At 40.3% G+C, this 230,686-nt stretch carries 232 protein-coding genes and 16 pseudogenes (1 of these 248 cut by a window edge); 147 read left to right on the top strand and 101 right to left on the bottom strand.

Annotation, left to right across the window (positions count from 1 at the left end; genetic code table 11):
* Positions 1-68: the end of a Rap family tetratricopeptide repeat protein gene (locus KFQ09_RS01240; protein WP_039166583.1), read on the top strand. Its footprint begins 1,081 nt before the window's first position; the window shows 68 of its 1,149 coding nt (coding positions 1,082-1,149); its start codon lies off the left edge, out of view; its stop codon occupies positions 66-68.
* A gap of 88 nt (positions 69-156) precedes the next feature.
* Here KFQ09_RS01240 and KFQ09_RS01235 read toward each other — a convergent pair whose 3' ends face one another.
* Complete coding sequence (locus tag KFQ09_RS01235) at positions 157-1,482, bottom strand: S8 family peptidase (RefSeq protein ID WP_255835984.1); 1,326 nt, start codon at positions 1,480-1,482, stop codon at positions 157-159.
* A 583-nt stretch (positions 1,483-2,065) separates the two neighbouring features.
* Here KFQ09_RS01235 and KFQ09_RS01230 point away from each other — a divergent pair.
* A complete protein-coding gene (locus tag KFQ09_RS01230) occupies positions 2,066-2,800 on the top strand; it encodes a poly-gamma-glutamate hydrolase family protein (RefSeq protein WP_041507253.1) in 735 nt (244 codons plus the stop codon).
* Positions 2,801-2,876: 76 nt separating this feature from the next.
* The gene (locus KFQ09_RS01225; RefSeq protein ID WP_047945891.1) at positions 2,877-3,326 is read left to right on the top strand and encodes an OsmC family protein; all 450 of its coding nucleotides are present in this window, start codon (positions 2,877-2,879) and stop codon (positions 3,324-3,326) included.
* Between the two features lie 46 nt (positions 3,327-3,372).
* Here KFQ09_RS01225 and KFQ09_RS01220 read toward each other — a convergent pair whose 3' ends face one another.
* From KFQ09_RS01220 to KFQ09_RS01205, 4 genes are all read right to left on the bottom strand, one after another.
* Positions 3,373-3,741 carry an SMR family multidrug efflux transporter EbrB gene (locus KFQ09_RS01220; protein ID WP_255835983.1) on the bottom strand — a complete coding sequence of 123 codons (369 nt, stop codon included), beginning with the start codon at positions 3,739-3,741 and terminating at the stop codon, positions 3,373-3,375.
* Between the two features lie 15 nt (positions 3,742-3,756).
* The gene (locus tag KFQ09_RS01215; protein ID WP_017367286.1) at positions 3,757-4,074 is read right to left on the bottom strand and encodes an SMR family multidrug efflux transporter EbrA; all 318 of its coding nucleotides are present in this window, start codon (positions 4,072-4,074) and stop codon (positions 3,757-3,759) included.
* 2 nt (positions 4,075-4,076) lie between these two features.
* Positions 4,077-4,619, bottom strand: coding sequence for a TetR/AcrR family transcriptional regulator (locus KFQ09_RS01210; RefSeq protein WP_041507251.1), 543 nt, complete (start codon positions 4,617-4,619; stop codon positions 4,077-4,079).
* Positions 4,620-4,731: 112 nt separating this feature from the next.
* Entirely contained in the window at positions 4,732-4,995 is a 264-nt protein-coding gene (locus KFQ09_RS01205) for a spore coat protein (RefSeq protein ID WP_255835982.1), read from the bottom strand.
* A gap of 104 nt (positions 4,996-5,099) precedes the next feature.
* Here KFQ09_RS01205 and KFQ09_RS01200 point away from each other — a divergent pair, with 104 nt between their 5' ends.
* From KFQ09_RS01200 to KFQ09_RS01160, 9 genes are all read left to right on the top strand, one after another.
* Positions 5,100-5,501, top strand: coding sequence for a YmaF family protein (locus KFQ09_RS01200; protein ID WP_007499437.1), 402 nt, complete (start codon positions 5,100-5,102; stop codon positions 5,499-5,501).
* 68 nt (positions 5,502-5,569) lie between these two features.
* Positions 5,570-6,520 (top strand): tRNA (adenosine(37)-N6)-dimethylallyltransferase MiaA, encoded by a 951-nt coding sequence (gene miaA / locus KFQ09_RS01195; RefSeq protein WP_255835981.1) that lies wholly within the window; start codon positions 5,570-5,572, stop codon positions 6,518-6,520.
* 25 nt (positions 6,521-6,545) lie between these two features.
* Positions 6,546-6,767 carry an RNA chaperone Hfq gene (hfq, locus tag KFQ09_RS01190; RefSeq protein ID WP_003211269.1) on the top strand — a complete coding sequence of 74 codons (222 nt, stop codon included), beginning with the start codon at positions 6,546-6,548 and terminating at the stop codon, positions 6,765-6,767.
* Positions 6,768-6,928: 161 nt separating this feature from the next.
* The gene (locus KFQ09_RS01185) at positions 6,929-7,261 is read left to right on the top strand and encodes a YmzC family protein (protein ID WP_025207367.1); all 333 of its coding nucleotides are present in this window, start codon (positions 6,929-6,931) and stop codon (positions 7,259-7,261) included.
* Between the two features lie 79 nt (positions 7,262-7,340).
* Positions 7,341-7,553 (top strand): hypothetical protein, encoded by a 213-nt coding sequence (locus tag KFQ09_RS01180; RefSeq protein ID WP_003212415.1) that lies wholly within the window; start codon positions 7,341-7,343, stop codon positions 7,551-7,553.
* A gap of 265 nt (positions 7,554-7,818) precedes the next feature.
* Complete coding sequence (gene nrdI / locus KFQ09_RS01175; protein ID WP_017359034.1) at positions 7,819-8,211, top strand: class Ib ribonucleoside-diphosphate reductase assembly flavoprotein NrdI; 393 nt, start codon at positions 7,819-7,821, stop codon at positions 8,209-8,211.
* Positions 8,171-10,273 carry a class 1b ribonucleoside-diphosphate reductase subunit alpha gene (nrdE, locus tag KFQ09_RS01170; RefSeq protein ID WP_017359033.1) on the top strand — a complete coding sequence of 701 codons (2,103 nt, stop codon included), beginning with the start codon at positions 8,171-8,173 and terminating at the stop codon, positions 10,271-10,273. Before nrdI ends, nrdE begins: the two co-directional genes overlap by 41 nt.
* Positions 10,274-10,290: 17 nt before the next feature.
* A complete protein-coding gene (gene nrdF / locus KFQ09_RS01165; RefSeq protein ID WP_024720404.1) occupies positions 10,291-11,271 on the top strand; it encodes a class 1b ribonucleoside-diphosphate reductase subunit beta in 981 nt (326 codons plus the stop codon).
* Positions 11,272-11,355: 84 nt separating this feature from the next.
* Positions 11,356-11,973, top strand: a complete 618-nt coding sequence (locus tag KFQ09_RS01160; RefSeq protein ID WP_255835980.1) for a hypothetical protein — start codon at positions 11,356-11,358, stop codon at positions 11,971-11,973.
* Between the two features lie 55 nt (positions 11,974-12,028).
* Here KFQ09_RS01160 and KFQ09_RS01155 read toward each other — a convergent pair whose 3' ends face one another.
* On the bottom strand, positions 12,029-12,787 hold the full coding sequence (locus KFQ09_RS01155; protein ID WP_007499430.1) for an N-acetylmuramoyl-L-alanine amidase: 759 nt from the start codon (positions 12,785-12,787) through the stop codon (positions 12,029-12,031).
* A 320-nt stretch (positions 12,788-13,107) separates the two neighbouring features.
* Between KFQ09_RS01155 and spoVK the strand changes: the two genes are divergently transcribed.
* The 5 genes from spoVK to glnA all read left to right on the top strand — a co-directional run bounded on the left by spoVK (position 13,108) and on the right by glnA (position 18,646).
* A complete protein-coding gene (spoVK, locus tag KFQ09_RS01150) occupies positions 13,108-14,067 on the top strand; it encodes a stage V sporulation protein K (RefSeq protein WP_255835979.1) in 960 nt (319 codons plus the stop codon).
* A 120-nt stretch (positions 14,068-14,187) separates the two neighbouring features.
* Positions 14,188-15,450 carry a GTPase HflX gene (hflX, locus tag KFQ09_RS01145; RefSeq protein WP_255835978.1) on the top strand — a complete coding sequence of 421 codons (1,263 nt, stop codon included), beginning with the start codon at positions 14,188-14,190 and terminating at the stop codon, positions 15,448-15,450.
* 18 nt (positions 15,451-15,468) lie between these two features.
* A complete protein-coding gene (locus KFQ09_RS01140; protein ID WP_007499425.1) occupies positions 15,469-16,749 on the top strand; it encodes a methionine gamma-lyase family protein in 1,281 nt (426 codons plus the stop codon).
* A gap of 91 nt (positions 16,750-16,840) precedes the next feature.
* Positions 16,841-17,251 (top strand): MerR family transcriptional regulator, encoded by a 411-nt coding sequence (locus KFQ09_RS01135; RefSeq protein WP_017359029.1) that lies wholly within the window; start codon positions 16,841-16,843, stop codon positions 17,249-17,251.
* 60 nt (positions 17,252-17,311) lie between these two features.
* Positions 17,312-18,646, top strand: coding sequence for a type I glutamate--ammonia ligase (gene glnA / locus KFQ09_RS01130; RefSeq protein WP_007499421.1), 1,335 nt, complete (start codon positions 17,312-17,314; stop codon positions 18,644-18,646).
* A 110-nt stretch (positions 18,647-18,756) separates the two neighbouring features.
* On the opposite strand, the pseudogene KFQ09_RS01125 reads toward glnA, so the two are convergent.
* The 3 genes and pseudogenes from KFQ09_RS01125 to KFQ09_RS01115 all read right to left on the bottom strand — a co-directional run bounded on the left by KFQ09_RS01125 (position 18,757) and on the right by KFQ09_RS01115 (position 21,310).
* Positions 18,757-19,910 (bottom strand): annotated as a pseudogene (locus KFQ09_RS01125) (tyrosine-type recombinase/integrase).
* Between the two features lie 16 nt (positions 19,911-19,926).
* Positions 19,927-20,973: an ImmA/IrrE family metallo-endopeptidase gene (locus KFQ09_RS01120; RefSeq protein ID WP_255835977.1), complete on the bottom strand. Its 1,047-nt coding sequence runs from the start codon at positions 20,971-20,973 to the stop codon at positions 19,927-19,929.
* Positions 20,954-21,310, bottom strand: coding sequence for a helix-turn-helix domain-containing protein (locus KFQ09_RS01115; protein WP_034665907.1), 357 nt, complete (start codon positions 21,308-21,310; stop codon positions 20,954-20,956). The genes KFQ09_RS01120 and KFQ09_RS01115 overlap by 20 nt, the downstream gene beginning before the upstream one ends.
* Before the next feature lie 95 nt (positions 21,311-21,405).
* Here KFQ09_RS01115 and KFQ09_RS01110 point away from each other — a divergent pair, with 95 nt between their 5' ends.
* The 4 genes from KFQ09_RS01110 to KFQ09_RS01095 all read left to right on the top strand — a co-directional run bounded on the left by KFQ09_RS01110 (position 21,406) and on the right by KFQ09_RS01095 (position 23,144).
* Positions 21,406-21,657, top strand: a complete 252-nt coding sequence (locus KFQ09_RS01110) for a helix-turn-helix transcriptional regulator (RefSeq protein ID WP_045209998.1) — start codon at positions 21,406-21,408, stop codon at positions 21,655-21,657.
* Between the two features lie 102 nt (positions 21,658-21,759).
* Positions 21,760-22,533, top strand: coding sequence for a phage antirepressor KilAC domain-containing protein (locus tag KFQ09_RS01105; RefSeq protein WP_255835976.1), 774 nt, complete (start codon positions 21,760-21,762; stop codon positions 22,531-22,533).
* Positions 22,534-22,546: 13 nt separating this feature from the next.
* The gene (locus KFQ09_RS01100) at positions 22,547-22,858 is read left to right on the top strand and encodes a MerR family transcriptional regulator (RefSeq protein ID WP_106072732.1); all 312 of its coding nucleotides are present in this window, start codon (positions 22,547-22,549) and stop codon (positions 22,856-22,858) included.
* A gap of 40 nt (positions 22,859-22,898) precedes the next feature.
* Complete coding sequence (locus tag KFQ09_RS01095) at positions 22,899-23,144, top strand: hypothetical protein (protein ID WP_144494897.1); 246 nt, start codon at positions 22,899-22,901, stop codon at positions 23,142-23,144.
* Here the strand turns inward: KFQ09_RS01095 and KFQ09_RS01090 are convergent.
* The gene (locus tag KFQ09_RS01090; protein ID WP_144494895.1) at positions 23,141-23,518 is read right to left on the bottom strand and encodes a DUF2513 domain-containing protein; all 378 of its coding nucleotides are present in this window, start codon (positions 23,516-23,518) and stop codon (positions 23,141-23,143) included. The genes KFQ09_RS01095 and KFQ09_RS01090 overlap by 4 nt on opposite strands.
* Positions 23,519-23,580: 62 nt before the next feature.
* Here KFQ09_RS01090 and KFQ09_RS01085 point away from each other — a divergent pair, with 62 nt between their 5' ends.
* The 44 genes and pseudogenes from KFQ09_RS01085 (at position 23,581) to KFQ09_RS00870 (ending at position 57,263) form a co-directional block, all read left to right on the top strand.
* On the top strand, positions 23,581-23,850 hold the full coding sequence (locus KFQ09_RS01085) for a YqaH family protein (protein WP_255835975.1): 270 nt from the start codon (positions 23,581-23,583) through the stop codon (positions 23,848-23,850).
* Between the two features lie 255 nt (positions 23,851-24,105).
* A complete protein-coding gene (locus KFQ09_RS01080; RefSeq protein WP_255835974.1) occupies positions 24,106-24,660 on the top strand; it encodes a host-nuclease inhibitor Gam family protein in 555 nt (184 codons plus the stop codon).
* Between the two features lie 3 nt (positions 24,661-24,663).
* Positions 24,664-25,601 (top strand): annotated as a pseudogene (locus tag KFQ09_RS01075) (AAA family ATPase).
* Positions 25,591-25,788, top strand: coding sequence for a hypothetical protein (locus KFQ09_RS01070; protein WP_255835973.1), 198 nt, complete (start codon positions 25,591-25,593; stop codon positions 25,786-25,788). The pseudogene KFQ09_RS01075 and the gene KFQ09_RS01070 overlap by 11 nt, the downstream one beginning before the upstream one ends.
* 20 nt (positions 25,789-25,808) lie before the next feature.
* Entirely contained in the window at positions 25,809-26,246 is a 438-nt protein-coding gene (locus KFQ09_RS01065; RefSeq protein ID WP_144494885.1) for a DUF669 domain-containing protein, read from the top strand.
* 60 nt (positions 26,247-26,306) lie between these two features.
* Entirely contained in the window at positions 26,307-28,739 is a 2,433-nt protein-coding gene (locus KFQ09_RS01060; protein WP_255835972.1) for a phage/plasmid primase, P4 family, read from the top strand.
* A gap of 256 nt (positions 28,740-28,995) precedes the next feature.
* Positions 28,996-29,262, top strand: a complete 267-nt coding sequence (locus KFQ09_RS01055) for a hypothetical protein (RefSeq protein ID WP_144494881.1) — start codon at positions 28,996-28,998, stop codon at positions 29,260-29,262.
* Positions 29,237-29,674 (top strand): hypothetical protein, encoded by a 438-nt coding sequence (locus KFQ09_RS01050; RefSeq protein ID WP_255835971.1) that lies wholly within the window; start codon positions 29,237-29,239, stop codon positions 29,672-29,674. Before KFQ09_RS01055 ends, KFQ09_RS01050 begins: the two co-directional genes overlap by 26 nt.
* Positions 29,671-30,210 (top strand): ERCC4 domain-containing protein, encoded by a 540-nt coding sequence (locus KFQ09_RS01045; RefSeq protein WP_255835970.1) that lies wholly within the window; start codon positions 29,671-29,673, stop codon positions 30,208-30,210. Before KFQ09_RS01050 ends, KFQ09_RS01045 begins: the two co-directional genes overlap by 4 nt.
* A complete protein-coding gene (gene fbpA, locus KFQ09_RS01040) occupies positions 30,207-30,377 on the top strand; it encodes a Fur-regulated basic protein FbpA (RefSeq protein ID WP_255835969.1) in 171 nt (56 codons plus the stop codon). The genes KFQ09_RS01045 and fbpA overlap by 4 nt, the downstream gene beginning before the upstream one ends.
* A 2-nt stretch (positions 30,378-30,379) precedes the next feature.
* Positions 30,380-30,895: a putative metallopeptidase gene (locus KFQ09_RS01035; RefSeq protein ID WP_255835968.1), complete on the top strand. Its 516-nt coding sequence runs from the start codon at positions 30,380-30,382 to the stop codon at positions 30,893-30,895.
* 14 nt (positions 30,896-30,909) lie between these two features.
* Positions 30,910-31,368 (top strand): YopX family protein, encoded by a 459-nt coding sequence (locus KFQ09_RS01030; protein ID WP_255835967.1) that lies wholly within the window; start codon positions 30,910-30,912, stop codon positions 31,366-31,368.
* 341 nt (positions 31,369-31,709) lie between these two features.
* Positions 31,710-32,090: an ArpU family phage packaging/lysis transcriptional regulator gene (locus KFQ09_RS01025; protein ID WP_255835966.1), complete on the top strand. Its 381-nt coding sequence runs from the start codon at positions 31,710-31,712 to the stop codon at positions 32,088-32,090.
* A gap of 446 nt (positions 32,091-32,536) precedes the next feature.
* On the top strand, positions 32,537-32,719 hold the full coding sequence (locus tag KFQ09_RS01020; RefSeq protein ID WP_144573661.1) for a hypothetical protein: 183 nt from the start codon (positions 32,537-32,539) through the stop codon (positions 32,717-32,719).
* Positions 32,720-32,894: 175 nt separating this feature from the next.
* Positions 32,895-33,080: a hypothetical protein gene (locus KFQ09_RS01015; RefSeq protein WP_213418633.1), complete on the top strand. Its 186-nt coding sequence runs from the start codon at positions 32,895-32,897 to the stop codon at positions 33,078-33,080.
* Between the two features lie 34 nt (positions 33,081-33,114).
* Entirely contained in the window at positions 33,115-34,080 is a 966-nt protein-coding gene (locus tag KFQ09_RS01010) for a trypsin-like serine peptidase (protein WP_255835965.1), read from the top strand.
* Between the two features lie 23 nt (positions 34,081-34,103).
* The gene (locus KFQ09_RS01005) at positions 34,104-34,313 is read left to right on the top strand and encodes a hypothetical protein (RefSeq protein WP_255835964.1); all 210 of its coding nucleotides are present in this window, start codon (positions 34,104-34,106) and stop codon (positions 34,311-34,313) included.
* A 120-nt stretch (positions 34,314-34,433) separates the two neighbouring features.
* Complete coding sequence (locus tag KFQ09_RS01000; RefSeq protein WP_255835963.1) at positions 34,434-34,808, top strand: HNH endonuclease signature motif containing protein; 375 nt, start codon at positions 34,434-34,436, stop codon at positions 34,806-34,808.
* A gap of 381 nt (positions 34,809-35,189) precedes the next feature.
* Positions 35,190-35,723, top strand: coding sequence for a phage terminase small subunit P27 family (locus KFQ09_RS00995; RefSeq protein WP_009330377.1), 534 nt, complete (start codon positions 35,190-35,192; stop codon positions 35,721-35,723).
* Positions 35,723-37,432, top strand: a complete 1,710-nt coding sequence (locus KFQ09_RS00990) for a terminase large subunit (RefSeq protein ID WP_255835962.1) — start codon at positions 35,723-35,725, stop codon at positions 37,430-37,432. Before KFQ09_RS00995 ends, KFQ09_RS00990 begins: the two co-directional genes overlap by 1 nt.
* 11 nt (positions 37,433-37,443) lie before the next feature.
* The gene (locus KFQ09_RS00985) at positions 37,444-37,614 is read left to right on the top strand and encodes a hypothetical protein (RefSeq protein WP_255835961.1); all 171 of its coding nucleotides are present in this window, start codon (positions 37,444-37,446) and stop codon (positions 37,612-37,614) included.
* Positions 37,615-37,619: 5 nt separating this feature from the next.
* A complete protein-coding gene (locus KFQ09_RS00980) occupies positions 37,620-38,861 on the top strand; it encodes a phage portal protein (protein ID WP_255835960.1) in 1,242 nt (413 codons plus the stop codon).
* On the top strand, positions 38,854-39,486 hold the full coding sequence (locus tag KFQ09_RS00975; protein WP_255835959.1) for an HK97 family phage prohead protease: 633 nt from the start codon (positions 38,854-38,856) through the stop codon (positions 39,484-39,486). Before KFQ09_RS00980 ends, KFQ09_RS00975 begins: the two co-directional genes overlap by 8 nt.
* A 35-nt stretch (positions 39,487-39,521) precedes the next feature.
* A pseudogene (locus KFQ09_RS00970) lies at positions 39,522-40,702 on the top strand (phage major capsid protein).
* Positions 40,703-40,712: 10 nt separating this feature from the next.
* The gene (locus KFQ09_RS00965) at positions 40,713-41,012 is read left to right on the top strand and encodes a hypothetical protein (protein WP_255835958.1); all 300 of its coding nucleotides are present in this window, start codon (positions 40,713-40,715) and stop codon (positions 41,010-41,012) included.
* Positions 41,013-41,036: 24 nt separating this feature from the next.
* On the top strand, positions 41,037-41,438 hold the full coding sequence (locus tag KFQ09_RS00960) for a collagen-like triple helix repeat-containing protein (protein ID WP_255835957.1): 402 nt from the start codon (positions 41,037-41,039) through the stop codon (positions 41,436-41,438).
* 14 nt (positions 41,439-41,452) lie between these two features.
* Complete coding sequence (locus KFQ09_RS00955) at positions 41,453-41,812, top strand: head-tail connector protein (protein WP_255835956.1); 360 nt, start codon at positions 41,453-41,455, stop codon at positions 41,810-41,812.
* Positions 41,730-42,095, top strand: coding sequence for a phage head closure protein (locus KFQ09_RS00950; RefSeq protein WP_255835955.1), 366 nt, complete (start codon positions 41,730-41,732; stop codon positions 42,093-42,095). The genes KFQ09_RS00955 and KFQ09_RS00950 overlap by 83 nt, the downstream gene beginning before the upstream one ends.
* Positions 42,088-42,471 carry an HK97-gp10 family putative phage morphogenesis protein gene (locus tag KFQ09_RS00945; RefSeq protein ID WP_255835954.1) on the top strand — a complete coding sequence of 128 codons (384 nt, stop codon included), beginning with the start codon at positions 42,088-42,090 and terminating at the stop codon, positions 42,469-42,471. Before KFQ09_RS00950 ends, KFQ09_RS00945 begins: the two co-directional genes overlap by 8 nt.
* Complete coding sequence (locus tag KFQ09_RS00940) at positions 42,468-42,836, top strand: tail completion protein gp17 (protein ID WP_205184842.1); 369 nt, start codon at positions 42,468-42,470, stop codon at positions 42,834-42,836. Before KFQ09_RS00945 ends, KFQ09_RS00940 begins: the two co-directional genes overlap by 4 nt.
* 11 nt (positions 42,837-42,847) lie before the next feature.
* Positions 42,848-43,474 carry a major tail protein gene (locus KFQ09_RS00935; protein ID WP_205184840.1) on the top strand — a complete coding sequence of 209 codons (627 nt, stop codon included), beginning with the start codon at positions 42,848-42,850 and terminating at the stop codon, positions 43,472-43,474.
* Positions 43,475-43,512: 38 nt separating this feature from the next.
* On the top strand, positions 43,513-43,848 hold the full coding sequence (gpG, locus tag KFQ09_RS00930) for a phage tail assembly chaperone G (protein WP_255835953.1): 336 nt from the start codon (positions 43,513-43,515) through the stop codon (positions 43,846-43,848).
* Between the two features lie 2 nt (positions 43,849-43,850).
* On the top strand, positions 43,851-44,045 hold the full coding sequence (locus KFQ09_RS00925) for a hypothetical protein (protein WP_017367766.1): 195 nt from the start codon (positions 43,851-43,853) through the stop codon (positions 44,043-44,045).
* 15 nt (positions 44,046-44,060) lie between these two features.
* Entirely contained in the window at positions 44,061-48,077 is a 4,017-nt protein-coding gene (locus KFQ09_RS00920) for a phage tail tape measure protein (RefSeq protein ID WP_255835952.1), read from the top strand.
* On the top strand, positions 48,077-48,910 hold the full coding sequence (locus KFQ09_RS00915; RefSeq protein WP_255835951.1) for a phage tail domain-containing protein: 834 nt from the start codon (positions 48,077-48,079) through the stop codon (positions 48,908-48,910). The genes KFQ09_RS00920 and KFQ09_RS00915 overlap by 1 nt, the downstream gene beginning before the upstream one ends.
* A 12-nt stretch (positions 48,911-48,922) precedes the next feature.
* Complete coding sequence (locus KFQ09_RS00910; protein WP_255835950.1) at positions 48,923-50,656, top strand: phage tail protein; 1,734 nt, start codon at positions 48,923-48,925, stop codon at positions 50,654-50,656.
* Between the two features lie 38 nt (positions 50,657-50,694).
* Positions 50,695-52,596, top strand: a complete 1,902-nt coding sequence (locus tag KFQ09_RS00905) for a right-handed parallel beta-helix repeat-containing protein (protein ID WP_255835949.1) — start codon at positions 50,695-50,697, stop codon at positions 52,594-52,596.
* 11 nt (positions 52,597-52,607) lie between these two features.
* Positions 52,608-52,865 carry a hypothetical protein gene (locus KFQ09_RS00900; protein ID WP_255835948.1) on the top strand — a complete coding sequence of 86 codons (258 nt, stop codon included), beginning with the start codon at positions 52,608-52,610 and terminating at the stop codon, positions 52,863-52,865.
* On the top strand, positions 52,862-54,274 hold the full coding sequence (locus KFQ09_RS00895) for a BppU family phage baseplate upper protein (protein WP_255835947.1): 1,413 nt from the start codon (positions 52,862-52,864) through the stop codon (positions 54,272-54,274). The genes KFQ09_RS00900 and KFQ09_RS00895 overlap by 4 nt, the downstream gene beginning before the upstream one ends.
* A gap of 10 nt (positions 54,275-54,284) precedes the next feature.
* Positions 54,285-54,620 (top strand): XkdW family protein, encoded by a 336-nt coding sequence (locus KFQ09_RS00890; protein WP_255835946.1) that lies wholly within the window; start codon positions 54,285-54,287, stop codon positions 54,618-54,620.
* Positions 54,621-54,833, top strand: coding sequence for an XkdX family protein (locus KFQ09_RS00885; RefSeq protein ID WP_255835945.1), 213 nt, complete (start codon positions 54,621-54,623; stop codon positions 54,831-54,833). It abuts the gene before it with no gap.
* Positions 54,834-54,877: 44 nt separating this feature from the next.
* Positions 54,878-55,297, top strand: coding sequence for a phage holin family protein (locus KFQ09_RS00880; RefSeq protein WP_202734439.1), 420 nt, complete (start codon positions 54,878-54,880; stop codon positions 55,295-55,297).
* 47 nt (positions 55,298-55,344) lie between these two features.
* The gene (locus KFQ09_RS00875; RefSeq protein WP_202734438.1) at positions 55,345-56,142 is read left to right on the top strand and encodes a peptidoglycan recognition protein family protein; all 798 of its coding nucleotides are present in this window, start codon (positions 55,345-55,347) and stop codon (positions 56,140-56,142) included.
* Positions 56,143-56,237: 95 nt separating this feature from the next.
* On the top strand, positions 56,238-57,263 hold the full coding sequence (locus KFQ09_RS00870; protein ID WP_202734437.1) for a hypothetical protein: 1,026 nt from the start codon (positions 56,238-56,240) through the stop codon (positions 57,261-57,263).
* A gap of 362 nt (positions 57,264-57,625) precedes the next feature.
* Here KFQ09_RS00870 and KFQ09_RS00865 read toward each other — a convergent pair whose 3' ends face one another.
* Together KFQ09_RS00865 and KFQ09_RS00860 are read right to left on the bottom strand one after the other, a co-directional pair.
* The gene (locus tag KFQ09_RS00865; protein ID WP_216942425.1) at positions 57,626-57,886 is read right to left on the bottom strand and encodes a YesK-like family protein; all 261 of its coding nucleotides are present in this window, start codon (positions 57,884-57,886) and stop codon (positions 57,626-57,628) included.
* Positions 57,887-57,920: 34 nt separating this feature from the next.
* Positions 57,921-58,340 carry a hypothetical protein gene (locus KFQ09_RS00860; protein WP_056704781.1) on the bottom strand — a complete coding sequence of 140 codons (420 nt, stop codon included), beginning with the start codon at positions 58,338-58,340 and terminating at the stop codon, positions 57,921-57,923.
* A 191-nt stretch (positions 58,341-58,531) separates the two neighbouring features.
* Between KFQ09_RS00860 and KFQ09_RS00855 the strand changes: the two genes are divergently transcribed.
* From KFQ09_RS00855 to KFQ09_RS00830, 6 genes are all read left to right on the top strand, one after another.
* Entirely contained in the window at positions 58,532-59,377 is an 846-nt protein-coding gene (locus KFQ09_RS00855; RefSeq protein ID WP_255835944.1) for an SMI1/KNR4 family protein, read from the top strand.
* Between the two features lie 405 nt (positions 59,378-59,782).
* Complete coding sequence (locus KFQ09_RS00850; RefSeq protein ID WP_046526677.1) at positions 59,783-60,892, top strand: response regulator aspartate phosphatase; 1,110 nt, start codon at positions 59,783-59,785, stop codon at positions 60,890-60,892.
* A 929-nt stretch (positions 60,893-61,821) separates the two neighbouring features.
* Positions 61,822-62,157, top strand: coding sequence for a hypothetical protein (locus KFQ09_RS00845; protein WP_065460402.1), 336 nt, complete (start codon positions 61,822-61,824; stop codon positions 62,155-62,157).
* Between the two features lie 561 nt (positions 62,158-62,718).
* Positions 62,719-63,597 carry a hypothetical protein gene (locus KFQ09_RS00840; protein WP_008343961.1) on the top strand — a complete coding sequence of 293 codons (879 nt, stop codon included), beginning with the start codon at positions 62,719-62,721 and terminating at the stop codon, positions 63,595-63,597.
* Between the two features lie 183 nt (positions 63,598-63,780).
* Positions 63,781-65,706, top strand: coding sequence for a T7SS effector LXG polymorphic toxin (locus KFQ09_RS00835; RefSeq protein WP_255835943.1), 1,926 nt, complete (start codon positions 63,781-63,783; stop codon positions 65,704-65,706).
* 6 nt (positions 65,707-65,712) lie between these two features.
* Complete coding sequence (locus KFQ09_RS00830; protein WP_255835942.1) at positions 65,713-66,183, top strand: immunity protein YezG family protein; 471 nt, start codon at positions 65,713-65,715, stop codon at positions 66,181-66,183.
* Positions 66,184-66,260: 77 nt separating this feature from the next.
* Here KFQ09_RS00830 and KFQ09_RS00825 read toward each other — a convergent pair whose 3' ends face one another.
* Complete coding sequence (locus KFQ09_RS00825; protein ID WP_017367303.1) at positions 66,261-66,722, bottom strand: macro domain-containing protein; 462 nt, start codon at positions 66,720-66,722, stop codon at positions 66,261-66,263.
* Positions 66,723-66,887: 165 nt separating this feature from the next.
* On the opposite strand from KFQ09_RS00825, the gene KFQ09_RS00820 reads away from it, so the two are divergent.
* Positions 66,888-67,430, top strand: a complete 543-nt coding sequence (locus tag KFQ09_RS00820) for a GNAT family N-acetyltransferase (protein WP_217815788.1) — start codon at positions 66,888-66,890, stop codon at positions 67,428-67,430.
* A 140-nt stretch (positions 67,431-67,570) separates the two neighbouring features.
* Positions 67,571-68,152: an undecaprenyl-diphosphatase gene (locus KFQ09_RS00815; RefSeq protein WP_255835941.1), complete on the top strand. Its 582-nt coding sequence runs from the start codon at positions 67,571-67,573 to the stop codon at positions 68,150-68,152.
* Between the two features lie 57 nt (positions 68,153-68,209).
* On the opposite strand, the gene KFQ09_RS00810 is transcribed toward KFQ09_RS00815, so the two are convergent.
* Positions 68,210-68,581 (bottom strand): iron chaperone, encoded by a 372-nt coding sequence (locus tag KFQ09_RS00810; protein ID WP_008343954.1) that lies wholly within the window; start codon positions 68,579-68,581, stop codon positions 68,210-68,212.
* A gap of 386 nt (positions 68,582-68,967) precedes the next feature.
* Between KFQ09_RS00810 and KFQ09_RS00805 the strand changes: the two genes are divergently transcribed.
* The 5 genes from KFQ09_RS00805 to KFQ09_RS00785 all read left to right on the top strand — a co-directional run bounded on the left by KFQ09_RS00805 (position 68,968) and on the right by KFQ09_RS00785 (position 73,425).
* The gene (locus KFQ09_RS00805) at positions 68,968-69,621 is read left to right on the top strand and encodes a CotZ-related putative spore coat protein (protein WP_017367305.1); all 654 of its coding nucleotides are present in this window, start codon (positions 68,968-68,970) and stop codon (positions 69,619-69,621) included.
* A 74-nt stretch (positions 69,622-69,695) separates the two neighbouring features.
* A complete protein-coding gene (locus KFQ09_RS00800) occupies positions 69,696-70,040 on the top strand; it encodes a DUF3992 domain-containing protein (protein ID WP_008343952.1) in 345 nt (114 codons plus the stop codon).
* Between the two features lie 44 nt (positions 70,041-70,084).
* Positions 70,085-71,383 carry a BclA C-terminal domain-containing protein gene (locus tag KFQ09_RS00795; protein ID WP_370648309.1) on the top strand — a complete coding sequence of 433 codons (1,299 nt, stop codon included), beginning with the start codon at positions 70,085-70,087 and terminating at the stop codon, positions 71,381-71,383.
* A gap of 245 nt (positions 71,384-71,628) precedes the next feature.
* Positions 71,629-72,741, top strand: a complete 1,113-nt coding sequence (locus KFQ09_RS00790) for a response regulator aspartate phosphatase (RefSeq protein ID WP_035391960.1) — start codon at positions 71,629-71,631, stop codon at positions 72,739-72,741.
* Between the two features lie 462 nt (positions 72,742-73,203).
* Positions 73,204-73,425, top strand: coding sequence for a hypothetical protein (locus tag KFQ09_RS00785; protein WP_008343948.1), 222 nt, complete (start codon positions 73,204-73,206; stop codon positions 73,423-73,425).
* 39 nt (positions 73,426-73,464) lie between these two features.
* Here KFQ09_RS00785 and KFQ09_RS00780 read toward each other — a convergent pair whose 3' ends face one another.
* Positions 73,465-74,160, bottom strand: coding sequence for a YoaK family protein (locus tag KFQ09_RS00780; RefSeq protein ID WP_008343947.1), 696 nt, complete (start codon positions 74,158-74,160; stop codon positions 73,465-73,467).
* Positions 74,161-74,194: 34 nt separating this feature from the next.
* Positions 74,195-76,060 (bottom strand): DNA ligase D, encoded by a 1,866-nt coding sequence (locus tag KFQ09_RS00775; protein ID WP_255835940.1) that lies wholly within the window; start codon positions 76,058-76,060, stop codon positions 74,195-74,197.
* A 115-nt stretch (positions 76,061-76,175) separates the two neighbouring features.
* On the opposite strand from KFQ09_RS00775, the gene KFQ09_RS00770 reads away from it, so the two are divergent.
* Positions 76,176-77,024 (top strand): non-homologous end joining protein Ku, encoded by an 849-nt coding sequence (locus KFQ09_RS00770; RefSeq protein ID WP_007499384.1) that lies wholly within the window; start codon positions 76,176-76,178, stop codon positions 77,022-77,024.
* Positions 77,025-77,052: 28 nt separating this feature from the next.
* On the opposite strand, the gene KFQ09_RS00765 is transcribed toward KFQ09_RS00770, so the two are convergent.
* On the bottom strand, positions 77,053-77,496 hold the full coding sequence (locus KFQ09_RS00765) for a DUF2188 domain-containing protein (RefSeq protein WP_007499382.1): 444 nt from the start codon (positions 77,494-77,496) through the stop codon (positions 77,053-77,055).
* Positions 77,497-77,655: 159 nt separating this feature from the next.
* On the opposite strand from KFQ09_RS00765, the gene KFQ09_RS00760 reads away from it, so the two are divergent.
* The 12 genes from KFQ09_RS00760 to KFQ09_RS00710 all read left to right on the top strand — a co-directional run bounded on the left by KFQ09_RS00760 (position 77,656) and on the right by KFQ09_RS00710 (position 90,013).
* Positions 77,656-78,129, top strand: coding sequence for a VOC family protein (locus KFQ09_RS00760; RefSeq protein WP_051626170.1), 474 nt, complete (start codon positions 77,656-77,658; stop codon positions 78,127-78,129).
* 48 nt (positions 78,130-78,177) lie between these two features.
* Entirely contained in the window at positions 78,178-78,591 is a 414-nt protein-coding gene (locus KFQ09_RS00755) for an Rrf2 family transcriptional regulator (protein WP_035700902.1), read from the top strand.
* Positions 78,592-78,726: 135 nt separating this feature from the next.
* Positions 78,727-79,578: an SDR family oxidoreductase gene (locus tag KFQ09_RS00750; protein ID WP_255835939.1), complete on the top strand. Its 852-nt coding sequence runs from the start codon at positions 78,727-78,729 to the stop codon at positions 79,576-79,578.
* A 253-nt stretch (positions 79,579-79,831) separates the two neighbouring features.
* Positions 79,832-80,230 (top strand): uberolysin/carnocyclin family circular bacteriocin, encoded by a 399-nt coding sequence (locus KFQ09_RS00745; RefSeq protein ID WP_048003389.1) that lies wholly within the window; start codon positions 79,832-79,834, stop codon positions 80,228-80,230.
* 70 nt (positions 80,231-80,300) lie between these two features.
* Positions 80,301-80,957, top strand: a complete 657-nt coding sequence (locus KFQ09_RS00740; RefSeq protein WP_048003390.1) for a YIP1 family protein — start codon at positions 80,301-80,303, stop codon at positions 80,955-80,957.
* 30 nt (positions 80,958-80,987) lie between these two features.
* Complete coding sequence (locus KFQ09_RS00735; protein ID WP_048003391.1) at positions 80,988-82,586, top strand: M48 family metallopeptidase; 1,599 nt, start codon at positions 80,988-80,990, stop codon at positions 82,584-82,586.
* A 265-nt stretch (positions 82,587-82,851) separates the two neighbouring features.
* Positions 82,852-83,199 carry a stage II sporulation protein M gene (locus KFQ09_RS19505; protein WP_370648308.1) on the top strand — a complete coding sequence of 116 codons (348 nt, stop codon included), beginning with the start codon at positions 82,852-82,854 and terminating at the stop codon, positions 83,197-83,199.
* A gap of 1,741 nt (positions 83,200-84,940) precedes the next feature.
* The gene (locus KFQ09_RS00730) at positions 84,941-85,681 is read left to right on the top strand and encodes an ABC transporter ATP-binding protein (RefSeq protein ID WP_048003394.1); all 741 of its coding nucleotides are present in this window, start codon (positions 84,941-84,943) and stop codon (positions 85,679-85,681) included.
* Between the two features lie 212 nt (positions 85,682-85,893).
* Complete coding sequence (locus tag KFQ09_RS00725; protein ID WP_007499377.1) at positions 85,894-86,610, top strand: (Fe-S)-binding protein; 717 nt, start codon at positions 85,894-85,896, stop codon at positions 86,608-86,610.
* A 21-nt stretch (positions 86,611-86,631) separates the two neighbouring features.
* On the top strand, positions 86,632-88,056 hold the full coding sequence (locus KFQ09_RS00720) for a LutB/LldF family L-lactate oxidation iron-sulfur protein (protein WP_255835938.1): 1,425 nt from the start codon (positions 86,632-86,634) through the stop codon (positions 88,054-88,056).
* A complete protein-coding gene (locus KFQ09_RS00715) occupies positions 88,053-88,775 on the top strand; it encodes a LutC/YkgG family protein (RefSeq protein ID WP_046343613.1) in 723 nt (240 codons plus the stop codon). Before KFQ09_RS00720 ends, KFQ09_RS00715 begins: the two co-directional genes overlap by 4 nt.
* Before the next feature lie 329 nt (positions 88,776-89,104).
* On the top strand, positions 89,105-90,013 hold the full coding sequence (locus KFQ09_RS00710; protein ID WP_017359593.1) for a DMT family transporter: 909 nt from the start codon (positions 89,105-89,107) through the stop codon (positions 90,011-90,013).
* Between the two features lie 49 nt (positions 90,014-90,062).
* Here KFQ09_RS00710 and KFQ09_RS00705 read toward each other — a convergent pair whose 3' ends face one another.
* Positions 90,063-90,218: a hypothetical protein gene (locus tag KFQ09_RS00705; RefSeq protein WP_017359592.1), complete on the bottom strand. Its 156-nt coding sequence runs from the start codon at positions 90,216-90,218 to the stop codon at positions 90,063-90,065.
* A 107-nt stretch (positions 90,219-90,325) separates the two neighbouring features.
* Between KFQ09_RS00705 and KFQ09_RS00700 the strand changes: the two genes are divergently transcribed.
* The 8 genes and pseudogenes from KFQ09_RS00700 to KFQ09_RS00665 all read left to right on the top strand — a co-directional run bounded on the left by KFQ09_RS00700 (position 90,326) and on the right by KFQ09_RS00665 (position 102,126).
* The gene (locus tag KFQ09_RS00700; protein WP_144684272.1) at positions 90,326-92,542 is read left to right on the top strand and encodes an RNA ligase; all 2,217 of its coding nucleotides are present in this window, start codon (positions 90,326-90,328) and stop codon (positions 92,540-92,542) included.
* Between the two features lie 64 nt (positions 92,543-92,606).
* Complete coding sequence (locus tag KFQ09_RS00695; RefSeq protein ID WP_081114727.1) at positions 92,607-93,317, top strand: DUF421 domain-containing protein; 711 nt, start codon at positions 92,607-92,609, stop codon at positions 93,315-93,317.
* A gap of 228 nt (positions 93,318-93,545) precedes the next feature.
* Positions 93,546-94,127 carry a TetR/AcrR family transcriptional regulator gene (locus tag KFQ09_RS00690; RefSeq protein ID WP_017359589.1) on the top strand — a complete coding sequence of 194 codons (582 nt, stop codon included), beginning with the start codon at positions 93,546-93,548 and terminating at the stop codon, positions 94,125-94,127.
* A gap of 21 nt (positions 94,128-94,148) precedes the next feature.
* Positions 94,149-97,291, top strand: a pseudogene (locus KFQ09_RS00685) (bifunctional cytochrome P450/NADPH--P450 reductase).
* Between the two features lie 187 nt (positions 97,292-97,478).
* Positions 97,479-98,387, top strand: a complete 909-nt coding sequence (locus KFQ09_RS00680; protein ID WP_217815802.1) for a trypsin-like serine peptidase — start codon at positions 97,479-97,481, stop codon at positions 98,385-98,387.
* 144 nt (positions 98,388-98,531) lie between these two features.
* The gene (locus KFQ09_RS00675; protein ID WP_255835937.1) at positions 98,532-100,526 is read left to right on the top strand and encodes a glycosyltransferase family 39 protein; all 1,995 of its coding nucleotides are present in this window, start codon (positions 98,532-98,534) and stop codon (positions 100,524-100,526) included.
* A 227-nt stretch (positions 100,527-100,753) separates the two neighbouring features.
* Positions 100,754-101,134: a NucA/NucB deoxyribonuclease domain-containing protein gene (locus KFQ09_RS00670; protein WP_230677017.1), complete on the top strand. Its 381-nt coding sequence runs from the start codon at positions 100,754-100,756 to the stop codon at positions 101,132-101,134.
* Between the two features lie 143 nt (positions 101,135-101,277).
* A complete protein-coding gene (locus KFQ09_RS00665) occupies positions 101,278-102,126 on the top strand; it encodes an STAS domain-containing protein (protein WP_017367323.1) in 849 nt (282 codons plus the stop codon).
* A 32-nt stretch (positions 102,127-102,158) separates the two neighbouring features.
* Here the strand turns inward: KFQ09_RS00665 and KFQ09_RS00660 are convergent, their stop codons facing one another.
* A complete protein-coding gene (locus KFQ09_RS00660) occupies positions 102,159-102,701 on the bottom strand; it encodes an IseA DL-endopeptidase inhibitor family protein (RefSeq protein ID WP_008343822.1) in 543 nt (180 codons plus the stop codon).
* 296 nt (positions 102,702-102,997) lie between these two features.
* Here KFQ09_RS00660 and KFQ09_RS00655 point away from each other — a divergent pair, with 296 nt between their 5' ends.
* Positions 102,998-103,441 carry a hypothetical protein gene (locus tag KFQ09_RS00655; protein ID WP_008343821.1) on the top strand — a complete coding sequence of 148 codons (444 nt, stop codon included), beginning with the start codon at positions 102,998-103,000 and terminating at the stop codon, positions 103,439-103,441.
* A gap of 47 nt (positions 103,442-103,488) precedes the next feature.
* Here the strand turns inward: KFQ09_RS00655 and lexA are convergent, their stop codons facing one another.
* Positions 103,489-104,109, bottom strand: coding sequence for a transcriptional repressor LexA (gene lexA / locus KFQ09_RS00650; protein WP_035700932.1), 621 nt, complete (start codon positions 104,107-104,109; stop codon positions 103,489-103,491).
* A 159-nt stretch (positions 104,110-104,268) separates the two neighbouring features.
* On the opposite strand from lexA, the gene yneA reads away from it, so the two are divergent.
* From yneA to KFQ09_RS00620, 6 genes are all read left to right on the top strand, one after another.
* Positions 104,269-104,580: a cell division suppressor protein YneA gene (gene yneA, locus KFQ09_RS00645; protein ID WP_007499348.1), complete on the top strand. Its 312-nt coding sequence runs from the start codon at positions 104,269-104,271 to the stop codon at positions 104,578-104,580.
* Between the two features lie 17 nt (positions 104,581-104,597).
* Positions 104,598-105,245 carry a YneB family resolvase-like protein gene (locus tag KFQ09_RS00640; protein WP_019744126.1) on the top strand — a complete coding sequence of 216 codons (648 nt, stop codon included), beginning with the start codon at positions 104,598-104,600 and terminating at the stop codon, positions 105,243-105,245.
* Between the two features lie 69 nt (positions 105,246-105,314).
* Complete coding sequence (locus tag KFQ09_RS00635) at positions 105,315-105,545, top strand: DUF896 domain-containing protein (RefSeq protein ID WP_008343816.1); 231 nt, start codon at positions 105,315-105,317, stop codon at positions 105,543-105,545.
* 188 nt (positions 105,546-105,733) lie between these two features.
* Positions 105,734-107,737 (top strand): transketolase, encoded by a 2,004-nt coding sequence (gene tkt, locus KFQ09_RS00630; RefSeq protein WP_255835936.1) that lies wholly within the window; start codon positions 105,734-105,736, stop codon positions 107,735-107,737.
* A gap of 198 nt (positions 107,738-107,935) precedes the next feature.
* A complete protein-coding gene (sirA, locus tag KFQ09_RS00625; protein WP_007499339.1) occupies positions 107,936-108,382 on the top strand; it encodes a sporulation inhibitor of replication protein SirA in 447 nt (148 codons plus the stop codon).
* An 84-nt stretch (positions 108,383-108,466) separates the two neighbouring features.
* Positions 108,467-108,685 (top strand): YneF family protein, encoded by a 219-nt coding sequence (locus tag KFQ09_RS00620; RefSeq protein WP_003212379.1) that lies wholly within the window; start codon positions 108,467-108,469, stop codon positions 108,683-108,685.
* Positions 108,686-108,953: 268 nt separating this feature from the next.
* On the opposite strand, the gene KFQ09_RS00615 is transcribed toward KFQ09_RS00620, so the two are convergent.
* A complete protein-coding gene (locus tag KFQ09_RS00615) occupies positions 108,954-109,127 on the bottom strand; it encodes an aspartyl-phosphate phosphatase Spo0E family protein (RefSeq protein ID WP_369810454.1) in 174 nt (57 codons plus the stop codon).
* 208 nt (positions 109,128-109,335) lie between these two features.
* Between KFQ09_RS00615 and KFQ09_RS00610 the strand changes: the two genes are divergently transcribed.
* Together KFQ09_RS00610 and KFQ09_RS00605 are read left to right on the top strand one after the other, a co-directional pair.
* Positions 109,336-110,043: a cytochrome c biogenesis CcdA family protein gene (locus KFQ09_RS00610; RefSeq protein ID WP_008343813.1), complete on the top strand. Its 708-nt coding sequence runs from the start codon at positions 109,336-109,338 to the stop codon at positions 110,041-110,043.
* A 94-nt stretch (positions 110,044-110,137) separates the two neighbouring features.
* Positions 110,138-110,620 carry a CcdC family protein gene (locus tag KFQ09_RS00605; RefSeq protein WP_039167726.1) on the top strand — a complete coding sequence of 161 codons (483 nt, stop codon included), beginning with the start codon at positions 110,138-110,140 and terminating at the stop codon, positions 110,618-110,620.
* Between the two features lie 21 nt (positions 110,621-110,641).
* On the opposite strand, the gene KFQ09_RS00600 is transcribed toward KFQ09_RS00605, so the two are convergent.
* From KFQ09_RS00600 to sspO, 4 genes are all read right to left on the bottom strand, one after another.
* Positions 110,642-111,070 (bottom strand): DUF2621 domain-containing protein, encoded by a 429-nt coding sequence (locus KFQ09_RS00600; protein ID WP_007499335.1) that lies wholly within the window; start codon positions 111,068-111,070, stop codon positions 110,642-110,644.
* A gap of 259 nt (positions 111,071-111,329) precedes the next feature.
* Positions 111,330-111,719: an Hsp20/alpha crystallin family protein gene (locus tag KFQ09_RS00595; protein WP_025207398.1), complete on the bottom strand. Its 390-nt coding sequence runs from the start codon at positions 111,717-111,719 to the stop codon at positions 111,330-111,332.
* 102 nt (positions 111,720-111,821) lie between these two features.
* Positions 111,822-111,968, bottom strand: a complete 147-nt coding sequence (locus tag KFQ09_RS00590; RefSeq protein ID WP_058337579.1) for a small acid-soluble spore protein P — start codon at positions 111,966-111,968, stop codon at positions 111,822-111,824.
* Between the two features lie 17 nt (positions 111,969-111,985).
* On the bottom strand, positions 111,986-112,132 hold the full coding sequence (gene sspO, locus KFQ09_RS00585; protein ID WP_017359581.1) for a small acid-soluble spore protein SspO: 147 nt from the start codon (positions 112,130-112,132) through the stop codon (positions 111,986-111,988).
* A gap of 220 nt (positions 112,133-112,352) precedes the next feature.
* Between sspO and acnA the strand changes: the two genes are divergently transcribed.
* From acnA to KFQ09_RS00550, 7 genes are all read left to right on the top strand, one after another.
* Positions 112,353-115,082 (top strand): aconitate hydratase AcnA, encoded by a 2,730-nt coding sequence (gene acnA / locus KFQ09_RS00580; protein ID WP_216895950.1) that lies wholly within the window; start codon positions 112,353-112,355, stop codon positions 115,080-115,082.
* A 66-nt stretch (positions 115,083-115,148) separates the two neighbouring features.
* Positions 115,149-115,652, top strand: coding sequence for a TlpA family protein disulfide reductase (locus tag KFQ09_RS00575; RefSeq protein ID WP_008343807.1), 504 nt, complete (start codon positions 115,149-115,151; stop codon positions 115,650-115,652).
* Between the two features lie 76 nt (positions 115,653-115,728).
* Positions 115,729-115,854, top strand: a complete 126-nt coding sequence (locus tag KFQ09_RS00570; protein ID WP_003211002.1) for an FbpB family small basic protein — start codon at positions 115,729-115,731, stop codon at positions 115,852-115,854.
* 51 nt (positions 115,855-115,905) lie between these two features.
* Entirely contained in the window at positions 115,906-116,049 is a 144-nt protein-coding gene (locus KFQ09_RS00565; RefSeq protein ID WP_008357830.1) for an acid-soluble spore protein N, read from the top strand.
* A 15-nt stretch (positions 116,050-116,064) separates the two neighbouring features.
* Positions 116,065-116,307 carry a small acid-soluble spore protein Tlp gene (tlp, locus tag KFQ09_RS00560; RefSeq protein ID WP_017359579.1) on the top strand — a complete coding sequence of 81 codons (243 nt, stop codon included), beginning with the start codon at positions 116,065-116,067 and terminating at the stop codon, positions 116,305-116,307.
* Between the two features lie 103 nt (positions 116,308-116,410).
* The gene (locus tag KFQ09_RS00555; protein ID WP_008343800.1) at positions 116,411-116,833 is read left to right on the top strand and encodes an acyl-CoA thioesterase; all 423 of its coding nucleotides are present in this window, start codon (positions 116,411-116,413) and stop codon (positions 116,831-116,833) included.
* A 3-nt stretch (positions 116,834-116,836) separates the two neighbouring features.
* On the top strand, positions 116,837-117,145 hold the full coding sequence (locus KFQ09_RS00550) for a hypothetical protein (protein ID WP_255835935.1): 309 nt from the start codon (positions 116,837-116,839) through the stop codon (positions 117,143-117,145).
* A gap of 41 nt (positions 117,146-117,186) precedes the next feature.
* Here KFQ09_RS00550 and KFQ09_RS00545 read toward each other — a convergent pair whose 3' ends face one another.
* Both KFQ09_RS00545 and plsY read right to left on the bottom strand, forming a co-directional pair.
* Entirely contained in the window at positions 117,187-117,474 is a 288-nt protein-coding gene (locus KFQ09_RS00545; RefSeq protein WP_008343795.1) for a HesB/YadR/YfhF family protein, read from the bottom strand.
* 96 nt (positions 117,475-117,570) lie between these two features.
* Positions 117,571-118,152 (bottom strand): glycerol-3-phosphate 1-O-acyltransferase PlsY, encoded by a 582-nt coding sequence (gene plsY, locus KFQ09_RS00540; protein ID WP_008343794.1) that lies wholly within the window; start codon positions 118,150-118,152, stop codon positions 117,571-117,573.
* Between the two features lie 154 nt (positions 118,153-118,306).
* Here plsY and KFQ09_RS00535 point away from each other — a divergent pair, with 154 nt between their 5' ends.
* The 3 genes from KFQ09_RS00535 (at position 118,307) to parC (ending at position 123,547) form a co-directional block, all read left to right on the top strand.
* The gene (locus KFQ09_RS00535; RefSeq protein WP_007499324.1) at positions 118,307-118,720 is read left to right on the top strand and encodes a CoA-binding protein; all 414 of its coding nucleotides are present in this window, start codon (positions 118,307-118,309) and stop codon (positions 118,718-118,720) included.
* Positions 118,721-119,135: 415 nt separating this feature from the next.
* On the top strand, positions 119,136-121,103 hold the full coding sequence (gene parE, locus KFQ09_RS00530) for a DNA topoisomerase IV subunit B (RefSeq protein WP_007499323.1): 1,968 nt from the start codon (positions 119,136-119,138) through the stop codon (positions 121,101-121,103).
* A 2-nt stretch (positions 121,104-121,105) separates the two neighbouring features.
* The gene (parC, locus tag KFQ09_RS00525) at positions 121,106-123,547 is read left to right on the top strand and encodes a DNA topoisomerase IV subunit A (protein ID WP_025207403.1); all 2,442 of its coding nucleotides are present in this window, start codon (positions 121,106-121,108) and stop codon (positions 123,545-123,547) included.
* Positions 123,548-123,601: 54 nt separating this feature from the next.
* Here the strand turns inward: parC and KFQ09_RS00520 are convergent, their stop codons facing one another.
* From KFQ09_RS00520 to KFQ09_RS00510, 3 genes are all read right to left on the bottom strand, one after another.
* The gene (locus KFQ09_RS00520) at positions 123,602-123,727 is read right to left on the bottom strand and encodes a hypothetical protein (protein ID WP_008343787.1); all 126 of its coding nucleotides are present in this window, start codon (positions 123,725-123,727) and stop codon (positions 123,602-123,604) included.
* Between the two features lie 29 nt (positions 123,728-123,756).
* A complete protein-coding gene (locus KFQ09_RS00515; RefSeq protein WP_236810465.1) occupies positions 123,757-124,104 on the bottom strand; it encodes a hypothetical protein in 348 nt (115 codons plus the stop codon).
* A gap of 195 nt (positions 124,105-124,299) precedes the next feature.
* Complete coding sequence (locus KFQ09_RS00510; RefSeq protein ID WP_255835934.1) at positions 124,300-125,472, bottom strand: MFS transporter; 1,173 nt, start codon at positions 125,470-125,472, stop codon at positions 124,300-124,302.
* A 77-nt stretch (positions 125,473-125,549) separates the two neighbouring features.
* On the opposite strand from KFQ09_RS00510, the gene KFQ09_RS00505 reads away from it, so the two are divergent.
* Positions 125,550-126,713, top strand: coding sequence for an isocitrate/isopropylmalate dehydrogenase family protein (locus KFQ09_RS00505; RefSeq protein ID WP_255835933.1), 1,164 nt, complete (start codon positions 125,550-125,552; stop codon positions 126,711-126,713).
* A 2-nt stretch (positions 126,714-126,715) separates the two neighbouring features.
* The gene (locus KFQ09_RS00500) at positions 126,716-127,270 is read left to right on the top strand and encodes a sugar O-acetyltransferase (RefSeq protein ID WP_255835932.1); all 555 of its coding nucleotides are present in this window, start codon (positions 126,716-126,718) and stop codon (positions 127,268-127,270) included.
* A gap of 210 nt (positions 127,271-127,480) precedes the next feature.
* Here KFQ09_RS00500 and KFQ09_RS00495 read toward each other — a convergent pair.
* Positions 127,481-127,948 (bottom strand): annotated as a pseudogene (locus KFQ09_RS00495) (TrkA family potassium uptake protein); the annotation flags it as partial.
* On the opposite strand from KFQ09_RS00495, the pseudogene KFQ09_RS00490 reads away from it, so the two are divergent.
* Positions 127,946-128,284, top strand: a pseudogene (locus tag KFQ09_RS00490) (potassium transporter TrkG); the annotation flags it as partial. The pseudogenes KFQ09_RS00495 and KFQ09_RS00490 sit on opposite strands and share 3 nt — an antisense overlap.
* A gap of 261 nt (positions 128,285-128,545) precedes the next feature.
* On the opposite strand, the gene KFQ09_RS00485 reads toward KFQ09_RS00490, so the two are convergent.
* The 12 genes and pseudogenes from KFQ09_RS00485 to iolE form a co-directional block, all read right to left on the bottom strand.
* Positions 128,546-129,412, bottom strand: a complete 867-nt coding sequence (locus KFQ09_RS00485; RefSeq protein WP_099680755.1) for a sugar phosphate isomerase/epimerase family protein — start codon at positions 129,410-129,412, stop codon at positions 128,546-128,548.
* A gap of 32 nt (positions 129,413-129,444) precedes the next feature.
* Positions 129,445-130,479, bottom strand: a complete 1,035-nt coding sequence (locus KFQ09_RS00480) for a bifunctional inositol 2-dehydrogenase/D-chiro-inositol 1-dehydrogenase (protein WP_255835931.1) — start codon at positions 130,477-130,479, stop codon at positions 129,445-129,447.
* 55 nt (positions 130,480-130,534) lie between these two features.
* On the bottom strand, positions 130,535-131,710 hold the full coding sequence (locus KFQ09_RS00475; protein ID WP_255835930.1) for an MFS transporter: 1,176 nt from the start codon (positions 131,708-131,710) through the stop codon (positions 130,535-130,537).
* Between the two features lie 49 nt (positions 131,711-131,759).
* Positions 131,760-133,220, bottom strand: a complete 1,461-nt coding sequence (locus KFQ09_RS00470; RefSeq protein WP_255835929.1) for a CoA-acylating methylmalonate-semialdehyde dehydrogenase — start codon at positions 133,218-133,220, stop codon at positions 131,760-131,762.
* Positions 133,221-133,239: 19 nt separating this feature from the next.
* Positions 133,240-134,256, bottom strand: coding sequence for a 5-dehydro-2-deoxygluconokinase (gene iolC / locus KFQ09_RS00465; RefSeq protein WP_255835928.1), 1,017 nt, complete (start codon positions 134,254-134,256; stop codon positions 133,240-133,242).
* 98 nt (positions 134,257-134,354) lie between these two features.
* Positions 134,355-135,085: pseudogene (gene iolB, locus KFQ09_RS00460) on the bottom strand (5-deoxy-glucuronate isomerase); the annotation flags it as partial.
* A 30-nt stretch (positions 135,086-135,115) separates the two neighbouring features.
* Entirely contained in the window at positions 135,116-137,041 is a 1,926-nt protein-coding gene (iolD, locus tag KFQ09_RS00455) for a 3D-(3,5/4)-trihydroxycyclohexane-1,2-dione acylhydrolase (decyclizing) (RefSeq protein WP_255835927.1), read from the bottom strand.
* Positions 137,042-137,117: 76 nt separating this feature from the next.
* Positions 137,118-137,882 carry a DeoR/GlpR family DNA-binding transcription regulator gene (locus KFQ09_RS00450; RefSeq protein ID WP_255835926.1) on the bottom strand — a complete coding sequence of 255 codons (765 nt, stop codon included), beginning with the start codon at positions 137,880-137,882 and terminating at the stop codon, positions 137,118-137,120.
* 54 nt (positions 137,883-137,936) lie between these two features.
* A complete protein-coding gene (gene fba, locus KFQ09_RS00445) occupies positions 137,937-138,791 on the bottom strand; it encodes a class II fructose-1,6-bisphosphate aldolase (protein WP_255836257.1) in 855 nt (284 codons plus the stop codon).
* A 30-nt stretch (positions 138,792-138,821) separates the two neighbouring features.
* Positions 138,822-139,664 carry a sugar phosphate isomerase/epimerase family protein gene (locus KFQ09_RS00440; RefSeq protein WP_255835925.1) on the bottom strand — a complete coding sequence of 281 codons (843 nt, stop codon included), beginning with the start codon at positions 139,662-139,664 and terminating at the stop codon, positions 138,822-138,824.
* A gap of 16 nt (positions 139,665-139,680) precedes the next feature.
* Positions 139,681-141,102 (bottom strand): sugar porter family MFS transporter, encoded by a 1,422-nt coding sequence (locus KFQ09_RS00435; RefSeq protein ID WP_255835924.1) that lies wholly within the window; start codon positions 141,100-141,102, stop codon positions 139,681-139,683.
* Positions 141,103-141,124: 22 nt separating this feature from the next.
* On the bottom strand, positions 141,125-142,018 hold the full coding sequence (gene iolE, locus KFQ09_RS00430; RefSeq protein WP_255836256.1) for a myo-inosose-2 dehydratase: 894 nt from the start codon (positions 142,016-142,018) through the stop codon (positions 141,125-141,127).
* Between the two features lie 587 nt (positions 142,019-142,605).
* On the opposite strand from iolE, the pseudogene KFQ09_RS00425 reads away from it, so the two are divergent.
* Positions 142,606-142,722 (top strand): annotated as a pseudogene (locus KFQ09_RS00425) (winged helix-turn-helix transcriptional regulator); the annotation flags it as partial.
* Between the two features lie 219 nt (positions 142,723-142,941).
* Here the strand turns inward: KFQ09_RS00425 and KFQ09_RS00420 are convergent.
* From KFQ09_RS00420 to KFQ09_RS00400, 5 genes are all read right to left on the bottom strand, one after another.
* On the bottom strand, positions 142,942-144,045 hold the full coding sequence (locus tag KFQ09_RS00420; protein WP_255835923.1) for a threonine synthase: 1,104 nt from the start codon (positions 144,043-144,045) through the stop codon (positions 142,942-142,944).
* Between the two features lie 72 nt (positions 144,046-144,117).
* On the bottom strand, positions 144,118-144,492 hold the full coding sequence (locus tag KFQ09_RS00415) for a RidA family protein (protein WP_017367342.1): 375 nt from the start codon (positions 144,490-144,492) through the stop codon (positions 144,118-144,120).
* 11 nt (positions 144,493-144,503) lie between these two features.
* The gene (locus KFQ09_RS00410; RefSeq protein ID WP_255835922.1) at positions 144,504-145,154 is read right to left on the bottom strand and encodes a helix-turn-helix transcriptional regulator; all 651 of its coding nucleotides are present in this window, start codon (positions 145,152-145,154) and stop codon (positions 144,504-144,506) included.
* 162 nt (positions 145,155-145,316) lie between these two features.
* Positions 145,317-145,976 (bottom strand): TetR/AcrR family transcriptional regulator, encoded by a 660-nt coding sequence (locus KFQ09_RS00405; protein WP_203144401.1) that lies wholly within the window; start codon positions 145,974-145,976, stop codon positions 145,317-145,319.
* A 63-nt stretch (positions 145,977-146,039) separates the two neighbouring features.
* Positions 146,040-147,209 (bottom strand): FAD-dependent oxidoreductase, encoded by a 1,170-nt coding sequence (locus KFQ09_RS00400; protein ID WP_255835921.1) that lies wholly within the window; start codon positions 147,207-147,209, stop codon positions 146,040-146,042.
* 251 nt (positions 147,210-147,460) lie between these two features.
* Here KFQ09_RS00400 and KFQ09_RS00395 point away from each other — a divergent pair, with 251 nt between their 5' ends.
* Entirely contained in the window at positions 147,461-147,649 is a 189-nt protein-coding gene (locus tag KFQ09_RS00395) for a hypothetical protein (RefSeq protein WP_255835920.1), read from the top strand.
* A gap of 71 nt (positions 147,650-147,720) precedes the next feature.
* Here the strand turns inward: KFQ09_RS00395 and KFQ09_RS00390 are convergent, their stop codons facing one another.
* The 3 genes from KFQ09_RS00390 to KFQ09_RS00380 form a co-directional block, all read right to left on the bottom strand.
* Entirely contained in the window at positions 147,721-148,068 is a 348-nt protein-coding gene (locus KFQ09_RS00390) for a DoxX family protein (protein ID WP_216942464.1), read from the bottom strand.
* A gap of 156 nt (positions 148,069-148,224) precedes the next feature.
* Complete coding sequence (locus tag KFQ09_RS00385) at positions 148,225-148,650, bottom strand: MarR family winged helix-turn-helix transcriptional regulator (protein WP_255835919.1); 426 nt, start codon at positions 148,648-148,650, stop codon at positions 148,225-148,227.
* A 72-nt stretch (positions 148,651-148,722) separates the two neighbouring features.
* Positions 148,723-149,292 (bottom strand): TetR/AcrR family transcriptional regulator, encoded by a 570-nt coding sequence (locus KFQ09_RS00380; protein WP_255835918.1) that lies wholly within the window; start codon positions 149,290-149,292, stop codon positions 148,723-148,725.
* A gap of 181 nt (positions 149,293-149,473) precedes the next feature.
* Here KFQ09_RS00380 and KFQ09_RS00375 point away from each other — a divergent pair, with 181 nt between their 5' ends.
* From KFQ09_RS00375 to KFQ09_RS00365, 3 genes are all read left to right on the top strand, one after another.
* Positions 149,474-150,397: a DsbA family protein gene (locus KFQ09_RS00375; protein WP_138825833.1), complete on the top strand. Its 924-nt coding sequence runs from the start codon at positions 149,474-149,476 to the stop codon at positions 150,395-150,397.
* Between the two features lie 11 nt (positions 150,398-150,408).
* Positions 150,409-150,720 carry a monooxygenase gene (locus KFQ09_RS00370; protein WP_076821617.1) on the top strand — a complete coding sequence of 104 codons (312 nt, stop codon included), beginning with the start codon at positions 150,409-150,411 and terminating at the stop codon, positions 150,718-150,720.
* A 405-nt stretch (positions 150,721-151,125) separates the two neighbouring features.
* On the top strand, positions 151,126-151,893 hold the full coding sequence (locus KFQ09_RS00365; RefSeq protein WP_076821615.1) for a pentapeptide repeat-containing protein: 768 nt from the start codon (positions 151,126-151,128) through the stop codon (positions 151,891-151,893).
* Positions 151,894-151,936: 43 nt separating this feature from the next.
* Here the strand turns inward: KFQ09_RS00365 and KFQ09_RS00360 are convergent, their stop codons facing one another.
* The 6 genes from KFQ09_RS00360 to KFQ09_RS00335 form a co-directional block, all read right to left on the bottom strand.
* Positions 151,937-152,359: a cytidine deaminase gene (locus tag KFQ09_RS00360; protein WP_017367347.1), complete on the bottom strand. Its 423-nt coding sequence runs from the start codon at positions 152,357-152,359 to the stop codon at positions 151,937-151,939.
* A gap of 225 nt (positions 152,360-152,584) precedes the next feature.
* On the bottom strand, positions 152,585-153,511 hold the full coding sequence (locus KFQ09_RS00355; RefSeq protein WP_212356281.1) for an alpha/beta hydrolase fold domain-containing protein: 927 nt from the start codon (positions 153,509-153,511) through the stop codon (positions 152,585-152,587).
* Positions 153,512-153,537: 26 nt separating this feature from the next.
* Complete coding sequence (locus KFQ09_RS00350) at positions 153,538-153,939, bottom strand: MerR family transcriptional regulator (protein WP_017367349.1); 402 nt, start codon at positions 153,937-153,939, stop codon at positions 153,538-153,540.
* Positions 153,940-154,175: 236 nt separating this feature from the next.
* Positions 154,176-155,642 (bottom strand): glycoside hydrolase family 1 protein, encoded by a 1,467-nt coding sequence (locus tag KFQ09_RS00345; protein WP_255835917.1) that lies wholly within the window; start codon positions 155,640-155,642, stop codon positions 154,176-154,178.
* A 23-nt stretch (positions 155,643-155,665) separates the two neighbouring features.
* Positions 155,666-157,558 carry a beta-glucoside-specific PTS transporter subunit IIABC gene (locus tag KFQ09_RS00340; protein ID WP_138825835.1) on the bottom strand — a complete coding sequence of 631 codons (1,893 nt, stop codon included), beginning with the start codon at positions 157,556-157,558 and terminating at the stop codon, positions 155,666-155,668.
* Positions 157,559-157,676: 118 nt separating this feature from the next.
* Entirely contained in the window at positions 157,677-158,519 is an 843-nt protein-coding gene (locus tag KFQ09_RS00335) for a PRD domain-containing protein (RefSeq protein WP_008343748.1), read from the bottom strand.
* Positions 158,520-158,891: 372 nt separating this feature from the next.
* Between KFQ09_RS00335 and KFQ09_RS00330 the strand changes: the two genes are divergently transcribed.
* Entirely contained in the window at positions 158,892-159,200 is a 309-nt protein-coding gene (locus KFQ09_RS00330; protein WP_007499277.1) for a magnetosome magnetite crystal formation protein family, read from the top strand.
* Between the two features lie 53 nt (positions 159,201-159,253).
* Here KFQ09_RS00330 and KFQ09_RS00325 read toward each other — a convergent pair whose 3' ends face one another.
* The 22 genes and pseudogenes from KFQ09_RS00325 to KFQ09_RS00220 all read right to left on the bottom strand — a co-directional run bounded on the left by KFQ09_RS00325 (position 159,254) and on the right by KFQ09_RS00220 (position 183,883).
* Positions 159,254-160,657, bottom strand: coding sequence for a sensor histidine kinase (locus tag KFQ09_RS00325; protein ID WP_182489201.1), 1,404 nt, complete (start codon positions 160,655-160,657; stop codon positions 159,254-159,256).
* Positions 160,658-160,659: 2 nt separating this feature from the next.
* Positions 160,660-161,367 carry a response regulator transcription factor gene (locus KFQ09_RS00320; RefSeq protein ID WP_048002663.1) on the bottom strand — a complete coding sequence of 236 codons (708 nt, stop codon included), beginning with the start codon at positions 161,365-161,367 and terminating at the stop codon, positions 160,660-160,662.
* Between the two features lie 131 nt (positions 161,368-161,498).
* The gene (locus KFQ09_RS00315; protein WP_255835916.1) at positions 161,499-162,764 is read right to left on the bottom strand and encodes a glucuronoarabinoxylan endo-1,4-beta-xylanase XynC; all 1,266 of its coding nucleotides are present in this window, start codon (positions 162,762-162,764) and stop codon (positions 161,499-161,501) included.
* A gap of 41 nt (positions 162,765-162,805) precedes the next feature.
* Positions 162,806-164,350: a glycoside hydrolase family 43 protein gene (locus tag KFQ09_RS00310; protein ID WP_046527322.1), complete on the bottom strand. Its 1,545-nt coding sequence runs from the start codon at positions 164,348-164,350 to the stop codon at positions 162,806-162,808.
* 223 nt (positions 164,351-164,573) lie between these two features.
* A complete protein-coding gene (locus tag KFQ09_RS00305; RefSeq protein ID WP_213406643.1) occupies positions 164,574-166,034 on the bottom strand; it encodes a CoA-acylating methylmalonate-semialdehyde dehydrogenase in 1,461 nt (486 codons plus the stop codon).
* Between the two features lie 373 nt (positions 166,035-166,407).
* A complete protein-coding gene (locus KFQ09_RS00300; RefSeq protein WP_076821603.1) occupies positions 166,408-167,739 on the bottom strand; it encodes an alpha-glucosidase/alpha-galactosidase in 1,332 nt (443 codons plus the stop codon).
* A gap of 31 nt (positions 167,740-167,770) precedes the next feature.
* Positions 167,771-168,601, bottom strand: a complete 831-nt coding sequence (locus KFQ09_RS00295) for a carbohydrate ABC transporter permease (protein WP_255835915.1) — start codon at positions 168,599-168,601, stop codon at positions 167,771-167,773.
* Positions 168,601-169,533, bottom strand: a complete 933-nt coding sequence (locus KFQ09_RS00290; RefSeq protein ID WP_060781090.1) for a carbohydrate ABC transporter permease — start codon at positions 169,531-169,533, stop codon at positions 168,601-168,603. The genes KFQ09_RS00295 and KFQ09_RS00290 overlap by 1 nt, the downstream gene beginning before the upstream one ends.
* A gap of 30 nt (positions 169,534-169,563) precedes the next feature.
* On the bottom strand, positions 169,564-170,820 hold the full coding sequence (locus KFQ09_RS00285; RefSeq protein WP_255835914.1) for an ABC transporter substrate-binding protein: 1,257 nt from the start codon (positions 170,818-170,820) through the stop codon (positions 169,564-169,566).
* A gap of 217 nt (positions 170,821-171,037) precedes the next feature.
* Entirely contained in the window at positions 171,038-172,078 is a 1,041-nt protein-coding gene (locus tag KFQ09_RS00280) for a LacI family DNA-binding transcriptional regulator (protein ID WP_024719056.1), read from the bottom strand.
* Positions 172,079-172,261: 183 nt separating this feature from the next.
* Positions 172,262-172,954, bottom strand: a complete 693-nt coding sequence (alsE, locus tag KFQ09_RS00275) for a D-allulose 6-phosphate 3-epimerase (protein WP_048001466.1) — start codon at positions 172,952-172,954, stop codon at positions 172,262-172,264.
* A 17-nt stretch (positions 172,955-172,971) separates the two neighbouring features.
* Positions 172,972-174,234: a PTS ascorbate transporter subunit IIC gene (locus KFQ09_RS00270; RefSeq protein ID WP_255835913.1), complete on the bottom strand. Its 1,263-nt coding sequence runs from the start codon at positions 174,232-174,234 to the stop codon at positions 172,972-172,974.
* Positions 174,235-174,260: 26 nt separating this feature from the next.
* The gene (locus KFQ09_RS00265) at positions 174,261-174,527 is read right to left on the bottom strand and encodes a PTS sugar transporter subunit IIB (protein ID WP_017359544.1); all 267 of its coding nucleotides are present in this window, start codon (positions 174,525-174,527) and stop codon (positions 174,261-174,263) included.
* A gap of 15 nt (positions 174,528-174,542) precedes the next feature.
* Complete coding sequence (locus tag KFQ09_RS00260; RefSeq protein ID WP_255836255.1) at positions 174,543-176,579, bottom strand: BglG family transcription antiterminator; 2,037 nt, start codon at positions 176,577-176,579, stop codon at positions 174,543-174,545.
* Between the two features lie 226 nt (positions 176,580-176,805).
* A pseudogene (locus tag KFQ09_RS19500) lies at positions 176,806-177,705 on the bottom strand (XkdF-like putative serine protease domain-containing protein).
* Positions 177,706-177,755: 50 nt separating this feature from the next.
* Positions 177,756-178,403: a hypothetical protein gene (locus KFQ09_RS00250; RefSeq protein WP_017367366.1), complete on the bottom strand. Its 648-nt coding sequence runs from the start codon at positions 178,401-178,403 to the stop codon at positions 177,756-177,758.
* 121 nt (positions 178,404-178,524) lie between these two features.
* Entirely contained in the window at positions 178,525-179,289 is a 765-nt protein-coding gene (locus tag KFQ09_RS00245) for a TRADD-N-associated membrane domain-containing protein (RefSeq protein ID WP_017367367.1), read from the bottom strand.
* 94 nt (positions 179,290-179,383) lie between these two features.
* A pseudogene (locus KFQ09_RS00240) lies at positions 179,384-180,281 on the bottom strand (phage minor head protein).
* Positions 180,278-181,083, bottom strand: a pseudogene (locus KFQ09_RS00235) (phage portal protein); the annotation flags it as partial. The pseudogenes KFQ09_RS00240 and KFQ09_RS00235, both read right to left, overlap by 4 nt.
* A gap of 86 nt (positions 181,084-181,169) precedes the next feature.
* Positions 181,170-181,589 carry a hypothetical protein gene (locus KFQ09_RS00230; protein WP_017367369.1) on the bottom strand — a complete coding sequence of 140 codons (420 nt, stop codon included), beginning with the start codon at positions 181,587-181,589 and terminating at the stop codon, positions 181,170-181,172.
* A 20-nt stretch (positions 181,590-181,609) separates the two neighbouring features.
* Positions 181,610-183,256 (bottom strand): T7SS effector LXG polymorphic toxin, encoded by a 1,647-nt coding sequence (locus tag KFQ09_RS00225; RefSeq protein WP_255835912.1) that lies wholly within the window; start codon positions 183,254-183,256, stop codon positions 181,610-181,612.
* Positions 183,257-183,463: 207 nt separating this feature from the next.
* A complete protein-coding gene (locus KFQ09_RS00220; protein WP_052472197.1) occupies positions 183,464-183,883 on the bottom strand; it encodes a MarR family winged helix-turn-helix transcriptional regulator in 420 nt (139 codons plus the stop codon).
* Positions 183,884-184,053: 170 nt separating this feature from the next.
* Here KFQ09_RS00220 and KFQ09_RS00215 point away from each other — a divergent pair.
* Positions 184,054-185,575, top strand: a pseudogene (locus KFQ09_RS00215) (MDR family MFS transporter); the annotation flags it as partial.
* Positions 185,576-185,618: 43 nt separating this feature from the next.
* Here the strand turns inward: KFQ09_RS00215 and KFQ09_RS00210 are convergent.
* The 5 genes from KFQ09_RS00210 to KFQ09_RS00190 form a co-directional block, all read right to left on the bottom strand.
* The gene (locus tag KFQ09_RS00210; RefSeq protein WP_041092770.1) at positions 185,619-186,488 is read right to left on the bottom strand and encodes a class II fructose-bisphosphate aldolase; all 870 of its coding nucleotides are present in this window, start codon (positions 186,486-186,488) and stop codon (positions 185,619-185,621) included.
* A 2-nt stretch (positions 186,489-186,490) separates the two neighbouring features.
* On the bottom strand, positions 186,491-186,949 hold the full coding sequence (locus KFQ09_RS00205; RefSeq protein WP_039167830.1) for a PTS sugar transporter subunit IIA: 459 nt from the start codon (positions 186,947-186,949) through the stop codon (positions 186,491-186,493).
* 15 nt (positions 186,950-186,964) lie between these two features.
* Complete coding sequence (locus KFQ09_RS00200) at positions 186,965-188,380, bottom strand: PTS fructose transporter subunit IIC (RefSeq protein WP_255835911.1); 1,416 nt, start codon at positions 188,378-188,380, stop codon at positions 186,965-186,967.
* Positions 188,381-188,392: 12 nt separating this feature from the next.
* A complete protein-coding gene (gene pfkB, locus KFQ09_RS00195) occupies positions 188,393-189,307 on the bottom strand; it encodes a 1-phosphofructokinase (protein WP_251210678.1) in 915 nt (304 codons plus the stop codon).
* Positions 189,308-189,436: 129 nt separating this feature from the next.
* Positions 189,437-190,213 carry a MurR/RpiR family transcriptional regulator gene (locus KFQ09_RS00190; RefSeq protein WP_007499235.1) on the bottom strand — a complete coding sequence of 259 codons (777 nt, stop codon included), beginning with the start codon at positions 190,211-190,213 and terminating at the stop codon, positions 189,437-189,439.
* Positions 190,214-190,374: 161 nt separating this feature from the next.
* Here KFQ09_RS00190 and KFQ09_RS00185 point away from each other — a divergent pair, with 161 nt between their 5' ends.
* Complete coding sequence (locus KFQ09_RS00185) at positions 190,375-191,781, top strand: phospholipase D-like domain-containing protein (protein ID WP_203144368.1); 1,407 nt, start codon at positions 190,375-190,377, stop codon at positions 191,779-191,781.
* Between the two features lie 12 nt (positions 191,782-191,793).
* Here the strand turns inward: KFQ09_RS00185 and KFQ09_RS00180 are convergent, their stop codons facing one another.
* Genes KFQ09_RS00180 through KFQ09_RS00170 form a run of 3 tightly spaced genes read right to left on the bottom strand, consistent with a single transcriptional unit; the run spans position 191,794 to position 193,426 of the window.
* A complete protein-coding gene (locus tag KFQ09_RS00180) occupies positions 191,794-192,279 on the bottom strand; it encodes a DMT family transporter (protein WP_024718278.1) in 486 nt (161 codons plus the stop codon).
* A gap of 21 nt (positions 192,280-192,300) precedes the next feature.
* Positions 192,301-192,987 carry a Crp/Fnr family transcriptional regulator gene (locus KFQ09_RS00175; protein WP_135008811.1) on the bottom strand — a complete coding sequence of 229 codons (687 nt, stop codon included), beginning with the start codon at positions 192,985-192,987 and terminating at the stop codon, positions 192,301-192,303.
* 13 nt (positions 192,988-193,000) lie between these two features.
* Complete coding sequence (locus KFQ09_RS00170) at positions 193,001-193,426, bottom strand: DMT family transporter (RefSeq protein ID WP_008343684.1); 426 nt, start codon at positions 193,424-193,426, stop codon at positions 193,001-193,003.
* A gap of 212 nt (positions 193,427-193,638) precedes the next feature.
* Between KFQ09_RS00170 and KFQ09_RS00165 the strand changes: the two genes are divergently transcribed.
* The 4 genes from KFQ09_RS00165 to KFQ09_RS00150 all read left to right on the top strand — a co-directional run bounded on the left by KFQ09_RS00165 (position 193,639) and on the right by KFQ09_RS00150 (position 200,322).
* Positions 193,639-195,066, top strand: coding sequence for an aldehyde dehydrogenase family protein (locus KFQ09_RS00165; RefSeq protein ID WP_255835910.1), 1,428 nt, complete (start codon positions 193,639-193,641; stop codon positions 195,064-195,066).
* A gap of 213 nt (positions 195,067-195,279) precedes the next feature.
* Entirely contained in the window at positions 195,280-197,091 is a 1,812-nt protein-coding gene (locus KFQ09_RS00160; protein WP_041092786.1) for an assimilatory sulfite reductase (NADPH) flavoprotein subunit, read from the top strand.
* A 33-nt stretch (positions 197,092-197,124) separates the two neighbouring features.
* The gene (gene cysI, locus KFQ09_RS00155) at positions 197,125-198,843 is read left to right on the top strand and encodes an assimilatory sulfite reductase (NADPH) hemoprotein subunit (protein ID WP_041092788.1); all 1,719 of its coding nucleotides are present in this window, start codon (positions 197,125-197,127) and stop codon (positions 198,841-198,843) included.
* Between the two features lie 126 nt (positions 198,844-198,969).
* Positions 198,970-200,322: an IS1182 family transposase gene (locus KFQ09_RS00150; protein ID WP_255835909.1), complete on the top strand. Its 1,353-nt coding sequence runs from the start codon at positions 198,970-198,972 to the stop codon at positions 200,320-200,322.
* A 127-nt stretch (positions 200,323-200,449) separates the two neighbouring features.
* Here KFQ09_RS00150 and KFQ09_RS00145 read toward each other — a convergent pair.
* From KFQ09_RS00145 to KFQ09_RS00100, 10 genes and pseudogenes are all read right to left on the bottom strand, one after another.
* Positions 200,450-202,383: pseudogene (locus tag KFQ09_RS00145) on the bottom strand (AMP-binding protein).
* A gap of 14 nt (positions 202,384-202,397) precedes the next feature.
* Complete coding sequence (locus KFQ09_RS00140; protein WP_255835908.1) at positions 202,398-203,921, bottom strand: acyl-CoA carboxylase subunit beta; 1,524 nt, start codon at positions 203,919-203,921, stop codon at positions 202,398-202,400.
* 18 nt (positions 203,922-203,939) lie between these two features.
* Entirely contained in the window at positions 203,940-204,722 is a 783-nt protein-coding gene (locus KFQ09_RS00135) for an enoyl-CoA hydratase (protein WP_255835907.1), read from the bottom strand.
* Positions 204,723-204,737: 15 nt separating this feature from the next.
* The gene (locus KFQ09_RS00130; RefSeq protein WP_136944307.1) at positions 204,738-205,643 is read right to left on the bottom strand and encodes a hydroxymethylglutaryl-CoA lyase; all 906 of its coding nucleotides are present in this window, start codon (positions 205,641-205,643) and stop codon (positions 204,738-204,740) included.
* Positions 205,644-205,655: 12 nt separating this feature from the next.
* Complete coding sequence (locus tag KFQ09_RS00125; RefSeq protein ID WP_008346646.1) at positions 205,656-205,871, bottom strand: acetyl-CoA carboxylase biotin carboxyl carrier protein subunit; 216 nt, start codon at positions 205,869-205,871, stop codon at positions 205,656-205,658.
* Complete coding sequence (locus tag KFQ09_RS00120) at positions 205,868-207,217, bottom strand: acetyl-CoA carboxylase biotin carboxylase subunit (RefSeq protein WP_255835906.1); 1,350 nt, start codon at positions 207,215-207,217, stop codon at positions 205,868-205,870. The genes KFQ09_RS00125 and KFQ09_RS00120 overlap by 4 nt, the downstream gene beginning before the upstream one ends.
* An 8-nt stretch (positions 207,218-207,225) precedes the next feature.
* Positions 207,226-208,863 (bottom strand): AMP-binding protein, encoded by a 1,638-nt coding sequence (locus KFQ09_RS00115; RefSeq protein ID WP_254506466.1) that lies wholly within the window; start codon positions 208,861-208,863, stop codon positions 207,226-207,228.
* A gap of 42 nt (positions 208,864-208,905) precedes the next feature.
* Positions 208,906-210,048: an acyl-CoA dehydrogenase family protein gene (locus KFQ09_RS00110; RefSeq protein WP_255835905.1), complete on the bottom strand. Its 1,143-nt coding sequence runs from the start codon at positions 210,046-210,048 to the stop codon at positions 208,906-208,908.
* Positions 210,049-210,207: 159 nt separating this feature from the next.
* Entirely contained in the window at positions 210,208-211,743 is a 1,536-nt protein-coding gene (locus KFQ09_RS00105) for a glycoside hydrolase family 10-like protein (protein WP_249855737.1), read from the bottom strand.
* A 24-nt stretch (positions 211,744-211,767) separates the two neighbouring features.
* Positions 211,768-212,655 (bottom strand): tyrosine-protein phosphatase, encoded by an 888-nt coding sequence (locus KFQ09_RS00100; protein ID WP_370648307.1) that lies wholly within the window; start codon positions 212,653-212,655, stop codon positions 211,768-211,770.
* Between the two features lie 90 nt (positions 212,656-212,745).
* On the opposite strand from KFQ09_RS00100, the gene KFQ09_RS00095 reads away from it, so the two are divergent.
* Both KFQ09_RS00095 and KFQ09_RS00090 read left to right on the top strand, forming a co-directional pair.
* A complete protein-coding gene (locus tag KFQ09_RS00095) occupies positions 212,746-213,498 on the top strand; it encodes a DeoR/GlpR family DNA-binding transcription regulator (protein ID WP_017359514.1) in 753 nt (250 codons plus the stop codon).
* A 121-nt stretch (positions 213,499-213,619) separates the two neighbouring features.
* Positions 213,620-214,009: a tautomerase family protein gene (locus tag KFQ09_RS00090; RefSeq protein ID WP_255835903.1), complete on the top strand. Its 390-nt coding sequence runs from the start codon at positions 213,620-213,622 to the stop codon at positions 214,007-214,009.
* A 33-nt stretch (positions 214,010-214,042) separates the two neighbouring features.
* Here the strand turns inward: KFQ09_RS00090 and KFQ09_RS00085 are convergent, their stop codons facing one another.
* Positions 214,043-214,597 carry a hypothetical protein gene (locus KFQ09_RS00085; protein WP_017367394.1) on the bottom strand — a complete coding sequence of 185 codons (555 nt, stop codon included), beginning with the start codon at positions 214,595-214,597 and terminating at the stop codon, positions 214,043-214,045.
* Between the two features lie 125 nt (positions 214,598-214,722).
* On the opposite strand from KFQ09_RS00085, the pseudogene KFQ09_RS19495 reads away from it, so the two are divergent.
* The 6 genes and pseudogenes from KFQ09_RS19495 (at position 214,723) to KFQ09_RS00050 (ending at position 222,455) form a co-directional block, all read left to right on the top strand.
* Positions 214,723-215,855 (top strand): annotated as a pseudogene (locus KFQ09_RS19495) (CdaR family transcriptional regulator).
* Between the two features lie 77 nt (positions 215,856-215,932).
* Positions 215,933-217,342, top strand: coding sequence for a glycolate oxidase subunit GlcD (gene glcD, locus KFQ09_RS00070; RefSeq protein ID WP_144665564.1), 1,410 nt, complete (start codon positions 215,933-215,935; stop codon positions 217,340-217,342).
* Positions 217,339-218,679 carry a (Fe-S)-binding protein gene (locus tag KFQ09_RS00065; RefSeq protein WP_255835901.1) on the top strand — a complete coding sequence of 447 codons (1,341 nt, stop codon included), beginning with the start codon at positions 217,339-217,341 and terminating at the stop codon, positions 218,677-218,679. Before glcD ends, KFQ09_RS00065 begins: the two co-directional genes overlap by 4 nt.
* Before the next feature lie 78 nt (positions 218,680-218,757).
* The gene (locus KFQ09_RS00060) at positions 218,758-220,245 is read left to right on the top strand and encodes a spore germination protein (protein ID WP_041507167.1); all 1,488 of its coding nucleotides are present in this window, start codon (positions 218,758-218,760) and stop codon (positions 220,243-220,245) included.
* A gap of 12 nt (positions 220,246-220,257) precedes the next feature.
* Complete coding sequence (locus tag KFQ09_RS00055) at positions 220,258-221,358, top strand: GerAB/ArcD/ProY family transporter (RefSeq protein WP_255835900.1); 1,101 nt, start codon at positions 220,258-220,260, stop codon at positions 221,356-221,358.
* Positions 221,355-222,455: a Ger(x)C family spore germination protein gene (locus tag KFQ09_RS00050; RefSeq protein WP_255835899.1), complete on the top strand. Its 1,101-nt coding sequence runs from the start codon at positions 221,355-221,357 to the stop codon at positions 222,453-222,455. Before KFQ09_RS00055 ends, KFQ09_RS00050 begins: the two co-directional genes overlap by 4 nt.
* Before the next feature lie 43 nt (positions 222,456-222,498).
* Here the strand turns inward: KFQ09_RS00050 and KFQ09_RS00045 are convergent, their stop codons facing one another.
* Positions 222,499-222,729 (bottom strand): excisionase family DNA-binding protein, encoded by a 231-nt coding sequence (locus KFQ09_RS00045; protein WP_008346618.1) that lies wholly within the window; start codon positions 222,727-222,729, stop codon positions 222,499-222,501.
* A 168-nt stretch (positions 222,730-222,897) separates the two neighbouring features.
* On the opposite strand from KFQ09_RS00045, the gene KFQ09_RS00040 reads away from it, so the two are divergent.
* From KFQ09_RS00040 to KFQ09_RS00030, 3 genes are read left to right on the top strand one after another with little or no spacing between them, the layout of a single operon-like run.
* Positions 222,898-223,305: a GtrA family protein gene (locus tag KFQ09_RS00040; RefSeq protein ID WP_234925054.1), complete on the top strand. Its 408-nt coding sequence runs from the start codon at positions 222,898-222,900 to the stop codon at positions 223,303-223,305.
* Positions 223,306-223,309: 4 nt separating this feature from the next.
* The gene (gene galU, locus KFQ09_RS00035; protein WP_061419301.1) at positions 223,310-224,191 is read left to right on the top strand and encodes a UTP--glucose-1-phosphate uridylyltransferase GalU; all 882 of its coding nucleotides are present in this window, start codon (positions 223,310-223,312) and stop codon (positions 224,189-224,191) included.
* 53 nt (positions 224,192-224,244) lie between these two features.
* Positions 224,245-224,847 carry an undecaprenyl phosphate transporter UptA gene (locus KFQ09_RS00030; protein ID WP_255835898.1) on the top strand — a complete coding sequence of 201 codons (603 nt, stop codon included), beginning with the start codon at positions 224,245-224,247 and terminating at the stop codon, positions 224,845-224,847.
* Positions 224,848-224,886: 39 nt separating this feature from the next.
* Here KFQ09_RS00030 and KFQ09_RS00025 read toward each other — a convergent pair whose 3' ends face one another.
* Positions 224,887-225,708, bottom strand: coding sequence for a uroporphyrinogen-III synthase (locus KFQ09_RS00025; RefSeq protein WP_255835897.1), 822 nt, complete (start codon positions 225,706-225,708; stop codon positions 224,887-224,889).
* A 148-nt stretch (positions 225,709-225,856) separates the two neighbouring features.
* Here KFQ09_RS00025 and KFQ09_RS00020 point away from each other — a divergent pair, with 148 nt between their 5' ends.
* On the top strand, positions 225,857-226,477 hold the full coding sequence (locus tag KFQ09_RS00020; RefSeq protein ID WP_007499188.1) for an acetate uptake transporter: 621 nt from the start codon (positions 225,857-225,859) through the stop codon (positions 226,475-226,477).
* A gap of 38 nt (positions 226,478-226,515) precedes the next feature.
* Here KFQ09_RS00020 and KFQ09_RS00015 read toward each other — a convergent pair.
* A pseudogene (locus tag KFQ09_RS00015) lies at positions 226,516-227,534 on the bottom strand (LLM class flavin-dependent oxidoreductase).
* 229 nt (positions 227,535-227,763) lie between these two features.
* Here KFQ09_RS00015 and KFQ09_RS00010 point away from each other — a divergent pair.
* Both KFQ09_RS00010 and KFQ09_RS19490 read left to right on the top strand, forming a co-directional pair.
* Positions 227,764-227,904 (top strand): hypothetical protein, encoded by a 141-nt coding sequence (locus KFQ09_RS00010; RefSeq protein ID WP_249476657.1) that lies wholly within the window; start codon positions 227,764-227,766, stop codon positions 227,902-227,904.
* A gap of 299 nt (positions 227,905-228,203) precedes the next feature.
* A pseudogene (locus tag KFQ09_RS19490) lies at positions 228,204-230,639 on the top strand (beta strand repeat-containing protein); the annotation flags it as partial.
* Between the last annotated feature and the right edge of the window lie 47 nt (positions 230,640-230,686).

Here is a 230,686-nt window from a genome sequence, read left to right as displayed (position 1 = left end):
TTGAAATTGTGATCGAAGCGCGTACGCACATTCAAAAAGGAGATGAGATGTATGAGAACGAAGCATAACATGTCAGCTGCTCAAGTAGAAGAAAGACTTCACACATAAAACAGACAAAACAACACCCTTTACGAAAAACGTAAAGGGCTTTTTTATTTATTCTTGGATGGCTTTTTCTGCGTCGATGGCACCTGCTCCGTAAATCATTGGGTCCTCTCCAGACCACTTGCTTGTATTTTCTTTTAATAAGGCTTTGACTTCATCAGGTGTTAAATCTGGTGAATGCTCTAATAATAGTGCGCAGATACCGGCACAAATGGGTGTCGCCATCGAAGTGCCAGATAACGTCGTATAATCATCATCGACTCTACTTGATTTATCTAGTTTATCTAGGAATGATCTTGGTGATCTAAGAGAGACGATATTGACTCCTGGTGCGAGGAGGTCGGGCTTTGTTTCACCGTAGACCGTTGGACCTCTGCTCGAAAATGGTGCCACGACATCGTCACTTGATTCTGGCGTATTTCGATCATCATAGGCTCCGATCGTAATGACTTTTTGACTCACGGCAGGGCTTGCGATCGTTTGACTGTTAGGACCGGAGTTCCCAGCAGCAACGCATACGACAATCCCTTGATCCCAAGCCGCATTGACAGCGCGCACCATCGGATCGTCTTGTTCGTCATCATAACGCTGCGCATCGCCGCCAAGTGACATACTGATAATGTGAATTGGGTCATTAGGATGGTCTTCGTTGAACTGTATGCACCACTCAACACCTTCTATAATAGTAGAAAGTGATCCAGCGCCTTGTTTATTTAACACTTTTACCCCAATGATATTGGCTTTTGGAGCGGGTCCTTTGTATAAGCCGTCTGAAGCAGCTCCGTCTCCAGCCACATCCCCAGCGCAATGCGTTCCATGACCGTTATCATCATAAGGTTTCGTTTTTTGTTTGACTAAATCTACAAAGTCGCGAATTCTTCCATCTAAGTCCTCATGTGGGTATACGCCTGTGTCAACGACCGCAACCGTAATGCCTTCACCGGTTAAGGTCGTGCCATTTCGGACGACTTCATCCGCATGACTTGATTGTGTTGCCACATCCAGCAGTGCATGTACCTGTCTGTCTAAATATATTTTGCGAATATGCTCCTCATTCGCTAAGAGTTCCTCTAAAGTAGCAGGGGTAAGATCAGCAGCGCAGCAGTTAATATGTGAAAAATGTTTTTTGATGTTTGTTTTTCTGCTTTTTTTCATTAGCTGCTTTGTGCTTTGAATACCTGCTTCGACTGCATCTTCTTTAAATTCAATGATGACCCGAAGCTTCTTGCTCTTCTTTAACCTTCCTTCAAAAAAACGATGAAGAAAACAAGGCGTCCACTTAAAAGGCTTATAGAGGTGAAGGACGGTCTCTCTTAAAGGCTGATCCAATTTACTAGCATGTGTTCTGACCATTTGTACCATGGAAAATCCAAACATGTGATGCCCTCCATTCTAGCTATCCATTCTCGTACACTCTTACGTTATGAACATGACAGCATCTTTGTTCGGATTCTTGTCCCTTCTTTTGTTCATATTGGCGGCTGACTCATTCCCTTTAAAAAGAAAAGCGCTTACATTTTGTAAAATAATAGAAAAAGGTGGAAATCATATCAAAACTGCCGATGATAGGTGGGAGAGTTCTTCTTAGAGAACCAGTAAAACAGAGGATTCTGCAGAAAAAAGGGGGTTCTAGACAGGGTCAATGCTCATACAAATGTGATTCATTCCAGATGAAAAAAATCAAATTCGCATAAAAAAAAGACGAATTAAAGAAAACAGACTGGGTAGGACTAGGTCATTTTAAACATAACTTCATTTGTTTGTCATACTATTCTAACTCTGTTTTCAATCAGGAGAGGCGTTTCTGTGTATATAAATGCAATTATCTTATTTTTGAGGAATCTCATGATCTAGAGTGTTATGATCAAATTTGAAGAGAAAATGTGGAAAAAATGAAAAGAAATGATGATTCAATATTAATCATAGAAACGGCTTAGAAATCTGTTAAAGGAGAACGGGAATGAAGAAGTTTTTTGCTTTGCTTCTCCTGCTTGTCATCGGATGGGGCGTCTATTATACCATGCAAGCACAGGAACATGATGAGCCAGTGTCATCAGGTGGAGAAGACGAAAGCGGTTCAAATGATATGTATCGCAATTTTAAAGAACTGGAAGAGAATGAATCAACAGATCATTATCAAATTACATCCAATCCAGTGCCCGGCAGCCGTCTTCTAGTGATGTCGCCTCATGGCGGGAGAATCGAAGGCGGCGTTAGTGAGATTGTCCATTTTTTTGATAACGATTTTTCTACGTATTTATTTGAAGGTTTGAGAGAAAATGCATCAGAACTTCATATTACAAGTACAAACTTCGATGAACCAATCGGAGTCGCACAGGCAAAAGCACATGATTATGTCTTAGCTGTTCATGGTTATAAAGGGGAGCCGGGAATTGATCACACCCTTGTTGGCGGAACAGACTATAACCGTGCTGAGAAAATTGTGAACTCATTAGAGCGCAACGGTTTTTCTGCTGAACTTGCAGTTGCACACGCAACCCTAAGCGGAACGAGCAATCATAATATTAATAATCTTACAAAAACAGGGCAAAGTGTACAGCTTGAGATTAGTAGAAGTCAACGGGAAGCGTTATTTGACAGTTTCGATTTTCGGCAGCGGTCGAGTACAAAAAACGAGACGTTCTACCGGTATGTCAGGGCGATTCGAACGGTGCTGGATGAAGAATATACGTAAGGATGGTGCACATCTTAAGACAGCAAGATGAATTCTTGTTACACTATAAAAAGTGATAACAAAAGGAGAGACAGATATGGCGCGTCATCATTTTCATCTTCAGGCAAGCTGGCCTGGTCTGCGTAACGATGTGGGGACAATCGAATGTGAACAGTTAAAGACGGAGATTTCCATTCCAAAAGAAATGGATGGACCGGGTATTGGAACAAATCCAGATGAGATGCTCCTAGGTGCAGCGGCCACATGTTATATCATTACACTTGCAGCCATGATGGAGCGGAGTCAATTAGAGAAAGAGGATTTATCGATGAGCTCTGAGGCAGTTGTCGATGTGACAAACGGTGTGTTTACATATGAGAAAATCATTCACCGTCCTGTCATCATTCTCAAAGAGTCGGCTACAGCACAGGACATAGAACGAGCTCGTAAGCTTGCACATAAAGCGGAAAGCTCATGTATGATCTCTAGAGCTGTGCAAGGGAATGTCCATATTTCCTTAGAAGAAACCATCAAAGCTGGTCATTAAGACAAAAAAGTCATTTTCTCTTGATTAATGGAGAAAATGACTTTTTTTATGACGTCCATTCGGTTTGATCGAATGGTTCTGTCTTTTCTTCCTTTTGTTTTTTGGATTGATTTAAGACAATGACGCCGCATATGACAAGTGCAAGACCAATGAATCCTTTCATATGAATGGTTTCGTTAAATAGCACGAGGCCCACAAGAGCAGTAAGTGCTGTACCGACCCCAGACCAAGTGGCATATGCAGATGACAGCTCAATTGTTTTGAGTGCCAAACTGAGAAAGGTAAAGGCGCATCCAAATCCGATCAGCACCCCCATACTCGGCAGCACCTGTGTAAAACCTTGCGAAAGCTTCAGCATCGTACTGCCAAAAACCTCTGTCAAAATGGCTCCTGTTAAATAAAGCATTCCTTTCATATCACTTCACATCCTTTAAGACATATTTAATAGTACGACCCCTGAAACAAGCATCGCCATTCCAATAAGTGCTTGACGGTTCAAGGTTTCTTTGAAAAAGAGCACGCCAAAAAAAGCCGTGAGGACGGTACCGACCCCAGACCAAGTGGCGTAAGACATGCTAAGTGGAATGATATTAAGGGTCAATGACAACATGTAAAAAGCAAGTGTGTAGCCAGCGACAACGACAGCGCTAGGTTTAAAGCGTGTGAAACCATTTGATAGTTTCAGCATCGCTGCCCCGATTGCTTCTGAAAAAATGGCGATAGCCAAAAAAAGATATCCGAGGATCATCATCATCCCTCCTCTAAAATGTGTAAAATCCGATGAAGTAAAAGGGTTTTTTCCTCTCGATTCAATGGTTCAAGCTGAAACATTTCTGAAAACCATATACCATCACAGGCAAGACGGATCAGCTGGCTAAGTGCAGGGTCATTGATTTCCTCGGTTGCTTTTTCTTTAAATTCCGCATAAAAATGACGCCAAGGATTTAATAATGCTTCATCAAATGACATGGTAGCCAGCATGCTTGTACATAGCTGTGTGGTGTTTTGTCTATCAAGGTCATTTAATGTGGCCAGTATATAGGCACGTACATAAGGTGCCTTTTCGTTTTTGTATGTTTCCTGATACGTGTCAAGCTGCTGACGAAAAGAGGCAACAGCATGCTCATTCATTTGCTGGATCAGGTCTTCCTTGCTCGAAAAATGATACAGTAGCCCGGCTTTGGTCATATTTGCATGTTCTGCCACCTGCTGAAGGGTGAGCTGACTCAATCCTTCTTTTAGAATGGTGTGAGCTGCTGCCTCAAAGATTTGTTCTTTTTTCGTTTTAGACATAAAAAAAACACCTACTTTACTGAACGGTCGGTAAAGTAAATGTTAACCTATGAAAAACAAATGTGTCAATCGATTCATTTTATAAGAGGATGTTTTCACTAAATCGTCATATTTAATAATAAGGGTATGGTCCATATGGCGGGTATGGCGGTGGATAAGGATAACCATAGCCATATCCTGGAGCAAGAAGCGACCCAGCTAAAAGCCCTCCAGCAAAACCACCTAAAAATGGCGGTCCAAAAAATCCAGGTCTCCCATAGCCAAAAACAGGGCGCCCAAACCCAAACCCAGGTCTTCCAAAACCAAATCCAGGGCGTCCAAATCCAAAAGGTCTTCTCATCTCATCTTGAACAAACGGTGCGTCAAAATAATTCATAAAAAAAGACTCCTTTCACATAAAATCACTGTAACTGACATCAGTGTATTCGAGTGGCCCACTTGTGTTTGGGTGAATGCCTAAAATAAGGAGGAATGTAAAAAATGGGCCTGTATCCGTCTGATTGGGCTAAATGTCCACCTCATGCACATGCTTATAAAGCGCGAACGGATGTAACAGAAGAACATTATCATTTAATAGAAGGTATTTCTCAGCCTGTGAATGGAAGCAGTACCGACAGACATACTCATTATTACCGGGGGATCACGTCATTTGAAAGAGGGCATTTTCATAGATATTATGGCGTCACTGGACCTGCTATCCCAAGAGTGGACGGGACGCACTACCATGAAATTGAGGAAGTCACGTTTTCTGCCTATACCGACTCTGTCCCGATTCCATATGGGGGAGTCGTTTACAGTCCAGATGAAGAAAGGCCAACGCATAAGCACCGTTTAAAAGGAAAGACATATGAAGTGGTCGGGAATGAACCACTTGGCTGGTGACGGGAGGATATAGGAGAGAAAGAGAAGTTATGCTATACTGTAGGCAGTTTGTAAAAGAGAGTGATGTTATGAAAAAACAACCAGTGATTGTATTAGTAGGTCCGACGGCTGTCGGAAAAACAAAGCTGAGCATTGATATAGCGAAAGCATTTAATGGAGAAATTATCAGCGGGGATTCCATGCAGATCTATAAAGGGATGGATATTGGCACAGCGAAAATCACCCCTGAAGAAATGAATGGCGTACCGCACCATTTAATCGATATTAAACAACCGGATGAATCGTTTTCTACAGCTGAATTTCAGCAGCTTGTCCGCTTAAAAATCAAAGAGATTGCTGCGAGAGGGAAAACGCCCATGATTGTTGGTGGAACTGGGCTATATATTCAGTCTGTTTTATATGATTACACGTTTACTGATGAGAAAAGTGATCCTGCTTTTAGAGAAGAGATGACGCTGTTTAAGCAGCAACATGGACCGATCAAGCTGTATGAAAAGCTAAAAGAAGCCGATCCTATCGCTGCAAAAGCGATTCATCCGAATAACGTCCGCCGCGTGATCAGGGCGCTTGAAATCATCCATACAACAGGTCAGAAAATGTCTGATATGCAAAACGGGCATCAAGAAGTTCCTCTTTATGACACTGCCTTCATTGGGCTGAAAATGGACCGAGAGCTTTTGTACGAGCGCATTCATCAAAGAATTGATATGATGTTAGATGAAGGCTTAATTGAAGAAGTGAGCGCACTTTATCAATCTGGTTTGAAAGATTGTCAGTCTGTTCAAGCGATTGGTTATAAAGAGTTGTATGCCTATTTTCAAGGCGATTGCTCACTTGATGAAGCCATCCAGCAATTAAAACAAAATTCCCGCAGATATGCGAAGCGTCAGTTTACGTGGTTCCGTAATAAAATGGATGTCACCTGGTTTGATATGACACCACCTTGCCACTTTTCGGACAAAAAAGAGGAAATTTTCGCATATATAGCAGGAAAGCTTGGACTTAAAGCGAAACTGTAGTTATCAGAATCAAGGAGGACGAAACATGAAACCGATTAATATTCAGGACCAATTTTTGAATCAGATCCGCAAAGACAATACATTTGTCACAGTATTTTTACTGAATGGCTTTCAGCTTCGCGGTCAAGTAAAGGGATTTGACAATTTCACGGTGCTGCTTGAGACAGAAGGGAAGCAGCAGCTTATTTATAAACATGCGATTTCAACATTTGCACCTCAAAAAAATGTAAATCTTGAATTAGAATAAACACCCGTTTTCACCAATAGCCCCATGCAGCTGCGAATAAACCGGCCAAAACCCGCTACGTTTTTTGTCAGTGCAGAGGGGCTATTTTGTATGCCATGAAACTTTTCTGTCCAAGTTGCGTATAAATCCTTATTGGACATTTAAAAGGTGAGGGGATTTATATGGAAAATGCAGAGCTTGAATTGAGAAGGATTCGAGTGATCCTTCTTTTGATTGGAATCGTTGTCTTATTTGGATCATGCGCCATCTCGAACATCGAAACGAGACAAGAAAGTTGGCATAACCATTCTGGTGAGCATGATGGAAGCCATGTTGATGGTCTTTTACCATCATCTGTTGCGCTAAAAAATAATCACATTGCTGTTGTGAAAGATGATGAAGTACATGTATACCGGTTTGATGAAAAAGAAGGAGAGCTGACGCTCATTACGACAAAGTACATAGATGAATGGGATGAAGATGATGGTGATAGTGAAGACTTTGATGAAGAGTAAGCACGTAAATTTACAAATGAATGTGAAGTCGCTACACTATAAACATGCATCAGACATCTAGACAGAAAAGGATGAGTTCATGACACACAAAATTAAAATTAATCATTGGGAACAAACTTGTGAAGATGACTCCTGTTTCGAATATGGAACAAGCGTTTCTGTAAACGGGAAAGAGTTAGTAAGAGAAGCCTCGATCGTCTCTGCGCTTGAAGCGGTGCTCAAAGAATTAGGTGTTGAAGTGGAAATAACAGAAGTGTCAGAAGATTTACAGTGCGATGCCTACAAAAAATAAAACAAAAAGTCTAGTCTACTAAGCGATTTTTTTTCGTGTTATGATAGATTTCGGTTTCAGTTGAATAGGGAGTAGGGCAGTCTATTTTTAGAACCTGCTCTGCTCTATTTATTTGAACGTACGAGTTCGGCTATGAATGTTCGGCCGGGTTGGTTGATTTTTTTCGTTTCGAGTATCTATATGTTGTGTTTTGAAAAAACATAGTATACTATATATAGTGAATAACGGAATGCTCAACAATACTAAAAACTAGGTCGTGATGGAATTGATTCAAATCGTATTTGATTCAAAAACAGGAAATGTTCAACGCTTTTTGGACAAGACCCCTTTTACAGACAAACGAAAATTGACTGGAGAAGAGTTTTTGGATACGCCGTTTATTCTCGTCACCTTTACGACAGGATTTGGACAAGTCCCTGGTACCACTCAGTCATTTTTAGAGAAAAATGCGCACCTTTTACTAGGTGTAGCGGTGAGTGGGAACAAAGTGTGGGGAGATAACTTTGCCAAAAGCGCCGATACGATTTCTAAACAATATCAAGTTCCTATTTTGCACACCTTTGAACTAAGCGGAACAAAAAGGGATGTTGAATTGTTTACACAGGAGGTAGAAAGAATTGTCACAAAATCAGGTTCCAAAGTGGATACAATTAAATAACGAGATTATGATTCAAAAAGAAGGAAAGTTTCAGTTCGACAAGGACAAAGAAGCTGTACATAGTTATTTCGTAGATTATATTAATCAAAACACGGTCTTCTTTCATAATCTAGAAGAGAAGATTGATTACTTAATAGAAAACGACTACTATGAGGAAGAATTTTTAAGACAATACAGCATGTCAGATATTAAAGAAGTATTTGAAGCTGCATATGCCAAGAAATTTAGATTCCCATCATTTATGAGTGCGTTTAAGTTTTACAATGACTATGCACTGAAAACAAATGACAAAAAGAAAATCCTTGAACGCTATGAAGACCGCATTTCAGTTGTGGCTCTTTTCTTTGCGGGCGGAGACAAAAAGAAAGCACTCGAGTTTGTGGAACTGATGATCAACCAAGAGTATCAGCCAAGTACACCAACATTCTTAAACGCAGGCCGTAAAAGACGTGGTGAGCTGGTGAGCTGCTTCTTGCTTGAAGTGAATGACTCATTAAACGATATCTCAAGAGCCATTGATATTTCCATGCAGCTGTCTAAATTAGGCGGCGGCGTCAGCTTGAACCTTTCAAAGCTTCGTGCGAAAGGTGAAGCGATCAAAGATGTTGAAAATGCGACCAAAGGTGTCGTAGGCGTCATGAAACTTCTTGATAATGCATTCCGATATGCAGATCAAATGGGACAAAGACAAGGTTCAGGCAGTGCCTACCTGAATATTTTCCACAGAGATATTAATGATTTCTTAGATACGAAAAAAATCTCTGCGGATGAAGATGTTCGTGTGAAAACACTTTCGATCGGTGTCGTCATCCCAGATAAATTTATCGAGCTTGCTAGAGAAGATAAAACAGCTTACACATTCTATCCTCATACAGTTTATAAAGCTTATGGACAGCATCTTGATGAGATGGATATGGAAGAAATGTATGACGAGCTTGTAGAAAACCCGAAAGTCAAAAAAGAAAAAGTCAATCCGAGAAAACTTCTTGAAAAATTAGCTGTTCTGCGCTCAGAATCAGGCTATCCATATATCATGTTCCAAGATAATGTGAATAGAGAGCACGCTCTGAACCATATTTCACGTGTGAAATTCTCAAACCTTTGCTCAGAAGTCCTTCAAGCTTCAGAAGTCTCTTCTTACACGGACTATGATCAAGATGATGAGATCGGACTTGATATTTCTTGTAACCTTGGTTCTTTAAATATCATGAACGTGATGAAAAACAAATCCATTGAAAAAACAGTCAAGCTTGCAACGGACTCACTTACACTTGTGTCTGAAACAACAGATATCCGCAATGCACCAGCTGTTAGAAAAGCGAACAAAGCGATGAAGTCAATTGGACTTGGTGCGATGAACCTTCACGGGTATTTAGCTCAAAACCAAATCGCTTATGAAAGTGAAGAAGCAAGAGATTTCGCTAATACGTTCTTTATGATGGTGAACTATTACTCCATTAAGCGTTCAAGTGAGCTTGCAAAAGAAAAAGGGGAAACATTCCACCGTTATGAGGGCTCTGGTTATGCAACAGGTGAGTACTTCAATAAATACGTGGAAAATGATTTCACTCCAAAAACAGAAAAAGCAGCTGCGCTATTTGAAGGGATGCACATTCCAACGAAAGAAGATTGGGCAGCACTCAAAGATTTTGTAGCGGAAAATGGCATGTATCATAGCTATCGATTATGTATTGCGCCAACAGGTTCTATTTCGTATGTTCAATCGGCAACAGCGTCTGTGATGCCAATTATGGAACGTATCGAAGAAAGAACATACGGAAACAGCAAAACGTATTATCCAATGCCAGGACTTTCAGCACAAAACTGGTTCTTCTATAAAGAAGCATACGATATGGACATGTTTAAAGTGGTCGATATGATCGCAACCATTCAGCAGCACGTCGATCAAGGAATCAGCTTTACATTATTCCTAAAAGATACGATGACAACGCGTGACTTAAATCGCATCGATCTTTATGCACACCATAAAGGCATTAAGACACTTTATTATGCAAGAACGAAGGATACAGGGCAGGAAGGCTGTCTTTCTTGTGTTGTTTGATTAAAGGAGAGTTTAACGTGACAAAAATTTATGATGCAGCCAACTGGTCAAAACACGAAGACGATTTTACACAAATGTTTTACAACCAAAACGTCAAGCAATTCTGGCTTCCAGAGGAGATTTCCTTAAACGGGGATCTCTTAACATGGAAATATTTAGGTGAAAAAGAGCAGGATACGTACATGAAGGTACTGGCTGGACTGACGTTACTTGATACAGAACAAGGAAATACAGGAATGCCGATAGTGGCTGAACATGTGGACGGTCATCAGCGTAAAGCCGTGTTAAACTTTATGGCCATGATGGAAAATGCAGTGCATGCAAAATCATACTCAAATATCTTCATGACACTTGCACCGACTGAAACGATTAGTGAAGTATTTGAATGGGTCAAGAAAAATAAATTCTTGCAAAAGAAAGCAGATATGATTGTAGGTCTGTACCGTTCCATTCAAAAGGATGACCCGATTTCATTATTTAAAGCAATGGTTGCTTCAGTGTATTTAGAAAGCTTCCTATTCTATAGCGGCTTTTACTACCCGCTATATTTCTACGGTCAAGGAAAGCTCATGCAAAGTGGTGAAATCATTAACTTGATTTTGCGCGATGAAGCGATTCACGGTGTGTATGTTGGATTGTTAGCACAAGAAATTTACAACAAACAAACGCCTGACGTGCAAAAAGAGCTTTATGATTTCTCTATCGATCTGCTTAATGAGCTTTATGAAAATGAACTTCATTACACTGAGGATATTTATGACCAAGTCAATTTATCGCATGATGTGAAAAAGTTCATTCGTTACAATGCCAATAAAGCGTTAATGAACCTTGGATTTGCCCCTTACTTTGAAGAAGAAGAGATCAACCCAATTGTATTGAACGGACTCAATACAAAAACAAAGTCACATGACTTCTTCTCAATGAAAGGGAACGGCTACAAAAAGGCAACAGTTGAGCCGTTAAAAGATGATGATTTCTTCTTTGGAGATGAATCATAAGGAAAGCGTAAAAGTCAAAACGCATCACTCGTTTTGGCTTTTTGCCATTTCTAACAATGTGTTACATACTGGAGGTTACCGAACATGGGAAAAATGGACGAAATGATTTTAGTTGCACCGCGCGCACGCGTGTTCCAAAACGAAACACTTGCGTTTAATGGTGTGAATAGTGAAGAGAAAACAATCAGCACCATTATGAAAGAGATCGAAGAGCACTTCGAGCAGATGCGAAGAGGCGATGCAGAAGAAAATCCTGACTTCAAACAGCCGATACCTTATGTCGTGATTAAGCGTGAGGACGAAGTGTATGTATATGAAAGACTTCAAGGCGGGGGAGAGACGCGCTTACATCATAAGTTATCTCTTGGCTTTGGGGGTCATATGAATTTCATTGAAGGAAAAAAATTTGCTGAGATTCTAAAAGAAAATACCGATCGTGAACTGGACGAGGAACTTTCGATTCAAGAAGAAGACAAACTTGAGATGAAAACCCTTGGACTCATTAATGATGATGACAACAGTGTCGGCCGTGTGCACATCGGACTGTTATCAGCCCTTGAATTATCGCCGGGTGCTCATGTAGAAGTAAAAGAAACAGATCAAATCTCAGGCAAATGGATGAAAGTAACAGATTTGGAAAATCCTGAGTACTTCGATCGTCTTGAAACATGGTCTCAATTTGTCGTGAACATTTTAGCATAATTGGATAGACAACAAACCGGCTCTAAAGATGACTTGAGCCGGTTTGTTTTTTAGATTATTGAAAAACGAATGCGTCGTGACCGGCCTGCTTTAATCGAGAGACGAGGTCATCTGCATTTTGCTTTGAACGGAAAGCGCCAGCTTGGACTCGGTACATGCCGCTATCTAGTACGACCAGCGCTTCAAATCCTTTGGATCTGAGTGTAGCTGCTAGTTCATCCGCATTGGCTTTGACCTTGAAAGCCCCGGCCTGCACTTTATATAGGTTACTTGCTTTTTTTTTCAATTGAAGGGCTTTTTCTAATCCAGTGGCATGAGCACGAGCGATCCCTTGAAGGAAAGTAGCGTTACGGAGCTTATTTGCATCAGCTACCGTATCAATGAAACCGTTTTCAGTTAAAATGGCAGACATAGAAGTTTCCCGCAGAACGTGGAAGTTCGCCGTTTTCTTGCCGCGGTCGGCAAAATCAACGGAGCGGACAATCTCATCATGAAGGGCATTGCGATACGTGGTGGTTGGTGCTGAAACGCCAGGGTACACATAACTTTCAAAACCTGTGCCTCCGCCAGCATTAATATGAATAGACACGAAATAGTCAGCTCCCCAGCTGTTTGCCGCATTCGTACGCTGGGATAACGTGACGGATTGGTCAATTGAACGACTTAAGCGGACGGAAACCCCATCATATTCACTAATCAACATATCTCTCAGAAAAAGCGCAATTTGCAGTGTGATATTTTTCTCCAAAAGTCCATTAGCAGCAGCTCCAGAATCTGTTCCTCCGTGGCCAGGATCAATAAAAATTTTCACCATCTATTCATCACCTCGTCTTTATTTTATGAGGAAATAGAAAAATTGCCTGTACAAAATGCGGAAATCATTGAGACTCTTTTCTGCACAATTTGTGATGAAAAAACGCCATTTTTCTAAGAAAAAACAAATTGTTGGTTTGTCCGCCCGAAATGGATGAATACAATGGAAATAGCACATCATTTCCTGGGAAACCGCACAATCCCCTACAATAACCGGTATCTCGGGTCATTTTGACAGTAAACAGATGCTAGTGCGGGCGATTGTCACGATTACAGCTCCACCCGAATAGATTAAAGAGAGAAGAGCGAGAGGTGAATACGTTGGAGCGAGCTGTCACATATAAAAATAACGGCCAAATCAACATTATACTTAATGGACAGAAGCAAGTATTGGTTGATGCAGATTCAGAGGCAGAATACTTAGAGACCTTGCAAAAAAATGAGGCCAAACACAGCATCTTACGAGAAATAGAACGAGAAATGAACAGCCTTGTCGGGATGGAAGAAATGAAACGAAACATAAAAGAAATTTATGCTTGGATTTTTGTCAATCAAAAAAGACAAGAACAAGGATTAAAGGTAGGAAAACAAGCGCTTCATATGATGTTTAAAGGAAATCCTGGCACAGGGAAAACAACGGTTGCACGGCTTGTCGGGAAGCTTTTCTTTGAAATGAATGTTCTTTCAAAGGGGCACTTAATTGAAGCAGAACGAGGAGATCTGGTTGGAGAATACATTGGACATACAGCTCAAAAAACAAGAGATTTGATTAAAAAATCACTAGGCGGCATTTTGTTCATCGATGAAGCCTATTCTCTTGCCCGCGGAGGAGAGAAGGATTTCGGGAAAGAAGCCATTGATACCCTTGTAAAACATATGGAGGATAAGCAGCATGAATTCATCCTCATCTTAGCTGGATACTCCAAGGAAATGGATCATTTTCTTTCTCTAAATCCTGGTCTGCAATCGAGATTTCCGATCAATATCAACTTCCCTGATTATACGGTCGATCAGCTGATGGATATTGCAAAACGAATGATGGCCGATCGGGAATATGTCTTTACCCAAGAGGCAGAATGGAAACTGCGAGACTATTTAATGCACATCAAGAGCACAACGAGTCCTGCCAAATTCAGCAACGGCCGTTTTGTGCGAAACACCATTGAAAAAGCGATTCGAACTCAGGCGATGAGGCTGCTTCTTGTGGATCATTATGATAAAAAAGATTTACTTACGATTAAAAGCCATGATCTGCAAATGAAAGAGGATACGCCTTCTTGAAATGGCGTATCCTTTTTGTAAAGAGACAAGAAATTAAACCTTCCGAATGGTGGTATACGTGTGATGTGTTTGGTATGATGGTACTACTGAAACTTAAGTACAGAAAGGAAACAACTGACGTTGAATGAACATGAAATGATCGAAAAAGCGATCCTTGTCGGCTGTCAACTGCCGCATATAACGGATGAACGCTTTCAATATTCTATGGAAGAATTAGCTTCCTTAACCAAAACAGCTGGCGGTGAAGCTGTCAGCATCATGACGCAAAAAAGAAATAGACAGGACAGCGCGACTTACATCGGAAAAGGGAAAGTGGAAGAGCTTGAAGTGCTTTGCGAGGAGTTAGACTGTGACGTTATTATTTTTAACGACGAGCTTTCGCCTAGCCAGTTAAAAGCTTTGGCGACTGCCTTAGATGTGAAAATCATTGACCGTACGCAATTGATTCTAGACATCTTTGCCAAAAGAGCCCGTACAAGAGAGGGGAAGCTGCAAATAGAGCTTGCCCAGCTTCAGTATGCCTTGCCGAGATTAAGTGGACAAGGGATCAGCCTTTCAAGACAAGGCGGCGGAATTGGCACAAGAGGTCCAGGTGAAACAAAACTTGAGACAGATAGACGTCATATTCGAAATCGCATACACGAAATTCACGGACAACTATCTGCAGTCAAAGAACATCGCACGAGATACCGGGAACGACGGAAGAAAAATGGCGTATTCCAAATCGCTATTGTCGGGTACACAAATGCCGGGAAATCAACATTGTTTAACCAGTTAACAGAAGCGGATAGCCATGAAGAAGATTTGCTGTTTGCCACACTTGACCCAATGACGCGTAAAATGACACTTGAATCTGGCTACAGTGTACTGATTTCCGATACAGTTGGTTTTATTCAAGACCTTCCAACCACACTGATTGCAGCATTTCGTTCCACTCTTGAAGAAGTAAAAGAAGCAGACTATTTGCTTCATGTGATCGATTCTTCGAATGAGGATTATGAAGGTCATGAACGAACGGTTCATAAGCTTTTAGAAGAATTAGAAGCTGACCGTATTCCGATGCTGACAGTCTATAACAAAAAAGACCAAATCCGGCCGGATTTTATCCCTTCCTCAAAGCAGCGCCACATTTTAATCAGTGCTAGGCGCGAGGAAGATGTGAAGCGGTTAAAAGCGGATATCATGGCTGAACTGAAAAAAGATTTTTTAAAGCCATATCATGTAAGGATTCCGGCATATGAAGGAAAACTCATATCTGCCTTAAAGTCAGAAACCTTGGTGGAATCACTGGAATTTCAAAAGGAAGCAGAGCTTTATGACATCACTGGATTTAGTGGTGAAGAGCAAACCATATTAGGACAAATCAAGAAGTATATGTTGTAGGAAAGGAATTAAATCACGATGTTTCACACTTTAAAACATGGCACCATTTTAGAAAAAATAGCAGCAGAAGCAGAACAAGACATTTCACAAATACATCAGCAAATTGATCGAAAGAGCGAACAAAATGAGTGGCGGGTTCTTGAAAGCTACCGGAAACATAAAGTCAGTGACTCTCATTTTAACCCTACAACTGGTTATGGCTACGATGATATGGGAAGAGACACGTTAGAAAAGATCTATGCGGATGTATTTGGAGGGGAAAGCGGTCTTGTACGCCCGCAGATCATTTCTGGAACACATGCCATTTCCATCGCCTTATTCGGTGTGCTAAGACCTGGTGATGAATTGATCTACATGACGGGGAAACCTTACGATACCCTAGAAGAGATTGTCGGGATTCGCGGCAAAGAAGGGACAGGCTCATTAAAAGATTTTCAGATCGATTACAAAGCCATTGATTTGCGTCAAGATGGATCTGTCGATTTCGACAAAGTCAAAGAATCTATTTCCCAAAAAACAAAAGTCATCGGGATTCAGCGTTCTAAAGGCTATGCGTCAAGACCATCCTTTACAATAGAAGAAATTGAACAAATGATTTCATTTGTGAAAGACATCAATGAGGACATCATTGTGTTTGTTGACAACTGTTATGGTGAATTTACTGAGTTGCAAGAGCCGTGTCATGTGGGCGCAGATCTTATGGCAGGTTCTCTCATTAAAAACCCAGGCGGCGGCCTTGCCAAAACGGGTGGCTACATCGTCGGAAAAGAAAAATGGGTAGAAGCTTGCTCTTATCGAATGACATCTCCAGGCATCGGCAGTGAAGCGGGTGCATCGCTGTATGCGCTTCAAGAAATGTATCAAGGATTTTTCTTAGCACCGCATGTTGTTGCACAAAGTTTAAAAGGCGCCGTGTTTACAGCGCGTTTTCTTGAAAAACTCGGGTTCCAAACAAACCCATCGTGGAATGCGAAAAGAACCGACTTGATTCAATCTGTAGAATTTGGAGACCCTAAAAAAATGATTGCATTTTGTCAGGCGATTCAATATGCATCACCGATTAACAGTCATGTCACACCGCATGCAAGCTATATGCCGGGATACGAGGACGATGTGATTATGGCAGCGGGCACATTTGTCCAAGGAGCCAGCATTGAATTATCAGCCGATGGTCCGATCAGACCGCCGTACACAGCCTATGTTCAGGGCGGTCTCACGTATGCCCATGTGAAAAATGCCATTTGCAGTGCTGTAGATGCCTTATTAGAGCAAGGTTTTATTGAAGTGCCTGCTCGATAAAAAAATCCATGTTAATATTCCTAACATTTCGTTGACACATAATATAACATGACATATAATAAATTTAAGCAAAGAGGAGGAGACAGTTGAGATGAGTGATAACATTCGCCGCTCAATGCCTTTATTCCCAATTGGGATTGTCATGCAGCTAACTGAATTATCTGCAAGACAAATTCGCTATTATGAGGAAAATGGTTTAGTATTTCCAGCGAGAAGTGATGGGAATCGCCGATTATTTTCTTTCCATGATGTTGATAAATTACTAGAAATCAAAAACCTCATCGAACAAGGTGTAAACATGGCAGGAATCAAAAAACTTTTTGCCAAAGCTGAGGCTGAAAATCCATCGTCTGAAATAAAGACAGAGGAGAAAACCACAGCGAAGCACAACTTGACAGATGATGAACTCAGGAAGCTACTGAAGAAGGAACTCATTCAGGCTGGACGTTTCCAACAAGGAACGACCTTTAGGCAGGGGGATATGTCAAGGTTCTTCCGTTAACCAATTAGCAAAAGCATTGCTATACACATTTTACCTTTTGTAGGGGAGGAGTTTTACGAAATGGCAAAGTACACAAGAGAAGATATCGTAAAATTAGTAAATGAGGAAAACGTAAAGTACATCCGTCTGCAATTTACAGACATTCTCGGAACAATTAAAAATGTTGAGATTCCTGTGAGCCAGTTAGAAAAAGCTCTCGATAACAAATGTATGTTTGATGGTTCATCTATTGAAGGGTTTGTACGTATCGAAGAATCAGATATGTACCTATATCCAGATCTAAACACGTTTGTTATTTTCCCTTGGACAGCAGAAAAAGGTAAAGTGGCACGCTTTATTTGTGACATTTATAAGCCAGACGGAACACCATTTGATGGAGACCCTCGTAACAACTTAAAGCGTATCTTAAAGGAAATGGAAGAACTAGGATTTAGTGATTTCAACCTTGGACCTGAGCCAGAATTCTTCTTATTTAAATTAGACGAAAAAGGCGAGCCAACGCTCGAACTAAACGATAAAGGTGGATACTTTGACCTTGCACCAACAGATTTAGGTGAAAACTGCCGCCGTGACATCGTGCTTGAGCTTGAAGAAATGGGCTTTGAAATTGAAGCTTCTCACCACGAAGTAGCACCTGGTCAGCATGAAATTGATTTCAAATATGCAGGCGCCATCCGCTCTTGTGATGACATTCAAACGTTCAAACTCGTTGTGAAAACAATTGCGAGAAAGCACGGACTTCATGCGACATTCATGCCAAAACCATTGTTCGGTGTAAACGGATCTGGTATGCACTGTAACCTATCATTATTTAAAAATGGTAAAAACGCATTCTTTGATGAAAAAGCAGATTTACAATTAAGTGAGACAGCTAGACACTTTATCGCAGGTATCGTGAAGCACGCAACAAGCTTCACAGCGGTCACAAACCCAACGGTGAACTCTTACAAACGTCTTGTTCCTGGCTATGAAGCACCTTGCTACGTAGCATGGAGTGCACAAAATCGCAGCCCATTGATTCGTATTCCAGCATCACGCGGCATCAGCACACGTGTAGAAGTACGCAGTGTAGACCCATCTGCAAACCCATACCTTGCACTAAGTGTATTACTTGCAGCAGGTCTAGACGGAATCAAAAACAAACTAGACGCACCAGCGCCAATCGACAGAAACATCTATGTCATGGACAAAGAAGAGCGCCTTGAAAACGGCATCGCTGACTTACCTGCAACACTTGCAGAAGCACTTGAGCTGCTCAAGTCAAACGAAGTCATGATCAACGCACTAGGCGATCACTTATTCGAGCACTTCATCGAATCAAAAGAAATCGAATGGGATATGTTCCGCACCCAAGTACACCCATGGGAACGCGATCAGTATATGTCTCAGTATTAATCAAGAAACCCCTTGAAACCAATGGTTTCAGGGGTTTTTTATTTTGGTCAAAAAATGAACGGAATAATATTTTTGGTCTTTGACCAAAATATGACCAAAAAAATTTGAAGTTATGAATTTAACTCCACAATTGATGAGACGTAATTCTCGTAATCCTTAATTCGATTTTGGTCAAGTTTCTTACTAATGTGTGAATAAACATCTGCTGTCACCATCATGCTTTTGTGACCTAATCGTTCTTGGATGTATTTCATGTCAGCTCCTGACTCTAAAAGGAGAACAGCATGTGTATGGCGTAAAGCATGAATTGGCATTTTATCAATATTAGATCTTTTTAAGATACGATTAAAAGCATTAAAAAGAGTAGACTTTGGCAGAAAGTTTCCGTCAACTCTGCAAAACACCAAATTGAGATCATGCTTATAATTATCCTGTAACATTTGTTTGTTTTCAAATTGCCACTTCTTATGTTTTTGCAAAGCAGCGGAGAGGAAGAGCTAATTAATATTCTTCGTTTGGATTCATATGTTTTAGTTTCTCCAAATAGTTCCTCAGATGATTTTGCAGAGAAATCTAAGGTGTTAGTAATGTCTATGTAATTTTCTCTTAGATTAATATTTGTCCATTGTAGAGCAGCAGCTTCACCTTTACGCATACCGGTTTCTATGAGTGATCTAAAAAAGATATAGTAAATATAGTTGTATTTATATGCTTCCTGAAGAAATTTTGGAATATCCTCAGAAAGCATATATTCCAGAACGTTTTTTTTCTTGCTATTTTTATTAGACACAGTTGCACCATAACAAGGGTTTTTTGTGAGTTTACCTATAATGACAGCCTTGCTGAAAGCATTAAACATCGTACCGTGTATGATTTCCACAGTACGCTTGCTATAACCTTGACTGGTTAAATAGTTTAAGAATTTTTGATACATAATCGGCTTAATATCTGTAATTTTGATATTTTTGAAGTAGGGAAGGATATGATTCATGATGTTTCGTTCGTGGAGTTCATATGTGTTCTTTCTAACGGTGTCTTTTTTGTATTCATGTAGCCAATTGATCAGAAAGTTTTCGAGTGATATGGTGCTCGTGTCCAACTCTAATCCTGCTGCTATTTGCTTTTCTTGTTCTGTTGCAGCTTGCTGAGCTTCTTTTTTTGTTTTAAAACCACTTTTTGATTTTACTTTGTATTTGAGTGTGAAAGGATCCTTAAAGGAAATACGATATTCCCACTTGTCTCCTCTCTTTCTGAATGTGGCCATTATTTCACCTCAGTTATTAAAATGGGATCTCATCTACTTGCTGTTGGGTATTCTCTTCTTTCCAATATTCCAATATATCATTTAAGTAGTATGTAGAGGTACAACCGCAATTATGACAAAAACGAGCATTTCCTTCCAGAAGAGTGCCGCAACCTTCTAATTTATGCCATGAGATACGTGGATCATGCTTTTCCTCTACTGAAATACCAGTGCATTTGTTGACTAAATATGTACCACAAATATGGCAGTATTCACCGTGTAAATCTTGATTATTACAAGTTGGGCAATTTAATGCTCTACCGTTATCGTCTAAAATAAAGCTAGCAAATTCCATATTTTTTTCCTCTCCTTGGATTAAATGAGTACTTCCGCATACTTTGCAAAACTGTGCATGTTCTTGTATAAAAAAACATGCACAGTTCAAACATGTTTTTCCATTCTTATACTTTTGGATTGTTCTATTGAATAACTTATGAATTGTTGTATTCCTAGAGTAAATTATTCCTTTTTTTAAACCGTTATTAAAAAAGTCTAAAATATTTTTAGCTGCTTCTAGTGAAATGTTGAAAATATCAGAGACTACATTAGGATTGGTTGGTCTTAATTCGTACATCAGGCTTTGTGGAGCCAATAGATTTCTTGCGAAACAGTTAGCTTCTTTTTCAAAAACATCGTATTCATCTGAAGTTAAGGAATTTCGGTTAAAAATAGTTTTATTTGTTATTTCATTATGTTTTAGAATAAAATGTCCGATTTCGTGAGCTATTGTCCATCGTACTCTTCCTTTATTTTCTATTCTGTCGTTATAAAAAATTACATATGAACCCTTCGATTTTCTATACCAACAGCATCCTTCGTCACTCTCAAAATGTTCGCAGGTTTCTTCTATAGTAAGATTATGTGTAGAGGCATACCAAGAATACGTTTTTATTTTTAGATTAGGAATATGTTTCACAAGAGATTTAACTTTTATTGGTAATGTTGTGACTTTATTCTGTTCTAACAGATTGTACGCTGCGTATTCTGCTTTTTTAAAATTAGGTTTAGAGATCATCGTCATCATCGTCATCGTCATCAAAAGCTTTATCGAAAGTAATTTTCATGATGTCCAACATTTTCTTTCTGTCTTTAGGAGACAGGTTTTTGGCAGCGCGTTGAATAGTTCTGAAATCTTCGTCTAATTCTTCATCTTCAATATTAGATAACCCTAATAAATAATCAGTGTTTGTATTTAGTACCTGGGCTATTTTAGTAAGTACGTCTCCAGGGATATTGGTTATTTTTCCACGTTCATAATGGGAAATATTGACCCTGTTCATACTAAGCTTTTCTGCTAGTTCATCTTGAGATAACCCTTTTTGCACTCGCAATTGTTTAATTCTAATCCCAGGATGTGACATGTAACGCACCTCCAAAAAATAAAAATTATTAACAACCTCTTGCGTAATTATAAATTACATGTTACTATCAATTACGTAAGGGGTGTTACATAAACATGACTTCTAAAACTGAACGTAAAATTCGAGAAACTTTTAAATCTTTACGTACTCAAAAAGGAACACAACGGGAAGTGGCAAGTAAATTGGGCGTTACTGAAACCACAGTCCGAAATATTGAAAATGGACATACAGACCCTGGGTTAGAGCTAGTTTTTGGATTTGCAGTATATTTTGATGTTCCTATTCAAGAACTATGGCCAGATCTGTTAGAAAGAGGACGTAAAAGATTATCAAATCTTACAATGTAATTATAAACCGTAATTATTGATTACGCAAATGTTTTTTATGCAACATGGCTTTTTTTTACACTCTTATGTAAGTGTCAATTACTTTGGAGGTGGGAGTAAAAAATGGATTTATCAATATTGGTTAAAAACAATCAAAGAGTCTTAACTACAGCACAAATAGCTAAAGCTTATGGAACGAGTCATAGAAGAATATCTGAAAATTTCAATTCAAATAAACAGCGTTACAAAGAAGGGAAGCACTTTTTCTTACTTCAAGGAAACGAGTTAAAGTCATTTGGACAGCAATACGGAAATACCGTATCAGTCGAAAGAGTATCTAAACTATACCTTTGGACAGAAAAAGGTGCTTGGCTACATGCAAAGTCTTTAAATTCTAATCAAGCTTGGGATGCTTATGAAATTCTTGTAGACGATTATTATTCTTTGAAAGATATATATAGACTGCCAACTAGTTATAAAGAAGCTTTGTTGCAATTAGTCAGTCAAATTGAAAAAAATGAACAACTAGAAACACAAAACTTAATTCTTATACAACAGGTTAATGAATGTCAGCCCAAAGCATCTTATTACGATATGGTTCTGCAAAATAAGTCACTTCTATCAGTATCCAAAATCGCCAAGGACTATGGTATGAGTGCCATAAAATTGAACAAGTTGCTTCATGAATTAGGCGTGCAGTACAAGCAGGGGGACATATGGCTCTTGTATGCAAAACACCAAGATAAGGGGTACACACAAACTCATACTCACGTTATTGATGCTGAAAAATCTAAAGTACAAACAAAGTGGACTCAAAAAGGAAGATTGTTCATTTACGAACTTTTAAAGCAACAAAGCATTCTGCCAATAATTGAACGAGAAGAGCGTGCTTCGTAAGGGGGAACAAGAATTGTTTGAATTAACAATGAAAGCAGATTCTGATTCATTTAGAAATAATCTCTATGATTTGCTTCAGGAAGTTGCTGCTTCAATTATAGAAGACCATAAACAAGAAAATGAACTTCCTTATATGATCAGTAAAGCTCAGCTAGCTAAACATATATTTAATGTCAGTTCTCAAACGCTTGATGTTCACGTGATTAATAGACCAGACTTTCCAAAGTTTAAAGTTGGCGAAAGAATATTGTTTCCACGAGACATGGTGCTTGATTGGATTAAAAAGCATATTGAGGTCGTTGAAAAAATCAAACTAAACAATTAAAGGGAGAGAAGGAAATTGTAGATCAAAAGGAGGTGACGAAATGAGCGACAAACTAAATAAAACAACCCCTGCGGCAACAGAGGTTGAGTCTAAACTTTTTCGACGTATTGGTATTTCTAGTTATGGAATTAAACAGCAAAGAATCAGTGAAAATCCAACTGATAATCTAAAAAGCACACTGAGTGTTGAATTCTTATTTATCAGTCGGAATTCAGGTGTTGAAAAATTCGATAAGTTTTTGAAAGATTTGGCCCTATTCATTGAAGAACAGAACAAGCAAACCTAGAGTCCAATTCTAGACTTAATAAACGCAGCTGCGACTTGAGACACAGTAGGTAATGACACACTAGCAAGTTGGGAAATTTTCGCTTTAGTGTCTTTCCAAATACCATCGTCTCTTATATTGTCCAAAAATTCATGTCCGGAGAAGGAAATTGAAGAAACAACAATGTCCCATATCTCACCATCGCCTCTTTGGATAGAACCTATAAGATATTCATTTTCAATTAGTTTAGTGACACAGTAAATTGTTTCATCTTGACCAAACTTGTCTGCGATTTTAGAAGATTTGATATCGCTTAAACAGATATCATCATTGAGACCTAGGTTTTCTTCAAATTCAAGCATTAGCAATCTAACACAATCATGATTCAGTTTCATAGTTTCACCACCTATTTAAACAGATAATAACATTATACCAATGATTGGAAAGGAGAAGAAATATGGATCTAAATCAATTTTTAAAAGCTGACTGTGAAAAGTCAGTAAGGTTGATTAAATCAACACAATTTCTTGTTGATGAATTACTAAGCGATGCCATCAAGGATCAAGATTTTGACGGATGTGTTGAGATAGCTGGATCAGTTATTACGAATTGTAAGGAACTTAAACGGATTAAGCAGTCGGAACATAGAGTCCAGCTACACAAAATCGCATCAAAATTTGAAGATAGAGGTTTAAAGATTTCAAATGTAACGAGACCGATGAAATAAATTTAAAGCACAAAAAGTATTGAATGATATAAATTTTGCTTAAAAATTTTTTGTTTTATGGTTGACTCACCATAAAAAACATAATTTTTACCCCAAAAACCACATAAGTTAGGAACTATTTTTATGCATTATTTAAAGAATAAAATATATATAGAACCAAAAAAGCCCACACTGCAATGTGGACTTAAAAAAACAAAAGCAAGTTCCATTTTAAATGGAACCTTTAACAAAATCAATTAGAGGAAGGTGTCTCATTTGAATCCATTACAGGATTTTGAACTAAATGAAATTAATAACGGCGAACTGTCGGGGGACCGTCCACAGTTTGAAATTACTGATATGAACAGCCTGAATTGGGCTTTCCGGAAAATAGCTGCTCTCAAGTCGCAGGAAAAGGAAATCAAAGCGCTGGCAGCAACAGAAAAGCAACGTATTGAAGAATGGGAAAGGCAGGAGCTTAAGCCTTTAAGTGACAGTCTTTCATTCTTTGAAAACCTAGTTAGCGTCTATCATACAAAGCAGCTGCAAGAAGACCCGAAGGCAAAAACACTTTCCACACCTTATGGGAAATCTAAAAGCCGGACAACCAAAGCATCGCCTAAAGAAGTGGACAAGGGAAAACTTCTGCATCATGTGAAAGATGCTGGCATGACTGAATTTATAAAAGAGTCTGTGGCATGGGGTGATCTTAAAAAGACACTGACTGTCACTGAACTTGAAGGGAAACCGATCGTAATTGATTTAAATGGACAAGCCGTCCCAGGCGTAGAAGTGCAGCCGGAAACAGTCAACTTCAAAGTGGAGGTATAAGCTATGTTTCAAGTAACAGACGCACAGCGTCAAAAGGAAAAAGCGATTGTTGGATTTATAGGTCCGAGTGGTTCCGGTAAAACAGCCGGAGCGCTGCTAGTAGCATACGGAATGATGCGGGAAGCATATCCGAAAGCAAGTGATGAGGAAATCTGGTCAAAGATCGGCGTTGTTGATACAGAGCACCGCCGCGCAAAACTGTACGCTAATTTACAATTTGATGAAATTCTTATAGGGAGCTTTAAGCATATTGATTTTACGCCTCCTTACACAACCGAACGTTATCAAATGGCTGTTGAAGCAATTAAGAACGCAGGGGCCGAGGTGGTTGTAGTTGATTCACTTTCCCACAACTGGCAGGGGAAGGTGGAATTGTTGAAACACACGGCAGCATGTCCGGCAACTCTTTTCAAAACTGGGGTAAACTTGCGCCGGAAACAACAAAGCTAATTAAAACATTGACGCAAAATGATGTTCATATTCTGGCAACATTGAGAACAAAAACTGAATATGTTGTTGAAGCCGATAATAACGGGAAAATGGCACCTCGTAAGGTCGGGACTAAGCCAGTTCAAAAAGATGAAATGGAATATGAATTTATGCTTAATTTTACCATTAGCATTGATCATATGGCTGAAACGTCTAAAGACAATACACGAATGTTTGAAGGCTCTTCAATAAAGTTAAATCCTGACGTTGGCCGTAAACTTTATAAATGGTTAGAGCTTGGCATTGATGTAAAAGCAGAAGAAGAATTCGAAAGAATCGGCTTAATTACACATATTAAAACTTTAATTGAAGATAACGAAGAGGCAGCTCAAATGATTGAGGAATTTCAGATTAAAGCAAATAAGAAACTTGATCAATGGAATGTCAAACTTGCTAACGCTGCTATTGATAGATTAAACAGCGTACTTGGAGGTGAGCAAGTTGAAAAATGATACAAAGCTCGAGACGATTCGTGAGCATGCAAGCATATCAGATGTGCTCTGGTTAATTTCAGAGATTGATAGATTGAATAGTGGCATAGATAGTGTAATTTATGATTTGCAAAATGAAGACACCAGCGATCCGCTCGTATTGGATCAAGTAACTCAAAATCTTGTAACCGTACTGAACGGTAAATAAAAATTTTGGAGGAATTAAGTATGTTTACAGTAGATCACAGCAAAGGCGATTCATTTGAACCAATTAAACCAGGAGAATATGAAGCAACAGTTATCAATTTTGAAGCCAAAACAGCAGCTACGGGAAATGAGCGACTTGTCGTAGATTATGAAATTCGTTCGGATGTTGAACAGCCGTGCCAAGGGCAGAAAATCTTATATGATAACTTCACGGTTACAGAGAAAGCAATGTGGAGATTCCACCAGGCATCAAAAGCCGCAGGTTTTCCTAACGGAATGAAATTCAAAGATCATATCGAATGGGCGAATGCTTTCTTAAATAAACCAGTTCGTCTAGTTGTCGGAGAAAGAGAGCATAACGGGAAAAAATATCCCGAAGTCAAAGGGTTTAAACCATCCGAAGCGTCGGCCCCGGAAAATGATCCAGTGAATATTAGTGACGATGATGTACCTTTTTGATCATAGAAAACACAATTGAGGGAGTGTATAGCTCCCTCGTCTTTAAAGGGGAGTTATTACATGTACGAATTTAAGAATATACCGCAAGAGCTCAAAAACGCCCCTCAATGGATATTATGGCGTTCCGAAGAACGTGACGGCAAGAAAACAAAAGTGCCATATCAAATTGACGGCAGCATGGCACAGTCAAGTAATAAAAGAACCTGGTCAACATTTCCGACCATTATAAAATTTTATAATAACCGAGACTATGACGGGATCGGCTTCATGTTTTCAAAAGATGATCCGTTTATAGGCATAGATATTGACCATTGTGTCGAGGATGGGGTTTTGTCACCATTCGCACAAGAAATTGTTGATAGTGTAGGCAGCTATACCGAATTTTCACCAAGTGGTAAAGGTGTCCACATTATTGCCAAAGGTAAGATACCATTACGGGGCCAGGGCACAGGAAGAAAAAACCCCGAACTTGGATTGGAAGTATATCGACATGGTCGTTATTTTACCTTTACAGGAAACAGTCTCGGGATAGGGGCCATTGAAGAACGGTCAGACAAGCTCAAGGAGCTTTTCGATAGATATTTGAAGGACAAAAAAGAAGAAACGAAAACATCTAGCCCGCCTGCTGCTTCATCCCGTGATATGTACAACCTCTCTAATAAAGAGATTTGGGAAAGGATGTTCAACAGTAAGAATGGAAAGAGCATTCAAGATTTGTTTAACGGTCATTTGATAAACGAGGATCATTCTGCCACAGATATGGCCCTGTGTAATCATTTGGCGTTTTGGACCGATAAAGACACTTCAAAAATGGATTCAATGTTTCGTGAAACGGGATTGTATCGGGAAAAGTGGGATCGGCAACATTCGTCCGATGGTGCTACATATGGAGAAATGACCATTGCAGCTGCCGTTTATTCTACTCATAAAACAATATCCGATTTGATGGAAGAACAGCAGGATCAGCCTTACGAAGTATATATTTCTCATCCTGATAATTCTCAAGTTGAGGATACCGAAGAAATTATAGATACGCCGCCCGTGTTTCATTTGACAGAGTTGGGGAACGCTGAAAGGCTTGTCTATTATCACGGGAAAAATATCCGGTATTGTAATGAGCTTGAATGGTTAATTTGGAACGGGAAGATGTGGGAGGAAGACAGCAAAAGAAAGATTGAGGCTTTAGCTGCTCAAACGTTGCGTGCTATTTATGGTGAAGCAAAAGCAACGGAAGACGGGTACAAAAAAAAGCAGCTGAACGATTGGGCCAAAAAATGTGAGCGCCGCAATATTCGGATGAATACGATTTTAGATACAAGGCCTATGGTTGCCGTAAAAAAAGAGGAGCTTGACTCACATAAATATCTCTTTAATTGTGAAAATGGTGTGATCAATTTAAAAACAGGTGAAATATTGCCACATGATCGGGATTTACTCTTTACAAAAATTTCAACAGTTGCTTATCAAAAAGACGCGGAATGTCCAAACTGGAAAGCATTTTTAGAAAGTATTTTCATAGATGAAAACGGGCAGCCGAACTATGAAATTATTAATTTTATGCAAAAAGCCATTGGCTATGCATTAACGGGTGATACGTCTGAACAAGTCATGTTCTTCCTGTTTGGAAATGGCCGTAATGGTAAATCAACGTTTATCAATACTGTTCAGCAACTACTAGGAGACTATGGAAGGCAAACGAACAGCGACACTTTTATCAAAAAGAAAAATGATAGCAGCATCAACAATGACATAGCCCGCCTAGATGGTGCACGCTTTGTGTCGGCTGTAGAGAGTGAAGAAGGCCAGCAACTTTCTGAATCATTAGTGAAGCAGATCACCGGAGGCGAAAAGATGTCCGCCCGTTTCTTGCGCCAGGAGTATTTTGAATTTACACCGGAATTTAAAGTGTTCTTTACGACAAACCATAAACCAATCGTAAAGGGAAGCGACGAGGGTATTTGGAGACGCATTCGATTAGTTCCTTTTACGGTTACGATTCCAAAAGAAAAAGTAGATAAGAAGTTGCCGCAGAAACTAGCTGCAGAAATGCCAGGTATTCTAAGGTGGGCCGTTGAGGGTTGTTTGAAATGGCAAAAGGAAGGGCTCAAGGAACCGGAAGTCATAAGGAAAGCAACCGAGGGATATCGAGAGGATATGGACATTTTAGGGCCGTTTCTTGCTGAAAGATGTGTTATTCATCCAACTGCAAAAATCGAGGCAAAAGAAATCTATAAGGAATACAAAGATTGGTGTTATGAAAATGATGATGTTGAATTAAAAAACCGCGCCTTTTATCGTCAATTAGAAATTCGAGGTTTTAAAAAAGGAAAAGGCGCAAAAAATAAGACATTTATTCATGGAATGACATTAATTCAGTATGCAGGAGGAAGTTTATTACAGAGTGACGATGGTCGGGTTACTGAAAGGGTTACTGAATTCACTTCAAAAAGTAACCCAAATAAGGTTACTTCAATCAATAGAAAGAAGCTCTAACCATTGATATATAAGGGTTTTTAATATTTTACATTTTTTAGGGGTTATTGAGGGTTACTTAATTTCCGTGTTCCTCTCACATGAAAATTAATTAATAAAAAATAATATATATAAGTATTTATAGACTTTAATAGAAAAATAGGTAACCCCGATAACCCAATAACCCTAAATAGGTTATAAACCCTTGATATGACTGGTTTTTTAATGGGTTACTGAAATTTTTATTTAATAACCCATTCTTAAAAGAGGTGAAAAAATGAATTTTGCGGATGCTATTGAGGATTTCCTAACAGACCGATGTATTCGTTCTTCTGGTAGAAAGATTGAAGCCCAACTTCTTTATATTGCATGTAGAGAATATTTTGGTTTACGTGAAAACTCATTTATTGGTACTCGAACATTTTATGAAGTATTAAGACAGTTAAAATATGATCTTAGAAAATCGACTGGTAATAAACTCTTTGTTTTTGATATGGCATTAAAAAGTGGTGATTCAAATGCATCCAAAACAAATTTGTGCTGACATAGAAACGTTGGGCGCTCGTTTGGTTCTCGATGGTAACGATCTTTATATTGAGAATCCCGAAAACGTCTATCAAGAACTTGTGGAATTTGTCCAGTCTTACAAGAAACGAATTATTCGTTATTTGAAAGGCGAATACTCGGATAAAGAACATAATGTGAAACAAACAATAGATAAAATCATTAATTATTACATGGGCATTGCTCAAGACTTAAATACAAAAATAGATGACTGGTTTAATCATGATTGGGAGGCAGCGATAAAAGTCTCGAGATTGCTCGTTTTATTTTGGGAGAACGGATGGAGAGACTTTGACAGTTCCGTTTCAAATTTTGAAAGTGAGGAAACGGACAAACTCTCATTAGAAATTTATGAAAGGGCAATGTCTTATTTTAAGGGGAATAAATCATGACTATTATTCATTACAACTATTCAGACACAGAGTTAAAAGAAATTTTAGGCAGCATGGTCATTATTGTGGATACGAGAGAACAGAAGAATCAACATGTTCTTGACTATCTTCGCAAAAAGAACGTATCAATCAAATTCAAAGGGATGAAGACGGGTGACTATTCCGCAATGATACCCAAAAATGAGGAATACGGGATTAATAGGGACATGTATTTGAACGCTGCTATCGAACGGAAAAACGGAATTGATGAGCTTGTTCAATCCATTAAGGATCGTTCCAGGTTTGAAAATGAATTGATTCGAGCATCGAAAAACCCTTTCACTCTTCTTGTGGAAGACCTGGAAGGGTATCAAAAGATACTCAACGGGAAATATCGTTCAAAATATGAACCGAAATCGTTGTTAGGCAGCTTAAAGACATTTGAAGTGCGTTACAATTTTTCAACTGTTTTTATTAATCCAAGTGCGACCGGAAACTATATCTATCATCACTTTCATTACATGGCCCGTGAATTACTAAAGGGGGGCTTGATGTGAATGAATTAATGAAGGTCCTTTATCTTGAGCGAAAAAAGGATGAAATCAAAGCGCAGCTACTTAAAATGGGATATTTTAAAACGCCTGATGGTCGGCAGTTGTATGAGCTTTCACTAGATGAATTAGACGGAATATTCAAAAAACAATTGATTGAAAGGGGAAAATAAATATGGCTTTTGTAGGTTTTGAAGAATCACATGAGGTGCGGCAACTGGCTAAAAGTTTAATTGATGAACACCACCCACATTTAAAAGATGCGATAGGACATATTGGTTTTTATATTCGAGAAGGAAGCAGCAAATGGGCGGGGAAAGCGAAAAAATGCACGGCCTTTGAGCGCCATATGACTGATTACATGCTTTTTGTATTCATCAATAAGGAAGCATGGAAAACGATGAACCAAGAGCAGCGCGCCGCCCTGGTCGATCATGAGCTTTGTCATTTTACCCGCTCGGAATGGGAGGAACCCGATCCGAATGACTCAAGCAAATGGATTACTATGTACGGGCCCGCAGAAGACCCTGACAGCTGGGGGATCCGGGAGCATGACGTTGAAGAGTTTTCGGAAATCATTGAGCGTCATGGTCTTTGGGAAAAAGGGATTGAATCATTTGCTGCTGCCGTCCGTGAGGCTGACTATCAAATGAATATTGATGATGTGAATAGACTTCAAAGGGTGAAATGATGGGAGGCGACGGAATGAGAGAGATTAAATTTCAATGTATTTATAGACCAACAAAAGAAAAGTTTTTTCCGCACTATATCGATTTTATTAACACCATTGTCGTCGGTAATTTTAACGGAGTAATAGGCAACTGGTGTCATTTCTCTTCAGAACCAAGCGGGTATGGTGATGTTTGGTTAAGACAGTACACCGGATTAAAGGATAAGAATCAAAAAGAGATTTACGAGGGGGATGTCCTAGAAAAAACATGTGAATTATACACAAATTTCGGTAAAACCCCAACAGGTCGTTTTCACACTTCATATGTTAAGGTCATTTGGATTGATGAGGGCTGGGGATACGAAGTTATCAATAATAACGGTAAGGGCTTAATTAACGGATATAAAGCGCAAGGATTAAAGATAACTACAAAATATTCAGTAGTGTACGGCAATATCTATGAAAATCCTGATCTATTGGAGGCATTGAGGTGAGAGGTGACAAGGAATTGACCCGATTAAAAAGAAAAATAGATAGGCTCATTGCAAAGTGTGACAGGAAAGGGCATGAGTTTAGTGATATTGAAATCGGAACTATTAGGAGAATTGCATATGCAAAAAGCATGAACGATCTCAATTATTTAGTGTTGATGTCTATTAAAATGGTTTTTGATAACCACAAGATCAGATAATGTGGCCGGAGCCGGGAAGGGGGAAGCTATGATTTATCTAATTATAGGAATCGCCATTCTTGCCGCTCCATTCATCTGGATGGAGATTGCAGAAAGACGGATCCAGGAATGGGAAAAAGAAAAATGAACGAATGGAGGGAAAGGATGTCAAAGGAACAATTATCTTTTCTCGATGATGTGGACGAGAAGGCCGTCCGAAAAATAGTCATCAAAGAATTGAAAGATTATCGCGCGCTCAAAGTCCAATTAGAGAATAAAAAAGAATGTTCATCTGCCGGCATTAATATTTTCCCTTCCCTCCGGAATTCATATTCTATAAATGAGCTCAAAGTCAAGCAGATGGAACGTGCTTTACAAAACAGTTTGGACGACGAGGAGCGTTTGATCATCGAAAAAAAATACCTGACAGCTGCCAGGGTGAAAGACATCAATATTTATATGGAACTCGGCATGAAAAAGGATACCTATTATGAAATAAAGCAACGGGCGATCTGCCGTATAGCAACAGCACTCGGAATTATCTGAGTGCTTTTTTCATCGAGAAAAACCCGACAAAATCCCGACATTTTTCCGATAATCGGGGGGATAAAGAGGGGGAATTTTTATGTGTGCTTTATCGATAAGATTTACTTATCAAGAAATAACGGGAGACGCACAATTCCCTTATCAAGGTGAATTCGGATACTCAAATTAAGGCGATGAAGAATGAGGCCAAACGGGAGGAACATTCTGAGCCGGATCGCGCTAGTCTTGCGGCTTTGGTATCGGGAGATTGTAAGAAATATGTTTTTTGGACATGCCGTCTTACAATGCTTGGCTTCCTCCCGGAGTATGTGTGAGACGCAAATTTGAATGAGCATTTAGCACAGGGAGGATAAAGATAGAGCACCCTAAAATTTTTTTCGACAATTTTCGTGAATAGTTTCATTTTACTGCTTGTTATACAATAATTAAGTAAGGGGGTGAATTTATTGAAACTAAAAATTATTATGGATAGTGGTAAAGAATATGTAACTGAGAAATTTGATTCAAAAGAAGATTTATTGAATTCAACCATGTATGGCCCTGGAAGGGTTAACTATGTCAGTATTGACGAAGAGAAAAAGATAATACTGAATGCAGAACACATTTCTTCTTTTGAAATTCTTGACTAAGCACCCAATGTGGTGCTTTTTTATATTCTCTGTAAACTGCTTCCGGTAAATCTCAGGGACAAATGTATAGACTCTGAAATCTCACTTGGTAAATAAAGTGGATATTTACTTTTTTTACATAAATAATTAAGGTGAAAACGTTTAATGATAACAATTAAGAGAGGTGGTGAAAATAATGATCGATCTTAAAGGATTATCTTTAAATGACATTACTTTTAATGAACAGAATCAGGTTGTTATTACTAATGCGTCAATTAATAAGCAAGTACGGGAAGTTCTAGGATCAATCGATACTCTTGAATGGTCAGTCAAAATTAAAAAAATCAGCATTGATATTAGTGGTATTGAGATAGAAGGGTAAATTTACTATTAATGTTTCTAAAGGGAGTTACAAGATGGAATTAAGACGAATTTTAAGTGATGAAAAATTAAGAACAGATATCATCAAACAGCTTTATCGTACAGATCATCAAGATTTTAAGACTGACGAGATTGAGAAGTATATAAATAATTGGCAAGAAAGCGTTGGTACAGAAGGGTTTCCAAAGGACTTAGAAAATATAATCAAGTTAGTTGGTCGCCCAGTTCTTGAGATACGACATAACACTTTTGTTCCGCCACTTGCTGAAGAGTGGCATAAAAAATTAAGTTACAATAGAGTGAATATCGAAAATGCAATTCCTGCAGTGGGGCGTGTAGAATTGCGTGAACATCCCAGGTTTGAATGGCTTGGCACGGGTTGGATGGTTGCAAAAAATATTTTAGTCACTAACAGACATATTGCAGAAATTTTTGCGGAAAAAGAAGGTTCTAAATATAACTTTAAATATAATTTTAACGGCAAACAAATTCAAGCTCGTATAGATTTCCGGGAAGAGTATCAAGTCGCTGATCAAATTGAGTTTAGTATTGATAAAGTGTTGTATATTGAAGAGCCAGATAATGGAGAAAATAAAAGACCGGATCTGGCTTTTTTACAAATATCACTTGATTCTAATTCTAATACTCAGTTGCCAGAACCCATAGAATTATCCGAAGAAAAGCTTTCAAGTGATAGAGATGTTGTTGTAATTGGTTACCCTGCAAGGGATAGCAGAGTGGGTGACTTGAAAGAAATGGAAAGGATTTTCGGTTCAATTTATGATGTTAAAAGAATGGCTCCTGGAGTTGCATATCCTTCTTCAGACAAGGAATGGCTTATAAATCATGATTGCTCTACTTTAGGAGGTAACTCAGGCTCTGTTGTTTTAGATATAGAAACAGGGAAAGCAGTTGGGATTCATTATGGTGGAAGGTACCTTGATAAAAATTATGCTGTATCTTCAACTGAGATAATCAAGATATTAAATTCAATTAAATAGTTATATAAGAGGAGTGAAATTATATGTCGAAAAATAATGCAGTGGTAATTTCAGTTGTGATTAATGGTGAAGCAGATAAAATGAAAAAGTTAGAGATAGATGCAATAGCTAATAGAATCGATAGGGTTATTAAAGGAGAGAAAGTAGAAGCTCTTAATGCTTCTGATACTGAAAGAAGATGTGATGGTATTGACATCGGGGGATTTATATGTATTGGAAGTTCCCGAGATTAATTCTTAATATATTTTTTATACGCTTTCCTAATGGAAGGCGTTTTTTCTTGAAAAAAAGGATGGTTAATTTTAAAAAATGAGTTCAAAAAAAATAGCCTTTTTCATGGTTGAAATAAACATATGATTAAGTCTCTGAAGCCTTGCAATGAACCTAGATGCCCCAACCTTACACGCGAGGGCTACTGCGAACAGCACAAGCGAACCAAACCGGCCTATGATCAATACCGGGAGTCTGCTGCCAAGCGTGGATATAACAGCAAGTGGAGGCAGGCGCGTCTTGGCTACCTGTCAAAGCATCCGTTTTGTGTATCATGCATGATGGAAGGTAGACGGGTGCCAGCAACAGTAGTCGATCATATCAAACCGCATAAAGGAGACATGAAACTCTTTTGGGACTCAAGCAACTGGCAGCCGCTGTGTGCGCCCTGCCACAGTAGGAAGACCGCGAAGGAGGATGGAGGCTTTGGCAACAGAACATCAAACCTGCGTATGTGATCACTGTGGAACCAAGTTCCATATCAAAGGATGTTCGAAAGTTAGGAAGTGTGACAACGGGGTGCGGCAGCATTACATCAAGTGCCCGCGGTGTCAGACTGAATACACGTCCTACTACACGAACGAGACGATCAGGCGCATGCAGCAGAAGGTAAAGAAGCTGACTGTACTACGTCTCAAAGCACAAGCTCAAAAGGGAATTGACGTATACAAGCAGAAATTTACGCAAGCTCGAGAGGAATTAGAGACGGCCATGCTGCAGCTGCGGGAGGAAATGGAGACCCCCCGCCCTTAAATCTCTGGAAAGGTTTCGCCGGAGACCGCGCTCCCCTCCACATTTTGAAAAATTCCCTAAATGAAATTTCGGAAGGAGGTGAGGGAATGGCAAGACCAAGGCAACCGGTTGATTTATTGCTTGTGAAAGGTAAGAAAAACCTGACAAAACAGGAGATTGAGGAACGAAGAAAGCAGGAGATCAAGGCGCCAAGCGACAAAGTAAAGGCGCCTTCTTATTTGCCAAAAGACTTAAAAAGAGAGTTCAAAAAAATAGCGGATGAGCTGAAAAACATCGGAATTATGACGAATTTAGATGTTGATGCGCTCGCCCGTTTTTTATATTCACGGAAGCTTTACCTTCAGGTGACGGACCAGCTGCTTGAGCAGGGGCCAATGAAAACAATAGTCGTCAGAGATGTGGACGAACAGGGAAATATCGTGGGGGAAAAAGAAAAAACGGTAGTCAATGAAGCGTATTCGGACTTGCTTATCAATCAAGATAAACTATTCAAACAATGCCGGCAGGCTTCCAGTGATTTGGGCTTAACCATTTCCTCGCGCTGCAAGCTCGTTATTCCTAAAAAGGATGACGACAAGCCGAAATCAAAAGAGGAAGAGCGGTTCGGGGGCCGGATGTAATGCAAGAGGTCACCGCTGAAATTCTGATTGAGCGTGTATGGGCCTATTGCGAAAAAATAATTTCCGGTGAGATAAAGGCTTGTCAAAAGCATAAATGGGCTGTGCAGCGGTTTTTTAAAGATGTTGAGGCGTTAGCGGACCCGAATTGTCTCTATTATTTCGATGCTGAAGCGGTGCTTGATTTTTATGAATGGGCGCGGCAGTTCAGACATGTTGAGGGAATACTTGCGGGTGAGCCTATTGAGCTGACAGACTTTCAACTTTTTATCGCGGCCAATATATACGGTTTTTATAAAAAGGAAAACGGTGCCCGCCGGTTCCGAAAAGTTTATATTCAGCTGGCTCGTAAGAATGCAAAATCGCAATTTCTCGCACTCATGGCTTCTTATGAAGTGTTCCCGACCACGGAAAAACACCGGGTGTTTATTGCGGGATGGTCCCGGGAGCAGTCAGACGAAGTTTACCAGGCGATTCTTGAACAGCTGCAGCATGCTCCGATCCTTGAAGGAAAATATACATCCGCAAACGGCCGGGTAAAAAAGTATAAAACGAACTCAATAATTCAGCCTCTTTCCCGGGAGGCGCGGAAGCTCGGGGACGGTAAAAACCCGTCATTGGGAATTGTGGATGAATACCATGCACATGAAACAAGCGAGATTTATGATGTGCTTGACAGTGGTATGGTCGCCCGCCGCAGCCCATTAATGGCAATCATCACGACAGCCGGGTTTAACATGGAGCGGCCGTGTTTTAAGGAATACCAATATACAAGCAAGATTCTCGATCCTGATGCTGACACAGAAAACGATGACTATTTTGTCATGATCTGCGAACTTGATCCAGATGACGACATAAAAGACGAGTCAAACTGGATCAAAGCCAATCCTATTGTTGCAACGTATCCGGAAGGTATGGAGTCACTACGCTCTGCCTTAAAGGTTGCGCTCGAAGTTCCAGAAAAAATGCGAAGCTTCCTTACCAAGAATATGAACCGATGGGTTGATCAAAAGGATAATGGATATATGAAAATGTCAAAATGGCACGCGTGCAGCGGTGAAATTCCTGATCTGGAAAACATGGCCGTATATCTTGGGCTGGATTTGTCCATGACTACCGACTTAACATCAGTCGGCTGGGTTGGTGTTCTTGATGGAATCTATTATGTCGGACAACATTCTTTCATGCCCGAGGGGCGCGCAAAAGAAAAGATGGCGACGGATAAAGTGCCGTATGATCTGTGGAAAGAGATGGGCTATATTACGTATACGCCCGGTGATGCAGTTGATTATCAATTTGTTGAAAAATGGATCATTGAATTTATTTACAAGCATCGGTTCCGGCCGCAGGAAACCGCATATGACAAATGGAATGCCTTGCATTTGGCCCAACGGCTTGAATCTAAAGGCCATACCATGGTGGAGATTCCGCAAAGAATCAATCATCTATCTTTGCCGACAAAAGACTTTCGTCAAAAAGTATATGACGGCAAAGTTGTTCACGGGGATGACCCGGTTTTAAATTGGGCGATCAATAACGCGATTATGAAAATTGATCCTCAGGAGAATATCATGCTGGATAAAGCAAAATCTCCGCAAAGAATCGACCCGGCTGCGGCTGTCATTAACGCATACGCCAGGGCGATGTATCACGAAACAAACCAAAAAGTAGACTTGAATGCACATTTCATGTCTGATAAATTCAGCTTTTAGGATGTGAGAGAATGAAAAAATTCCTGGCCTTTCTGCTTTTAATTTTAAATGATCTGCTGTTTGTGGTGGGGGCCGCCTTCATCCTTGCAGCTGCATATAGATTTAATACAAACATCGGTCTGATCCTGACGGGTGTATTTTTTATGTTTTATGCCTATCTCCTAACCAAGAAAGAGAGGTGAAATAATTGCTAATTGACCGGGTGTTTGAAAAACGATCAGGCTCCTCTGAGACTAGCGGCTTCAATGAATTGATAAATATGTTCGGCGGCCGGAAAACAGCAAGCGGCGAAACCGTAAATGAAAGAACTTCTTTGGTTCAGCCGGATGTTTTTGCCTGTGTGAATGTATTATCTGATGATATTGCAAAGCTGCCGATCCATACGTTTAAAAAAACAGAAAACGGCATAGAAAGTAATCCAGATCATCCCACTGCATACGCTATTTATGCACGTCCTAACCCTTATATGACGGCTTTTGTATGGAAAAAGTTGATGATGACGCAAGTTCTGACATGGGGAAATGGTTACTCATATATCCAATTTGGTGAGAACGGTTATCCAAAAGCACTGACTCCTTTACGTCCTGAAACTACAAACGCTTATATTAGTCCGAAGACGGGCATGTTGTGGTATCAAACGGTGGTCAACGGAAAGGCCATTGAGCTATATGATCATGAGGTGTTGCATTTTAAAGGACTGTCAACAGATGGCATACACGGAAAATCACCCATAGGTGTAGTACGTGAACATATCGGAGCTCAAGCGGCTGCCACGAAATATAATGCCAAGTTGTATAAAAATGAAGCGACACCCCGCGGGATCTTGAAAGTTCCTGCTTTTTTAGATGAAAAGCCTAAAGAGAATGTGCGTAAAGAATGGAAAAGAGTAAACCAAGGGGAAAATATCGCAATCATTGACAACGGTTTAGAATATCAGTCTATTTCTATGCCGTTACAAGAAGCCCAATTTGTAGAGTCAATGAAATTTAACAAGGCGCAAATCTCAATGATCTATAAAGTGCCGTTGCATAAACTCAATGAATTGGATAAAGCAACTTTCTCTAATATTGAGCATCAGTCTATCGAATATGTCAGGAATACCCTACAGCCGTGGATTGTGAATTTTGAACAAGAACTCAACGTCAAATTATTTATGGATCACAGACAGAGAAGCGGCCACTATGTAAAATTCAATGTCGCCAGTGAGCTGCGGGGAGATAGCCAGTCACAGGCAGAGTATTTTAAAACAATGCATGAAACAGGAGTACTGAATAAAAACGAAATTAGGGAGCTCATTGAACGCAATCCGATTCAACATGGAGACAAATATCTTGCAAGCTTAAATTATGTGTTCCTTGATTTCATGGAAGAATACCAGCGGCTTAAAGCTGGTTCAGCCATGAAGGGAGGTGACAGCAAGAATGAGTAAAGAAAAAGAAGTGCGGCTGCTCACGTCGCCAATTGAGATCCGTTCCGACGGTGAAGGACAAGCCGAATATGTGGAAGGCTATGCTTTGAAGTTTGAAAAATGGTCCGAGCGTTTGGGCTGGTTCAAAGAAATTATCAGCAGGAACGCTTTAGAATCTACCGATCTATCAAACGTCATTGCACTTTTTAACCATCGAGAAGATTTTCCTCTAGCAAGAAACACCGTTCCAGGAGAATCAGGACGGCTTGAATTAGAAATAGATGGTATAGGTCTTAAATTTAGATTTAAACCGTCAGACACGTCATATGCGCGCGATCTCATGGAGAATATACGCAGCGGAGTTATTAATCAATGTTCTTTTGCCTTTTCTTTGGATTACAACGACCAAGAACCTGACGAGTGGCGCATAAATGAAGATGAAGACATATACGAACGAAGAATAAACAACATTCACCGCATTTATGACATATCTCTTGTAACGACACCAGCGTATAGCGATACCGAAGCTGTGGTAGGTGCCCGCAGCTTAGAGAAATTAGAAGAAATGAAAGAACAACGAAGCGTACCAACAGATGAAACTTTAAAAATTGAATTGGAACTATTAAGCCTTGATCTTCCCGAATAAGGCTTTTTTTGCGTTCTATGAGGAGGAAAATACAAATGTCTAAAAAAGAAATTGAATTACGTCAGCAGTTTACGCAGAAGAAAGAAGATGCGGATAAGGCACTAGCAGAAGGAAAAACAGAGGAAGCGCGCCAGCTTCTCGATGAAGTGAAAGAGCTTAAGAATCAAATTGAATTGATGGTAGAAGGACGATCAATTGACGTGCCTGACCTATCTAACGTTGGTCCTTTTGTGCCGGAGCTAGAACGTAACCCGGAGGGGCGAAAAGGAGCCGAGGGAGATAAAGAAGAAAGGCAGCAGCAATACCGCAAGACTTTTCTAAAGAAATTAAGAGGAAAAAGACTTACCGATGAAGAGCGTGACCTTTTGGATAGTGAGGAATTCAGAGCAATGTCAGGCAAAAATGATGAAGATGGCGGGATTTTGATTCCTGAAGACATTGGAAGGCTAATCCATGAACTTAAACGAACTTATGAACCACTAGAGCAATATGTAACGGTTGAACCAGTTACGGGCCGTTCAGGATCACGTTTGTTAGAAAAGAATTCTGATATGGTACCGTTTGCCCGTCTTGAAGAATTAGAAGAATTACCTGAGTCCGATCAGCCAAAATTCACAAAAATGAATTATGCTATTGAAGATTTTGGAGGCATCATGACCTTATCAAATTCAATGTTAAACGATTCTGATCAAGCGATTATGAGATATGTCGCTAACTGGTTTGCAAAAAAATCAGTTGTTACCCGTAATAGCCTGATTTTGAATGTAATTGAATCTTTGAAAAAGGTAGAGATTGAGGGATTGGATGGAATTAAAAAAGCTTTAAATGTCACACTTGATCCTCTTGTATCCCAGGATCTATCGTGATGACTAACCAAGACGGATACAACTGGTTAGATACACTTAAAGACGGAGAAGGTAAATATTTAATGCAGCCGGATCCTACAAATCCAACAAAAAAACTTTTTGACGGCCGACCTGTTGTAAATATTTCTAACAAAGTCTTGAAAACACAAAAGGGTAAAGCGCCAATCATCATCGGTAATTTAAAAGAAGCGATTGTTCTATTTGATCGTCAGCAACAATCTATCGCTTCTACAGACGTAGGGGCAGGAGCCTTCGAAACAAACACTACGAAAGTCAGAGCAATTGAACGGGAAGACGTCCGAAAATGGGATGACGAAGCAGTGGTATTTGGACAAATTACGATCCAATAAGGAGGACACTATGGGATATACAACAAAAAACTACACCACTGACGGCGGGGGTCGAACTGTCATCGGTGGTGTTTTAGAGTTTGCAGGTGGAAAAATCGTCAAAGATGGTCAGGAAGTGAGTCTAGGTGGCGGCGGATCAGCTGCACCAGGAACCGTGACACATGAAATGCTTGCTGAAAAAGCTGTCCGTTCGGCAAACATCGGGACAGGGAGCGTCATGCCGGAGCATCTTAACTCATTAATAGAAACTAGAATCAAAGGAATGGAAGACGAAATAAAAGAGCTGAAAAGCAAACTGAGCAAAGAATAAACAAAGGAAAGGAATTGATCTAACATGGCAAAAGATTTTTTGAATGAAAGTAATGGAGTATTAACATCTGCAGAGGCGGACGCTGATGGTAAACCTATCACGGCTGTTTATGTAAAAGGAAACAGCGAAGAAAATCCTCTTTACATTCAAGGGATGCAAGGTGAACAAGGACCAAAAGGTGATACCGGTCCTCAAGGTCCAAAAGGCGATCCAGGAGAGCAGGGTCCAAAAGGCGACAAGGGAGATCCTGCAGTAATTGAAACAGGGGCTATTAAGAACGATCATTTAGGCGATGGGTCTGTCAACTCCCGAACAATCGGTAAAGGTAGCGTTAAATGGGACAACATCAATTCAGAGGTACAAAAAAGGATCACTGATTTAGAGTCTCGATTAGACCAAATTGAGGGGAAAGAAAATACTGAATAAGTAGGCGGTCTGCTATGGATTTAAAAATGCTGAAAGATGAATATTTAAAAATTGATACTGAACAAGATGACGCCTTGCTTAAAACCTTACTTACTGCAGCAAAGGGATATATCAAAAATGGTATAGGACGTTATGTGGAAGGAAATGCACAGTATGCGCTTGTAACAGGCATGCTTGTTGCACATTGGTACGAAAATCGAGGGGTGTATGAGTCAGGGGTTTCCGGCTCATCCATCCCTTTTACTATTCGGGATCAACTAACCCAACTTCGCTATGTGGAGGCAGAAGAGAATGAAGAAGATAAGCGAGTTGAATCGTCGCTTAACCTTTCAAGTAAAGAAAAGGGTACAGGACGACGAGCTGAATTGGAATGAATCCTACGAAAATGCTTTTGAGACATGGGGTTCAATTGAAGGATTTTCCGGCACAAAATCAGACACTCTTGTTGCTGGCGCGCTAGGGGTTAAGTCGCCGAAGAAAATTACAATTAGATACAGAGAAGATGTTACGCAAGATATGCGTATTCTTCATCGAACGGGTACCGATGACGCAGGAGAGCCAATCTATCGCACTTTCGATGTAATGGATTATAACGACATTGAAAATAAAAAGAAACAGCTTGAAATTACTTGTAACGAGGTCGGCATAAATGGCTGATATGGATATAGAAGGGTTCGAAGATCTAACGAGATATTTCAACAAGATCGGTGACGATGTTGAAAAAGCTGAAAAGATTGCCCTGAAAGCGGGCGGAGAAGTAATAAGAGAGCATCAAAAACGAAACGTGAATAAGAGTTCAAAAAATCAGCCTCACATGGTCGATAACATCACCGTTTCAGCTGCAAGAGAATCAAAAGACGGTGAGCTGTTTGTTTCGGTTGGACCAAATAGAAAAGTCGCTTATAGAGGGCGGTTTTTAGAGTGGGGCACGTCAAAAATGCCGCCACATCCATTCATTGAAAAAAGCGCAGTTGAAGGGGAGGGACAAGCTGTGAAGATCATGGAAAGAATTATTACGGCACCTATTAAATGAGCCTTGATGCAAAGAAAGAATTGAGTGCAGCGTTAATAAAAAACAATGAATTAAAGCAGCTTGTCACGGGTGGTTTTCATAATCTTGTGGCCGATGATGTGGCCGCATTCCCAAGAGTTGTATTTTCAGAGATTACAAATAGGGACCAGGAGTACAGAGACAACCATTCCGCAGCAAGTGAGGTTCGATTCCAGTTAAGCATATTTTCAAAAGCAGACACACGGAAAAACGAAACAGAAATAGCGAAACAAATAGATCGTCTTATGAAAGATTTAGGTTACGGAAGATATGATTCAGTCGATCTTTACGAAACAGATACAAAAATCTTTCACAGAGGCATGAGGTACGTCAAAACATTTTTCTAGGAGGAAAACAGATGGGGAAAACAATCTATGGACTAGACATGTTCCATTTTGCCGAGCTTATTCAGGATGATGACAAAGGACTTGAATATGCAAAGCCTGAAAGACTGCCAGGAGCTGTAAACGTCAAAGTCGATCCAAAATCAGAACAGTCTAAGTTTTGGGCTGATAACGGCGTGTTCGATTCATTTAACAACATGGGTGACATTGACCTTGAAGCAGAACTAGCGGATTTACCTATTGAGGTGCAAAACAAGATTTTCGGACACAAGGTCGAGAATGGGATTTCTTTTGCCAGTTCTGATGACAAGGCTATTTTCTTGGCTTTCGGCTTTAGGGCGAAAACATCCACAGGCGGCCATAGGTTTTACTGGTTCTTAAAGGGACTTCCTGAACTGATGGCTAACGAAAATAAAACCACAGAGGGGAAAGCAGATCCTGAAACCGCAAAATTCAAGGCAGGCTTTATGACTTTACAAAATAAGAAGGGGAAAAACCGTTGGAAGGCACAAGCTGAGTTCGACGAAGGCTTTGACCCGGATGAATGGTTTAAACAAGTTGTATACGACGGGGCGTCGTTTGCAAAAGGAAAAGATACAGAGGATTCCACAAGTTCAGTAGACATCGGAAAGGGCGTTTAATAACGCTCTTTTTTATTTTGTAATCGGGAGGCAATAGCATGGAAGCATTGACAATCACCTTGTATTTAAACGGTAAGAAAAAGAAATTTTCCACACCTAACTTTATCACGGGTGTTTTATTTAGGACTGCGGCAGAAATAACAGAAGACCTTGAATCGAATGATCCTGAAAGGATTTATACAAGTAAACAATCAGAGTTTATCTGTGAAGTGTTCGGAAACAAATTCACTGCAGAAGAATTTGAAAAAGGCATTGATTCAAGACTTTTATATAGAACAATCTACGCAACTGCAAACTATGTCATCGGAAATATCGTTGAAGCGAGCAAGATCCTGAATCCGGAAACCGCAGAGGAAGCAGAGCCGGGGGAGTAAGTTTGTCCGATGCTGTCCTTGATATGTATAACGCATTAGAGGACATTGGCTTTACTCAAAATCAGATAGACGAAATGGACATTGTCTATCACTTGAAGCGACTCGCGCGGCGCAAAGAAGCGAGCAAGGAAAAGCCAAGTAAAAACGCTGCAGCATCGGATAAGCCTTTATACATTGATCAGATACCTGGACTGTAAAAAGGTGGTGAGGGATTGAGCAAAGACATTAAAGTAAAGCTGTATTCTAATTCGTCCCAATTTAACGGGGAAATGAAAGCAATTGCAGTTCAAATGAAAAACATAAAGTCCGAGTTTGAGAAAAATAGGACTGCCGTTGGTGTGTGGGGCAATGAATTGAAAACGTCGCAGGCGAAAGTCAGAACCCTTTCACAGCAATTAGACCAGCATAAAATGAAGGTCAAAGCACTTGAAAGAGCTTATGCAGATTCAGCCATCAAGAAGGGAAAGGATGCGGAATCAACGCAAACCCTGGCCCGTCGGTTGAACTATGCAACAGCTGAAATGAATAAGACGCAAAATGCGTTAACACAAACGACCAACAAAATTCAGAGGATGGAAGCTGAGATAAAAAGAACATCCTCATCACTTTATAAGATGGGCCAAAGAATGAATACAGTTGGCAACAAAATGAGAAGTACGGGTGCTTCGGTAGCGATGACTTCAGGAGTTGCTTTTGCTGGCTTGGCCCTCCCACTGAAAGACGCCGTAGAAGTTGGTATGTCATTTGAAACACAAATGAGCAAAGTAAAAGCTATTTCAGGGGGAACAGCTGCAGAAGTCGAAAAACTGAAAAACCAGGCTAAAGAGTTGGGAGCAACAACTGTTTTCACCGCCAGCCAAGCCGCAGATGCACAAAGCTTCCTGGCGATGGCCGGATTTAAAGCGAATGATATTTATGCAGCTATGCCAGGTATGCTGAATTTAGCAGCTGCAGGTCAACTAGATTTAGCTGCTGCCGCCGATATTTCATCTAATATGATGCAAGCTTTTGCCATGAAAGCATCGGAAGCGGGGCACGCATCGGACGTAATTGCATACGGTGCGGCAAACGCTAACACGAACGTGGAGCAGATGGGAGAGGCCATGAAGTTCCTTGCACCTAACGCCAATTCATTGGGGTGGGGTCTTGAAGAATCAGCGGCCGCGGTCATGGCGTTTGGTGACGCAGGTTTGCAAGGTTCAATCGCAGGACAAGCCTTTGGTACGTCTTTGATCAGGTTAGCGACGCCAGCTAGAAAGGCGCAGAAGGTAATAGATAAGTTAGGATTCTCTTTTTTTGATGCAGCGGGAAACATGAAGAGTATGCCCGAAGTTGTGGCCGAAATGGAAAAGGGCATGAAGGGCATGACGAAGGAACAACAAGCCGCAACCTTAAAAACCATTGTAGGCGCCGAGTCATATAAGCATTGGGCTATTCTTTTGCAAAAGGGCAGTAAGGCATTAAAGGATAACACGAAGGCGCTAAAAGAATCGGACGGTGCAGCTAAAAAAATGGCTGACACAATGCTTGATAATGCGCGGGGCAGTATCATTGCTTTCCAGTCTGCAGTTGAAGGGGCAAAGATTAAGCTCACTGAAAGTCTACTTCCTGCGATTGGAAACCTAGCTGAAAAAGGAGCAGACATCGTTTCCATGTTTAACAAAATGGATTCTGCCACAGCTCAAACGGTTGCTAAAACTGCGCTGTTTGCTACGGGTGTTCTGGGTGCCACAACAGCAGTTGCAACTCTTACGATGGGTATTGGTGCACTCTTAGCATTTACGGGCCCCGTGGGGCTTGCCATAGTTGGCGGAACGGCTTTACTAGGAGGCATTGCAGTTGCGACGTATGCTTACAATGAGCAGCTGAAAAACCAAAAGAAACGACAAGAAGAAGCAAAAGAATCGGCTCTTCTATATGGTGAGGGCGTTTCTAAAGCGACACAAAAAGCGGCCGGATCATACGTCAACTTGCGTGAAAAAGCCACTTCACAACTGTTTCAGTTAACACAGGTTTCAGGAAAAGAAGCAGATAAGATGGCTAGTAATCTTTTGGCTACTTATCAAAAAATGTCTTCTTCTTTGATTAAAGAACTAGAAGGATTCAAAACCGAGGCTATCGCGGTTCTCAAGGGTCTCTTTGAAGATCAGGAAAAGGAGACGAAGAAAATCGGAGAAGATTGGTCCGATCAATTGGTTGGAGACATTGACAAAGATGTTCAAAAAGTTCGCGAGAAGATGCGGCAGTTAGAAAAATTGAAAGATGAAACAGGCTTAATGACATCGAAAATGAATGCTTCTCAAAAGAAAACTTTTGAAGAGATAATTTCATTTTTTCAACAGTCAACAAGTAAGTTTGCTGCAAACCAAAAGGACGCTTTAGCTATCCAACAGAGAGTTTCTGAGAGTCAAAACAAACTCTCTTTTAAAAATGCCAAAAGCTACAATGATCAAATCAGCGGCATCTATAAAGAAGGACAGAAAGCGGCTAAAGAAGATCGCGACTACCGAAATAAAGTCTTAGACGAGGCCCTTGCAAAAGAAGCCATATCAGCAGCGCAGCACAAAGCACTAAAAGCTAAAAGTAATGCCGACTATCAACAGTCGCTTGCTGAAAACCTAGAGGCTTACAAAAACAATTCAAAAGCGTTATTTGACCAAATGGCTCAAGACGGGAAACTGCTGGACTTGGAAACAGGAAAAGCCCTTGAAAAGCAAAAAGAGTATTCCAGTAATTCAATGGGGATCTTTGTTGAAATGGAAGAAAGCGAAGCAAAGTACCAAGAACGATGGGCCGAAAAGCAAGTAGCATTTTTGCAAAAACTTGGAGACAGCAAAGAAGAAGCGTTAGAAAAAACGAAACAAGCGCTTATAGAGTTTAACGAGGGATTGGGCCGTTCTACAGAAGAGTCAGCGAGCAAAGCAAATGAAGCGATTGAAAAGATAGAAAACGAATTCAACCGCGCAACATCTGCCCGTGAATCAGGAAAGAAAATGGGGGATGAATTTGCGGACGGCTTAACAGCTGCCACGCCTAACACGTTAGCAAGTGGTTCTATTCTAAAACAGTCATTGGATCTTAAATTACGTGAAGAAAACGGCATTCCTAGAATTGCAGGACAAGAAAAAGGCCAATCGTTTAGCGATGGTATCAGTTCGTCAAAAGTTAACGTATCTAACAGTGGTACAGTTCTTCAGCAAGCACTTAGGCAAAAGTTAAGTGAAGGCAATGCAGAAGCTAATACATCCGGTTCACAAAAGGGTCAATCATTTAGCACGGGGATAAGTTCAACAAGCGGCATCACAAGCACTGCAGCAAGCAGTGTAAACCAAACAGCGTTATCAAACCTAAACAAAAATACCACGCAAGCCACGCAAGCAGGTGTAACAAAAGGGCGAAGTCACAGTTCAGGAATAACAAGCACAAAGGGTGCCAATACGTCTGCAGCATCTTCCGTTAGTGCGTCAGCAACAGCCCAGCTTGCGAAAACAACTGACGGCGGAGGCGGACAAAAAGCAGGGGTGCAATTTGCATCAGGCATCCGTAGCCAAGCTGGAAACGCCAGTAATTCGGGCAGCACCGTAGCACAATCGGGAAAACAAGGCTTATCAAGTGTGAAAACAACTAGCACAGGTGCTGATTTTTCTAAAGGATTTGCTAACGGTATTCGTAGTATGGGTGGAACCGGCGGTACGATATGGAAAGCCGCCTGGACTATCGGTAAAGTCGCCATCCAATCTCTTAAAAAATCAATAGATTCTAAGTCTCCTGCAAAGAAGACCATTGCAGAAGGTGTGAACTTTGGAGATGGCTTCATCATTGGTCTTGGTGAAAAAGCGAATGAAGTGAAAAAAAGCACTGCAGCTATGGCGCAAGGTGCTATGTCGTCATTTAAGTCTGAAATTAATAGAATGGCTTTTAACATTCAAGGAGCGGCAGATGAGATAAACACAATGCGCGCCGAACTGACTGTGAAAAACGAAATTGATACGCCTATTCTAAATCAGAAGCTCGATGCTCTTATTAGTCTTCTATCAAATAATCTACAAACCAACAATGAAAGCGTAAGTGCTGCTGGGCAAACAATCAAAATCCATCCTGCACCTGTCATTATTGGCGGTGAGCATTTAGCAGACATCGTTTTTAATCAAGGAGACACATCCATACTAGATAAAAAGAGCGCTCAAAAGTACGAACAGAATGCTTATAAAGGAGGGCTGAAAAGATAATGGATCTGTATTTTGATTTCAGAGACGGAATGGGGGAGCAACCTTTATCGGGGTTACTGCCCTATTTTAAGTTGCTTAGTTTTGCACCTGATGCGCCGAGCACTGATAGGGAGCTTGTACAGTTAGCCAGGTTTAACGGACTTGTACCGACGCAGCATCCACGCGACATAGTGTACAAAGAAAGGTCTATCAAGGTTGAGATATTGCTTGATGCTAAAATCGCAGCAAACTTTTATCAGTACAGACATGAGTTTTATGATCTCGTTGTTCAGCCCTCCTGGTATTACATTTCATGTGATCTTCTTCCTGGAAGGCGTTTTGCGGTTACGTGTGACGGAGGCTTTCAGATCCCTAAAGACAAGCAAAAAAATCAGGTATCTTTCCAAGTGGATTTTAACAATATTACAGGACTAGCAGAGTCAAAGGGTACGTCTTTAAGCGCACAAAACTTTTCTAGTGAAAGATGGTTTTCAGGAATGGGAATCCAAAGGCGAGGCGATCTGCAGTACCGTTTTAAAAACAAAAAACATTTCAGTGTATTCAATCCTGGCTTACCTATTAACCCACTGCAGCATAATTATAATGTGCTACTAAACGCAAAGGGAAAAAACATAACGATTATCAATCACACGAATAACGAAAAATTGAAGATAGAAGCTGAACTGAAAAAGTCCCAGCAGGTCAGGAACCTGAAACAGTATACCGTTGTTGGTAATAAAAGATTGAAAACATCCGGTAGGCTGCCGTCTTTAGATAAAGGCATGAATGAGTTTGAGATTCAGAATACAAGTGATTTTGAAATTGTATTCGATACAAGATTTTACTTTCCGTAAAAGGGGGATGTCATGGCTGCAGCGGATTTTATAAAAAAACTAGCACCAGGGGCGCAGAAGGTTTACAAGAAATATAATGTCCTTGCGAGCCTTGTCATTGCCCAAGGGTGCTTAGAAAGTGGTTTCGGTTCCAGTGGTCTTTCTCAACAAGCAAATAATTTGTTTGGAATCAAAGGCACATATAACGGGAAATACGTTCTCATGTGGACAAGCGAACAAGACAAAAAGGGGAACGTCACCAGGATACAAGCTAAGTTTAGAAAGTATCCATCATATGCTGAGAGTCTCGCAGATTTAGGGAGTTTGTACACTCGTCTAAGTCGTTATAAAGATGTGGTAGGTGAAAAAGATTATAAAAAGGCTACTGCAGCAGTTTCAAAAGCCGGATATGCTACCGACATAAATTATGCAACAAAATTAAACAGCATTATCTTTACTTACAAACTTACACAATATGACACCTTTGATGATGTGCCGGATGAATCAGAACCAGAAACACCAACTAAACCTTCTTATCCAAGTAAAGAGTATCAAGGAAAGGACGTAGAGTTAAACGACGGACTACCTTCTGATATTGATTTTAGGCAGCTGCATGTCTCAACCAAAGACGGCAAAGAGCTTGTGGAAATCGTTGGCGCTGTGTTGGAGCTGCAAGACGACACAACAGGTAAAAAGAGTTTCACTTTTACGTTAATGCGAACTGAGGATAACGGAACAGAATTTGATTTACTTGTTCCAGGGAACATACTGTATTTAGACGAGAAAGTTTACAACCATCAAAAGTATTACATTACAGACATTGAGCTTGATCAGAGTAGAAAAAACGTGCTTCAAAAAAAGGTTACGGCCAATCATGTTTATACTGTTCTTCTTGTAAATGACAGAGTCGAAGAAAAGATTTCAAAGAAACTGAAAATCAATGAAGCTTTAGACTTTGCCCTGGCAGGTACGCCTTTTCAATATGTTCTAAAAGCAAAATTATCGGAGTTTGACGAAGTAGATCAGGACGGCTTCGGAGAAAAGAACAGAGTCGAATTAATGGATCAGATTGTTGAAGATTATGAAATAGAGCTTGATGTAAATAACTACGTCATCTATGTACATTTAAAAATGGGTAAGGTAGTAGACTTCACACTTGACAGCCGATACAATATGCCAGGCTTTAAGATGAAGATTAATGATCAAAATACATCAACGCGCGCCTGGGGTTACGGTGCAGAAAAGAAAGATAAGAAAAGTGATACTAAATCACCTGATGCAAAAACGAGCGAGGCTGAAAAGGAGAAAGAGCCTGAATACGAATTCGAGCCTATCCTATACATCCATCCTGACGAAGATAAATTTTTGATCGAGGGTAAGCCGCGCTGGGGTGAGCCAATAAGAGACGACACAGTAAAAAAAGCAAGCAACATGGTATCTGCTTTGAAAAAGCACGTAAACCCATATCCTGACGTGGTAGTTGAGGCTGAGTATCAGTATATCTATGAGCCAGCATTGCAAGGTATAGAAGAGGATTTTTGGAAAGGTGACACGATCCATGTCATTGCTGATACGGCAAACGGGATCACGTTTGAGGACGATGTAAGGCTAGTGTCTGTCACTTATAATCCCCTCAACCCGTATGACAGCCCTAAAATGACTTTCGCAAACTTCCGAAAAGATATTCAGGATTATCAAGTAAGCCAGGCGCGGCAGATTAAGCAACAAAAAAGATATATAGACCAGTTGATGAGAACGCTCAATTAGAAGCGTTTTTTCTTTTGGAGTTGAAAGGAGTGAATATATTGGTCCGGCTTAAAAAGGATTATGATACGACAAGAAATTCAGTCTATGAATCACAGTTACGCGGTGACATGCAAACGGTTGAGAATGAGCTCAATAAAAACGCAACTGAATTACAGTCTCACAAGGATAGTAAAAAAGCTCACTTGTCTAGTCAGATTATGCATGGACTATTCACGGTTGCAAATAGGATTGATAACATGTGGGCTAGATTGACAAACCTTGTACTGAATCACGATGGGAATGATGTAAAAGAAGTTGTAGATACACGCGTTGCCCTGGATGCAAGCATTCATAAAACTGTAAAAGATAGACTAGACTATGATTTTGGTTTGATCATAAGTCGTTTAGATCGGCAGCCTGACATAAACGTATTAGACTTGGGTGCCGATCCCACAGGTAAATACGAATCTGCAATCGCGATTCAGGCGGCGCTAGATCGAGCTAAAAAAGGTAAAAGTATCAGGGTCGTTGTACCTCCAGGCATATACCGTCTAGGCGCGAAGTTAGTCAATTGGGGTAATACTTGGTTCGATGCAAAAGGCGCGGTGTTTTTGAATTACCATGGCAAAACCATGATGACTAATGGTGATGGGACTGTTGAGTATCGCGGATACAAGGGTAATGGAAACATGTATTTTGATGGCGGAACGTGGGATTGCAGAGGAACAGAATTTAAAACTAAAAATAACTGTTTTTCTTTTGGTCACGGTAAAAACATCTTTGTTAGAAATTCTACTTTTAAGGATGTCAGCGGCTACCATGCTATTGAGTTTAACGCGTGCCAAAACTTTAAAGTGTTAAATTCAGATTTTTATGGATTCGTAGACCATGACGGATCAAGATATTTTTCTGAGGCAATTCAGGTTGACTTAGCTCAACGTAAAGAAGTATTCGGGGCTTTTGGTGCTTATGATTTTACCGTTTGTAAGGACGGTCTTGTTCAAGGGTGCAACTTCGGAAAGTCTAACACACCGGGCACTAAAGCGTGGCCGAGAGGTGTCGGTTCTCATTCATCTACTATTGGCTACTGGCACGAAAACATAAGAGTTAAAGATTGTTTATTCGAAGATATGGACGGCTGGGCCGTTCGGGGCTACAACTGGAACGTCACAGATATAAAAGATAACACGCTGCGAAACTGTAGATTTGGTATAACCGTCAGCGCCATTGATCCAGCAAGCAAGCACCATACGTTAAACGACAAATTTGAGCAAATGTCCAGATCACAGGTATTCCGGCATGTTCACGTCTCAGGAAATACAATCCTGAACACGCGAGAGAACGAAGCTATATATATCCGTGGAATTAATGATACAGGGTTTGTGCGTAATGTAAATGTACAAAACAACATTATTGATGGAGTCGGTGGGAAAAACCAGGCGGGCATCCGATTAGATGCCGTTAGAAATGGTATCGTTTCAGCCAATCAAATATCTAATACGTCAGGTGATGGGGTTTGGATGAATGATTGTGTCGGTGTTAATGTCACAGGTGCCAATCAGATCAGCTTTATCGGCAGGGATGGCATTGCAGCATTTGGTGAATCTACCCTATTACTGATTGCAGGAAACAACATCCGACGTCCGGGCAGGTACGGCATTGAACAGTCAGGCGTGCTCATATCTGTTATCAAAGATAATTTGATCACAGGTGCCGGTCACAGCAAGTACGGGGCTTACGAAGCTATCAGAATAGCCAATAAATCAAAAGACATTTTGCTGGCCGGTAATAGGTGTCGATCACTCTCTAAATTAACCAAGCGAGCGAGAGCCGGCATATACATCACAAACACCGTAAAAGGCGTTGTAAGGTATGGAAACTACTGCAAGGGTGACTGGACGATCAGCGGCATCGTAGACAATTCTAAAAATCCAAAAACGGATGCAAAGGACGTGGCGTAGTGTATTTGATCATGGATAAAGAAAAAGTTAAAGTTGCTTCGGCCTTTGTGTCGGGGGAGGATGTCAATGCGTATGACGAGGAAGGAAATAGAATTGTGTCACTTGAAGGAGTCAACTTTGACAACGTTTATTTAGAAGACGAAGAAGGTCAAAGGGTTGAGTTTTTAAAAACTGCACCAGTTAGTCAAAATGAAATAGAAGAAATGAGAAACCTTATTAAAACGTTGAATGATAAGGTTCTGCAGCTAGAAAAGGAGGGTAGGGCATGACCAATAAAATATACAAAAATGGTTCTCTACCCTTTGCCATAGATGCTTATGATCAAAGCGTCTATGATTCTAAAATCATTTTTTCAACTCAAGATGTAGGCACAGCGAGGCTTGTTTTTAAATTGCGTAAAGACGGAATGCCGTTACCTTTATCTGCGGTAGAAGGTAAGCTAGTTCTTTTGTTTTCTAACGGTTCTAAACATATTAGAAACATTTCGCTGTTGGATAAAGTGGAAGGGATAGCAGAATACATTTTAAAAAATGAAGAGATTAAGCTATATGGAAATGTTCAAGCTTCCTTAAATCTTTTCTACAGCAATGGGCAATCCCTTTCTGTACATGAGTTTACATTTTCAATAAAAAAGAACTTAATAGATGAAAATATTGTTCCAGCAGCAGAATATTACATCGACCATTTTGACTCGTTGAAATCAAAAATAGAGCAAAAAGCAGTAGAACTTGAAAGCGATATTCAAAAGCGAACTGACGATATGCAAGGAAACATTGACGAGATCACGAAAGAGCTTCAAGAGCAATTAGATAGAATGAAGGAGAAACTTGACGATCTCGAAGCGCTTGAAACCAAACAAGGCGCACAAGATAAAGTAGACAAATCCCTTGCAGCTGCTAAAAAATATACGGACGATCATGCTAACAATAGCGAAATCCATGTTGTTAAGGCTGATAAAGATAAGTGGAATAACGGACAACTTTATAAACTCACGGCAGACAATGGAAAAGTGGCGAGACTGGCTAACGGAACTGACATTTTTACATTACCTACTGGTTTTTATATGGGGGCAAACCTTCTAAACGTACCCGTAGAAGATGGAAGCTTTTACTATATTGAAGTGTTAGAAACAGCATATTCTCAAAGTGGTATAAATTACAAAAGAATCATTGTCACAAGGTCATTTGATAATTTAACGTGGATTGGAACGTTCCACGCTCAGGGGTTTCGTGGATGGAAAAAAACGCTAACTGTAGAAGATGTGGCGAACAGCACTTATGTTGATACCTATGATCAAGATAATTCATCCGTTTCCGCTGCTGAAAATGTAGCGACAAAGCTTGTTTTTGGGGCAACACGAGCAGATGATTTATCAGAGTATAATCGGACTCGTGCTGAAATCACACTGAAAAATAGTGGTCTTTATTTGATCAGGCTTTATATAACTAGCACAAACATTACAGTTGGATCGGATAATATTTTATCGTGCTATGTGAATGGAACAGAATTTCAACGTTTTGGAAACTGGAATCCAGCAACATCATCAAGTACGTGCGTGCTTTATTTATTACAAAAATTTAAAACTGGCGATAAGGTAACTTTTTATATAACACCAAGAGCGACGAACAAAACAGTATCAATAAACACAGCTTACGTTACCATGTCTCAGTTAAGATAGGAGGGAAAAGATGAATAAGGCGCTAGCGATAAAATATTTATACCCAAATGCGGAATTAGGTGTTGATTATTCAGTGCGGGATGACGGAGAAGGGCAGTTTATAGACAAATGGTCTTTAGACGACCCTATGCCTTCGGACGAAGTATTGGAAGCCGCGTGGAATGAGTATCTATCCGAGAGTAATGAAAAGCCGTTATCAAATGTTGAAAAACAATTACTGGTTCTAGGAGAGCAATTGGCGCTAGAAAAAATAGCACGTCAACAGTCGGATAGAATGAATACAACGTTGGGGCAAAAACTTGCAGAAATGCAATTAGAAATCCTTAAATTAAAGGAGGGTTTATAGATGAATCTTAATTTCTGGGTTTTAGCCTTATTTTATAAATGGACTTCAACTGCAATGGTTAAACAAGCAATGTCCTTTGATGACTGTAATATTAAAGATTTAGAAGACGGCATTCAACAGGGGTATGTTACGCCGGAACAGTATGAGGAGATCACAGGATTGAGGTTCGATAAGCCTGCTGTCTCAGTGGATTTAGGAACAACAGCATCTTAACAGGTGCTTTTTATTTTGCCTTCTTAAAGGAGGTGATTAACGAAATGGAGGAAACGATAGTGTTTATTAACTTTGAAACTTTGGATTTAGCGAAGACTTATTTATTTGGCGGAGTGAAATTTCTGGACTTGCTCGTGCTGCTAAGTGTTATTGATGTTCTGACGGGTATCATCAAAGCGTGGAAAGTTGGCAAACTACGCAGCCGTACAGCATGGTTCGGTTACGTGCGGAAAATGCTTAGTTTTGTTGTCGTGATTGTGGCTAACATCATTGATCAGATCATGGGCTTAAATGGAGTGCTGACCTTCGGGACAGTGCTTTTTTATATCGCCAATGAGGGTTTGTCTATCGTAGAGAACCTTGCACAGATCGGCGTGAAAATTCCAGCTTCCATCACTGACAGGCTTCATGTGATTGAAAATGACAGCCAAAAAGAAGAATCAGAAAAGAAAGCTGCTGAGTAGTCGGCGGCTTTTTTCTATATAAAAACAAATTAAGGAGTAGATGAACAATGGTAAAAATCATTCAAGACTATATCTCAAAGAGCAATAAGAACCGCCCTGGCAACTATATGAAGCCGTTATACATCACTGTCCACAACACCGCAAATACAGCAAAAGGCGCAAATGCAGCGAGTCATGCAGCATTCGTAAAACGATCTAGTACAGGTGTAAGCTGGCATTACACTGTGGACGAAAATGTCATCTATCAGCACTTACCACTAAACGAAAACGGATGGCACGCAGGGGATGGCAGAGGCACGGGAAATATGAAGTCGATCGGCATTGAAATTTGTGAAAATAGTGATGGTAATTTTGAGAAAGCAGTCGAGAACGCTCAATGGTTAATTCGCCAGTTAATGCAGGATCAAGGGATTCCGTTGGCAAACGTTGTGCCGCATAAGCATTGGAGCGGGAAAGAATGTCCCCGCAAGCTGCTTAATCGTTGGGACAGCTTCAAAGGTGGTATCGCCGTTGCTCACACAAATAAAAAGCCGACTGTTAAACCAACAACAGCAGCACCATCCAAAACAGCAGTTTCCAAGCCTGCTAAAAAGTCATACAACCTGCCTACTGGCATTTTAAAAGTCACAAAGCCTCTTACAAAGGGATCAGCAGTAAAAGCCGTACAAGAAGCCCTAGCGGCTGTTTACTACTACCCGGATAAAAAGGCAAAAAACAACGGCGTTGATGGTTATTACGGGCCAAAAACAGCGGATGCGGTCAAACGATTCCAATCCATATATGGATTGGTTGCTGACGGTATCTATGGTCCTAAGACCAAGGAGAAACTTGAAGCGCTAAAGTAGACAAGAAAAATCTTTAAAACTAGAGTATCAATTTCAAAATAATACTAATCTTAAGACTCTGAGTATGTTAAAATTTTGAAAAAGGAGGAAGATGGATGCAGAAAAAAAGAATTTTTTTACCTGAATTAACTGTTCTAAATGCAGTAAATTTTTGTAATGCTGTTAATGATTTTAATGGTTCTGATAGTGTCGTATTTGATTACAGTGGTATAGGTACTGTAGAACCCTTTGGTATGCTGTTAGTTGGTTCTAAAATAAGAAGCCTAATAACAGCAAATCCCAATATTAAATTTTTTGGAGAAAATTATAAAAACCATAATTATGCCGCACACATGGGATTTTTTCAGAGTATGTTTCTTAATTTTGGAAATAAACCTGGGGGAGCTTTTGGAAGTAATACATATGTTCCAATTACGGAATTGAAAGTTAGAGATTTAAAGAATGAATCATATGAACAAAACGAAGTAGTACAAGAAACTATTGAACGTAAATCTTATGAACTAGCAAAAGTATTGTCTCAAGGAAATCCAAATTTGACTGAAATACTTGGCTATTCTATTAGGGAGCTAATGAGAAATAGTGTGGAACATAGTACCGCCGAGAGTTGCTGGTTCGCTGCACAATATTGGCCTACTAAAAATAAAGTAGAGATTGCATTGCTTGATGAAGGAGTTGGAATTCCACAAGCCATTCGGGTTAATCCCAATTTAAAACCAAAAGATAATAAAGATGCATTGTTGTTATCTTTAGAGCCAGGCATTTCAGGAAAGGTTTTTAAGCACAATGGAGTAATCCGTGGCCAAAATAATTCAGTATGGGACAATTCGGGGTATGGACTTTTCGTTACAAGCAAAATTTGTCAAGATGGTGGAGACTTATTTATATGTAGTGGAAATATAGGGCTAGCTCTAAAGAATGAAGATCATGCTTATGGAGAAGTTAATTTTCAGGGTACTGCAATACGAATGACTTTGAATACCTCCAATTTGGGTAAATTTAATGGAGACTTAATTAAAGAAATAGTAAAGGAAGGAGAATCAAGAGCTAAATCTAATTCTAAACATTCTATAATTACTGCTTCCAAAGTTTCAAGAATACTAAACACAGCACATGAAGAGTAATTATCAAGGTTTAAACTTTATTCAATAAGTTTTGACCAAAATCATGACCAAAATTTGACCAAAAAATATTGAGAATTATAGAGATTCTATTTCAAATTTAAAATAATAGACCAATAAAAAACCTTTTGTTTTCAAGGGTTTAGAGTGTCGTATATACTGTATTTAAATTAGAAATTATGTTCCGCACCCAAGTACACCCATGGGAACGCGATCAGTATATGTCTCAGTATTAATCAAGAAACCCCTTGAAGCCATTGGCTTCAGGGGGTTTTTATTCAATTAGTTGGTCTTGTGATATTTTCATGCATATTTCACTTTTAATTAATCGAAAGAGCCACTTCTTATGCAGAAGTGGCTCTATGTTATTTATGACTAAAATAACTCAAGGTACTATTAATAATTAAAGTGATCACAGATGCAACCAGTAAAGATATACTGATTGCACCCAGTCCTAAACCTTCCCACTTTCCTACGAAAAAACTGATTAATAATAAGATAATACTGATGAAGATGAGAATTGATGGTATTCCATACTGTAAAGGTGCATTCTTTCTTTTAAAGATCAAAGAAACACCCAATATAACAATCGTAAGAATAACTGTTAGCAGCCAAAATGATAACATTTGTTGACCTTCCTTCTTTTAAAAATATATGAAATTATTTTATTTCCTCATCCATTACTTTCTTATACTTTTCAAATTCAGAATCTTTCATTTCTCCGTTCATTTGTAATAGAAAATTCCCTTTTGAATAGGTGTGAGAGAAGAACATAGATCCAGCATTGCCTAACTCATCATAATAGGATTTCGCCTGCTGTAAATCAGTTTCATTTCCAAATTTAAAGATCCTTCCACCAGCATTTTCACCTAAGGAAGGAATAAGAATTCTTTTTCCTTCTTCTCTTATATTTCCAAACTCTTTTTGTTTAAGATCAGATGGTTTTTCTGCTTCAAGCCCAGCACTTTTAAAAGCTTCAATAATATTGGCTGTCGTGAGCTGTTTTTCATTTGATGCTGCGCTACTGCAAGCTGTTAGCATCATTAAACAAATAAAAATGAATATAGATAATTTCTTCATATTGGATCCTCCTGATTTTTAGGTGCAAAGGAAATTTTACATGAAGTACCTTCTTTTTACTATCGTTTCGACAAAAATAGACAACGTGAATGACTAAGTAACTAATATTCTTCTTTTATTTTGCCTAAATTGTTAAATATACTCAGCAAGATGGTATACTTATGTGCATATTTTACTAGGAGGCATTCATCTTGAAATCATTTTGGGAAATAGACGAGGAAGGTTACTATACGTTAAAAAAGATCAACGAAGCAGAAATAGCTAAAGCTGAAAAGAAACTTGGTGTCACTTTGCCAGATACATATAAAAAGCTCATATTAGAGCAGAATGGTGGTTATACCATTCATAATGCTTTTCCAACCACTCAATCTAATTCATGGGCCGAGGCTCATATTCAATTTAATCATCTTTTGGGAATTGCTGAAGATGAAGGAATTATGGATAGTGCCTATTTGATAAAAGAGTGGGAGCTGCCAGAAGGGCTTGTCTTAATTAACGGGGATGGTCACACTTGGGTAGCGATGGATTATCGAAAGACGAAAGAAAATCCTGCAATTCATTATTATGATGTTGAGATGGAAGAAGACTTTAAGTTAGCAGATTCCTTTGATGAATTCATTGAGGGGCTTTATACAGCTGAGTACAGTGTTGATGAGGAAGCAGCAGAGGGTGAATACGAAGAAGAGGAGGAGGAATATATAACTAAAGCAGAACTTGAAGCGATCTTAGAGAAAGAAGCACCTAATCCAGCCGATATTCATCAAATTACTAAATATCCGTTACAAGATTTAGAAGAAGTAGAGTGGTTCTTTAAAAGAATAAAAAGTTACATTGAATCTGTTAAAGATGAAGACGTTCTTTTTGAAGTAGCTAGAAGCATTGAAACAATCCTTATATTAAGAGTAGATACAATGCCAAGTAACGATATTATAAAAAAGACATTATTTGAAATTGTAGACATTTTTGAAAAAACTAAAATTCCTCAGATAACTGTAACAGCTGGAAATTTCGCTGTTAATATTGATTTTTTAGATTAAGGCAAAATTAGAGCATGTAGAGTGTACTGTATAGGGTGAATTTTCAAAGAGTGAATGAGAACGGATGTTTAATTATCTGTTTTGTTTTGATTTCATTATAATATAATTTAGATTGATCCCTTCATGAACCTGGCTGAAACTCAGTCAGGTCTTTTTATATCAATTTCAAAACAATATTTTGTGAATTTCTTTTTAAAAAATGAAGGTGGTCAATCTAAAAGAAATAAGTATCAAGTCCTTTCTGGCTACTCTCTCTTTTAACCAACTCTTATAATTGCATACCATTCAATTATTATCAGATTTGCGGGATACCGAAAATTTCTATTATGAGCAGATTCACTTTACATATGTTGTAAAATGCGTGTTAGAATTATACTAGGGATTTGTTTAGAAGGGGGTAAAGGAATGTCAGGATTAATTGCCTCTCAGGAGGTAGGAAACATGTTAAACACTTGGAATCTTGCGATACAAAAAGGGGATTTATCGGCAGCTATAGAAATGCAAGATGACATAGACAGGGCAATTGATTTAATGGAAGAAAATCAAGATATTCTTTTGTACTATCAACTGTTGAGCTTTAGGCTTAAGCTGAAACTTCAGAATATTAGCAGAAATTTAGATAAGCCATTCTTTCAGCGGAATGCTCCAGACGAAAAAGAAGAAAAAACAAATAAACTAATGTCATATTACTTCTACTTTTATAATGGGATCTATCATGACTACTTACAAGATTATGATAAGGCATTAAGTTACTTCAGAATAGCTGAAAAAAAGTTGGCTTATGTTGATGATGAAATAGAAAAAGCTGAATTTCATTATAAAATCGCAGTTCTATTTTATGATTTGAAAATGACCTTTTTATCAAAATATCATGCACAAATTGCGTGTGACACATTTAATGCCCATGAAACATATATCAAAAGACAGATTAACTGTAGGATGCTACATGCGTTAAACTTAATTGATCAATTTGAATATGATAAAGCAAGAGCTCTTTTTAGTGAAGCTGAGAATATGATCGAAAGTATTAATGACAATCATTTAATCATTCATCTATATTACAATATGGGTTTTCTAGAAAGCAAAAAAGAAAATTTAGAAGAAGCATCAGCACTATTTAGGCGTACGTTGAGTTATAAAGAGATCGAAAATCAAGATTTATTGAAGTTGAGATGTTTATATGAACTTTCTAGAATAGAAATCTCCAGTAAAAGTAATGACGCGATTGAATGGATTGATCTAGGCATTTCTTTATCAGAACAAGTCAACCATAACGTTTTTCAAATAAAATTTAAATTGTTAAAAGAACTATTGTATGAAAAAAATCAATCTCAATTGAACAATATAAACAATCTGTGTTTAGAGCTTGAAGAGAAAAGAGTATGGGTTGATTTAGAGGAAATTCTGGTTGATGTGGCGAAATATTTAGAGGGGAGAGGCTTGCTGAAACAATCATTAAATTACTATAAAAGAGCCTTACTCGCAAGCCAGTATGTAGGAAAAGGAGTGAATTAATTGAAGAAGTCGGTTTTTATTACATTTTCACTAGTTGTGGTAGCTCTAGGTACACTTTTCTTTACAAACGGTTTGACTCAACCTCTACATGAAGATGTCCAAACAGTTGCATCAAGAGGTAGCTCTGGAGGTTAATTGGTTAAAAAACGATAAAGTGGATTAAAGCGTCAGACTTCTTATGGTATTCTGGTAAAAGAATATGCCATAAAGGAGTCTTTTTTATATTAGATGCTCCATTTGCTTTGATGGTAGCGTATAGAGATACTAGAAAAACAAATGAATTATTTAAGATTTTTAAAGAGGAAACTTTCAGTGTCCGTTAGAGGAATCTGGGTATTACCCAATTTCACTGTATATATGCGAGAGCTGTATAAAGTATGGGATTCTGAAAAGCTGAAAAAATGTATGAAGAATTTCAGGATGTTTTTATGAAGAAAGAGAAGAAAACAATTGGAGGTAAAAACAAATATAGTACATACTTTCAATTTTGTTACTTAAATCCTAAATATGGAACTGACTGTAGAATGTTAAGACTGATTGTTTTATAATTTCACGGTAACATAACGTAATTAAAAGTATAAAACGTAAGTGAAAGTATATCGGGGGATTTGTATGATAAAAAAAGAAGTTTTTCAAATAGTTTTGTTTACAGTCCTTTTGGCAATTTTTCTTTATCAAGGTGTACAAAGAGATTTTCCTTTTGAATATCTGATTACCTTAGTTGTGTGCTATGTTGCTGTAATAGTTTATAGAATTATAAAAGTAATGAAATATAAAAAGGAGTAAAGTACCGTTAAGTAGTTTGAGCTATTTTTGTTTGCGGTGTACGCAATCACTATTTGGATCAGACGTTTGAGGTCATGGCTCTTTAGCATGTTGACATTAAGAATTATATAATGAACTAAATTTAACTTCGGAGGTGCTTTTATATGTCTATTCAAGTGGATGATGATGATGTTTTAGAGATGTGTAATATATATGCTCAAGAAACTCATCACAGAGAAGCACTGATTTTAGGAAACAGGAAGGGTCTATTGGAATTAAAAAATGCGATAGATCAGGCTTTGAAAAATGGTAGTGCTGTTGCAAATTTATACCCATCTGATTTTGAAGGGTATGAAACTTGTATTGCTCTAGTGGATGATGAAAAGCAGTTTGAGAAATTAATTACTCCTTATGTAGAGGAATATACACAAGATGATGATGCGATTGATCCAATTGATATTATTAAAGACTACGATTCCAAAAAAGAAAAACTCTTATAATAGGGTTTTTCTTTTTTTAGTGGAGTATAGTTTCACCTTTTTTAGCTTTGTGTTTACTTGGAGTAAGGGATGGAGAAAGTTATGTAGGTGTGAAAATAAATAAATGGTAAACAGAATATTACAGGGTGGCATTACAACCCCAAGTGATTTGAGATGCAAAAAATTAATAAGTGTCTTAATGATTGCTATCATAATTTGATGAAGTTGTGATGGAGTTTGAACGTGAAAGTAATCTATGTGAGTACTGCCTACCGAAGTGTAGACTATAAGAGCAACTTTGCTAAATCATTTTTGAAAGGTCTTAAAAAATATGATATCGTTGAGAAAAAATTGTTGGGGGATGTAAATGAAACGCACATTATATATGTTGTTAGGAGCCATCATTTTAACTTATTTTACTTTGATTTTACCTTTTTCAAAAATATACAACAGTGGACTGTTTGAAGTATTGTCTTTTTGGTTAATTCTAATCTTTGTATTTTCTTATAATAATAAAAACCATACTTGAGATATTTACGATTTTTTTTTTTATATGGTAGTGTGTGGGCGGAGGTGTTTGGGATGAAAATCAGGTTCATACTCATTTTACTAGCTTTCGTATTCTCATTGACAATGTTTGGGGGTATTTCAAGTGCAAAAAGTAAGGAAACTAAAGATAATACAAGCCAAGAACATTCAGTCAAACTTGAAGTTGTCAAGTCTACTACATATTATAATTCACTAGATGGAGAACGAATTGAATATAATTCTGAGAATGAAAAGCGGATTGCAAAAACAAAATTAGAGGACATAAAGAAGTATAAAAAGCTCACAGGAAAAAGTATTTCATACGAAGATGTAGGGTTGAAAGATAATGGTGATTTAGGAGAATCTGATAAAATACATACCTTATCATCTTTACCGCCAACCGATCCGGCAACAAATAGCAAACTGCTTATTTCTCAACAAGTTTTTTATAAAGGTACATCTGGAACTAATTATAAATATCAATATCATTCTTATGCCGAATGGTTTAAAAAGCCTGTTAACCATAAAAAAGATGCGTTTGCAGTAGCTTGGGATACATCTGCAGTCCCTTTATCAGGTACTTTTGAGGGGTATTGGCAGCAACAAAAGGCCGTTGCTGATGGTAAAGGTGGCCTCACACATGTAACAGAAGATAAACAACTATCAGCTGATACAGACTCATACAAAAATTATGGTCATGGAGTTATTCTTTCACCTGGCTATGGAGATACTCAATTTATAACAATGGATAGAGATGTACTTGTTCCAAAGTCTAAAAAAGGAGATCCTGCAAATATTATCACAAAATATCATCACACTTATGCAACAATAAATGGTATTTCCATTAGTGTTGGCCCAGCTTCAATAAGTTTTAGTGATAGTTGGGGAGATGATTTAGTTACAGAATATAGCTTTGTATATGGAGATAGATAAGAGAAGAGGGAAGCCCTTCTCTTTATTAGGATTCCTTATTAATTCCTATTGATAACAGCATCTCATTCAATGAGTATGTTCAAATTCTTCAAAATTGGTTAAAAAACGATAAAGTGGATTAAAGTGTCAGGCTCCTTATGGTATTCTAGTAAAAGAATATGCCATAAAAGGAGTCCTTTTTATATGAAAATATTAGATGCTCCATCTTTACTATCAGCTGTAGAACAGAGATCAAAGGCTTATCATGAGCTTCAAGAAGAAATGAAACTTGTGAAAAAAGCATTAAAAAGTGTGTCGGGCTTAGGTGATGAATTTACTGGAAAAGGTGCAGACAATATCAAATCTTTTTATGAGGATCTTGCGCTGTACACAGACACATATCTTGATTTTATCGATATGAAGAAAGCTTTTTTAGATGGGGTGAAAGGAAAGCTTGATGATGAATCATTAGGCGGGAGTACTTTTATTGATGAGCACTTTTTAGACACTCAATTGAAACAAGGGATTCAGAACAATAAAGATATGGTCAAAGAACAAAAAGAGGCACTTTCCACTATTTTTGACGATATCAGTGATTTAATTGAATTACATACTTTTTCAAGTAAAGAGGTCAATGAACATTTAGACGATGCGAACAAAAAAAGAAAAGAGACCATTGAAGTTTTACATCAAATAGACAATGATTTGAAAACGGAATACGCAAATTCAGAAGCGGTTGAGAATCACCTCAACACTTTTTATGCAAAGATGATGGCTGCTACTGGAAAAGGAAAGAATGCGCAGCCAATGTATTATGATGCAAAAGCATTTCATGAGACAGACGTGTACAAGAACCATGATCAGATTGATGCTCAAGTGAAAGCCTATTTAAAGGTGAAAAAAGATGAAAAAGAAAAACGAAGAATCAAAGAACTGAAAGAAAAGCTCAATGATCCTTCGTGTCTATCAGAAGCGAAGTACTTTGAGATTGTAGATGAGATCGGTTATGAGAATCTCACATATGATCAAAAAATGTATTACAGCCAGCTTCTCCAAATCAAAGCACAGGAAGAAGCATCGGAGGTGTTCATTGATAGTGTAAAAGGTGCTGCAGTGGGTCTATATGATGTGGCAAAAGATACAGTGACCGGAATATATGATCTTGTCACTGACCCTGGTGGGGCTGTGGAATCAGTTGTAACGGCTGTTTCACATCCAATTGAAACATCGAAAGCGATTGGAAAATCGATTTCAGACTCATTCCAAAAAGAAGTCATAAATGGTGACGCGTATTCACGGTCACACTGGTTCGCCTATGCGACTGGTTCTCTTGCAGAAATTGTCTTTGGTTCTAAAGGGGCAGGAGCCATCACAAAAACAGGGACAACAGCGGCCAAAACAACAGTGAAGAAAGGCCTTGAACAAGGAGCAAAATCATTAGATAGAGTCTCTATTCCGAATCTATTGCCATACTCACCAAAGTTTCAAATGGCTGGTGGAGGGAAACTCCCTTATAACGTGTTTGACGGAGAAAATCTCAAAAATAAACTCCTCTCCATGGCAAAGCGTCTAGACAACAACTCAGGATACGGAATCTCTAAGACAGGCAGACGCTTACCGGCACCAAAATCACCACCGACTGTTGTCAGTTACGGAGAGCACTATGTGCGATGGAAACGCAAAAAGGTATTAAAACCGAATGTCGTTTATTCAACAAAGCAAGGTTACACCTACACAACAGATCACTATGGCCGCATTGTCAAAGTCGAAGCAAGTGATTTAAAATACGGAGAAGTCAAAAGAAATCAATATGCTCAATCCAATTCAGGTAAGCCGGATCGATTGCTGGATGATGATGGAGGGCATTTAATTGCATCTATTTTTAAAGGGTCTGGGGATATTGATAACCTACTTCCGATGAATTCACAGATTAATCGAAGCGGCGGGAAATGGTACACCATGGAACAACGGTGGTTGAAAGCTTTGAATTCAAACCCACCTAAACAAGTAGCAGTGAACATTGAACCTATCTATAAGGGAGATTCATTACGACCTGTTAGTTTCTCTGTGGAGTATAAAATTGGAGAACGTTATTCTCAAGTATTTATTAAGAATCAACCTGGAGGTTAAAACCCAATGGAAGAATTAGAAAAAAATTATAAACAAATAGCAGAATCAATTAATGAATTAATACCATGTGATTGGTATAAAGTTTGGATGTATGCAGAAATACTTGATGATTCGGCTGAGATAGTGTTTTATTTTAAAGAACAAAATGGAAATGAATATGTTAATGGACATCAAATTCCTCATAAATATAGTGTAAATAAGTCAACATACATCCACTTATTATACGAACTTAGTGAAATTTTTGAAGCATTGAAAAAGGCATATATACAAAATGATTTAGGTGCTTGGACAACAGCTACCCTCCAATTAGATCATAAAGGGGAATTCTCTATTGAGTATGGATACGATGATGTTTATTCATTAGGCATAGACAATGTACAAAGAATAGCCGTTTGGGAATACGAAACGTTCGGATTTCTACCTGAAGATGAGGAAGATAAAGAAGCTGTGCTAAATTATTTGAAAAATAACAAATAGCAATTAGCAAATGACCCTCCAAATAAATGAAGGAGGGTTTTTGTAATATTTGTTTTCATCAGAATTTCTCATTTCACCTATTTAAACCGATAAACCGTCACTTCACAATCGCCAAGAACCTCTTCCATCATCTCTCGAACAATCGTCCAATCGCCGCCTGCCAAGCCGCAGCCGATCCCATAAGGAATGGCGATAGAATGAAGGGGATGCTCTTCATTTAGATTTGTCACTGTCTGTTTTAGATGTTCAAAGCAGCTGCGTAATGCGTCGTCATCTGTTTGTTTTGTTTTTCTTCCGTATCCAACTTGGGCGAATAAGTTGGCAATGGTTTTTCCGTCGCTCGTTGTGATGAGCTGAACGGAGCTTAATAAATCATCTCCTTGTTCTGCACATAACCGTTTATAGTCTTTATACACATTTGGATATTTGCTTTTGATCTGCTTTGCTAACCCTGCTCCCATGACACCCTTACAATTCACTTGGTGACAGATGATGTCTTCTTCTGCGTCTAAGATATTGCCTTCTACCGTTTTGATCATTTCAAGTCATCCCTTTTCAATAAAATGCAAACTTATGTTCTATTATATCAGTTTTGATGACATTATGTTTAAAAAAATGGATACGTTCATACGATCAAATTGGCAAAAACAGTCCATGACATCTAAAATAGTGAAAGATAAAGAAAAAGTAGTAAGGAGAGTCTTATGGATAAAATAGAAACAAATCGGTTAATTCTTAGACCATTTCGTGATGAAGATGCACCCGGAATGCTTGCATACTTGTCTCAACCAAGAGTGAATTGTTTTCTGGATGATCAAATCTCTACATTAGAAGAAGCGGTAGCTAAGGTGCAAAAAAGAAAAGCAGATCACTCTTATATGGCGGTTTGTTTAAAAGAAAGTCAGTTGATTATCGGTGAACTGTTTTATCTAAAAGATGAGCCGGATACGTATTCGATTGGCTGGAATTTTCATGCGTCATATGAAGGAAAGGGATATGCCCGTGAAAGTGCTGAAGCGCTCTTGTCATATCTTTTTGTCAATCAAGGAGCAAGACGCTTATATGCATATGTAGAGGATGACAATGATCGATCTCAAACATTATGTGAGCGTTTAGGCATGAGGAAGGAAGGCCTCTTTCTTGAGTTTGTTTCATTTACTACAAATGAAGATGGCACACCTAAATATGAAAATACCTATCAATATGCTTTGCTGAAAAAAGAATGGGAGCAGTATCATTCTAAATAGTGCATGGTTTCTTGGTATTGGGATGACAACGAAGTGACAAAAATGTGAGATGATCCCTTTGTTTTGTTCGCTCGATCGATGTCACGGTCTTCTTTTTTCATTTATCCTTTTCCTAAACGAAGCAAAAGGAATGAAATGAGATGCAGGAGTTTAATGAACGGGTTTTTCGGTCGATTAATCAGCTTAGTATGAATCACGATGTCTTAAATCCAGTTCTTATTGGATTGGCTGAATATTCAGTGATGTTCATTGCAATCATGTTTTTGATCATGTGGTTTCAAAACCGAAGCAGAAAAAACAGATGGATGATGATATCTGCTGGGTTGACCTTTATCTTGGCAGAGATGTTAGGGAAAGTCGCTGGGCTCTTTTATTCCAATCAGCAGCCCTTTGCAGAATTGAATCATGTTAATCTTTTAATCGAAAAGGAAGTGAACAACTCTTTTCCGAGTGATCACACCATTTTTATTTTTTCCATTTGTATAGTCTTTTGGCTTTTTCACAAGCGTCGTATTTATTGGCTTTTCATTGCCTGCGCTGTAGGATTTTCAAGGATTTGGGTAGGTGTTCATTATCCATTTGATGTGCTGGCAGGTGCTGTGATCGCTTGTTTAACGGCGGTAACCGTTGTTTATTTGCCGCTATTCCAAAAGGGCGTTAGCCTGCTTCTGTCGTGCTTTGAATGGGTGGAGCAGAAATGGGCAGGAGAGAGAACCAAATAAAATGTAAGTCCACGAAAAAACACCCCAATCTGTTATGAAATCAGATCGGGGTGTTTATTATTTTCGCCAAAATGTGGAACAATCTGCTTTGTCTTCAATGTTAAATTCAATGATTTTTTTAAGTAGAGGATAGTCAATCGGTAAGCTTTCCTTCATCCGAAACATCTTTTTTCCATGGTCATAACCAGCTTGTACAATATCTGCTGAAAAGTGATCAATCCCTTTTCCTTCTGGTGCGACAGAAATGTGGTGTTTTGCGACGCTAAATCCGATAATAAATGTGCCATGATCTGTGAACATGGGCTGATTCCAAGCAATTCTGGGCTCTAATTGAGGGAATGTGTCTGAAATCCATTGTAAGATGTCTTGCATGCGCTGTTTCAGCTCTGGATGACCGATGTTGCTTACATATTCTTCAAAAACCTGCATTGTTTTCATCCTCCATATTCATCAAGCCTCAGACGGGATTCGAACCCGCACTCCTTTCGTAAGCATAGGCTAGGGGGCAACACGCTTCCCTACGGAATTTCACCGACAGGAGTTTCACCTGTCTCAGCTCATTTGCTTTTCGGTGCTTCTGAAACCCTTGCCTTGCGACCCGCCAGCTACAATTGTTTTACGGCGCTCTTCCCTTCTAGAGCTACTGAGGCACGGAAGTTCTTGTTCATATTATATAGAGAAACTTGAAAAATGAAAAGCTATGCTCATCATCTAATCCAATCGCGCACAAAATAGTCAAAGGCACATATGATAAAAGACCATATAGTTATGTATACAGCATGGAATTGGGCTGATTGTAAGTGACAAACCTGTTGATGAGTAAACTAAAAGAGATAAACAATCAAACAAAATTAGAAGGCTTTACTCACAAACGTTCGATGAGTTCTCCCTTTTTGCTCACCATGGAAGATGGGGAACCTTTTTACTCATGGGTGTTTTTTGAAAGAAGTGTGTTTAAGACTTGCTATTTTTCTTTGAGCTCTATCAATGAAAAGCAAAATTGTGTGCTGTTGGAACTTCTTGTACCGTGCTGCAATAGATCAACATGCTGTCAAAAAGTTTTGTATCGATCTAGTTCGAAAATTCTTGTCGATCTTTCTTTTTTATGTGGAATGATTGAAGTAGAGCTTCCTGTATATGATGCGCTTATTTTAAAAAACATAGAATCTCACCACATCTTTCTTTGTTTTTCCACATCGTCCAGTTCGGTGGAAGTATGGCGGAATGGAACAAAATTTCTCAATACGGCAACTGTTGTGTTGCATCATCAAGATCATCAGGATGTACCAGTCGCAATTAGGATTCAAACTGGTACATTTTGTTATGATCTTCTTGTCCAAAAAGGAGAAAGTCGTGCGATTACTGTGAAAGATGTGAAATTTATCTTGAAATCTCCATCAACTGAAAGTGTGCAAGCACGATTAGACATGCAAATCAACATGGTGCAAAGAAGAAAAATAAAGCTTTGAAGCTGTGATAATCGCACAATCATCCAATATCAATGGATCATAGTCTATCAAGATTAGGTTGAAGGAGGGTTAAAATGGCTATTTTAGGCGGATGTAGTAATGAACAAGCGGGCTTTGTAAATGATGCAGTATGCTTCACACTTGATTTAGCAGCAGCAGCTGATGCAGTTGTCGTCTGGACAGATGGAACACCTTATGTCATAAACGGAACCATCATGGTGGAAAACAATGGGATTGTGGCTGTGGCACCTACCGTGGCTTTAGAGGTAAACGGTACAGCTGTTCCTGATTTCACGGTACCGCCAGGAGAGAGTCGATCCATTACGCTCAGTGATCTGAACTCAATTGGGATTTTAGCTACTGGTGGAACCTCGACTGGAAGTATTGTCGTTTCGTTTTCTCTCAATTATCAGTATTAGTGTGTATGTCTTGATGATTCCACAGTTTGAAAGTAGTGAGAGACATGTGCGCCCAACTTAATATGTGTGGAGGAATAACTGGTCCAACCGGGGCCACGGGTTCAACGGGAGTAACTGGCCCAACGGGAGCCACGGGTTCATCCGGAGTAACTGGTCCAACCGGTGCAACGGGCTCAACGGGAGTAACTGGCCCAACGGGAGCCACGGGTTCAACAGGAGTAACTGGTCCAACGGGAGCCACGGGTTCAACCGGAGTAACCGGTCCAACCGGTGCAACTGGCCCAACGGGAGCCACGGGTTCATCCGGAGTAACTGGTCCAACGGGGGTAACCGGCTCAACCGGAGCCACGGGTTCAACGGGAGTAACTGGCCCAACGGGAGCCACGGGTTCAACCGGAGTCACGGGTCCAACGGGAGTAACCGGCCCAACGGGAGCCACGGGTTCAACAGGAATAACTGGTCCAACGGGAGCCACGGGTTCAACCGGAGTCACGGGTCCAACGGGAGTAACCGGCCCAACGGGAGCCACGGGTTCAACCGGAGCCACGGGTTCAACGGGAGTAACTGGCCCAACGGGAGCCACGGGTTCAACCGGAGTCACGGGTCCAACGGGAGTAACCGGCCCAACGGGAGCCACGGGTTCAACAGGAATAACTGGTCCAACGGGAGCCACGGGTTCAACCGGAGTCACGGGTCCAACGGGAGTAACCGGCCCAACGGGAGCCACGGGTTCAACCGGAGTCACTGGTCCAACGGGAGCCACGGGTTCAACGGGAGTAACTGGCCCAACGGGAGCCACGGGTTCAACCGGAGTCACTGGTCCAACGGGAGCCACGGGTTCAACCGGTGCAACGGGCACAACTGGTGCCACAGGTCCAACGGGAGTAACTGGTTCAACCGGAGCCACAGGTGACACAGGTCCAACCGGTACTAGTTTAACAACTAACTCGATGTACGCATCCAATACGTCGGGAAGTACGGTGCTGGTTGTTTTAGGCGGAACGGCAGTGACGCTGCCTAATAACCAAAGTTTAGATGGATTTACTGTAAGTGGTGGGAATACGGTGTTTACTGTACCTGTTTCAGGGAGGTATTTCATCACGTATCAAATAAACACAAACGCTTCACTGCTTGCAGGAGCAAGGGTAATTAACAACGGAACACCCATAGCAGGGTCTATTTTATCACCCGCTTTATCTACATCTACCTACAACGTATCTCTCATTACAACACTTGCAGCAGGGAATCAAATTTCTCTTCAAATATTCGGTTTAGTCGCAACCGTAGTATTACTTGGCGGGGGATCTGTTGGAGCGGCATTAACCATTATCAGATTGGAATAAATCCAAAAAGCCCAATAAGGGCTTTTTTTTCAATTCAACCGTGTCCTTTAATAGAAAAAAGACGGAATTTTTAGTGTATGCATCATTGACTAGGAGAAAGAAACGCAATAACGAAGGAATCGGTTATTGAAGATTCAAGTGATTCATATTAAAATGATGTCAAATGGACGAATTAGCAATTGCTAATAGAAGTTCCATATTTAGTGAAATCATGTGGTGTAGCTGAAGGTGATTGGGGGTGTAGAATGAGCAAAGTTCCTGTGGCGGAATTGGCATCACTATTAAATGACTGGAACATGGAAATCAAAAAAGATCATGCAGATGAGGCAGAACGGCTATTTGCTAAAGCGAAACAAGCAGTAGAGGAAATTGATGATGCTGACATCCTCATGTATTATTCTCTTCTTGAGAAAAGGCATCATATTCTGATGTACAATTTAAGAGGGCAAAAAGGCAATGTTTCAACGAAAAGTAAAGAAGGCCATTATGGGAAAAAAGATGATGATTTGTCTAATCGCCTTGCTTACTATTTTGATTTTTATGAGGGTGTGTATGAACAGCATCAGGGGAATTATGAGGTTGCATTACAGATGTATCAAAGTGCGGAAAAGCTCTTAGATAAAATTCCAAGTGAAATCGAACGCGCTGATTTCGATTTTAAGGTCGCGTGGCTTTACTATCGCCTGAGTCATATCATGCTTTCATTAAGTTATATTCGCAGGGCTCTACACGTCTATAAACGTCACAAGCACTATGAAAGAAGAACTGCACTTTCATATTCTCTTATTGCAGCCAACCTTACAGAGATTGGCAGGTACGAAGAAGCGCTTGAGAATTATCGTTTGGCGGAAGAGGTGTTGACGAGCGAACAGGATGATTTTATGCTGGCTCAGCACCATCATAATGTCGCCATTTTATATTCATTTTGGAATAAACCGAAAGAATCTATACGACATCTTGAAAAAGCATTGTCTCATCAAGAGTATTATGATTCAGATTTCTTTTTCCATTCTACGTATCTGATCAGCCGGGAACTCTGTGTGATTGGTGAAAAGCAGCGTGCAAGTCAGTATATAGATGCTGCATATGCCCGAATGAAAGAAGCTTCTCATGAAGTGTTTCAGCTCAAAATAGGCATCGTACATGATCTTTACTTAACGAATGTGCCACAAAGATTTCAGCAAATTAATGAGAAATTAAGAAAGTTAGAAGAAAAGAATGAATATCATGAAGTGAAAGAGCTTTCTCACTTTGCTGCAAAGTATTGTGAAAAGCAAGCACTTTATGAGCAGTCTGTTTTTTACTTGAATAAAAGTTTAGAAGCGGATTTACATATGAAAAGAATGGGGTTGATATAAGATGAAAACAGGATTAAAAGTATTATTCGTTGTGGGTTTAGCGGTCGCTGCGGCTGTTTTAACTGAAAATGTAGCGGGTTCTTTCGAAGTAGCAGAAAAAATCATTGGTGGTTAATCACCCAATCATATCTCGCCCTTGTTGATGATCATCAGCAAGGGTTTTTTATATGGGTGAAAATAGGCTCTTCTTATTAAACGCTGCAAGAACGTTTAATAAGAAGAATTCGCAACAAAGGGGGTGTGCAAATTTGTTACCTGCTCCATTATTCTAAATAAACATAGGGCAGAGCAACAAGTTAAAAAGGTCACCTTTCTTTGCTTAATTTAATTTTTTGCAGGACTTTTCATTCAAATTTTATGAAATTGGTCTATTGTACATAGAAATTGTTACAAAAGAGGGAACACCGCTCCATTTGTCACGCATATGATGAGATGAAGTGTAAGTTGAAGGCAGGTGATTGTATGGATCCACGGGTGTATGGAGGCTTTCATGGCGGCGGTTTTAGCGGTGGAGCAGTGGGACCTCATATTGGCTTTGGCGGGTATTATGTGAGCCCTGGCGTGTTCTCGGGCTTAGGAGGTTACCCTGGATATGGAGGGTTCGGGACGTTTTCTGGATATTCTCCATATGGCTCCACATTCATTATGGGGCGTCCTCCTGGTTTTTATGTAAGAAGTTATTAATGTTTCATCACAGTGGTTGAAATAGCCATCTAAGATTGGCTATTTCAATTGGTGAAAGTGCTTAAATGTAGCTGTGATCACAATAACCCCTAGGATGCAAATAGGCAGCCAAATGATGATAAACGGATCGTAAGCATCTGTATACGCAGCTAAAGCAGCACCTAGGCAGTAAAAGACAATAGAACCGATTCGCAGCAAGCTCACATGCTGAATAGGGGCTTTTCTTTTTTCCCGATTTGATAAGCGTTGCGCCAAATCTTCAAATAAGTTAGCAAGTGTACTCGTTAAAACTGTTGTAGAAATGCCAGCGACATTTAATTTGCGTGCGGCCGCCGTTTGCATGCCCATCGCCATACTTAAAAGGATAATCAGCATAAAATAAGCACCTTGCGTATAAGGAAAAATGGTCATAAGAGCAAATAGAAGCAAGATGATGACTTCTATGATAAAGATGCGTGTAACGGCTTTTGGCCAAAATGTTTTTTCTTGTTTTCCACCTATGACAACAGCTAGTAAAACACCTAGAACAAATCCGCTAAGTGCCGTGATGGAATGAAGAGCGGTTAACTGCAATGAACTGCCTGCTGCAATGCCAAGCAGTACAATATTTCCCGTCATATTTGCTGTAAACACATGCCCCAGGCTTAAATAGCCAATAACATCCACTATTCCTGCGGTAAGACATAAGAACATCAGTGCAATGTTTCGTATTGAGTGTGCGGTCAAAATGGTCATCCCTTTCTTCCTCTCTAATGAATAAGTGTAACGCTTAATGACCGCGTGTGTCCATTTTATGAGCTGGTAATATGTCCTGCAGCTGATATAAAACTTGTCGAAAAGAATCATCATTCACATGGTGCCTCATTTGACGGAATGGATCGCCTTTTTCCTTTAGACGTTTCATAACAGCCGGCATCGTAAATAAAGAAGGATGACATTCTTCGCTATTTAATTCTTCCCATTCAATCGGTGTTGCAACAAGTCCAAGCTCGTTTCCTCTCGGGGAATACGGGGCGATGATTGTTTTTCCAGCATCATGTTGAAGGTAGTCTAAATATAAACGGTTGCCGCGGTTTTTCTTTAGACGCTCTAGCGTAAACAGCTCGGGTGCTTGTTCGCATAAAAATTGGCAGATGAACGCAGTGAATTGTCTAGTTTGTTCATATGTGAAGGCATTTTTCTTCAATGGGATATAAACTTGTAGCCCTTTCCCACCACTTGTTTTAATAAATGCGGTGAGAAAGAGTCCATCTAAAATGGTCTTGATTCGTTTGGCTGCTTCTATTGCTAGGTGAAACTCTTTAACAGAAGGCGGATCTAAATCAAATACAATTTCTACAGGCCGATCTGTATCTCTCGTTTCAAAAGGAATATGAAATTCCATCGCCAGCTGGTTACCAAGCCAAAGCAACGTGTCAGGATCATTACAGATTGTGTAAGAAATATCGTGCGCTTGATCTGTCTCAACAAAATCAGGCGCATAATCGGGCGTTGCCTTTTGATAAAAAGATTCTCCACCAGTGCCATGAGGAAAGCGTATTAACGTAAGACGTCTTTCACGTAAAAAGGGCAATAAATAGGGAGCGGCTTGCCTCAAATAAAGTAAGTAATCTGCCTTTGTGATATGAAGGGCAGGTACAACCGGTTTCTCTGGGTGGGTGACGTCAATCAAAGCTGGGAGCGGATAAAGCTGTTTGAGCATGTGTTGAAAGGTACACGTTGCTGGATCTGCATCGAATAAAAACGAAGAAAACCGGGGCTCTCGTAAGGCTGATCCATCAAAAGAGATACAGGCAATCTTTGCGACAATGGATGGTGGGATTTCATAATGTGATGCTCCAGTCATTTGACCTTTGGTTAGAAATAAGGTGCGCAGGGTTTGTTCTTCTTCTTTAGAAAAACCATGCTTAAATTGGACAACCTCTAAGAGATTCGTTTCTTGATAAAGACATCCTTGAAAATAGCCATTGTCTTTATCAAAACGAGTCACGATGACAGATACATACCGCCAATTTTTGATTTTGAGCCATTCTTTCGAGCGGGTATGCTCCTGCCATTTACTCATTTTCTTTTTAGCAACTAATCCTTCCGCTAAATAGGTCAGCATGATTTTTTTCATGTCATCAGGGCTGCTATCGGTTTGGATGATTTGAAGAAGAGAGGGGTGATTCAGCTGAACGGAGGGAGGAAGATTTGCAGCTTGGAACACCTCATGCAGCTCAGCTTTTCTTTCAATCAGCGGTAAATCAACGAGGGATTTCCCTTTAAATCTCAATAGATCAAATGCAATCAAATGACATGGAAACCGCTTAGCCTGGCGTTGAATGGTTTCTTTGTTTTTCAGCCGGCCTCTTTGCTGAACCTTTGTAAAGTCGCTTTCTTGTTCACTCAGTAAAAAGACCAATTCTCCATCTAGGGTCAGCGGTAAAAAAGGTGCAAGCTGCTTTGTTAGTTGCTGGCACTGCTCAATGACTTCAGGAAATTGTTTGTTTAATCGTTTTCCCGCTCTGCTCTCTAAATGGATGGTGTCTTTTTCCCAAATAAGAATGGCCCTGAAGCCGTCATATTTTAATTCATACAGCCAGTCTGCTCCAGCAGGAATATCATGTGCAGACGTTAAACGCATCGGATTCATTGTGTTTTTCACTTCCTTACATCATGTGTTCTTATGGTGGGATGAAATTTTCATAAACATACATAACTCTGATGAAAACATTACATAGTAAGGAGAAAAGAACGGAGGCGTTACGATGCATACAGTATGGAAGGGCGGCATTAGCTTTGGACTGGTGAATATTCCAGTCAAGCTGTTTACCGCTACAGAAAACAAAGATATTAAATTAAGACAGCTTCATAAAGAATGCCATACGCCGATTAACTACAAAAAGGTTTGTGCTAACTGCGGCGAGGAGGTAGCGCCAGAGCAAATTGTAAAAGCGTACGAGTATGCCAAAAATAAATTCATTGAATTGGATGAGGAAGAACTCGAAAGGCTGAGAAAAGAAAATGAAGAAAAAGCCGTCGAAATTATTGATTTTGTGAAGATAGAAGAAATCGACCCCATCTATTATGAAAGAAGTTATTTTCTATCTCCAGATACCGGCGGAGCAAAGGCTTATTCATTATTAAGAAAAGCGTTGCAAGAATCAGGGAAAATCGGTGTAGCCAAGATCATGATTCGCTCAAAGGAGCAATTAGCGATTGTTAGGTGCTACGAACATATTTTACTAATGGAAACCATTCATTTCCCTGACGAAATTAGACAAGTATCAGACGTCCCGAATATCCCGCAAGAGGAAAACATCGTGAAGAAAGAGTTAGATACAGCACTCCTTTTAATTGAGCAGCTGACCACCACATTCGATCCAGCCGCTTATCGCGATGAATACAGAGAGCAGCTGATGAATGTCATTGGAGACAAAATTTCTGGAGAACATACCGTTCAACCAGCAACGACAGGTAAAAAAGAGGCTTCATCCAATGTCACTGATTTGATGGCCGCTTTGCAGGCTTCTATCGATCGATCAAAACCAGAAAAAACGAAAAAAGCAGCACCTAAGAAAAGAAAAGCACCCGCTAAAAAAGAAAAGAATGCATAAAGAAAAGACCGCTCCCCAAAGGGCGGTCTTATTTTGGCTTCACCACATCCTGAATCGTCCCGTCTGTTCGGTGGATGACAACTGCTGTTCCTTTTTTAGATGAAATCTCTTTCGCGCGGTCGATGGCTTCCTGTTTCGTTTCTTTTACCTCACTTGCACGCTTCGCTTTTTCAGTTTGAACCGCCCAGCCTTCATCATGTTTCACGACATGCTGCGCATGATCCATGAGCTCAGGTCGTGCAGAGCTGCTTTTCTTAGAAGGAGTCACAGAACCATGAGAGTGAAAGTCCTCCATTTCTTTTTCCGTCGCATTCTTTTTCCACTCTTTCGCTTGATTGATCGCAATTGGAATCGCTCTACCTTCTTCATAGCCTTCCTGCACCATTTTGTTGGCAATCTCAAGTGCTTTTTTTCGAATGACTTTGTCTAGTGATTGGAATGAAGCTGGATAATCTTCCATTGTCCAAGGCATATTGAACGCTCCTTTCTTTTATTTGAACACCTTCCCCCATATGCAATGGATCAAACATTTAACCATCTCAATCCAATGGCTTGGTTGAAATACATCGTTTTGCTGAGGAAGAATGTTTTCAATTCCTGCACAATAGAAGATAGTAAAGGAGTGATTGAAATGATGATGAAAGGCTTGTATGAAGCACATTTACCTGTGAGTGATTTGAAGGCATCCATTTCTTTTTATGAAAAATTGGAATTAACCCTTGCTCATGAAAATGAACGAGTGGCTTTTCTATGGATTGAGAAAGGAAAGAGCTGGCTTGGCTTATGGAAGGCTGATATATCCACTATTCCATATCATCCAGCCACTCGACATGTTGCGTTCCAAATAGAAACATCCAGCATTGAGCAGATCAAAGAATGGCTGATAGAAAAAGGGATCAGCATACATCCGATGTTTGGCTTTTCGGAAGAGCAACAGCCTTTAGTACTTGATAATCCGCCACAATTTCATGCCGCGATTTACTTTCTTGACCCAGATGGCAATTTGCTTGAATGCATTGCACCGCTTGAAATCGATGCAGGAGAACATCATGAGATGATGACATTTGAAGATTGGGAAAGAAAGAAACATCCGTTTATTGATTGACAAAACCGCTTATTGTAACTATATTGATTACAACGGTGGTGAAGGAATGTGAAACAAATTAGCAGCAGATATACCATTGCTGTTCATATCTTGTCTTTTATTGCGGGTGTTTCAAAAGAGTGCACAGGGGATTTTATTGCAGAAAGTGTTAATTCAAATCCAGTCATTATCAGAAAAATGATGGCTATGCTCAAAAAGGCGGATCTCATTGAGATTCGCCGAGGAGTTGGCGGTGCTTCCTTAAAAAGGCCGGCAGAGGACATTACTCTACTAGATGTGTACCGGGCTGTGGATGTAAGCGAAGATGAAGAGTTATTTAACTTTCATCAACCAGTCATTGCATGTCCAATTGGTCAAGCCATGGATACGAGACTGCGGCAAGAACTTAAAGAAGCACAGTCCGCACTTGAGCATCACCTTAAACAAGTGACAATTAAGCAATTATTAATCGAGGCGGAGTAGAAAAAGCTCATACATAGAGCTTTTTCTACCCCTTCGTTGTAACCATTTCGATTATAACGAATGATCTGATGTAAGAAACCAGCTGCTTCATACATGAAACATCACCGTTGAACGAAAAATGAGGAGGTCAAATCAATGACATTATTAGTGACAGGTGCAACAGGACAACTTGGATCGCTCGTCGTCAAACATTTGCTCGCAAAAGTACCAGCTGAACAATTGGCGGTCAGTGTTCGAGATCCGCAAAAAGCAGTTCATCTAAAGGAAGCTGGGGTGGATGTGCGCAAGGGAGACTTCACACAGCCGGATACACTTCAATCAGCGTTTCAAGGGATTGATCGCCTTTTGATCATTTCGTCTGGGGATGGAGACCGCGTGAAGCAGCATATCAATGCCATCCAAGCAGCGAAAGCAGCGAATGTGTCATTTATTGCTTATACAAGTGTTGTCAATGCAAGAGAAAGTCAGCTTAACCTAGCACATGACCATGCAAAAACAGAAGAAGCAATTTTGGCCTCTGGCATACCTCATGTTTTTCTAAGAAACAATTGGTATGTGGAAAATGAAAAAGATACGATTCTGGCATCAGTGAACGGAGCGCCGTTTATCAGCCCAATTGGTGAAGGTAAAGTCGGCTGGGCAACAAGAAATGACTATGCAGAAGCAGCAGCAAATGCGTTAACACTGCCGGCACATGATCAGGAAATCTATGAATTGTCAGGACCGCTTCGCACACACACTGAACTTGCACAAATGGTCAGCAAAGTGAGCGGGAAAGAAATCAAAGTAGAGCACATGGATGTAGATACATTTGGAGAATTTTTAGCGTCAAATGGTGTACCGAAAGAAGCTGTTCCATTTGTCAAAGCGATGCAAAGCGGAATCCGCGATGGGGCATTAGCAGTCGAAAGCCATGATTTCGAAACCTTATTAGGCAGATCCTTAACACCTATCAAAGAAAAAATTCGTGAAATGATTTCAAAATAAATCTTCTCAATCGCCCTTAAAGGGCGATTTTTTTCATGGAGACTACATGTTTATATAAAAAATGATACATTGAAAGAGCTATTAATTATGTTGAAGAGGCATTTAATGACGCATGACGTAACCTATACCCGTAAGAGTTAACAATCTTTTAACATTGAAAATAGTTAAATAGTATCTATTTTTTCACATGATAATGTTGAAGTCTAATATTATTTATTGTAATATTAGATAATAATAGAAGGAGGTGGTAATTATGGTAAATATTAATGGTAAACATTCTAAAATCCTAGCCGCTTTTGGGATGGTCTTTTTATCTATTTTAGTGATGTTTGGAACTATTGGGTCACCAGTGAAGTATAATCAAAACGAATTTAGTAATTCTGATATCCAGACTATAGAAAAATCATCGTTAGAAGTGAACCTTGCCAAAATCATTAATAAATATAGTAAAAAGACTACTTGGAACCAGGCTCAAAAAAAGGCATCCAAAATTGTCAACATGGTGATGACGGGGTCTGACGTTGCTTCGGCAATATCTATAGTGTTAGGTGCCTTTTCATTTGGAACCATAACAGCTATCGCTTGGGCAGCAAGGATGTCATTAAAGTGGTATATCAAACGAAAAGGTAAAAAAGCAGCTGTTACATGGTAAGTAAAGAAGAGTAGTTATGATTCTCATAACTACTTCTTCTTTACTAATTACGTATAAGGGGAGCCGTGTGGTGAAAGGAATTTTAGTGGGCTTTAAATCATTCGTATCTGTATTATTTGAACCAGTATCTTTATTTAATAAATTAATTGAAAAACCTAAGAATTTTTATCCGTTCATTTTAATCATGCTAATCGGAATATTTTTAGTGCTATCCACCTCACAATTTTTAATACAGGAAATTTCTCACCTGTTTGAACTAGAAGACAAGTTGTCTAATTCAGCTATTATTATTGGTATTTTCAGTTTTATTATAAGTGGAGGATTACTTATAGAGTGGCTGATTCAAGCAATTGTCATCTATTTTATGGTATCACTGTTTTCTACTAAAACCCTGGAATTCAGAGCGGTATCCAGTATTATTGGTTATAGTTGGGTTCCTATAGCCATTAAGGTGTTTTCTTTCTCGTTATTAGTTATGTTTTCTGGGGAATTGTACGAGATTAAAGGATTTTCTGGTATATTAAAAGATACCGATAATTCTCTTTTAAACAGCTTTTTAAAAAATATAGATTTTTTTGTGATCTGGCAGTATATAATAATGTATTTAGGTGTGAAAATTTTGTTAAGGGATTCAAGTAAGTGGATATCAATAATGATTATCGCTTTCACCTTCTTACTAAACATAATTTTAAAAATAATTCCAGAGATTTTCACTTCATTTATGTAATTCTATAATCAGTTAGTAGGATGTGATGAAATGTTACGAAAAGCCTCACTTTCTTTTTTTGTTGCAAGCATTATTACAATAATAGTCATTTTGATTGAAGTTGGTATCCGTTCAGCAGTTGTTTCTCCATTTGTTCTACTTGATTCGAACAAAGATAACAATCCAAAAGTATTGATCTCCCATTCCCTTTATCAGGGGGATTTTTTATTAACCTATCAAAAAGGTCACTCCAAAGATCGATCAGAAGCAGCCTTTCAATTGGGGGGAAAGCAAATACATTTCACGGAGATTCCATCTAGGGATGGAATTAGCAAAATTGAAACTAACAAATTAATGAAAGATAAGGCAACAGTTTTTCTAAGAAGAGGTTTTGTACCTATTCATGATGATAAAATCAAGATGGAACAGGTATCGCAAAATCCTTTTTTCTCTAAATACAACCTAACGAATTTAACAGAAACTACTAAGGTCAAAACAGGTTTTAAGCATAATACCACATTTATTATATTAATAACCTTAATGGGAATTCTTTTTCCAGCTATGTTATTTTTATTTTTTAATCTTCATGAATCTATGAAAAACCTATTCACATTATTTATTCCCTTTGTTTTAGCCATTTTTCTTCCCTTGGGATTAAATTATTATTTCTTAATGGGATATGTGCTATCAATAACAGGCTCTTATGTATTAAGCATTATTCTCTCTATACTTGTACCTAGTTTCCTGTCAATTTTATTGACAGCTTATTCATTTGAGTATACTACAAAAGATACGTCTGAAGATTTAGAAGAAAATGAAGGCGCGTCAGGAAATTCGTTCTTAATGAATGTTAGGGAGCAAGTGGTTTTGTTAGGTGCTGCCACATTATCTTTGCTATATTTCGGATCATATTTATTACTTCCTTTGTCATTTCAAGCGAAGATCATGGATAACCTTTTTCTATTTTGTGGCTGGTACTTCGCCCTAATCATATTATTTATTTTTGGTTACTCAATCATTCAAAAAATAATAAACAAATATGAACTTTTAAATACGGAAGCATTCATGAATATTCGCAAGGATATTGAAAATAAGACAAACCAAAAGGTAAATATTTGGGTCAAAAAAGACTCTAAACAGGATGTGAATGCCTGGATATATTCTTTTAAACTCCCATTTAAAAGAAGAGTCGATGTGTATGTGACAGAAGGGTTGTTAGATAAGTTTGAAAAAGATGAAATTCGCGCCATCTTATACCATGAAATGGGTCATGCGAAGTTAAAACATGCGCATTATACCATGTTTCTAACTTTGATCGTAACATTATTTATGGGCATCAGTATGTATTATGCCAGACAGGTGATGCTTGCTAACGGATGGTGGCAATATGTTCTTATTTTCCCAGTAGGAGTAATTCTCATGATCTTTATTACGGAATGGTTGCCAAAGAAAATCAGCCGGTTATTTGAGATTCAGGCTGATAACTTTGCTGTTGCCCATCTTGAGAATAAAACACTGTATCTCAATACTTTGATTAAATTAAGCAGTCTTATTGAAGAAGAAGATGGAGATTATGGAAGAAAGTCTGAATGGCGTGAAAGTCACCCCTCTTTTGAAAAAAGAATTGAGAACATAAAGAAAACCAATTGAGTCAACAAGGTGATTATATGAAGATTAAACTGTACCACTCCAATTATAATTGGCTAAAACTATTTATAAAGAGAAATTTTCGGGTATTGAAGCTAGCTTTATTAGTTGTTTTTATTAGCTTTTTCGGTACTGTATTATTTTTATCGATTAACAATGATATGAACGCGACTACCATTCCCCTTAGTTATTTGGAGGAAGGATTAGTGATAGTGAGAATGATGTTTTTGCTGTTTGCTTCTCAATTTTTTCGCATAATTTCATTATCTTGCTGCCAGCGTTAATTGGGGTTTTTTCACTCGGTTTTTTATCAATAATATATGTTTCCTTACAAGGATATTTACTTGGAGTATCCATCTATAGCATCTCTCAAACAATGTCAATTTCAACTGTAATTAAATTCACAATATTTCATGGGATTTTTGAGATGATTGCTATAGCTCTAGTCACTGCATTTGCTATAAAACCTGCTGAAATAACGATTGAATCCATTCGTGGAAATCGGAAATTTATACAGAAGCAGGACTTAATAGATATGGTTGTCTTACTTACTATGTATATTATTTTTTTATTCGCAGCGTCATTGATTGAAGGATTGATACTCCTAAATATATGAAGATAGTTTTAAATATCATTTTGATGTTTAGAGGTAGATGGATATGAGAGAAATTTATTTGATTAACAAATATAAATTTAGAAGTATCTTAAACAGATTTTTGTATAACCATAAAAATGGGGAATGCATAGTGTTTATCTCCCATTTCTAGTAGGAAGTATCATCATCGCTGTTACTTTGACTATTGTTAATTTTTTTACTTCTTATACAGTTGAATTTATGCTTGAGAATTTAGAACCATTAACTAGAAAAGAGCAAAATGAATGGGCCTATAGACTATTTTCATTAATAATATTGTTCATTCTGACTAGCAATGTTTATTCTAATGTGTACCGTATGTTAGATCTTAAAGACTTTAAGTTACTATCTTCTATTGTTCCATCTGTTAATAAAATAATACTCAGTAAGTTAATTGGGCGGGAATTATTTAAACGTTTACTACTCTTCGTAATATTCGTGCTCTTTTTCATTCACATAGCCACAAAGCTGAACCTTAGTTTAGCAACTGGGATATTTTTATTTCTTTTTATAACTCCTATAATATTAATTGTAGCAACGTTAAAAATCTATATAGTGATGAAAATAATTTCTGCTAAAGTAAGTAAAAGAATTGGATTGAATTATAGCCTGTTTCTTTTTTTCACAAAAATAATAATAATTATACTCTTTTTTTCTGTTCTTTTTCCTTTTGTTGAATATATACCTAGTAGCTTGGTGAGGGAAAAATACTTATTAATTTACAACCATTATATTATCCAGTCTTTACTAGTATTCTTTAACCCATTTCATTTTATAAGTGATAAATGGACAATTCTCTCTATCTCCCTTTTTATAGGGATTTGTATTTGTTTGTTAATGGGTAAATCTTTAAAACATTTAGAAGTCTATACATATATTGTTTTTTTTCAGCGGAATAATTCCAATGTCTCTGGAACAGAGATAAGAAACAGTTTATTTAACTTGTATTTGTCCAGATTGCCTATGGTTCTAAAATACCTTAAATTTATTTCATTTTTAACAAGGAAAATTGTTGAAAAAGATTATAAACATTTTCAAAGAATCCAGATGTATAGATTTAATCAAACATTTTTATTAATTACCTTTCAATACATATTGATATTTATACCTTATTATCTTTTAGCCTCCAAAAATATTTCTTTTATAGAGGAAAATCATTTATCGATCTTTGCTATTCTCCATCTTTCAGGAGCCGTCATGGTAATCCATAGACTCTTTAATAGATTTTCGCCCGATTTTGAAGGTAAAAGTTTCGTTTACCTTTTACTTACTCCTGTGAGAGTAGAAGAAATTTGCTTAGCGAAGGTGCTTAGTTTGTTAGGAGTTGCACTGCCTTTTTCAATTATTGTTAGTTCAGCAACCTGTTTAGTATTTCACGTCAATTTCTTATTAATTCTTCCTTTAAATCTATTAACTACGGTTGTTACAATACTGATTGCTCTAGTCTCCAGTATTACCTTCCCGAATTATGGAAGAGAAACCTATCTGGATTTGCCTAGTACAAGGTCCAGTATCATGAGTAAATTTTTGTCGAGTTTATTTATTATCATTGGGAGTTTAATCATCATGCTCTCCAAAAATTCTTTGTTAACCGTAATATTATTTGCATGCATGGCATTTATGATTAGCTCAATACTCTTTCATTTATGCTGTAAAAAATTAACTAATTCGGAATTTAAAAACTTCGCATCTTTAAGTGAATTTAGTGAGTAAGGATGATTATATGTTAAATGTAGTGAATATTTCAAAGTCATATGACAATATACCTGCGATTAAAAAAATAAGTTTCCACATAAGTTCTGGTGAAATTTTAGGCTTATTGGGTTCAAACGGTGCGGGTAAAACGACAACTTTATCTATATTATCAGGATTAATGAAACCTGACAGCGGATTTGTAAGTTTATATGAAGTTGAGGATCCTAATGAATTTAAGTCACAGATTGGCTGTGTATTTGATGATTTAAGTCCCTATGATTATTTAACAGGTAGGGAATACGTAACCTTCATGGGTGAATTAAGAGGAGTTCCTTCTAATCAAATTGATCTTTTTATTTCCGAACTGTCCCAACTACTCTTTCTTGAAAGAAAAATTGATTTCTTAATCAAAACCTATTCAAAAGGTATGCGTCAAAAAATTATATTAATGGGTGCCTTAGTTCATAATCCGGTTCTTTTAATTATGGATGAACCATTTACAGGATTAGATCCAGAAAGCATAAAGGCGATTAAAGATTATTTAAAAGCCTTTACTAATAAAGGAAACTCCATAATCTTCAGTACTCATATACTTGAAGTAGCAGAAAAGTTATGTGACAGACTAGTAATAATTGAAAAAGGAAATTGTATTGCCACCGGTAGCTTGGAGGAAATAAGATTACAAGACAGTCAAATGAATGAAAATACTCATAGTTTAGAAGAAGTTTTTCATATGTTGACACATTCTTATAGTAATTTTAAAGAGTGATTGGTTTGAGAAATCACATAAAATAAACATCAAAACGCCCTTTTCATAGGGTGTTTTTTCATTTAGTCACACGAGCCATAAGTCCAGATTTTAGACAAATCCGTTCGTTGAAATTTCAGAAATTTGGGATTAAAATGAAATGAAGGTCCATTATTTAGTCATCAGATGACCAGACATAAATCAAGGTGCAGCAAAAGAAAGGAAGTTCGCCGATGAGAGTCAGTTTATTTGTCACCTGTTTAATTGACACGATGCAGCCACATGTAGGAAAGGCGACTGTTGAGGTATTAGAGCGGCTCGGTGTTGAAGTAGAATTCCCTGAAGCACAAGTGTGTTGCGGGCAGCCTGCCTTTAACAGCGGCTATACAAAAGAAACAATCAAAGCGGCCAAAAATATGATGAAAGCCTTTGAATCAGCTGAATATGTCGTCACACCATCAGGTTCTTGTAAGGCCATGTTTTTAGAATATCCGCATCTTTTTAAAGAAGACCGAGCGTGGTTCGCCCGTGCTCAGGCACTTGCTGCGAAAACATATGAATTAACGGAATTTATTGTTGATATATTACATGTAACAGATGTAGGAGCGAGTTTGAAAGGAAAAGCCACCTATCATACCTCCTGCCATATGACGAGACTGCTTAGAATTAAGGAAGCGCCTTTCACACTGTTGTCAAATGTCAAAGATTTGGTGATGGAACCATTGCCTCGCGCTGAAAATTGCTGCGGATTTGGAGGAACTTTTTCAATCAAAATGACACCCATTTCTGAGCAGATGGTTGATGAAAAAGTACAAAGCATAGAGGAGGCAGGCGCTGAATATATCATCGGTGCTGACTGTGGATGTCTGCTCAATATCGGAGGAAGGCTGAATCGTCTTCATAAGCCAGTTAAAGTGATGCATATCGCAGAAGTGTTGAATAGCCGCTGAAGCTAAGAGGGGGAACGGCACATGAGTATGAAAATTGGAGAGAAGGCTTTTAAAGAGCGGATCGGCGAAGGATTAGAAGACGCTGTGATGAGAGGAGCTGTTTCCTCAGCACAGGAGCGTCTGTATAAAAGGCGGATGACCGCAAGTGAAGAGCTTGGAAACTGGGAAAAGTGGCGTGAACTTGGAGAGGACATCAGGCAGCATACACTTGCCCATCTTGATGACTACTTATATCAATTAAGTGAGAACGTGAGTAGACGTGGAGGTCATGTGTTTTTTGCAAAAACAAAGGAAGAGGCATCGGCGTACATTCAAGATGTAGCACAAAAAAAAGCAGCAAAAAAAATCGTGAAATCAAAATCAATGGTCACAGAAGAAATTGAAATGAATGAAGCGCTAGAAGAGATTGGCTGCGAGGTAGTTGAAAGCGATCTTGGAGAATATATTCTTCAAGTTGATGACCATGAACCACCTTCACATATCGTGGCACCAGCCCTTCATATGACGAAAGAACAAATACGGGAAGTTTTTCATGAAAAGCTTGGATATGATATGTCAGAGACTCCTGAAGAAATGACCAAATTTGTAAGAGCTTTGTTACGAGAAAAATTTCTTCAAGCAGATATTGGTGTGACGGGCTGTAACTTTGCTGTGGCTGACACAGGATCGATTTGTCTTGTGACGAATGAAGGAAATGCGGATCTTGTCACGTCCATTCCAAAGACACATATCGCAGTCATGGGGATGGAGCGGCTTGTACCAACGATGGAGGAGCTCGATGTCCTTGTCGGTCTATTGTGCAGAAGCGCAGTCGGTCAAAAGTTAACAAGCTATATTTCTGTCGTGGGACCAAAAGGAGAAGGAGAGGTCGATGGACCAGAAGAGTTTCATTTGGTCATTGTGGATAACGGACGGTCAAATATATTAGGGACGGAATTTCAGCCAGTTTTGCAATGTATTCGGTGTGCAGCCTGTATCAATGTGTGCCCCGTTTATCGGCATGTTGGCGGTCATTCGTACGGATCAATTTACCCGGGTCCGATTGGTGCTGTTCTTTCGCCGCTACTTGGAGGATATGACGACTACCAAGAGCTTCCTTTCGCCTCAAGTTTGTGCGCAGCCTGTACAGATGCTTGTCCAGTGAAAATTCCACTTCACGAATTATTAATCAAACATCGACAAGTCATCGTTGAAAAAGAGGGGAGAGCGCCTAAAGCGGAAATGATGGCAATGAAAATGTTCGGAATGGGCGCATCCACTCCTAGAATGTATCGATTTGGAACAAAAGCAGCCCCTGTGCTCTTGAAACGTATGGCTTCAAACGGACAGATTTCAAAAGGTGCGGGTCCTTTAAAGAATTGGACAGAAATTCGTGACCTCCCAGCGCCAAGCAAAGAAAGGTTTCGGGATTGGTTTAAAAAGAAACAAAAGGAGGAGCGGCAATGAAAGGAACCATTTCTCATCGAGATCCATTTTTAGCACATATCCAGCAACAATTAGGCAAAAGCCCCTCCAAGCCTGCATCTATTCGGCGTCCGGTTTGGAAGCATCGAGTCAATTGGGAAACAAATGAAGGTCTGTCGAAAGAAGAATTGGTAGAGCAATTGAAGGTGCAATGTCAGCAAATTCATACGAGAGTGGTAGAAACAACGCCAAAAGAAGCACCCTCAACGTTACGATTATTGATGAAAGAGTATGGAGAAGGTCCTGTGATGACTTCGAGCGATAGACGTTTTGCACAATATGAATGTCATCCTATGTTTCAAGCCTTGCGGAAAGAAGGAATCTCAGTTACTAGCTGGAATGCAGATACATCAAGAGAAGAAAATATAAGGCAGGCAGAACAAGCGAAATATGCAGTGGTATTCAGCGATTACACACTTGCAGAATCCGGAACCGTTGTTCTTTCCTCCCATCAAGGTCAAGGGAGAGCACTTCATTTTTTACCGATGATGTATATCGTATGTATTGAAAAAAGCACAATTGTCCCGCGGATGATTCATGCTGTTTCAGCTCTTCATCGCCTAGTAGAAGAAGGAGAGCAGACGAAAGGTGCCATTCATTTTATATCAGGTCCAAGTAATTCTGCCGATATTGAAATGAATTTAGTCGTTGGTGTTCATGGGCCGGTGCGGGCTGTTTATGTATTAATAGATGATGAATAAGGGCTTTCGTGAAGAAAGCTTCAGCGTGTAGACAAACCCTCGCATTCGGTGTCAGTCCTGCGCTTCGGTGCTCACGAATGTTAAATTCGCTCCGCGCCGATGCTCGTCCTTCCTAGGGCTGCAAAGGTTTTCTATCACGCTGAAAAGAAGACAAAGGGCTAAAATAAAGTTCATTTTAGCCCTTTGTCAACAATCTGGGCTTTCGTGAAGAAAGCCTTTTTTATGTAAACATTCTTAAAATTCATCTTGCCTCTAGGCGAATAGTCATAGTAAGATGACGTCATACAAGATGAGAAGCTCATCTACTGCTGATGTAAAGGAAGCTGCTAATGGAAATGAAGACAAATGCTCCAAAGAAGTCGATTGCGGTGCCGCTTGTGATCTCCATCATTGCGATTTCGTTTTCGGCCATTATTGTGAAGTGGTCAAGTGCGCCTGCTGCTATTTTAAGTATGTATCGAATGATATTTGCGGCGGTTTTGATGCTTCCGTTTATTCTGCCGCGTCAAAAAGAGTTTGTCTCGTTAAAGCGGAGAGACTGGTTTTTCTTATGTATGTCAGGTTTCTTTTTAGGGCTCCATTTTGTTTTGTGGTTCGGCTCATTGAAGCTCACCACAGTGGCGAGCTCTACAATCATCATTGCACTTCAGCCGATGGTGTCATTATTAGGCGGATTTCTCATTTTTCGTGAACGAACAACGAAGTCAGCCATTTTCACAATGTGTGCGGCGATTGTTGGTGCGCTCATGATTGGATGGGGGGATATTGGACATAACCAAGACGCCATTATAGGAGACATTTTATCCTTTTTCAGTGTAATCGCTGTTGTTTGTTATTTATTAATCGGTCAACAAGCTGTGAGAAAGATATCTCATTGGATTTATAGTTTTTGTGTATTTGGTTTTGCCGGCCTTTTTTTAATTTTATTTAACCTTATACAGCAAACGCCTTTTGTAGGCTATTCGGGTAAAGAATGGGGGATTTTTTTACTGCTCGCCATTATCCCTACCATGTCCCATGTGATTAATAACTGGCTGTTAACCTATGTGAATGCGACAACTATTTCAATGAGTATTCTAGGAGAACCTGTTGGGGCAACGATACTCGCTGTTTTACTGCTTGGAGAGAAAGTCACGCTGCTGCAAATGTTCGGTGGTCTTCTTGTCCTTTTAGGTGTCTTTTTCTTTTTGATGCAGCAGCGACAAGGGATCGTAATGAAAACACAAAAATCCGGCTAACTCCCGGATTTTTTTACTCTTTTAAATGATTTTTTTCAATTACTTTGTTTCATCTAGCCTCGACTTTCTTCAATTCCACTTGTTTTCTTCTTATCATTCGAATCGCGATGACAACGATGGTCACGATCAATGCAATGAATAGAAGAGAAAATACTTGAAATACGATATCCCCAATGTTGAATGCAGTATTCGCTTCTTTAGGCATGTGTAACCCTCCTTATATCTATATATTACCATCATCAATAAAAGATTGAGATTTATCCATAATTTATCTATAATAGGTAAAATATCACTCATTAAAGGAGAACCATTATGAGAACTTTAGTCCTTTTACGAGGTCTCCCAGGTGCAGGTAAATCAACTTGGATCAAAGAACAAGGCTTAGAACCATATACATTATCAGCGGATCAGATCCGTCTGTTAACCCAGCCTCCGCAGTTATCAGTCAATGGGAAGCCGGAAATTTCAAGCAAACATGATCATAAAGTCTGGTCTTTATTATTTGAACTCCTCACAGCCCGAATGGAACGAGGAGACTTTACTGTCATTGATGCAACACATGTCACAAGTAAGTCCATTTCGCAGTATAAATCATTAGCTACTTCATATCGCTACAGAGTGTATGTCGTCGATTTTACGCAAGTGCCTCTTGCAACAGCCCTGCTGCAAAATCGCGGTCGAGAGCCGCACAAAGTAGTGAAGGAATCTGTGTTATATCAAATGAATGAACGGTTAAAGACAGAGAAGGTGCCTTCATGGGTAACCGTTTTGACGCCTGAGGAATATCCAGCCATTATGACGTATCAGCCCAGGTCTTTTGATCAGTATGAGGCCATTCACGTCTTCGGTGATATTCACGGCTGTTACACAGCTCTAAATACTTATTTGCAAGGAGACTTGAAAGAAAACGAGCTTTATATCTTTGCAGGTGATTTGCTTGATAGAGGAATAGAAAACAAGGAAGTTTTAGAATGGATGCTGGCACATAGAGAATGCCGCAATGTGATCGTCATTGAAGGAAATCATGATCAGCATCTTTACAAATATGCACATGAAGAAAAAGTGAGAAGTAATATGTTTAACCGTCATACTGCGCCTGAAATTGCGGAAGCAGGTTTTGACCTAAAAGAATTAAGGAAGTTTGTCAGAACATTTCATCAGCTCACCTATTTTACGTATCATGGTCAGACATTTCTTGTCACCCATGGTGGGCTTGCCCATTTGCCAGAAGAGCTTCTGCATGTCTCAGCGCAGCAGCTTATTCACGGAGTAGGTGAATATTCAGATGACATTGACCACTTATTTGTGCAAAATACTTCTGGATTAGATATCATTCAAATTCACGGTCATCGCAATTTATATAGACTGCCTATCCAAGCGGCGGAAAGATCTTATAATCTCGAAGGTCAGGTTGAATTTGGTGGACAGCTGCGGGTGTTAAAAATCACAGCAGGCGGGATTGAGACACATGAAATTGACAATCCTGTCTACAGAGCTTCTGAAAACAAGCAACCGGTCTTTGTTCAGCCCAATTTGACGCTGGATGATTTTTTAGCCCATTTAGATCAGCATGAATATGTACAGGAATTAAAGCTGCCACACGATATTTCATCTTTTAATTTCACCAAAAAAGCATTTAGTGAAAGACAATGGGATGAAATAAATGTCAAAGCAAGAGGGTTGTTTATCAATATGACTTCAAAGCAGATTGTGTCTAGAAGTTATAATAAGTTCTTTAATATTGATGAACGTCCTGAAACAAGAATGCAGCATTTAGTGAATCATCTTCAATTTCCTGTGACGGTCTATGATAAAGCAAATGGATACTTAGGCACGGTTGGGTTTAACGAAATAAAAGATGAGCTGGTGTTTACGTCCAAATCGTATACGTCACATGTGAAGCAAAATCAGCATGCTGCTTGGGTCGAAGAGCTATTTTATGCGACCTTTGACGATGTGCAGGTCGATTACATCAAATCATACGTACGTGACAACCATGTATCCCTTGTATTTGAAGTCATTTTGCCAGAGAAAGACCCGCATATTATCACATATGATCATGATCAACTCATTTTACTTGATATCGTGAAGCGTCAGCTGAGCTATGAAAAAGAACCATTTGCTGAAGTGAAAAGGCTCAGTGAACAGCTTGGCATGCGGTGCAAACAGCAAGTGGCAGTGTTTCATGATTGGACCTCTTTCTATAAATGGTATCAATCTGTATCACATGATGACACAATCAAAGAAGAAGGCTATGTCATTGAGGATAATAGCGGCTTTATGACCAAGTTAAAGCTTCCTTATTATCAATTTTGGAAGCAAATGCGATCCATTAAACAGCGTGTTGCAGATAAGCGCTCCACCCAAAAATATATGCAGGCTTTGCAAACAGCAGAGCAAGCAAGATTTTATACATGGCTACTCGAGCAAGATCCAGTAAACGTGAGAAACAGCTCAATCATTGAGCTGCGTTCACAATTTGAGCAAACGGAAGCGGGCCATTTGAATAATGACGGAATAAATGCATAGTATAACAAAGAGTCTTTTCTAGAGAAAAGGCTTTTTTTCATGAAATCGAAAGGTGGAAGCTGAAATGCCAGATCATATTGAAGTCATACTTCGAACCATATTTGCTTTTGCTATTTTATTCGGCGGTGCCCGTCTTCTTGGAAAGCAAACCATTGCACAAATGAATATTTTTGATTTCATTGCGGCGATCAGTCTAGGTTCAATTGCGGCGAACTTGGCGTTTAATACTACGCTTCCGCTTCATCACACAACCATTTCTTTTGTGACACTTGTGATCATTATTTATGTGATTTCTTTACTTGCTTTAAGAAGCCGGAAGGTGAGAGGTTTTATGGCCGGTAAACCAACGCTTGTGATTCAAAATGGCAAAATCCTTGAAGAGAATATGAAAGGAATGAGGTATACACTTGATTATTTAAATCAACAGCTCAGAGAAAAGAATGTGTTTGACATTAGTGAAGTTGAATTTGCAATGATTGAAACAGATGGGCATATGTCAGTGAAAAAATACCCTTCATTTGATTATGTCACGCGAAAAGATCTTAACCTGTGGATGCATGCAGAGCGTTACATGCCCATTGAAGTCATTATGGACGGAAAGCTCATTTTGAAAAACCTTCATGAAAACCAATTAACGGAGCAGTGGATATATGAAGAAATTCAAAAAAGGCAGCTGTCTTTAAAAGACATTGTTTATGCGGTTCGTTCAAGTAATGGCAGTTTATATATTGATACATATGACGATCACATCCATTCTCCAATTGACCAAGAATGAACATATAGTTCAGACGACACCCGCGCGTCACAGAACTGCCAATATTTATAAGTCGTTTGGATGTCATCTATCTAGGTATCATTTCTCAATTATTATTATTTTCAGAAAATGTAGTGACGGAGAAAAATAAGTGTGTTTAAGTATAAATAGAAGAATTTAAAATATTAATATAATATACACCAAGCGGAATGAATATTCATTCCTGATAAAACGAAAGGAGAGGATGAAATGCCCGCAGCAACTACTGATAAACAGGAGCAGATTATGAAGGCTTCTCTGGACTTATTTATTGAACGGGGTTTTGACGGTACAACGATGCCGATGATTTCGAAAAGAGCCAATGTTGGAGCAGGAACCATTTATCGTTATTTTGATAGTAAAGAGGCTCTTGTGAACATTTTATACCAGCGAAGCCTGACTGCATTTATCGACAAGGTGAATACAAACAGTCCAGACCCTAAAGCAAGCATTAGGGCTTATTTCAAACATGTCTTTTATTGCTTAGTGCTCTTTACAAAAGAGAATCCAAGTGGTCTGTACTTCTTAGAAATTGACAAACGCTCACACTATTTAGATGAGAAAAGTAAAGAGAAGATGCAGCAGCTATTAAATGAGCTATTTCATATTTTTGAAGAAGGCAAAAAGGATGGAATTCATCCAAATCTTTCAGGGAGAACGATTTTATCCATTGTATTTGGAGCGTTCGTTCAGCTTCATAAACAGATTCTAGCAGAGGAAATTGAACCAACGATTGAATTTTTAGAAGATATTGAGCAATGCTTATGGCGTGCCATTAGCGTTGCATCATAAAGAAATAAAGGGAGTGGGCACATGCAACAAACATCAATCATTCCAAAACCAAAAACATACGGACCTTTAAAAAATATTCCTCATATCAAAAAAGGAGAGCTTTCTCAAACCTTTTGGCGGCTGGCAGATGAATTAGGGCCGATCTTTCAGTTTGAATTTTCAAAAGCAACAAGTATTTTTGTTTCCAGCCATGAACTTGCTAAAGAAGTATTTGATGAGAGGCGTTTTGATAAATTCATTGGAAGCAGTCTCAATAAAGTGAGAACATTTTCAGGGATGGGTTATTCACAAGTTGGACAGAAGAGCCGAATTGGAGAAAGGCTCATCACATCTTGATGCCGGCGTTTAGCCAGCAGGCCATGAAGGGCTATCATGAGATGATGCTCGATATTGCCACACAGCTTGTACAAAAATGGCAAAGAACGGGCCGTGATGAAGAAATTGAAGTAGCAGAAGATATGACAAAGCTCACTTTAGATACGATCGGGCTATGCGGTTTTGATTTTCGATTTAACAGCTTTTATAAAGAAAATCAACATCCATTTATTGAAAGCATGCTGAATGGTTTAAATGAAGCGATGGATCAAGCAAGCAGATTGCCGGTCGCAGATAAATTAATGATCAAAAGAAGAAAAGAATTTGAACAAGATGTTGATTTTATGAAGCAATTAGTAGATGACATTATTCAAGAACGGAAAAAACAAGATAAAACGGGCAATGATTTACTATCTCTCATGCTACATGCAAAGGATCCTGAAACAGGTGAACGCCTGTCGGATGAAAATATCCGTTATCAAATCATTACCTTCTTAATAGCAGGTCATGAAACAACAAGTGGATTGTTGTCATTTGCGATTTATTTTTTACTAAAGAATCCAGACAAATTAAAAAAAGCCGTACAAGAAGCAGACAACGTGCTACAAGGCGGACTGCCGACATTTAAGCAGGTTCAAAAACTAAGTTATACGCGTATGGTCTTAAATGAAGCACTTCGCCTCTGGCCGACGGCGCCTACGTTCTCTCTTTATGCGAAAGAGGATACAGTCATTGGAGGAAAATATCCGATCCAAAAAAACCAAAGTGTCAATGTGCTGCTTCCTAAATTACATCGGGATCAAGCGGTTTGGGGGGAGGATGCAGAAGAATTCAAGCCTGAACGTTTTATGCATCCTGAAAAGATTCCACAGCATGCCTATAAACCGTTCGGAAATGGCCAGCGTGCATGTATTGGGATGCAATTTGCCCTTCATGAAGCCACGATGGTTCTGGCGATGGTTCTGCACAACCTTGAACTGATTGACCATACGTCGTATGAACTGGATTTAAAAGAATCTCTGACCATTAAGCCGAATGATTTTAAAATCAAAGTGCGGCCAAGAAAGCAGCAATTCTTTATGGCGCCTCCGAAAGAAGAACCAACAAAAAGCACGGCATCTGCTGAAGCAAAAATAGCGAGTCATGGAACACCGCTATTGGTCTTGTACGGATCAAATCTGGGCACAGCAAAGCAGATGGCAAACGAATTTGCTGAAGACGGGAAAGCAAAAGGGTTTGACGTGACAACGGCACCGCTTGATGATTATACTCGAAAGTTACCAGAGTCAGGCGCAGTTTTAATTGTAACGGCTTCATACAACGGTCATCCGCCTGACCATGCGAAACAGTTTGTGGATTGGGTGACGCAAGATGAGGAGCAGGATCTATCAAACGTGACATTTGCAGTCTTTGGGTGCGGAGATCGAAATTGGGCGAGCACATATCAGCGTATTCCTCGTCTGATTGATGAAGCACTTGAAAGAAAAGGGGCGAAGCGTGTAACGGATATTGGTGAAGGCGATGCGGGCGGTGATATGGATGAAGATAAAGAAACATTCCAGAAGACAGTCTTCGATGAGCTTGCAAAAGAATTCAATTTAACCTTGCAGGAGAAACGCCAAGAAAAGCCAAACCTATCCATTGCATATACGAATGAACTAGTGGAACGTCCTGTAGCTAAAACATACGGTGCCTTTTCAGCTGTTGTATTGAAAAATCAAGAATTACAATCTGAAAAAAGTACCCGCCAAACAAGGCATATCGAACTTCAATTACCTGAAGGCAAGCACTATAAAGAAGGAGATCATATCGGAATCGTGCCAAAAAATAGTGCAACACTCGTTCAGCGAGTGACCGATCGTTTTAAGCTGGATCCCAAGCAGCACATGATACTCTCTTCGGAAAAAGAAGCAAGTCATTTACCATTAAATCAGCCAATTCAAGTCGGAGAATTGCTGGCGTCACATGTAGAGCTACAAGAGCCTGTGACACGTACTCAGCTAAGAGATCTTGCAAAATATACGGTATGCCCACCTCATCGTATTGAACTTGAACAAATGGCGGGAGAAATTTATCAAGAAGCTATATTAAAGAAGCGTGTGACCATGCTTGATTTACTAGAACAATACGAAGCATGTGAACTGCCATTTGCTCATTTTTTAGCCCTTTTACCAGGATTGAAGCCTCGTTATTACTCGATCTCCAGTTCGCCAAAGGTGGATGAAAAGAGGCTTAGTATCACAGTAGCTGTTGTGAAAGGAAAATCATGGAGCGGACGCGGTGAATACGCAGGTGTCGCTTCAAACTATTTATGCGGACTGCAAGAAGGAGATGAAGTGGCCTGCTTCCTTCATGAAGCTCAAGCAGGATTCGGATTGCCGCCTTCTCCTGAAATACCAATGATCATGATTGGACCAGGAACAGGTATCGCCCCGTTTAGAGGGTTCATTCAGGCAAGGGAAACATGGCAAAATGAAGGGAAGACGTTAGGTGAAGCCCATCTTTATTTTGGCTGCCGCCACCCGCATGAAGATGATCTGTATTATGACGAAATGCAGCTTGCAGAACAAAAAGGAGTCGTCACCATCCACCGTGCTTACTCTCGCTACGAGGAGCAAAAAGTGTATGTCCAGCACTTCATTAAAAATGATGGAGCCAAGCTCATTGAATTGCTCGACAAAGGCGCCTACCTGTATATTTGCGGGGATGGAAAGGTCATGGCACCAGATGTCGAGGCAACACTTATTGAACTGTATCAGACTGAGAAACAGTGTGCGAAAGAAACAGCTGAACAATGGCTGACATCTCTAGCCAATGACAACAGATATGTAAAAGATGTATGGAGCTGATCATGTTGAACCGCCAAAATGGCGGTTTTTCTTTTTTCATAGAGAGATCGCTAGAATAAATATTTGGAAGATACGAAACACCTAATTTACAAATGAAATATTTTGTAAAAAATAAGAATATTCTCTCATTTACTCCAATATGAAACAATCGTATCATTTTTGATATAGGACATAAAGGAGGAATATGATGAAAAAGGTGAAAAAATTAATCCCTTCTCTACTCGTTTTTGGTGCTTTAAGTGTGCCTAGTTTTGCCCATGCAGCATCTGATTCAGTACTTACGTCTGATTATGACATGGTGACTTCTGACGGAAAGGTGATTTCTTCAGCTGACTTCCACAACGATACGAAAACCCCCTCATCCTTTGACAAAGTGGATGATCTCTCTTCTACTATTGGCGAAAAAGTAAAACCACTCACAAAATATTTAAAAGACTTTCAAACAAAAGTAGTCATTGGAGACGATGGTAGAACAAAAGTGACGAATACAAGAGTAGCACCCTATAATTCTATTGCTTATATTACATTTGGCGGTTCTAGCTGCACTGGAACACTCATTGCTCCAAACAAAATATTAACAAACGGACACTGCGTCTACAATACAGTCACAAGAAGCTATAGTGCAAAAGGGTCTGTCTACCCAGGCATGAATGACAGCACGGCTGTGAACGGCTCAGCAAACATGACCGAATTCTATGTACCAAGCGGATATATCAACACGGGGGCGAGTCAATATGATTTTGCCGTCATTAAAACAGATACGAACATTGGAAATACGGTCGGCTACCGCTCTATTCGTCAAGTGACAAATCTAACAGGTACAACGATTAAAATTTCTGGATATCCAGGTGATAAAATGAGATCGACTGGCAAAGTGTCACAATGGGAAATGTCAGGTCCAGTCACGAGAGAAGATACGAATCTCGCATACTATACGATCGATACATTTAGCGGAAACTCTGGCTCTGCGATGCTAGATCAGAACCAACAAATCGTCGGGGTCCATAATGCGGGTTATTCAAACGGAACGATCAACGGCGGACCAAAAGCGACTGCTGCCTTTGTTGAATTTATCAACTATGCGAAGGTGCAATAAAAATAGAACAATCAGCTTGTTTCCTTTACAGGGGCAGGCTTTTTTTATCGTCAAATGCAGAAAAGTTTCTTTTTTTGTTCATCACTATTTCATATTTACAAGCTATGCTGAATGAAATAAATGAAAAAGAAAGAAGAGATATGAGTGAAAAATAAAAAAATAGATATGATATTGTTGTTGATTTTATTGATTGCAGCTTTTCTCTACACTTATCAAATTTGGCAGAATGACAGTGCCAATCAATATTATTTAGCTGCAGTCAAAAGTATGTCCAAAAGCTTCCATCACTTTTTTTATGCCTCGTTTGATGCAACTGGATTCGTATCAATTGATAAACCACCCTTCGTTTTATGGATTCAAACCATCAGTGCACTTATTTTTGGCTTTCATACATGGAGTGTGATATTGCCGCAGGCGCTTGCTGGAGTGGGGTCTGTTCTTCTTCTTTATCTCATGATAAAACCGGCTTTCGGTCAAGGTGCTGCAAGGGTGTCAGCGGCCGTTATGGCTCTCACACCAATTGCCGCAGCTGTGAGCAGAACGAACAATATCGACAGTATGCTCGTCTTCACATTACTTGCGGGTACGTATTTCTTGATGCGTGCTGTAAAAAGAGGGAAGTTGCGCTGGCTTCTTATTGCCTTCGCTTTGGTAGCGGTAGGATTTAATATGAAGATGCTGCAAGCGTTTATGGTCGTTCCAGCATTTATTTTCTACTATTTCATTGCTGCTCGCGTACCGTTAAAAAAGAAAATTTTCTCTCTCTTATGCTCTATGGTCGTATTAGTCTGCTTATCTCTATCGTGGGCAGTTGCTGTAGATATGACAGCTGAAAGTGAGCGCCCTTATGTGGGAAGCAGCCAAACAAATTCAGTGTTAGAACTTGCCTTTGGTTATAACGGCACGGAACGGCTGCTTGGTCAGACGACAGGGAAATCCTTTGGAGACATGAACCAGCAAGCAGGTATGGTGATGCCAGATCATTCTGGATTAGGCGATTCGTCAGAGGATCAGTCAAACAGAAATCAGCCGCCTCCATCCCAAAATCAAATGATGCCACCTCAACATGGTCCAGGTGGTGGTTCTCCGCCTGGAAGTGCTGTAGGTCAACAAAGTATGAATATGTATGGCACTGGGAATCCCGGCGTATTTCGTTTATTTCAATCTGCATTGTCAGGTCAAATCAGCTGGATGCTGCCGTTTGCTTTGTTTGGGCTTTTAGGGATGATCATCAGTTGGTGGAAGGAGAGAAAAGCTCAATTAAATGAATGGAAACAAACGATGTTTTGGACAGCATGGCTGATTCCTGCTGCCGGATTCTTTAGTATTGCGGGTTTCTTTCACCATTACTATCTCATTATGCTTGCCCCGCCTATCGCAGCACTAAGCGGCATAGGAGCTAAGAAGATGAAAGAGTTATTTAAGGCAAACAAAGGAGTATCTGCGTATTTGCTTCCAGCAGCAATCGCTGTTACAGCCATCTTCCAAGGGTATATTTTGAGTAACTATACGACTCAAATCAGTAGTATTTGGATGTATGCCATTGCGATTGCGGGAACAAGTATCGCTATCCTATTGCTGATGTATAGAGAAAAACAATTGATAATGAAACGACTGCTCATTACTGCTTTGACAACGCTGTTACTGTTTCCAGGTTTTTGGTCCGCCACCCCAATCATATATGGTGGAAATGCTGTTCTTCCAGAGGCAGGTGTACAGCTGGCTAGTTCACGAGGAGGAAACATGTTTACATCTAGTGTCGATCAAGGCTTACTCACTTATTTAAAGGCTCATCAAACAGGTGAAACGTATTTATTTGCAACGCTTACGACTGTTACCGCAGCGCCATATATCATTGATGAAGATGAGAATGTCATGGCTTTAGGCGGTTTTAATGGGACAGATCCTATTTTGACTGTCAACAAATTAAAAGCACTTATTCAACAAGGAAAGGTGAAATACTTTTTATTACCAGACAATCAGTCATCAGCTAACAGCAAATTGGTTAGCTGGATTAAATCACATGGTACAGTCATCTTATCTGAAGAATATAAACGATCCTCATCAGCTGAAGAGGGGATGCCGTCCGAGATGTCTTCACAAAACGAAACATTATATAGAGTAGATGAAATATCTTAAGTAGAACAAGGCGAATGATGAAGAGATCATTCGTTTTTTCTTATGGATCAGTATCTAGGAAGATTCAGCTCATGTTTTTCACATGTCATCACTCAGCCACTCATACATTAAAAATGACTCATTCCCTTCAAGTCAACATCATTTCATCAAAAGTATGAGGAGGTCACGAGCTTTTGAAGATGAGAAAAGGCTGGATCGCTGCTGTCGTTCTTTGTTTTGTCATTTGGATGGGTGCGTTATTAGGTGGTTTTGGAGAGGATCGTTTCGCAAAAGGGGCAGATCGTTATGATCATGTGATTCAATTTCCTAAGGAACGGTATCCTGAAACAGGCAGTCATATTCAAGAAGCTATTCGAAAAGGACACTCAGATGTGTGTACCATTGACCGAAATGGGGCAGATGCCCGCAGGCAAGAATCATTAAAAGGAATTCCCACAAAACCTGGTTTTGACCGGGATGAATGGCCGATGGCGGTGTGTCTTGAAGGAGGAAAGGGGGCGAGCGTTCAATATGTCAGTCCATCAGATAATAGAGGCGCTGGTTCATGGGTCGGGCATCAAATCAGTGGGTATCCTGACGGGAAACGAATTTTATTTATTGTCAAATAAACATAGACAAGAGGCTCATTGAGAGGGGCTCTTTTTGTTCAACAGGAGCGTATTCGAGCTAGCAGGTACAAAAGATTCAGTGGTACAATCAATCCATCAGGTACAAAGACTGACAAGTAGAAAATGTGAAGGGACATATGCTTATGGAAAAGAACCGTGCATTATACGATTTTTTCATGCAACATGCAGAGAAACTGACTGAAACATGGTATGAATCAATTGAGGATGATGATCCAGAATCCATTTATCGTTCAACAGATTCCAGCATCATAGCAGAGCTAAAACGGCAAAATCAAGATTATTATCAGCATTTTATACGCGCACTTATTGAAGACAAGACGTATTTACATACGAAATTTAAAAAATGGTCTGAAGACTTAGCAAGTGATCCGAAGCACTTGAACACGCCATTAGATTACGTCGTGAGAGAGTATATGTCCAATCAAAGAGTGGTTCTTCATTACTTAAAAGAGTTTATAAAACAGCATCAAGGTGATATTGACATTGACCGAATATTTTATTGGTATGATTTGATATCTGAGGCATTTAACATTTCAATTCATGTCTTTATTCAGCAATATGTGAAAAATACCACCAATAAACTCGTTGCACAAAGAGACATGATTTATGAGCTGAGTTCCCCAGTCATTGTGTTAAAAAGTCATGTTGCCTTATTGCCTTTAGTTGGAGATATTGACACTGCGCGAGCAAAGATTATCTTAGAAAATACATTAAAACAGTGTTCGCAAAAAGGTGTTCAACATTTATGTATTGATTTATCAGGTGTCGTCATCATTGATACGATGGTAGCACATCAAATCTTTGATCTTGTCACGTCACTTCGGTTAATTGGGGTTGATACGACCATTTCAGGCATTAGACCAGAAATTGCTCAAACGGCTGTACAGCTTGGACTGCCTTTTAATGAATTTCAAACGGCTTCATCACTTGCTCACGCTTTAGATCGTATGACTGAATTTTCATCCATATAAAAACCAGGCCTAGTAAACGGCCTGGTTTTTATTTAGATCACAGCGTCAATTTTTGTTACTTTCCAATCCTTTTGTACTTTCTCGAAAGTGACAGTACGTTTTACTTTGCGTCCATCAAGTGTTGGGACTGTGAATTCGTATGTGCGGATTGTATTTTTCTTAGAGACGAGTTTAGGTGTTGCCTTATCCCAATTAAGCATATTGTCTCCGTCACCAACTGGCACAGCCATTTTTCCTTTATGAACGATGAACTGATAGTCTTTTAAACCGTGAGTAATGGCATCTTTTGTGAACACTTGAGATAGATAGCTGTTTAGTTTTTTCTTTGTATCAAATGTGTTAGACAGGTAGTTGTAAGTCATGTCTTTATAAGTAAATGATTTTAATTTGTAATCTGAATGCTCTTTAATGTTGTAGCCTGACATAGCACTCCAAAAGTGTTCTCTTGCATCAAGGGCAATATGTAACGCTTCTTTATTTGTCAAAGCGGCTGATTTTTTGGAAGCGGCCAGTGTTGTTGTTTGTAATGAGATCATAAGCATAATAGCGGTTAATAAAACAAATAATTTTTTCAAGGCGATTGCCTCCTTTTCTCAATGAAAACTTCTTATGTTACAAATGTTACAATAGTTACATAGATATTACAAGTATTAAATCTAAATGTTTTTTATTTCTTTTCTTTCTACATATATAACGTTTGAGGGAGACAAAAAGTTTTCATTTTTTTATTTTTTTCTTCCTCATTAGTATTTAACCGTTCTAAAGAAGAATAAAACGTCTTTTGGAAAGATTTCTATTTGTCTCCTCAACACTCTTTTTTTATGTATGACATATACTGTCGTGATGAATGTCTAAGAAAGTGGTGTTTAGTATGTATAATCCATATGAAGGTACGTGGAATGGGTACTTGTACGATCGGCAGGTCCAAAGCATGCCGGCGTTTCCTATTTCTCAAGTTGGAGGATTTCCCGGCTTGCCATTCGGAGGGACTGGGCAAGGGCAAGGTGCAGGAGGACAATCGGTCCCGCCAGCCCCGCCGCAGCATATCATCTCGCAATATCAACAAGCAGTCTCTCAGCCTCAAAGCATGCAGCCGCTCATTGCAGGGCAGAGTGTAGGCGGAAGCCAGCAAACGGTTCAATTTGCAGCTGGATGTAATAGAAGGTGGACCATTGTGTTCCTTAGAAACGGTCAAGTATTTCTCATGTATGTTCTTTCGTCGCAGCCTTTTGGCCGTACAACAGGTTTCATATGGCCGAACTTTACATTCGGCTCGTTCCCAAGCTCCAGTATTCTTGCATATTCTTGTTCATAAAAGAAAAAGCCGGCTCTCATCAGCAGTTGATGAAATACCGGCTTTTTTTAATGAATATTTCTAAATACGCCAATCACTTTACCTAGTATACTCACATTCTGTAAAATAATCGGTTCCATTGATGGATTCTCGGGCTGTAATCTAAAGTGTGTATCTTCCTTATAAAAACGTTTCACTGTTGCTTCATCTTCTTCTGTCATAGCCACCACGATATCTCCATTGTTGGCAGTGCTTTGCTGACGCACAATAACGTAGTCTTTGTCCAAAATACCTGCATCGATCATACTTTCTCCCATAATTTCAAGCATAAATACTTGTTCATCTGGCGCTGCAAAAGTTTCTGGAAGTGGGAAATATTCTTCTACATTCTCAACAGCCGTGATAGGCAAGCCTGCTGTGACTTTTCCGATGACTGGAACATTCATTACAGTGCTCTTTGGAATATTCATTTCCTCTTCATCTAGTACTTCGATCGCTCTAGGTTTTGTTGGGTCTCTTCTAATTAAACCTTTCGTTTCTAGTCTAGCTAAATGTCCATGGACAGTTGAACTTGATGCTAGACCGACAGCTTCGCCAATTTCACGAACGGATGGGGGATAACCCTTGCTTTTTACTTCTTCTTTTATGAATTTCAGGATATCGAGTTGTCTTTTTGATAGCTTCGTCATCTTTTGCACCTCAAAACGTCAATTTTAAAGAAATTATAGCATGTTTTTCCTAACAGTACAAACATAGGTTCGAAAAAAACGTTTGACAGAAACGTTTGTTCGTATTTATAATGAGTGACAGAAAGAACGAACACACATTCTATTAGGAGAGATGACATTATGAGGTTAAAGGAATCTATTATTTTTATTGGGCTATTCTCATTCATCGTTGGCATATTTCTCTCACTTATTGCAGTCACTAGCCATAATGATCCAAATCAATATGTTAAAATAGAGGTTCAATCAGGTGATACTCTTTGGGGATTAGCTGACCAAGTAAACGACAGTAAATCAATCGATAAAAATGCTTTTATTGACTGGGTAACTGAACACAATGATCTCGCTTCAACTGACATCCAGCCTGGAGATATCCTTGTCATTCCAGTTAAAAAAGAGCATCCAGTCGTATATCAACTTGCAACAGTACAGTAGAAAGGTCGATTGAAGACATGAATGCAATCATTTATGCGAGAGTAAGTACTGCCAAAGAAGAGCAAGAAACCTCGCTTACAAGACAAGAAGAAGAACTGCTTGCTTTAGCCGCAGCGCACAAGATGAATGTAGTCAAAGTGATTAAAGAAAAAGCGAGTGGATACGATCTTGATCGTGACGGTGTTTTTGACATGCTGGCTGCGCTGAAAGAGGAAGAAATCGATGCTGTTCTCATTCAAGATGAGACACGCCTTGGAAGAGGGCAGGCGAAAATCGCTCTTCTTCATTGTCTGTTTAAAGAAAAAGTCAAGGTGTACAGCGTATTTCATAGAGGAGAGCTTGAGCTTTCAGAAGCAGACGAGATGGTCATTGAAATTGTAGGCGTTGTAGAAGAGTATCAGCGGAAAATTCATAATTTGAAAATTAAGCGTGGGATGAAAAAAGCTGTTGAGCGAGGGTATCAACCCGAACTGAATTTAAAACACCAAGAACAGGCGCCTGGCCGCGAACGTATTGAAGTACCGATTTCTGAAATTGTTCGATTAAGAAAAAACAACATGACATTCGCTGAAATTGCGGTGACATTGCAGGCACTTGGTTTTGATATTTCAAAAGCAACCGTCCATAGAAGGTACCAAGAATATGAAAAAGGGCTTGCGACTTAAAGCGTGATTTGTTGTAAAAATGACTGATATTTAGTAGTATGTAGAGAAAATGTTTTAAAGGAGTTTGTCATGATTTCTAAAGAACAGCTTGCAAGAATCAATGAGCTTTCAAAAAAGTCGAAAGAGGCCGGTTTGTCGGACGCTGAGAAAACAGAACAGAAGCAATTAAGAGAGGAATATTTAAAGGCTTTTCGTTCTTCTATGAAAAATACACTCAAAACCGTGAAAATCGTCGATCCAGAAGGAAACGATGTCACACCAGAAAAATTAAAAAGAGAAAGAGACCAGAATCTTCATTAAAGGTCGTCATTTCTTTATTTTTGAAAAGATGGGAGGAATATTCTCATCTTTTTTCATATTTGCATAAGTTTTTAGGTGATCGATAAACTAAATGTGACAAAATCCTTCTTTTTCGGCGTGAAATAGTTGTGAAAAAAGGACAGTAGATTTATGATAATGGTGTACACAAGATACGGAAGGGGATTTATATGGAAACGATTGAATTGAAATCTATTGCAACAATACGTACTCTCTCCATAGACGCAATTGAAAAAGCGAATTCCGGTCACCCTGGAATGCCGATGGGCGCTGCACCAATGGCATACGCTTTATGGACGAATCACTTAAACGTAAGTCCGCAAAATCCAAATTGGTTTAACAGAGACCGTTTTGTGTTATCTGCGGGACATGGCTCTATGCTTTTATATAGCATGCTTCATTTAAGCGGATACAATCTGAGCATCGAAGATTTAAAACAATTCCGCCAATGGGGAAGCAAAACACCTGGACATCCTGAGTTTGGACATACAGAGGGCGTAGATGCGACAACAGGTCCTTTAGGACAAGGGATTGCGATGGCTGTTGGAATGGCACTTGCAGAAAGACATCTTGCAGAAACGTATAACAAAGACAATTTTAATGTTGTGGATCACTATACATACAGCATTTGCGGAGATGGAGACTTAATGGAGGGCATTTCCTCTGAAGCTGCTTCACTTGCTGGTCATTTAGGCTTAGGCCGTTTAATTGTTCTTTATGATTCAAACGACATTTCTTTAGATGGCGACCTTGATCGTTCTTTCTCTGAAAATGTGAAGAATCGTTTTGAAGCGATGAATTGGGAAGTTCTTTATGTAAAAGACGGCAATAACATTGAAGAAGTGACGGCTGCCATTGAAAAAGCCAAACAAAGTACAGACAAACCTACACTTATTGAAGTGAAGACGACAATCGGTTTCGGTTCTCCAAACCGTGCGGGAACGTCTGGGGTGCACGGTGCACCGCTTGGCAGTGAGGAAGCGAAGCTAACGAAGGAAGCTTATTCTTGGACGTTTGAAGAAGATTTCCATGTACCTTCTGAAGTGTACGATCATTTCAAAACAGCTGTTAAAGACGCTGGACAGAAAAAAGAAGCAGCGTGGAATGAACTGTTTGAGCAATATGAAAAAGAATATCCAGAACTAGCAGCTCAGCTGAAGCTTGCGATTGAAGGAAAACTTCCTGAGAATTGGGATCAAGAGGTTCCTGTTTATGAAGCAGGTTCAAGCCTTGCCTCTCGTGCTTCTTCTGGAGAAGTATTAAATGGCATTGCAAAACAAGTACCATTCTTTATTGGCGGGTCTGCTGACCTTGCTGGATCAAATAAAACAACAATCAAAGATACAAGTGACTTTGGTAGAGAGAATTATGCTGGCAGAAACATTTGGTTTGGTGTGAGAGAATTCGCAATGGGTGCAGCATTAAACGGTATGGCACTTCACGGCGGACTTCGTGTATTCGGCGGAACATTCTTTGTTTTCTCAGACTATTTAAGACCTGCCATTCGTCTTGCTGCATTGATGGGACTTCCTGTCACTTATGTATTTACGCATGACAGCATTGCGGTTGGGGAAGATGGACCAACGCATGAGCCAGTTGAACAGCTCGCTTCATTACGTGCGATGCCTAACCTTTCTGTGATTCGTCCAGCTGATGGAAACGAAACAGCTGCAGCATGGAAAATTGCTGTATCTTCAACGAATAAACCGACAGCGCTTGTTCTTACTCGTCAAAACCTTCCAACGATTGATCAATCACCAGAGAAGGCGTATGAAGGCGTAGAAAAAGGTGGATATGTCGTCGTTGAAGCAGCTGATGCACAGCCAGAAGCTCTTCTACTTGCTTCAGGATCTGAAGTAGGTTTAGCCATTGAAGCGCAAAAAGCACTTGAAAAAGAAGGCATTCGCGTTTCTGTCGTGAGCTTACCTGCATGGGATCGCTTTGATGAGCAGTCAGACGAATACAAAGAGTCCGTTCTTCCGAAAGCAGTGAGAGCACGTGTTGCAATCGAAATGGGTGCTTCACTTGGCTGGGAACGTTACACTGGCCTTGATGGCGATGTGATTGCGATTGATAAATTTGGCGCTTCTGCACCAGGCGAAACCATTATTGAAAAATACGGTTTCACTGTCAGCAACGTGGTGAGCCGCGTAAAGGCAAAGCTAAATAAATAATCAGTCTCCAAGCATCATGCTTTTTTGCAGTCGGTTTGCAGAGCTTTTCACTATGCTCTGCAAACTTTTTTCTTTTTTCTTGTTTTTTTGACAAAACTAGTTTCTTCTTGCTTCATATATAGACAATTCTTTCTTTCACATTTTTGTATAATACAAGCAATAAGCGAGATTGACGAAATGTGAAAGGAAGGGATAGACATGGAACGCCATTATTATATTTATTGGATTGAGGATGAGTTTGCTCATCATTATTTTGGTAGAGAATCTATCTTGTTTCATTTGTTTGAATCGTTACACTGGACGAACCGCAGTGATGACGAATTAGTCATGCTTGTTAAGCAAGTGGATTATGTAACGAAACGAATCCCTGCTTTTCATATGCACCAACGTTTAATGAACAATTTAACCAACATTCACTATACACAAATAGGCTCAATATACAGTGCATCGCTACCAGATGGAAAAGGCACAGCCGCATTCATTATAAAAGACCGTTACATTCAAATGTCTGCCACAGGCAGTTATGAGGCAGAAGCGGTGTTTTTTGAAGTACTAAGAAAAATTAGTCCTTGTTTCCTGGCTATGGACTTTGGATCAAAGAAGCACGGGTGGCTCAATCCGGTAAAAGTGAGGAATTTTGTTTAAAAAAATAAAATTGAACGTGAAATGTTGTATAATAGCCTTTTGTTTAGTACACTTTATACGAGACAACATGAAGGAGGAAGAATTATGGATTTATGGGTTGTCATCCTTGTAGGCGTTGTTGCATTGCTTGCAGGAGTTGCACTCGGATTCTTTATTGCTCGTAAGTATATGATGAGCTACTTGAAAAAGAATCCACCAATTAATGAACAAATGCTTCGAATGATGATGATGCAAATGGGCATGAAACCGTCCCAAAAGAAAATCAATCAAATGATGAAAGCCATGAACAACCAAGCGAAATAATACGTACGTTATTATGATCATAGATGGAACATGGTCCCTAAAGATTGGACAAGCGATGTCCTTTCTTTATTGAAGTCACCTTCATCAGACGCATAAAACCACTGTACTTGCTTGAATAAAGCAGGGAAAGTGGTTTTTATTTTGCCGTGAACCGTCCGTTAAAGACAAAACAAAAAACCCCTGTGAGCAGAGGTTTTCGTTTCTTTTATTGTCACACATATCAACTTTTCTAAAATCGTGCGGCATTTGTTTCTATCTTGAGATATCATTAGTTGGCTGAGTTTGAGTGTAAGTGTCGTTGATATTGTAAGAGGAGATGATCTAGCTGCTGGCTATGTTCGATGGTCACTGTTGATGTCATCCCATTATGCAAGACAACTTTCATCAGCTCTTCTCTTTTTTCTTCAATTTGAGTTAATAATGATGTTTTTACCAAAGTCATGTTCCTTTCATGCAAATCTTGATAAAAAGAATCGATTCTATTATATCCATTTTAAGGTTTATTTTCAAATTTAAAGGGTTTGGTATCTTGATGTCAAATTAAATTATATAAGGTTTTAAGAGATTAGACCATCTTTATTGAGGCGATGTAAAAAAAATGAAATGAATTTGTCATCTCTTATTGTATATTGTAAGAAGGAGGTGTTCTTTTGTCAGATTTGAATTACTTTTTAGCGTTTGGAGCAGGGTTTCTATCTTTTATCTCACCGTGCTGTCTGCCACTTTATCCAGCCTTTTTATCCTATATTACGGGCGTTAGTATAGATGAAGTGAAATCTGAGAAGGTGATGCTGAGAAGAAGAAGTCTGCTTCATACATTATTCTTTTTAATTGGGTTCTCTCTCATTTTTATTGCCATTGGATTTGGGACATCGTTTGTTGGGAAGTTTTTCATTGAATATCAAGATGCGATTCGTCAAATTGGTGCCATTCTCATTATTTTCTTTGGCTTTATGATTCTTGGTGTATTTCAGCCTTCTTTTTTAATGGGAGAAAAGAGGTTGCAGTTTAAAAATCGTCCAGCCGGTTTTTTTGGATCGATTCTCATCGGAATGGGTTTTGCTGCTGGTTGGACACCATGTACCGGCCCGATTTTATCAGCCGTCATCACACTTGCCAGCAACAAGCCAGAGTCCGCTGTGACCTATATGATTGCGTATGTATTAGGTTTTGCTATCCCGTTTTTTGTTCTTTCCTTTTTCATCACAAAAATGGCTTGGATCAGAAAGCGTCAGCAGCTCATCATGAAAACTGGCGGGATTATTATGATCGTAGTAGGGATCTTGCTGTTCTTTGATCTTCTGACATGGATCATTATTATGTTCTCATCATTATTTGGAGGATTTACGGGTTTTTGAAATCGTTTTCTACAGTCGCGGCGAATGGTTTTTTTTCGTCAATTGGAGTATATTATACATAGGCTGACCTTAAAGAATAAAGGAATGATTTGATATGATGATCATAATTTCTTCTATAGTGGCGGTATGTATGGCGGTAGCCGTCATGTTTATTCGCATTAAATCATCTGCAAAACCTGCAACCGCGAAAAAAATTATTTTACCTCCTATCTTTATGAGCACTGGTGCACTGATGTTTTTTGTGCCAATGTTTCAAGTAACTGGAGCTGAATTTTTAGAGGCGATTACTGTAGGGATGTTTTTCTCTATCTTTTTAATTAAAACATCGAAATTTGAAATTAGAGGCAATGAAATCTATTTGAAGCGTTCAAAAGCATTTGTGTTTATTCTCATTGGACTTCTTGTCCTTCGTATCGGAATGAAGACGATTTTAAGCTCTTCCATTGATTATGGTGCGCTTAGCGGGATGTTTTGGATTCTAGCCTTTGGCATGATTGTCCCTTGGCGGGTTGCGATGTATTTGTCGTTTAGAAAGATGTCTAAACAATTAGATGTGCAGCAGGCCCAAATAAATTAAACCTCCTTTTTAAAAAGGAGGTTATTTTAATAAAGATTCATATGGTGAATGGTCGATCTTTTTTTCTTGAAGGCGCTTTAGTAGAAATTTATGATCCCGCTTCGGTGTAGCGATAATATAGCCGCGAATGATTAAGTCTAAATTAATGCTGGCCGCTTGTTCTTTAAGTGCCAGCTCGCCAATTTTACCGGCGATTTTTTCTTTGGCGACATCTCTAAACAGCTCTGGAACCGGTAATACTAGCTCATTTAATAGCTGTTTGTCTTCATCGCGCCATAGGTGCAGGCTCTTTTGAATATATTCATCCTGCCAATCAAGCTCTGATTTCCCGTCTTCTTTCGGCAATCGTTTTAAAAACTTGCGAAACATAAAAAAGCCACCGATTGCTAGTAATCCAATCATCACTGTACCCCAAAATAAAATGAACCACAAAAACCAGCCGCTTAACATGTTCTCACTCCCTATATCCCTTCTCTCTACTCTATTTTACATGAAGGGAAGGTAGAAGAAAATAACAAAAATGTATGAGTTTTTTCTCTATAAACGCCTTTTTTGATCAAGAGGCGCCCATTTACTAGAATGACCCAAACCATTTAGTAGAAAAGGAATACATTATTGTATAGCGACTCTACTATTTGGCCATGGTGGTTCGCACAAGGTATTGACTTGAAACGAACGGAAGAGAGCCCGCCTGTATACAGGCGGGCTCTTAATGTTTGAAGTGCGGCATTTGAAAGGAAAATGCTCCGTCTTGACGATGGGCATCCTTTTTGATTTTGATTGATATGATTCTGTTTTCGTAATCTGTATCAATGTCTTTGTCATTCAAATAAAAAGGGAGCATGACACTTTTTTCAATCGGCTGTTCTCTTTCATCAATCAAATAAGCGAGGATGAGCTCACATCCGGAAAAGGTCAGTTTTAAATCAGTGATCGATAGGGTGGAGAGGTCGATCTCAATAATATAATCACGGCTCGTTTCATAAAGATCTATTGGGAGCTGTTCGTCATACCATGCAAAAGGATCGTCCATTAATACATTCAGCCAATCATCTATTTCAAGAAAATCAGAGGAATTCACTTGCTTTTCATTCTCCATAAACACTCCTCCATCACATCTCATAATAAATCATATGATAAAAGCTGAAATGTGTGAAAGACCTAAAACATCCCGTTTGGTCACGGGCTTTAGAGAAAATGTTTACATATCATGATGTGAATTGTGCTTTTGTCTTGTATGGTTGCGATTTTTCACTTTTTTACTGCCTGATAGTGGCTCAGGTTGCCCGCCTTGATGCTCTTTAGGAGAGTTTTGACGTATGTCTTTCCCAGTGTTTTTGTCCGTCATCATTTCTCACTCCTTTCTTATTGGTTTTTTTTACGCTTTTTATTGTTTTGCTTTTGTTCTTCTGTTAAAACGAGCTGATCATTTTCTATATAGCCTGCACCATTTCCTTGGCTTTTGGCTGCGTTCATGCCGTCAATGACATGATTTGCTTTTCTTTTTGTCATGTTCTATCACCTCAGCATTAGTATGAACCCGTGCTGCTCAGTTTATGAAGAGTAATCATTTCCTTATGATAAGCTAAACTTATTGAATTTAATAAAAGCATTGTTATTTACTTATGTATGAATTTGTTTTAAGATGAAATTGTGAGAAAATTGTGGTGAAATACGACGATTTTTCTGAGAATTGAAATTGATCTTGATCATCAAAAGGGGGATTTTGGACATGTCGAAACAGCAGCAAGTCGCTAAACAAGACGCTTTTCAATCTAGAAAAACGTTTTCGACAAATGGGAAAACGTATCACTATTATTCGTTAGAAGCACTAGAGAAACAAGGAATCGGAAATGTTTCTAAGCTGCCTTATTCCATTAAGGTACTTTTAGAATCAGTGCTTCGCCAAGTAGACGGTAGAGTGATCAAGAAGGAACACGTTGAAAACTTGGCAAAATGGGGAACTGCCGAGGTAAAAGAAATTGATGTTCCATTTAAACCTTCTCGTGTTATTTTACAAGACTTCACGGGTGTGCCAGCTGTCGTTGACCTTGCTTCTTTAAGAAAAGCAATGGCAGATGTGGGCGGAGACCCAGATAAAATCAACCCTGAAATTCCAGTTGACCTGGTCATTGACCACTCTGTACAAGTCGATAAAGCTGGAACTGAAGATGCATTAAACATTAACATGGATTTAGAATTCGAACGTAACGCAGAGCGTTATAACTTCCTTAGCTGGGCAAAGAAAGCGTTTAACAATTATCAAGCTGTTCCGCCTGCAACAGGGATCGTTCACCAAGTGAACTTAGAGTATCTTGCAAGTGTTGTTCATGCAATCGAAGAAGATGGCGAGATCATCACTTACCCAGATACATTAGTTGGTACTGACTCACATACAACAATGATTAACGGTATCGGTGTACTTGGATGGGGCGTTGGCGGTATCGAAGCAGAAGCTGGAATGCTCGGTCAGCCTTCATACTTCCCAGTACCAGAAGTTATTGGTGCTAAATTAGTTGGAGAGCTTCCAAACGGAACGACTGCAACTGACCTTGCATTAAAAGTGACACAAGTTCTACGTGAAAAAGGCGTAGTGAACAAGTTCGTCGAGTTCTTCGGACCTGGTGTTGCACAATTGCCGTTAGCAGATCGTGCAACAATTGCGAACATGGCGCCTGAATACGGTGCTACTTGCGGATTCTTCCCAGTAGATGAGGAAGCTCTTGCTTACCTTCGCCTTACTGGACGTGATGAAGAGCAAATTAATATCGTTGAAGAATATTCTCGCGCAAATGGCTTATTCTATACGCCAGATGCAGAAGAGCCAATTTTTACTGATGTTGTGGAAATTGATCTTTCTCAAATTGAATCAAACTTATCTGGTCCTAAACGTCCACAAGATTTGATTCCACTTTCTCAAATGAAAGAGACGTTCCATCAGCACATCGAAAGCCCAGCTGGTAACCAAGGGTTTGGCTTAGAAAAATCAGAGCTAGATAAACAAATCGAATTTGATCTAGCAAATGGTGAAAAAGCTGTGATGAAGACAGGTGCGATTGCGATTGCAGCGATTACGAGCTGTACGAATACATCGAACCCATACGTCTTAATCGGAGCAGGTCTTGTTGCGAAGAAAGCAAGTGAGCTTGGCATGAAGGTGCCAAACTACGTGAAAACGTCACTAGCGCCAGGTTCTAAGGTTGTAACAGGATACCTCGTGAACTCAGGACTTCTTCCATACTTAAGAGACCTCGGATTTAACATCGTTGGGTATGGCTGTACAACTTGTATCGGAAACTCAGGACCGCTTGAAAAAGAAATTGAAGATGCTGTCTCTGAAAATGATCTGCTGATCACTTCTGTTTTATCAGGTAACCGTAACTTCGAAGGTCGTATCCACCCGCTTGTAAAAGGAAACTACCTTGCATCTCCACCATTAGTTGTGGCTTATGCACTTGCTGGTACGGTGAATATTGATTTAACAAAAGATCCGATCGGTGTCGATAAAAATGGCGAGAACGTTTATTTCAATGACATTTGGCCATCAATGGATGAAATCAACAGCGTCGTGAAAAGCACTGTCACACCTGAGCTATTCCGTTCAGAGTATGAAACTGTTTTTGACAACAATGACCGCTGGAATGAAATTAAAACGACAGACGATGCATTGTATAAATGGGATGAAAATTCCACATACATTGATAACCCGCCATTCTTCGAAAACTTATCAGTTGAACCTGGTAAAGTTGAACCACTTAAAGGATTGCGCGTAGTGGCGAAGTTCGGTGATTCTGTCACAACAGACCATATTTCTCCTGCTGGAGCGATTGGTAAAGACACACCTGCAGGTAAATACTTGCAAGAAAGAGGCGTATCGCCTAGAGACTTTAACTCATACGGATCTCGCCGTGGTAACCACCATGTTATGATGAGAGGTACTTTTGCAAACATCCGTATTAAGAACCAAATCGCACCAGGAACAGAAGGCGGGTATACAACGTACTGGCCAACTGGTGAAGTGACATCGATTTATGATGCATGCATGCGTTATAAAGAAGATGGAACTGGTCTTGCGATCTTAGCAGGTAAAGATTACGGAATGGGTTCTTCACGTGACTGGGCTGCAAAAGGAACAAATCTTCTTGGAATTAAATTCGTTCTAGCGGAAAGCTTTGAGCGTATCCACAGAAGTAACCTTGTCTTCATGGGCGTACTTCCTTTACAGTTTAAAGACGGTGAAAGTGCAGAAACTTATGGACTAACAGGAACAGAAACATTCGAAGTAGATGTTGATGAAACAGTTCGTCCGCGTGATCTTGTCACTGTAAAAGCAATTGATACAGATGGCAACGAGAAAACATTTGAAGTAATTGTTCGCTTTGACAGTGAAGTCGAAATTGACTACTACCGCCATGGTGGTATCCTTCAAATGGTATTGCGTGAAAAATTGGCAAGCAACTAATAAAGCAAAGAAGAGAAGGCGCTTAGACAGCTTTCTCTTCTTTTTTAACATAGTGGAGGATCAATCATGTGGAAAAAAGGAATGGCAAGCGCTGTTTTACTTGTGTTGATTGGTTTACTTGCGTGGAATGTATTCGGACCAAAAGAACCTGCCATCGGTCTTGAAACTGGGGACAAAGCCCCTGATTTTGAGCTCAAAACCCTTGATGGCAAAACGGCATCGTTATCTGATTATCGAGGGAAAAAAGTACTCCTCAATTTTTGGGCGACATGGTGTAAGCCTTGCCGAACAGAAATGCCAGATCTAGATGCAATTAGAAGTGAAAATGACCAAGTTGAGGTACTAGCGGTGAATTTGACGAACACTGAAAAGAGTGTGGATCACGTCGCCTCATTTATTGATGAACTTAAGGTCAGTTTTCCTGTTTTATTAGATCAAAAAGGTATTCAAGCGAGATATCAGGTACTTTCCTATCCGACGACATACATACTAGATGAAAAAGGGCGTATCCTGTCTGTAAAGCATCAAATGCTCACAAAAAAAGAAATTGAAAAAGAGCTGGATCTATAATGATTCAGCTCTTTTTTGCTTATTTTCTAAATGTTTTGGCGAAAATGGTATGAACAGAGTGGAGGTGGTGATAGACATGAGAAGAAGAAAGCGCCGTACATTTGAAGAACTTGTGCTTGAAAATAAAAAAGAATTATTAAGCAATGAGGAATTTTTAAACCAGCTTGAAGAAAAGTTGGAAGAGCGATTTAGACAGAAATAAGTTATGATTTGTCCTTTTTCGTTCATCCTAAAGAAGAGGGAGGGATGAATGATGGGTAGAGAGCATGATAAACAAGCGCAGTTTACACCAGACCATTTAGGGACAAAACCTGTAGCATACAAACGAAATAAAGGCAAAAAGATGCATAATAAATCGAATGAACAGCCAGATGTGATACAGACGAAGGGCGAATAATAGGAGGGAAGCATGATGAATGACAAGTCATATCAATCCAATCCAGATGATCGTTCTGACAATGTTGAGAAGCTGCAGGATATGATCGAAAACACACTTGAAAATATTGATGAATCTGAAGCAGCAATGGGTCTTTCAACAGAGGAAGAAAAGCAGATGATCAAGCAAAAAAATGAAAACCGTAGAACAAGTATTGACGCAATGCGTTCTGAAATAAAGGACGAGGAAGCAGCAAGAAAGAGCGGTTACACTGAATAAACCAGGGATTCCTGGTTTATTTTATTGCCTCTTTTTAGAAGAACCATTTGGAATGTGGTAAAATGTCAGAGACGTTAGGTTTTGATAGGAGAGCGATGAAAACGTGTATGTATCTAAAAAAGAAATAGAAGTCCGTTATGCAGAAACAGATCAAATGGGCATTGTGTATCATGCCAACTATTTAATTTGGATGGAAGTCGGCAGAACAGCGTTAATTAAAGAATTAGGCTTTTCCTATGCCCAGTTAGAGGCAGACGGTGTCCTTGCACCTGTTGTCGATCTTCAGGTTCAATATAAGAAACCACTACTGTACGGTGAAACGGCTACAGTTCACACATGGATAGAAGAATATAACGGCGTGAAAACAGTGTATGGCTATGAAATACAAAAACCTGATGGACAAACGGCTATTACAGGGACCACCTCACATATTTGTGTGGACAAAGAAACCTTTAGACCGATTCAATTTAGAAAAGCTTTCCCTGCATGGCACAGCGTATACGAACAGTCCAAGAAGCAGGTTTGATTCATGGCATTTGGTATTAAAAGAAAGGATCTAAATGCTTGGAAATCAGCTGTTCGGCAAGGGAATGTGGCCTTTTTGACACACTATTGGCTTGATGACCGTTTTCCGCATGCGAATACTGTTACAAAGGCAGCCTGTCAGGATATGGAGCAATTAATCGCTTGGGGAAAAAAGCATGGATTAAAGAAAGAGTGGATTCATGTTCGCGAAGGTTTTCCTCATTTTGATCTCATCGGTGATTCGCAAAAACGGATTTTGCAAAAAGAGCGGTCATTAGGAAACATTCAGGAGTATGGACTTTATATTGAGTGATAAACAAAAAAGATACCCGAGGGATGAGGTATCTTTTTTGTTTATTCATAATGAAATTCTGGTTCTTTCACGGACTCGTTATAATCAATATGCAGATCATGGTTGTCAAAATACCAAATATCACTTTCTTCCACGAAGAAAGTAATGCCTTCTACTTCAGCGGTTGCGCCGGCATTTTGAGGTTCATCTTTTGCGACGCCGAGAGAAAAGCCTTTTTGTACATTACTGCACCCGCCATATCTGACAAAAAAGCGAACATGATCACCTTTTTCTAAATCCAGTTCATTCTTGTACCAATTGAGTGCATCATCTTTTATCGTTAATTTCAATGTGATCGCCCCTTTTTGAAGTCATGCTGTTTTTAAATGCAGGATGCAAAAACAGCTTTTCTTTACTTTTACCACATATTTAAATTGATGAAACGGCTAAAGCCATTTGATTTTCGGTTCAGTTTTGTTGAGAATTCGTTTGAGGTTGGCGATGTGTCTGAAGATCACAAAGCCAGCAAGAACAGCAACAACAATAATTAAAAATAGATCTTGGGTGAATATGCTGTAAATGAATGTGTAGATCCCAGTCAGCATAGATGATAATGAAACATATTTACTAATGTATAAAAATAAGAAAAAAGCAGCGATCATCGTGATAAATAAGAACGGGGCATAAAATAACAGCACGCCGCCTGATGTAGCGACCGCTTTTCCCCCTTTAAATTTTGCAAAGACAGGAAAGCTGTGACCGATAACAGCAGCAACTCCTGCTAATAAGGGATGAATGTCCAGTTGCATGAAAAACGGTAAAGCCGAAGCAAGAGTCCCCTTTAAAATATCAGCGGTGATAACGATCGACCCTGCTTTCACACCTAGTGTACGGAATGCATTCGTCGCACCTAGGTTCCCGCTGCCATGTTCACGGATATCGATTCCCTTTGCAGCTTTCCCGACAATGAGACCTGATGGAATACTGCCGAGAAGATAAGCCAAAATAAACATCAAAGCAATTAACATCTGCATAACTCCTTTATATTCTCCCTCTTGTCTTACATTTTAACATGATCTTATGAAAAACATGGCGATCTTTTTTTGAAAAAAACGATGGCCGATGAATTCAGCTTTGTTTTTAACAAGAAATTCGCTAAAATAGAAGAAAAGGAGTGTCTGGATGAATCATCCTTCAAAACAAGAAATTGGGCGTATATTAAAAAGCAGTAAGCGAATTGCAGTTGTAGGTTTGTCAGATCAGCCGCACCGAACGTCCTATATGGTTTCAAAAGCCATGCAAGATGCCGGTTATGACATCATTCCTGTCAATCCAACGATTGATGAAGCACTTGGGGTAAAAGCGGTCGCCTCTTTAAAAGACATAAAAGAGCCTGTTGATATCGTCAATGTCTTTAGACGTTCTGAGTTTTTGCCTGAGGTGGCGAAAGAATTTCTTGAAATAGACGCACCTGTTTTTTGGGCGCAGCAAGGCGTATATCATGAAGAGGCAAAAAGGCTGATTGAGGAAAATGGCAAGGTCGCCATCATGGACTTATGTATCAAAGTGGCTCATGCGATGACAAAAACTCATTAAATCGTCAAAAATCCTTGGTTTTTCAAGGATTTTTGCTTTTTTGTTGCAGAAATATATTTGCGATTCTAGAAGAAAGCGATAAAATAAGGCGACAGGGACCTATCGGTGACCTTGCATATCGAGAAAAAGAGCGATAAGATAAATATAGAACATTTGTTCTGTTTTGCTAAAACCATCATATGATTGCATTTGGCTTATGAAACAGTCTTGTTTATAATGGACTTCTAGTTCTGACTGCAGAATGTAGAACATTCTCATAACCGTGCAAAAGAGCATGTATCGCTGAATCACACATGCATGGTGATGATGCAGCTTATTAAAGTGGACAGTAATGAGCAGCATGATCATCATTAAAATCTAGAGAGATCATTGATGATTAGCCGGTTATGTTTGTTAGTGAAAGGGGATTAAGCATTTGGTTAAAAAGCAGCAAGTAGATTATAACGATGATTCTATTCAGGTGCTAGAGGGGCTTGAAGCCGTCCGTAAACGCCCAGGGATGTATATTGGATCGACGGATTCACGCGGTCTTCATCACCTTGTCTATGAGATTGTAGACAACTCTGTCGATGAAGTGCTCGCCGGCCATGGAGATCATATCATTGTCAAAATACATAAAGATAACAGCATTTCCGTCCAAGATAAAGGGCGCGGAATGCCTACTGGTATGCATAAGCTTGGAAAACCGACACCAGAAATCATTTTAACGGTCCTGCACGCAGGCGGAAAATTTGGTCAGGGTGGTTATAAAACAAGTGGTGGACTTCACGGGGTTGGGGCGTCCGTTGTGAACGCACTTTCAGAGTGGCTCACCGTGACGATAGAACGCGATGGATTTATTTATCACCAGCGCTTTGAACATGGCGGAAAGCCAGTCACATCACTTGAAAAAATCGGGAAAACGAAAAAGACCGGTACGCTGATTCATTTTAAGCCAGATCCAACGATGTTCAGTGTCACCACCTATAATTTTGATACATTATCAGAGCGTTTAAGAGAATCAGCCTTTTTATTAAAAGGGCTAAAAATAGAGCTGATTGATGAGCGCCATGATGTGCAGGAAACCTTTTATTATGAGACAGGTATTGAAGCGTTCGTTGCTTATTTAAACGAGGAAAAGGATGTACTTAGTGAAGTCGTTTCGTTTGAAGGCGAACATCAGTCCATTGAAGTCGATTTTGCCTTTCAATTTAACGACGGATATTCAGAAAATATTTTGTCGTTCGTCAATAACGTAAGAACCAAAGATGGCGGTACGCATGAGTCTGGTGCAAAAACGGCCATGACGAGAGCCTTTAATGAATATGCACGCAAAGTGACCCTTTTAAAAGAAAAAGACAAAAATTTAGAAGGTACAGATATTCGTGAAGGCCTGTCAGCTGTTATTTCTGTCAGAATTCCTGAAGAACTTCTTCAATTTGAAGGACAAACAAAAGGAAAGCTTGGAACGAGTGAGGCAAGGTCAGCTGTTGATGCCGTGATTTCTGAAAAATTGGCTTATTTTCTTGAAGAAAACCGCGAAACGGCGACACTGCTTGTGAAAAAAGCGATTAAAGCGCAGCAGGCAAGAGAAGCGGCTAGAAAAGCAAGAGAAGAAGCAAGGAGCGGCAAGAAACGAAAAAAATCTGAAGCAACACTCAGCGGAAAATTAACACCTGCTCAATCTAGAAACCCGGCAAGAAATGAACTGTATCTAGTAGAGGGCGACTCTGCTGGTGGATCAGCCAAGCAAGGACGTGATCGAAAATTCCAAGCGGTGCTGCCGCTTCGAGGAAAGGTCATTAATACAGAGAAAGCAAAGCTTGCGGATATTTTCAAAAACGAAGAAATCAACACCATTATTCATGCCATTGGCGGCGGGGTTGGTGTCGATTTTAATGTAGAAGACATCAATTATGACAAAATTGTCATCATGACAGATGCTGATACAGATGGCGCGCATATTCAGGTTCTATTGCTTACATTCTTCTACCGCTATATGAAGCCGCTCATTGAGCATGGCAAAGTATTCATTGCCCTTCCGCCTTTATATAAAGTTAGCAAAGGCTCAGGGAAGAAAGAAGTCATTGAATATGCTTGGTCTGATGAAGAAATGGATGACGTACTAAAGAAAGTTGGAAAAGGATATACGATTCAGCGCTATAAAGGTTTAGGTGAAATGAATGCCGACCAGCTATGGGAAACGACAATGAATCCAGAGTCGAGAACGCTTGTCAGGGTGAAGATCGATGATGCTGCACGGGTGGAGCGCCGCGTCACGACACTGATGGGTGACAAAGTAGAACCACGCCGTAAATGGATTGAAAAGAATGTCGCCTTTGGACTTGATGAGGAAAGCAACATTCTTGAAAATGAAAACTTGTCGCTAGCTGAGGAGGTTTAAACATGGCACAACAAGAACGATTTCATGATTTACCGTTAGAAGAAGTGATTGGGGACCGTTTCGGTCGCTATAGTAAATATATTATCCAAGATCGTGCACTTCCAGATGCACGTGATGGATTAAAGCCTGTACAACGAAGAATTTTATATGCAATGTATGCGGAAGGAAATACACAAGATAAAAACTTCCGTAAAGCTGCCAAAACAGTCGGTAACGTAATTGGTAACTATCATCCGCATGGTGATTCTTCTGTTTATGAAGCAATGGTGAGAATGAGCCAGGATTGGAAAGTGCGAAATGTGCTGATTGAGATGCATGGAAATAACGGGAGTATCGACGGAGATCCTCCTGCTGCCATGCGTTATACGGAAGCAAGGCTTTCTGCAATTGCATCAGAGCTTTTAAAAGACCTCGACAAGGAGACGGTCGAATTTGTCGCGAACTTTGATGATACAAGCAAAGAGCCTGTTGTCTTACCAGCGATGTTTCCCAACCTTCTTGTGAACGGGTCAACAGGGATTTCAGCCGGTTATGCGACTGATATTCCGCCGCACCACCTAGGAGAAGTGATTGATGGCGTGATTAAGCGAATTGAACAGCCGCATTGTACGGTTGAAGATTTAATGACAGTCATCAAAGGGCCTGATTTCCCAACAGGCGGGATCATTCAAGGTGTGGATGGAATTAAGAAGGCATATGAAACAGGAAAAGGAAAGATTATGATTCGCGGAAAAGCGGAGATTGAAACCATCCGCGGTGGACGCCAGCAAATCGTGATCACAGAAATTCCTTATGAAGTGAATAAGGCCAATCTTGTCAAAAAGATGGACGAGTTCCGCATTGAAAGAAAAGTAGAAGGGATTTCAGAAGTTCGGGATGAGACGGACCGTACCGGCCTTCGGATTGTTGTAGAGCTGAAAAAAGAAGCGGATGCGAATGGTGTCTTGAATTTCTTATATAAAAATTCTGATCTGCAAATCCCTTATAACTTTAATATGGTCGCGATACATAACAGAAGACCGACTTTAATGACGCTTACAACTGTACTAGACGCTTACATTGCTCATCAAAAAGAAGTGATGACGAACCGCTCAGCATACGAGCTTCGAAAAGCAAAAGAACGTCATCATATTGTAGATGGATTAATTAAAGCTCTTTCCATTTTAGATGAAGTCATTGCGACGATTCGTTCGTCTAATGATAAGCGTGATGCGAAAAACAATTTGATGGAGAAATATGATTTTACAGAAGCTCAATCAGAAGCGATTGTTTCTCTCCAGTTATATCGTTTAACAAATACAGATATCACTCAACTAAGAGACGAAGCAAGAGAGCTTGACGTGCGAATTGCAGAGCTTGAAGACATTTTAGCGAATGAGAAGAAGCTGTTTAAAGTCATTACGAACAACTTGAAGAAGTTGAAAAAGACGTATGCTGATGAAAGACGATCCGTCATTGAGGAAAAAATTGAAGAAATTAAGATTAACCTTGAAGTGATGATCGCATCAGAGGACGTGTACGTCACAGTCACAAAAGATGGATACATCAAACGGACAAGCCAGCGTTCATATGCTGCATCAAACGGTAAGGACTTCGGTATGAAGGATACAGACCGACTGATTCACCAGTTTGAAATGAATACAACAGATGTTCTTCTGCTCTTTACGAATAAAGGGAGCTACATTTACTGTCCAGTTCATCAGTTGCCAGATATACGCTGGAAAGACATGGGGCAGCACATTACGAATATTATTTCGATTGATCGCGATGAAACCATTCAAAAAGCGATCCCAATTAAAGAATTCGATGAATCATCGTATCTCTTGTTCTTTACAAAAGGCGGTATGGTGAAGAAAACAGAGCTTCTCCAATATAAAGCGCAGCGTTATTCAAAACCGCTTGTCGCCTTGAATTTAAAAGGTGATGATGAACTTGTAGATGTTCATGTCACAACAGGTCAGCAAGAATTGTTTATTGCAACGAAAAATGGCTATGGATTATGGTTTGATGAAGAAGAAGTGAGTGTGGTCGGTCCGAGAGCGGCTGGTGTGAAAGGTATCAATTTGAAGGACGGAGACGAGGTGGTCTCTGGACAAATCATTGATCCGAAGAACAATGTGCTTGTTCTCACGACACAAAGAGGTGCTGTGAAGCGGATGAACCTCTCTGAATTTGATAAGACTTCAAGAGCAAAACGTGGAGTCATCATGCTAAGAGAATTAAAGAAAAACCCTCACAGAATTGTTGCTGTGATTGCTGCTTCACTGCACGATACACTTGAGATTGATACGGAAAAGGGTGCCACGATCCCGCTCGATATTTCCACACTAAGGGCAAATGATCGTTATAGCAATGGATCGTTTATTTTAGATGAGGAAGAGCAGGGAGAAGTAACTCAAGTTCTTTTATCACCTGCTGCATCTGACCAAGATGACAATAAATAAGCAAAACGAAAACCCCCTGCCTTACGCAGGGGGTTTTTTTATGATGAGGTCAATTTAACTCTCGTGATTGCCAAACATGCTTGTAATGGCATGCACTACTTCAATTCCTTGGTAAACGAAAAGAGAAAGTGAAGTGACAGAGAATAGACCTAGAATGAATACTCTTAAGAAAAATAACATCGTGTAAAACCTCCCAATTTTTGTTTGATTTAAATGGTTGGGTTAACACGAGTTACTCGGAAATTCGAAGACTGGTAGAACACTGCAAGTAAATGCTTCTTTTTCCGGTCAAATCGATCAGTATAAGTGATGCGTGCAAATCCAGCTGCCATACTACCAATGACTAGCAGTGCTGTAAATGCCGCAAATACTGCGTTCACATGTTTTTGTTTCTTTTCATCGCCTGCTGTCTGAACGATTTTCATTTCATGTGATTCTTGATCAGCAACCACCTTTGCATGATGGTATACCTGAACGGAATGAGGCATTGAGAACAAATGAAAACTTGCAAGTGCTATGAATAAGACTGCTAATTTTAACAGCATATTTTTTTTCATTTTTCTCACCCCTTCCTGTTTATTTTCATGATCTTACCACGTTTTCAGTTATTTGAAAAGTCTTATTTTTTTACTTTCCCTCTTTAAAAAAGCGATAAACATCAAGACATCTATAGGACTGTTTCACTTCGTGAAAGGTTTCAATTTTATTTATTAAATTTAAAAAAAGTACCGAGATCAAAGATCTGGCACTTTTCAAAAAGAATGTATTGATGTCGGTTTTGCAACAGCTTTTGTAAAAATTCCTGCAATACAAATGGCAAACAGAACAAAAATAAACGCATGAAGCAGACCGACTTGATTGGCGAGCAGTCCTAAAACAGGGGGCCCTGATAGAGAGGCTGTATACCCAGATAAAGTGACGATACTGACACGTTTGACAGCATAGCGGCTATCATCACCAGCTGCTGAAATGGTCAGCGGGAAGCCTAAGGACGCGCCAAGTCCCCATAAAAAGATAGATATCATACACACGACGAGTGAAATCTTTAAAATCACCAAGAATAGTCCGGCGGCAGCAGATAAGATCGCGACTCTTAGCAACAGCACCCTGCCAAAGCGATCAATGAAACGTCCGCTCAGTAATCTGCCACTAATCATCCCGCACAAAAATAATGCATAGATGACCGTACTCATTGAATGAGAAACCTGATAGCCATCAACCATTGCTAGTGGAATCCAATCATTTGCAGAACCTTCTACAAATGCGAGACATAAGGCAATCATCGCTAATGAGATCGTCCGTTTGTTCAGCCATGATGTTTGAGAAGCCTCAACTGATTCTGTCTGCGTCTCATCCTGATCTTTTCCTGTCCCGTGCGGAATAAACCGTGTACAAATCAGGATGCTGAGAAAGAAAAGGAGTGCAATGGTGAGAAGGTGAATGAGGACAGACACACCTAAATAAATAAAGAGAATTCCGGCACCTGCACCAATTAACGTTCCAATACTGAAAGAAGCATGCAAAATCGGCAGGATCGTTCTCTTGATCTGATACTCAATCTCCGTTCCTTCTAAGTTCATGGCTACATTGCACATGCCTGAGCCTGAACCAAAAAGAAAAAGACCAGCAGTGACAACCAGCGTAGAAGAGAGGGCCGCGCCGATTGCAAGGGTTGAGAATCCAATAAACATCAAAAAAGCGCTGACCACAATCGCCACTCGGCCGCCTTTTTTGCGAACGAATACATTGGAAAGAATCAGCCCGACAATGGAACCTACAGATAAGCCGAGTAAAATGAGTCCCATTGTGCCTGTATCTGCTTGCAATAAATCTCTCACTTCTGGTGTTCTTGAAAACCAAGTGGAGATGGAGATCCCAGACATCGTAAAAATAACAATAATCGCTTTATACCACTTTAATTTCATCTAATCCCTCATATCTATGTAGTCATACAGAACAAATCTACTCGATTATAAATGAGACTTCTTGATTCGTAAATAACATGAGGGAGGATCATCATGAAGAAAATATTCCAACTTCATCATTCTTTGATAGAATAAAGACAAAAGGGGCGATACATATGTCATATCGAATAGGTGTTTTAAAGGGAGACGGGATTGGACCGGAAATTGTTAATTCTAGTATGCGTATTTTAAAGACAGCGCTGTCACAGTTCAAAGAACCATTTGTGGAATTTGTAGAGTGTCCTATCGGTGCTGAAGCCATTCATTCTCATCAAGATCCAGTGCCAGCTTCTACTATAGCCGCCTTGAAAAAATGCCATGGCTGGATATTAGGACCTCATGATTCAGCTTCATATCCTGATCAATTGAAAGAAAGAAGAAATCCAAGTGGAGAACTGCGTCATACATTTGATTTATTTGCAAATATTCGTCCATCGCAATCGCTGCCAGGTGTGAAAAGCGTTGCCAGTGGCGTCGACCTTGTCATTTTTCGAGAAAATACAGAAGGCTTTTATCCAGACCGGAATATGTATCAGGGGACAGGAGAGTGGATGATTACACCAGATGTCGCCATATCTACAGGTGTGTTTACAAAAAAAGCAATTACCCGTATTGCCCACGCAGCCTTTCAACGTGCAGTGGAGAGGAGGGGGAAAGTCACCATTGTTCATAAAGCGAACGTGATCAAATTAGGATCTGGCTTGTTTTTACGAACATGTCAAGAGGTAGCGAAAGCATATCCACAAGTGGAGGTTGAGGATATTCATATTGATGCGATGGCTGCCCATTTAGTGAAACGTGCAGGTGATTTTGATGTGATTGTGACAGAAAATATGTTTGGCGACATTTTATCTGATCTTGCAGGAGAACTAGTCGGCAGTTTAGGAATGGCACCCTCATTAAATTGCAACGAAAATCAAGCGATGGCACAGGCGGCACATGGTTCAGCACCTGATATAGCTGGTCAAAATATCGCCAATCCAATGGGCATGATTCTTTCTACAGTAATGCTTTGTAACTGGCTACATGTGAAATATCAAGATGAAAGATTAAAACAGACAGCTAGTCTGATCGAACATACTCTTGATGAGACCTTAAAAAAGAACTTGAAAACGAAGGATTTAGGAGGAAATGAGACGACGACACAATTCACCGAGGCATTCATTCAAACGATGAATGAAGTTTCAATAAAAGGGAGATGAACATGAAAACAGAAAAAGAAAAGATGATCAAGGGAGAATACTATCATCCAAATGACCACACATTGATGGCAGATCGAGCAAAAGCGCGACAATTGACATTTGCCTTTCAGCAAACAAATGAGCCATCACAGAGAAAGGCCATTTTAAAAGAACTTTTAGGCGCTTGCGGAGAAGATGTGGTGTTTGAAGGCAGAATACAATGTGATTATGGATACAATATCGAGGTTGGCGAGCATTTTTTTGCAAATTTTGATGCTGTGTTATTAGATGTTTGCAAGATTACAATTGGAGATCATTGTTTGTTAGGTCCGAATGTACATATATATACAGCTGGACATCCGTTAAATCCAGAAGAACGTCAAACAGGTATTGAATTCGGCAAACCAGTCACAATTGGACATCATGTATGGATTGGCGGCGGCGCCATTATCAACCCAGGTGTGACAATCGGAGATCATGCTGTCATTGCATCAGGAGCCGTTGTGACAAAAGATGTTCCGTCAAATGTGATTGTTGGCGGGAATCCTGCAAAAATTTTAAAACATTTAGAGGAATGAAAATCTGACGAATCAACCGTTGGATTTTCATTTTTTGTTTTATCTCAATAAGATAAGTATACTTAATAATGAGACAAAGAAAATTCAATTATTGTTTAACTTCCTAGAATATATATTATGTAAACTAATAAATAAAGATATACAGGCTGTACCCCTAATGAAAGACGAGGGTTCTTTGTCTCGAACCCTCTCTCCTCTTTATAATTAAATTTATTGGTTTTGCAATTCATTTTTTTCAAAACGTGCTATATCTTTCATTGCTCCAATGACAATTAGTATATCGTTTTTGTGAATTTGTTCATAAGCAAGTGGGGAAATAATCACTTCTTTCCCTCGTTTGATAGCGACAATATTGATTTGATATCTCGCTCGAATGTCAAGATCATATAGTGACTGATTTTCTAAATGTCCGTTTGATTCAACCTCAATTAATCCATATTCATCAGATAACTCCAAGTATTCGATGACATTATTTGTAATGATTTTATGCGCGATTCTTTTCCCCATATCTCTTTCTGGATGGACAACTCGATCGGCACCAATTTTATTTAGTAACTTTTCATGGTAATCATTATGTGCTTTTGCCGTTACCAGCTTAACTCCAAGTTCTTTTAATATAATCGTTGTTAAAATACTAGCCTGAATGTTTTCACCTATAGCAACAATTACATGATCAAAGAACCCGTAATCTATAGACGTACAATTAGACATGATGTGGTCATTAAAGCCTTATCTATTAGCTTTATCAGTTTATGTTTTGTGTTCATTACCATTTTTTTATTGACGATGACTGAAAAGGCTCCTTTCATTGATATTGTTTTTGAAACTTTCTCAGCGTTTGGTACGGTAGGACTTTCAATGGGATTAACACCGGATTTAACGTTTTTAGGTAAGGTTATTCTTTCGATTCTGATGTTTATTGGTAGAGTAGGTTCTCTAACGATCGTATTTATCTTTATGAAACGAACGAAAAGCCCAATACGTTATCCAGAGGGAGAAGTGTTTGTCGGTTAAAATAAACATTCATGAATTCACCTATAACATGGTGAATCCATGAATGTTCCGAGCTTTTGCTATTCAACCACTTTAACCACATGCTAATCATTACTTTTTTAACTTTTCTTCGCTAAAAATTTCCATTTCCAGTTGTAGTTTCAATAAATTAAAGGGCCCTATTTCTTGTCTTGGTACACTAGTTTAGAAGTATAAAATATAAGCAATCTACACATATAAAAACCAGCGCTCCCTTATGTAATAATGAACGCTGGTTTTTTATTATTTGATGTTTAATCCTTCTTTAATGGACTTTATTGTAATTTCATTTGACCATTCTGGACGGTCAGGATACGTAAAGACAGCATTTGTGACGATTCCATCGAATTTCATTTCTCGTAATTTTCGGTAAAGTGCTTCAAAATTGATTTCTCCTTCTCCAGGATTCAAATGCTGGTGAACTGTTACATTTGCATCTGGTGGATTCACGATGTAACGAAGCCCGTAAGCTGCTTTATGATTTAGTGTATCTGCGATTAATACATGTGCAAGCAGATCTCCTGCCTCATCAAGGTGCTTTTCTACATCACCAATCCCATCGTCATAGAAGAACGCATGGGGAACAGAATACACAAGTTTAATCCATTCTTTATCTAGTGCACGAATCATGCGGATCGCTTCAATGTTCAACTCTATAAAGTCATGTGGATGTGACTGAAGGTTTAGCTTAATCCCTTCTTTTTCAAAGATTGGCATCAGTTCGTCCATTGATCTGACAAATGCTGCTTCACTTTCTAAAGGGCGTGTTTTGTCTCCACTAAATTCACTGTTCATGAGATCAACTCCAAGTTCTGATGTGATCTCAATACATCTTTTCCAGTTTCTCACTGCCGCTTGCCGCTCTTGCTCATTTGGTGAAGACCATTGTTGAACAGGAAGTACAGAAGAAATTTTTACACCTGCATCACGACAATATCTCTTTAAGTCTCTGATCAACTGTTTATCAACTTTTGGATATTCATAAAACCAAATGAAATCTTTACGCGGGGACAGCTCTACATATTCATACCCGAGTCTTGCAACGTTATCAATTGTATCTTTTAAATTTGTATGATCACGGTAATGAGACGGGTCGTATGCTAAAATCATGTTCAATCTCCCTTTCTTTTTCAGCTAAGTATTTATTTTTGGACGGTTGTTAATGCTCGATCATAAAATGCTGGGCGCTCATCAAGGTGAATCGGAGTGACTTCACCAGATACTTTCGCTTCTAAACATGCATCAGATGTGACAGCTGCGACATAACCATCCCATGCTGTTGGACCATTGACTTCACCTTTTAATGTAGAATCAATCCAATCTTGTAGTTCAGCATCATACGCGCTTTTAAAACGAACTTGCCAGTCTACTAAAATATCTTTTGAATGTTTTGCATCAGTACGCAAAACAACCGTAGCAGGCTCAGGAAGATTGGCAATTCCTTTTTCTCCAACGACTTGGCACTGAATATCATATCCATACTCACAATTGACAAAAATTTCTCCACTAATGAGTGCCCCACGTTTTGTTTTCATCAAGACCATGATTGGATCTTGAAGGTGATCAGCCGCTTGACTTGTTTTCTTTGGTGCAATTGTTTGTACTGACACATAATCGTCATTTAGTAACCAGCGGTGAATATCAATTTCGTGGATAAATGTATCGACAATTGACATATCACCAGTATAAGTATCAGGTACTGTTGGGTTTCTATGTGCAGAATGAATGATTAATGGTTCACCAACAGTTCCTTGATCAAGAGTTGCTTTCAATGCTAGATAGCTTGGGTCATAACGGCGCATGTATCCAACCTGCACGAATAACTTCCCTGCTTCGATTTCAGCATTCACAATGCGCTTACACCCTTCTGCTGTTGTCGCAAGTGGTTTTTCGCAGAAAACAGGTTTTCCTGCTTGTATCGCAGCTAATACAAACTCTTCATGTGTTGGTCCCCAAGAAGTGACGATAATCGCATCAACGTCATCAGCTTGAATGAGTTGATGGCCGTCGTTGTAGACTGTTGCATCTAAATGTAATGCGTTTACAATCGCTTGGGCTTGCGCTTGATTCACATCTGTTACTGCCACAATTTTTCCTTTTGACAATGTGTTTGTGATTCTTTTCATATGTTCTTGACCAATTGCACCAGTACCAATAACACCAATTCTTAATTTCATTTGAGAACCTCCCTGAATGAGAGCGCTTTATGTATAGCGCTTGATCGTGTGTGTATCATGATTTTTTTATAAATGGATATTTCTTTTCAAAAGTACTTGTCATAATAAGGCCGACTGCACATACCCCTAAGATGGCTTCAAAATAAAATCCAAATGCGATGCCAAATACATGATTGACCATTCCTGCAATAAACGGACCACCGAAAATACCAAGTGCATATAATGCTTGATACGCACCCATGGCAGTCGCTCTAAAACTTTGTGACACCGATTCAATGGCCATTCCTAGAAGTATTGGAAAAATAAAACCTAATGCAAGTCCACCTACTCCTTGGTTGATATAAAAGATGACCTTTTGTTGAATAAAAGGAATCATACAGATCGAAAATGAGGCAGCCGTAAATGAACCGATTAAGATGTTTCTTTTATTCGCCTCCTTAAGTAGTCTCACAAGTAATAAAGGTGCTAAGGTGTGCGGAATCATAAAAGAACAGACAACGTAAAACAGTTCACTTTGTTTCATGCCGATGGTGAGTGCATACGTTGATGTAAATCCAAACATCGTCGTAAAAATCATACTGTGCGCTAAAATAGACAATAGTGAAATCTTTAGTAACGCTGGTTCTTTCGCGACTTTAATGAGTTGCTTCATTTTCAAATGGGTCTTGTTTTCTGTTTTTTGTTCGAGAATAAAGAGTGATAATACAAGTCCAATCAAGCCGATGAAGGATCCAATCCAAAACGGCGCTTTCCATCCAAAGATATCGACGATATAACCACTAAAGCTCATACCCAACAACTGCGCGAGGACAACGATAAATGAAATGTAATTCATTGCCTTGTGTGATTCATTTTCTTTGAAATAATTCGCATACATTATTGTGAAGGCAACCCATGTTGCTGCTGCTAAGCCAGCAAGACACCTCGCAATAAGCCCCCATATGAAGGCGTCCGTTAAGGCAAATAAAAGACAGCTACAAGTGGCCGTCATCATGCCGAAGACAATAAACGGTTTTCTCATGTTTAAGAAGTCGGAAAAGATCCCCACAGGCAACCTGCAAAAAAGCTGCATCAGCCCGTAACTACTTAACACGATACCAATAAAGGTATAGTGTCCACCAAGTGTTTTTAAATAAGGTGATAAAATCGGGACATAGAGAAACTGTGTAAACCAAAAGAAAAATGAAATGATAGAAAATAGGACTTTGTCTTTCGTGATGACCACATCCATTTATTTGGCAGGCTGTGATCAGAAGAGACACAGCCGCCTGTTCGCTCGTTTACATATAACGAGCTGTAACCATTTTCTTTCTAGTATAGAATTCTACGCCGTCTGTCCCGTTGGCGTGAAGATCACCGTAGAATGAATCTTTCCAACCGGAGAATGGGAAGAATGCCATTGGAGCTGGGACACCCACGTTAACGCCTAGCATACCTGCTTCAATGTTTTCACGAAATTCACGGACACTTGATGCACTGTCAGTGTAAAGGCAAGCACCGTTTGCAAATCTTGAATGGTTGGCAATGTCAATCGCTTCACCAAGTGATTTCACACGTACAACAGAAAGAACAGGTGCGAAAATTTCGTCTTGCCAAATTTTCATTTCTTCTGTAACGTGATCAAAAATCGTTGGTCCAACGAAGTAGCCTTCGCCTTCTGTCTCACTGTCTTTTCTTCCATCACGAATGAGGCATGCGCCTTCGTCTACTCCTGATTGAATGTATTGTAACGTGCGCTCTTTATGACCTTCACGGATGACAGGTCCAAGGAACACATCTTCCTCAATGCCATTACCAATGACAATTTGATTTGATTCAATTACTAATTTTTCAATGAATTCATCTGCAATCTCTTCTTCTACTGCCACAACAGCAGCTGCCATACATCTCTCACCAGCTGATCCGAACGCAGCACCGATGATTTGTTTTATTGCCCCATCTAAATCAGCATCCTTTAAGACGATAGAATGGTTTTTCGCTCCAGCTAACGCTTGAACGCGTTTGCCGTGTTCTGTTCCTTTTTTGTATACATACTCTGCCACTGGCTGAGAGCCAACAAATGAAATCGCTTTGACGTTTTTGTGCTCAAGTAACCCATTTACCACATCATGTGCACCGTTCACAATGTTAAGTACGCCTTTTGGGAGACCAGCTTCTTCAAATAGCTCTGCTAATCTTGCAGCAAGGATTGGTGTTCTTTCAGATGGCTTTAAGACAAATGTGTTTCCACAAGCAATGGCGAGAGGGAACATCCAGCAAGGAACCATCATAGGGAAGTTAAACGGTGTAATCCCGCCAATGACGCCGATGGGGTAGCGATACATACCAGACTCAAGTCCTGTTGCGATGTCAGGTAGTTGTTTCCCCATCATGAGGGTTGGTGCACCAGCAGCGAATTCCACACACTCTATGCCGCGTTGTACTTCTCCTTTAGCTTCTGTTAAGCTTTTTCCGTTTTCAAGCGTCACAAGCTCAGCTAATTCTTCCCATTTCTCCACAAGCAATTGCTGGTATTTGAAAAGGATACGCGCACGTTTTGGTACAGCTGTTTTGGACCAAGTTTTGAATGCTTCGTTTGCTGACTGGACAGCACGATCTACGTCTTCTATTGTTGATAAAGGTACTTCTGCAATTACTTCACCGGTTGCAGGATTGAAAACCTTTTCTGTTTGCGTTGTTGCAGCTTCGATCCATTTGCCACCAATATAATTTTTCACTGTTTTTAAGGTTGTTTTTGCCATGTTTTTTCTCTCTCCTCTACTACTGTTGTGGTTGATTTAGAATGAATTCTTCTGCTGTTGCCATAAACGCTTTGATTTCTTCTACAGATGGCATCGCATCAGATGAACTATGTTTTGAAATAACAATTGATGCTGAAGCACTGCCAAAGCGCATTGCTTCTTGAATTGTCAACCCATTCATTAGTGCATAAATGAGAGCAGATGCATATGAATCGCCAGCGCCAAATGTTTTCAGTACTTTCGTTTTAAAAATGCCCCCGCGATGGGAAAGACCATCTTTTGTATAGGCGATTGATCCTTCCCCTCCATGTTTAATGATGACAATTTTTGCATGATGTGAAAACCATTTATTTGCTGTGAATTCATCGTTTGATGGGCCGTCAACTGTCAATTTTTCCATCATGTCAAACTCTTCCCTTGTCCCGATGATCAAATCTGATTTTTCAGCAGCAAGGTTATAATAAATTGATGTTTCCTCTTCGGACTGCCAAGTATATGGACGGTAATCAACATCAAAAATGACGGTCACTTGATGCTTTCTTGCATAATCTAGCGCAACGAAAACGGCTTCTCTAGAAGGACTTTTTGCTAGCGCTGTTCCTGAGATAAGAATGGCTTTCGCTTGTTTGATGTAATCTTCAGACACTTCGCTGATTTCAAGTTTAAGATCAGCGACATTGTCTCTATACATTAAAATGCTGCATTCTTCGGGGCTTTTAATTTCAGTGAAAGCAAGGCCTGTCACCGCACCTGTTCGATCAATGACAATTCCTTCAGTATCAATGTTGTTTTCTTGCAAATAGCGTGTCGCAAAACGCCCCATTTGGTCATCGGCAACCTTTCCGATAAAGCCTGGCTTCATGCCAAGTCTCGCAAGACCGATGGAAATATTCGCAGGAGACCCGCCGACATATTTAGTAAATGTCACTGTTTCTTCCATTGGACAGTTGATTTCATTTGCATTTAAATCAATACATAATCTACCGATCGCAATGACGTCTAGTTTTCTATCTTGTTCAAAAGTTAAATAGGACATTGTCACTTCTCCTTGCTCGCAGCTAATTTGTGTTCCATAATCCACTCATGTTCCTTGCTGTTATGAAACTTCCATGTCCGAACAGGCCCTGCCATCACGTTCAAATAGTAAATGTCATAACCTGGGGCGCTGATACTGGATGATACCCTTTTGGTACTAAAACAGCACTGCCATCTTTGACAGCCATTGTTTCATCTAAAGAAAGGTCATCTGTATACACCCTTTGGAGCGCAAATCCGTGATCTGGATTTACCTTATGATAATACGTTTCTTCTAAGTAAGATTCATATGGTAAATGATCTTGATCATGCTTATGTGGCGGGTAACTCGACCAGTTTCCTTCTGGTGTAAATACTTCGACTACAAGCAAATGATCTGCAGGCTCTTGCTCTGGTAAAATATTATGAACCTGCCTTGCAATATTGCCTGCTCCTCTATGTTCAACCCCTATATGTTCTGGGGTAATAAGGCGCGCTTTGTATGTGCCTTTTCCTGGAGCAGAACAAATGGCAATTTCTACATCTGTTGTTGCCTCGATATCAAACTTGTCATCATTTGGTATATAGACGGAATATGGAGGAATCTTTTCAAAGATATCCATGCGCTCTCCGATGTTCTCCCATTTTTCTCTTGTTGTTGAAAGGTGGAGTTTACCAGAAAGAATGACAACACAAACCTCTTTATCTCCCGTTTCGCGATGAAGCGTTTCACCTTTTGAGAGGGTATACACATCAAATCCAATATATGTCCAGCCTGCAGATTCAGGCGTGATGCTCAGCACCTTCCCCTCTTTATCACGTTTTTGTCTTGGTACGATTAGATCAGTCATGATGATCACACCTTTCGTTTTTTTAGCATTTTAATATCTTCTTGCTTTATTTAGTTGATTTTCCTTTGCTTCGAATGCTTTTTGTACAGACTCCTGCTCTGATACAGCTGCGATACCAACATGCCACCATGAACCACCGTAACCGTCTGTCATCGTTTTTGGCAGCACTTTGATATCAATCAATGTGCTGACCGTTTGATGTTTTGCATCTTCAATCGCTGCTTTTAGCTCATCAAGTGTATACACTTCATACGCTTTTGCACCGTAAGCTGCTGCTGATTGAGCAAAATTGATTTTCATGATCTCGCCATCAAGCTGACCTGTCTTTTTATTTCTCATACGGAATTCTGTTGCGAAGCTGGAGATTCCGTTATCCATTTGAAGGTTGTTGATACAGCCAAAACCTGAGTTGTCAAAAAGCATAATGTTGATTTTATAACCTTCTTGAATACTCGTGACAAGCTCACTGTGTAGCATTAAGTAGCTCCCGTCTCCAGTCATCGCATATACTTCTTGGTCAGGTGCAGCCATTTTTGCACCGAATGCAGATGCGACTTCGTATCCCATACAAGAATAGCCATACTCTAAGTGATACGTATTTCTCTCTTTTGCGACCCACATACGTTGCAAGTCACCTGGTAAACTCCCTGCTGCGCAAGTGATGATGCTATCTTTTGGAATCCATTCGTTAATGCAACCAAGAACAGTTGTTTGTGGGAGTGTTGTGTTTAATTCTTTTTTGTATTCTTCCATTTCTTCTTTGAAATGCCCTTTGATCTCTGGCTCAAAGTCATCACCTGAGTATTCGATGTTGCGGAGTCTTTCAAGTTCTTGCTCCCACTTCGCTTTTGCTTCTTTAATCTCGTTCGTATAACCAGATTGATAGCCGTCTAGCGCTTTTCTTAATGCACGAAGTCCTAGTTTCGCATCAGCGATGATTTTTGTCGCTTCTAGTTTAGAAGCATGGAAGTCTGATAGATTAATTGTCAGGACATCTCTTTCTGCGTAAAAACGTTTGGATGATGTCGTAAAGTCAGTGAAACGAGTGCCTACACCGATGATCAGATCAGCATCATGTGAGATTTCGTTTGCCGAACTATTTCCTGTCACACCAAGTCCGCCAAGGTTTAATGGGTGCGTGCTTTCAATTCCGCTCTTGCCAGCTTGTGTTTCACTAAATGGAATATTGAACGTTTCTGCAAATTGTTTGAATTCGTCAGCAGCCTCTGAATAGCGAACGCCTCCGCCAAGAATTAAGAGTGGTTTTTTCTTCGTTTTGATCAGCTCAGCCGCTTCTTCGATGCTTCTGGTAGAAGGTGCCTGCCGATCTAAGTAATGCGTACGTTCTTTAAAGAATGACATAGGATAATCCCATGCCTCGCCTTGTACATCTTGAGGTAAAGAGATGGTAACAGCACCTGTATCCATTTGATTTGTTAACACGCGCATGGCGCTGACCATTGCACTCATCAGCTGTTCTGGACGTGTAATGCGATCCCAATATTTGCTGACGGCTCGAAACGTATCATTTGTAGATAAGCTCAGATCATGCGTTTGTTCCATTTGTTGTAACACTGGATCTGGCTGACGAGTAGCAAAGACATCACTTGGCAAAAGAAGAAGTGGAATTTGGTTCGCTGTTGCTGTTGCTGCCGCTGTCACCATATTGGCTGAGCCCGGGCCAACGGATGAAGAGCAAGCGATAATTTGTTTTCGGTGTTTTTGCTTTGCGAAAGCCATTGCTGCATGAGCCATTCCCTGTTCATTTCTTCCTTGATAGACTTCGAGTCTTCCTGGGTTTTCTTGAAGTGCTTGACCAATTCCTACAACGTTTCCATGACCAAAAATGGTGAAGATTCCTTTAATAAATGGTTCTCTTTTTCCATCGAACTCAACATATTGGGCATTTAAGAACTTGACCAATGCCTGACTCATTGTCAATCTAATTGTTTCCATCGTACTCCCTACCTTATCGTATAAATTTATTTCTGCTCTTGAAAGAACCTGAATTAATCAAGCGGTTACTCCTGATTTAATCTTTATCTGTCACTACAATTAATTGAATATGGTTTTCCTCAATAAAATTGATATACTGTGTATCTAATGGGTGATCAGTGATTAAATAGTCTATCTCATCCAAACCGCAGTACGTAACCATTGCATATCTGTCGAATTTCGTATGATCCACAAGTAAAAAAACATCTTTTCCTTTTTTTACAACTAGCTTTTTCATACTTGTTTCAACAGGTGATGAGTTGGTGACCCCATTAGAGATGGAGACACCTGTAGATGCCATGAATACTTTATCAAAATTATAGTAATGAAACTCCTCAGCCATAGAATAAAGGGAAAACGATTTTGTTTTTCGTTCTAGTTGTCCTCCAGTCGAAATCACTTGAAGTTGTTTATAAGGAGTTGCTTGAACGATGAAATCCAAATTATTTGTTACAACTGTAACTTGTTTGTCGTAAATGAAGTGTATGAGCTCTAGTGTCGTCGTACCAGAATCAATAAAGATTACATCTCCATCCTTCACCAGCCTTGCTGCCTCTTTTGCAATCAGACGTTTTTGCGCTTGATTTCTAATTTGTCTGTCTTGAAAGGCTTCAAGCTTCGCATGATTTGCAGCAACGCCCCCATAAACCTTTTGAATATGCCCTTCGCTTACTAATTTTTGAATATCACGCCGAATGGTATTTTTGGAAACGTCAAATGTTGCGACAAGGTCGTCTAAAGATACAGACTGATTTTTCAAGATATATTCTTTAATTTGTTGGATTCTTTTCATTTTTAACATCGTGATCTTCCTTTTCATCATGGCTTATGGCGAGTGGCTTCATGAGATGTTTTTTTATTTGAGCTGGCTAGATCCAAATTCCTTTATTTTCATTTTGACCACATTTTTAATAGCCTCTGTACCTGGGGTTAAGATTGTTTGTGGATCGTACACGTCAGCATCCTCTTTTAACTTAGAGCGTATCGCTTGATTCCAAGCTAGTAGACATTCTGTATTGACATTAATTTTGGCATGCCCTAATGAAATCGCTCTCTGAATTTGTTCATGGGGTATTCCTGAACCACCGTGCAGTACTAATGGGATATTTGTGCATTCTGAAATTTCTTTCATTTCTTTAAATCCAAGCTTTGGTTCACCTTGGTATGGACCATGAACTGAACCAAGTGCTGCCGCAAGTGCGTCTACATTGGTTTCTTGTACAAGTCGATGACAGTCTAACGGATTAGCATATACAATGTTGCCAATCATCCCATCTTCCATACCTCCGACTGAGCCAACTTCTGCCTCTACTGAAACACCTCTTTTCGCAGCATAGCTGACAACTTCGTTTGTCATACGGATGTTTTCGTTTAATGAATAGGCTGAACCGTCAATCATGACAGAGCTGAAGCCTGCTTCAATGGCTGATTGGCACCTAACGACACTCATCCCATGATCTAGATGCAAAGCAACTGGAACTGTAATCGATAAATCCTTCATCAGTCCTTCTACCATTCCAACAATTGTATGAAATCCACCTAAGTAATCAACTAGTCGATCAGAAGCTGCAACAATGACAGGAGAGTTCTCTTCTTCTGCAGCAAGTAGAATGGCTTTCGTCCATTGCAGCCCGTTGATATTAAACTGCCCAATAGCATATTTTGCTTGCTTCGCTTCTTTTAACATCTCTTTCATTGAAACTAATCTCATATTATTAGTTACAGTCATTTTGAACACTCCTTAATGGCCATTAGATATCCACTTTTCAAGCACGTTGATAGTCGTTTGTTTGGCTTTCTTAATGACTACTTCTGCATCCAGTTTGTAATAATCTGGTCTGAATAGCTCAACAGATACGACACCGTCATATCCTTTTTCTTTTAAGATGCTAAAAATCCCTTGAAGGTCGATGACGCCTTCACCTGGCCATACGCGATCTTCATCTGTTAAAAAACCGATCGGGAAATCCTCTGTATCATCGATATGGACGATAAAAACTTTTGAAATATCAACCTTTTGTAAATCCTCTAAACGTGAGCCCATTGCATGGAAATGAAAACAGTCTAGAACAAGCCCTACATTGTCACAATTGACCTCTTCAATGATTTTGTATGCTTGAGATAATGTGTTGACAGTACAATCAGGGTGACCTACAAACTCTAAAGCGATTTTCACTTTATATGGTGCAGCAAGTATAGAAAGTTCTTTTAACACGCTTACACAGCTTGTATGAATGTCTGATTTGAGAAATTTTTCTTTTGTTACAAGAGGAACAGCAACGATGTAAGGTGCACCAATTGCTTTGGCCGTTTCAAGCATGTCTTTAAATGTTTGAATGGTCGTTTCGTATTCTTCTTTTGATTGATTATTGAAGAAGACGAGAGCATTTAAGGCAAGTGGTTTAATTGTGGTTGATTGAAAATAGTTGTTTAGATCCTCAAGTGAAGAAGTTTCAAGGTATTCTGGTAATTTATCCATTGTTCGAATTTCAATAAAATCATAACCGTGTTTTTCGCAAAGATCTAAATCTTTTGATAAATTAGAATTTTCGAGAGTTGTCGCTTGGTTAAATGCAAGTTTCATTTATATACCTCTTTCATTAAGAAATCGTTTTATTATTTGATGTAACATCGACGCCTGAATGACCATGATTTCGGAAATTCGCTTCAAGCTCTTCTAATGTAAGCCCTTTCGTTTCTGGCAAGAATTTAGCAACAAACAATATTGACAAGATACCGAATCCAACGAAGATAAAGAATGTCGAAGACAACCCAAGTTGAGATAATAGAATAGGGAACGTTAGACCGACTAAGAAATTAACAATCCAAAGGCAGAAAACTGTGACGCCCATGCCGAGCCCTCTAAGGCGGAGTGGGAAGATCTCAGACAACATGAGCCAAGTTACTGGAGAAATCGCACCTTGTTGGAACGCTAGAAAGGTAATGGTTAATAACAACACAATATAAGGAAGTAATTCTGACCCAGCAAAAAGATTTGAAAAAATTCCGATGAAAAGTAATGTTGTCGTTGTACCGATTAATCCTGTAATGAGCATAGGGCGGCGTCCAATTTTACCTAGCAAGACAATTCCTACAATTGTCGCGATAACCGAAATAATACCATTTCCAATGTTACCAATCAACGCTGCTTTTGTATCAAAGCCGGCACCTCTTAATATCTCGGTTCCATAATACATAATAGAGTTGACACCAGTTATTTGTTGGACAATCGCAATCCCTACTCCGATGAGCACAAGTCTTCTCACCCAGGGTATTGAGAAATCTTTAAAGGTTGCTTTATTAAGGTTCATCTCTTTTTCGTAAGCATTCTCAATTTCACAAAGTTCTCTATTAGCATCTACATTTGAGCGAATTTTTTGCAGCACTTGAAGGGCTTCATCTCTTTTCCCTCTAGTGACAAGCCACCTTGGACTTTCAGGGACTCTTAGCATACCAAAGAATAAAATGATCGCTGGAAGAGCAGCGATTGGTAGCATAATTCGCCATACAAATGGATTTTCACCTAATAAGTTACCAATGATCGCATTAAAAACGAATGCAAGTAATTGTCCTGATACAATCATTAATTCATTTTGTGTAACGATTCTTCCGCGTTGATTTGCAGGTGACATTTCTGCTAAGAAAGTCGGCACTACAACAGATGCTCCACCAACTGCTAGGCCTAGCAGAAATCGGAAAATAATCATGATTTCTGCATTCGGTGAAACTGTACATCCGATCGTGGAAAAAAAGAACATTGCTGCAAGGGAAAAAATCGTTCTGCGCCTGCCATAACGGTCTGATAACCGACCGCATATCACTGCCCCAAATGCTGCCCCAAAAAGTAATGCGCTTGTCACTAGACCTTGTGTAATCGCTGTTAAATTCAGCTGGCCTGGTTGTGACATATATGGTAACGCCCCATTTAAGACGCCAGTATCATAACCGAAAAGAAGTCCGCCAAAAGTCGAAATTAAAATAATTGCCCTAAGATTTTGGTGTTGGTTGACTTGTTTATTCATGCTCGTTTTCTCCTGTTCTATTTTAAGTATGAATTGCTAATTTCTCATCAATATACTTACGAGCCAACAGCGCATATTCAAGTGGATGTGCAATTGAAGGATCTTGTTCAGCTTCGACCACAATCCATCCATTATAACCATTTTCTAGTAGAACGCGGTATACTTCTTCAAAATCAATGCATCCGTCACCTGGAACTGTGAAAATACCTTTTAGAAAGGATTTGAGAAACGATTGTTCTTCTTGCTTGCAAAGGTCCATTATTTCTTTTCTAACATCCTTAAAGTGAACATGATGTATGCGGTCAATATGTGTATGCAATAGGGGCATATAATCGCCATCTGATACGAAAATGTGACCAGTATCATATAGAAGATGAACATATTTTTCGTCCGTTCCTTCTAATAAACGAGTAATATCTGATAAGGTTTGAACCCCTGTGCCAAGGTGATGATGGTACACAAGTTTCAGGTTGAAAGCGTTAGCAATTTTACCTAACTGATTTATTCCTGTGCAGAGTAACTCCCATTCTTTATCCGAAAAAGTGGGTTGATCTTTGTAAACACTCACTTCTTTTTTTTGTATAGAGTACGTTTGTTCAGATACAACCGCTACACTTGCATTTACTTCTTGTAAATATCGGCAATGATCAGTAAATTTTTTTTTCGCTATCTCTAGTCCGTCTTGTATGATGTAACTACTAAACCACTTGCCTGCAATTTTTAGATTACGTAATTGAAGCTCTTTATTTAAAATGGTGGGTTCGGGGAAAAAACCACCTACTTCAGTTCCTTGAAAACCAGCGACACATATATCGCTTAATAAGTGAGACAATGTATTATCAGCCCCTATCGTTGGAATGTCATCATTTCTCCAGCCGATTGGAGCGATTCCCCATAAGATACAGTTTGTGTTAATCACGCGTTTGTCCGCCTCCTTTATGATTAAATGCTAAAGTTTTAAAAATAATCATGAGTTAATCAAAAGTTAACCATGTTTTTGGTAAACTTTTGATTAACTTTGAAATAATCATAATATTAAAAGCGCTTTCAGTCAATTGTTTTTCAGAATTTTTTCATTTTTTATCGATAGATGAAAAAAGCCTGATGCAATTGCACCAGACTAGACACCTCTCTACAAGGCTATACATTGGATTTAATTTTAATCATAGCTTCTCCATATTGTCGCATGGCACTATGGAGTTCTTTCAGCATAGCTTGAATCTTTCTTTTCAAAATTCATAACCCCTTTATGCTTCATTCACCTTTCATTATGAAGATGATGATTTTGTTTGGCAAAGTGAATGTATGCGTCAACATTCATCATGAAAGCGTAAACAACGATTGAAAACAGATGTATGTCTCATTTTCCTGCAAATTTTACAGTTATCCTTTACTTTGAATATATTTCCTGAAGGTGGCTTCTTTAATTTAGCATGGGAGAATACATGATTTCTTTTAAAACATTAGCCAACATACTATAAGAACTTGAGGCGGATCACTTAAGAATATCCCCAAGTGCCTCCAAAAGTAGAATATAGTTTATCTGAAAAGGGCTTATCACTGATGCCTGTATTAGATGAGATATGTTATTGGGGAGAGGAACAAATGAAAAATAATTAGGTAGAGTGGAAAGAAAGCTACTACGGTTTAAACATGCTTTCTAAAGTAGCTTTCTTCTCATCTTATATCAATCCGATTGGCTCATTTTGTTGATGCGCTAACTCCATTCCTTCTGCCAGATAGAGAGCGTTCTTCTTATCTAATCATGCCAACTGTGAATCAGTTGACGTAATCTAACTGCAACGGTCTTACAAACATCTTTCTACCAGAGTCCTAAGGTTATTTTGATTTAATCCCTGCCCCACAAAGAGGTATGATAATGGTTTCTTCTGATTCCTTTTGATATTTCATGTAACCCGCAAAATTGATGGCAGATGTCACTTCGACATAAAATCCTTTCTCACTCAGTTTAGAGCGTGCATGTATAATTTCTTCTTCTTCAATATCAATAAACGTACCATTCGTCTTGTATACAGCTTCTAAAATTTGTTTAGAACGCGCTGGGGCAGCAATAGCGATCCCTTCTGCTACAGTCCCTTTATTTGTCACAGGTGTTGCTGATTCTTCTTCATTTTGATAGGCTTTCACAAGTGGTGCGCAGTTTTTCGCTTGTACAGCAACAATTTTCGGTATTTTATGAATGAGACCATTTTCGAATAACTCTCTAAAGCCATAATATGCACCGAGCAGCAGAGTGCCGTTTCCAACCGGAATGATTAAAGCATCCGGTGCTCCTTTTAGTTGCTCATAGATTTCATAGGCGTATGTTTTTGTACCTTCGAAAAAATAAGGGTTATAGACATGGCTTGCATAAAAAACGTTTTCCTCGTCTACTGCCTTTTGGGCCGCAGCTGCAATGTCCTCTCGTGTACCATGAATTTCTTTAATCGTTGCTCCGTGGGCTTTTATTTGAGCGACTTTTTTAGGTGACGTTTGATCACTTAGATAGATGTCACAGGCAATACCACAACGCGCCGCATACGCAGCAATTGCCGTTCCTGCATTCCCGCTGCTATCAGCAATGACTTTTGTTACCCCTAATTCCTTAGCTTTTGTCATTAACACAGCTGCTCCACGGTCTTTAAATGATAGTGTCGGCATCATATAATCAACTTTTACATAAGTGTTTGGCTCATTAGGATCTAGAACGATTAAAGGAGATTGGCCCTCGCCCATTGTCACAGTTTCCCACGTCTTAGAATCTTTTGGAAATGGCATGGTTTCAACATAACGCCATAATGAATTTGGATAGTGATCCCAAGCTGTGACGTCTATTTTCGGGGTATCTTTCACTAGATTTAATACTCCACCACAATCACATTTCCATAGAGTTGGTGTCATCTCATATTTTTTCCCGCAATGGTTACAAATTAATTGATTCATTCATCATCTACCCCTTTGAATATTTTTTTATACAAAATATAATTTTTTATATAGGGTGGTCAAAAAAATATTCTAAATATATGCAATGGCATCCATTTCAATTTTGAAACCAAAATGTAATTCATTCGTTGGTACAATCGTACGTGCTGGTTTATGTTCACCGAAAAATTCGGTATAAACCGCATCTACTTTGTCCCATAATTCAATATCTGAAATGTATAATGTCATGCGCAAAATCTTTTCTTTTTGACTTCCAGCAGCCTCTACAATCATCTCTACATTCTTAAGCGCTTGTAATGTCTCTTTTTCAATGGGGCCGAACTCTTTTTCTGTCGTTTCAGGATTGATGGCAAATTGTCCCGACACATAGACCGTGTTTTGATGAATGGTTGCGAATGCATAGTGTCCGTTTGATTTTAGATTTCCTACCTCGAGTATGCTTTCCATGTTGACACTCCTTACCTCGATTTATTTTTGATTTCATCCAAATAGCTATAGACGGTTACTTTGGAAATACCTAACATAGATGCGACCTTCTCAACAGATCCTTTCATTAAAAAAATGCCCTTTTCATCCATAAATTTGATTAGTTCAATTTTTTCATGACGTTTCATGACTGGGTGAACACTGTTTTGAATGATTTGTTGAATCAATTGATCTACTATTTCTTCCACATTTCCAAGTTCATCATTTGATGTTGTTTCTTTCTCTTGAGCTTCCACCTGTGTAGTAAGAAAAGTATCCATAAATTGCTGCATTTGATTCAGTGCTTCAACATCAAAATTGATACAGAAAGCACCGATCACTTTTTGCTTTGAATCACGTATTAATGAAGTCGAAGAACGAATCGTACGCTTATCTTCTGTTACAAATGTATAACCAGCCAGATAATCTTCTTTAAAATCTTCTGATTGTAATACAGTCTTGACTAGATGATCAAATGATTGGCCGATTTCTCTTCCTGTCACATGGTTATTTACTGTAAACATGACAGATGCTTGAGGATTTGTTAAATCATGAATCACCACTTCACAATTTGGTCCAAACATTTTTGCAGTAGATTTTGCTAAAGGAATATAACTCTCTAATAACTTTTTAATATGTTCCATGCCTAAGCACCTCATTTTTTTATTCCACTAGATTATATAATTTTTTATATATAAAAACAATATATAGATTTATTTATATATTGTAATGCTCACAAGATCACAAATATGAAAATCACCACATAAAAAAAGCAGCCATTGACTGCTTTTTGCTTATGCTCCTTTCTAATTGTCTTCCTGCTGGATTCCATACAAAATGACGTCAATTCCCCATCGGAATCGTTCCATTGATACGGTATCACCTGCAAACATTTCTTCTTTTACACGATGAATGAAAGGAAACTGCGTTTTGTCTGCTTGAAGAAATGCTTTTTTTGTGTCTGAAATCTGTGAAGAGCCTTGTTTCTTCCAAGAGACCTTTTCGTAAGCTACAGAAGATACGTATAACAGCAATAGGTCTACTCCCCATGCTGCGGATGTAGATTTGATCCCGCCTTCATGCAATGCAGCGAGAATACGTTCGGTCAATTGAAGAAAGTTCGTTCCTTGTGGAATGGTGGAAAGAGAAATTTCAGCGAGACCCGGTTTTTCGAATAGCAGTAGGAAATAAGTATGCAATATGTCGAATAACTGTTCTTTCCATGTGCCATCCTCTGAATCTGGATAAACCATTTGTCCGAGACCATAATCCAATACGTAAGCACTGAGTTCTTGAACATTGTTCACGTAGACATACAAGGATGCAGGTCCCGTATCCAATGCTTTAGCCACCTTACGCATACTCATGCCCTCTATCCCATGCTCCTTAAGAAGCTCATAGGCCGTTTTCACAATAAGCTCACGGCTTAAGGGTTCTTTAGCCGGCCGAGACCGGCGACTGATCATACGACGATTTGAATTGTTCATACTCTCTTTATAACATGTCGAAGTAAAATAGTAAATTGAGCATCAATCATCATCCTTTTGAAAAGAATTCATCATATCTGCAAGCTTGACCGCAGCGTCTTTTGAAAAACACAGTTTTAAACTATTCTCCGATTCATGCGCTTTTTCCGATGAATATTCATACATCATGTCTTCATATTCTTCAATCGCCTTTTCAATATGATGAGGATGTCGGACAATAGCAAGTGCTAGCTCCCTTGCATCAAACATCGCCATGTTCACACCCTCGCCTGCGAATGGCGACATGACGTGAGCTGCATCACCGATAAGCGTTACTCCTTTATGACGATTCCATTTAAAACCGGTAGGAAGCGTATAGATCCGCCTTGGAATGATGGCATCTTCTGCATAACGAATATAGTTTTTCAGCTGATCATCCCAATCACTAAATAACGCTAATAATTGTTCTTTTGCTTCTTTCGCTTGATGAAACGGTATACCACAAGTCTCGATCCAATTGCGTTCTACCATAAGGCTTGCATACACTTTGATTCGGCCATCTCCATTTAACTGCCCAATCAGTCCTTTGTGGTCTGCCAAAGCAAACATCTTACCTCGTTTATTAAATTCAACTAAATCAGGGTGGTTCTCCTCTACGCTTATGACATTCAGTTCTAGCATCGTGAGCCCAGAGTATTCAATCTCAATATCTGTTAACAGAGGACGCACACGAGAAAAAGCACCATCAGCCCCAATCAAAAGGTCAACTGTTTCGACAACTCCGTTTTCAAAATGAAGCTCGGTCATACCACTTTCTAATGAAACGCATCTTTCTAGTTTATATCCATATTTGATGGTTTCAGCATCAATTTGTTCTAATAGTAGTTCACATAACACACCACGATCAATTTCCGGGCGAGTACCTTTTTGATCTGATTCCGTTTCTTCATCTAAATAAATTCTTCCTGATTTATCAAGTAATCGGAAATCTTCCCCTTCATAGCGGGCATTCCTTTGAAATTTCTCATAAACTCCTGCTTCTTTTAAGGCTTTTTGACCTGTTTCTTCGTGAATATCTAGTGAGCCCCCTCGTTCAAGGCTCTTGTCATGCATCTCCCGTTCATAGATGGTTGTTTGTATACCGTAATTTTGCAAAATTAAGGCAAGTGTTAGTCCCCCAGGTCCTCCTCCAATGATAGCGATTTGCTTTTGATTCTTAGATAATGACGTCATCTTCTGCATCTCCTCATCCCTTTGTGGAAAGCGTTTTAAATTTCATTTATATTATAACGAACACCGTTCGTAAAGAACAGTGTTTGTTTAAAATTGTTTGTTGTACGATTGTGTTTTCATGAAAAGAAACCAATCGCCCACCATCATATGATACACTCCATTTAGGACGGTTAAAGGTTGTCGAATCATAACAATGATACTTAGATCAGTAGGTCTCCATTGTTCTCACTCTAAGTGTAAGAGGTGTTTCTATGAATAAATTATTGGCCATGTTGATATTAGGATTAAGCTTTAGTGGTGCTGCGCTCATTCTTTCAGTCCCTTTGTTATTCAAACCGAAACCAGAACAATTTGAGTTGGTGTTTGCTGCTGGATCGGCGGGCGCTTTCGCAGTATTCGCTGTCTCATGCCTAGTTCTTCGAAAACGATCCAATCGCTAAAAAACCTAAACAAAATCCACCATTATAACAATGGAGATGTGTTTAGGTTTTTGTGGTTTTTTAATATGAATTTAAAGAATGTGGTATAAGCTGACACCGATACTGAGAGCGAATAAAACAAGTGCAGGGATTGCTTTTTTAAAGGGATCTTTGGCCAATACGATCAAAGTAAATGCAGCTGCCAGCATCGTACCTCCTAACAATAAGCCTGATAATAATGCTAATGTTGGGATCCATATGCCGACTAGCATTCCAGCAGCGCCTATTAACTCAAGAGCCCCTGTTAAAACATTGAAAAATGCAGGTAAACCAAATCGTTTGAACTCTTCTGCCATTTTTCCAGATATGATTTTCGTTCCTGTGAGGAAAAAGAAAACAGCCAATACAATTTGTAGAATAAGAATGAAAATAGTGATCACATCTTTCTAAGTTATTTGACCAGAAAGGGTCGCTTAATGGACACCGGTTTCTGGGGCCATCTTGATAAAATCTCACTTCCACATTGAATAGTTGAAATTTATATGTCATAGCATATATCGTGCGAAAATAGAGGTTGTTTCTACCTTACAGATTTATCAAGATGGATAGTCTGAATAGAATAATTTGTTTAAAAGTAATTTTAATTGTTCAATCTCTTCATCACTTAATTGATTTGTCACAGTTTGATGTGCATCCATGACGACAGGAAGAATCTCCTTTTTGATCTCGTCCCCTTTTTCTGTTAAAAACAGGTGATGCGAGCGCCGGTCTTGTTCATTATAGATTTTTTTGACAAGCCCTTTTCGTTCCATTGACTGGATCATTCTTACGACAGTGGTTTGATTTTTATCAATGCCTTCTGCCAATTCTTTTTGAGTCACGCCTTTTTCACGGCTAAGAATACTGATAATACTCCACTGCTCTGGTGTAACACCGTATGGCTTTAACCTATTCGTAAAATAATTCGTCATTTTCACATCAGTGCGATGAACGAGATAACCTATTAAATCATGTAACTTCATGTAAACACCCTCTAATCATTTTATATGCTATAGCATTTATATTAGTGGAGCGGTTAAACATTGTCAAATTGTCTACATGTTATGCTTAAAATCAATTCCTGACATGATATACGGCAATGTTGATTTGATAAATTCTTCTGAAGATATGTGCGAACTATTTTTTCTCCACTCAACAGAAGCTCCGTGAATTCCCCAGCTTAAAAAAACAGCCGTGACCTTCAACACTTGCTTTTCGACATTTGTATATTGATTCACTAACAAATGATAAAAAATAATTTCAAGCTGTTCTCGAACAATTGGAGCAAGTTCAGTTTCATATTCTACTTGGCAGCGGTTATGAAGAGATTGTTGGAAACTGGCTAGCGCTTTAAAAATATTCATCATTGTATCTTCATCTAGTTTACTATTGTTAAAATTGATACTTTCTAAATTAATTGACAATACTTCTGAGAGTGTTTTATCTAATAAATCGTATTTATCCTCAAAATGATAATAAAACGTGGCTCGGTTAATCATGGCTTCTGCTGTCACATCTTTCACCGTAATATCCTTAAATTCCTTTTTCGATGAAAGCTTCATAAAAGACTCCATGATTAATTTGCGCGTTCTTAATACACGCGGATCTGTCTTTGGCTGCGTCATCTTCTTCCCCCCTTCTTTTTAAACACATGCTTGAATCTGTCGGATAAACAACAAATTGAAGAAATTATTGGTGTTGATCTCACTCATTCTGTCTTAAGATTCAATTGTAAAGCAAATGATGACTTGATTCAAACAACTGAACAGGACATATTTTTCCCTGAAAAATTGAGGAGGAAACAACTTGAAAAATAATGACATGTTTTGTGATTTAGAAACTGGTGTATGCGGTGTAGGTGAAGAAGATATCCAGGTCATTGACTTTCACCAACCTAAAAAAAACATTACGCTCTACTATGTAACAGATCCAATTTGTTCTCATTGCTGGGCAATTGAACCTGTCCTGCGCCGATTTAAAGAGCAATACGGACATTATTTTCATTTCCAGACTGTGTTAGGTGGACTGCTAGAGAAATGGCATGACGGTCCAATTGATCCTGCGAACGGAATTTATAAGCCTGCTGATGTTGCGGGTCACTGGAGAGAAGTCGGAGAACATTCTCGCATGCCAATTGATGGGTCTTTAATGATTGACAATCCTGTTCAATCCTCCTACCCGTCCTCTCGTGTGTTTAAAGTGATTCAAAAACATCACGGTGATGAACAAGCTTATACGTTTTTACGCCGTGCAAGAGAAGCGCTATTTGCATTCAATCAAAATATATCGGATATTGCAGTTTTGATTGATATCGTCAACAACCTTGGATTGAACGGAGATGAGATTTTGCATGAAACGGAGCTCCCTAGCGGACAAGACTTATTAAATCAAGATTTTGCTCTTGTTCGAGACCTCGGTGCAAGAGGTTTTCCGACCATCATCCTCGTCAACGAAGAAAATAAAGGAGTTAAAATCACGGGTGGTCGACCATTAGACGTCTATATTGATGGTTTAAAGCAAGCTTTAAACACAGAAGAGCTTCAACCGAAGAAGCTCCCCGTGGTTTCTGCCTTACTCGAAAAAGAAAAATGTCTATTCTCTAAAGAGATTGAAGTGATGTACGATGTTGATCAATCGGATGTGCGATCTTTTATGGAGAAAGAACTTTCACAAGAATCGTTCCAAATGAAAGAAGTTCTAGGAGAACAGTATTTCACAACTTCAATATAAGGAGAATAACGATGGCTTACGTATTACAAGTAGATTTTAAGATGAATGGCCCTTTCGGAGATGAATTGGCAAAAGAGTTTTCTGATTTAGCGAGAAGTATTAATGAAGAGGATGGGTTCATATGGAAGATATGGACGGAGAGTCCTGAGAAAAATGAGGCTGGCGGAATTTATTTATTTGAAACAAAAGAAGAAGCTCAAACATATCTCGATATGCATTCTAAAAGAATCACTAGCTTTGGCATAACAGACATCAATGCGAAAATCTTTAATATAAACGCTGAGCTGACTCATATCACAAAAGGTCCATTAAAAACGCATTAAGATTAACACACGAAAAAAGAGCGGTTGTTGACTGCTCTTTTTTCTTATGAATGAAGTAAGATATTCAACTTTAAACCGATTCATTAAAAGGTTAGGATCAGCAGTTTCCCCTCTCCAGAGTTTAGTTTGTGAAGATGATCGGCTACGTACCTTACATCTTCTGCCTGTCGTTTACTCAAAATCCATCTGGATTCCTATGTAGCTACCGATTGGTTCTGGAAATGTGTCAAACCTTTTCGTTCTTTTATGCTCCTTTCATCATGAAAATGAATATCGGTTCTTTGCTGGCTGAGTATCGTATTGTGATATAATCTTGAGTCAAAGACAAGAGCTGATGGAAAATGAACTTGCTGAATGAACATCATGATGGTGAAAAATTTCTGAAGAAATGATAGGGTGATAGCGATGAGAAGACTTGAGTCTGGTATATCAGTAGACAACGAAGCATTTTCTGATGTGACCAGGTATGAAAACGAAACAATCAGCAGAACGACAATCATCAACTCAAATGTTCGTTTTCCTATTTTTTGGAGCTGTCACTTGGATCATCTTGTATTTGATACGTGTGATCTGACGAATGCGAGATTTTTTGCCGGTAGTACGATTGATCATTGTACTTTTAGTCATTCAGACTTGCGCTCTGTGGGCATTGGCAAAAACGAAGCTGTCTTCACCAATTGCGAATTTTCTTCCTGCGATATGAGGGGAATGACATTGGAGAATGCTACGTTTATCGATTGTACTTTCTCTAATTGTAGATTCAATGACCGTGTTTTACAGGCAGCGAACATCGTCAATTGTACCTTTGCTGGTAAGCTAATAGATATAACGTTTGAGGGAAATGGCAAACAAAAGCTGATCGCCAATTTTGAAAACTGCACCCTTGATGGTGTTCGTTTTTTAGGCTGTGACCTAGCGGTATGTATTCCGCCAGCATCCAAAAACCATTTATATGTTGAACATGTATCTGCACGTGTGAAAAAGGCCTTAGAGAAGATAGATGATGATCCTACTCTGTCTGATCATGATCGGAAAATACTAGTGCGGAGTCTGCGGAAGCTTGAACAAATGGAACAGTATATTTTTAACACGAAATATATGGAGAACATACATGGGGCCGCTTTTGTTGAACGCTTTTTCAGTCATCTTGGATGTAGCAAGGATCACATGTAACGTTTGCTACATCCCTTTTCCTACTTTATCTTTATGTCGTACATCAGCTTCTAGTATATTTGAGCGGAATGAGTTCTTCGATTTTCACCTTGACCAGCTCCCCATCCATATCAAGGATGACAAAACATGTTGGTCCAAAGTCTGAAATGAGCTCTCGGCAGATGCCACAAGGGCTGACTACTCTAATTCTTCTATCTTTTTCATCTGAATAAGGGTGTCTCACTGCAACAATTGTATCAAAATCTTTGTATCCATTCGATAAAGCGCTGCCAATCGCAATGGCTTCTGCACAAACAGTTACCCGTCCGATATAGGCTTCTATATGGACAGCTGATATGATTTCTCCTGTTTTCATCCGGATAGCTGCTCCTACATGATGCTTGTCATCTTCATAAAGACTGATTATCTTCTTTTTTGCTTCGTCTATTAATTCGATATCTTCTTGTGATAGATCAAACGTTTTCATCGCGTTTCCCCTTTCGCCTCACTGCTCGTATGTATTATATCAAACATGAGGTGATGAACTGAACTTCACTCTCCTTTACTAACCAGCCAAAAGACCGTTTAATCTGTAGTGAATGGCCATTTTGAATGTATTTCATATTCAATTGAAAAAGGCTGCTTTCAAGTAAGCAACCTTTTCCCTTATTTACATCAGAACATTTACCCTTTCTAGGTGTGAACTGAATCCCTATCGATTGATCACTTGAATGATTTTCTTCAGAGCATCTGCCGCTTCTGGAATTGGCATGACAACAAACACATGCAGCATTTCAGGATAAACAAAGGTTTTGATGTCCATTCCTTGTGCTGATAGTTTTTCATCGAGCTTTATGGCATCTGGATATAACATATCATGTGTTCCGATAAAATGAGTGATCTTCCCGAGCCCTTTAAAGTCACCGTAAATCGGACTAATCAATGGGTCTGTGAGACTTTGATCAGCTGCCCACAATTTTGTGATGACTCCCATTCCTTCATGACCTAGAATCGGATCTTTTTTTGCATATTCAAATATGAGAGGGTTGCTCATACTCATATCCACACACGCAGATAGTAACACGATATCCTTCGGCTGCGGCAGATCCTCTTTCTTTAAAAGGTGCGCAAGACCAAGTGAGATGTTTCCGCCAGCTGAATCTCCCATGATCGTCAATTGATTGGCACTTCCAGCAGTTTTCAGAAGGTCTTTATATAGGTTAAGCATTTTCGGATACGTATCCTGGTTGCTATAATGAGGTACTTTTGGGTAAATAGGAGCGACTACTTTCGCACCTAGTGATTGCGCCATTTTATCCATGAACCACCAATGGACATTCAAAGGCTGATTTGTCCACGCGCCACCATGTAGATAGAGAATGACTTTTTGATTTTGTGATGATTGTTCATTCAATGTGAAAACTTGCATGCCTTCGAAAGTCTGCTCTTGTACCTCACTGATTAACTTCACACCCTCCCCAATGGCATAAGGCTGTGTATTTTCATTTCCTTTTTGCTCAAGAAATTTTTTTGTCTGTTCGATACTGGAAAAACTCTCTTTATTACTTTGCGAAGCGAATAATGTTTCAAATTGAATACTTTCTTTAGAACGTTCACCATGATACATTTCTACACTCATTTTTTTCTCTCCTTCACCCAATAGGTTTATTGATCATCCTGCTTCGGAACACGAAATGATTCCAGGTAGACTTGTACTTTTTTCTCAGGGGTTTTTAATAAGTTAGATAAAAGGTCTTGAATGAGACGAAGGCTTTTAATTTTCTTTTCAATTTCTTCATGTTTAAGATGGACAATTTGTCTTAGGGTATCAAGGTCTATGTCTTGACTTAGCATGTCCATAATTTCAGCTATTTCCTTTAATGAATAACCGAGCGTTTTCGCATCTTTGATCAATTGAATTTTCACAACATAGTCGTCTGTATAGAATCTGTAACCGTTTGAACGTCGTCTTGGAGCAGGTAATATGTTGTGCTCTTCATAGTAACGAATTGCGGCAGGACTTACTCCTGTTTTTTTGGCAAGTTCTCCTCTAGTCATCAACTCCATCGTTACTCCTTTTTTATTATTTTGTTTTACTATATGTACATTATAAAGGTTGAACTATACTTCAAGGTCAAGGTGAAACATTTTTCGGCCAACTTTTGTTATCAAATGATTGTAGCAAAGAGATCTCTAGTGCTTGCTATGACATAATTGAGGTTACTTTTTGGGTAAACAAAAAAACACCATCGCACCCGGCCAAATAAGGCGGATGCAATGGTGTCATCATCATTCCATCTGGATTATGATAAATCTTCCCCATTTGTTTCAATCACTTTTTTGTACCAGTAGAAGGAATCTTTTTTGTAACGATTTAATGTCCCATTCCCTCTGTCGTCTTGATCTACATAGATCAAACCATAGCGTTTACTCATTTGAGATGTTCCGCAGCTAATTAAGTCAATACAACCCCATGGTGTATACCCCATTAAGTCGACACCTTCTTTGACTGCTTCTTTCATCTGTTCAATATGTTGTTTTAAATAATCAATTCGATAATCGTCGTGAATTTCTCTGTCTGGTGTCAATGTATCTCTTGCGCCAAGTCCGTTTTCACAAACAAATAAAGGTTTTTGGTATCTGTCATACAGTTTAATTAATGAAATGCGCAGCCCCATTGGATCAATTGGCCAATCCCATTGTGATAACTCCAAATGCTCATTTTTAATTGGACTATCAAATGTACCCGCTAGCTCTGCTGCATCTTCTCGCGCTTCTGCTACGTGGGACATATAGTAGCTGATCGCCACAAAATCAACGATGCCCTCTTTCAAAATTTGCTCATCCTGCTCTTCGATATCAAGTTTGATGTCGTTGTCAGCAAAATATTTCACCATGTATGTTGGATATTCACCTCTAGCTTGAACATCCGGATAGAACATATTCAATTGGTTTGATTTTACCGCTTGCAGCTGGTCCTCTGGTTTCGTTGTTTTTGCATAGGCTTCAATTTGGTTAATCATACAGCCAATTTGTGCATGTGGAATGATTTCTTTTGCAGCCTTCACTGTGAGAGCGCTGGCGATAAATTGGTGATGTGATGCTTGATACGCAGCCTGTAATTTATGGTCTACTAGGTCCTCTAAAATTCCAGCACCGGTGTAAAGGCTATTGAGGTTCATATTCATTTCATTGAATGTAATCCAATACTTCACTTTATTTTTATATCTTTCTAAAATGGCGCGGGCATATTTTTCAAACAACGGGACAAGCTCTCTACTCATCCAGCCATTATATTTCTCTGTTAAAGTAATCGGCATTTCATAGTGAGACATCGTGACTAGCGGTTCAATTCCATATTTCGCACACTCATCAAATACGTTATCGTAAAAAGCCAATCCTTCTTCGTTCGGCTTGTCTTCTAAACCAGTTGGAAAGATTCTTGCCCATGAAATAGACAAGCGAAACACTTTAAAGCCCATCTCTGCAAATAGTGCAATATCCTCTTCATATCGATGGTAAAAATCGATTCCGCGTCTTTTCGGGAAATCAAATTCATCGGGTTGTTCCTTGTATCTTTTTAATTCAGCTGAACTCACATCGAAAGTAAAGTTGTTCACTTTTCCTTTTTCATAAGGATCTTTATATGCAGCAAAGTCTGACGTCGACAGGCCCTTGCCACCTTCTAAGTATGCGCCTTCTATTTGATTGGCAGCAGTTGCGCCACCCCATAAAAAATCATCTGAAAATCCTTTTTTTACATTCTTCATTTCAATCATCCCTTCTCTTTATATTAGTGAATAAGCATTAAGAGCTTATTTTGACCTGCGGTGACATGAGCGTCACCTGTATGAATCACATCAAGGTATTGCGTTGAATTTGTGACGATAATAGGTGTCACTACATCTAAATGGTTTGATTGAATTCCTTCTATATCAAACGATAATAAATGATCCCCCGTCTTCATCTCATCGCCCTCTTTTACCAGTACATCAAAGAATTGGCCATTTAGGCTGACGGTATCAATCCCCACGTGGATCAATAATTCAATCCCATCATCTGAAACGAGTCCGATGGCATGTTTAGTAGGTGTAACAGTCACTACTTTTCCTGAGAACGGTGCTTGTACCACCCCCTTATCAGGCAAAATTGCGACTCCCTTCCCCATCATTTCACTTGAGAACACGGAATCATTCACTTCAGATAAAGGAATGACCTTTCCACTCATAGGTGCTTGAACTTCATAAGGACTTGTTTGCTTAGACATTTGTTGATTCTCTGTACTCTCAGTGTGATTTCGCTTTTCTGCTGCTTGCTCGTTAGCGGCCGTGACAGACTCCTGAAATCCAAGGAGAATGGTGATGAGAAGTGACACGATGAAGCTAAGGGCGATTCCAATCAGAGCCAGCTGAAAATTATTTGTCCCTTTCATAATGTAAGTTGGCAGTGAAGTAATGCCTGGGATCGAAAAGGCTGTCGTTTTAACTGAAAATAAACCGTAAAAACATCCACCGACTGCGCCGCCAATTAATGAAGCATAAAAAGGTTTTTTTAGTCTAAGTGTGACTCCATAAATGGCTGGTTCTGTGATCCCGAAGAAACTAGGAAGCAATGTTGAAAGCGCTAAAGACCTTGTTTCTACCCGCTTGGTGCGGATGATGACACCTAACACAGCGCCTGCTTGTGCCATATTCGCAATGAAATTCATTGGAAGCAGCATGATATCGTAACCCACTTTTTCAAAGCTGGCTAACGTGCTTGGGAAGAATGCGTAATGCATTCCAGTTAACACAATGAGTGGCATAAGGCCCCCCATTAATAAACCGGCAATCGGACCAGCGAAATTGAACAATGAAGTGAAAAAGATTTCTAAATATTGCCCAGAAACGTTCCCAATAGGAGCGATAAAAGCCAGTGTAAGAGGAGCCGTGATCATCAGGCTCAGTACCGGTGTAAATACGATACTTAAGGATTTTGGGATCGCTTTTGTTATCCACTTATCGACAAAACTTAGTAATAGCACACCTAATATAATTGGTAATACAGAAGATGTGTAATTATTTAGTGGAATACTTAACCCTAAAAAACTTAACGGGTCTGCTCCTTTTGCTGCACCTTCGATCATCGTTGGATATAGTAAAATCCCTGCTAATGCGAGCGCAAGAGATTCTCGCGTTTTAAATTTCTTCGCTGCCGAATAAGCAATGAGGAAAGGTAAAAAGTAAAAGACAGCATTTGAAAAAATTTGAAGTACTTGATAGGTAGAACTTGTCTCCGTCAGCCACCCTAAGCTAACGAACAGTGCCATGATTCCTTTGATCAATCCACTACCAACAATCGCTGGCAAAATAGGTGTGAAAATCCCGCTGATCACATCGAATACGACTTCAATTGGGTTCATCTTTGACGTGTTTTTAACAGGAGCAGAATCATTGCTACTATGACCGGCCAGATGATCGATTTCCTCATAAACCTCTGCTACCTTTGCTCCAATAATGACTTGGAACTGTCCACTTTGGAATTGAGCACCTAAAACACCATCTAATGTTTTCAGCTCATCTACTTTTACCTGACTTTCATCGTTGAGATTAAATCTTAGCCGTGTGATACAATGCCAACTTTGAGATATATTTTCGGTTCCACCAATTAATTTCACAATTTTTCCAGCCAATTCTTTGTTTTCCATGCTTTCACCCCTTCATTTTCACAAAAAAAACCTAAACAAAATCCACCATAGAAAAGATCATTCTTTCTCATGGAGATTTGTTTAGGTTAATGCTTTTTCATAACACGCCTAAAAGAAATCATTTATTTTTTTGGTGTTCCTTTGTGATTCTCTCAATATGGATGACTAAAAAAACAAGTTCGTCTTCTGTCACATTCCAATTGAATTCTCGTTTTAACATTTCTTTGATGATCAATCCGCAGGCATAACTCTTCATATAACGATCCTGTATTAATTCTTTTAACGAGTCATCCATCTGCTGCGGTGGTTGATTGGTTTCCTGCCTGACAATAAAATATCTCAAGTGGGTAATAAACCTCGAATAATTAATGGATGATTTATCCAATATCATCTCGAAAATATTTTGAATGATTTTGACGATTTCTTTCGTGAGGTGAGTCATCTTAATGGTGTCTCCCATAGACTGACCATCTATTTGAGCGTTTACAAAATGCAGGGCAATGAGTGAAGCTTCAGTATCTTCAAAAGAAATGCCCATCATCTTTTGAATAATTGTCAGTGCTTTTTTCCCGACTTGATATTCTTGAAAATAGAGATGTGGAATTTCCCACACAATGGGGTTTTCATACGCCATTTTTTCTTCGTGCCTTTGAATAGCGAAGGTGAGATGATCGGATAGCGAAAAGAGCGCGCTGGAACCTAACTTCTTATTCAACATCTCTTCGCCCACGCGAATGATTTTTTCAGTTAATAAAAGGATATCAGTTGGGATAGCGGCAAGTTGAGATTCTAATGGAGACGTCTGATCAGAATAAAATGTCTTACTGACAGCGCTCTCATCAAGTGTATCACCTTTCTTCTTTTTAAAACCTATTCCTGTTCCAAACACAACGACTTCATTTTGAGCCTCTGTTAGAGCTAATACGATATTATTATTTAAAACTTTAACGACGGTGAACATCCTCATCCCACCTTACCTAAAATGCTAAAAAAAGCATAAAAAAACACCAAAATCTCAGCAAACAACGTACAAATGTACAATCTGTTTACCTGACTTGGTGGTGCCTGATCATATCAGTAACACTCCTGCATCGGTTACGACTTTATTTTAAATAGAGGGATGACCAAAGTCAACTATTTTTTCTGAAAAAATAGATTAAATACCCAGAATCATTTTATCTTTCCTTGTCATTTTACAGTTTAACATATTTAAGGTTGCTGTAAGGTTCGGATTAATACGAGTTAAGGTTGAGGTTGTACAATGGGTTTGTAAGGAATTGAGGGATGAGTCAAATGGTCCCCTCTTCTAAATCAATCATAGAGGTGAAAAGCTTTGAGAGAAAATAAAATTTTGTCTTCATTATGTTACTTCAGTATCTTTTTTGCACCATTTCTATTTCCGATTATCGTTTATTTCTTAGGAAAAGACGAAGTGAAATACCATGCGAAAAAATCACTATGGACACATATTATTCCTTATTTGATTTTCGGTCTTGGGATTGCCGGTTCAGGTTTACTTGGCATGAACGATATCAGTCATGCTGGTCCGTTCTTAATTGCAACGTATGCTGTGACATTCCTTGTGGCGATCTACTTCTTCATTTGGAACATTGTGAAAGGTATTAAAGTGTTTTCAGAATAAGAGTTAGAAAAAACGGTTCTGTGATTGATCAGAACCGTTTTTTGTATGTCCGTTTAAGCGGGTAATTGGATATCAATCGTTGTTCCTTCTCCTATTATACTTTGTATTGTAATATCTCCCCCGTGTTTTTGGATGATATCTTTTGCAATCGCCATTCCAAGACCTGAGCCTGCATGTGTCCCTCCTGTATTCGTCCCTCTATAGTAGCGGTCAAACACTTTTTCTAGCTCCGCCTCTTCAATTCCTTTGCCGTTGTCTTGAATGGTGATGTGGGTATGTTCTTTTTGTTCAAGCTGTACAATGATTTTCACATCAGCATTATTGTGAACAAGGGCATTTAAAATGAGATTGGTGACCGCTCTTCGTATGAGGATCGTATCAATATTCAGCATGAGCTTGTCTACATTCGTTTGTAGCTCAATGGTCTGATCTGCATATCTCGAATCGTTGAGGATATCAATTAACGTTTCACGCAGCAATGGCACAATGTTCACCAGTTCTTTATGCAACATCACGTCGTTATTTTTCAGCCTTGTTGTTAAATTGAGATCCTCCATCACATCTTTGATGTACAATGATTTATTCTCTATGATGCTGGCATAATGTCTAATGTCTTGATTTGAAAGAGGATAATTTGGATCTTTCATGATTTCTGCATAGCCTTGAATAGAGGATAATGGTGTTTTAATATCATGAGAAATATGACTGATCCACTCTTCCCGCATTTGCTCTAATTTGTCTTTTTCTTTTTGGCTTGAAGCGAGCTGCTCGGATAAGTGATTGACATTATAGAACACATCTTTATATATCCCCTTCGTTGGCAGCTTCGTCGTATAATCTCCGTTTGCGAGCCGCTGGATGCCGTAAATGGCACGGCCGAGCGGTTTGATGAGTTGCCGGCTGAATAAGTATCCAATGAATAAGGCAATGATGGCATCAATCGATAATAAAATCATCGTCCCGATATTGAATTGCGATATTAAGTCTTTCGTATCAAAAGAAAATAAATATTTTCCGATGGAAGGGTCCTTAAATCCGATGAAGTAGCTGTATTCCTTACCCTTTCCATTTTTCCCTCCAGCATAGATCGTCGACATCAATTGCTTATCTTTATATTTATGTAAGTTTACAATTTCTATAGGTGTGTATTTGCTCTTTATGCCTTTAGGTGCTAGTGCATGATAGACGTCTTGTCCATTTTCGTCTAATATTTGAATCCACGCATTTTGTTGTTTTAAGGCTTGCTGTCCTTCTTTACTCACAGTGATATTTTGATTAGACAAGGTGATGTATTGTTCAAATGTTCTTGTGAAGGTTTCCGGCGTATTTTCTTCGTTTTGCTGACTGCTTGCTTGTAGTACAAGCCCTATCATGAATCCAAATAAGTTAATAAAGACCGTGATAATGGTCACGATAATGACAGAGACCATGTATCTGCCTGTTAATCGCCATTTCATCTTTACGCATCCTTTACAACAAATTTATAGCCAAGTCCTTTGACCGTCACGAGAAATTCTGGTGTAGATGGGGAATGTTCTATTTTTTCCCGCAGTCTTCGTATATGAACCATTACCGTATTATCAGAACCGAAGAAATCCTCTCCCCAAACCGTTTGATAAAGCGTTTCTTTACTGATGACGCGATTCGGATGCTGCAAGAAATAAGTCATCAACATAAGTTCTTTCGGTGTGAGTTCAATTGCCGCACCGTTTTTCGTCAGTTCGGCTTGCTGCTCGTTTAACTCAAATGGTCCTTTTTTGATCACGGGCTCCGCTTGAGAAGGCTGTACGTATGATGACCGTCTTAGCTGGGCTTTTACCCGGTAGGCGACTTCTTTTGGACTAAACGGTTTTGTAATGTAATCATCGCCGCCAATGGCAAGTCCTACAATTTTGTCTGATTCCTCTCCCTTTGCTGATAAAAAAATAATCGGAACATGCGAAACATCTCTGATTTGTTTGCAAATATCGTAGCCTTCACCGTCTGGCAGCATAATATCCAATATGACGAGATCTGGTTGTTCTTGATGAAATTGCGTGAGCCCATCACGGGCAGTTGAAGCTGTTAACACCTGGTCAATGCCTTCTCTTGTTAATACGGTATGGATTAATTCTAAAATTTCTTTTTCGTCATCTATAATCAATACTTTGCTTTGAACCTTTGGCATGATGATCACTCTCCTGAAGTCATTGTTATTATTATACCCAAAGTGTTGACGTCGTGAAAAATCAACTTTCTATTTACACAGAAAAAAGCCAATTTTCTTTTTTAATGAGAAAATTGGCTTTTCGTGTTTCTTTAGCGTTTGACCACAAATGTTGTCACACTTTGAGCCGGGAGATGAGCCCAAAATTGATTTCCTGATATGTTTAAGTCAGTTCCAGGTTGAAGGTTGCTGCTGCCGCTCGTCACCCATCTAGACGCCTGAGAAACGGAGCCATTTTGCACGACGAAGTGTTGATTGACCCCTGCATTGCTTTTATTAATCGCCACAATGACGACCTGATTGTTTCCTTTGTAGGCTGAGACGAAAACATTTGGTTCAGGGCTTTTCGTTGCATCAATTCTGACGAAACCTGGTCGCACAAACTTGGAGAAATGCGCCATGTTGTATCCGCGCTTGCTAATCATTCCATCTTCTTTCATAGGACCGTATGATCTCCGGATGTACCACCACACATACGCCTGAAAGTCCCCTTCCACCATTGAATGGTGAATATGCTCTGATACCCCTAATGCTTCAGGCCAGCGGTCCGCTGAATTGTTATCACTATTCGGATAGTAGACCTCTGTCATCCATAGCTCTTTCCCTGCCCCTTTTTGTTTGAAAAGAGGGTACGGAAGCTGGCTAATTTGGGTGCCGTATAGATGAGCGCCGAGAATGTCCATATTCCTTAGCGCCTGTGGATCGTTTAAGATAGGATCTGAGATATTCTTAAGATATTGAAACGATTCTGGTGCAATCACACGTGCATTAATGGAGCCGGCATTTTCTCTCATGAATCGCAGGATTTCCTGAGGTGTCCACCATGTCCATTCATGCGCATAATCAGGCTCGTTTTGTACAGAAATGGCATAAAGATTGACTCCGTTGTTTTTCATGTAAGTGACAAAATCATTCAGATGCTGAGCATATGCTGCGTATTGATTGTATTTAAGCCGCTTGGCAGGTGATCCATTCCGGTTAAGTGTTTCAACCATACTGCTTGGAGGATTCCAAGGGGAAGCAATCACTAGAGCACCATGCTCGATCGCTCGTTTGGCCGTCGCGACTTCTCTGCTCCAATTGTTTCTGTTTTCGTCTACATAAATTCTAAGAATGGAAAACCCTAACTGATTTTGTCCATTGCCAAAGGCAGTCTCCCTTTGTGGCGCTGTCAAATCACCAATCCAAGCTGGATGGTTCATTCCGCCAAAACCACGAATCACTTGTCTTTCTGCATTAAGGTTAATGTTTGCGTCAGCTGCTGATACTTCAGCTACTCCAGGTCCTATGAACATGACAGACAGCATGGTGAAACACACCAATAAAGCAAGCATTGGTTTTTTTATACATGACATCAAATTCCCCACTCCTCTATCAAACATTTAAGCACCTTTATTCGCTACCTTTGAGTAAACTGCCAAGAATCAAATTGGAATAGATTTCCCCCGCCTGTTCCGGTAAAGACAAAAAATACGTTGTGCACACCGGATGCGCCGTTAATCGCTGTTTCTATTTCCCGCCAGTTTTGTGTTCCACCGGTGGAAGGTACATTCAGTGTACCGACCAGTCTGCCGTTCGCGCTTCCAAGTCGTACTTCTATTTTCCCGCCTACTGTCGATGCGACATTGGCTTTAAATGTTCTAGCGCCATTTGAACCAAAGTCTACATTCCCTAAAGCCACCCAATCGCCATTTTGAATATTGGTGACATGCTGGTTATTCACTGGTCCTCCTGGTGCTGACGAGGCTTCTGTCAAAATGCGTCCATTCCAAGCGAATGTTTCAGCTTCAACACGTTGATATGGATTCAGATTAGATAGCTGTTTCACCCCTTCATAATTGGCTGCTACTTCTCGAAGGGAGCCATCTGCATTATGCACAAGCTTGTTAATATGTGGAGAGCGATAGCCTTTGCCGCTTCCGTATAATGCAGAGCTAACGGTTTGCGTATGATACACGACATACCACTCGTTTTTAAAATTGAACACCGCATGATGGTTGTTACCGCCGCCACCAAAAAAAGCACCCGGATTTTTCAGAAAGTGTCCTTTATACGTGAAGGGTCCCATCGGGCTTGAACTCGTCATATAGCCGATTTCACCGGGTGGTTTATCAGCAGGATGTGAGCCGCCAAAATTGATGCAATAGGAATAGTAATAGGTACCGTTATACTTATGCATCCCTGAATCTTCAAACATAAAAGGAGCATCAATGGTGGATGCGCTACTGGCCACACTTGTCATATCAGCACCTAGCTTCAGGACTCTTGCTGTTTTAGGATTTGCCCATTGTCCCTGCGTTGGATTGGAACCGCCTGGAACGCCACCGCCGGCATATAGATAACCAGTACCGTCATCATCTACAAATACGGCCGGATCAAAAAGCCATACAACTCCAGACATGCCAGGTGTACTTGGCGTAACGAGCGCTTTTCCAATTGGATCAGTCCATGGACCAATCGGGCTGTCTGCTGTAAGGACTCCAATCCCTCCGCCGCTGTTAGCGAAATAAAGGAAAAATTTATCCTTTCCGTTGATCTTCTTTACCGCTGCTGATGGGGCCCATGATGCGCCTGCCCATTTGGCAATGCCTCTGCCGCCGTTTGCCCCATTTGCCCCCGCTACTGGAATCGCTCCGTGATCGGTCCAGTTGACCATATCCGCCGAAGAGATGACGAATACTCTATTCAGATTTGCAAATGAATTGTCCTTAATCGTTCCGTTGCTTTGATATTCATAGTCATCACTCGACATATAAAGGTACACTCTTCCGTTATAGGTAAGCGCAAACGGGTCTGCTCCTAAGTGATGATCAATGAGCGGGTTTGCATTTCCTACTTGCTTGGCAATTGGTGTGCTTGCCGCATGCGCTTCATATACTGGCAAACAACTCAGTACCAAAGTGAAAATCAATAAACAAACGCTGCACTTCATCCTCGTCCTCATCGTGTCATTTCCTCCTGTTTTCATCTTCCTGATATTGGGGTTTAGGCCCAATTTCAAATTATGTTGATGTTTCGTGATGAAGAATGAATACAAAGAATGATTTCTCCCTGCGAATCCCTGTAAAGAGTACAATGAAAACCCTTACTTTTTAACTAGAAGACAACAAAAAAATGCAGTCTCCATTTTGGAGCTGCATTCTTTCTCAATGTTCAATAAATGTACGCTACATATACCGAGCGGTCACCATTTTCTTTCTCGTGTAAAACTCTACTCCGTCTGTTCCATTGGCGTGCAAGTCTCCGTAGAAGGAATCTTTCCAGCCGGAAAATGGGAAGAAAGCCATTGGAGCAGGAACACCAATGTTAATGCCTAACATGCCGGCTTCGATGTTTTCACGAAATTCTCTTATGCTTGAAGCGCTGTCTGTGTATAGGCAGGCACCGTTTGCGAATTTTGATTGATTGGACAGGTCGATTGCTTCTGCGAGTGATGAGACACGGACAATGGATAAAACTGGGGCAAAAATCTCGTCCTGCCAGATTTTCATTTGATTTGTGACATGATCAAAGATCGTTGGTCCGACAAAATACCCTTCTCCATTTATTTCTTTATCTTGTCTGCCATCACGAATCAGGCTTGCGCCTTCTTCAATTCCTGATTGGATATATTGAAGAGTTCGTTCTTTATGCTCCTTCCGAATGACTGGTCCGAGAAAGACATCTTTATTTATTCCGTTTCCTATGACAAGCTGGTTGGATTCATCGACCAATTGTTGAATCAAGTCGTCTGCCACGTCTTCTTCCACTGCGACAACGGCTGCTGCCATGCAGCGTTCACCTGCTGATCCAAAAGCAGCGCCAATGATTTGTTTTGTGGCTGATTCTAAATCAGCATCTTTCAAGACGATAGAGTGATTTTTTGCACCGGCAAGTGCTTGTACACGTTTACCATGTGATGTCCCTTTTTTATAGACGTATTCTGCGACTGGCTGAGAGCCGACAAACGAAATGGCTTTTACCTTTTCATGTTCAAGTAGACCGTTTACTACATCGTGAGCGCCGTTGACAATGTTGAGCACACCTTTTGGAAGTCCTGCTTCTTCAAATAGTTCTGCTAACCGTGCAGCAAGGATTGGCGTCCGTTCTGAAGGTTTTAAAACAAATGTATTTCCGCAAGCGATGGCAAGCGGGAACATCCAGCATGGGACCATCATCGGAAAGTTAAACGGAGTAATGCCGCCGATGACGCCAATTGGGTAGCGGTACATGCCAGACTCTAGACCAGTCGCAATATCAGGTAGTTGTTTCCCCATCATTAAGGTTGGTGCACCAGCGGCAAATTCCACACATTCAATTCCTCGTTGCACCTCTCCTTTTGCTTCTGTTACACTTTTTCCGTTTTCCAGCGTGACGAGTTCAGCTAACTCATCCCATTTCTCTACGAGTAACTGTTGGTATTTAAATAAAATACGTGCGCGCCGGGGAACAGCTGTTTTAGACCAAGTGGTGAACGCTTCTTGTGCTGCCTGGACTGCATGTTCTACATCCGTTTTTGTTGAAAGTGGTACTTCTGCGATGATTTCGCCAGTAGCTGGATTATAAACAGCTTCCGTTTGGTTCGTTTCGGCGTCCACCCATTGTCCGCCAATATAATTTTTCAACGTTTGTACATCTGTTTTGGTCATGTTCCCTCTCTCCTCTTTGTTTGGATTGTGATGCAATCGTGTGTTGATTTATCGTCATTGTCTCATCTAAGGGGCCTTCATCTGTATACACTCTTTGTCAAATGAAACCACAATTTTGCTTTACGTTCTGATAAAACATGTGAAGTCTATACCTTCTAGCTCTTTTGGTTCCGCAGATCTGTCCCCCTTTTAGGTCGTTTTGTCTGTGTGTCATGTGGCATGATCATGTTAACTAATTGATGATATATTTTTGGTTAACTGTTGGTTAACTTTAGAAAAATCATAATATTAAAAGCGCTTTCAGTCAATGATCAGTTTGTTGATCTAAAAAAACCTGATGCCAAGTGCATCAGGCTAAGACTGTTTATGTTAGTTATTTAGAAGAAATTGCGTATTGACTCGGCTCTGTATAAGCCGGGAGCATCTCCCCGTGTGCTTCAATTAATTCATTACATAGTTTGATGGTGTCATCAATTGATAATTCAGCACTTGTATGCGGGTCTAATAATGCCGCTTGGTAAATGTGTTCTTTTTTGCCGCTGATTGCAGCTTCAATCGTCATGAGCTGTGAGCTGATATTGGTCCGGTTGAGTCCAGCCAATTGTTCAGGTATCTCTCCGATATAACATGGCATGATGCCGCTCCGGTCTGCAACACATGGCACTTCGACACAGGCTTTTTCAGGAAGGTTGTGAATGAGTCCTCCTGTGTTCAGTACATTTCCTCCAAATTTAAAGGGAACGTTCGTTTCAATCGCTTCAATGATACGTGAACCATATTCTTTAGAGCGCGTATGCGTGATCTGCGTGTTTCCCACAAGGTCATGTTTCATCGTATTCCAGTTGTTGATTTGTTCCTCGCAGCGTCTTGGGTATTCATCGAGCGGAATGTTAAACTGTCCAATCAGTTCTGGATAACGAGATTTGATAAAATACGGATGATATTCTGCATTGTGCTCTGAGGATTCGGTGACATAGTAGCCGAATTTATCCATTAGTTCAAAACGAACCATATCAGGATGCCGCGTTTTTTGTTTTTCTTTTGCTCTTTTTTTGATTTCTGGATATAAGTCTTGACCGTCCCGTTTCACTTCTAATAACCATGCCATGTGGTTAATGCCGGCAATTTTTTCTTCAATGCCTTCATGGTCCATTTCAAGTGATTGAAATAAATCTTTCGTACACACCTGTACGCTATGGCAAAGACCAACCGTTTGAACCCGAGTATAACGCAGCATAGCGCCAGTCAGTGTGGCCATTGGATTCGTGTAATTTAATAATAAAGCGTGTGGACATACTTCTTCCATATCCTTTGCGAAGTCCAGCATCACGGGTATGGTTCGAAGTGAACGGAAAATACCGCCGATGCCAACTGTATCCGCAATCGTTTGTCTTAATCCATATTTTTTTGGAATCTCAAAATCAATAACAGTGCTTGGCTGATAGCCTCCCACCTGAATGGCATTGATGACATATTTCGCATTCTTTAAGGCTTCTTTCCGGTTGTGATACGACTGAATGGTCACATGTGCACCGTAGTTCTCTTTTAAGTGACGTAGCATCGTTTCTGATTCTTTCAGCCGGTTATGGTCGATATCATATAACGCAAATTCAAAGCCGGCAAGTGCGGGAACGAACAGACAATCTCCTAATATATTTTTAGCAAACACGGTACTTCCTGCACCGATAAATGTAATTTTAGACATAGACGACACTCCTTTTTACATCAAGGTTGGATTACCCTTTAACAGAGCCTTGAGACAGCCCTGCGATAAAGTATTTTTGCAAAAGTAAAAACATCGTGACCATTGGCAGCATCGCAATAAGAGCAGCGGCGCCAACTAGCTGGAGCTGGTGTTGATTTTGACCAAAGAAATTGGATAAGGCGACTGTCAGTGTATGCATGTCTTTATCTTGCAAGAAGAAGATGGCAAATTGATAGTCGTTCCAAATATACACACAGGCAATGATTAAAACAGAAGCGGTAATCGGCTTCAGCAGCGGAAAAACGACGGTGAAAAAGACTCTAAGTGTTCCCGCGCCATCAATACGAGCGGCTTCTTCAAGCTCCTTGGGAATCGTCGACCGGATAAAACCGGCATATAGAAAAATCGTCAGTGGCAAAAAAGCAGCAACATTGTTTAAAATAGCGATTTGATAAGTATTCATCATGCCAATTTGTACAACCATTTTGTATAGCGGGACAAGGGCGGTGAGTGGCGGTATCACCATAATGGCAATGAATAAGAGATACACCGCTTGATTCAGCTTTGTTCCTCTTCTTGCGAGTGGATAGGCGGCAAGTGATCCAAAGATGATGAGTAGGGCAGCCGAGCTGAACGTAATGATCACTGTATTCAAAAAGGACTGGCCAAGCTGAGCATCTGTCCATGCCATGCGAAAGTTTTCAAAATGAAGCGTTGATGGGAACAGCCATTTTGAGCTAAAATCTCCTATCCCCTTTAGAGAGGTCGTGACTAAAATATAAAATGGAATCAGGTGAAGCAATGTTACCAAAAGGGCGAGTAAGGAGTACCATCTTTTCTTTCGTTTATAGGCGTTATCCATCACACCTCGGTCTCCTTTCGTTTGAAATAAATGAGCGCTGCGACACTAACGACAAGGATGATAATAGCCATGAAGACACCTTGCGTCGCTGCATAGCCTGCATCCTGCCGTTTGAAATACAAATCGTACATAAAAGTCGACATCGATTGCGAGGAATCTCCGGGTCCTCCGCCAGTGAGCGCGACAATGACATCAAATAATTTAAGTCCACCGATCACATTGAGCACAACATTGATGGTGATAGATGGCATTAAAAGTGGTAATGTGATGCGCCAAAATTGCTGAAGACCTGAAGCTCCGTCGAGTTGTGCTGCTTCATAATAATCTTTAGGAATGCTTTGGAGTCCTGCTAAATAAATGATCATGGCAATCCCGACGAATTGATACGTATTCACAAACACAATGATCCAAGTGTTTAGCTGCGGATTACCAAGTGCATTCATTGGATCAAATCCAAAAAAGGTAACAACGTCGTTTAAAGCACCACCTTGGTACGCAAAGACAAAATACCAAATATAGCCCATAGCAATCGGGCTGATCATGACGGGTAAATAGATCACCGTTCTTGTGATGGCTCTCATTTTTAAACTTTGATTTAATAAGAGTGCATATCCAAGACCAATCATATTTTGTAAGATGGTGCTCCCGATGCCGTAAAGAAGGGTATTTTTCACAACAAGCCATGTGGTTGGATCTTGTAGTAGCCGTTTGTATTGATCCAGTCCGATCCACTTATACTGTTGTGAGAAACCGTTCCAATTTGTAAAAGAGAGCTGAATCCCGTTAAAAAAGGGATAAATGATAAAGGTACTGACAACGAGAACAGCAGGCAGATACATCCACCAAAGTGAAGAATTTTGGCTATTTTTCATCTTCTGTTTTGGAAAAGAGGTAAATGTCGCCGCCTGTTTTTCTTTTGTGATGTCACTCATTGGCTTCACTCCTGTTTCAGCATGAGCCTGCTATTGTTTTTTCAGACGCTTATATTCCTCTTCCATTTTCTTCGATAGTTGTTCCGGTGTGATGGAGCCTGCTAATAATTCTTGACCGGTCGTTGCCATGACAGCCCACATGCCGCTCGGTAAGTATTTCCGATCAAAATATGGTTCAATCTTAATATCTTTATATTGCTCGTAAAATGTAGAGTAATAGTTTTTGGCTTTGACTTCTTTTAAAGCCGTTTCAGAGGAAGTGCCCTCTGCGATTTTTTTTGCGTTTTCAGGCTTTGCTAAAAAGTCAATGAATTGTTTTGCTTCTTTTAGATGCTTTGAGTCTTTCCATGCCGCGACAGTAAAGCGTTCCCCGCCAATCCAGCTTTGCTCATCTCCTTCATGAATCGCTGGTACGGGCATGGTGCCTACTTTGATCGATTGATTGAGTTCAGTCGCCTCAGGTCCTAAAGATCCTCCCACAAAGGTGAAAGCGATTTTGTTTTGTGCCATTAGCTCAGATGCTTGAGATAGTTTCGCAGTGAGTACATCTTTGTTTAAAAGGTCTTGATCTTTCAGCTCCTTCATAAACTGTGCAAGCGGTGTATAGCGAGACCAATCAAATGATCCATTTTCAAGGTCTTTTCCGTATTGATGTTTTTGATCGGTAATGAGTAAAGGCGTTGCCAGCTCATCAAAGACTTGGGCAATATTTGAATTATCGCCTCCTGGGATCCAGAGCGGCACAACGTCTCCTTTACTTTTTTCTTTGACAGTTTGTAAAGCAGTTCTCAGTTCATCCAGTGTTTTAGGAACTTTTATGCCATATTCTTTTAATAGATTGGCATTAAAACTAAGTCCGTCTTTTGCTTGATTCAGCGGATAGGCATAGACTTTGCCATCTTTGTCTTTTAAAATTTGATCGAGTGAAGGATCGAGTTGTTTTACCCAGTCCATCTCCTTTAGATCAGCCACGTATTCGCTATATCGCAGCTTGGCCCAGCCGTGTGTATCAAATAGGTCTGGCATGTCGTTTGCGCCCATTTTGACGCGTATCATATCTTCATAGCTGTTGCCAGGGAAGTTGGCATCAATTCGGATGTTTTGATGTTCTTTTTCAAAGTCACGGATCACTTCTTCAAATGCCTTTCTCTCCCCGCTGTTGCTCATTGTAGAGAATAGAGTCAAGGTCACTTTTCCGTTTGCTTCAGACGCACCGTTATTGCCACAAGCAGACAAGATCATCGACAAAACTAGAGCTGCACACAGCATCAAATTTTTTTTATTCATCGTTTCCTCCTTTTGATCACTGAAAATTCAGACGATTATAGGTAGAATTCATGCAGTTGCGGAAACAAAAGAAGTCCATTATACTGGAATTCTATTCTTTTCAAAGAGATAAGAGAGCAATTGGGTAAACTGCGTTGTTTTCAGCATGATCTGGCCATCATGCTCAGCAGCTCCCTCCCTGCTTTTTTGTCTCTTTTTTGTTTGCTGAAATGCTCGTTCACCCCCTTTCATGGATTGGGCATGTGCTGCCTCTTTGCATGAGTTTTGTTGGCACGACGACTTTTAAAGGAAGCTTTCTTCCTTCTATCCGCTCAAGCAAAAGCTTTAGACCTACTTCCCCCATTTCTTCTGTATATACTTTGACCGTTGTGAGCGGCGGGCTTGAAAAGGAAGCGGCTTCGATATCATTAAACCCCACGATTGAGACATCTTGAGGTACACGAAGACCGGCTTCATGTAGCGCTCGCATAGCGCCTATTGCCATAGAGTCACTTCCGATAAAAAAGGCTTCTGGAAGCTTTCCTTTCTGAATGGCTTTTTGCATAAGCGAGTAGCCTTCTTGCATCGAATATTCGCCTATGTGGATGTCATTCATATGAAGAGTTCCCGCTTCTTGCATTCTTTTGATAAAAGTTGTTTGTCTTTCGTCCTCAATCACAGCATTTCCTTCGAAATAATGCTCCCTCTCTTTCCCGCCAATATAGCCTAGATGTGTATAGCCGAGAGATTGCAGATGACGAATGGCACGATCTGCCGCTCTGACAAAATCCACATGTACACAATCATACAAATCTTCATCCGCATAATGATTGATAAAAACGATATGTTCCATTCGGTTTGTCATCTTTTCAACCGTATCAGGGCTGATTCGTCCAATGACAATCAAACCGTCAATATCCTTTAGTATCGCCCCTTTATCCATGTTTCTTAGGCGAAAGGTATGGAGAGTGGACAGACCTTGTTTGGCATATTCTTTTTCAATTCCTTTTCGAATCGATGAAAAAAAAGGATCATTTAATTCTTCGTCAATGGATTGGGCGACAACGACACCGATGACTGGGGATGCGGGTGGGCTTTTTACTTCTGCTTGGTCGGCTTTTCTTGCTCTGACTGGGGTATAGTTTAATTTCTTAGCTATGTCGAGGATGTTTTGTCTTGTTGCGTGTGAAACGGCAAGCGTTTGGTCGCCATTTAACACACGGGATACAGTAGAGACGGATACTTTTGCATCATGAGCAATATCTTTGAGTGTAGTCATAGGCAAACTCCTCATCATTTTTGACTAAATGTTTACTAAAGATATTTGAAGAATAACACATAAATAAAGCGCTTTCAATTATAAATTTGTGCTTTTATGAAGTTTTTGAGTATGTTTTGATAAGGAGATAGTTTGTTTAGTAAAATTGCGTAAAAAAGAGGATGGGCTTCATCCTCCTTTTTACTAAGGTGATTTCATTGTGGCTGTTTCTTTTGCGAACAATTGCTTCATTATTTCCCATGCTTTATCTAATTCTTCGTGAAGTCCAAATAAACCTGAGGTACCGATGATGTAAATTTCATTTCCTGCCTCAGCAAGCAACCGGAACGTGCTTTCATTACAAGAGCCGTCTACCTCAATTGAAAATGAGTATCCCCCCTTCTCTTTGATTTCTTTCACCGCTTTCATTTTCGGAAGCATTTCTTTGATAAAAGGCTGACCCGCAAACCCTGGATCAATTGTCATGATCGTCACCCGGTCTATTAAATGAATAAAAGCATCTAATGCTGCAACTGGTGTGGCGGGATTGAGAACAAAGCCGACCTCACACTTTCTTTCGTGGATATGCCGAATGATTCGAAAAACGTCTTTTTGCACCACTTCTGGATGTAAACAAATCATCGTTGCGCCTGCATCAATACATGCATCAATTAAAAATTCCTGAGGCTGTTCGGCCATTAGATGAACATCAATCGGAACGTCTGTCAGTTTCCGAAGTTGTTCAATGAAAAAGGGTGATAAGGTCATATTTTTTACATAGTGACCATCCATGACGTCGACATGATAACGGTCTGCCCTTGTGTTCAGCAGCTGAATTTGTTCACGGAAGTGCGTTAAATCCATGCACATCAATGAAGGTGAGAAAATAGCTGTCATCCTGAAATGCCTCCTTTTTAAAGATGAAATATAAATTTGATCAATCCAATCAAGATTCCGATGATACCGAAGTCTGTATCGCCAAATGTTGTCCCTTCAAAGCCAAGAGTGCCTAACACAGGAAGTAAACAAGCTGGTAAAAATGAAAGGAGTATTCCATTCACAAAGGAACCGGCGACTGCACCTCTCACTCCCCCTGTTGCATTGCCATATACGCCCGCTGTCGCACCGCAGAAAAAGTGCGGCACAAGTCCAGGAACAATGACAGTTAAACCAAACAAAGGAAGAAGGAAAATAGACACGATGCCTCCAGCAAAACTGCATAAAAAACCGATGATCACTGCATTTGGAGCAAATGGGAAAACAGTTGGCGCATCAAGTGCCGGCTTTGCCCCTTTGACGAAACGATCGGCAATCCCTTTGAAAGCAGGCACAATTTCCCCGATTGCCATCCGTACACCTGCTAAAATAATGTACACCCCAGCAGCAAAGGTAATTGCCTGAATGAGAATGAAGACAGCAAAGTTCGTACCACCACTAATGTTTTCTATATATGAAATTCCCGCAAACGGTGCAATCGCAAAGAAAAGCAAAGCCATCGTAATGGAGATGGCTACCGATGTATCTCTTAGAAAACCGAGTGATTTAGGCACTTGAATGGTTTCCGTTGATTTCTCTGGGCGCCCGACCCATTTGCCGATCATTCCCGCTGTAAAATAGCCGAACGTACTGAAATGACCGAGCGCTAGATCATCACTTCCAGTGACTTTCCTTGTAAACGGCTGAAGGATTGCGGGAGCAATGACCATCGCTGCACCTAATACGATTGAACCAGTGGTGATCAGCAGCGTTCCTTGCATGCCGGCTGTTGACAGAACGACTGCAAGCATAGCCGCCATATATAGCGTATGATGCCCAGTTAAAAAGACGTATTTAAAGGGTGTGAATTTTGCCAAAAGCAAATTGACCAACATGCCAAAAATCATAATGAGCGCTGTCTGTGTACCGAATTCCTTTTGGGCAATGGCCGCCATGGCATCTGTATTTGGGACAACCCCTTGAATGTGAAAGGCTGCTTCAAACATCTTCCTGAAAACCCCAAGTGAATCAGATACGACTGTGGCGCCCGCTCCTAATATTAAAAAACCCATTGTTGTTTTTAAGGTGCCTGATACAGTATCGGCAGCTGACTTTTTCTGCAAAAGTAAACCAGCGAGTGCAAACAAACCGATGAGAATTGCGGGTGTGCCCAATATATCGTTCATGATCAGTTCTATCATGATGTGAATCCCCCTTTTTCCGTCGATTATATGTGTTTACGAAGGACGTCTTTAATGGCTTCCTGGTCTAACAAGTTATTTAATCCAGCGACCTTTCTTGTGCCGTCATCCAGCTGATCGATAATGTCTGTTGCGCCAATATAGAGGTCTGCTTGTTCATTTTTGCTTGTACTGAGATCGGTGTGATCCACTTCCGCTAAAAGTCCTAATTCTTCTAATGCCTTTTTGACATTCATTTCAACAATAAAGCTGCTTCCTAAACCGTTTCCGCATACAACAAGAATTTTTTTCATTTTCTTTTTCCTCCTTTATACTTGTGAAAATCGATTGATTAGTTGTTGAATGGCTGCTAATTCCTCTGCTTCAATCAATTGTCTCACCCGTTTTTCTTCACTTAACAGCATCGTCAGCTGTTTGAGTGCTTTCAGGTGGGTCATACTGTCAATGGCAGCTAATACAATGATGAGACGAACTTGCTTTTTTCCATCCTTTGAAAAGGAAACGGGCTGATGACATGACATAAGTGACATGCTTAATTTGTTCACGCCATCCTCTGGTCTGGCATGCGGAATCGCCACTTGTGGCGCAATCACAATATAAGGGCCATTTTGATGAACAGACTGGATCATCGCTTTCACATAACTTTCCTGAATCGCTTGTTGATCAAGCAAAGGCTGTGCTGCTTTTGTAATGGCCTCCTGCCATGTGTCTGCTGTTTGCTGGAGCTGAATGGTTTCTTCTGTTAATAAATCGTTTAACACTGGTTTCCACCCTTTCTGGTGTGATACATATGTGGGATGAAGCAGCTCCTTCAGGTCATGAAGCAATGCTTTTTCATTTTGAACGATGGTATGCTGCTGAATGATATTGAATAAAGCATTCACATGGTGCTCATCAAGCTTAGGTTCTGAGCCTTCTCCATATTGAAGCAATGTTTTTTTCTCATAAGCAGTGAGAATCGGGTGCACGAGATGAACAGGTTTTCCTTTAAACGATATAGGTGTCGTTGACACAACAAAGTCGGCATCAATGGATGTTAATTCTTCATATGAACGTTTTGATAACAGTCCGCGTATGTCGATGTAGCCGATTAATTCAAGAAGCTGCGTTTTCAGCATGTGACTGGTGCCAATTCCTTCTCCGCAGACAATGTAAACAGAACGTTTCGCAATCGATGAAATCCCTTCTCTTCTCATCCAGCCGCCAAAATGCATCGCCACATAGGCAATTTCATGATCGCTCATCTTTGAACAGGCTGCCTTCTCTAAATGGCAAGCAACCTTTTGCGTGATGTCAAACACCTCTGGCTGTGCATGTTTCATGGAATCTGTTAATTCATTGATGATCTCAATGTGATAGATGAGCCTATAATAGGCCGGAATTAAATGCATGGTTAAGTTTTGTTCCAAGACTTCTACTTCCTGGAAGGAAATACACGCATAACGCTGAAAGTCCATGATCATTTGTCTCGCAATGGTTCGAATGAGATGTTCTTCTGGTTTTTGACTTGTTGGAAGTTTTTGTTTTTTGGCACTGAGCCATAAGGTGCTAAGAAAATAGATTTCATCATCATGAACCAAAAGACTGGTTTCTTTTTGAATTTGCGCCATGAAACGAATAGCAGCCAAGCATTCATCTGTTTCCTGCAGTGTCCGTTTTTCTTCTGTTGAAATGTGTACAGCACGTCCTAGCTTCATCCGTTTAAAGTAGAAAAAGAGATCCATAGACAGCTGATCCAGCATGTCATCTGCAAATTCAAGCTTCAGATCTTGTTCGGATTGTTGAAGGAGATCATGTATTCTCTTATATGAGATAGGACCCTTTAACCAAACCGATGGAAACGTTTTTTCATTTTTTATCATGGTGCGAATGAAATGAATATAAGGTTTCAGCGCCAACCGAATTGTTCTTTCTTCTCCTGAAATTAAATAGCCACTGGCCGCCTGATAATGAAGTGTAAGCTGCTGTTTTGAAAGTGCTTCTTTTAGTTGTTTCATATCTTCAAGCAGTGTATTGCGGCTTACCTTTGTTATCTTCATAAAATCATCAATTCTTAGACAATGCTCGCTACATGCAATGGATAAAAGCAAGATGGCCCTTCGTTCCTTTACACATGGTTCATAGTCATGACCGACAAGAACAGTGTCAGCTTTTTCGATAATGACTTCTTTTTCATGAGGATTTAAATAATAGCCAAGTTGGCCTTTTCGCTGCACACCACTAAGCTGATGAGTTTCCAGCCAGCTGTTCATTCGTTTGATTTCAGCATAAACGGTTCGAGTCGAGACATTCATTCGATTCTGTAAATCTTCTATTGATAAATAAGATGTCGTATGAAGCAGCATAGATAGCAAAGTAGTACCCCTTTTGGTTAAGTACAGTTGGAATTCCTCCCTTCTTCCCTTTGGTTATAAGTCTAATCAACTCGCATGCGTCAAAGAAGTCCAAATGTTTTCAGTAAGTATTGTGCAGCTTTTGGGTGATTCTTTTGCCATAAGAAAAAGCACACCCGCATGAGTGTGCTTTGAGATTTGTATAAAAAGAACCCTTTTTCTGCTTTTAATTGCCTTGCTATGTGATCAGCTTCCGAATGCCCCATTGAGCAATTTCAACCGCCTCTTGACTCAACAGATTGTCGATAGCGGCTCTCTGGCATTTTTCAATTCAGTTAAGTTAGCAGCTGAAAACTTTCTACCTGCTTTTGCGACTTCTTCAGGTGGATCAGTTTGGATCACCGCTAAGTCATCAGTAAGCAAAATCTCCTGTGTAATTTCCACAAAATCTTGCAGTGCTGACCTCACCTTGTCAGGATCATTCTCCAAGTCTTCATCGGTGTAGGAATCCCATTTAAACAAAACGGAATTCAGCGCATCTTGTGCAGCCCAAAACTCACGACGCATGTGGCCTTTGTCATATCGGTTCTTTACTTCTCCTTTAGAAAAGAAGTTTTTAAGCAAAGAAAAAAGCCCCTTCTCATCAGAAGCTGGCTCACGTTCTTGCTTTCCTATGTCTGCTGTTCCGGCCATTGAGTATCCGGTGATCTCACCCTTTTGAATCTGTTCCCAGATTTCATCAGATGCTTTTGTCACAAGGACCCACGATCCTTTCTTGATAACTTCACCGCCCATTTCAAAATCGGAAGGAGCGATATAAGATTCAACGACTTCCCCGACACCGCCTTGGAAATCATGCTGCTTGTCGATCTCACGTGCATCCTTCAGGAACCCATGAGCGAGCGGCTTTTTCAATTTCTTCTGGTGTCATGTAATCCCTATGTGCATCAGCTACGTTTGGTTCGTACACAATACCGTATACTAGACGCTGCGCATCATCAGCCTTCGCAATGACCTTGATCTCTTTTTAAAAGTCATTTTCTTTTTCTGACTTAACGAAAAAAAACTGCTTTTGATTAGCAGCTTTGTCTACGTATGAAACATGTGTGATTTTTGCATTAATCAATTCCCGTGGCAATTCATTAACCTCCTTTCAAAAGAAAAAAGACCTTCTTTAGAAGAAGATCTTTAATCAAAATTTATGCTTTGGAGACCCTTAATTATTTTCTTTGTTAAATCGTTATATTTTTTTGATTCTATATAAGATATATTTTTTGCTTCTTGATAATTATGAACCGCTACATTTCTTAAGCGTGCCAAATCTCTAAAAGCATCAAAATAACTTCTTTCCAAATAATTGTTTTCCACAAGATAACCCATTTTAGCAATAGGGGGATGGCGCATTAGGTGGTCTACTTCTAATTTATTTAAAACAGAATTCAATTCATCTTCAACTAAAAGCCAGGACATAACTACTGCTAAATAAGGAGCTTCCTTAGCTATCTTATTGATTTTAGGATTTGAATTATTATCCCCCACAGTAATAGAAGCGCCAAGATCATCACTTGAATTTTTAGAAGGGGACTCCTTATTTGTTGGAAAATCCTCAGCATCAGAATTGCTAATTTCAGATTCTTCTAACTCTGACTCGACTTTTTGAAGGCCTTGACTAAATACCGCTTCAAAATCTTTATATTTAAGTGAAGCGAGCTTCCACTCAGCTATCTTCTCAATTAATTGAGTAACAGGCTTTCTCAAACAATAAACTGCTATTAAAACGATAATAGGCCAGGATAAAGATTTAATTATTGACGACCAAAACTCCAACCAATCCATAACTTCCCTCATTTCATAAAAGTAATGAGGATATTATACTATTTCGTTCCATGTTTTGTAAGTGCTTATCTCTTCTAAAAAACATTCTAAATTCCTTTACTAATCCCATCGCAGTAAAATATTATTTAACTTTACTCTCAGTGGTTTTATCATTGCTTATATTTAGAGCTAGGTTTGCCAATGTCTCTTGCCTTTTATGTTCATCAGTTATTTGAGATATTAGAAAGTTGCTAAAATAAAAATGATGTGTGTTAACAATCCTATTATGAAACTCAGTTAAAGAGTTTATAGAATTAGTATGCATTTTCAAGTAAATAGCTCCAATAAAATTTGAGAGAATTCCTGCCAGTGCACCGGTTGCAGCTACTATTATTTTGTTTTGTGGACCACCCAACATATTTCCTGATATCAGATACAGTGTTATCCCTATAAATACAAAACCTAGAGTAATGCAACTGATCCCAACCCAAAACACAAAAGAGTTTTGCCTTAGATTAAGGTCATAATATCTTTTCAATTGTAAATCGTGTTGTTTGAATAGAGTCTCACTTCTATTTTTTAAGGAATCATCACTTTGCAGCAAGTCAATTTCCCTTTCAATATCGTATATCATTGTGGTTAGTCGTTGGTTTGGAGTGATATATGGCATTAAAATTATGAGTACACCAAACAAAGAAGTCATTAAGATCATCATCCCACTATGTTCCATTCTAATTTGAAGGGAAATACCTAAACCAAATAACATATAAAATAATCCAATTACAATGCAAATAACTTTTCTTCTTTTTGCCCTAAGTTCTAATAATGTCTTTTCTCTCTCAAGGCGTTTAAGATCGGGTTTTGTATCACTACTCATTGTCTCTCCAGGATTTAATGAATTATCCATTTTAATAACCTCTTTACTTTTAATATAAAGTAAAGATATCACAAAACAGAATGATTATATAATAATTTTTAGCATTACATACATTAATTTCATGTTAGATAATTCTCTCTCTTCTAATCTCTTCTTTTTCCTCAGCTGACAATCCGAGAATAACAGGACCAACCGCACAATGACAGTTCACACGCTCTTTAGGAGAAAGCTTGGTATCTCTCGGAAACATGCACCGCTCTCCGCTTCCTGGTATCTCAAATTCTTCATCCAAAGGAATGATCGTGCCGTCCAGCTGCACATGACTTTCTCTGGACTGATTCTTTTTTCCACCGCTATGCTTCCACTTCTTCCCCGTTACTGCCGGGGATTGAACATAGGATTCATGTTGAGCGACAGAAGAAGCGGTCAGCACTTCAGTTACAGCTGTGACACGTGCACGCTTCCGGCTGAATTCAGGAAGGTCCTTCAGCTCCAGTTCAATTTCTTGGATAGAGCGGCCTTCTTTTATTCCTTCCTTCAGCGTTTGCTCAATGGCCGTATGAATATTCAGCTTCATCAGCTGCGCCAACTCCTGCGACCACGATTCAATCCACTGTTCAGTTTTCTCAGAAAGCACCTTGAATGGAATATCAGCATCGATGGAATGCATAATCTTCTCGGCCAGCTGCGTGACGGTCAATGTCAGAAATATGGCCGTTTCTTTTCCAAACAGCTCCGCAAATTCGTCAGCTGCAAACAAGTCATTTTGAAAGAATGCTAGAATTGATTCTAACGTCTCCGAATCGTCCTTGGATATAAAAACCATTTAGTTCATTCAAAAACGTCCTGCGTTGCAATCTGAGAAGTTTTGCGGTGGTTTTCTCGTACTCTTCCACCAAAGAGGGTATATCCGTCAGTTCAGGGAAATCAGCTACAGCTGCTTCTAGTTCTTCAACCTCATCCGATTCCACTTTTTGCACAAAGACATTAATGCTTCTGATTAGCTGATCGACCTTGCTCATTTGCGGATCTCCTCCATTACATCTCTAAGGTCCTTGAGGATCGATACCAATTCATTCTGAGAACCTGCTGACTTTTGAAGAACCGTATCAAGAAAGCTTGTTGATGCCTTTGGCTTAGTCTCAATCGGTCTGTGATATTGTTCTTCAGGCCATTCTTCTAAAGTTTTTCCTAGAATACGGCCAGCCAGATCACGCAGGTCATTCGGTGAAACCGCTCCTGCTTGAATAAACGGTGTAAGAACCTTAGCAATTTCGAGCAGAACAGATCGAGATCAGGAAGAAAGAGTGTGTTGAACTTGCCAGTGATGATCATTCTTTCCGGCTGAAATACCTGCTCTTCCGTTGTCTTTCGAGCGGTATCTGTTGTAGCCTTGTTATAATCCTTTGATTCGCCTGTGTAGATCGGCGGCAGACGGAAAGAAGAACGTATCTTGTTTCTCGTCTTCTCGTCGTATTCAAGAAACAGCGCATCCTCCTGAAGAATCTCGGCCAGTTATTTTATTTCAACTTTCACAGGTGCAGGGTCTTCGTCATTGCTTACTTCGTCCTTTTTCTTTTTAGGAATCCCTTCGACTTCAAGCAAAAGAAACTTATGTGCATTGTCTGAACCTTCAATGCCGTTCATGTACTCTTGCAGCTGCTGATAGGAAGACTCGGACAGCATTCCATTTTCCACTGTAATAACTGCCGGCACATGCCGACCTTGTTTAAAGTACAGATAGTTCAGTTCTTCTGTCTTGCGTGCTCCGTACATTTTGACGATGTTACCAATCCAGCGAGGAACACCATATGTACCGCTGCCGCTCTGCTTGAAGTCCAATAACACCAAAAACCTTGAAAGGTATTAAGCCATTCAAGGTTTTTTTGTATAATCTCATTAAAAATGAACTAATTTGAATTCATTTTTGAAAGGAAATCTTGAAGAACTAATTTTACTGGTGAATTCGCAGTAGTAGCCAACACATTATTTACACGTTCTAAAATTTGAGGATGCTCCAATATCAATTTTTTGCCTTCCTCAATTGGAAAACTTCTCAATGTATCAATACAGATCTCAAATAGTTCTTTATCATTAGTATTCAACAAATCCATTAAAATTTTCAACTCATATTCATTGCACTCATTATCCAGACAATACGCAATTTTCCGCTGCCACTCTATTGGCTTATTGCGCACCTGATTTGATAATTCTTCCCAATCGTTCAGGCTAAAATCCGAGAGAATCTCACTAGCAATCAAACACCCGTCGTCATACCACGAATCTACCGTTGTATCAGCAGATAAAAGATTATCTAATTCCTTAAACACATTTAATACCTCCATTTAAATTAAAATCCTGATGGGCGTAAAGCATTTTCTGTACCTGTCGGATACCCGCTAGTTACATCTTTCCCCACTTTAATCACATCAATTTCTACACCATCAATACGTGCTCTATGCCAAGTTGCTCTATCTCTTAATCTTGATGAAATAGCTGCTGTATCTCCAACGTCGGTAATACTTTTGAGAATTTTCTCATCCTTCCAAGAATCAGGAAAGAGCGTGCTTTTTTTAATCTTAGAGATATTTCCATCAGAAAACTGTTTTGTAAATATAACATTTTTTGTACCATTCGCATTTGTTGATAATACTTCAACTGCAAATTTTTCATTATCATTATTAATTCTAGGCGAATGTCCACCTATTAACTGATTTTTGGGGACCTTCCGTTGTCCTTCTAGAATCTTAGCTTCAATTTCTGGACTAATTACAGTTCTTCTAGCAGAATCTCCACCTGCACCCTGAATTCCCACCTTTCCATGAAACCCTTTCGCCCCAAACGGCAAAAGCATCCCCAGCGCCGCATTCATACTCGCTTCCTGCTGTTCTTTCGAGACCTTGTTTCCAAACATATCTCGACCCGTAATCGCTTCACTGAAGCCGTTGGTCGCGGTGAGTCCATATAAGCCTTTTTGTGATGTTTTCAACGCATCGAAAGACTTCTGTGATGTCTTGTAAATGTCGACTGCTCTGACTGCGGCGGACGTGGCTTGAGTCGTTTTATAGACGGCTTTTCCGCCTTTGAAAATACGTCCTGCCCAGCCGACAATCGGGATGTATCCTGCTGCTGCCATGCCGCCTGCGGCGACTCGCTGGCCTGCGGTAAGTTCTTCACCTGTGATCGGATCGACACCTGTTGCGGCACGTTTTGCATCGTTCACGCCTGTCAGTTCATTGACGATATTTCCTCCGTAATCAAGAGCTTTTTCATACCAAGGACGGTTGGCGAGCGCTTCCTGTTCCTTTGCGATCTCGCGGGCTTCTTCTTGATCTTTTTTGATTTTTAGATATTCAGAAGTTTGCTTCTCAATATCGCTTTTCGCCTTGTAGATTTCGCTATTTTGATACGATTTCTTGTCAAAATTCATAGGCGAAATGGACTTTCCGTCATTTGTGGCATTGATCATTTCTGCGTACAATGCCATTGTAGCCTTCTCCTCAGTCTCTGACAAAGCATATTCATCTTTTAGATTTTGATCAAGTTCTATTAAATCTTTAACCGTTTTCTTCCGTTCATCTTCCGCATCTGCAATCTTTTCGTCAAAGGTTTTACTATCAAATACCTCCAGAGAAATGAGGTCATCAATATCTTGAAAAATCGTTTTGAGTGCCTTTTTTTGATCCTTCACGATGCTTTTGGCATTCTTGATTCCCATATGTACAGCGTTGTCTAAAAAGTGTTCTTCTACAAAGGTGTCGCCGCCAAAGTTTGTATCATCAAGTGTCCCAGAAACACCTTCATGAAAGGCTTTTTGTTTATCAATGAAATTAATAAACATGTCCACATTTCCGGCGAGTTCTTTGTAGAAGCTTTTAATGTTATCGGCACCTTTTCCAGTGAAGTCGTCACCGAGATTGGCAACACCTTGAAGTGCCTTTTTTAAATCTATCATTTGTTCGCGGAGTTCCTGATAGTGTTTTGCCCTTGTATCCATGGCACTGGTTAGTGCTTTTGCATCAAGTATCTTCCCCAGCAGAATTCACTCCTTCCTATTCATTGACAAGGTCAATTTTACCAACACGAAGTTTGTCATTAAATAGGAATAAAGATACAAAAACAGTACTTAATATGTAAATGATCAGAAGCATATCCTCGCTATTTTATTTTTCAAAGAAAAGCACCCCCTTAACATTGTGCTCTCTTAAGACTTAGACTTAAGCAATTGTAGCTCTTGGTCCATAATATCTGCTGCTTCGTTAATAAATTGAATGATCAAGTCTAAATCTTCTCGTTTGTATTCGTTTGTGAGCTGTTTAGTTGATGCCGATAAAGATTGAAAGAGTTCCTTCACTTGTGATTTCCCAGCCGTTAATGGAACAATGATGACCCTTCGCTTGTCTTTTGGGTCCTTCTCCCTTTTGACGTAGCCTGCTTTTTCTAACCGGTCAATGAGAGCTGTGACCGCACCTGAGCTAAGACCGGTTTTTTCACTTAATTCACCTGCTGTGAGTGGTCCAAGTTCGTTTAACAAATCTGCTGATTTGAGATCTGTTGGGAAAAGGCCGAGCGCTTGAGCGGCTGCTTGGTGAAATAGGACTGTTCGTGTAGCAAGGCGTCTCATCGTATGTATGATCTGGTCCGCTCGATCTTCTGCCTCGTTCTTTATTGACAACTTGTTCTCCTCCCTTTAAAATCAATTTATCTTGATCATCAAGATAAATGTTCTCTTACTTTATAATTAACTTGATCATAGCAAAAAAGTGAAGAGAACGTAAGCAGGAGGTAAATGAAATGAATAACGTGGATCATAAAGGCAAGGCATCCACTCGCTTTGTTGTCATCGGGTTGCTGTTAGGGATTTTTATGGCAGCGATGGACAACACCATTGTCGCAACAGCAATGGGAAGCATCGTCGCCGATTTGGGCAGTTTTGATAAATTTGCTTGGGTGACTGCTTCTTATATGGTGGCAGTGATGGCCGGTATGCCGATTTATGGAAAGCTTTCAGATATGTATGGTCGAAAGCGTTTTTTTCTGTTTGGACTTATTTTCTTTTTAATTGGATCTGCGCTGTGCGGCATCGCACAAACAATGGATCAGCTCATTATTTACCGTGCGATTCAAGGACTTGGAGGCGGTGCTCTTCTTCCAATCGCTTTCACGATTATCTTTGATATCTTCCCGCCAGAAAAGCGCGGGAAAATGTCCGGTATGTTTGGTGCAGTTTTTGGTCTATCCAGTGTATTAGGACCGCTGTTAGGAGCAATTATTACGGATTCGATCGGCTGGCATTGGGTGTTTTATATTAACGTACCAATTGGTATCGTCAGTGTGTTCTTGATCGCCAAATTTTATCAAGAATCGCTCGAGCATCGTAAGCAGAAAATTGACTGGTCAGGTGCCATTACACTTGTCGTTGCGGTTGTCAGTTTAATGTTCGCCCTTGAGCTTGGCGGTAAATCGTATGCGTGGGATTCTGTTCAAATCTTGACACTATTTGCTGTGTTTGTTGTCTTTGGCACCATCTTCTTCATTGTTGAACGGAAGGCAGAAGAACCGATTATTTCATTTTGGATGTTTAAAAATCGTCTGTTTGCGACATCTCAAATCTTGGCGTTTTTATATGGCGGGACGTTTATTATTCTAGCTGTCTTTATTCCTATCTTCGTCCAGGCGGTGTACGGTGAATCTGCAACAAGTGCCGGGTTCATTTTAACACCGATGATGATTGGTTCCGTGATTGGCAGTATGATTGGCGGAACGATGCAGACGAAAGTACCTTTTAGACGATTAATGACTATCTCTGTGATTTCATTTTTTGCTGGGATGCTGCTGCTTGCCAATATGTCGCCTGATACAGCAAGATTGTGGCTTACGCTCTTTATGATGATTTCAGGTTTTGGCGTTGGATTTAGCTTCTCCCTTCTGCCATCTGCTTCAATGAATGATCTCTCTCCGCGCTACCGCGGCAGTGCTAATTCTACCAATTCGTTCATGAGATCACTTGGGATGACTTTAGGCGTGACGATTTTTGGAACGATTCAAACCAATGTCCTGACAAATCGTTTAGCAGATGCTTTTAGCGGAATGAAAGGAGCTTCTTCTCAAGTTGGTGATCCACAAGCCATTTTCCAAGAGGGGGCACGCTCACAAATTCCGCCTGATATTTTAAATAAAGTGATTGATGCGATGTCACAAAGTATTACGTATGTATTTATGATTGCTTTATTCCCGATTGCACTTGCGGCGATTACGGTCGTATTTATGGGAAATGCACGAGTACGTACATCAAATGAAATGAAAGAAAGCGAATAATGTGAAAAAAGCAGAGCGATGCGGCTCTGCTTTTTTTCATCTTATTGATATAAAAGTTGGGCTTTTCCTTCACTGCCAACGATCTTTATTTTAGATGTGACCATGTCTTTGGCTGCTTGTTTTGCTTTTTGTAAATACATACGCGGATCTAAGCTTTCAGGTTCGTTTGAGAAATGATCACGAATCGCTTCAGAGTATGCATTTTTCAGTTCAGTGGACACATTGACCTTTGCCATACCGAGTGCGACACATCTTTTGACATCCTCATCTGGTACAGCTGAACCACCATGAAGGACAAGCGGCACATCGACAAGCGCTGCAATTTGTTCAATGCGGTCAAAGTCGATATCCGGCACCCCTTTATAGATGCCGTGGGCCGTGCCGATCGCAGGTGCTAAAGTAGGTACACCAGTTTCTTCTACAAATTGACGGCATTCTGATGGAATGGCTTTTTGAGCATCTTTTTCATCCACGACAATATCATCTTCTACCCCGCCTACCTTGCCTAACTCGGCTTCTACATTCACACCTACTTTTAAGGCAAGGTCCACCACTTCTTTTGTGCGGCGTACATTTTCTTCATATGAATGCATGGAAGCATCGATCATCACGGATGTATATCCCGCTCGTATACAAGTCAGAATCACATCAAAATCAGTGCAATGATCGAGATGAAGGCCGATTGGTATTTGGTATTGATCAGCTGCCGCCTTTACTGTATCTGCAATGGCTTTTGCGCCAAGCGATTGGACCGTGCCAACCGTTGTTTGCAAAATGACAGGTGATTTTAATTCAGCTGCCGTTTCGAGTACCCAGTAAATACTATCAAAGGAATGTACATTGAAAGCGACAATTCCGTATTTTTCTTTTTTTGCTGCTTCAAGCATAGGTGTTGTGGAAAGTAAAGGCATGGTCAAACATCCTCTCTCGTCAAAATATCTGTTTTTAATACAGCGAGCATTTCTTCATTTGTTCTTGTTTCGAGCAGTTTTTGCCGTTTCGTTTCATCCATTAATCCGCGTGAAAGAGCAGAAAGTGCTTGTAAGTGAGTGGTTCCTGCTTCACTTTTTGGAATGAGTAAGGATAAGAAGAAAAAGCAAGGCTTTCCATCAAAAGCGTCCCATTCGATTCCGGTTTCTGTACGGACGATGACGAGTGCCGGTTTTGTGATGGTGTCTGACTGTGTATGCGGAATGGCAAATCCATCTTGAAAGCCGGTTGTACTCAGAGCTTCTCTTTCAGCTAGTCCTTTTTTGACAGCCTCAGGAGATGTACAAATCCCTGCTTTAGAGGCAATGTCAGCTATGGCTGCGAAAACGCCAGCCTGTGAAGAAGCTGTTTCATGTAGATTCATATAAATATGTTCCATCATTTCTCTTCCTCCCTATTAAACTGCGGGTTTGTCTATTTTCTTGCGGTAAAGTCCGTATAGAATCGCACCTACAAGTGAGCCGATGAGTATGGAAAGCACCCACTGGAATGCGCCTGTGACGACTGGAAGGACAAGGAATCCGCCATGCGGAGCTGGAACCTGTACGCCAAAGAGATACGTCAATATAGCAGAGATGGCGGAACCAAACATGATAATTGGCAGGACAACGACTGGGTTTTTTGCTGCAAATGGAATGGCTCCTTCGGTAATATGAGTCGCTCCGAGAATATAGTTGATCATCCCAGCATTTCGTTCTTGTGGTGTAAAATGTTTTCGGAAAATCGTTGTGGCAATCGCAATGATAAGCGGTGGTGTGATACATGCTGCTGACACCCCTGCCATGAAGTAAAGGTTACCTTCTGCGAGTAAAGCCGTTCCTGTGACATAGGCTGCTTTGTTAAAAGGTCCTCCCATATCAAATCCACACATGGCTCCAACAATTAAACCTAAAAGCAATGGATTTGTGGATTGAACTGATGAGAGAAAATCCATTAATGAATTATTTAGCCCTGTGATTGGAACTAATAGCGGGGTCATGACAGCCCCAATTAAGAAAATACCAATGACAGGATAGATAAAAATTGATTTTAATCCGTCAAGTGATGCTGGTAATTTTTGAAGCAGGAATTGAAGAAGTACGATGATATACCCTGCTGCAAAACCTGCGATAATACCACCTAAGAATCCAGCACCTCCATCGTTTGCAAGCAAGCCACCGATAAATCCGACAACCATCCCTGGGCGCTTGGCGATTGAATCAGCGATAAATGCTGCTAAAATAGGTACCATTAAGCTAAAACCGAGTCCGCCAATGTTTTTCAAGTAGGCAGCAAACGGATGATACGTTTCATGCTGAGGATCAGCTGAGTAAATACCGAATAGAAAAGATAAAGCAATTAAGACCCCGCCTCCAACAACAAATGGAAGCATATGTGATACACCGTTCATTAAATGTTTGTAGATGATGTGTATCCACTTATTCGCTGACTTTTGTTGAGCTGATGAAGGCGCAGATGTTGTTTCTGTTCCAGAAGCTCTTCCTTTCACTTGATGAACGGGGGCTTCTCCATTGATAATGCCTTGAATCAGTTCGTTTGGTGTGCGAATCCCCTTGGCTACAGGCACTTCAATCAGTGGTTTGCCGTGAAAGCGATCTGTATTCACATCTTTGTCAGCAGCGACAATGACCCCATCGGCCTCCAAAATGTCTTGATCCGTTAAAGCGTTTTCAATTCCTACTTGACCATGCGTTTCAACTTTGATGTCGACCCCTAATTGCTCAGCTGCGATTTTTAATGCCTCAGCTGCCATAAATGTATGCGCAATGCCTGTTGGACAGCCAGTGGCAGCGACAATTTTCTTGCGGCTCATGTGAACTCCCCCTTATATGTTCTGAATGTGTATTTGCTCAATTAATGAATCAATGTCATGTAAATCACTTAACCCTTTTGAAAAGGCGGTAGATGCCCCTGTTGCAATGCCGTAGCGTAAGCATTCTTCATGAGGTTGTCCTTCCAGCTGTTTACTTAGGAATGCAGCAAGCATGGCATCACCAGAACAAGCCGTGTTTACGACCGTTCCTATTGGTGCATTTCCTTTTAATACGGCTTCGTTTGTAAGGAATAGAGCTCCTTCCCCTCCTCGGGAAATGAGTACTTGCTCTGCACCCATCTCGATCAGCTTTCGTCCTGATTCAACGAGTTCTGTTTCTGATAAACGGTGGGTTTTTCCAAAAAATGCGGCTATCTCTTCTTCATTTGGTTTTAGTAAATATGGTTTGTATTGAAGTGTTTCTAAAACCGCTTTAGAGCTTGTGTCTAAAATAAATTTCACGTTGTTTTGATGACAAATAGCGGCTATCTCTGAGAAAATGCTAGCAGGAACGCCTTTAGGCAGACTGCCTGACATAATGAAGATGCTGCCTTTTGGAATGGTCGAGATTTTTTTACGAAAGGCATCAAGCGCTTTTGCCTCAATAGCAGGTCCTTGATTCACAAGCTTGTATTCTTCCGTTGTGTTAATAAATACATTAATGCGTGTAATCCCATCCACTGGGATAAAATCAGTTTGAATGGAGAGATCGTTTAACGATTGTTCAATATATGAACCTGAAAACCCAGCAATAAATCCTAATGCAGTGCTGGTGAAGCCATATTTCTTTAGCATAATGGACACATTAACACCTTTTCCATTCGGCTGATAATCCTCATCTTCCGTGCGGTTGACTGTATCTGCCCGCATTTCTTTTAATGCAATATATAGGTCAATAGCAGGATTTAAGGTGCAGGTATAAATCAATTGGTTTCACCTTCTTTCTTTTCTCTAAAGAAAGTATCTCATACGATTCAGTGAAAATGTTTTCAGATTGTGTAAAGGTTTTCACGGTAAAAAGCCCCCATCATAAAGTGTGGAAGGCTTTTTGAGTATTTATTTCATCCGAATCACATAGGCGTCTAGTAAAATGCGGGCAATGACATGAAGCGACAGGCGGGACCTGACTTCATAATCTGGGAAGAATGATTGTTCCCCTTTATATCCGACGAGTGTCATATCTGATATTTTACTTAATGTAGAATCAATTCTAGTTGTGACTGTAATGGTCGTGACCTGCTTCATACTGAGGTTTTGGCAGGCTTCCACTAGTTCTGACGTTTCTCCATTTAATGAAACAAAGATGGCAAGTTCGTTTTTATCAATGTCACGCGATTTGAGCCGAATGATATTCGGGTCGTCATGAACTTCACATGTTTTTCCGATGAGCTGCAATTTGATGGTCATCTCTTTGGCGATCATCTCTGAAAAGCCTCTGCCAAAAATATAAATTTTGTCCGCATCATGGATCTTTTGAACCGCATCCTCAATTTGCCCAATACTTTGCAGTTGAATCGTCTTTAAGACCTCTTCTTCATTTTTTCGAATGGCTAGTTTGATGTCTTCGTCAATATTTTTTAGTTGATCACTATCATCTGTCATTTTCTTTTCTTGTTTCAATCGATATTTAAAGGATGTATAGCCGTTGTATCCGATTTTCTTCATCAGTCTGACAATGGTCGCTGTCGACACGTTGGCTCTTTCACTTAATGTGACGATGGATAAGGTGGAGATATCCTCTAAATGCTGGTGAATATAATGCAGTAAATAACGTTCTGTTTCACTTAACGTTTGATACACATCACTTGGTATATTAAATAATGGTTCATTCAATGCGATTCCCCCTTACTCATTTCATACTATAATTAAATGCCCTATGAAAACAAGGTGATTCTTTTATCCTGTATTTTTCATTGGGAAAGCTGGATGAGTGAAATTTTGTTTTTAACATAAACTAAGAAAAAGAACGGTTTGTGTGAAAGGAGTTGATCACTGTGCTTCAATTCTTGTTTTTTCTGATCCTTTTATATGTGGTGTATGTATTTTTGACCGCATTTGTCTTGTTTTATTTACCGTTTCAAAAAACATGTAAAGAACATTGCATCTATAAAGCCTCTTCTATCTCAGGAGACGACCAAGGCATAAATCAAGTCATGCTGCTTGATGACGGATTTGAATCAGGTCAAGTGAGAGTTCAAATGATTCGAGAGGCTGAAAAGAACATTCGTTTGAGTTATTATTCCATTCAAAAAGGAAAAACCGCCGAATGGGTGCTTGGTGCTTTAATTGAAGCGGCTGATCGAGGAGTAAAAATTCAGCTGTTGTTAGATGGCATTTGCCATAGCCTGCGTGGACCGCTAAAGCATTTGCGTTATGCTGTGGCGAATCATCCGAATATGGCCATTCGTTTTTATGAGCCTTTTCGTTTGTTCAAGCCATGGACGTGGCATAACCGCCTTCACGATAAGCTTCTTTTGGCAGATGGCAGGGTCGCTGTCATGGGCGGCAGAAATATTGGTGATAAATACTTTGCAGATCAGCCGCCGAAAGACTTTGCATATGACCGAGATGTGCTGCTCTACAACGCCAAAAAAGGAAAAGTATTAGATGAAATGGAACAGTATTTCGTTTATTTGTGGAATCATGATTTTACGAAAAGAACGAAAGATGTATTTTCCAAGGCAAAAGCGAAAAAAGGAAAAAAGCTAAGAAAACAGCTGCTTCGATCTTATCAGGAAGCCATTCGTACAAAAGAACCCTTTGTCATGTCCACATATGATTGGGCAAAAGACGCCATTCGTGCAAAACAGATTGCATTTTTCACAAATCCAGTGGAACGCTTAAATAAACGTCCGCTCGTCTTGAAAAAGTTAAACGATCTCGCACAGCGGTCAAAGCGTTCGGTTCTTATCCAGACGCCTTATGTCATACCGACACGGCCAATGAAAGACGGACTCACGCCATTACCAAGTGATATTCAAACGACGATCGTGACGAATTCTCTTACAGCGACACCAAACCCTTTAGCATTTGCAGGATATTTAAGCACGAAAAAGGAACTCATGAAAACAGGTGTTCATTTGTATGAGTATCAAGGTCCGTATTCAATTCACGCGAAATCAATGGTCATTGATGATAACTTAAGTATTATTGGAACATATAATCTAGATGCAAGATCCAGCTTTTTAAATACTGAATCGATTTTGGTGATTGATAGTGCACCATTTGCGTTATCTCTGACGGAAGCAATGGAACGAAAAATCGCTTATAGTGTTCTCGTAGCGAAAGATCGGACAGCATATAAAGCAAGCGACTACGGACAGAAAAAAAAGCCTTTCATGAAAAGGCTCCTTTTAACTGGTTTATCTACCATAACGGTTTTATGGCGGCGGTTGATTTAAATAAAAGGGCAGCTACTTTTGTGGCAGCCCTTTTTCTCTTGACTGCTCCTCTTCTACTGGTTCAAGCTTGGTTAACTTAAATACGAGGATTCCTGCCACAATGACAAGTACACCTAATAATTTTGTAAAAGAAAATGTCACTTTTTCTAACCCAAGCCAGCCAAGCGAATCAAATAGAAGTGCACAACCTAGCTGGGAGGTGAGAACAATCGAGATTCCATAAGTGGGACCGAGACGTTTGATGCTCTGAACAAGACAGATGACAACGCCTACCCCGATGGCTCCGCTTATCCAGTACCAGGCTTCCATATGCCTTAATTGAAACATGCCGGTTCCTTCTAACAAAAGACCCATTAAAAGTGAAGCGATAAAGCCCATTCCTAGAACTAGCGTCGTTGTTGACCAAGAGCCTGTATGCTCATTGACTTTACTATTAAAAATGGTTTGTAAGCTGACAAGTGCCCCAGCAGTGACAGCTAATATTATTCCTATGATCATATATAAGTCCCTTCGTTTCTTCTATTCATAAATGTTGTGTTCTGCTATTTCTAAAAGCCCTTGTTGATCACAAATCGTAATCTTTCCTCTTCGCCTTTCAATCAGCCCTTTTTCTTGGAACTGCTGAATGACCCGATTAATATGGCGGTAGCTTGTTCCAATTAAGCTCGCTGCATCCGTGAGGCGAAGCGTGCGTGCGTGCGCGTCATCATCACCTGTTAAAACAGACAATAAATAGCTTGCAAGCCTGACCTCTACAGGGTATAAAAGGTGGAAGCTTAAATCATTTGATTTTGTATAAAATTTGTTTGTGATGCCCTTGAGTAAAAAGGTTAAAACTCGAGGATCGTCCTTTGCATGCCGCATGAGGGCTTGATGAGAAATCCTGAGCATATGTACTTCTGTAACGGCTTCAACTGTATTGACCATATCTGTCTGCTGAACGTATTCAATATCTCCAATCGCTTCAAGAGGGTTTTTAAAGCAAAGAATAAATGTTTTTCCTTCTTTTGTGGTGGTGAAAATCTTTAATTTTCCTTTCACCAGCAAGTACATATACTCCCTTTTATCCCCTTTTGAACAAATCAGCTCACCTTGCTGATAGCGCCACAAGCTCACATGTGAGATGAGTTTTTGATGAAAGACATTCTGTAACTGATGCGTCTTCATATAAGAGGAAAAAAGGGATTCATCATGCAGCTCCTCCATCTGATACCCTCCTTTATAGTTTTAAGATGATGACGCCTGCAATCATTAAAAAGATGCCTGCATAATGGGGCCATTTCATTTTTTTCTTCTGAACACCAAACCATCCTTTTGCATCGATGGCAAAGGTAAACGCAAGCTGTGCGATAAGTAAAGCAGCGATGGTGAGTGTCACACCAATGATTTGAATGGCAGTGACCTCATTAAAGATAATAATGGCTGCAAATGCACCTCCAATTAAATAAAGAGGCTGCACTTTTTTGTATTCCTTAAAGTGGCCATCCCGTACGATGAGTAAAATGACGAGAGAGATGATAAACCCTGTCAGCTGCGTGATCGTTGCCGCCTGCCACGTCCCGATATCTTGACTAATTCTGGCGTTGGCTACGCCTTGCAGTGTAATACAAGCGCCTCCTAATAATGCAAAAATAACACCTTTCATTCGTTCAAAAGCTCCTTCTTTTTTCAGTCTAGTTTCATTAAATGATAGATGCCCTCATGTTGAAAAGGACATATGTCCCACTTTGCGTATTATATCAGAAACTTTTTCTCATGCAGTTTCTCCGTTTTAGATTTTTCACAGTGGGTACAGTTTTATATGAGCTGAAAACAGAATATTGGATTGAATCACATATAAAAAGGAGACATGTCAGAATGAGAAATCAAGAGAAACACTTTATTAATGGAGAATGGGTCGCATCAACAGGAAACGAAACGACGGAGGTCATTAACCCTGCGACAGAGGAAGTCATTGGCACCATTAGTTTAGGAACGAAAGAAGATTTAGATCAAGCTGTCAAAGCAGCTCGAGCTGCCTTCCCTTCTTTCTCAAAAACATCTCAAAATGAACGAGTAGAAATGCTGGAAAACATTGTGCGCGGGTACGAAAAACGCAAGGATGAACTTGTAGAAGTGATGACAAAAGAGCTTGGTGCACCGCTGAAAGTGTCCGAAGAAGTTCATTACAAAATGGGTTATGAACATTTTTCTAAAGCAGCGGAAGCACTGAAATCTTATACATTTACCGAAGACCGCGGTGGACATACGATTATAAAAGAGGCGATTGGTGTCAGTGGATTGATTACACCGTGGAACTTCCCGACGAATCAGACATCTCTTAAAATTGCGGGTGCCATTGCGGCAGGCTCAACAGTTGTCTTAAAACCAGCGGAAATTACCCCTTTTGCTGCGATGATTCTTGCAGACATTATTGATGAAGCAGGTGTACCGAAAGGAGTCTTCAACTTAGTAAACGGAACGGGTGACGTGATTGGTGACGGCATTAGCTCACATCCTGATATTGACTTCGTTTCATTTACAGGATCAGGTGCCGTCGGCTCTAAAATTATGGAAAACGCAGCGGACAATGTGAAGAAAGTAGCACTTGAGCTTGGCGGAAAATCCCCTCTTATCGTCTTAGACGATGCAGATGTGGACGAAGCAGCAGAAACAGCTATTCATCATATTGCAATGAACACAGGTCAAGTATGCTCTGCAGCTACACGTGTGCTGATTCCAGAATCAATGAAAGACAAGTTTGAAAAAGGGCTGCTGAACGCCCTGCCGAAGTTTACAGTTGGTGATCCGAGAGAAGATCACGCTACTGGTCCGCTTGTTTCTAAAAAGCAGTGGGATACGGTGCAATCTTATATTGAAAAAGGAATCGAAGAAGGTGCTACCCTTCTTGCTGGGGGAACTGGAAAGCCAGACGGAATCGATAAAGGATATTTCGCCAAGCATACCATTTTCACCAATGTGAAAAATGATATGACCATTGCGCAAGAAGAAATCTTTGGGCCAGTCATGAGTGTGATCACGTATCAAGACCTCGATCATGCCCTTGAGATCGCCAACGATACAGTGTATGGTCTTGCCGGGTATGTTGTTGGTCAAGATGAAAAAACATTAAAATATGTCGCTGAACATATTCGTGCCGGTCAAATCACCATTAACAATGCAGAAACAGATTACTTTGCCCCATTTGGAGGCTTTAAGCAATCAGGTATCGGAAGAGAATGGGGAGACTTCGGTATCGAGGAATATTTAGAAGTGAAAGCTGTGATGGGACTTCCAACGGCGTAAGTCAGGCGAAAAAGAGGAAAACGGTGATCCGTTTTCCTTTTTTTGTGCCCTCTCCCCTATTCATCCGTGTTTTGTCATTAGAAATCTTAATCATGACAATCAATATTATATATTTTACTTAATGGCAAACTTTCGGTAAAGTTCAAATTGAACCTATATATATAATTCCTATCGAATTAATCTATGTTTATATTCCTTGTGAGGTGGATATTGTTGCAACTTCATGTATTGAACAGTCCGTTTAGCCAGGAGCAGGCAGAGTTACTCAATCAGCTGCTTCCGACTTTAACAGAACAGCAAAAAATTTGGCTTACTGGTTATTTATCAGCACAGGCAACCCTTGCCGGCTCAGAAGTTGTCGCTCCGGCGCCTTCTGCCGCAGCAGCTGTACAGCCTGTGAGCAAAGATGTGACCGTGCTTTATGGGTCGCAAACAGGCAATTCCGAAGGGCTAGCAAAAAAGACAGCCCAGCATCTTGAAGACAAAGGCTTTCAAGTGACGCTCTCTTCTATGTCCGATTTTAAACCGAATAATCTGAAAAAAATAAACAATTTACTAGTCATTGTCAGCACACATGGCGAAGGAGATCCGCCGGATAATGCCCTTTCGTTCCATGAATATGTTCACGGCAGACGTGCGCCAAAGCTCGATCATTTAAGCTTTTCTGTCCTTTCATTAGGTGACAGCTCATACGAATTCTTCTGTCAGACAGGAAAAGAATTTGACGAACGCTTCAAAGAGCTTGGCGGCACACGTCTTTTTGACCGAGTGGACTGCGACCTTGATTATGATGAGCCGTTTTCAGAATGGCTACAAGGTGTTGCCTCCTCTTTGAGTGAAGGTGAAGCTGTATCAATTCCGCAAGAATCAGCGGGAGTCAACAATCAAGCCGTTTCTGAATATTCAAGAACGAATCCTTTTTATGCTGAAGTTCTTGAAAATATCAACCTAAATGGGCGTGGATCTAATAAAGAAACACGTCACTTAGAGCTTTCTCTTGAAGGATCAGGCCTCGTGTATGAGCCAGGTGACAGCCTTGGCATTTACCCGACAAATAATCCTGCACTTGTCGATGAACTGATTCAAACATGCGGATGGAATGCAGAAGAATCCGTCACCGTTCATAAAAACGGAGACACTCTCCCTTTAAAAGAAGCACTCACCTCGCATTTTGAGATTACGGTTTTAACAAAACCACTTCTTCAAAAGATCGCTGCACTGACAAAAAGCGAATCCTTGCATGCCCTTTTAGAAGAAGGAAACGAAGAAAAACTGAAAGAATATATCGCAGGCCGGGACCTAGTAGATGCGGCTCGTGATTTCGGTCCTTTTGAAGGAACCGCCGCAGAATTCACGTCCATTTTAAGAAAAATCCCTGCACGCCTTTATTCCATTGCAAGCAGTCTCAAAGCAAATGACGAAGAGGTTCATTTGACGATAGGGGCTGTCAGATATGATGCGCACGGCAGAGAACGCCAAGGTGTCTGTTCGATTTTATGTGCAGAGCGCCTGCAGCCAGGTGATACGTTACCTGTTTATATTCAGCACAACCAAAACTTTAAGCTTCCTCAAGATCCAGATACACCGATCATTATGGTAGGACCAGGCACAGGCATCGCCCCTTTCCGTTCATTTATGCAGGAGCGTGAGGAAATGGGTGCAAACGGAAAGTCATGGTTATTCTTCGGTGATCAGCATTTTGTGACGGATTTCTTATACCAAACGGAATGGCAAAAGTGGTTAAAGGATGGCGTCTTAACGAAAATGGACGTGGCTTTTTCAAGAGATACTGAGGAAAAAGTATATGTCCAGCACCAAATGAAGAAACAAAGCAAAGAATTATTTGAATGGCTTGAGCAAGGTGCTTACGTGTATATTTGCGGAGATGAAAAGCATATGGCGCATGATGTTCACAATACCCTTCTATCCATCATTCAAGAAGAAGGTGCGATGAGCAAAGAAAAAGCAGAAAGCTATCTTGCCAACTTACAGCAGCAAAAACGCTATCAGCGTGACGTTTATTGATTTGATGCTTGAAAGAAAGGAGCTTTTACTTACATGGTGAAGACAGCATTAACAGCGCCGGATGGACCTCCGAGCGACGTAGAGGAAATCAAAGAAAAAAGTGATTATTTACGGGGTACGTTAAAAGAAGTGATGCTTGATCCGATTTCAGCGGGAATTCCGGATGATGACAACCGTCTGATGAAGCATCACGGCAGCTACTTACAAGACGATCGTGATCTGAGAAATGAACGGCAAAAACAAAAGCTTGAGCCTGCCTATCAATTTATGCTGCGTGTCCGTCTGCCTGGCGGAATCGCCACATCTAAGCAGTGGCTTGTGATGGATGAGCTTGCTCACAAATATGGAAACGGTACGTTAAAGCTGACTACTCGTGAAACCTTTCAGCTTCACGGTATTTTAAAATGGAATATGAAAAAGACCATTCAAGACATTCATTCTACTATGCTTGATACAATTGCTGCTTGCGGCGACGTGAACCGGAATGTCATGTGTACTTCAAACCCCTATCAATCAGAAGTGCACCATGATGTATACGAGCTGGCGAAAAAATTAAGTGATGACTTACTTCCACAAACAAGAGCCTATCATGAGATTTGGCTTGATGAGGAAAAGGTTGCGGCAACGCCAGATAAGGAAGTTGAACCGATGTATGGTCCGCTTTATTTGCCAAGGAAATTCAAAATTGGTGTGGCGGTCCCTCCTGCTAACGATATTGATGTCTTTTCGCAGGATTTAGGCTTCATTGCCATTATCGAAAACGATCAACTGGTCGGTTTTAATGTCGCAATTGGCGGCGGAATGGGTATGACGCATGGTGATACAGCGACTTATCCGCAGCTTGCAAAGGTCATCGGCTTTTGTACACCTGAACAAGTCGTAGAAATTGCCAAACAAGTCATCACCATTCAACGTGACTACGGAAACCGTTCCGTGCGAAAAAATGCCCGCTTTAAATATACGGTGGACCGCCTTGGTCTTGAGAATGTAAAAGAAGAACTTGAGCGCCGTCTTGGGTTTACTCTTTTAGAGGCAAAGGATTATCACTTTGATCATAACGGTGACCGTTACGGCTGGGTAAAAGGCATTAATGGCAGATGGCATTATACGATGTTTGTAGAAGGCGGACGCATCACAGATTATGATGATTATCCGCTGATGACAGGCATCCGTGAAATTGCCAAGGTGCATACGGGTGACTTCCGTCTAACCGCCAATCAGAATTTAATCATTGGGAATGTGACAACTCATAAAAAGAAACAAATCGAACAGCTCATTCAGAAGTTTGGTTTATCAGACGGCCAGCAGCATTCTGCCCTGCGCCGCAGCTCAATGGCTTGTGTCTCTTTGCCAACTTGCGGTTTAGCGATGGCTGAAGCAGAGCGCTACCTTCCACGATTGATTGATAAAATCGAAGACATCGTTGAAGAAAACGGATTAAGTGATAAAGAAATCACCATTCGAATGACTGGTTGTCCAAATGGTTGTGCTCGTCATGCGCTTGGAGAGATTGGATTTATCGGAAAATCACCTGGTAAGTATAATATGTATCTCGGTGCCGCATTTGATGGCAGCAGATTAAGTAAATTATACCGTGAAAATGTGGGTGAGGAAGACATTCTAAAAGAACTTGGCTCTATTCTCCCTCGCTACGCAAAAGAACGAGAAGAAAATGAACATTTCGGCGATTATGTCATTCGTGCAGGGATTGTGAAAGAGACAACAGATGGAACGAATTTTCATGTGCAATAAAAAGAGACAGGAATTATCCTGTCTTCAGGCTGTCGAGAAAATCTCGACAGCTTTATTTTTTTCTTAAATTTTCCACTACCCCATTTTATAATAGAGAAAAGCATACTAAAGGAAGGTGTTTTTCTCATGTTCCACACTAGAAATTCTTCTCAGCACGAAGCCGAATTTGTTTTGCTAGATCAATTGGTCGAAGAAGATCACCTGCTTCGTAAAATTGATCAATACATTGATTTTTCATTTATCATAGACAAAGTAAAACCATATTATAGTGAGAATAAAGGTCGTCCCTCACTTGATCCACTTATTTTGTTCAAAATGATGTTTATCGGATACCTGTACGGTATCCGTTCTGAAAGACAACTTGAAAAAGAAATTTACTATAACATGGCGTATAGATGGTTTTTAGGTTTAAACATCAATGACCCCGTTCCCCATCACTCGACCATTAGCTGGAATCGTCGTACTCGATTTAAAGATACAACGATTTTTCAAGATATTTTCGATGAAATTGTTCTTCAAGCCATCAATCACGATATGGTTGGAGGCCGCGTTCTTTTTACTGACTCCACTCATCTTAAAGCCAATGCCAATAAACATAAATATACAAGAAAAACGATTGAACAAGATACCCAGAACTATATAAATGAATTAGAAGAAGCGATCCAAGAAGATCGGGTGGCACACGGAAAAAAGCCCTTAAAGGTAAAAGAGGAGGTGAAAACGGAAAAAGACATTCGTCAAAGTACGACTGATCCTGAAAGTGGCTATCTTTATCGTGAAAACAAACCGGAAGGCTTTTTCTACCTAGACCACCGTACAACGGATATGAAGTACAATATCATCACAGATGCCCATGTCACGCCTGGCAATGTCCATGATTCCGTTCCGTATCTTGAACGATTGGATCACCAAATCGCACGATTTGGTTTTCAAGTAAACGCAGTTGCCCTTGATTCTGTTTATTTGACAACCCCAATCTGTAAAGGTTTATCTGATCACCGTATTTTTGGTGTCATCGCACATAGACGTTTTCATCCAACAAGAGGATTATTCGAGAAGTGGAAATTTCAGTATGATTCTGAACAAGATCAATACATATGCCCGAATGGTGAAAAGCTTTTATATACCACCACTGATCGAAAAGGTTATAGGTTCTACAAATCAGATCCTAAAAAATGTACATCGTGTCCTTTCCTTGAAAACTGCACAAGATCTAAAAATCATCAAAAGGTCATCTCGAGACATGTGTGGGAGGAATATAAAGAAAAGATTAGGCAAAATCGTCTGTCTGCCGCTGGAAAAGAGCTATATAAAAAAAGAAAAGAAAAAATAGAGCGAAGCTTTGCAGATTCAAAACAACTGCATGGGCTTCGCTACTGCCGGTTGAGGGGAAAACAAAATGTGAGTGAGCAAGTGCTTCTCACAGCTGCCTGCCAGAACATGAAGAAGATTGCCACACACCTAGCAAAGCTAGGCTAGGTGTGTGGGAGGCCTTTTTCATGTTTTTCCTTCAATCTCATCTATCATAATGATGGTGAAAATAAAAAAGATTGTAGAAAAACATGAGTTTCTCTACAATCTGGAGACAGGAATTATCCTGTCTTTTTTATTTGTTCTGTTTCTTATTTAAGTATTCGGTCAGACTCTTATATACATCTGGATTGTCTAATGAAGATAGATCGGGTGAAGGCTTCTCTTCATACGCCCCTTTAAGTAAACGTCGTACAATTTTTCCATTCCTTGTTTTCGGCAAAGCTGAAATGAGATGAACTTCTTTTGGTGTGAGCGCTTTTCCAGCATGTGAACCAACATGGGCTGAAAGCTCTTGGATAAGGGCTGCTTCTTCAAAAGCATGCGGACTGGTCACGATGAAACAGACGAGCGCCTCCCCTTTCACCTCATCCTTTACCCCAATCACAGCGGCTTCATGCACGGCAGGATGCCAGGTAAGGATGGATTCAATTTCAGCTGGCCCGATGCGTTTCCCTGCTGTATTAATGACATCATCCGATCTGCCGGTGATGTGGAATTCTCCGTCCTCTGTTTGCATGACCCAATCTCCGTGTGTCCATACACCATCAAATCGTTTGAAATACGTATCTTCATAACGCTCCGGTTCGTTCCAAAAACCACATGTCATGCCGACCCATGGCTTTTTCACCACAAGCTCCCCTACTTCATTTATCACGCTTTGCCCAGCTTCATTGTATACATCTGCCGCCATTCCTAAGATCGCCGCATTAAAGAGAATCGGTTTGATGGGACGAAGCAACGTACTGCCTACAATGCCACCAGAAACCTCGGTTCCTCCTGAATAATTTAAGATGGGAATGTTCTTTTGACCAATGGTGTGAAATAACCATTGCCACGGAGCTTCATTCCACGGCTCCCCAGTAGAAATAATGGCTTTGACATGCGATAGTTCGACCCCATCAATCGTTTGCTGCATCGCAGAACGAACAAATGTAGGGGAAAGCCCAAAATGAGTGACTTTCTTCTCGTGGATGAATGACCAGAGCTGCTGCTCATCTGGATAATCGGGAGCACCGTCATATAAAACGATGGTAGCTCCATTGATCAAGCCACCAAAGACGAGGAATGGGCCCATCATCCAGCCCATATCAGTCAGCCAAAACAGTCGGTCTCCTTTTGCCACGTCCATACATAGCCCGGCATCAAAAGCTGCCTTTATCGGAAAGCCTGCGTGTGTGTGAACGGCTCCCTTTGGTGTGCCGGTTGTGCCTGACGTATACAAGATCATCAGCGGGTCTTCATTTGTGACATAGGTCGCGCCGGTGATCGGCTGTTCTTTTAACAAATCATTTAGCAATACATCGTCCTGATATCCAGTATGAGAGGAAGTGTGCACAATCACTTTTTGCACAGTTGTGGTTTTGTTGATGGCATTAGCCACACATTCCCGCATGTTGATCGTTTTCCCTCGCCGCATCATTTCATTCGCTGTGACGACTATGGATGCGCCTGACGCACGAATGCGTACAGCGAGTGGCTCGCTTCCATAGCCTGAGAAGACTGGGCTGAAAATCACACCAATCTTTGCAAAGGCAAGCATGACGGCGACCGTTTCTGGAAGCATTGGCATATAGATGATGGCTACATCCCTTTTTGAAGTCCTTCTTTCAAAAAGCCAGCTGCAAGACGGCTCACTTTCTCTTGAAGTTCGAGAAATGACCATTTCTTTTCTTCACCGGCTTCATTGCTCCAAATGATGGCGGGCCGATGCTTCGTCTCTTCTTTTTCTGCCCATTTGTCCACAGCCGTTTCGGTGATGTTAAGTGTGCCGCCCTGATACCATTTCGGCCACATCAATGAGTGGTGACCTAATGCCGCTTCATATGGTTTTTTCCACTGAATGCCGACCGCCTTCTCCGCTTCTCTCCAAAACCAGTCTGTGCGATCAATACTGGCTTGATAGAATGAGTCATACGTAGAAAAACCAAGAGATTTCATCCACTGATGCAAACGTGTTTTTTGGCTCTGCTTTTCTTCCGGTATCCATTCTGGTTTCAGGTTGATCATGAGATCTGCCCCCTTTAGACCGGATAGACCGGATGTTTTCGTTTCGTAAATGTCATGTCTTTCGATGAATAGGCTACTAATCTATGACAAAGTTCCGTTCTTAGACGGTCAAATGGGATGATGCCATCGACAATCATTTCAGAGGCAAGCTCATAGATATTCATATCTTCCTGGTATTCCTTCCGCTTCTCTTGTATAAATGAAGCCCTCTCTTCGGGCGGGAGTTCTGCAATTTTATTTGCATAGACGGCATTTACAGCGGCTTCTGGACCCATCACAGCGATTTGCGCCGATGGAAGAGCGAGACAGCAGTCTGGCTCAAAAGCAGGGCCTGCCATTGCATATAATCCTGCTCCGTATGCTTTACGGACGATGACGGATATTTTCGGAACGGTCGCCTCTGACATAGCGGAGATCATTTTTGCCCCATGACGAATAATGCCGGCTTGTTCCACTTTTGTTCCAATCATAAATCCTGGTATGTCCGCGAGAAAGAGCAGCGGGATATGAAAGGCATCACAGAGCTGAATAAACTTGGCGGCTTTATCAGCTGAGTCGTGGAATAATACGCCGCCTTTGACCCTTGGCTGATTGGCAATGAGACCGATAGGCTGACCGTTCATTCTGCCAAAGCCGGTGATTAACTCTGCGGCAAACAGTTTTTTGATTTCAAAAAATGACCCTTCATCAATCAGTAAATCGATGAGTTGATACATATCAAATGGGGTATTCTGGCCTTTAGGAATTAAGTCTTGGATGGTGATGTTAGATGGTTTAGGTGCTTTTGCTGCTGTCATTTTTGGTTTTTCCATATAGTTGGCAGGCATATAGGTTAAATAATCACGTGCAATTTGAATGGCCTCTTCCTCTGTTTCGGCTAATATATCTCCGCATCCAGAAATGCTACAATGCATTTTCGCACCGCCCATTTCCTCAAGTGATACTTTTTCACCGATCACCATTTCAGCCATTCGCGGCGACCCTAAATACATGGATGCATTTCCTTCGACCATGACGACAATGTCACAAAAAGCAGGGATATACGCACCACCGGCAGCAGAAGGACCGAATAGTAAACAAATTTGAGGAATGCGTCCAGACAGCTTGACTTGGTTATAAAAAATGCGCCCTGCTCCTCTTCTGCCTGGAAACATGGCGATTTGATCGGTGATTCTTGCACCAGCAGAATCGACTAAATACAGCATTGGACAATTGAGCTTCTCGGCCGTTTCTTGAATTCGAATGATTTTTTCTACTGTTTTGACGCCCCACGATCCTGCTTTAACCGTAGAGTCGTTTGCCATGACACAAACAGTCTGCCCATTCATACGCCCGGTTCCTGTGACGACACCATCTGCTGGTAAATGTTCATCTTTGCACTCTGCAAACATGGCATCTTCAATGAAAGAATCCTCATCTAATAACAAATGAAGCCGATCACGGACAAATAATTTTCCTTTTTCTTTGTTTTTTTGATGGTAGCGTTCTGCCCCGCCCTTTTCAATTCGTTGTTTATTTAATTCATATTCTTCGATCATAAACATTCCCCTTTCTTACTATTTGCCAATGTAATGAGGCGTTCGTTTTTCTTGAAAAGCCTTGAGACCTTCTAGTCGATCTTCTGTATGAATTAGCCGCAGATAGGCTTCGTATTCTTTCGTCAGCCCTGTTTGTAAATCGTGATCAAGGCTGGATTGAATGGCTTGTTTTGCTTCTTTTAAAGCAATCGGTCCATTCTTGGTGATTTGTTTTGCGAATGTGATAGCATCATTCATCAGTGAATCGACTGTAGAGATACGTTCAATCAGTCCGATTTTAACGGCTTCTTCTGCTCGTAAAGAAGTGCCTGTGAAGATCATTTCTTTCGCTTTCCCGGGTCCGATCAGGCGCGGAAGTCTTTGTGTGCCCCCTGCTCCCGGCAGGATAGCTAGTCCTGTTTCCGGCAGGCCGAGCGCTGCACCCGCTTTTGCGATGCGGAGATCACAGGCGAGCGCGAGCTCAAGACCTCCGCCAAGTGCGTGTCCGTTTATCACGGCAATGACAGGAACAGGCAAAGATTCAATGTCTGTAAAGGTTTGCTGAATGGTCAGAACAGCTTCTTTGGCTTCTTGTTCTGTCATCAATCGCCGTTCTTTTAAGTCTGCTCCTGCGCAAAAAACTTTAGCGCCAGCTCCTGTCATGAGCAAACAGCGGATGTTTTCATCATGTTTGATTTCTTGAATCGTTTGATTGATTTCCTCTAGCATAGCAGCTGATAGAGCATTGGCTTGTGCTGGTCTGTTTAAGGTCATGATGCCAATGTGATCATCTTGTATTGAAAAATGGACCAATGAAGTCATGTGATTCACCCTTTATCAAGTAGTGTGAGACTGAAAAGCGCGTAAACAGTGACTTGGCAGGGTTCGATCCACTTTTGCTTCAATCCATTCAGCCGCTTTAATCAAGCGAGGGAGGTCGACATTTGTTTCGATCCCGAGTTTGTGAAGCATGTGCACCACGTCTTCTGTCGCCACGTTTCCGCTGGAGCCAGGTGCATAAGGACAGCCGCCAAGCCCCCCGCTAGAGGCATCAAATATGGTGATGCCGGCTTTTAATGCTGTATAAATATTGGCAAGCCCCATTCCTTTCGTATCATGAAAATGAAGTGCGATTTTATCAGCAGGAAAGCGTTCAAGTAAAAGGTCTAACCGTCTTTCTACTTGTAGCGGATGGGCTTCCCCAATGGTATCCCCGAGTGATATTTCATCAATGCCGAAGGAGAGCAGCTGTTCCGTTAATCGCAACACTTGGTCCATCGGCACTTGTTTTTCATAAGGACATCCAAACACGGTTGAAATATAGGCCCGCGTTTGCCGTCCTTCTGCTTTTAAATCGGCTGTCATTTGTTTGATCACAGGCAGTGTTTCCTGTATAGATCGATTCATATTCTTTTTGTTATGTGTCTCACTCGCTGAGATAAACATAGCCCCTACCTCAAGGTTTGCTTCAAAAAAATGAGCTAATCCTTTTTCATTTGGGATGAGTGCGGCATAGGTGATATTATCTTTTTTGTTTAATGATTGGGCTAATTCTTTGGCGTCTTTTAAGGCTGGAACCCATTTCGGATGAACAAATGAGGTGACTTCAATATAAGGAAGATGGGCTTCTTCGAGTAAATGGATCCATGTTCGCTTCTCCATTGTGTCCAGCCAAACGGATTCATTTTGCAGGCCATCGCGCGGGCCGACCTCTCTAATGAGCACGTTTTTTGGTAATGCCATGCGGCTTTCCCCCTATTCTGTCAGCTCCAAAAGTACCTCTCCCTCGTCAACAAAGTCCCCCTCCGCCTTATACACTTTACTGATCACACCTGCTTCTTCTGCAACAATGGGAATCTCCATTTTCATCGATTCTAAGATGGCGACTTCCTGTCCTTTTTGCACGTCATCACCCTGTTTCACAAGAAGCTTCCATAAGTTTCCGGCCATTTGTATCGTGACAGTTTTCATGAACGGTTTTCCTCCCTTTTTTTCATCAGATAATCGGTTGTGATGCTGCCATGTAAAAAGGCAGTTGATTCGGCCATTTCCTTTAAAAGCGGTACATTGGTTTTGATCCCTTCTATTTCATATGCTTGTAATGCTGCTTTTAATCGTTCTATGGCGAGTTTTCGAGTATCACCGTACACAATCATTTTCGCAATCATTGGATCGTAAAATGGGGTAATGACACTTCCGCTCGTGACGCTTGACTCATGACGGATATATGGGGCATCAGGTGTAGAAAGCCGAGTGATCGTGCCTGGCGAAGGGTAAAATGTCACAGGGTCTTCAGCGTATATTCTAACTTCAATCGCATGCCCAATTTGATGAATATCCTTTTGACTGAAGGACAGGGGCTCTAATGCGGCAACTTTCAGCTGCTCCTCGACAAGATCAATCCCGGTAATTTCTTCTGTGACAGGGTGTTCTACTTGCAATCTCGTGTTCATTTCTAAGAAATAAAATTGCTGGTTTTGATCGACTAAACATTCAATCGTGCCCGCATTTTCATACCCAATCGCTTTGGCAGCTTTGACGGCCATCTGTCCCATTTGCTGTCTCACCGTTTCTTCAAGACAGACGGCTGGTGCCTCTTCAACAATTTTCTGATGTCTTCTTTGGAGTGAACAATCTCTTTCAAATAAGTGAACGCCGTGACCGAACGAATCAAAAAGAACTTGAATTTCGATGTGCCGTGCGTGTTCAATCACCTTTTCCATGTATAAAGTACCGTCTTGAAAGAAACTTTGTGCTCTTTTTTGATTTCCTTCAAACGCTCGATGCAGCTCTTCGTCGTTGCGGACGAGCTGCATACCAATCCCGCCGCCGCCGCTCGATGCTTTTAGCATAATGGGATAGCCGAGTGTCTGTGCTTTATGAACCCCTTCGTCTGCATCATGTAGTGGGGCTGAAACACCAGGAACGATTGGAATGCCCGCTTGTTCCATCGTTTTTCTCGCTTCAATTTTATTTCCCATCTGCTGAATGACTTGTGCAGATGGTCCAATAAAGGCAATGCCTTCGCTCCGGCAACGCTCAGCAAATGCCGCATTTTCTGATAAAAGACCATACCCTGGGTGGATAGCATCAGCATTTGTTTGTTTGGCAACCTTAATGATCGCTTCCATGTTTAAATAGCTTTCAGAAACTTTAGCGCCGCCGATATAATAGGCGCTGTCTGCTTCTTGCACATGAAGTGCATGCTGATCAGCCTCTGAATAAACGGCAACGGTTTTGATTCCGAGCCGTTTACATGTCCGAATCACTCTACGGGCAATTTCGCCTCGATTGGCGATCAATACTTGTTCAAACATCGCTGCCTTCACTCCTTTATTAGATCAAGCGCCTGCTTTTTCAAGCGGAATTTCTGAATTTTGCCTGAGGCGGTCATTGGGTACTCATCTGTAATGAAAAAGTATTTCGGGATTTTGTAGCGTGCCATTTGCGACTGACAATAGCTCGTTAATGTCTCAATTGAGACCGACTTCCCTTGTTTCAGCCGAATGAATGCGGCTGCTTCCTCACCGTATGTCTCGTCAGGAATACCAACGACCTGTGCGTCAAGAATGGCAGGATGAGTGTATAGGACATCCTCAATCTCTTTTGGGTACACATTCTCTCCACCTCTGATGATCATATCTTTGAGCCGGCCTGTGATTTTCACATAACCGTCATGATCCATCTCAGCTAAATCCCCTGTATGAAGCCATCCGTCCTCATCAATGACTTCATTTGTTGCTTCTTCGTTTTTATAATAGCCTTTCATGACATGGTAACCTCTTGTACAAAGCTCCCCTTGCTGTCCTCTTGGCACTTCTTCTGATGTCCCTGGTAAAGCAATTTTGACTTCAATTTGAGGAAGCGCACGCCCGACCGTTTGAACGCGTCTTTCAAACGAATCATCGGTTCTTGTTTGGGTAATGACGGGTGAACTTTCGGTTTGACCATAGGCAATCGTGAGCTCTCTCAGTCCCATTTTTTCAATGACTGCTTTCATGACGTGGGATGGGCAGAGTGAACCGGCCATAATCCCCGTTCGTAATGTGGACAGGTCATAGGAGTGGAAATTTGGATGATCGAGCTCTGCGATGAACATGGTTGGTACACCGTGAAGAACCGTGCATTTTTCTTTTTCTACTGTTTGAAGGACTCGTTCTGGATGGAATGATTCAAGTGGAATGATCGTTCCCCCTTTTGTGAGACAAGCAAGTACACCAAGAACAGAGCCGAAGCAATGAAAAAACGGTACTGGGATACACATACGGTCCTGCTCTGTTAATTTCATACAATCTGCGATCTGACTCGCATTACAGACGATGTTTGTGTGGCTGAGCATAACGCCCTTTGGATAGCCGGTTGTGCCTGAAGTGTACTGCATATTAATAACGTCATCAGGCGTGAGCTCATTCATTCGCTTCTCCCATTCATGATCTTCGGTTCTTTTGGCAGCCACTTGAAGACGATCCCAGCTGAGCATGCCGTTTGGTACATGCTGACCGATATAGATACATCTTTTTAAATAAGGAAATTGTGTGGAAGTGATCTCCTCTTGATGAGCGGTTTGAATTTCTGGAATCAGCTCTTCAAGCATGTTGACATAGGACGTTTCTTTAAAGCCGTCTACAATAAACAACATTTTGCTATCAGAATGCTTGAGTAAATAGGCGAGTTCCTGTGATTGAAAATTGGTATTCACAGTGACAAGAACAGCACCAATGGAGGCGCAGGCGAATTGAAGAATGAGCCATTCAGGTATATTTGGTGCCATAATGGCGATGTGATCTCCCTTTTTAACCCCTAATGCCATGAGACCTTTACCTGTTGCCTTGACCTCTCGATAAAACGCTTCGTACGAATAACGTAAAGAACGTTCTGGGTAAACAATGGCTTCATGTGCTGGGTGCTGTTCTTTTTTTTCTCTTAATAGGGAGCCAATCGTTTGCGGGTGAATCGACATCATTGCTTTCCTCCCTCATGTGTAGTAAGCGTTTTCATTAAGGTGTTACGCTAACAGCTGTCTTGCGATCACGAGCCGCTGAATTTCAGAGGTTCCTTCTCCGATTTCCATGAGCTTGGCATCTCTCACAAGCCGTTCAACACCGCATTCTTTCATATAGCCTGTTCCTCCATGAATTTGGACCGCATCAAGACTTGCTTTTGTGGCCATTTCTGAAGCAAACAGTTTGGCATAGGCCGCTTCTTTTGTAAATGGTTTGCCTTGATCTTTCAGCCAAGCGGCTTTCCAGACCATTTGTCTTGCAAGCTCTATTTGCATCGCCATATCCGCCAGCTTAAACTGAATGGCCTGGAAGGATGAGAGCGTCTGACCAAATTGTTTTCTTTCTTTTGCATAGGAAAGTGAAGCATCAAGTGCAGCTTGCGCAATTCCGACAGATAAGGCTGCAATGGAAATTCGTCCGCCGTCTAATGTATATAAAAATTGCTTGAATCCTTTCGATTTGTCTCCTAATATATGATGCGCTGGTACACGCACTTCGTCTAAAATGATTTCAGCCGTATCTGAACCACGAACTCCCATTTTGTCATATGGGTTTGTAATCGACAGTCCCTTTTGTCCTTTCTCCACAATAAAGGCGGAGATGATTGGACGTCGGTTTTCATCATGATCTGTTACAGCGGTGACAATAATCGTTCTGGCATAATTGGCATTTGTGATCCAGCACTTTTCCCCACTGATGACATATTCTTGTCCGTCTTGAATGGCTTTTGTTTTTGTTCCTTTTGCATCTGATCCAGCGTTTGGTTCTGTTAATCCGAAGGAGCCAAGCGCTGTTCCAGAGGCTAATGGAACAAGATGGTCCATCTTTTGCTCCTCCGTCCCGAAGTAATAAAGTGGACTTGCGCCTAAGGAAACCGCTGCGGCATAACTTAAACCTGTACTCGCACACTGTTTTCCAATTTCCTCGACTGCCAGTGCATACGAGATCGTATCTCCTCCAGATCCTCCATATTTCTCTGGAAAGGGTATACCCATAAAACCGAGCTCCCCCATTTTTTGAAATGTTTTTACGGGAAATGCTGCCTGTTCATCAACAGTTTGAGCGTGCGGTGCAATTTCTGTTTTTGCAAATTCTTTGACCATCTGACGGATCATTTGCTGCTCTTTCGTTAATTCAAAATCCATTGTGCTTCCCCCTTTGGCGCTTTTCTATCATATTTATTATTGAAATAGCTGCTTCATGCCAAGCTTGATTGAATTCAGAAAATTAAAATAAAAATAGTAGAAAAATAGAGAAAGCAAAAAAGCATAAATGGAGGAAAACCCTCATTTATGCTGTCTTTGTTATTTTACTGTTTTTGTAGAAGGTTTGCTTTCATGATGAAGGCGATTGAGTGCCGTCACTTTATAGGTATAGCTCTTCTTTTGATTGGCTAAAATGTCTTTCGTTTGTGTGAAGGAACCTGTTTCTTTTCTGACCGTTTGCACAAATTCGTATGTCCCTTTATTCGACAATCGATAGACTGCATAATAGGATGCACTAGAGCGCGGATCATTTTGTATCTGTAAAACTGCGCCATCCTCTGTCTTTTTCACAGATTGGATGATTGGTTTTTTTGGCGCTTTTTGATGAAGCCATGGCATCTCTGGTATGAGAGCTGGTTTGCTATAGGTTTCTTCTATTAATCGTTTCTTTACATTCAAGGGATTCCGATTGATATCTTTCAGACTAAAATGCATGCTTCCTTGTACGAGCTGTGACTGCCTGTTCAGCTCGATCTGGCGAAAATACTCCTCTGGATCAGACCAAGCAGGATCACTGTTTTGATTGATTTTATACGTCGCTTGGCCAATGTACAAGTGAACAGGCTGCCCCTTCACTTCATTTGACCACCATTTCGTCAGCACATCATAGGCAGCGGGCTGAAAGCCAATACTCCAATAAATTTGCGGGGTGATATAATCAATATGGTGCTGCTGTATCCACTCTCTTGTATCAGCATACAAATCATCATAATTGGTCATCCCTGCAGTTGTGTTTGAACCGGTTGGGTCATCTTTTATGTTGCGCCATACACCAAATGGGCTAATACCAAATTTCACATACGGTTTTTCTTTCTTAATGGTGTTATTGATCTGCTTCACTAGCTCGTTCACATTATCCCTTCGCCAATCTTCTATATGAGTGAACTTCTTCCCGTAAGTTTCATACGTTTCTTGATCTGGAAATGGCACACCAGCGATTTTATTCGGGTAAAAATAATCATCCATATGCACCGCATCAATATCGTAGTTTTTCACTACTTCCTCTATCCCGTCAACAATGAAGTCCTGAGCATCAGGAATGCCTGGATTAAAGTAAAGCTGATTTCCGTAGGCGATGGTCCACTCAGGGTGTGCTTTTGCAGGATGATCGTCTGATAACCGGTTGAGATCGGTATGATTCATGGTGATTCGATAAGGGTTAAACCAAGCATGAAATTCAAGACCGCGTTTATGTGCTTCTTCTATCATAAATTCAAGCGGGTCATATCCAGGGTCTTTCCCTTGTGTACCAGTCAAATATTCAGACCATGGCCCGAATTTCGATGGATAAAAGGCATCTGCTGTTGGTTTAATTTGCATGATGACGGCGTTCATATTCATCGCTTTGATATCGTCTAACAGTTGAATGAACTCTTGTTTCTGCTCATCTGCGGGCAGTCCTTTCTTTGAAGGCCAATCTAAGTTATAAACTGATGCGACCCACACTGCACGCATCTCTCTTGTGCTCTCAAGCTTCCCTTTTGGCATCGAACGAGCTAGACTGCTAGACGGAATCAATAAGAAGACACCCATGAAAACTAGTGTCAGAACCGTCATACTGATCTTTTTCAGCATGTTTTGCATCACCTCATATTAAGTTTATTCTGCGTTTTGTGATGGAATGCCAGCAGATGGTGTAAGCAAGATGTTTTTTACTTTAAGCAGCTGAGCTTTAGGGACGTCGCAGGCTTCTACTAAATACCGCTCTGCATTTCCGTATGTATCCATCATCTCATTCAGTACATCTTCAAGATAATTTTGCTGCACACCGAGCAGGGGCTGAATTTGTTCTTTTGACACCCGATATAAACTCATCATGCGAACAAATCGTTCTTGTCTTTTCACTAGCATTTTCACGCCTTCATTGGAACGCATGTATTCACTTAAAACGGTATGCACCGGCACACCCGCTGCTAATTGAATAAGAGCAGATAAAAAGCCTGTACGGTCCTTTCCGCTTGTACAGTGAAGCATAAGCGGATAATTTTTTTCATCGGACAGTAATGTAAACAATTGCTGAATCTCTTTTTTTCGCTCATAGAGCATGCTTTGATATACTTCTTTCATGATCGGTGTAAAGGATAGAGATTTTCCTTCTGCTATCAGCATACGAAACATGGTCCATTTGCTAGGCATCATGCTGTCAGGCTGCATAGGGATATGAACAATTTTGTCATGTTCCATGATCTTTGGCGGGTGTGATTTTCGTTCTGAGCTTGTACGCAGGTCACAAATCGTTTGAATTCCAAGTGTTGAGAACGTCAATATGTCTTGCTTCGTGAGACGTGATAAATCGGCAGACCGATAAATCATTCCTTGTTTGATGACCATCTGATCCGTTGTTTGGAGTCCCCCTACTTCTCTAAAATTTGCAAGCTTTGAAAATTGTATGTTGTGTTGATTCATAGAAGTGAAAATCCTTTCTATCCTCTTTTCTCTATCATACGCTTTTATGAAAAATGAGAAAAGATAAGAGAAAAAGATCATTCGATTCTCCCATGTTGATCAGTGACATCTTTTACGTGGAATTATTGTTATAATAGAATCAGCATATTCGTATTGATTGGAGATTGTAGCATGATAAAAACAAAACGTATTCAGCAAATAAAAGAGTATGTATTTGACCGGGAATCTGCCTCTCTTGATGAGCTTGTGACGCATTTTGGCGTCTCAAAAAACACCATACGCCGAGATGTACAAGCATTGGTAGAATCCGGCGTGCTAAAGAAAGTGTACGGCGGCGTCGCTGTGAATCACTCAACATTGGTGGTGTATCAGGAGCGAAAGACTCGTCAGCTGAGTAAAAAACAATTGATCGGACAGGCTGCCGCTGCTTTTGTTGAACATGGTGATATGATTTTTGTTGATTCTGGTACAACGACACTGGAGATGCTTCCCTATTTGAAGGAGAAACGGATTACCGTTGTGACAAATAACGTGGATTTCATTACACAGGCTATGCCTTATGAACACCTCACCATCTTTTCAACCGGCGGTATGCTAGAACGAAAAACAAATTCTTTCGTTGGTTATCAAAGTGTTGAGCGTCTAAAAGCATACAATGTCAATAAAGCATTTATTGCATCAACGGGTTTATCCATTGATCATGGCGTCACGAATTCCTCCCCGCTTGAGACAGATATTAAAAAAACGCTCGTTGAAAAAAACGCCAAAACCTTTTTATTAGTCGATGATAGTAAGTTCGACCATTATGCCTTGACCACGTTTTGTGACTTAAAAGACATAGACATCGTCGTGACGAATGAACAACCAAATGAAGATTACCTTCAATATGGAAAAGAGCATGATGTGAAATTTGTCACGCCTTAGTCCAGAGCGAAAAAGCCAAGCGTCAATGTGTTGGCTTTTTTCTTATGCGCAAAAGAGTGAATCGGCGAAGTGTTGGTTACATTATGATTGTATATTAAACACATATTTGGAGGTTGACCTGATGCCGTTGTTACGTTTTGACGTGATAGAAGGCCGTTCAAAAGAGGAATTAAAAAAACTGCTGGACACTTGCCATGAAGCAATGGTTGATGCCTTTGGGGTACCTGAACGAGATCGCTATCAAATTGTTCATCAGCACCGCCCTGAAGAGATGATCATTGAAGACACTGAGCTTGGTTATCCGAGAACAAAGGATCTGGTTGTCATTAGTGTTGTCAGTAAACAGCGGACGAAAGAGCAAAAGGAACAGCTTTATGCACAAATCGCAGAACGTATAGAAAAAGAATGCGGGATTGCCAAAACGGATGTGATGATCTCCATCGTGGAAAATGGAGACGCCGATTGGAGCTTCGGGATGGGTGAGGCTCAATTCATAAGAGGAGTGCTCTAAAAAACGGCTCAGGAATGTGAGCCGTTTTTTGATTCATTCATTTTCAAGCTGCATGAGCAGGTTGAATAAATAGCGGTACACTGCTGAGATCACACCAATTAAAGGCGTATCTTCTTTGATGTCTTCTAGTTCAAGAAGCGGAATGTTGATATCAAATAATCCGTCTTGTCCATTAAATTGAAGCTGAGCACCATTTAATGTTGAGAGCATCTCTTTTAGTAATCCAGTATCTTTTTTAGGACGCTTCAATCCGAATAACACGGTATACGTCTGAAATACTTCATCCCATTCTATGGCAAGTCCGTCGGCTCTCACCACATCAAACCACTTCGACTCGATATAAATGAATTCTTTTTGTTGTTTTTTTACGTATGTAAGAGGTGTATTTAAAAAGGAAGCATTTTCTGTTTGAATCATTTCCTCCGATTCCTTGTCTACACGTTCTATATAAACATCTGCAAAGCGTGCTTCTTCTGTCATTTTTGCCCCTTCTAGCGGCCAATTTTGACTTGCGGCTTTGTTATATTCAAAGTCGGTGAGCGCCTGCCCTTCTTTCAATAAATCTTGTAAGCGATTTTGCAGTGACATGACTGTATCTCCTTTCATCTACTTCATATGCGTTTTTTATTTTAGCATAACACATGAAAAGAAAGATATGCCTGAGCATATGATGGTATGATAGTGTAAAAAGAAACATCTCGGAGGGGACCGTTTTGCTCACAATGACACTGGCAGAAAAAATCGTAGATGAGGTCAAAAAGGTACTGACGGAAGAAATCATCATCACACAAACAAACGGTACCATTATTGCTGCAACAGATCCAGCACGCATTGGTCAATTTCATGAAGGAGCATATGTCACATCCTTAGAAGGGCAGAAACGAATTCTCACAAAGGATGATGTGCTGCAGATGAAAGGCGTCAAAGCCGGTATCAATCTGCCTATTTATTTTAAACAAGAAGTCATTGGGGTCATTGGAATGACAGGTGATCCAAGGCATGTCTCCCCTTTTGGCGACATTTTACGTAAAATGACGGAGCTGCTCATTCAAGAGCATGAATTCTTTCAAGAAACGGAAACAGATGAACGGCAGCTTGAAGCCTTTGTATTCGACTGGCTTCATCTGCCAGAGACAGCGGTTGGAATGACCGAGAAGGCGCAGCGGCTTGGCTTTGATGTCAACAAGCAGCGTGTCGCTATTCTCATTGATTGTCAAGACGAAACGTTTATGAAGCAGGATCAATACAAACTGATGAAGGACAAATTGCAACTCACCAATCAGGAGATCATTGTGCGCTGGGGGCATGCACGTTTTTTGCTCATGCTACAAGCCACACCAGATGGTCGAGAAACATGGCACAAGCGCTTGTTCCATATTCATGCTGCGCTCACAGCGCTGTCACCATCGAGGATTTTAATGGGGCAGGAAAACCAGCAGCTTCTCATGTCATGAAGCAGTCCTTTCATCAAGCTTTTCGCGCTTTAAAATTGGCACATGCTGAAACACCCATTGTGTTTGATGAAGATTTGACGCTTGAACTTTTTATGGAGGAAATCAGTCAGGAAACAAAAGATGCGTTTCTTGATCGAACGATTGCGTCCCTTTTCCCCTATCCTGAACTAGTGAAAACATTGCGGGTACTCATCGCTTCGGATTACTCATTGAAACATACAGCAGAAGCTATGCATGTCCATATTAATACACTTCATTACAGATTAAAACGGATTCAGGATTTAACGACACTTGATCCAAAGCGCATGCAAGATGCGATGCTTTTTTATTTGGCCTTGCTGCTTTTAGATCATGATACAAAAAATACGATAAAACAGCCTGATATTTTGTAGAATCGTCTATAGTCATGTGACGGTTCTTTTTTTATACTGGTAGAAACGAGACGTTAAATGAGCGGGAGTGATTGCATATGCTAGATTCAGAATTTTCAAATCAATTAAAAGAGATTGTCGGTGCGCCCAATGTCCAAGACAGCAAGGCGGATCGTCTTGCCTACTCTTATGATGCGACACCAAATTTTCAACAGATGCCAGATGCCATCGTGACACCTCGCACGGCAGAAGAAGTGCAGCAAATTGTGAAACTGTGCGCCTCTTACAAGGTGCCGATCGTCCCAAGAGGCTCAGGGACGAATCTGTGCGCAGGAACATGCCCTACTCAGGGCGGATTGGTGATTCTCTTTACTAGAATGAATCAATTATTAGAAATAGACGAAGAAAATTTAACCGCAACGGTGCAGCCTGGCTTAATTACGCAGGAATTGATTCATCAAGTAGAGGAAAAAAGTCTCTTCTACCCGCCTGATCCAAGCTCTATGAAAATTTCCACATTAGGCGGCAATATTAACGAAAATTCAGGGGGACTGCGGGGGTTAAAGTATGGAGTGACAAGGGATTATGTCCTTGGGCTTGAAGTGGTTTTGCCAAATGGTGACATCATCAAAACAGGCGGAAAGCTTGCAAAAGATGTCGCTGGCTATGATATGACTCGATTGTTCGTTGGTTCAGAAGGAACACTCGGGATTGTCACAGAAGCGGTGCTAAAGCTCCTGCCGCTTCCAGAAACGAAACAAACAATGCTTTGTTTATACGAAAGCCTTGAAGAAGCTGCGACTTCTGTATCGGCCATCATTGCTGAGCGTATCATTCCTGCTACATTAGAATTTATGGATCAGCCGACCCTTGAAGTCGTTGAAGATTTTGCAAACATCGGCCTACCCACCGACGTTCAAGCTGTGTTATTAATTGAACAGGACGGCAACCCTGAAGCTGTTTCTCGTGATATCCAAAAAATCGCAGAAGTCTGTGAGCAGCACGGGGCTAAAAGCGTCAAGATTGCACATTCAGAAGAAGAGGCAAGTGCGCTCTTAACAGCGAGACGCTCTGCTTTATCTGCCCTCGCTCGATTAAGTCCTACAACGATTTTAGAAGATGCTACCGTTCCCCGGTCTGAAATTGCCAATATGGTTCGTGCAATCGAAGACATTGCACGAAAGTACGAGGTGAACATTTGTACGTTTGGTCATGCAGGTGATGGCAACTTACACCCCACTTGTGCGACAGATGCAAGAAATGAAGAAGAAATGAAACGTGTAGAAGCTGCCTTTCAGGCCATTTTTGAAAAAGCTGTTGCACTTGGCGGCACGATTACAGGCGAACATGGCGTGGGTCTCATGAAAGCCCCCTATTTGGAGCTGAAGGTCAAAAAAGAAGGAATCGCTGCCATGAAGGCGATTAAACAGGCACTTGACCCGGCAAATATCATGAACCCAGATAAAGTGTTTGGAAAAGCCTCAAGAAAGCGAGTGGTGGTCTCATGAGTTCTTCTTCTAAGCAAAAAGAGATCCAGCAGCAGTTTCAGGAGCAAATGAATGAAAAGGAGCTGCTTAATTGCATGCGCTGCGGATTCTGCCTCCCTTCCTGCCCTACCTATATTGAATCTGGACAACAAGAAACGCACTCTCCTCGGGGCCGAATTGCGTTAATGAAAGCTGTAAGAGATGGCGTCATTGAGCCAGATGAAGATGTTGAACATTCCCTTAATCTTTGTCTTGGCTGCCGTGCATGTGAACCAGTCTGCCCTTCTGGCGTCAAGTATGGACAGTTGCTAGAAGATGCCAGAGACATTATTCAACAACATAAAAAACAATCATTTCCTGTCAAATTGATGAGACGTGTTGTGTTTAAAGGTCTCTTTCCGTCACAAAGTCGTATGCGACAAGCTGCTAGTTTTCTTCGATTTTATCAAACATCTGGACTGCAAACAGCCGCCAGGAAGACGCGCATACTGAAGCTGCTTACCTCCCATTTACAGTTGATGGAACAGGCACTTCCAAAGGTACCGCCTCAAAAGAAAAAACGTTTGAATGAATATAAAGCCATTGGTCAGGCAAAAAAACGGGTGGCGTTTTTTACTGGCTGTTTAATGGATACAGTTTTCTCAAACACAAACAAAGCGACCATTCATCTCTTGCAGCTGGCAGGCTGCGATGTGATCGTTCCTCCTATACAAACGTGCTGCGGCGCGCTACATGGTCATAGCGGAGAAAAAGACCAAGCAAAACAGTTAGCCAAGCGGAATATTGAAGCATTCGAGGAAACAGATGCCGATGCGATTGTCATGAACGCGGGCGGCTGCGGTGCCTTTTTAAGTGATTACGGTCATTTGCTTCAGGATGACCCAGATTTTCAAAAACGAAGTAAAGCCTTCTCACAGAAAATAACCGATATATCAAGCATCCTTGTGGAGCTGGAGTTTCACCGCCGCGTGCCACTGGTTTTGCCAGCGCAAGTGATCACCTATCAAGACTCCTGTCATTTACGAAATGGGATGAATGTACAACAGGCGCCGAGGGTGCTCATGAAAGCCATTCAAGGGGTAACGTTTAAAGAAATGAAAGATGCCGGCCGCTGCTGCGGATCTGCAGGAATCTACAATATCTTGCAGCCAGACATGTCGATGCAAATTTTAGATCATAAAATGACGGAAGCGAGCAACACAGCTGCAGCTGCCATTGTGACGTCGAATCCAGGCTGTCAATTACAAATGGCAGCAGGCGTCAAAAAGGCAGGACATATGCCTAGCATGAGAGCGATTCATCTGGCTGACTTTTTATTAGAAGCCGTTCAATATGGAAAAAAAGCGTCCAGCTCATGAAGCTGAACGCTTTTTTTATGCATATCTTCAGACGATTGGTTGGATAATAGAGGAAAATCGCGGAAGGAGATGGTTCAAGTGCTGAAGAAAAACAAATCAAAACAGAAAGACCCCAATTCAGTATTTGAGGCACTATCGCGTTCCTCTGATTTTATCAATGAATTATCAAGTTCCGGAGGTTTCCTTTATAGAATTTCTTTTTTTCGTCCTTTAATTAATGGCAATCTCCTTCATGAACAAATCTTGCCTTTTATTCAGCAATTGCATCTGACACCCACCCTTGAAGAGCTGAAAGAACACATCCCAATCGAACAAGCTGTGATTACGAGGGACCTTCAAAAAGTGGAAGAAGCTCTTCATCGAGGCAGTATTGCTGTTCGAATTGAGACAGACTGGGGCAAAGCGCTCCTTTTGCCGATTGAAGAAAAGAAAGGCAGACAAGTGAGCCAACCTGAGATTGAATTCGGGATTATCAGTGCGCAGGAAGCCTTTGTGGAAGGGCTGGATACAAACTTAAACTTGCTCAGACGCAGGCTGCCCACTCCTGACCTTAAAGTAGTTGAACACACAGTTGGTACCCTTTCTCAAACGAAAGTAGCCGTTGTATACATAGAGGATATCGCCAACCCGCAGAACATTGAAACCGTTCTTCAGCGGATTCAAGATGTTGACTATGACCAAATTCTAGATTCTAATTATCTTGCGCAAATGCTTTATGATGTGTCCAATACAATCTTTCCATTGTTTTTAAATACAGAACGGCCAGACAGGGTTTCCTCAGGTCTAACGGAAGGAAAAATAGCCATTATGGTTGACGGTTCGCCTCATACCCTGCTTGCACCTACAATTTTACTCGAGTATTTTTCTACAATGGAAGACTATAACATGTCTTGGATCGCAGCATCCTCCTTTCGACTGTTACGCATTTTTGCTGTGATTTTTTCTATTTTTGCAACCCCTTTGTATGTAGCTGTTTTAACGTTTCACTATGAACTGATTCCTAAGGACTTATTAGAAACGATAGTCGCATCACGCTATCTCGTGCCCTTTCCGCCTATTATTGAAGCTTTATTTTTAGAGATATCGATTGAGCTACTTAGGGAAGCCGGTTCTCGCCTTCCTGCAAAAGTCGGACAGACGCTCGGGATTGTTGGAGGTATTGTGATCGGACAGGCTGCGGTTGCAGCGGGATTAACAAGTAATATCCTGCTCATTATAGTTGCATTATCAGCTCTTGCCTCTTTTGTCACTCCTATATATAAAATGGGGACAACCATTCGTCTCTTACGTTTCCCATTCCTTTTTGCTGCACAAGTGTGGGGAGCGCTAGGGATTTCGCTAATGGGGGCTTTTCTTCTTACACATTTAATGAAATTAACGTCTATAGGCCAGCCCTACTTAGAGCCAATCTTTCCACTTCGATTGGCCGATTTAAAGGGTAGTTTGATTCGGCCACAACTCCGCTTTTTGAAAAAGCGTCCAGAAAATTTACGCCCGCAAAATGAAACGATACACCGCCAAAAGCCAAAGCAAGGCCGTAAGGGGAAAAATGATTTTTATGAATAAGGAAGTGAAGGCATGAGCTCTTCTTCTATGAAAGAAAAATTTCAAGTATCCCCTTTTTTTGTATTTTTTCTTGTCAATGCCAATCAAGTAGGTGTTGGTATTTTAAATTTCCAGACGAATCTTGTCCGGACGATTAATAATGATGGGTGGATCGCCATTTTAATTGCTGGTGCAAGTGTCAATTTAATGATTTTCCTTATTTACTATTTGTTTAAAAAAGCACCTACTGACGAATTTAGTGACATTACGCAATCTGTGTTTGGTAAATGGCTCGGACAATTCATCAACATTCTCTACATTTTATATTTTTCTTCATTGTCTTTGATTGTGCTTGTTCATTATATGGATGTGATCCATGTTTGGCTGTTTAAAGAAATTCCTGGTCTTTTATTTGCATCAGTGCTGCTCATCCTCGTCTATTACATTCACACAGGCGGATTTAGAACAATCGCAGGCTGGGCATTCTTTAGCATTGTCCTAACGTACTGGATGACCTTTATCTGTTTTTATGTCATGAAATATAGTCACATCCGGTTTATGTTCCCAATGTTTGATCATTCATTTTCACAACTCATGATGGGGGTCAAAGATGCCTCTTTATCCATGTTTGGTTTTGGAACATTGCTTGTCTATTATCCCTTTATTAAAAAAGCACAAACGTCGCAAAAATTTGCACATATGGGAGTGTTGCTAACTACATGCCTGAATTTGCTTGTATTTCTCGTCTCTATTGCGTACTACTCAAGTGCTCAGCTCAAACTAACGAAATGGCCAACATTGACATTAACCAGCATTGTCAAACTTCCGTTTATCCAGCGCTTTGAATTTATTGAAGTGTCGCTATGGCTTTTGCTTATCGTTCCAAATATCGCCATTCCATTATGGGCAGCCAGCAGAATGGCAAAACAAGTGTTTCACACGAGCCAGCGCACCACGTTAATAGTTCTCAGCCTTCTCATTCTCGTCATGTTTTCATTTTTTATTAGAGCTACCTCATTTGAGACATTTAATAAATGGGTGGAATATAGCGGATACATCCTCGTCTATGGATTGATTGGATGTATGATCATTGGGCTGCTGCTGAAAAAAAGGTGGGTGAAAAAACGAACATGAAACATTATATTCTGGTGTGTCTCATGTTATTGAGCCTTTTCTTAACGAGCTGTGCACAGCCTCGTCTCTTAGATGAATTAAGTATCTCGCAGGCGGCGGGATTTGACTTATTGGAAGATGGAGAAATGAAGGGCTTCTTTGTTTTCCCTGTTTTTAAAAGCGAAGAACAAGGAAGCTATCAAATTGTAAGTGCTAAGTCAAATACCATTAGTAATATTCAGTTTCTTGTTTCGGAAAAATCGCCTTTCCCCGTTGTCATGGGACAAGTACTCGTGATTTTAATAAGTGAAAAGCTGGCGAAAGAAGTGGGTATGATTGATTTGATGAATTACATCTATCGTGATCCGATCATTGGGTCTCGTCAAGTATTTGCCATAGTAGACGGAGAAGTTGAAGATTTATTGCATACAAAAATGAATCAAACCAACTTAAATATCGGTGTATATCTTTCAGATTTACTGGCTCAAAACATGCGAAACGGCAATCAACCTGTGACCAATCAGCATATTTTTATGAATCAGATGATGGCAAAAGGCGTGGATGCCTACCTCCCTTACATTAAAAATACAAGCAACTCTATTAAAGTGTCAGGTGTCGCTCTTTTCGATCAAGAAAAAATGGTTGGGCATATTCCAGGGGAAGATACATTTACGTTTAAAGCGATGATTGAAAATCATAAAAATGGGATTTATGAGTTTCGATTTAATGACAGAAAGAAAACCCATGTTGTTATTGAAAATATCAAATCACATGTGTCTTATCACATTAAACCAACTGAAAACCTTTCAAAAAAGCCTCATATCACCATTGATATCAAGCTGAAAGGTGAGTTAAAAGAATTCATGAAATCAAAAAAAATCGATACGCCTTCTATCTTGCAGCATGTTGAAAAAGAAGTGGAGAAGCGTGTGGCCCAGCAAGGGCAAGACCTTGTTCAATCCTTTAAAAAGCAAAAAATTGATCCGCTTGGACTTGGTTTGAGGTATCGCTCTAAAGATAAAGCCATGACACCGGAGGAATGGCAAAAACTCTACCCTGATGCAGATGTCCAAGTGAATTGTCATATGAACATTGTTCAAACGGGTGTCAGCCAATAAAAAAGACTGTATGAAAAGGTTCTCCCTTCTCGTACAGTCTTTTTTAATCTTCATCTTTTACGTCCGGGTCCTCAGGGATTGGTTCATTTAAGATGTCTTGAATGAGCTCTTTATATTGTTCTAGCTGTTTCATATGGGTTTGAAACTGCCCTTGATAAATGAGATACGATTCCCCGTCAAATACGTAACGAATCTTTTTTTGCTGGATTAATTTTTCAACATATGCTTCTGATACTTCTAAGTATTCAGCTGTTTCTCCAATTGTTAAATACATGCATGTGCACCACCGTTCGTTTCATCTTACAAATTATATCACGAGCTGGTGAAAAAAACAGATATCGCTTGTTCATGTTTTTTTCATCTTTTCTTCACTGATTCGTCAACTCGCTTTTGTACAGTATTCATACACCCACTCAAACACTAGGAGATGATGATCCTTCGCATGACAAAGAAAAATATTCGGACCTATGTCACATTTTTAACTGTAGGCGCAAGCAATACGATGATTGACTTTCTGTTCTTCTTTTTTTTCACTGCTTGCTTTGTTCCCTCTTTTCTTGCACAGTGCCTGTCCTATACAGCAGGAATGATGAACAGTTATGTTTGGAATCGAAAATGGACGTTCCAAGTAAAAAAGAAAGCGGACAGGTGGGAATGGATCAAGTGGGCCACAGTCAACGGCGCAGCGTGTCTCCTCACCTATGTTGTCTTATATGTCATGCAGCAAGCAGGTTTCTCATTATTCATTAGTAAAGCGATTGGTACCCTTCTTGGCATGATGATCACTTTTACTGGAAGCCGCCTATGGGTGTTTCCATCAGAAAACAAACGATCAGAAATGGAGCGATGATTCAATGAACATCAAAAAAGCCGTTATACCAGCAGCCGGATTAGGCACACGTTTTTTACCCGCAACGAAAGCACAGCCAAAGGAAATGCTGCCGATTATCGACAAACCCGCCATTCAATACATAGTTGAGGAGGCTGTTCAATCAGGCATTGAAGATATACTGATTATCACAGGAAGAAATAAAAAATCGATTGAAGATCACTTTGACCGTTCGATTGAGCTAGAACAGAATTTGCTTGAAAAAGGAAAAAAAGAACAGCTGGCTGAAATCAAACATATTGCGGATATGGCCAATATTCATTATATTCGTCAAAAGGAGCCCTTAGGTCTTGGACATGCGGTATTATGTGCACGTCATTTTACTGGCAATGATCCTTTTGCGGTGCTTTTAGGTGATGATGTCATGGTGTCAGAAAGACCTGCACTCTCTCAGCTCATGGAAGTCTTTGAAGACAAACAAAGAGAGGTCATTGGCGTCCAGCAAGTGGATCGTCTAGATGTCAGTAAGTATGGTATGATAAGACCAGCTAGAGTAGACGGTCAAGTGTTTGAAGTCACAGACTTAGTGGAAAAGCCAGCTATTCATGAAGCTCCTTCCGATTTAGCCGTGATGGGCAGATATCTGTTAACACCATCGATTTTTCCTATTCTACAAGGAATCGAGAGAGGTGCTGGGAACGAAATCCAGCTGACAGATGCGCTGAAAATCATTGCACATGAATCACCCATTTATGCAAAACAATTAGATGGGATGAGATTTGACGTTGGTGATAAGCTGGGCTCATTTAAGGCAGCGGCTGAAATTGGATTGATGCGTCATGATATGCGGCCAGCCATGCTAGCATATATGCAAAGCATACTCATGAGAGAAGCAAAACAAGCATAGGCTCTTATAAGGATGCTTGAAGAAAATTCGTATTTAAAGGCAGAGTGAAATGAATGGGAACCTTGTTTAATGAAATTTTAACCTGGCTGACAAGCCTTGGTTACGCAGGTGTTGCACTTGGACTGATGATTGAAATTATCCCGAGTGAAATTGTACTTGCCTACGGCGGATATATGGTGTCAACAGGAAGCATTGGATTTGTTGGAGCCGTCATCGCTGGGGTGATTGGAGGAACACTTGCCCAGTGCTTTATTTACTGGATCGGCCTTTACGGCGGAAGACCTTTTTTAACAAAGTATGGGAAGTATTTATTCATCCATGAGCATCATATTGCCACGGCAGAACGCTGGTTTGACCGATATGGAACGGGTGTCGTATTTACAGCTCGTTTTATCCCAGTCGTGCGCCACGCGATCTCAATTCCAGCTGGTATTGCAAAGATGCCATTTCTGAAATTTGTTTTTTTGACCGGATTAGCCGCCATCCCTTGGTCCATCCTATTTATTTATCTTGGAATGCAGCTTGGGACAAAATGGGACCACATTCAAAGTGTCGCTCACACGTATACAACACCAATTATGGTCATTGCCATCGTTCTCATCGTACTGTATTTCGTTTTGAAAAAAATTCGCACAAATCGAAAACGGACAATCTAACGAAAACGCCTTTCACTCGTCATGTGAAAGGCGTTTTTTCTATGCGTGCGTCGATTGTTTTTTCATATATTGAGATAATTCCATAATCATTGCACCCATTCTTTCAAGTGAAGGGGCTAGAATTCGGCTTATCCCCTCTTCTTTTAATGCTTCAGCTGTGACTTTTCCAACAGCTACAGCTAATACATGCTGCTCGAATAGATGTTGCAGTTCTTCTTTTTTGCCCCATTCTTCTGCTAGTTTGAAAAAGGCATGAACCTGAACAGCGGTTGTAAAACAAACGGCATGGACCTTCCCTTCTTTCATTTCTTGAAGCAAAGTGTCCGCCGCCTCTGGTTCAGGGGGCGTGTGCTGATATGGCATGAGCTGCAAAACGTCTGCTCCCTTGTGATGTAAAAAATCAATGAGAGCTGGTGCATTTTCGCCGTGAAGCTGCACCATGACCCGTTTACCTTGAAGTTCTTTGTCTTCTAACTTTGAAATGAGGTCACGAACGGTTCCATCTTCATCAGAAACATCTGGCTGAATGCCGTGTTTTTTTAGAGCCGCAAACGTTTTGTATCCTCTTGAAGCGATATGGGCACTTGATAAAATGTTCATAAAAGCTTCTCCAAGCTGCAGCTCTAGTGCACTTTCAATTAATGTGTCTGTGCCGATACCCGTTGTTAAAATGACCCAGTCAGCTCCCTTCTTTACAAAGGTTTCTATGCCTGGCTTCAATTCCTCTTTGGCTAAAAATACAGTGCCCTGAAGAGAACGAATAACAGCTTGTCCTCCTTGCTTTTCAACAAGTGTACGCATTTCTTCTGTTTTTCTTGTTCCGCATATGGCAATGGTCTTTCCAGCTAAGCCTTTACTCATTCTCATCCCTCTTTTTCTATCACATGTATGATGTATTGTATTAAATATAGATTTATTTGGAAGACGTTGCAAGTGTCTACTAAAAAAGAGCTTGACGTTTCTATCGAATTCGAGTATCTTTTGTAAGTGCAAATTGTAGGAGGTCATTATGGAAAAACAGAATGTTCAAGCAATTCGATTATCAATCGCAGACCCAACACCACTTGGTTTGTTTGGTTTAGCAATGGTGACGCTTGTTGCGTCTTCACAAAAACTAGGAATCACAGATGGCACATCCCTTATTTTACCTTGGGCTATCTTCCTTGGAGGAATCGCGCAGCTGATTGCGTCCATACAAGATTCAAAGCATCATAATATTTTTGGAGCCACTGCCTTCGGCGCATTCGGTCTTTTTTGGATGGGCGTTGGAACCACTTGGCTCATTCAAGCGGGCGTTTTTGGGAAAACGCTTGCGGGAGCTGCGGACCCAAAACAACTAGGTTTTGCTTTTATTGGTTATTTGATTTTCAGCTTATTTATGACGATCGGTGCAATGGAAACACATAAAGTATTGTTTTTGATTTTCGTCTTTATTGATTTCTTATTCATTGGCCTGTCCCTAAGCTCGTTTGGTGTGATGTACGATGTGACTCATACGATGGCTGGTATTGCAGAATTGATTATTTCTCTTCTTTCATTTTATGGTTCTGCAGCTGTTGTGCTGAATACACATTTTGGTCGTACAGTACTGCCAGTTGGACAACCATTTCGCGTGTTTACTAAAGCATAAATAAAAAAGAACTGCTCTTGGCAGTTCTTTTTTTATTCTTATTTTTCTTGTTCCTCTTGAAATATCTCTGCAATGATTTCATAAGAACGCATTCTTTCTTGATGGTCAAACATATCAGAATTAATCATGACTTCATCTGCTTGAGTCGCCTCAATAAAGGCTTCTAACTCTTTTTTCACCTTTTGTTTATCCCCGATCATCGTCGAACTTAATTGTTCGTCCACCATCGCCTTCTCATATGGACTCCATAGCCCATCCATACTTTCAACAGGGGCTTTGAGTTTTCCTGGTGTATTGCGAATGAGGCTCAAGAAGCGCTGATAATGAGACGTCGCCAAATATTCAGCCCGCTCTGTTTGATCAGCAGCAAAAACCGTCACACCAACCATCGCATAAGGTTCTTTTAACACATCTGAAGGTTGAAATGACTGTCTGTATAATTCTAAAGCAGGAATGGTATTTTTAGGGGAGAAATGTGCCGCAAAGGCAAATGGCAGTCCCAGTTCTCCTGCAAGCCTTGCACTAAAACCACTTGAACCAAGAAGCCAAATTGGTATATCCAATCCTTCTCCCGGAACGGCTCTTACATGTTTTTTGACCTGACCAGTCGGTTTGAAATATTGCCGAAGTTCTTCAAGCTGCTCAGGGAAATCCTCCCATTATGAAGATTACGTCTAAGTGCCCTTGCCGTTAACTGATCTGTTCCTGGTGCCCTGCCAAGACCTAAATCAATTCTCCCTGGATACAAAGTCTCCAGTGTTCCAAATTGTTCTGCAATAACGAGTGAAGAATGGTTTGGAAGCATAATCCCCCCAGAACCAACCCGGATCTTTTCAGTCCCTCCGGCAATATATCCAATTAAGACGGATGTTGCTGAACTCGCAACCCCTTCCATATTATGATGCTCCGCAAGCCAATATCTATGGTAGCCCCACTTCTCAGCTTTTTTTGCTAAATCCATACTATGTTCAAATGACTCTTTGATTGTGCCACCTTCTGTTACAGAGGATAAATTTAACACGGAATATGCTGCACGTTGTAAAACTGATTGACTCATACATGATGCCCCATTTCTTTCAAAAATCATACTAGTTTCATTCTTTCAACACCATAACATAAAACGATTTAACTTTTAAATGATTTGATTCGATGATTTTCGAAATGATGAATTTTCTAGGTTTTACTTCCGATTTAAAAATTCGTACATAGAATGAAATATCAATTTTAGGAGATGGGCAATTTGTACAATCAATTCGATCACAAATGTCCCTTTTGCGGTAGATATCATGAGCAGCCTCATTACAAAAGATCACGTCATGATCGTCCTCAAAGAAGAGACTGTCCTTTTATTAAACAAGAACATTCAAAACAAAACAGACCTCAAGGGGATCCGTCTTGTGCAAAAGGAGAAAAACAATCAAAAATAATTCAAAGGGTTGGACGAAGAGGCCCAGCAGGTCCGGTTGGGCCTACCGGACCAACCGGACCTGCTGGCGGATTAACCGGTGTCCTCCCTTTTAACCCCTCACAATCACAAGATTACGAGGCTGGTCAAGTTGTCACGTATAATGGCAGTACTTATATTGCTAAGGTAGATGCTCCCTCAGGAATACCTGGACTTTCCCCCGACTATACCCTTTTGGCGGCTTCTGGGAAAACTGGCCCAACTGGCCCTACAGGGGTAGGATTAAGTGGTATTGAAACATATGATCCAGAAAGAGCATCAATGTATTCAGTCGGTCAAGTGGTCACTTATGAAGGTGGTACGTATATTGTGAACTCTGCTCCACCTTTAGGTACGCCAGATACGTCCCCGGATTATACGCTTTTGGCAGCATCTGGTGCTCCAGGTTCTACTGGAGTAACGGGCAGCACTGGAGCTACAGGAATTACTGGTTCAACCGGACCTACTGGGGCAACGGGTATCACAGGTTCAACCGGTCCGACTGGTGCAACTGGTGCTACAGGAATTACAGGTTCAACCGGATCTACTGGGGCCACTGGAATCACGGGTGCAACTGGAGCTACTGGTGCCACGGGTATCACAGGTTCAACCGGACCTACTGGTGCTACAGGTATCACAGGTTCAACCGGATCTACTGGGGCCACGGGTATCACAGGTTCAACCGGTCCGACTGGTGCTACTGGTATCACGGGTGCAACTGGAGCTACTGGTGCTACAGGAATTACAGGTTCAACCGGTCCGACTGGTGCTACTGGTATCACAGGTTCAACCGGACCTACTGGGGCAACGGGAATCACAGGTGCAACTGGATCTACTGGTGCTACAGGTATCACAGGTTCAACCGGACCTACTGGCGCCACGGGTATCACAGGTTCAACCGGTCCGACTGGGGTCACTGGTAGCACAGGTTCAACTGGAGCTACTGGTGCCACGGGTATCACAGGTTCAACCGGACCTACTGGATCTACTGGTGCTACAGGTATCACAGGTTCAACCGGACCTACTGGTGCTACAGGTATCACAGGTGCTACCGGACCTACTGGTGCTACAGGTATCACAGGTGCTACCGGTCCGACTGGGGTCACTGGTAGCACAGGTTCAACTGGAGCTACTGGGGCCACGGGTATCACAGGTTCAACCGGTCCGACTGGTGCCACGGGTATCACAGGTTCAACCGGTCCGACTGGTGCCACGGGTATCACAGGTTCAACCGGATCTACTGGGGCCACTGGAATCACGGGTGCAACTGGAGCTACTGGTGCCACGGGTATCACAGGTTCAACTGGAGCTACTGGGGCCACGGGTATCACAGGTTCAACCGGTCCGACTGGTGCCACGGGTATCACAGGTTCAACCGGTCCGACTGGTGCTACAGGAATTACAGGTTCAACCGGACCTACTGGGGCCACTGGTGTGACGGGCAGCACTGGACCAACTGGTCCGACTGGAGCTACGGGAATCACAGGTGCAACCGGTCCGACTGGTGCTACTGGTATCACAGGTTCAACCGGTCCGACTGGTGCTACTGGTATCACGGGTGCAACTGGAGCTACTGGTGCTACAGGAATTACAGGTTCAACCGGTCCGACTGGTGCTACTGGTATCACAGGTGCAACCGGTCCGACTGGGGCCACTGGAATCACGGGTGCAACTGGAGCTACTGGGGCCACGGGTATCACAGGTGCAACCGGTCCGACTGGTGCTACTGGTATCACAGGTTCAACCGGACCTACTGGTGCCACGGGTATCACAGGTTCAACCGGTCCGACTGGTGCCACGGGTATCACAGGTTCAACCGGTCCGACTGGTGCTACAGGAATTACAGGTTCAACTGGAGCTACTGGGGCCACAGGTATCACGGGTGCTACCGGTCCGACTGGGGCCACGGGTATCACAGGTTCAACCGGTCCGACTGGTGCTACAGGTATCACAGGTGCTACCGGAGCTACTGGTGCTACAGGTATCACAGGTGCTACCGGTCCGACTGGGGTCACTGGTATCACAGGTTCAACTGGAGCTACTGGTGCCACGGGTATCACAGGTTCAACCGGTCCGACTGGGGCCACGGGTATCACAGGTTCAACCGGTCCGACTGGTGCAACTGGTGCTACAGGAATTACAGGTTCAACCGGATCTACTGGGGCCACTGGAATCACGGGTGCAACTGGAGCTACTGGTGCCACGGGTATCACAGGTTCAACCGGACCTACTGGTGCTACAGGTATCACAGGTTCAACCGGATCTACTGGGGCCACGGGTATCACAGGTTCAACCGGTCCGACTGGTGCTACAGGAATTACAGGTTCAACCGGACCTACTGGGGCCACTGGTGTGACGGGCAGCACTGGACCAACTGGTCCGACTGGAGCTACGGGAATCACAGGTTCAACCGGTCCGACTGGTGCTACTGGTATCACGGGTGCTACCGGTCCGACTGGTGCTACTGGTATCACAGGTTCAACCGGTCCGACTGGTGCTACTGGTATCACGGGTGCAACTGGAGCTACTGGTGCTACAGGAATTACAGGTTCAACCGGTCCGACTGGTGCTACTGGTATCACAGGTGCTACCGGTCCGACTGGGGTCACTGGTAGCACAGGTTCAACTGGAGCTACTGGTGCCACGGGTATCACAGGTTCAACCGGACCTACTGGTGCTACTGGTGCTACTGGTATCACAGGTTCAACCGGACCTACTGGTGCTACAGGTATCACAGGTGCTACCGGACCTACTGGTGCTACAGG

It is taken from the genome of Bacillus sp. FS02 (assembly GCF_024398395.1).
GTDB classification, from domain to species: Bacteria; Bacillota; Bacilli; order Bacillales; family Bacillaceae; genus Bacillus; species Bacillus altitudinis.
This window is presented reverse-complemented; position numbering and strand designations above follow the sequence as displayed.

What these genes read in the sequence shown, in the direction of transcription:
- KFQ09_RS01235 (WP_255835984.1), bottom strand. Translation starts at nt 1,482, where the DNA reads ATGTTTGGATTTTCCATGGTACAAATGGTCAGAACACATGCTAGTAAA.
- KFQ09_RS01230 (WP_041507253.1), top strand. Translation starts at nt 2,066, where the DNA reads ATGAAGAAGTTTTTTGCTTTGCTTCTCCTGCTTGTCATCGGATGGGGC.
- KFQ09_RS01225 (WP_047945891.1), top strand. Translation starts at nt 2,877, where the DNA reads ATGGCGCGTCATCATTTTCATCTTCAGGCAAGCTGGCCTGGTCTGCGT.
- KFQ09_RS01220 (WP_255835983.1), bottom strand. Translation starts at nt 3,741, where the DNA reads ATGAAAGGAATGCTTTATTTAACAGGAGCCATTTTGACAGAGGTTTTT.
- KFQ09_RS01215 (WP_017367286.1), bottom strand. Translation starts at nt 4,074, where the DNA reads ATGATCCTCGGATATCTTTTTTTGGCTATCGCCATTTTTTCAGAAGCA.
- KFQ09_RS01210 (WP_041507251.1), bottom strand. Translation starts at nt 4,619, where the DNA reads ATGTCTAAAACGAAAAAAGAACAAATCTTTGAGGCAGCAGCTCACACC.
- KFQ09_RS01205 (WP_255835982.1), bottom strand. Translation starts at nt 4,995, where the DNA reads ATGAATTATTTTGACGCACCGTTTGTTCAAGATGAGATGAGAAGACCT.
- KFQ09_RS01200 (WP_007499437.1), top strand. Translation starts at nt 5,100, where the DNA reads ATGGGCCTGTATCCGTCTGATTGGGCTAAATGTCCACCTCATGCACAT.
- miaA (WP_255835981.1), top strand. Translation starts at nt 5,570, where the DNA reads ATGAAAAAACAACCAGTGATTGTATTAGTAGGTCCGACGGCTGTCGGA.
- hfq (WP_003211269.1), top strand. Translation starts at nt 6,546, where the DNA reads ATGAAACCGATTAATATTCAGGACCAATTTTTGAATCAGATCCGCAAA.
- KFQ09_RS01185 (WP_025207367.1), top strand. Translation starts at nt 6,929, where the DNA reads ATGGAAAATGCAGAGCTTGAATTGAGAAGGATTCGAGTGATCCTTCTT.
- KFQ09_RS01180 (WP_003212415.1), top strand. Translation starts at nt 7,341, where the DNA reads ATGACACACAAAATTAAAATTAATCATTGGGAACAAACTTGTGAAGAT.
- KFQ09_RS01160 (WP_255835980.1), top strand. Translation starts at nt 11,356, where the DNA reads ATGGGAAAAATGGACGAAATGATTTTAGTTGCACCGCGCGCACGCGTG.
- KFQ09_RS01155 (WP_007499430.1), bottom strand. Translation starts at nt 12,787, where the DNA reads ATGGTGAAAATTTTTATTGATCCTGGCCACGGAGGAACAGATTCTGGA.
- KFQ09_RS01140 (WP_007499425.1), top strand. Translation starts at nt 15,469, where the DNA reads ATGTTTCACACTTTAAAACATGGCACCATTTTAGAAAAAATAGCAGCA.
- KFQ09_RS01135 (WP_017359029.1), top strand. Translation starts at nt 16,841, where the DNA reads ATGAGTGATAACATTCGCCGCTCAATGCCTTTATTCCCAATTGGGATT.
- glnA (WP_007499421.1), top strand. Translation starts at nt 17,312, where the DNA reads ATGGCAAAGTACACAAGAGAAGATATCGTAAAATTAGTAAATGAGGAA.
- KFQ09_RS01120 (WP_255835977.1), bottom strand. Translation starts at nt 20,973, where the DNA reads ATGATGACGATGATCTCTAAACCTAATTTTAAAAAAGCAGAATACGCA.
- KFQ09_RS01115 (WP_034665907.1), bottom strand. Translation starts at nt 21,310, where the DNA reads ATGTCACATCCTGGGATTAGAATTAAACAATTGCGAGTGCAAAAAGGG.
- KFQ09_RS01110 (WP_045209998.1), top strand. Translation starts at nt 21,406, where the DNA reads ATGACTTCTAAAACTGAACGTAAAATTCGAGAAACTTTTAAATCTTTA.
- KFQ09_RS01105 (WP_255835976.1), top strand. Translation starts at nt 21,760, where the DNA reads ATGGATTTATCAATATTGGTTAAAAACAATCAAAGAGTCTTAACTACA.
- KFQ09_RS01095 (WP_144494897.1), top strand. Translation starts at nt 22,899, where the DNA reads ATGAGCGACAAACTAAATAAAACAACCCCTGCGGCAACAGAGGTTGAG.
- KFQ09_RS01090 (WP_144494895.1), bottom strand. Translation starts at nt 23,518, where the DNA reads ATGAAACTGAATCATGATTGTGTTAGATTGCTAATGCTTGAATTTGAA.
- KFQ09_RS01085 (WP_255835975.1), top strand. Translation starts at nt 23,581, where the DNA reads ATGGATCTAAATCAATTTTTAAAAGCTGACTGTGAAAAGTCAGTAAGG.
- KFQ09_RS01065 (WP_144494885.1), top strand. Translation starts at nt 25,809, where the DNA reads ATGTTTACAGTAGATCACAGCAAAGGCGATTCATTTGAACCAATTAAA.
- KFQ09_RS01060 (WP_255835972.1), top strand. Translation starts at nt 26,307, where the DNA reads ATGTACGAATTTAAGAATATACCGCAAGAGCTCAAAAACGCCCCTCAA.
- KFQ09_RS01055 (WP_144494881.1), top strand. Translation starts at nt 28,996, where the DNA reads ATGAATTTTGCGGATGCTATTGAGGATTTCCTAACAGACCGATGTATT.
- KFQ09_RS01050 (WP_255835971.1), top strand. Translation starts at nt 29,237, where the DNA reads ATGCATCCAAAACAAATTTGTGCTGACATAGAAACGTTGGGCGCTCGT.
- KFQ09_RS01045 (WP_255835970.1), top strand. Translation starts at nt 29,671, where the DNA reads ATGACTATTATTCATTACAACTATTCAGACACAGAGTTAAAAGAAATT.
- KFQ09_RS01035 (WP_255835968.1), top strand. Translation starts at nt 30,380, where the DNA reads ATGGCTTTTGTAGGTTTTGAAGAATCACATGAGGTGCGGCAACTGGCT.
- KFQ09_RS01030 (WP_255835967.1), top strand. Translation starts at nt 30,910, where the DNA reads ATGAGAGAGATTAAATTTCAATGTATTTATAGACCAACAAAAGAAAAG.
- KFQ09_RS01025 (WP_255835966.1), top strand. Translation starts at nt 31,710, where the DNA reads ATGTCAAAGGAACAATTATCTTTTCTCGATGATGTGGACGAGAAGGCC.
- KFQ09_RS01015 (WP_213418633.1), top strand. Translation starts at nt 32,895, where the DNA reads ATGATCGATCTTAAAGGATTATCTTTAAATGACATTACTTTTAATGAA.
- KFQ09_RS01010 (WP_255835965.1), top strand. Translation starts at nt 33,115, where the DNA reads ATGGAATTAAGACGAATTTTAAGTGATGAAAAATTAAGAACAGATATC.
- KFQ09_RS01005 (WP_255835964.1), top strand. Translation starts at nt 34,104, where the DNA reads ATGTCGAAAAATAATGCAGTGGTAATTTCAGTTGTGATTAATGGTGAA.
- KFQ09_RS01000 (WP_255835963.1), top strand. Translation starts at nt 34,434, where the DNA reads ATGATTAAGTCTCTGAAGCCTTGCAATGAACCTAGATGCCCCAACCTT.
- KFQ09_RS00995 (WP_009330377.1), top strand. Translation starts at nt 35,190, where the DNA reads ATGGCAAGACCAAGGCAACCGGTTGATTTATTGCTTGTGAAAGGTAAG.
- KFQ09_RS00990 (WP_255835962.1), top strand. Translation starts at nt 35,723, where the DNA reads ATGCAAGAGGTCACCGCTGAAATTCTGATTGAGCGTGTATGGGCCTAT.
- KFQ09_RS00985 (WP_255835961.1), top strand. Translation starts at nt 37,444, where the DNA reads ATGAAAAAATTCCTGGCCTTTCTGCTTTTAATTTTAAATGATCTGCTG.
- KFQ09_RS00975 (WP_255835959.1), top strand. Translation starts at nt 38,854, where the DNA reads ATGAGTAAAGAAAAAGAAGTGCGGCTGCTCACGTCGCCAATTGAGATC.
- KFQ09_RS00965 (WP_255835958.1), top strand. Translation starts at nt 40,713, where the DNA reads ATGGGATATACAACAAAAAACTACACCACTGACGGCGGGGGTCGAACT.
- KFQ09_RS00960 (WP_255835957.1), top strand. Translation starts at nt 41,037, where the DNA reads ATGGCAAAAGATTTTTTGAATGAAAGTAATGGAGTATTAACATCTGCA.
- KFQ09_RS00955 (WP_255835956.1), top strand. Translation starts at nt 41,453, where the DNA reads ATGGATTTAAAAATGCTGAAAGATGAATATTTAAAAATTGATACTGAA.
- KFQ09_RS00950 (WP_255835955.1), top strand. Translation starts at nt 41,730, where the DNA reads ATGAAGAAGATAAGCGAGTTGAATCGTCGCTTAACCTTTCAAGTAAAG.
- KFQ09_RS00945 (WP_255835954.1), top strand. Translation starts at nt 42,088, where the DNA reads ATGGCTGATATGGATATAGAAGGGTTCGAAGATCTAACGAGATATTTC.
- KFQ09_RS00940 (WP_205184842.1), top strand. Translation starts at nt 42,468, where the DNA reads ATGAGCCTTGATGCAAAGAAAGAATTGAGTGCAGCGTTAATAAAAAAC.
- KFQ09_RS00935 (WP_205184840.1), top strand. Translation starts at nt 42,848, where the DNA reads ATGGGGAAAACAATCTATGGACTAGACATGTTCCATTTTGCCGAGCTT.
- gpG (WP_255835953.1), top strand. Translation starts at nt 43,513, where the DNA reads ATGGAAGCATTGACAATCACCTTGTATTTAAACGGTAAGAAAAAGAAA.
- KFQ09_RS00915 (WP_255835951.1), top strand. Translation starts at nt 48,077, where the DNA reads ATGGATCTGTATTTTGATTTCAGAGACGGAATGGGGGAGCAACCTTTA.
- KFQ09_RS00910 (WP_255835950.1), top strand. Translation starts at nt 48,923, where the DNA reads ATGGCTGCAGCGGATTTTATAAAAAAACTAGCACCAGGGGCGCAGAAG.
- KFQ09_RS00900 (WP_255835948.1), top strand. Translation starts at nt 52,608, where the DNA reads ATGGATAAAGAAAAAGTTAAAGTTGCTTCGGCCTTTGTGTCGGGGGAG.
- KFQ09_RS00895 (WP_255835947.1), top strand. Translation starts at nt 52,862, where the DNA reads ATGACCAATAAAATATACAAAAATGGTTCTCTACCCTTTGCCATAGAT.
- KFQ09_RS00890 (WP_255835946.1), top strand. Translation starts at nt 54,285, where the DNA reads ATGAATAAGGCGCTAGCGATAAAATATTTATACCCAAATGCGGAATTA.
- KFQ09_RS00885 (WP_255835945.1), top strand. Translation starts at nt 54,621, where the DNA reads ATGAATCTTAATTTCTGGGTTTTAGCCTTATTTTATAAATGGACTTCA.
- KFQ09_RS00880 (WP_202734439.1), top strand. Translation starts at nt 54,878, where the DNA reads ATGGAGGAAACGATAGTGTTTATTAACTTTGAAACTTTGGATTTAGCG.
- KFQ09_RS00875 (WP_202734438.1), top strand. Translation starts at nt 55,345, where the DNA reads ATGGTAAAAATCATTCAAGACTATATCTCAAAGAGCAATAAGAACCGC.
- KFQ09_RS00870 (WP_202734437.1), top strand. Translation starts at nt 56,238, where the DNA reads ATGCAGAAAAAAAGAATTTTTTTACCTGAATTAACTGTTCTAAATGCA.
- KFQ09_RS00865 (WP_216942425.1), bottom strand. Translation starts at nt 57,886, where the DNA reads ATGTTATCATTTTGGCTGCTAACAGTTATTCTTACGATTGTTATATTG.
- KFQ09_RS00860 (WP_056704781.1), bottom strand. Translation starts at nt 58,340, where the DNA reads ATGAAGAAATTATCTATATTCATTTTTATTTGTTTAATGATGCTAACA.
- KFQ09_RS00850 (WP_046526677.1), top strand. Translation starts at nt 59,783, where the DNA reads ATGTCAGGATTAATTGCCTCTCAGGAGGTAGGAAACATGTTAAACACT.
- KFQ09_RS00845 (WP_065460402.1), top strand. Translation starts at nt 61,822, where the DNA reads ATGTCTATTCAAGTGGATGATGATGATGTTTTAGAGATGTGTAATATA.
- KFQ09_RS00840 (WP_008343961.1), top strand. Translation starts at nt 62,719, where the DNA reads ATGAAAATCAGGTTCATACTCATTTTACTAGCTTTCGTATTCTCATTG.
- KFQ09_RS00835 (WP_255835943.1), top strand. Translation starts at nt 63,781, where the DNA reads ATGAAAATATTAGATGCTCCATCTTTACTATCAGCTGTAGAACAGAGA.
- KFQ09_RS00830 (WP_255835942.1), top strand. Translation starts at nt 65,713, where the DNA reads ATGGAAGAATTAGAAAAAAATTATAAACAAATAGCAGAATCAATTAAT.
- KFQ09_RS00825 (WP_017367303.1), bottom strand. Translation starts at nt 66,722, where the DNA reads ATGATCAAAACGGTAGAAGGCAATATCTTAGACGCAGAAGAAGACATC.
- KFQ09_RS00820 (WP_217815788.1), top strand. Translation starts at nt 66,888, where the DNA reads ATGGATAAAATAGAAACAAATCGGTTAATTCTTAGACCATTTCGTGAT.
- KFQ09_RS00815 (WP_255835941.1), top strand. Translation starts at nt 67,571, where the DNA reads ATGCAGGAGTTTAATGAACGGGTTTTTCGGTCGATTAATCAGCTTAGT.
- KFQ09_RS00810 (WP_008343954.1), bottom strand. Translation starts at nt 68,581, where the DNA reads ATGCAGGTTTTTGAAGAATATGTAAGCAACATCGGTCATCCAGAGCTG.
- KFQ09_RS00805 (WP_017367305.1), top strand. Translation starts at nt 68,968, where the DNA reads ATGAGTAAACTAAAAGAGATAAACAATCAAACAAAATTAGAAGGCTTT.
- KFQ09_RS00800 (WP_008343952.1), top strand. Translation starts at nt 69,696, where the DNA reads ATGGCTATTTTAGGCGGATGTAGTAATGAACAAGCGGGCTTTGTAAAT.
- KFQ09_RS00795 (WP_370648309.1), top strand. Translation starts at nt 70,085, where the DNA reads ATGTGCGCCCAACTTAATATGTGTGGAGGAATAACTGGTCCAACCGGG.
- KFQ09_RS00790 (WP_035391960.1), top strand. Translation starts at nt 71,629, where the DNA reads ATGAGCAAAGTTCCTGTGGCGGAATTGGCATCACTATTAAATGACTGG.
- KFQ09_RS00785 (WP_008343948.1), top strand. Translation starts at nt 73,204, where the DNA reads ATGGATCCACGGGTGTATGGAGGCTTTCATGGCGGCGGTTTTAGCGGT.
- KFQ09_RS00780 (WP_008343947.1), bottom strand. Translation starts at nt 74,160, where the DNA reads ATGACCATTTTGACCGCACACTCAATACGAAACATTGCACTGATGTTC.
- KFQ09_RS00775 (WP_255835940.1), bottom strand. Translation starts at nt 76,060, where the DNA reads ATGAATCCGATGCGTTTAACGTCTGCACATGATATTCCTGCTGGAGCA.
- KFQ09_RS00770 (WP_007499384.1), top strand. Translation starts at nt 76,176, where the DNA reads ATGCATACAGTATGGAAGGGCGGCATTAGCTTTGGACTGGTGAATATT.
- KFQ09_RS00765 (WP_007499382.1), bottom strand. Translation starts at nt 77,496, where the DNA reads ATGCCTTGGACAATGGAAGATTATCCAGCTTCATTCCAATCACTAGAC.
- KFQ09_RS00760 (WP_051626170.1), top strand. Translation starts at nt 77,656, where the DNA reads ATGATGATGAAAGGCTTGTATGAAGCACATTTACCTGTGAGTGATTTG.
- KFQ09_RS00750 (WP_255835939.1), top strand. Translation starts at nt 78,727, where the DNA reads ATGACATTATTAGTGACAGGTGCAACAGGACAACTTGGATCGCTCGTC.
- KFQ09_RS00745 (WP_048003389.1), top strand. Translation starts at nt 79,832, where the DNA reads ATGGTAAATATTAATGGTAAACATTCTAAAATCCTAGCCGCTTTTGGG.
- KFQ09_RS00735 (WP_048003391.1), top strand. Translation starts at nt 80,988, where the DNA reads ATGTTACGAAAAGCCTCACTTTCTTTTTTTGTTGCAAGCATTATTACA.
- KFQ09_RS00730 (WP_048003394.1), top strand. Translation starts at nt 84,941, where the DNA reads ATGTTAAATGTAGTGAATATTTCAAAGTCATATGACAATATACCTGCG.
- KFQ09_RS00725 (WP_007499377.1), top strand. Translation starts at nt 85,894, where the DNA reads ATGAGAGTCAGTTTATTTGTCACCTGTTTAATTGACACGATGCAGCCA.
- KFQ09_RS00720 (WP_255835938.1), top strand. Translation starts at nt 86,632, where the DNA reads ATGAGTATGAAAATTGGAGAGAAGGCTTTTAAAGAGCGGATCGGCGAA.
- KFQ09_RS00715 (WP_046343613.1), top strand. Translation starts at nt 88,053, where the DNA reads ATGAAAGGAACCATTTCTCATCGAGATCCATTTTTAGCACATATCCAG.
- KFQ09_RS00710 (WP_017359593.1), top strand. Translation starts at nt 89,105, where the DNA reads ATGGAAATGAAGACAAATGCTCCAAAGAAGTCGATTGCGGTGCCGCTT.
- KFQ09_RS00705 (WP_017359592.1), bottom strand. Translation starts at nt 90,218, where the DNA reads ATGCCTAAAGAAGCGAATACTGCATTCAACATTGGGGATATCGTATTT.
- KFQ09_RS00700 (WP_144684272.1), top strand. Translation starts at nt 90,326, where the DNA reads ATGAGAACTTTAGTCCTTTTACGAGGTCTCCCAGGTGCAGGTAAATCA.
- KFQ09_RS00695 (WP_081114727.1), top strand. Translation starts at nt 92,607, where the DNA reads ATGCCAGATCATATTGAAGTCATACTTCGAACCATATTTGCTTTTGCT.
- KFQ09_RS00690 (WP_017359589.1), top strand. Translation starts at nt 93,546, where the DNA reads ATGCCCGCAGCAACTACTGATAAACAGGAGCAGATTATGAAGGCTTCT.
- KFQ09_RS00680 (WP_217815802.1), top strand. Translation starts at nt 97,479, where the DNA reads ATGAAAAAGGTGAAAAAATTAATCCCTTCTCTACTCGTTTTTGGTGCT.
- KFQ09_RS00670 (WP_230677017.1), top strand. Translation starts at nt 100,754, where the DNA reads ATGGGTGCGTTATTAGGTGGTTTTGGAGAGGATCGTTTCGCAAAAGGG.
- KFQ09_RS00665 (WP_017367323.1), top strand. Translation starts at nt 101,278, where the DNA reads ATGGAAAAGAACCGTGCATTATACGATTTTTTCATGCAACATGCAGAG.
- KFQ09_RS00655 (WP_008343821.1), top strand. Translation starts at nt 102,998, where the DNA reads ATGTATAATCCATATGAAGGTACGTGGAATGGGTACTTGTACGATCGG.
- lexA (WP_035700932.1), bottom strand. Translation starts at nt 104,109, where the DNA reads ATGACGAAGCTATCAAAAAGACAACTCGATATCCTGAAATTCATAAAA.
- yneA (WP_007499348.1), top strand. Translation starts at nt 104,269, where the DNA reads ATGAGGTTAAAGGAATCTATTATTTTTATTGGGCTATTCTCATTCATC.
- KFQ09_RS00640 (WP_019744126.1), top strand. Translation starts at nt 104,598, where the DNA reads ATGAATGCAATCATTTATGCGAGAGTAAGTACTGCCAAAGAAGAGCAA.
- KFQ09_RS00635 (WP_008343816.1), top strand. Translation starts at nt 105,315, where the DNA reads ATGATTTCTAAAGAACAGCTTGCAAGAATCAATGAGCTTTCAAAAAAG.
- tkt (WP_255835936.1), top strand. Translation starts at nt 105,734, where the DNA reads ATGGAAACGATTGAATTGAAATCTATTGCAACAATACGTACTCTCTCC.
- sirA (WP_007499339.1), top strand. Translation starts at nt 107,936, where the DNA reads ATGGAACGCCATTATTATATTTATTGGATTGAGGATGAGTTTGCTCAT.
- KFQ09_RS00620 (WP_003212379.1), top strand. Translation starts at nt 108,467, where the DNA reads ATGGATTTATGGGTTGTCATCCTTGTAGGCGTTGTTGCATTGCTTGCA.
- KFQ09_RS00615 (WP_369810454.1), bottom strand. Translation starts at nt 109,127, where the DNA reads ATGACTTTGGTAAAAACATCATTATTAACTCAAATTGAAGAAAAAAGA.
- KFQ09_RS00605 (WP_039167726.1), top strand. Translation starts at nt 110,138, where the DNA reads ATGATGATCATAATTTCTTCTATAGTGGCGGTATGTATGGCGGTAGCC.
- KFQ09_RS00600 (WP_007499335.1), bottom strand. Translation starts at nt 111,070, where the DNA reads ATGTTAAGCGGCTGGTTTTTGTGGTTCATTTTATTTTGGGGTACAGTG.
- KFQ09_RS00595 (WP_025207398.1), bottom strand. Translation starts at nt 111,719, where the DNA reads ATGGAGAATGAAAAGCAAGTGAATTCCTCTGATTTTCTTGAAATAGAT.
- KFQ09_RS00590 (WP_058337579.1), bottom strand. Translation starts at nt 111,968, where the DNA reads ATGACGGACAAAAACACTGGGAAAGACATACGTCAAAACTCTCCTAAA.
- sspO (WP_017359581.1), bottom strand. Translation starts at nt 112,132, where the DNA reads ATGACAAAAAGAAAAGCAAATCATGTCATTGACGGCATGAACGCAGCC.
- acnA (WP_216895950.1), top strand. Translation starts at nt 112,353, where the DNA reads ATGTCGAAACAGCAGCAAGTCGCTAAACAAGACGCTTTTCAATCTAGA.
- KFQ09_RS00575 (WP_008343807.1), top strand. Translation starts at nt 115,149, where the DNA reads ATGTGGAAAAAAGGAATGGCAAGCGCTGTTTTACTTGTGTTGATTGGT.
- KFQ09_RS00570 (WP_003211002.1), top strand. Translation starts at nt 115,729, where the DNA reads ATGAGAAGAAGAAAGCGCCGTACATTTGAAGAACTTGTGCTTGAAAAT.
- KFQ09_RS00565 (WP_008357830.1), top strand. Translation starts at nt 115,906, where the DNA reads ATGGGTAGAGAGCATGATAAACAAGCGCAGTTTACACCAGACCATTTA.
- tlp (WP_017359579.1), top strand. Translation starts at nt 116,065, where the DNA reads ATGAATGACAAGTCATATCAATCCAATCCAGATGATCGTTCTGACAAT.
- KFQ09_RS00550 (WP_255835935.1), top strand. Translation starts at nt 116,837, where the DNA reads ATGGCATTTGGTATTAAAAGAAAGGATCTAAATGCTTGGAAATCAGCT.
- plsY (WP_008343794.1), bottom strand. Translation starts at nt 118,152, where the DNA reads ATGTTAATTGCTTTGATGTTTATTTTGGCTTATCTTCTCGGCAGTATT.
- KFQ09_RS00535 (WP_007499324.1), top strand. Translation starts at nt 118,307, where the DNA reads ATGAATCATCCTTCAAAACAAGAAATTGGGCGTATATTAAAAAGCAGT.
- parC (WP_025207403.1), top strand. Translation starts at nt 121,106, where the DNA reads ATGGCACAACAAGAACGATTTCATGATTTACCGTTAGAAGAAGTGATT.
- KFQ09_RS00520 (WP_008343787.1), bottom strand. Translation starts at nt 123,727, where the DNA reads ATGTTATTTTTCTTAAGAGTATTCATTCTAGGTCTATTCTCTGTCACT.
- KFQ09_RS00515 (WP_236810465.1), bottom strand. Translation starts at nt 124,104, where the DNA reads ATGAAAAAAAATATGCTGTTAAAATTAGCAGTCTTATTCATAGCACTT.
- KFQ09_RS00510 (WP_255835934.1), bottom strand. Translation starts at nt 125,472, where the DNA reads ATGAAATTAAAGTGGTATAAAGCGATTATTGTTATTTTTACGATGTCT.
- KFQ09_RS00505 (WP_255835933.1), top strand. Translation starts at nt 125,550, where the DNA reads ATGAGGGAGGATCATCATGAAGAAAATATTCCAACTTCATCATTCTTT.
- KFQ09_RS00500 (WP_255835932.1), top strand. Translation starts at nt 126,716, where the DNA reads ATGAAAACAGAAAAAGAAAAGATGATCAAGGGAGAATACTATCATCCA.
- KFQ09_RS00485 (WP_099680755.1), bottom strand. Translation starts at nt 129,412, where the DNA reads ATGATTTTAGCATACGACCCGTCTCATTACCGTGATCATACAAATTTA.
- KFQ09_RS00480 (WP_255835931.1), bottom strand. Translation starts at nt 130,479, where the DNA reads ATGAAATTAAGAATTGGTGTTATTGGTACTGGTGCAATTGGTCAAGAA.
- KFQ09_RS00475 (WP_255835930.1), bottom strand. Translation starts at nt 131,710, where the DNA reads ATGGATGTGGTCATCACGAAAGACAAAGTCCTATTTTCTATCATTTCA.
- KFQ09_RS00470 (WP_255835929.1), bottom strand. Translation starts at nt 133,220, where the DNA reads ATGGCAAAAACAACCTTAAAAACAGTGAAAAATTATATTGGTGGCAAA.
- iolC (WP_255835928.1), bottom strand. Translation starts at nt 134,256, where the DNA reads ATGTCCTATTTAACTTTTGAACAAGATAGAAAACTAGACGTCATTGCG.
- iolD (WP_255835927.1), bottom strand. Translation starts at nt 137,041, where the DNA reads ATGGAAACAATTAGATTGACAATGAGTCAGGCATTGGTCAAGTTCTTA.
- KFQ09_RS00450 (WP_255835926.1), bottom strand. Translation starts at nt 137,882, where the DNA reads ATGTTAAAAATGAAAAGAATCCAACAAATTAAAGAATATATCTTGAAA.
- fba (WP_255836257.1), bottom strand. Translation starts at nt 138,791, where the DNA reads ATGAGATTAGTTTCAATGAAAGAGATGTTAAAAGAAGCGAAGCAAGCA.
- KFQ09_RS00440 (WP_255835925.1), bottom strand. Translation starts at nt 139,664, where the DNA reads ATGAAACTTGCATTTAACCAAGCGACAACTCTCGAAAATTCTAATTTA.
- KFQ09_RS00435 (WP_255835924.1), bottom strand. Translation starts at nt 141,102, where the DNA reads ATGAATAAACAAGTCAACCAACACCAAAATCTTAGGGCAATTATTTTA.
- KFQ09_RS00420 (WP_255835923.1), bottom strand. Translation starts at nt 144,045, where the DNA reads ATGAATCAATTAATTTGTAACCATTGCGGGAAAAAATATGAGATGACA.
- KFQ09_RS00415 (WP_017367342.1), bottom strand. Translation starts at nt 144,492, where the DNA reads ATGGAAAGCATACTCGAGGTAGGAAATCTAAAATCAAACGGACACTAT.
- KFQ09_RS00410 (WP_255835922.1), bottom strand. Translation starts at nt 145,154, where the DNA reads ATGGAACATATTAAAAAGTTATTAGAGAGTTATATTCCTTTAGCAAAA.
- KFQ09_RS00405 (WP_203144401.1), bottom strand. Translation starts at nt 145,976, where the DNA reads ATGATCAGTCGCCGGTCTCGGCCGGCTAAAGAACCCTTAAGCCGTGAG.
- KFQ09_RS00400 (WP_255835921.1), bottom strand. Translation starts at nt 147,209, where the DNA reads ATGACGTCATTATCTAAGAATCAAAAGCAAATCGCTATCATTGGAGGA.
- KFQ09_RS00395 (WP_255835920.1), top strand. Translation starts at nt 147,461, where the DNA reads ATGAATAAATTATTGGCCATGTTGATATTAGGATTAAGCTTTAGTGGT.
- KFQ09_RS00385 (WP_255835919.1), bottom strand. Translation starts at nt 148,650, where the DNA reads ATGAAGTTACATGATTTAATAGGTTATCTCGTTCATCGCACTGATGTG.
- KFQ09_RS00380 (WP_255835918.1), bottom strand. Translation starts at nt 149,292, where the DNA reads ATGACGCAGCCAAAGACAGATCCGCGTGTATTAAGAACGCGCAAATTA.
- KFQ09_RS00370 (WP_076821617.1), top strand. Translation starts at nt 150,409, where the DNA reads ATGGCTTACGTATTACAAGTAGATTTTAAGATGAATGGCCCTTTCGGA.
- KFQ09_RS00365 (WP_076821615.1), top strand. Translation starts at nt 151,126, where the DNA reads ATGAGAAGACTTGAGTCTGGTATATCAGTAGACAACGAAGCATTTTCT.
- KFQ09_RS00360 (WP_017367347.1), bottom strand. Translation starts at nt 152,359, where the DNA reads ATGAAAACGTTTGATCTATCACAAGAAGATATCGAATTAATAGACGAA.
- KFQ09_RS00355 (WP_212356281.1), bottom strand. Translation starts at nt 153,511, where the DNA reads ATGAGTGTAGAAATGTATCATGGTGAACGTTCTAAAGAAAGTATTCAA.
- KFQ09_RS00350 (WP_017367349.1), bottom strand. Translation starts at nt 153,939, where the DNA reads ATGGAGTTGATGACTAGAGGAGAACTTGCCAAAAAAACAGGAGTAAGT.
- KFQ09_RS00345 (WP_255835917.1), bottom strand. Translation starts at nt 155,642, where the DNA reads ATGAAGAATGTAAAAAAAGGATTTTCAGATGATTTTTTATGGGGTGGC.
- KFQ09_RS00340 (WP_138825835.1), bottom strand. Translation starts at nt 157,558, where the DNA reads ATGGAAAACAAAGAATTGGCTGGAAAAATTGTGAAATTAATTGGTGGA.
- KFQ09_RS00335 (WP_008343748.1), bottom strand. Translation starts at nt 158,519, where the DNA reads ATGTTCACCGTCGTTAAAGTTTTAAATAATAATATCGTATTAGCTCTA.
- KFQ09_RS00325 (WP_182489201.1), bottom strand. Translation starts at nt 160,657, where the DNA reads ATGAAATGGCGATTAACAGGCAGATACATGGTCTCTGTCATTATCGTG.
- KFQ09_RS00320 (WP_048002663.1), bottom strand. Translation starts at nt 161,367, where the DNA reads ATGCCAAAGGTTCAAAGCAAAGTATTGATTATAGATGACGAAAAAGAA.
- KFQ09_RS00310 (WP_046527322.1), bottom strand. Translation starts at nt 164,350, where the DNA reads ATGAGGACGAGGATGAAGTGCAGCGTTTGTTTATTGATTTTCACTTTG.
- KFQ09_RS00305 (WP_213406643.1), bottom strand. Translation starts at nt 166,034, where the DNA reads ATGACCAAAACAGATGTACAAACGTTGAAAAATTATATTGGCGGACAA.
- KFQ09_RS00300 (WP_076821603.1), bottom strand. Translation starts at nt 167,739, where the DNA reads ATGTCTAAAATTACATTTATCGGTGCAGGAAGTACCGTGTTTGCTAAA.
- KFQ09_RS00295 (WP_255835915.1), bottom strand. Translation starts at nt 168,601, where the DNA reads ATGGATAACGCCTATAAACGAAAGAAAAGATGGTACTCCTTACTCGCC.
- KFQ09_RS00290 (WP_060781090.1), bottom strand. Translation starts at nt 169,533, where the DNA reads ATGAGTGACATCACAAAAGAAAAACAGGCGGCGACATTTACCTCTTTT.
- KFQ09_RS00285 (WP_255835914.1), bottom strand. Translation starts at nt 170,820, where the DNA reads ATGAATAAAAAAAATTTGATGCTGTGTGCAGCTCTAGTTTTGTCGATG.
- KFQ09_RS00280 (WP_024719056.1), bottom strand. Translation starts at nt 172,078, where the DNA reads ATGACTACACTCAAAGATATTGCTCATGATGCAAAAGTATCCGTCTCT.
- alsE (WP_048001466.1), bottom strand. Translation starts at nt 172,954, where the DNA reads ATGACAGCTATTTTCTCACCTTCATTGATGTGCATGGATTTAACGCAC.
- KFQ09_RS00270 (WP_255835913.1), bottom strand. Translation starts at nt 174,234, where the DNA reads ATGATAGAACTGATCATGAACGATATATTGGGCACACCCGCAATTCTC.
- KFQ09_RS00265 (WP_017359544.1), bottom strand. Translation starts at nt 174,527, where the DNA reads ATGAAAAAAATTCTTGTTGTATGCGGAAACGGTTTAGGAAGCAGCTTT.
- KFQ09_RS00260 (WP_255836255.1), bottom strand. Translation starts at nt 176,579, where the DNA reads ATGCTGCTTCATACGACATCTTATTTATCAATAGAAGATTTACAGAAT.
- KFQ09_RS00250 (WP_017367366.1), bottom strand. Translation starts at nt 178,403, where the DNA reads ATGGATTGGTTGGAGTTTTGGTCGTCAATAATTAAATCTTTATCCTGG.
- KFQ09_RS00245 (WP_017367367.1), bottom strand. Translation starts at nt 179,289, where the DNA reads ATGGATAATTCATTAAATCCTGGAGAGACAATGAGTAGTGATACAAAA.
- KFQ09_RS00225 (WP_255835912.1), bottom strand. Translation starts at nt 183,256, where the DNA reads ATGGATACAAGGGCAAAACACTATCAGGAACTCCGCGAACAAATGATA.
- KFQ09_RS00220 (WP_052472197.1), bottom strand. Translation starts at nt 183,883, where the DNA reads ATGAGACGCCTTGCTACACGAACAGTCCTATTTCACCAAGCAGCCGCT.
- KFQ09_RS00210 (WP_041092770.1), bottom strand. Translation starts at nt 186,488, where the DNA reads ATGCCTTTACTTTCCACAACACCTATGCTTGAAGCAGCAAAAAAAGAA.
- KFQ09_RS00205 (WP_039167830.1), bottom strand. Translation starts at nt 186,949, where the DNA reads ATGATGGAACATATTTATATGAATCTACATGAAACAGCTTCTTCACAG.
- KFQ09_RS00200 (WP_255835911.1), bottom strand. Translation starts at nt 188,380, where the DNA reads ATGAGCCGCAAGAAAATTGTCGCTGCCACTGGCTGTCCAACAGGCATT.
- KFQ09_RS00180 (WP_024718278.1), bottom strand. Translation starts at nt 192,279, where the DNA reads ATGATCATAGGAATAATATTAGCTGTCACTGCTGGGGCACTTGTCAGC.
- KFQ09_RS00175 (WP_135008811.1), bottom strand. Translation starts at nt 192,987, where the DNA reads ATGGAGGAGCTGCATGATGAATCCCTTTTTTCCTCTTATATGAAGACG.
- KFQ09_RS00170 (WP_008343684.1), bottom strand. Translation starts at nt 193,426, where the DNA reads ATGAAAGGTGTTATTTTTGCATTATTAGGAGGCGCTTGTATTACACTG.
- KFQ09_RS00165 (WP_255835910.1), top strand. Translation starts at nt 193,639, where the DNA reads ATGAGAAATCAAGAGAAACACTTTATTAATGGAGAATGGGTCGCATCA.
- cysI (WP_041092788.1), top strand. Translation starts at nt 197,125, where the DNA reads ATGGTGAAGACAGCATTAACAGCGCCGGATGGACCTCCGAGCGACGTA.
- KFQ09_RS00150 (WP_255835909.1), top strand. Translation starts at nt 198,970, where the DNA reads ATGTTCCACACTAGAAATTCTTCTCAGCACGAAGCCGAATTTGTTTTG.
- KFQ09_RS00140 (WP_255835908.1), bottom strand. Translation starts at nt 203,921, where the DNA reads ATGATCGAAGAATATGAATTAAATAAACAACGAATTGAAAAGGGCGGG.
- KFQ09_RS00135 (WP_255835907.1), bottom strand. Translation starts at nt 204,722, where the DNA reads ATGACTTCATTGGTCCATTTTTCAATACAAGATGATCACATTGGCATC.
- KFQ09_RS00130 (WP_136944307.1), bottom strand. Translation starts at nt 205,643, where the DNA reads ATGGCATTACCAAAAAACGTGCTCATTAGAGAGGTCGGCCCGCGCGAT.
- KFQ09_RS00125 (WP_008346646.1), bottom strand. Translation starts at nt 205,871, where the DNA reads ATGAAAACTGTCACGATACAAATGGCCGGAAACTTATGGAAGCTTCTT.
- KFQ09_RS00120 (WP_255835906.1), bottom strand. Translation starts at nt 207,217, where the DNA reads ATGTTTGAACAAGTATTGATCGCCAATCGAGGCGAAATTGCCCGTAGA.
- KFQ09_RS00115 (WP_254506466.1), bottom strand. Translation starts at nt 208,863, where the DNA reads ATGATGTCGATTCACCCGCAAACGATTGGCTCCCTATTAAGAGAAAAA.
- KFQ09_RS00110 (WP_255835905.1), bottom strand. Translation starts at nt 210,048, where the DNA reads ATGGATTTTGAATTAACGAAAGAGCAGCAAATGATCCGTCAGATGGTC.
- KFQ09_RS00105 (WP_249855737.1), bottom strand. Translation starts at nt 211,743, where the DNA reads ATGCTGAAAAAGATCAGTATGACGGTTCTGACACTAGTTTTCATGGGT.
- KFQ09_RS00100 (WP_370648307.1), bottom strand. Translation starts at nt 212,655, where the DNA reads ATGATCTTTTTCTCTTATCTTTTCTCATTTTTCATAAAAGCGTATGAT.
- KFQ09_RS00095 (WP_017359514.1), top strand. Translation starts at nt 212,746, where the DNA reads ATGATAAAAACAAAACGTATTCAGCAAATAAAAGAGTATGTATTTGAC.
- KFQ09_RS00090 (WP_255835903.1), top strand. Translation starts at nt 213,620, where the DNA reads ATGCCGTTGTTACGTTTTGACGTGATAGAAGGCCGTTCAAAAGAGGAA.
- KFQ09_RS00085 (WP_017367394.1), bottom strand. Translation starts at nt 214,597, where the DNA reads ATGTCACTGCAAAATCGCTTACAAGATTTATTGAAAGAAGGGCAGGCG.
- glcD (WP_144665564.1), top strand. Translation starts at nt 215,933, where the DNA reads ATGCTAGATTCAGAATTTTCAAATCAATTAAAAGAGATTGTCGGTGCG.
- KFQ09_RS00065 (WP_255835901.1), top strand. Translation starts at nt 217,339, where the DNA reads ATGAGTTCTTCTTCTAAGCAAAAAGAGATCCAGCAGCAGTTTCAGGAG.
- KFQ09_RS00055 (WP_255835900.1), top strand. Translation starts at nt 220,258, where the DNA reads ATGAGCTCTTCTTCTATGAAAGAAAAATTTCAAGTATCCCCTTTTTTT.
- KFQ09_RS00050 (WP_255835899.1), top strand. Translation starts at nt 221,355, where the DNA reads ATGAAACATTATATTCTGGTGTGTCTCATGTTATTGAGCCTTTTCTTA.
- KFQ09_RS00045 (WP_008346618.1), bottom strand. Translation starts at nt 222,729, where the DNA reads ATGTATTTAACAATTGGAGAAACAGCTGAATACTTAGAAGTATCAGAA.
- KFQ09_RS00040 (WP_234925054.1), top strand. Translation starts at nt 222,898, where the DNA reads ATGACAAAGAAAAATATTCGGACCTATGTCACATTTTTAACTGTAGGC.
- galU (WP_061419301.1), top strand. Translation starts at nt 223,310, where the DNA reads ATGAACATCAAAAAAGCCGTTATACCAGCAGCCGGATTAGGCACACGT.
- KFQ09_RS00030 (WP_255835898.1), top strand. Translation starts at nt 224,245, where the DNA reads ATGGGAACCTTGTTTAATGAAATTTTAACCTGGCTGACAAGCCTTGGT.
- KFQ09_RS00025 (WP_255835897.1), bottom strand. Translation starts at nt 225,708, where the DNA reads ATGAGTAAAGGCTTAGCTGGAAAGACCATTGCCATATGCGGAACAAGA.
- KFQ09_RS00020 (WP_007499188.1), top strand. Translation starts at nt 225,857, where the DNA reads ATGGAAAAACAGAATGTTCAAGCAATTCGATTATCAATCGCAGACCCA.
- KFQ09_RS00010 (WP_249476657.1), top strand. Translation starts at nt 227,764, where the DNA reads ATGAGCAGCCTCATTACAAAAGATCACGTCATGATCGTCCTCAAAGAA.